Source organism: Pseudomonas sp. D1HM (assembly GCF_019266105.1).
GTDB lineage: Bacteria > Pseudomonadota > Gammaproteobacteria > Pseudomonadales > Pseudomonadaceae > Aquipseudomonas > Aquipseudomonas taetrolens.
Map to the genome: position 1 here is coordinate 1 of NZ_LRMN01000009.1, position 170,035 is coordinate 170,035.

Annotated in this window: 156 protein-coding genes, 1 tRNA gene, 1 other RNA gene, 4 pseudogenes and 1 riboswitch; of the genes and pseudogenes, 64 read left to right on the forward strand and 98 right to left on the reverse strand. The window is 57.7% G+C overall.

Features of this window, described 5'->3' with window-relative positions:
• The 4 genes and pseudogenes from AWM69_RS12620 to AWM69_RS12635 form a co-directional block, all read right to left on the reverse strand.
• Nucleotides 1-464: pseudogene (locus AWM69_RS12620) on the reverse strand (hypothetical protein); the annotation flags it as partial.
• On the reverse strand, nucleotides 461-3,796 hold the full coding sequence (locus AWM69_RS12625) for a toxin VasX (protein ID WP_218727013.1): 3,336 nt from the start codon (nucleotides 3,794-3,796) through the stop codon (nucleotides 461-463). The pseudogene AWM69_RS12620 and the gene AWM69_RS12625, both read right to left, overlap by 4 nt.
• Nucleotides 3,793-4,641: a DUF4123 domain-containing protein gene (locus tag AWM69_RS12630; protein ID WP_218727014.1), complete on the reverse strand. Its 849-nt coding sequence runs from the start codon at nucleotides 4,639-4,641 to the stop codon at nucleotides 3,793-3,795. Before AWM69_RS12630 ends, AWM69_RS12625 begins: the two co-directional genes overlap by 4 nt.
• A complete protein-coding gene (locus AWM69_RS12635; protein WP_218727016.1) occupies nucleotides 4,638-6,668 on the reverse strand; it encodes a type VI secretion system tip protein VgrG in 2,031 nt (676 codons plus the stop codon). Before AWM69_RS12635 ends, AWM69_RS12630 begins: the two co-directional genes overlap by 4 nt.
• 257 nt (nucleotides 6,669-6,925) lie before the next feature.
• Between AWM69_RS12635 and lon the strand changes: the two genes are divergently transcribed.
• From lon to cmoB, 6 genes are all read left to right on the forward strand, one after another.
• Complete coding sequence (gene lon / locus AWM69_RS12640) at nucleotides 6,926-9,343, forward strand: endopeptidase La (protein WP_256930322.1); 2,418 nt, start codon at nucleotides 6,926-6,928, stop codon at nucleotides 9,341-9,343.
• A 184-nt stretch (nucleotides 9,344-9,527) separates the two neighbouring features.
• Entirely contained in the window at nucleotides 9,528-10,031 is a 504-nt protein-coding gene (locus AWM69_RS12645; RefSeq protein ID WP_218727018.1) for a hypothetical protein, read from the forward strand.
• 88 nt (nucleotides 10,032-10,119) lie between these two features.
• A complete protein-coding gene (locus AWM69_RS12650) occupies nucleotides 10,120-10,512 on the forward strand; it encodes a protease inhibitor I42 family protein (RefSeq protein WP_218727020.1) in 393 nt (130 codons plus the stop codon).
• A 1-nt stretch (nucleotide 10,513) separates the two neighbouring features.
• Complete coding sequence (locus tag AWM69_RS12655; protein WP_218727021.1) at nucleotides 10,514-11,155, forward strand: lysoplasmalogenase; 642 nt, start codon at nucleotides 10,514-10,516, stop codon at nucleotides 11,153-11,155.
• An 84-nt stretch (nucleotides 11,156-11,239) separates the two neighbouring features.
• Nucleotides 11,240-11,983 carry a carboxy-S-adenosyl-L-methionine synthase CmoA gene (cmoA, locus tag AWM69_RS12660; protein WP_218727023.1) on the forward strand — a complete coding sequence of 248 codons (744 nt, stop codon included), beginning with the start codon at nucleotides 11,240-11,242 and terminating at the stop codon, nucleotides 11,981-11,983.
• Complete coding sequence (gene cmoB, locus AWM69_RS12665) at nucleotides 11,980-12,936, forward strand: tRNA 5-methoxyuridine(34)/uridine 5-oxyacetic acid(34) synthase CmoB (protein WP_218727025.1); 957 nt, start codon at nucleotides 11,980-11,982, stop codon at nucleotides 12,934-12,936. The genes cmoA and cmoB overlap by 4 nt, the downstream gene beginning before the upstream one ends.
• A 208-nt stretch (nucleotides 12,937-13,144) precedes the next feature.
• On the opposite strand, the gene tadA is transcribed toward cmoB, so the two are convergent.
• The 6 genes from tadA to AWM69_RS12695 all read right to left on the reverse strand — a co-directional run bounded on the left by tadA (nucleotide 13,145) and on the right by AWM69_RS12695 (nucleotide 19,942).
• Nucleotides 13,145-13,636: a tRNA adenosine(34) deaminase TadA gene (gene tadA, locus AWM69_RS12670; protein ID WP_218727026.1), complete on the reverse strand. Its 492-nt coding sequence runs from the start codon at nucleotides 13,634-13,636 to the stop codon at nucleotides 13,145-13,147.
• A complete protein-coding gene (locus tag AWM69_RS12675; protein WP_218727028.1) occupies nucleotides 13,636-15,012 on the reverse strand; it encodes a multicopper oxidase family protein in 1,377 nt (458 codons plus the stop codon). The genes tadA and AWM69_RS12675 overlap by 1 nt, the downstream gene beginning before the upstream one ends.
• Nucleotides 15,013-15,230: 218 nt before the next feature.
• The gene (gene guaA, locus AWM69_RS12680; protein ID WP_048378078.1) at nucleotides 15,231-16,808 is read right to left on the reverse strand and encodes a glutamine-hydrolyzing GMP synthase; all 1,578 of its coding nucleotides are present in this window, start codon (nucleotides 16,806-16,808) and stop codon (nucleotides 15,231-15,233) included.
• A 100-nt stretch (nucleotides 16,809-16,908) separates the two neighbouring features.
• Nucleotides 16,909-18,378 carry an IMP dehydrogenase gene (gene guaB, locus AWM69_RS12685; RefSeq protein WP_131652270.1) on the reverse strand — a complete coding sequence of 490 codons (1,470 nt, stop codon included), beginning with the start codon at nucleotides 18,376-18,378 and terminating at the stop codon, nucleotides 16,909-16,911.
• A gap of 133 nt (nucleotides 18,379-18,511) precedes the next feature.
• Nucleotides 18,512-19,060, reverse strand: coding sequence for a sugar ABC transporter ATPase (locus AWM69_RS12690; RefSeq protein ID WP_218727030.1), 549 nt, complete (start codon nucleotides 19,058-19,060; stop codon nucleotides 18,512-18,514).
• Between the two features lie 114 nt (nucleotides 19,061-19,174).
• Nucleotides 19,175-19,942 (reverse strand): sulfite exporter TauE/SafE family protein, encoded by a 768-nt coding sequence (locus AWM69_RS12695; RefSeq protein WP_218727031.1) that lies wholly within the window; start codon nucleotides 19,940-19,942, stop codon nucleotides 19,175-19,177.
• Nucleotides 19,943-20,020: 78 nt separating this feature from the next.
• On the opposite strand from AWM69_RS12695, the gene xseA reads away from it, so the two are divergent.
• From xseA to leuA, 3 genes are all read left to right on the forward strand, one after another.
• Nucleotides 20,021-21,400: an exodeoxyribonuclease VII large subunit gene (xseA, locus tag AWM69_RS12700; RefSeq protein WP_218727033.1), complete on the forward strand. Its 1,380-nt coding sequence runs from the start codon at nucleotides 20,021-20,023 to the stop codon at nucleotides 21,398-21,400.
• 20 nt (nucleotides 21,401-21,420) lie between these two features.
• Nucleotides 21,421-22,248, forward strand: coding sequence for a M23 family metallopeptidase (locus tag AWM69_RS12705; protein ID WP_218727035.1), 828 nt, complete (start codon nucleotides 21,421-21,423; stop codon nucleotides 22,246-22,248).
• 342 nt (nucleotides 22,249-22,590) lie between these two features.
• Complete coding sequence (gene leuA / locus AWM69_RS12710; protein ID WP_131652267.1) at nucleotides 22,591-24,270, forward strand: 2-isopropylmalate synthase; 1,680 nt, start codon at nucleotides 22,591-22,593, stop codon at nucleotides 24,268-24,270.
• A 109-nt stretch (nucleotides 24,271-24,379) separates the two neighbouring features.
• Here leuA and AWM69_RS12715 read toward each other — a convergent pair whose 3' ends face one another.
• From AWM69_RS12715 to trmJ, 21 genes are all read right to left on the reverse strand, one after another.
• Nucleotides 24,380-25,171 (reverse strand): amidohydrolase, encoded by a 792-nt coding sequence (locus tag AWM69_RS12715; protein ID WP_218727037.1) that lies wholly within the window; start codon nucleotides 25,169-25,171, stop codon nucleotides 24,380-24,382.
• Nucleotides 25,159-26,307 (reverse strand): pyridoxal phosphate-dependent aminotransferase, encoded by a 1,149-nt coding sequence (locus AWM69_RS12720; protein ID WP_218727038.1) that lies wholly within the window; start codon nucleotides 26,305-26,307, stop codon nucleotides 25,159-25,161. Before AWM69_RS12720 ends, AWM69_RS12715 begins: the two co-directional genes overlap by 13 nt.
• 123 nt (nucleotides 26,308-26,430) lie before the next feature.
• Entirely contained in the window at nucleotides 26,431-27,900 is a 1,470-nt protein-coding gene (gene der, locus AWM69_RS12725) for a ribosome biogenesis GTPase Der (protein ID WP_048378086.1), read from the reverse strand.
• Nucleotides 27,901-28,039: 139 nt separating this feature from the next.
• The gene (bamB, locus tag AWM69_RS12730) at nucleotides 28,040-29,191 is read right to left on the reverse strand and encodes an outer membrane protein assembly factor BamB (RefSeq protein WP_218727040.1); all 1,152 of its coding nucleotides are present in this window, start codon (nucleotides 29,189-29,191) and stop codon (nucleotides 28,040-28,042) included.
• A complete protein-coding gene (locus tag AWM69_RS12735; protein ID WP_218727042.1) occupies nucleotides 29,184-29,825 on the reverse strand; it encodes a tetratricopeptide repeat protein in 642 nt (213 codons plus the stop codon). Before AWM69_RS12735 ends, bamB begins: the two co-directional genes overlap by 8 nt.
• A 41-nt stretch (nucleotides 29,826-29,866) precedes the next feature.
• Entirely contained in the window at nucleotides 29,867-31,156 is a 1,290-nt protein-coding gene (gene hisS / locus AWM69_RS12740; protein WP_131652262.1) for a histidine--tRNA ligase, read from the reverse strand.
• 22 nt (nucleotides 31,157-31,178) lie between these two features.
• Nucleotides 31,179-32,288 carry a flavodoxin-dependent (E)-4-hydroxy-3-methylbut-2-enyl-diphosphate synthase gene (gene ispG / locus AWM69_RS12745; protein WP_131652261.1) on the reverse strand — a complete coding sequence of 370 codons (1,110 nt, stop codon included), beginning with the start codon at nucleotides 32,286-32,288 and terminating at the stop codon, nucleotides 31,179-31,181.
• Nucleotides 32,289-32,291: 3 nt separating this feature from the next.
• Nucleotides 32,292-33,269 carry a RodZ family helix-turn-helix domain-containing protein gene (locus tag AWM69_RS12750; protein ID WP_131652260.1) on the reverse strand — a complete coding sequence of 326 codons (978 nt, stop codon included), beginning with the start codon at nucleotides 33,267-33,269 and terminating at the stop codon, nucleotides 32,292-32,294.
• On the reverse strand, nucleotides 33,269-34,027 hold the full coding sequence (gene pilW, locus AWM69_RS12755) for a type IV pilus biogenesis/stability protein PilW (protein WP_131652259.1): 759 nt from the start codon (nucleotides 34,025-34,027) through the stop codon (nucleotides 33,269-33,271). Before pilW ends, AWM69_RS12750 begins: the two co-directional genes overlap by 1 nt.
• Before the next feature lie 12 nt (nucleotides 34,028-34,039).
• Nucleotides 34,040-35,188, reverse strand: a complete 1,149-nt coding sequence (gene rlmN, locus AWM69_RS12760; protein WP_131652258.1) for a 23S rRNA (adenine(2503)-C(2))-methyltransferase RlmN — start codon at nucleotides 35,186-35,188, stop codon at nucleotides 34,040-34,042.
• 28 nt (nucleotides 35,189-35,216) lie between these two features.
• The gene (gene ndk, locus AWM69_RS12765) at nucleotides 35,217-35,642 is read right to left on the reverse strand and encodes a nucleoside-diphosphate kinase (protein ID WP_131652257.1); all 426 of its coding nucleotides are present in this window, start codon (nucleotides 35,640-35,642) and stop codon (nucleotides 35,217-35,219) included.
• 90 nt (nucleotides 35,643-35,732) lie between these two features.
• Nucleotides 35,733-35,933, reverse strand: coding sequence for a Fe-S cluster assembly protein IscX (gene iscX, locus AWM69_RS12770; RefSeq protein WP_131652256.1), 201 nt, complete (start codon nucleotides 35,931-35,933; stop codon nucleotides 35,733-35,735).
• Between the two features lie 14 nt (nucleotides 35,934-35,947).
• Complete coding sequence (gene fdx, locus AWM69_RS12775; protein WP_048378096.1) at nucleotides 35,948-36,289, reverse strand: ISC system 2Fe-2S type ferredoxin; 342 nt, start codon at nucleotides 36,287-36,289, stop codon at nucleotides 35,948-35,950.
• Nucleotides 36,290-36,292: 3 nt separating this feature from the next.
• Nucleotides 36,293-38,155: a Fe-S protein assembly chaperone HscA gene (hscA, locus tag AWM69_RS12780; RefSeq protein ID WP_218727044.1), complete on the reverse strand. Its 1,863-nt coding sequence runs from the start codon at nucleotides 38,153-38,155 to the stop codon at nucleotides 36,293-36,295.
• Nucleotides 38,156-38,205: 50 nt separating this feature from the next.
• Nucleotides 38,206-38,727, reverse strand: coding sequence for a co-chaperone HscB (hscB, locus tag AWM69_RS12785; RefSeq protein ID WP_218727046.1), 522 nt, complete (start codon nucleotides 38,725-38,727; stop codon nucleotides 38,206-38,208).
• An 8-nt stretch (nucleotides 38,728-38,735) separates the two neighbouring features.
• Nucleotides 38,736-39,059 carry an iron-sulfur cluster assembly protein IscA gene (gene iscA, locus AWM69_RS12790; protein WP_016779604.1) on the reverse strand — a complete coding sequence of 108 codons (324 nt, stop codon included), beginning with the start codon at nucleotides 39,057-39,059 and terminating at the stop codon, nucleotides 38,736-38,738.
• A 66-nt stretch (nucleotides 39,060-39,125) separates the two neighbouring features.
• Nucleotides 39,126-39,512, reverse strand: coding sequence for a Fe-S cluster assembly scaffold IscU (gene iscU, locus AWM69_RS12795; protein ID WP_007929523.1), 387 nt, complete (start codon nucleotides 39,510-39,512; stop codon nucleotides 39,126-39,128).
• A gap of 97 nt (nucleotides 39,513-39,609) precedes the next feature.
• The gene (locus tag AWM69_RS12800) at nucleotides 39,610-40,824 is read right to left on the reverse strand and encodes an IscS subfamily cysteine desulfurase (protein WP_218727047.1); all 1,215 of its coding nucleotides are present in this window, start codon (nucleotides 40,822-40,824) and stop codon (nucleotides 39,610-39,612) included.
• Between the two features lie 49 nt (nucleotides 40,825-40,873).
• Nucleotides 40,874-41,365 (reverse strand): Fe-S cluster assembly transcriptional regulator IscR, encoded by a 492-nt coding sequence (gene iscR / locus AWM69_RS12805; protein ID WP_003443378.1) that lies wholly within the window; start codon nucleotides 41,363-41,365, stop codon nucleotides 40,874-40,876.
• 283 nt (nucleotides 41,366-41,648) lie between these two features.
• Nucleotides 41,649-42,425 carry a serine O-acetyltransferase gene (gene cysE, locus AWM69_RS12810; RefSeq protein ID WP_218727049.1) on the reverse strand — a complete coding sequence of 259 codons (777 nt, stop codon included), beginning with the start codon at nucleotides 42,423-42,425 and terminating at the stop codon, nucleotides 41,649-41,651.
• Between the two features lie 2 nt (nucleotides 42,426-42,427).
• Nucleotides 42,428-43,198: a tRNA (cytosine(32)/uridine(32)-2'-O)-methyltransferase TrmJ gene (trmJ, locus tag AWM69_RS12815; RefSeq protein ID WP_048378101.1), complete on the reverse strand. Its 771-nt coding sequence runs from the start codon at nucleotides 43,196-43,198 to the stop codon at nucleotides 42,428-42,430.
• A 143-nt stretch (nucleotides 43,199-43,341) separates the two neighbouring features.
• Between trmJ and suhB the strand changes: the two genes are divergently transcribed.
• Complete coding sequence (gene suhB, locus AWM69_RS12820) at nucleotides 43,342-44,157, forward strand: inositol-phosphate phosphatase (protein WP_026013996.1); 816 nt, start codon at nucleotides 43,342-43,344, stop codon at nucleotides 44,155-44,157.
• A gap of 79 nt (nucleotides 44,158-44,236) precedes the next feature.
• Here the strand turns inward: suhB and AWM69_RS12825 are convergent, their stop codons facing one another.
• The 6 genes from AWM69_RS12825 to queA form a co-directional block, all read right to left on the reverse strand.
• On the reverse strand, nucleotides 44,237-44,779 hold the full coding sequence (locus AWM69_RS12825) for a glycine zipper 2TM domain-containing protein (protein ID WP_048378102.1): 543 nt from the start codon (nucleotides 44,777-44,779) through the stop codon (nucleotides 44,237-44,239).
• Nucleotides 44,780-44,900: 121 nt separating this feature from the next.
• The gene (gene secF, locus AWM69_RS12830) at nucleotides 44,901-45,815 is read right to left on the reverse strand and encodes a protein translocase subunit SecF (RefSeq protein WP_218727051.1); all 915 of its coding nucleotides are present in this window, start codon (nucleotides 45,813-45,815) and stop codon (nucleotides 44,901-44,903) included.
• 9 nt (nucleotides 45,816-45,824) lie between these two features.
• A complete protein-coding gene (gene secD, locus AWM69_RS12835) occupies nucleotides 45,825-47,693 on the reverse strand; it encodes a protein translocase subunit SecD (RefSeq protein ID WP_218727053.1) in 1,869 nt (622 codons plus the stop codon).
• A 67-nt stretch (nucleotides 47,694-47,760) separates the two neighbouring features.
• Nucleotides 47,761-48,099 (reverse strand): preprotein translocase subunit YajC, encoded by a 339-nt coding sequence (gene yajC, locus AWM69_RS12840; RefSeq protein ID WP_048378105.1) that lies wholly within the window; start codon nucleotides 48,097-48,099, stop codon nucleotides 47,761-47,763.
• Between the two features lie 42 nt (nucleotides 48,100-48,141).
• On the reverse strand, nucleotides 48,142-49,257 hold the full coding sequence (gene tgt, locus AWM69_RS12845) for a tRNA guanosine(34) transglycosylase Tgt (protein ID WP_048378106.1): 1,116 nt from the start codon (nucleotides 49,255-49,257) through the stop codon (nucleotides 48,142-48,144).
• A gap of 11 nt (nucleotides 49,258-49,268) precedes the next feature.
• Entirely contained in the window at nucleotides 49,269-50,330 is a 1,062-nt protein-coding gene (gene queA, locus AWM69_RS12850) for a tRNA preQ1(34) S-adenosylmethionine ribosyltransferase-isomerase QueA (RefSeq protein WP_131652254.1), read from the reverse strand.
• Between the two features lie 106 nt (nucleotides 50,331-50,436).
• Between queA and AWM69_RS12855 the strand changes: the two genes are divergently transcribed.
• The 7 genes and pseudogenes from AWM69_RS12855 to AWM69_RS12885 all read left to right on the forward strand — a co-directional run.
• Nucleotides 50,437-50,521 (forward strand) — tRNA-Leu (locus AWM69_RS12855).
• Between the two features lie 163 nt (nucleotides 50,522-50,684).
• Nucleotides 50,685-52,013 carry an integrase arm-type DNA-binding domain-containing protein gene (locus AWM69_RS12860; RefSeq protein ID WP_068937302.1) on the forward strand — a complete coding sequence of 443 codons (1,329 nt, stop codon included), beginning with the start codon at nucleotides 50,685-50,687 and terminating at the stop codon, nucleotides 52,011-52,013.
• Between the two features lie 987 nt (nucleotides 52,014-53,000).
• Complete coding sequence (locus tag AWM69_RS12865) at nucleotides 53,001-53,981, forward strand: integrase domain-containing protein (protein WP_218727055.1); 981 nt, start codon at nucleotides 53,001-53,003, stop codon at nucleotides 53,979-53,981.
• Nucleotides 53,978-54,253: a hypothetical protein gene (locus AWM69_RS12870; protein ID WP_218727057.1), complete on the forward strand. Its 276-nt coding sequence runs from the start codon at nucleotides 53,978-53,980 to the stop codon at nucleotides 54,251-54,253. The genes AWM69_RS12865 and AWM69_RS12870 overlap by 4 nt, the downstream gene beginning before the upstream one ends.
• A 96-nt stretch (nucleotides 54,254-54,349) precedes the next feature.
• Nucleotides 54,350-55,164: pseudogene (locus tag AWM69_RS12875) on the forward strand (transposase); the annotation flags it as partial.
• Between the two features lie 68 nt (nucleotides 55,165-55,232).
• Complete coding sequence (locus AWM69_RS23130; protein WP_218727058.1) at nucleotides 55,233-55,370, forward strand: hypothetical protein; 138 nt, start codon at nucleotides 55,233-55,235, stop codon at nucleotides 55,368-55,370.
• A 111-nt stretch (nucleotides 55,371-55,481) separates the two neighbouring features.
• Nucleotides 55,482-55,984: pseudogene (locus AWM69_RS12885) on the forward strand (IS66 family transposase zinc-finger binding domain-containing protein); the annotation flags it as partial.
• Nucleotides 55,985-56,085: 101 nt separating this feature from the next.
• On the opposite strand, the gene ltrA reads toward AWM69_RS12885, so the two are convergent.
• From ltrA to AWM69_RS12905, 4 genes are all read right to left on the reverse strand, one after another.
• Nucleotides 56,086-57,507 (reverse strand): group II intron reverse transcriptase/maturase, encoded by a 1,422-nt coding sequence (gene ltrA, locus AWM69_RS12890; protein WP_218727060.1) that lies wholly within the window; start codon nucleotides 57,505-57,507, stop codon nucleotides 56,086-56,088.
• A gap of 524 nt (nucleotides 57,508-58,031) precedes the next feature.
• The gene (locus AWM69_RS12895) at nucleotides 58,032-61,202 is read right to left on the reverse strand and encodes an efflux RND transporter permease subunit (protein ID WP_218727062.1); all 3,171 of its coding nucleotides are present in this window, start codon (nucleotides 61,200-61,202) and stop codon (nucleotides 58,032-58,034) included.
• Between the two features lie 9 nt (nucleotides 61,203-61,211).
• A complete protein-coding gene (locus AWM69_RS12900; protein ID WP_218727064.1) occupies nucleotides 61,212-62,336 on the reverse strand; it encodes an efflux RND transporter periplasmic adaptor subunit in 1,125 nt (374 codons plus the stop codon).
• Between the two features lie 68 nt (nucleotides 62,337-62,404).
• A complete protein-coding gene (locus AWM69_RS12905) occupies nucleotides 62,405-62,695 on the reverse strand; it encodes a hypothetical protein (RefSeq protein ID WP_218727065.1) in 291 nt (96 codons plus the stop codon).
• 155 nt (nucleotides 62,696-62,850) lie between these two features.
• Here AWM69_RS12905 and AWM69_RS12910 point away from each other — a divergent pair, with 155 nt between their 5' ends.
• The 5 genes and pseudogenes from AWM69_RS12910 to AWM69_RS12930 all read left to right on the forward strand — a co-directional run bounded on the left by AWM69_RS12910 (nucleotide 62,851) and on the right by AWM69_RS12930 (nucleotide 68,061).
• Nucleotides 62,851-63,744, forward strand: coding sequence for a LysR family transcriptional regulator (locus AWM69_RS12910; protein ID WP_256930332.1), 894 nt, complete (start codon nucleotides 62,851-62,853; stop codon nucleotides 63,742-63,744).
• 65 nt (nucleotides 63,745-63,809) lie between these two features.
• Nucleotides 63,810-64,402 (forward strand): annotated as a pseudogene (locus AWM69_RS12915) (IS5/IS1182 family transposase); the annotation flags it as partial.
• 264 nt (nucleotides 64,403-64,666) lie between these two features.
• Entirely contained in the window at nucleotides 64,667-66,130 is a 1,464-nt protein-coding gene (locus tag AWM69_RS12920) for a DUF1254 domain-containing protein (protein WP_218727069.1), read from the forward strand.
• A gap of 19 nt (nucleotides 66,131-66,149) precedes the next feature.
• Nucleotides 66,150-67,640 (forward strand): DUF1254 domain-containing protein, encoded by a 1,491-nt coding sequence (locus AWM69_RS12925; protein ID WP_218727071.1) that lies wholly within the window; start codon nucleotides 66,150-66,152, stop codon nucleotides 67,638-67,640.
• 211 nt (nucleotides 67,641-67,851) lie between these two features.
• Nucleotides 67,852-68,061, forward strand: a complete 210-nt coding sequence (locus AWM69_RS12930) for a hypothetical protein (protein ID WP_218727073.1) — start codon at nucleotides 67,852-67,854, stop codon at nucleotides 68,059-68,061.
• Between the two features lie 364 nt (nucleotides 68,062-68,425).
• On the opposite strand, the gene AWM69_RS12935 is transcribed toward AWM69_RS12930, so the two are convergent.
• Nucleotides 68,426-69,280, reverse strand: coding sequence for a LysR family transcriptional regulator (locus tag AWM69_RS12935; protein WP_218727075.1), 855 nt, complete (start codon nucleotides 69,278-69,280; stop codon nucleotides 68,426-68,428).
• 95 nt (nucleotides 69,281-69,375) lie between these two features.
• On the opposite strand from AWM69_RS12935, the gene AWM69_RS12940 reads away from it, so the two are divergent.
• The 3 genes from AWM69_RS12940 to AWM69_RS12950 all read left to right on the forward strand — a co-directional run bounded on the left by AWM69_RS12940 (nucleotide 69,376) and on the right by AWM69_RS12950 (nucleotide 71,046).
• Nucleotides 69,376-70,017 carry an FMN-dependent NADH-azoreductase gene (locus tag AWM69_RS12940; protein WP_131652245.1) on the forward strand — a complete coding sequence of 214 codons (642 nt, stop codon included), beginning with the start codon at nucleotides 69,376-69,378 and terminating at the stop codon, nucleotides 70,015-70,017.
• A gap of 172 nt (nucleotides 70,018-70,189) precedes the next feature.
• Entirely contained in the window at nucleotides 70,190-70,534 is a 345-nt protein-coding gene (locus AWM69_RS12945; protein ID WP_131652244.1) for a hypothetical protein, read from the forward strand.
• A gap of 182 nt (nucleotides 70,535-70,716) precedes the next feature.
• Nucleotides 70,717-71,046, forward strand: coding sequence for a hypothetical protein (locus tag AWM69_RS12950; protein WP_048378119.1), 330 nt, complete (start codon nucleotides 70,717-70,719; stop codon nucleotides 71,044-71,046).
• Nucleotides 71,047-71,055: 9 nt separating this feature from the next.
• On the opposite strand, the gene AWM69_RS12955 is transcribed toward AWM69_RS12950, so the two are convergent.
• A complete protein-coding gene (locus AWM69_RS12955) occupies nucleotides 71,056-71,436 on the reverse strand; it encodes a cytochrome c family protein (RefSeq protein WP_218727076.1) in 381 nt (126 codons plus the stop codon).
• 202 nt (nucleotides 71,437-71,638) lie between these two features.
• Between AWM69_RS12955 and AWM69_RS12960 the strand changes: the two genes are divergently transcribed.
• From AWM69_RS12960 to AWM69_RS12970, 3 genes are all read left to right on the forward strand, one after another.
• Entirely contained in the window at nucleotides 71,639-72,145 is a 507-nt protein-coding gene (locus tag AWM69_RS12960) for a sigma-70 family RNA polymerase sigma factor (RefSeq protein ID WP_131652241.1), read from the forward strand.
• Nucleotides 72,142-73,110, forward strand: coding sequence for a FecR domain-containing protein (locus tag AWM69_RS12965; protein ID WP_218727078.1), 969 nt, complete (start codon nucleotides 72,142-72,144; stop codon nucleotides 73,108-73,110). Before AWM69_RS12960 ends, AWM69_RS12965 begins: the two co-directional genes overlap by 4 nt.
• A 112-nt stretch (nucleotides 73,111-73,222) precedes the next feature.
• Nucleotides 73,223-75,655, forward strand: a complete 2,433-nt coding sequence (locus AWM69_RS12970; RefSeq protein ID WP_218727080.1) for a TonB-dependent receptor — start codon at nucleotides 73,223-73,225, stop codon at nucleotides 75,653-75,655.
• A gap of 26 nt (nucleotides 75,656-75,681) precedes the next feature.
• On the opposite strand, the gene AWM69_RS12975 is transcribed toward AWM69_RS12970, so the two are convergent.
• From AWM69_RS12975 to hmpA, 8 genes are all read right to left on the reverse strand, one after another.
• Nucleotides 75,682-76,242 (reverse strand): DUF924 family protein, encoded by a 561-nt coding sequence (locus tag AWM69_RS12975; protein ID WP_218727082.1) that lies wholly within the window; start codon nucleotides 76,240-76,242, stop codon nucleotides 75,682-75,684.
• 492 nt (nucleotides 76,243-76,734) lie between these two features.
• A complete protein-coding gene (gene cyoE, locus AWM69_RS12980) occupies nucleotides 76,735-77,622 on the reverse strand; it encodes a heme o synthase (RefSeq protein WP_131652235.1) in 888 nt (295 codons plus the stop codon).
• Between the two features lie 11 nt (nucleotides 77,623-77,633).
• A complete protein-coding gene (gene cyoD / locus AWM69_RS12985) occupies nucleotides 77,634-77,960 on the reverse strand; it encodes a cytochrome o ubiquinol oxidase subunit IV (RefSeq protein WP_218727084.1) in 327 nt (108 codons plus the stop codon).
• Nucleotides 77,960-78,586 carry a cytochrome o ubiquinol oxidase subunit III gene (locus AWM69_RS12990; protein WP_048378129.1) on the reverse strand — a complete coding sequence of 209 codons (627 nt, stop codon included), beginning with the start codon at nucleotides 78,584-78,586 and terminating at the stop codon, nucleotides 77,960-77,962. Before AWM69_RS12990 ends, cyoD begins: the two co-directional genes overlap by 1 nt.
• Nucleotides 78,587-78,589: 3 nt before the next feature.
• Nucleotides 78,590-80,614, reverse strand: coding sequence for a cytochrome o ubiquinol oxidase subunit I (cyoB, locus tag AWM69_RS12995; protein ID WP_218727086.1), 2,025 nt, complete (start codon nucleotides 80,612-80,614; stop codon nucleotides 78,590-78,592).
• Nucleotides 80,615-80,617: 3 nt separating this feature from the next.
• The gene (gene cyoA / locus AWM69_RS13000; protein ID WP_048378131.1) at nucleotides 80,618-81,556 is read right to left on the reverse strand and encodes a ubiquinol oxidase subunit II; all 939 of its coding nucleotides are present in this window, start codon (nucleotides 81,554-81,556) and stop codon (nucleotides 80,618-80,620) included.
• Between the two features lie 812 nt (nucleotides 81,557-82,368).
• Nucleotides 82,369-82,869 carry a disulfide bond formation protein B gene (locus AWM69_RS13005; RefSeq protein WP_218727087.1) on the reverse strand — a complete coding sequence of 167 codons (501 nt, stop codon included), beginning with the start codon at nucleotides 82,867-82,869 and terminating at the stop codon, nucleotides 82,369-82,371.
• Between the two features lie 209 nt (nucleotides 82,870-83,078).
• Nucleotides 83,079-84,260, reverse strand: a complete 1,182-nt coding sequence (hmpA, locus tag AWM69_RS13010) for an NO-inducible flavohemoprotein (RefSeq protein WP_218727089.1) — start codon at nucleotides 84,258-84,260, stop codon at nucleotides 83,079-83,081.
• A gap of 155 nt (nucleotides 84,261-84,415) precedes the next feature.
• Between hmpA and norR the strand changes: the two genes are divergently transcribed.
• The 3 genes from norR to AWM69_RS13025 all read left to right on the forward strand — a co-directional run bounded on the left by norR (nucleotide 84,416) and on the right by AWM69_RS13025 (nucleotide 87,442).
• A complete protein-coding gene (gene norR / locus AWM69_RS13015) occupies nucleotides 84,416-85,960 on the forward strand; it encodes a nitric oxide reductase transcriptional regulator NorR (RefSeq protein WP_218727091.1) in 1,545 nt (514 codons plus the stop codon).
• Nucleotides 85,961-86,064: 104 nt separating this feature from the next.
• A complete protein-coding gene (locus AWM69_RS13020; RefSeq protein ID WP_131652232.1) occupies nucleotides 86,065-86,964 on the forward strand; it encodes a chemotaxis protein in 900 nt (299 codons plus the stop codon).
• A gap of 4 nt (nucleotides 86,965-86,968) precedes the next feature.
• Entirely contained in the window at nucleotides 86,969-87,442 is a 474-nt protein-coding gene (locus tag AWM69_RS13025; protein WP_218727093.1) for a GNAT family N-acetyltransferase, read from the forward strand.
• 19 nt (nucleotides 87,443-87,461) lie between these two features.
• On the opposite strand, the gene AWM69_RS13030 is transcribed toward AWM69_RS13025, so the two are convergent.
• On the reverse strand, nucleotides 87,462-87,707 hold the full coding sequence (locus AWM69_RS13030; RefSeq protein WP_048378137.1) for a hypothetical protein: 246 nt from the start codon (nucleotides 87,705-87,707) through the stop codon (nucleotides 87,462-87,464).
• 85 nt (nucleotides 87,708-87,792) lie between these two features.
• Nucleotides 87,793-88,128 (reverse strand): hypothetical protein, encoded by a 336-nt coding sequence (locus tag AWM69_RS13035; protein WP_131652230.1) that lies wholly within the window; start codon nucleotides 88,126-88,128, stop codon nucleotides 87,793-87,795.
• Nucleotides 88,129-88,401: 273 nt separating this feature from the next.
• On the opposite strand from AWM69_RS13035, the gene AWM69_RS13040 reads away from it, so the two are divergent.
• The 3 genes from AWM69_RS13040 (at nucleotide 88,402) to AWM69_RS13050 (ending at nucleotide 91,749) form a co-directional block, all read left to right on the forward strand.
• On the forward strand, nucleotides 88,402-88,626 hold the full coding sequence (locus AWM69_RS13040; protein ID WP_218727095.1) for a hypothetical protein: 225 nt from the start codon (nucleotides 88,402-88,404) through the stop codon (nucleotides 88,624-88,626).
• A gap of 191 nt (nucleotides 88,627-88,817) precedes the next feature.
• Nucleotides 88,818-90,137 carry an OprD family porin gene (locus AWM69_RS13045; protein WP_218727097.1) on the forward strand — a complete coding sequence of 440 codons (1,320 nt, stop codon included), beginning with the start codon at nucleotides 88,818-88,820 and terminating at the stop codon, nucleotides 90,135-90,137.
• A 133-nt stretch (nucleotides 90,138-90,270) separates the two neighbouring features.
• The gene (locus AWM69_RS13050; RefSeq protein WP_218727099.1) at nucleotides 90,271-91,749 is read left to right on the forward strand and encodes a sensor domain-containing diguanylate cyclase; all 1,479 of its coding nucleotides are present in this window, start codon (nucleotides 90,271-90,273) and stop codon (nucleotides 91,747-91,749) included.
• Nucleotides 91,750-91,799: 50 nt separating this feature from the next.
• Here AWM69_RS13050 and lpxC read toward each other — a convergent pair whose 3' ends face one another.
• The 18 genes from lpxC to rsmI form a co-directional block, all read right to left on the reverse strand.
• Nucleotides 91,800-92,711 carry a UDP-3-O-acyl-N-acetylglucosamine deacetylase gene (gene lpxC / locus AWM69_RS13055; protein WP_048378142.1) on the reverse strand — a complete coding sequence of 304 codons (912 nt, stop codon included), beginning with the start codon at nucleotides 92,709-92,711 and terminating at the stop codon, nucleotides 91,800-91,802.
• A gap of 112 nt (nucleotides 92,712-92,823) precedes the next feature.
• Nucleotides 92,824-94,038: a cell division protein FtsZ gene (ftsZ, locus tag AWM69_RS13060; RefSeq protein WP_048378143.1), complete on the reverse strand. Its 1,215-nt coding sequence runs from the start codon at nucleotides 94,036-94,038 to the stop codon at nucleotides 92,824-92,826.
• A 71-nt stretch (nucleotides 94,039-94,109) separates the two neighbouring features.
• Nucleotides 94,110-95,369 (reverse strand): cell division protein FtsA, encoded by a 1,260-nt coding sequence (gene ftsA / locus AWM69_RS13065; RefSeq protein WP_048378144.1) that lies wholly within the window; start codon nucleotides 95,367-95,369, stop codon nucleotides 94,110-94,112.
• Between the two features lie 14 nt (nucleotides 95,370-95,383).
• Nucleotides 95,384-96,250, reverse strand: coding sequence for a cell division protein FtsQ/DivIB (locus AWM69_RS13070; RefSeq protein WP_048378145.1), 867 nt, complete (start codon nucleotides 96,248-96,250; stop codon nucleotides 95,384-95,386).
• A gap of 4 nt (nucleotides 96,251-96,254) precedes the next feature.
• Nucleotides 96,255-97,211: a D-alanine--D-alanine ligase gene (locus tag AWM69_RS13075; RefSeq protein ID WP_131652227.1), complete on the reverse strand. Its 957-nt coding sequence runs from the start codon at nucleotides 97,209-97,211 to the stop codon at nucleotides 96,255-96,257.
• A complete protein-coding gene (gene murC / locus AWM69_RS13080) occupies nucleotides 97,208-98,668 on the reverse strand; it encodes a UDP-N-acetylmuramate--L-alanine ligase (protein WP_131652226.1) in 1,461 nt (486 codons plus the stop codon). The genes AWM69_RS13075 and murC overlap by 4 nt, the downstream gene beginning before the upstream one ends.
• On the reverse strand, nucleotides 98,661-99,731 hold the full coding sequence (gene murG, locus AWM69_RS13085; protein ID WP_131652225.1) for an undecaprenyldiphospho-muramoylpentapeptide beta-N-acetylglucosaminyltransferase: 1,071 nt from the start codon (nucleotides 99,729-99,731) through the stop codon (nucleotides 98,661-98,663). Before murG ends, murC begins: the two co-directional genes overlap by 8 nt.
• Entirely contained in the window at nucleotides 99,721-100,935 is a 1,215-nt protein-coding gene (gene ftsW / locus AWM69_RS13090; RefSeq protein WP_256930326.1) for a putative lipid II flippase FtsW, read from the reverse strand. The genes murG and ftsW overlap by 11 nt, the downstream gene beginning before the upstream one ends.
• Nucleotides 100,932-102,278, reverse strand: a complete 1,347-nt coding sequence (gene murD / locus AWM69_RS13095; RefSeq protein ID WP_218727101.1) for a UDP-N-acetylmuramoyl-L-alanine--D-glutamate ligase — start codon at nucleotides 102,276-102,278, stop codon at nucleotides 100,932-100,934. Before murD ends, ftsW begins: the two co-directional genes overlap by 4 nt.
• 5 nt (nucleotides 102,279-102,283) lie before the next feature.
• Nucleotides 102,284-103,366 (reverse strand): phospho-N-acetylmuramoyl-pentapeptide-transferase, encoded by a 1,083-nt coding sequence (gene mraY, locus AWM69_RS13100; protein ID WP_048378151.1) that lies wholly within the window; start codon nucleotides 103,364-103,366, stop codon nucleotides 102,284-102,286.
• Nucleotides 103,366-104,733 carry a UDP-N-acetylmuramoyl-tripeptide--D-alanyl-D-alanine ligase gene (gene murF, locus AWM69_RS13105; RefSeq protein ID WP_218727103.1) on the reverse strand — a complete coding sequence of 456 codons (1,368 nt, stop codon included), beginning with the start codon at nucleotides 104,731-104,733 and terminating at the stop codon, nucleotides 103,366-103,368. The genes mraY and murF overlap by 1 nt, the downstream gene beginning before the upstream one ends.
• Nucleotides 104,726-106,189, reverse strand: coding sequence for a UDP-N-acetylmuramoyl-L-alanyl-D-glutamate--2,6-diaminopimelate ligase (locus tag AWM69_RS13110; RefSeq protein WP_131652220.1), 1,464 nt, complete (start codon nucleotides 106,187-106,189; stop codon nucleotides 104,726-104,728). Before AWM69_RS13110 ends, murF begins: the two co-directional genes overlap by 8 nt.
• Nucleotides 106,189-107,928 (reverse strand): penicillin-binding protein 2, encoded by a 1,740-nt coding sequence (locus AWM69_RS13115; RefSeq protein ID WP_131652219.1) that lies wholly within the window; start codon nucleotides 107,926-107,928, stop codon nucleotides 106,189-106,191. Before AWM69_RS13115 ends, AWM69_RS13110 begins: the two co-directional genes overlap by 1 nt.
• Nucleotides 107,925-108,218, reverse strand: a complete 294-nt coding sequence (ftsL, locus tag AWM69_RS13120) for a cell division protein FtsL (RefSeq protein ID WP_131652218.1) — start codon at nucleotides 108,216-108,218, stop codon at nucleotides 107,925-107,927. The genes AWM69_RS13115 and ftsL overlap by 4 nt, the downstream gene beginning before the upstream one ends.
• A complete protein-coding gene (rsmH, locus tag AWM69_RS13125) occupies nucleotides 108,215-109,162 on the reverse strand; it encodes a 16S rRNA (cytosine(1402)-N(4))-methyltransferase RsmH (protein WP_048378156.1) in 948 nt (315 codons plus the stop codon). The genes ftsL and rsmH overlap by 4 nt, the downstream gene beginning before the upstream one ends.
• Nucleotides 109,159-109,614 carry a division/cell wall cluster transcriptional repressor MraZ gene (gene mraZ / locus AWM69_RS13130; protein WP_131652217.1) on the reverse strand — a complete coding sequence of 152 codons (456 nt, stop codon included), beginning with the start codon at nucleotides 109,612-109,614 and terminating at the stop codon, nucleotides 109,159-109,161. The genes rsmH and mraZ overlap by 4 nt, the downstream gene beginning before the upstream one ends.
• A 358-nt stretch (nucleotides 109,615-109,972) precedes the next feature.
• Nucleotides 109,973-110,326: RNase P RNA component class A (rnpB, locus tag AWM69_RS13135), an RNA gene on the reverse strand.
• Between the two features lie 136 nt (nucleotides 110,327-110,462).
• Nucleotides 110,463-111,338, reverse strand: a complete 876-nt coding sequence (gene rsmI / locus AWM69_RS13140) for a 16S rRNA (cytidine(1402)-2'-O)-methyltransferase (protein WP_256930327.1) — start codon at nucleotides 111,336-111,338, stop codon at nucleotides 110,463-110,465.
• Between the two features lie 216 nt (nucleotides 111,339-111,554).
• On the opposite strand from rsmI, the gene AWM69_RS13145 reads away from it, so the two are divergent.
• From AWM69_RS13145 to AWM69_RS13160, 4 genes are all read left to right on the forward strand, one after another.
• On the forward strand, nucleotides 111,555-113,333 hold the full coding sequence (locus AWM69_RS13145; RefSeq protein ID WP_218727104.1) for a penicillin-binding protein activator: 1,779 nt from the start codon (nucleotides 111,555-111,557) through the stop codon (nucleotides 113,331-113,333).
• Nucleotides 113,333-113,695 carry a YraN family protein gene (locus AWM69_RS13150; RefSeq protein WP_131652215.1) on the forward strand — a complete coding sequence of 121 codons (363 nt, stop codon included), beginning with the start codon at nucleotides 113,333-113,335 and terminating at the stop codon, nucleotides 113,693-113,695. The genes AWM69_RS13145 and AWM69_RS13150 overlap by 1 nt, the downstream gene beginning before the upstream one ends.
• A 137-nt stretch (nucleotides 113,696-113,832) precedes the next feature.
• Nucleotides 113,833-114,426 (forward strand): phosphoheptose isomerase, encoded by a 594-nt coding sequence (locus AWM69_RS13155; RefSeq protein WP_048378160.1) that lies wholly within the window; start codon nucleotides 113,833-113,835, stop codon nucleotides 114,424-114,426.
• Nucleotides 114,423-115,004: a BON domain-containing protein gene (locus tag AWM69_RS13160; protein ID WP_131652214.1), complete on the forward strand. Its 582-nt coding sequence runs from the start codon at nucleotides 114,423-114,425 to the stop codon at nucleotides 115,002-115,004. Before AWM69_RS13155 ends, AWM69_RS13160 begins: the two co-directional genes overlap by 4 nt.
• Nucleotides 115,005-115,058: 54 nt before the next feature.
• Here the strand turns inward: AWM69_RS13160 and AWM69_RS13165 are convergent, their stop codons facing one another.
• The 7 genes from AWM69_RS13165 to rplM form a co-directional block, all read right to left on the reverse strand.
• Complete coding sequence (locus tag AWM69_RS13165; RefSeq protein ID WP_131652213.1) at nucleotides 115,059-115,472, reverse strand: ClpXP protease specificity-enhancing factor; 414 nt, start codon at nucleotides 115,470-115,472, stop codon at nucleotides 115,059-115,061.
• 17 nt (nucleotides 115,473-115,489) lie between these two features.
• A complete protein-coding gene (locus tag AWM69_RS13170; RefSeq protein ID WP_016779514.1) occupies nucleotides 115,490-116,107 on the reverse strand; it encodes a glutathione S-transferase N-terminal domain-containing protein in 618 nt (205 codons plus the stop codon).
• A gap of 186 nt (nucleotides 116,108-116,293) precedes the next feature.
• Nucleotides 116,294-117,073, reverse strand: coding sequence for a cytochrome c1 (locus AWM69_RS13175; protein WP_131652212.1), 780 nt, complete (start codon nucleotides 117,071-117,073; stop codon nucleotides 116,294-116,296).
• The gene (locus tag AWM69_RS13180) at nucleotides 117,073-118,284 is read right to left on the reverse strand and encodes a cytochrome bc complex cytochrome b subunit (protein ID WP_048378164.1); all 1,212 of its coding nucleotides are present in this window, start codon (nucleotides 118,282-118,284) and stop codon (nucleotides 117,073-117,075) included. The genes AWM69_RS13175 and AWM69_RS13180 overlap by 1 nt, the downstream gene beginning before the upstream one ends.
• A complete protein-coding gene (gene petA / locus AWM69_RS13185; protein WP_048378165.1) occupies nucleotides 118,284-118,877 on the reverse strand; it encodes a ubiquinol-cytochrome c reductase iron-sulfur subunit in 594 nt (197 codons plus the stop codon). The genes AWM69_RS13180 and petA overlap by 1 nt, the downstream gene beginning before the upstream one ends.
• Before the next feature lie 253 nt (nucleotides 118,878-119,130).
• Nucleotides 119,131-119,523 (reverse strand): 30S ribosomal protein S9, encoded by a 393-nt coding sequence (gene rpsI / locus AWM69_RS13190; protein WP_047273763.1) that lies wholly within the window; start codon nucleotides 119,521-119,523, stop codon nucleotides 119,131-119,133.
• A gap of 14 nt (nucleotides 119,524-119,537) precedes the next feature.
• Nucleotides 119,538-119,966 (reverse strand): 50S ribosomal protein L13, encoded by a 429-nt coding sequence (rplM, locus tag AWM69_RS13195; protein ID WP_019408582.1) that lies wholly within the window; start codon nucleotides 119,964-119,966, stop codon nucleotides 119,538-119,540.
• Between the two features lie 246 nt (nucleotides 119,967-120,212).
• On the opposite strand from rplM, the gene AWM69_RS13200 reads away from it, so the two are divergent.
• Both AWM69_RS13200 and AWM69_RS13205 read left to right on the forward strand, forming a co-directional pair.
• Nucleotides 120,213-121,253 (forward strand): NADP(H)-dependent aldo-keto reductase, encoded by a 1,041-nt coding sequence (locus AWM69_RS13200; RefSeq protein WP_218727106.1) that lies wholly within the window; start codon nucleotides 120,213-120,215, stop codon nucleotides 121,251-121,253.
• Nucleotides 121,254-121,517: 264 nt separating this feature from the next.
• A complete protein-coding gene (locus AWM69_RS13205; protein WP_218727134.1) occupies nucleotides 121,518-122,438 on the forward strand; it encodes a GlxA family transcriptional regulator in 921 nt (306 codons plus the stop codon).
• A gap of 71 nt (nucleotides 122,439-122,509) precedes the next feature.
• On the opposite strand, the gene zapE is transcribed toward AWM69_RS13205, so the two are convergent.
• From zapE to AWM69_RS13220, 3 genes are all read right to left on the reverse strand, one after another.
• Nucleotides 122,510-123,604, reverse strand: coding sequence for a cell division protein ZapE (gene zapE / locus AWM69_RS13210; protein ID WP_131652209.1), 1,095 nt, complete (start codon nucleotides 123,602-123,604; stop codon nucleotides 122,510-122,512).
• Between the two features lie 91 nt (nucleotides 123,605-123,695).
• Nucleotides 123,696-125,051 carry a tryptophan--tRNA ligase gene (locus AWM69_RS13215; protein ID WP_218727108.1) on the reverse strand — a complete coding sequence of 452 codons (1,356 nt, stop codon included), beginning with the start codon at nucleotides 125,049-125,051 and terminating at the stop codon, nucleotides 123,696-123,698.
• A 24-nt stretch (nucleotides 125,052-125,075) separates the two neighbouring features.
• Nucleotides 125,076-125,711 (reverse strand): alpha/beta hydrolase, encoded by a 636-nt coding sequence (locus AWM69_RS13220; RefSeq protein ID WP_131652207.1) that lies wholly within the window; start codon nucleotides 125,709-125,711, stop codon nucleotides 125,076-125,078.
• Between the two features lie 139 nt (nucleotides 125,712-125,850).
• Between AWM69_RS13220 and AWM69_RS13225 the strand changes: the two genes are divergently transcribed.
• Nucleotides 125,851-126,285, forward strand: a complete 435-nt coding sequence (locus tag AWM69_RS13225; protein WP_048378171.1) for a YhcB family protein — start codon at nucleotides 125,851-125,853, stop codon at nucleotides 126,283-126,285.
• Nucleotides 126,286-126,423: 138 nt separating this feature from the next.
• On the opposite strand, the gene AWM69_RS13230 is transcribed toward AWM69_RS13225, so the two are convergent.
• From AWM69_RS13230 to AWM69_RS13245, 4 genes are all read right to left on the reverse strand, one after another.
• Nucleotides 126,424-127,143 (reverse strand): OmpA family protein, encoded by a 720-nt coding sequence (locus AWM69_RS13230; protein WP_131652206.1) that lies wholly within the window; start codon nucleotides 127,141-127,143, stop codon nucleotides 126,424-126,426.
• A gap of 103 nt (nucleotides 127,144-127,246) precedes the next feature.
• Entirely contained in the window at nucleotides 127,247-127,888 is a 642-nt protein-coding gene (locus AWM69_RS13235; RefSeq protein WP_048378173.1) for an MBL fold metallo-hydrolase, read from the reverse strand.
• Nucleotides 127,889-127,919: 31 nt separating this feature from the next.
• Nucleotides 127,920-129,686 carry a DUF1302 domain-containing protein gene (locus tag AWM69_RS13240; protein ID WP_218727110.1) on the reverse strand — a complete coding sequence of 589 codons (1,767 nt, stop codon included), beginning with the start codon at nucleotides 129,684-129,686 and terminating at the stop codon, nucleotides 127,920-127,922.
• 201 nt (nucleotides 129,687-129,887) lie between these two features.
• Nucleotides 129,888-130,517 carry a LysE family translocator gene (locus tag AWM69_RS13245; RefSeq protein ID WP_048378175.1) on the reverse strand — a complete coding sequence of 210 codons (630 nt, stop codon included), beginning with the start codon at nucleotides 130,515-130,517 and terminating at the stop codon, nucleotides 129,888-129,890.
• An 80-nt stretch (nucleotides 130,518-130,597) separates the two neighbouring features.
• On the opposite strand from AWM69_RS13245, the gene AWM69_RS13250 reads away from it, so the two are divergent.
• From AWM69_RS13250 to AWM69_RS13260, 3 genes are all read left to right on the forward strand, one after another.
• Nucleotides 130,598-131,563 carry a 2-hydroxyacid dehydrogenase gene (locus AWM69_RS13250; protein ID WP_131652204.1) on the forward strand — a complete coding sequence of 322 codons (966 nt, stop codon included), beginning with the start codon at nucleotides 130,598-130,600 and terminating at the stop codon, nucleotides 131,561-131,563.
• Nucleotides 131,564-131,594: 31 nt separating this feature from the next.
• On the forward strand, nucleotides 131,595-132,593 hold the full coding sequence (locus AWM69_RS13255; RefSeq protein ID WP_218727112.1) for a class I SAM-dependent methyltransferase: 999 nt from the start codon (nucleotides 131,595-131,597) through the stop codon (nucleotides 132,591-132,593).
• A gap of 50 nt (nucleotides 132,594-132,643) precedes the next feature.
• Nucleotides 132,644-132,763: riboswitch (yybP-ykoY riboswitch) on the forward strand.
• A gap of 91 nt (nucleotides 132,764-132,854) precedes the next feature.
• Nucleotides 132,855-133,439 (forward strand): TMEM165/GDT1 family protein, encoded by a 585-nt coding sequence (locus AWM69_RS13260; protein ID WP_131652475.1) that lies wholly within the window; start codon nucleotides 132,855-132,857, stop codon nucleotides 133,437-133,439.
• Nucleotides 133,440-133,516: 77 nt separating this feature from the next.
• On the opposite strand, the gene AWM69_RS13265 is transcribed toward AWM69_RS13260, so the two are convergent.
• The 4 genes from AWM69_RS13265 to AWM69_RS13280 are packed head-to-tail and all read right to left on the reverse strand — an operon-like array spanning nucleotide 133,517 to nucleotide 135,511.
• Complete coding sequence (locus AWM69_RS13265) at nucleotides 133,517-134,335, reverse strand: M48 family metallopeptidase (protein WP_218727113.1); 819 nt, start codon at nucleotides 134,333-134,335, stop codon at nucleotides 133,517-133,519.
• Between the two features lie 45 nt (nucleotides 134,336-134,380).
• Complete coding sequence (locus AWM69_RS13270) at nucleotides 134,381-135,007, reverse strand: SOS response-associated peptidase (RefSeq protein ID WP_131652201.1); 627 nt, start codon at nucleotides 135,005-135,007, stop codon at nucleotides 134,381-134,383.
• A 49-nt stretch (nucleotides 135,008-135,056) separates the two neighbouring features.
• Nucleotides 135,057-135,317, reverse strand: a complete 261-nt coding sequence (locus AWM69_RS13275; RefSeq protein ID WP_131652200.1) for a putative signal transducing protein — start codon at nucleotides 135,315-135,317, stop codon at nucleotides 135,057-135,059.
• An 11-nt stretch (nucleotides 135,318-135,328) separates the two neighbouring features.
• Entirely contained in the window at nucleotides 135,329-135,511 is a 183-nt protein-coding gene (locus tag AWM69_RS13280) for a CPXCG motif-containing cysteine-rich protein (RefSeq protein ID WP_048378181.1), read from the reverse strand.
• Between the two features lie 105 nt (nucleotides 135,512-135,616).
• Here AWM69_RS13280 and AWM69_RS13285 point away from each other — a divergent pair, with 105 nt between their 5' ends.
• Both AWM69_RS13285 and AWM69_RS13290 read left to right on the forward strand, forming a co-directional pair.
• Nucleotides 135,617-136,783 carry a 1-acyl-sn-glycerol-3-phosphate acyltransferase gene (locus AWM69_RS13285; RefSeq protein WP_131652199.1) on the forward strand — a complete coding sequence of 389 codons (1,167 nt, stop codon included), beginning with the start codon at nucleotides 135,617-135,619 and terminating at the stop codon, nucleotides 136,781-136,783.
• A gap of 182 nt (nucleotides 136,784-136,965) precedes the next feature.
• Nucleotides 136,966-137,172: a hypothetical protein gene (locus AWM69_RS13290; RefSeq protein ID WP_048378183.1), complete on the forward strand. Its 207-nt coding sequence runs from the start codon at nucleotides 136,966-136,968 to the stop codon at nucleotides 137,170-137,172.
• Nucleotides 137,173-137,233: 61 nt separating this feature from the next.
• Here AWM69_RS13290 and AWM69_RS13295 read toward each other — a convergent pair whose 3' ends face one another.
• Nucleotides 137,234-137,818 carry a YajG family lipoprotein gene (locus AWM69_RS13295; RefSeq protein WP_131652198.1) on the reverse strand — a complete coding sequence of 195 codons (585 nt, stop codon included), beginning with the start codon at nucleotides 137,816-137,818 and terminating at the stop codon, nucleotides 137,234-137,236.
• A 158-nt stretch (nucleotides 137,819-137,976) separates the two neighbouring features.
• On the opposite strand from AWM69_RS13295, the gene AWM69_RS13300 reads away from it, so the two are divergent.
• Nucleotides 137,977-138,210 carry a hypothetical protein gene (locus AWM69_RS13300; RefSeq protein WP_218727115.1) on the forward strand — a complete coding sequence of 78 codons (234 nt, stop codon included), beginning with the start codon at nucleotides 137,977-137,979 and terminating at the stop codon, nucleotides 138,208-138,210.
• Nucleotides 138,211-138,957: 747 nt separating this feature from the next.
• Nucleotides 138,958-140,457 (forward strand): malate dehydrogenase (quinone), encoded by a 1,500-nt coding sequence (mqo, locus tag AWM69_RS13305; RefSeq protein ID WP_131652196.1) that lies wholly within the window; start codon nucleotides 138,958-138,960, stop codon nucleotides 140,455-140,457.
• Between the two features lie 76 nt (nucleotides 140,458-140,533).
• Here mqo and AWM69_RS13310 read toward each other — a convergent pair whose 3' ends face one another.
• The 5 genes from AWM69_RS13310 to AWM69_RS13330 form a co-directional block, all read right to left on the reverse strand.
• Nucleotides 140,534-140,986 (reverse strand): hypothetical protein, encoded by a 453-nt coding sequence (locus tag AWM69_RS13310; RefSeq protein ID WP_218727117.1) that lies wholly within the window; start codon nucleotides 140,984-140,986, stop codon nucleotides 140,534-140,536.
• 325 nt (nucleotides 140,987-141,311) lie between these two features.
• Complete coding sequence (locus AWM69_RS13315; protein ID WP_131652195.1) at nucleotides 141,312-141,599, reverse strand: PA4642 family protein; 288 nt, start codon at nucleotides 141,597-141,599, stop codon at nucleotides 141,312-141,314.
• 51 nt (nucleotides 141,600-141,650) lie between these two features.
• Nucleotides 141,651-142,145 (reverse strand): hypothetical protein, encoded by a 495-nt coding sequence (locus AWM69_RS13320; protein ID WP_131652194.1) that lies wholly within the window; start codon nucleotides 142,143-142,145, stop codon nucleotides 141,651-141,653.
• A 96-nt stretch (nucleotides 142,146-142,241) separates the two neighbouring features.
• Entirely contained in the window at nucleotides 142,242-142,802 is a 561-nt protein-coding gene (locus AWM69_RS13325; RefSeq protein WP_016779485.1) for a response regulator transcription factor, read from the reverse strand.
• Nucleotides 142,795-144,057, reverse strand: coding sequence for an ATP-binding protein (locus AWM69_RS13330; RefSeq protein WP_131652193.1), 1,263 nt, complete (start codon nucleotides 144,055-144,057; stop codon nucleotides 142,795-142,797). The genes AWM69_RS13325 and AWM69_RS13330 overlap by 8 nt, the downstream gene beginning before the upstream one ends.
• 259 nt (nucleotides 144,058-144,316) lie before the next feature.
• Here AWM69_RS13330 and AWM69_RS13335 point away from each other — a divergent pair, with 259 nt between their 5' ends.
• The 9 genes from AWM69_RS13335 (at nucleotide 144,317) to AWM69_RS13375 (ending at nucleotide 156,147) form a co-directional block, all read left to right on the forward strand.
• Complete coding sequence (locus AWM69_RS13335) at nucleotides 144,317-145,033, forward strand: SIMPL domain-containing protein (protein WP_131652192.1); 717 nt, start codon at nucleotides 144,317-144,319, stop codon at nucleotides 145,031-145,033.
• 418 nt (nucleotides 145,034-145,451) lie between these two features.
• Complete coding sequence (locus AWM69_RS13340; RefSeq protein WP_218727118.1) at nucleotides 145,452-147,077, forward strand: ABC transporter substrate-binding protein; 1,626 nt, start codon at nucleotides 145,452-145,454, stop codon at nucleotides 147,075-147,077.
• Between the two features lie 300 nt (nucleotides 147,078-147,377).
• On the forward strand, nucleotides 147,378-148,976 hold the full coding sequence (locus AWM69_RS13345; RefSeq protein WP_131652190.1) for an ABC transporter substrate-binding protein: 1,599 nt from the start codon (nucleotides 147,378-147,380) through the stop codon (nucleotides 148,974-148,976).
• Between the two features lie 165 nt (nucleotides 148,977-149,141).
• Nucleotides 149,142-150,509, forward strand: coding sequence for an OprD family porin (locus tag AWM69_RS13350; protein ID WP_048378193.1), 1,368 nt, complete (start codon nucleotides 149,142-149,144; stop codon nucleotides 150,507-150,509).
• Between the two features lie 87 nt (nucleotides 150,510-150,596).
• Nucleotides 150,597-152,192, forward strand: a complete 1,596-nt coding sequence (locus AWM69_RS13355) for an ABC transporter substrate-binding protein (protein ID WP_218727120.1) — start codon at nucleotides 150,597-150,599, stop codon at nucleotides 152,190-152,192.
• Nucleotides 152,193-152,267: 75 nt separating this feature from the next.
• Nucleotides 152,268-153,278 carry an ABC transporter permease subunit gene (locus AWM69_RS13360; protein ID WP_131652188.1) on the forward strand — a complete coding sequence of 337 codons (1,011 nt, stop codon included), beginning with the start codon at nucleotides 152,268-152,270 and terminating at the stop codon, nucleotides 153,276-153,278.
• A 10-nt stretch (nucleotides 153,279-153,288) separates the two neighbouring features.
• On the forward strand, nucleotides 153,289-154,200 hold the full coding sequence (locus tag AWM69_RS13365) for an ABC transporter permease subunit (RefSeq protein ID WP_048378196.1): 912 nt from the start codon (nucleotides 153,289-153,291) through the stop codon (nucleotides 154,198-154,200).
• Nucleotides 154,201-154,210: 10 nt separating this feature from the next.
• Nucleotides 154,211-155,179, forward strand: a complete 969-nt coding sequence (locus AWM69_RS13370) for an ABC transporter ATP-binding protein (RefSeq protein ID WP_131652187.1) — start codon at nucleotides 154,211-154,213, stop codon at nucleotides 155,177-155,179.
• The gene (locus tag AWM69_RS13375) at nucleotides 155,179-156,147 is read left to right on the forward strand and encodes a peptide ABC transporter ATP-binding protein (protein WP_048378198.1); all 969 of its coding nucleotides are present in this window, start codon (nucleotides 155,179-155,181) and stop codon (nucleotides 156,145-156,147) included. The genes AWM69_RS13370 and AWM69_RS13375 overlap by 1 nt, the downstream gene beginning before the upstream one ends.
• Before the next feature lie 156 nt (nucleotides 156,148-156,303).
• On the opposite strand, the gene AWM69_RS13380 is transcribed toward AWM69_RS13375, so the two are convergent.
• Complete coding sequence (locus tag AWM69_RS13380) at nucleotides 156,304-157,887, reverse strand: peptide chain release factor 3 (protein ID WP_131652186.1); 1,584 nt, start codon at nucleotides 157,885-157,887, stop codon at nucleotides 156,304-156,306.
• A 304-nt stretch (nucleotides 157,888-158,191) separates the two neighbouring features.
• Between AWM69_RS13380 and AWM69_RS13385 the strand changes: the two genes are divergently transcribed.
• From AWM69_RS13385 to AWM69_RS13405, 5 genes are all read left to right on the forward strand, one after another.
• Nucleotides 158,192-158,941: an ABC transporter permease gene (locus AWM69_RS13385; RefSeq protein WP_218727122.1), complete on the forward strand. Its 750-nt coding sequence runs from the start codon at nucleotides 158,192-158,194 to the stop codon at nucleotides 158,939-158,941.
• A gap of 25 nt (nucleotides 158,942-158,966) precedes the next feature.
• A complete protein-coding gene (locus AWM69_RS13390) occupies nucleotides 158,967-159,869 on the forward strand; it encodes a glycine betaine ABC transporter substrate-binding protein (protein WP_048378200.1) in 903 nt (300 codons plus the stop codon).
• A 15-nt stretch (nucleotides 159,870-159,884) separates the two neighbouring features.
• A complete protein-coding gene (locus tag AWM69_RS13395) occupies nucleotides 159,885-160,538 on the forward strand; it encodes an ABC transporter permease (protein WP_131652184.1) in 654 nt (217 codons plus the stop codon).
• On the forward strand, nucleotides 160,535-161,692 hold the full coding sequence (locus AWM69_RS13400) for a betaine/proline/choline family ABC transporter ATP-binding protein (RefSeq protein WP_048378202.1): 1,158 nt from the start codon (nucleotides 160,535-160,537) through the stop codon (nucleotides 161,690-161,692). The genes AWM69_RS13395 and AWM69_RS13400 overlap by 4 nt, the downstream gene beginning before the upstream one ends.
• 434 nt (nucleotides 161,693-162,126) lie before the next feature.
• Nucleotides 162,127-163,290, forward strand: coding sequence for a type III PLP-dependent enzyme (locus tag AWM69_RS13405; protein ID WP_048378203.1), 1,164 nt, complete (start codon nucleotides 162,127-162,129; stop codon nucleotides 163,288-163,290).
• A 74-nt stretch (nucleotides 163,291-163,364) separates the two neighbouring features.
• Here AWM69_RS13405 and AWM69_RS13410 read toward each other — a convergent pair whose 3' ends face one another.
• Nucleotides 163,365-164,117, reverse strand: a complete 753-nt coding sequence (locus AWM69_RS13410) for a tetratricopeptide repeat protein (protein WP_218727124.1) — start codon at nucleotides 164,115-164,117, stop codon at nucleotides 163,365-163,367.
• A gap of 3 nt (nucleotides 164,118-164,120) precedes the next feature.
• Entirely contained in the window at nucleotides 164,121-164,801 is a 681-nt protein-coding gene (locus tag AWM69_RS13415; protein WP_131652181.1) for a Fe2+-dependent dioxygenase, read from the reverse strand.
• Between the two features lie 217 nt (nucleotides 164,802-165,018).
• Between AWM69_RS13415 and AWM69_RS13420 the strand changes: the two genes are divergently transcribed.
• The gene (locus AWM69_RS13420) at nucleotides 165,019-167,277 is read left to right on the forward strand and encodes a TonB-dependent siderophore receptor (protein WP_218727126.1); all 2,259 of its coding nucleotides are present in this window, start codon (nucleotides 165,019-165,021) and stop codon (nucleotides 167,275-167,277) included.
• A gap of 118 nt (nucleotides 167,278-167,395) precedes the next feature.
• On the forward strand, nucleotides 167,396-169,933 hold the full coding sequence (locus tag AWM69_RS13425) for a sulfite reductase flavoprotein subunit alpha (protein ID WP_218727128.1): 2,538 nt from the start codon (nucleotides 167,396-167,398) through the stop codon (nucleotides 169,931-169,933).
• The last annotated feature ends 102 nt before the right edge of the window (nucleotides 169,934-170,035 follow it).

Sequence of the window (170,035 nt, forward strand, 5' to 3'; positions counted from 1 at the left end):
GTACTGGGCCCCGCCCGGCTTACCGCCGTGTGCTGAGAGGCTGCGGCAGTGACCGACTCCCATGGCACCACCCAGTATTCGCCGTCTTCACGGGGTACACAGACTTCGCGACGTTGGCGGTTAAAACGAATGGGTAAAGGGGTTGGGCGAATCAGGTTGTAGATAAAGACGAGTGTGGGAATACCCACAATTACCGCACCTCCTAAAAACATACCGGTACTCCCTTCCGGGGAAATATTTCTAAACCCAAAACCAAAGCTCAGGAAAAACATCGACATAAACCAGATCACCATCACCGCACCACCCACGTTGAAGTTTCCAACGTCTAAAAACACGTCATTCTTGCGCCAAATGATATTGAGCATGTCGACCGGTGTTTTTCCGGTAGGGATCGGTAACGGGGCCAGATAATCCTGCTGCGAGAACACGCTTTTTTTGCGGGCACCCGCTTCAGGACGGCTCACGGCTTAAGCCCCGGTTGTAAGTAAACCGAGCATTGCTGCCCGCCGAGCACATAACGCTTTGCCCTGTCCAAAGCAGGTGTTGGATCGTCGCGCAATGCCACCACGCCCGCTGATTCGCTTAAGGTAAAGGCCATGCCGTGCTCCCCGCCGATAAAACTGAGCGCTCCGAGCATTGAGGTCAGGGGTGTCTGATAACGTAAACGCAAGGACACTTTGGTGGGTTGCGAGGCAAACAGGTTTTTAATTTCTTTGGCATAAGCGCCCGTCAGGCGCAGGCCCTTGCCTTGTGCATAAGGAATCCACTCACACCGACTGCCATGAAGCCAGCAATCGGTAATATCTTGCATGGGCTCTTCTGCGCGATAGACACCCTCCCCGTTTTTAACGCGCTCGCGCATCGCCAACGTATCCCGCGGATTGCCTATCATGCTCAGCTCCAGATAAACCCCATTGGGTTCAGCACCTGGCAAATCGATGGTCAGGGAGTCGATATAGGAGGTGAACAGCAATCCCATATGACTGCTGGTGCCCTTGGGCTCATTACGCCCGACAAAGCTGACCCTCGGCGCATACAAAATGTTGTATAGCTTGCTCAGTTCTTGTTGCTGAGCGGCAAACGACAGCGGGCCTAGATCACTGGCGCGGGCTTTTGACCAGCAGCAATAATTCAGAAAGTTTTGCATGGGGGTTTGCTGGAGAAACCAGGCAGTCAAATACAACACGCCCAGCACGGCAAGCAGAAAACTGAGCGGGCCCATCCATAGAGAAAAACCCGCCATCGCAGCCTCAGCCGTCATGGTTCCAGCCAAAGCCCTGGCGGTGTAGTAAATACCGGCCAGCCCCATTGCCCCATAGGTAGCAAGCTGTCCGCCAACAACATCGTGCCGTGTGTCTAACCAAGGGTCTAAAGTGCTGTGTGCATTTTCTATTTGCTGCTGCAGAGAAAGTAATTCGAATAGAGAAGCGCTGAAAGAAAGACTGCCAATTACTGCACCAAAAAGTGTTAAAGCAGGTGCGATACCCCATCTATTGATTGACAATTTCAGCGAAAACACCCTGTTCGCATCCTTGCCCCGCACTTGGCTATCTATCACCGCCACCAAAGCGGCCCCGGCATAGAGCGTTGCGGATATCGTGTCATTAGAGCGCTGCTTATCCATCCCCTCCAGCGCACCCGCCTGCGCCAGATAAATCCCGGCATTCCAGCTATTGAGCAATAAGGCTGTCACTGCCACCAATCCTCCCGCGCCCTGGACGGCAGAAGAGTTGACGATGTTCTTCACTTGCCCGGCAGCAATAGCCTTGCCCATCGTATTGGCCCAGCGGGTGAGGTTCTCCGCATGGCTGCCGAACAATTGCCAGACACGCGTGCCACCTTCACTGATGGTACGCAAGCCCACCCCGCAGCCCAGACGCGCCGCGACCAAAATCCCCAACCATGGACCGCTGGGCACACTGGTGTGTTCGCCCTGGAGCAGCATCAGCGCAGCACCCAAGCGCTTGATCAGGATGTTCCAGTGGCCGTTCGTATCCTGGGCGCGCTGTGCAAGGCTGGTCACCAGCGGCTCATTGAGAACGCCTAACACTTTGACAATGGCTTGCTTGGCATTTGCCTGATTTTCAATCCCCAGCGCAGCAATCAATTCCCCGGCGCGACTGGTGCTGTTCACGGCCCCCTCCAGGCTCGGAATCCACCCGAAAAATAATTGGCGCAACGCTCCGTCATCCGGGCTGCGTACATAATCGGCATATTGCCCGGCGCCTTGTTTGCGCAGGCATTGCCCGCTGAGACAGGCCACAGCCAGTTTGTCGAGCCATTCGCGATGATCCGGGTCACTGTAATCTACAGACCAGGTGCCGCTGTGATGCCTGGGCAAGTACAGCCCACGGTCGATAAACAAGGCTTCATGACGCTGCTGTACATGCGTGAAGTGTGCGGGCGCCGTTATGTCGAGCCATTTGTTCATCGCAGGCAGGTCGATGTATTGCTCAACCTTGACGCTGGCGTGGTGGTTTTCAAGGTTGGCAATTTTTTCGGCGCGATAATCGCGGATAACCGATTCAACTTCCGTGTGCAGTTCGGGCGGAATAAAACCGCGTACCGGAGCAACTGCCGCCTGTACGTCGGCGTGGACTTTGCGCAGCAATGCGTCCGCCTCTTTATTGCCGTATAAACCTCCGCGCTGTTGGTTAATGCCTACCTCCTCCTTGAACAGCTCCTCCAGTCGGTGATGGGCCTTGAGTAAGGTTCTACCCTGCTCCGGGGTCAGCTCTATCTCATGTTCACGGTAGCGATAGCTCAAATTGCCCGCGAGCTCAGCGCCGTCCTCAGAAATCAAGCTGCGTATAAAGCCGCCAATGCTCAGCCGTATCTTGTTGTCGGCCTGCCATTGCTCATGCTGTGATTCGAGCAGCTCTTGTTCGTGGTTGATGTCACGCAGTACACCGAGATCGTCGTCGAGGCAGGCCAGAACGGTGTACAAGCCTCGTGCCTGGGTATGGCCGCTCTCGATGATCTGTTGCGTCAGGCCAGGAGCCCAGGGCACAGCACTCCACGCCCCCGGAGGCGGGACTTCGGCCGGAACCGGGGGATAATGCGCAGCCACTTTCTCTCGTTCACCGAGCCAGCGCATCGCATCGGTGTAGGCCTTGATATTGATTGGCGTCGCGGCCTTGAATGCCAGATCCCCCAGTTCATCGGCACTTTTGCGCAGCGTGGTCTGATTGCGCTGGTAGTCAATCGCCAGCGCCAAGTCATAAGTACTCGGAATCAACTCGGCCATCACCTGCCCGGCTTCGGTCAACGGCACGCAATGCGGTGCTTGCAGGGTGTTGGCGACCTGCCGCAGGTCGAGGTGGCGCATACGTTTGGCGCGGACTTCGGGCTCTTTGAGTTGCTGGCAGCTGGACGGGTTGAGCGGGATTTCGCTGTAAAGCATCCAGGCTTCCTGGTGTTTATCCAGCGCAACACCGCTCAGGCTCCCGACTTCGATGACGGTGTCATCGTCGCTCAGCGCTTGCGGACACAGCCATTTGTTCAGGGCCACGGCGTAGCGCTGCAGCGGGCCGCGGCCCTGCCAGACGTATACAAACCCGGTGCGCAGCAGGCGCGCTGCCATCGGGTGGCTTTGGGGCTCTACCCCGGGTTGGGAAGCCGGATGGCCGGCGGGCTCTTCGCTGAGGGCGTAGCGCACCGGGACCACAAAGATCTGCCGGGCGCTGGCCTGGCATTGTCGGACGGTGCTGTTGATATCCGTATGCGGGGACGCTTTGGCCACCCGCGTGGCTTCGGATAAACGGGCCGCAGCGGCCAGACCTGTTGGGTTGCTCATGCCGCGACCTCCCCAATGATGAGCTGGCGGATTAATTCATCCAGCACGTTATCAAGGCGCTGTTGCGGCGAAGCATCGCGCTCGGCCAGTAATTGGCGGAAAACATCGTGGTTCGGTGCATCCGGGAAGGTTTCGCCCAGACAGGCATACAAGCCCACCCAACTCATCACTTCGTCTTCTGCGCTATAGCCCTGGCGCGCGGCATTATGCTGACAGCCTTGCGCCCATTGCTCCCGGGCTGCCGGAGCCAGCCCCTGCAAACTCGCTGGAAAATAACGTTGGCAATGGGCAATCAATCGCTGCGCAAACTGCGTTCGCTTACCTTGGCACAGATGCTCAAGTCGCTCGGGACTCAGGCTCAACCAGGGTGCGTGACCGTAGCGGTTAAACGGCTGATCGGGGTTTTCCTGGCGCAGCAGCCATGTACTGCCATCGTCATTGGGCAACCGAATCAGTCGCACCGGCCCCATGAGCCGATCACGCTCGCCAGCGGGCAAATCGGCTAACCACAAGCGGGTAATTCGCGGATCGTAGAAACGAAAGAAAGCCGTCACATCGCTGCCAAGCGTCACATGGACAAGGCTGCGTAAATGCGCGACCAAGGTCGCTTCATCAACATCGGACTCCAGCCAGATGCCCGCCTTTTCCTGCCATTGCTCAGCAAAGACCCTGGCCAGCGCACTGTTGGGTTCTACAGCCGCCAGCACCGGGCCACGGTGCGCCAGCTCGGCGTAGCGGGTGGTCAAATACAACGAATGAGGCGTGGTGAGTTGCGCCAATTCATACAAACGCGGATACAGATTGGGGATCTGATGGCTGTCGAGCAGCAGGTAGGCGCGAGTCATGGCTGAACCTCCTTCAGTTGTTCGCAAACCAGGCACACCGGTTCTACCTCGCAGGCTGAGCGCTCGAATGCGTGCATCTGGTCAGTCAGCGCAACGGACGTCATCCCTTCCAGTTGCCCCGGCACTCCGGGTTCGGCGGGCACCCCCGGGACTGCAACCCCGCCCGGCAGAATCGGCGTGCTGCTGTAGACCCCTGCCGGGGTCAGCAGCAGGTGCTGTCCGCCGGCCATCAGTGTCATCAACGGTCCGCCATCAACCACCATCGTGGCGCCGGCTTTAAAGTGCACCTGTTGCCCGGCGTCGATGGCCAGTACTTGCCCGACCCGGGTGTGGGTGCTGCTCGCGACGTCCAGGTAGTCGCTGGCATTGAGTTGCACCTTGCGATCTCCGTTGACGGTGTGTTGCTCTTGCGCGTCGAGCACCAGCACGCTGTCACCGCTGATGGTCGCGTGCTGCTTGCCATCGATTTGCAGTCGACTATCGTTTTTGACGTGTTGCTGCAGGTCGCGCTGGGCGTGGAGGTAGATCAGCTCCTGTCCCTTGCGGTCTTCGATGCGCAGTTCGTTGTAGCCGCTGCCCCCCGGGGTGCTACGGCTACGGAATACGCTTTGGGTTTTTTCGACCGGCAGTTTGAGCGGCGACGGGGTGATGCTCGACACCAGGCAGCCGGATATCACTGGCTGGTCAATATCACCCTCCAGGTAGCTGACCAGCACTTCCATCCCGATCCGGGGAATGGTCAGCGCCCCATAGTTGTCGCCCGCCCAACTTGAGGCGACACGTAACCAGCAACTGCTCGTGTCATCATCAATCCCGCTGCGGTCCCAGTGAAAACGGACTTTGACCCTGCCGAATTGATCGCTGTGGACTTCCTGGCCCGCCGGGCCGGTGACGCGAGCGGTTTGGCTGCCATGAATCTGCGGCTTGGCGAACACCTTGGGCGAGCGGTAGGGCACGGTTTCGGGGATGGCGAAAAACTGATTGCGATAGCCTTGGCTGAACGCCAGCGCATGCTCGATAAACAGGCTGGCTGCCTGCTCTTGCAGCGCCTGCGGCTGCTTGCCTTCGTGGTGGATGCGAGTCAGCAGCCATGGTGCGTTCCAGGCGCTGTACGGGTGCTCGCCGAGGGTCAAGAAATGGCCGCAGCTCAAGCTCGGTTGATCGCTGCTACCGCTGGCCTGACGACAGTCGCTCTGGTGCTGTTCCAGGGCTATCTGGCTTAGGCGCACGCCGTCCTCGTTCTCGGTAAAGCGCCCGGGGTAAATGTAATGCTCAAGGGCAGGCGGCTTGAGATCGGTGCGGCTCACGGCCTGCAATGTGCGACTGGCTTTTCTGAAGTCGTAATCGCGGCGCGCAGTGCTGTTGGTCCGGGTTTGCAACTGCAGCTCGAAGCTGTGGACAGCTGCCTGTCCGGCCACCATCCCGTTACCTTGCACGAAGGGCGTTACGCCCTCTGCCTGACTGAACGCAGCCTGGCCATCGGCGAACTGCAAATAATGGCCATCAGGCGAATGCTTGAAGTAGTAATCAATGCCCTCCTCAAAACACAGCCGTTGAATAAAGTGCAGATCCGACTCGCCGTACTGCACGCAGTATTCCCGCGGCTTGTAGGCCGATTGCAGGGTAAAGCCGTAGACCGTGCCGAGAATGCCGTGCTCTTCGAGGATCGTCTCGATGATGTGCTGCACGCTCAGGTTCTGGAAAATGCGCTGATTGGTGCGGTGTTGCAGGTAGGCCAACTGCGGCACCAGCGTCAACTGATAGTGGCTCAAGCGCGTACCGGGGCTGCTTTGAGCGATGCGGTAAATCTGCCCGTGGATACCATGGCCGAGGTTGTCGAACGCCAGAAAGGCCGAGGTGTGCAGCAGCGCTTCAAGGTCCAGGTCCGGTCGTTCGCAGACCACTTCAACATCAAAGGAAAACAGCGTGCTCAGCGCTTCGTCGCCGCTGAATGCCAAGACATGAAGCGCGTGGGGACAGGCGTTGACGATCAGGTTGAAGCGACTTGTTTGGGAAACAGTAGGCATCCATGACTCCTCAGACGTGAGGGCTCGCTGCCGAGAAAGCAGCCCCTAGTACAAGGGGATGAACGCTAATGGATAGATCAGGGAGGCGATGTAGGAGACTTCTGCAACTTTTGTAGAAATAGCCCTTACCGTGCCAATACCGGCGCAGGCCTCAAACAATCGACGGGCTTGTCCTTTTATGATGAAAATCGCTTCACCATTGAAACCACGCACGCCGCGCCCCATCTAAGACGCATACCCAAATGCGCAGGTGCCCCATGAGCGACCAGCAAGAATTTCCGGATAACACCGATGAGCACACCGTAGAACACGTCGAGACCGAACACACAGGCGGTACCGAATTGGCCCTGCCCGGCCAGAGCCTGCCGGACAAGGTGTACATCATCCCGATTCATAACCGCCCGTTCTTCCCGGCTCAAGTACTGCCGGTGATTGTCAACGAAGAACCCTGGGCCGAGACGCTTGAGCTGGTCAGCGAATCTGATCACCACTCTCTGGCACTGTTCTTCATGGACACGCCTCCCGAAGACCCTCGCCATTTCGACACGTCCAGCCTCCCCGAGTACGGCACACTGGTGAAGGTGCATCACGCCAGCCGTGAAAACGGCAAGTTGCAGTTCGTGGCCCAAGGCCTGACCCGCGTGCGCATCCGCACCTGGCTCAAGCATCATCGCCCGCCTTACCTGGTCGAAGTCGAGTACCCGAAAGAACCCAAAGAGCCGACCGACGAAGTCAAGGCTTACGGCATGGCGTTGATCAACGCGATCAAGGAGCTGTTGCCGCTGAATCCGCTCTACAGCGAAGAGCTGAAAAACTACCTCAATCGCTTCAGCCCTAACGACCCGTCGCCGCTGACCGACTTTGCCGCGGCGTTGACCTCGGCCACCGGCAATGAGCTGCAGGAAGTGCTCGACTGCGTGCCCATGCTCAAGCGCATGGAAAAAGTCCTGCCCATGCTGCGCAAGGAAGTCGAAGTCGCACGCCTGCAAAAAGAAATCTCCGCCGAGGTCAATCTCAAGATCGGCGAGCATCAGCGTGAGTTTTTCCTCAAAGAACAACTCAAGGTGATCCAGCAGGAACTGGGGCTGACCAAAGATGATCGCAGCGCGGACATAGAACAGTTCCAGCAACGCCTGGAAGGCAAAACCTTGCCGGCCCAGGCGCGCAAGCGCATCGATGACGAAATGAACAAGCTGTCGATCCTTGAAACCGGATCGCCTGAATATGCCGTGACCCGCAATTACCTGGACTGGGCCTCGTCGGTGCCATGGGGCGTGCTGGGGAAGGACAAGCTTGACCTCAAGCATGCGCGCAAAGTCCTCGATGCTCACCACGCGGGGCTGGACGACATTAAAAACCGCATCCTCGAATTCCTCGCCGTGGGGGCTTACAAAGGCTCGGTGAGCGGTTCGATTGTGCTGCTGGTGGGGCCGCCCGGCGTGGGCAAGACCAGTGTCGGCAAGTCCATTGCCGAGTCACTGGGTCGGCCGTTCTACCGTTTCAGCGTCGGCGGCATGCGCGACGAAGCCGAGATCAAGGGCCATCGCCGGACTTACATTGGCGCCCAGCCAGGCAAACTGGTGCAGGCACTTAAAGATGTCGAAGTGATGAACCCGGTGATCATGCTCGACGAAATCGACAAGATGGGTCAAAGCTTCCAGGGCGACCCTGCTTCGGCACTGCTCGAAACCCTGGATCCGGAACAGAACGTCGACTTCCTCGACCACTACCTCGACCTGCGCCTTGACCTGTCGAAAGTGCTGTTTGTCTGCACCGCCAACACGCTGGATTCAATCCCTGGGCCCTTGCTCGACCGGATGGAAGTCATCCGCCTTTCGGGTTACATCACCGAAGAGAAGGTGGCGATTGCCAAGCGTCACCTGTGGCCCAAGCAGCTGGAGAAAGCCGGTGTAGCCAAAGGCAGCCTGAGCATCAGCGACAGCGCTCTGCGCGCGGTGATCGAGGGTTATGCCCGTGAAGCCGGGGTGCGCCAGCTTGAGAAGCAACTGGGCAAGCTGGTGCGTAAAGCCGTGGTCAAGCTCCTGGACGAGCCCAAGTCGGTGATCAAGATCGGCCCTAAAGACCTCGAAGCCTCCCTCGGCATGCCCGTGTTCCGTAACGAGCAAGTGATCGGTGGCACCGGGGTCATCACCGGCCTGGCCTGGACCAGCATGGGCGGTGCAACCTTACCGATCGAAGCGACCCGTATTCACACCCTCAATCGCGGTTTCAAGCTGACCGGGCAATTGGGTGAGGTGATGAAAGAATCTGCCGAAATCGCTTACAGCTATATCAGTGCCAACCTCAAGCAATTTGGCGCAGACCCGCGATTCTTCGACGAGGCCTTCGTGCACTTGCACGTGCCGGAAGGTGCAACGCCAAAAGACGGCCCGAGTGCGGGTGTCACCATGGCCAGCGCCCTGCTGTCACTGGCACGCAATCAGTCACCGAAGAAAGGCATCGCCATGACCGGCGAACTGACCTTGACCGGGCATGTGCTGCCGATTGGTGGCGTGCGCGAAAAAGTGATTGCCGCACGTCGCCAGAAAGTATTCGAGTTGATCCTCCCCGAATCCAACCGCGGCAACTTTGAAGAACTGCCTGAGTACTTGAAAGAAGGCATCACCGTGCACTTTGCCAAACGCTTTACCGACGTGGCCAAAGTGTTGTTTTAAGCCCGTAACAACAAGCAGATAGCCATTGGTTTGCTCGCGACGGCCCACGCGTCGCGAGCAATCAATCCCTGCCACCGCAACGATGAGCGCCCCCTCCCACCCTGTCATTTCTGACAGTAGACACGCCTGGCTTTCCTGCCGTTAATAACCGCCATCCCCAGAGCGATTACGCAAGGAAACAGTCATGCCTCTTCAGCATCCGCTATACGACAATCCGGACATGCTGTGGGCCCCGGACTACGGGCTCGGCAAGTCCAGCCCACGAACGCACGGAGAGCTCAAAGCCACCCTGCTTGACCGGAGCTCGTTCGTCGCAGAGGAGATGACGTTCGCCAGCAGCCACAAAAAAATCGTCATCACCGCCGAGAGCGGGAGTTTCGGCGCAAAAGACTACCGGGCCATCAGTTTTACCCTGGCTGTCGATATCGACTCCGGCATCTACCTGTTCAACCCGCAAGATCATGGCCGCGGGCCGATACAGGCCATGTCATATATCGAATGCGTCGAGAGGGAAGGCCGGACGTTCTATCACTTGAACCAGGCAGCCGTAGGAACCTTGCACTTAAGTGTGATCGAAAGTTGCTACAGCGCCCGCCTGTTTACCATTGATGCCTTCGATCACCAGGGCGAATGCCTGGAAGTGTGCGGCGACTTCAAGATCACGCCTCCTCACGCCACGTTCTGTTAGCCAGCACCTGCTACAGGCGGTCGACACCTGTCGCCATGCCCCTCATGGGGTATGCTGCGTCCTTGTGTTTGTCTGACCGGAGCCTGCAATGTCCCCCGCACGCCTACTCACCCTGTTCAGCCTCAGCCTGCTGGCGGCCTGCGCGCATGAACCTGCGCACAACATGACCGTTGAAGAACAAAGCGATTGCCCGATGCAATTGCATACAGGACAAAACCTGATCCTGTCATTGCCCAGCAACCCCACCACCGGTTATCGCTGGGCCATTCAGGACTCTGCTGGGGGTGTATTGCGCAACCTTGGCCCCGAGGTCTATACCAGCAGCGACAACGGGCAGTTGCTTGGCAGTGGCGGGCAATCCACCTGGCGCTTCCGGGCATTTGCTGCTGGCAACGGACGGTTGCGCCTGACCTATCAGCAACCCTGGGAACCTGAAGCCGAACCGGCACGAGTCTTTGACTGCCCGATCACGGTGAACTGACATGGGCTGGCTGATACTCGCCGTCATGGGTGCTGCGGCCTACCTTTACGGCCTGAGCCTGCATGCCACGCTCCTGTGTTTGCTGAGCAAACCGGTGCCGGTGCTGGCCCTGCTCGGCTGGCTGCAGGATGCTCCGCCCACGCCCTATCGGCGCTGGATCAGCATTGGCCTGCTGTTTTCCCTGCTCGGCGACATTTTGCTGGCATGGCCCGCGGACCTGTTTGTGTTCGGGCTGGGGGCATTTCTGTTTGCCCATCTGGCCTACCTCAAGGCTTACCTGGTGGACTGTCGCCGGGCCGCCCTGTTACCGCTGGCACTGGCGCTGATTGCCGGAGGCAGTCTGTTCAGTGTCATGGCCAGCCACGGGCTTGGCGAGTTATTGATCCCCGTCGGCGTCTACGCCCTGGCCATCAGCGCTATGCTCTGGCGCGCCCTGGCCCGACTGACGCCAGTGAGCGGCGTGCCGCGGGCTTCGGCCTGGCTGGCAGCCGCAGGCGCCCTGGCGTTTGTCATCTCGGACAGCCTGATTGGCATCGATCGCTTTGTGCATCCGTTCAGCACTGCGCCGTACCTGATCATCCTCAGCTACTGGCTCGGCCAATGGGGCATTGCCGCCTCGGTGTTTACCCAGAGCAAGCGCTGAACGGTTTATCAGACAGAGCGCGCATCCCGGCGCCAACTTGGCTAAAATGCCGCCCCTTTTGAAATTTCCATCGCCGGAACCGCCGTGAGCAAAGAACCCGACCGTATTTTCGCCCAGCCCCTGGCCCAAGTGCCGGACTTCGCCTTTAACGAAGACGTAGTGCGGGTGTTCCCGGACATGATCAAACGCTCGGTGCCCGGCTATCCGGCCATTGTCGAAAACCTCGGGGTACTGGCGGCTCAGTTCGCCCAGCCCAACAGCGTGCTGTACGACCTGGGCAGCTCGCTGGGTGCCGTCACCCAGGCGCTACGCAGGCATGTGCGCAGCGAAGGCTGCAAGGTGATTGCAGTCGACAACTCGGCTGCAATGGTTGAACGCTGCCGCGAGTACCTCAACGCACAAAACTCGATGTTCCAGGAGCTGTTGCCGGTCGAGGTCATCGAAGGTGACATTCTGGCGCTGGCATTCGAGCCCGCCTCAGTGGTGGCGTTGAACTTCACCCTGCAATTCATTGCACCCGAGGAGCGCCTGGCGCTGCTGGGCCGGATTCGCCAGGCGTTGCTGCCGGGTGGAGCCCTGATCCTCTCGGAGAAGCTGCGCTTCAATGACCCTGAAGAACATGCGCTGCTCACCGACCTGCACGTCGCTTTCAAACGCGCCAATGGCTACAGCGATCTCGAGATCGCGCAAAAGCGTAGCGCCATCGAAAACGTCATGAAGCCCGACAGCCTCGAAGAACACCGCGAACGCCTGCTGGCTGCCGGGTTCTCGAAAGTCGTGCCGTGGTTCCAGTGTCTAAACTTTGCCTCGTTGATTGCCTTGCCATGATTGATCTCTCCCCGCTCGCCCGGCGTCTGGCCGGTACCCCACTGGCTGAATGGGCCAACACCCTGCAAGTGCAGCTCGACAGCAAAATGGAGAAAGGTCACGGTGATCTGGAACGCTGGCAGAGCGCACTGAATGCATTGCCCAAGGTGAAACCGAGCAAGATCGACCTGGTCAATGGCCTGACCCTGGACACCGATTGCGACGATGAAACCCGCGCGCAGATGCGCAGTGCACTGATGGGGCTGTCGCCGTGGCGCAAAGGCCCGTTTGACCTGTTCGGCGTGCATGTCGATACGGAATGGCACTCGGACTGGAAATGGTCACGGGTCGCACCGCATATCGACCTCAAAGGCAAACGCATCCTCGATGTCGGTTGCGGTAACGGCTACTACATGTGGCGCATGCTGGGTGCTGGCGCCCACAGCGTCATCGGCGTCGATCCCAACTGGTTGTTCTTCTGCCAGTTCCAGGCGGTCCAGGGCTTTTTGCAGCAAGAAGCCGCCTGGCACCTGCCCTTCCCGTTTGAAGACCTGCCGCCTAACCTGGAGGGTTTCGACACCGTATTTTCCATGGGCGTGTTCTACCACCGCCGGTCACCGATCGAGCATTTGCTCGCACTCAAAGACTGCCTGGTCAAAGGCGGCGAACTGGTGCTGGAAACCCTGGTGATTGAAGGTGACGTGAATCAGGTGCTGGTGCCTGAAGACCGCTACGCGCAGATGCGCAACGTGTGGTTCCTGCCCTCGATCCCCGCGCTGGAGCGCTGGCTGCGCCGCGCCGGATTCAGCGATGTACGCTGTGTCGACGTGAGCGTCACCACGGTGGAAGAACAACGGGCCACCGAATGGATGAAATTCCAGTCGCTCAGCGACTACCTCGACCCGAACGACCACAGCAAGACTATCGAAGGCTTGCCGGCCCCGATGCGTGCAGTGATTGTCGCAAAGAAATAAACCACACCTGTCGATACTCTGTTGCCCGTCAAGCACCGCAGCCTTCGTGCCTGGGCAGCAGCCACAGGCATTCGTAGTCGTTACGTCCGGCTGCGTAGCAGTCGTCAATTCAGGTCTATAAGCGTGTCAGGTTTTACGGCCGCTGCGCAGCCGGACGCGACCTCGTTCTACTCGTCCGCTGCTACAGATTGCGCGCAGGCTACGGGCTTTAAAGTTTGGCTCGGCGCGCCTTGAAGAATTCGCTGAGGATGGCACCGCACTCTTCAGCCAGCACTCCGCCTTCAAACAACACCCGATGGTTGAGAAAGCCCTGGGTGAAGAACTGCCCCTGACTTTGCACAATCCCCGCCTTGGGCTCCAGGGCGCCGTAGACCACGCGTGCCACCCGTGAGTGCACAATCAGGCCCGCACACATGCTGCAAGGCTCCAGCGTCACATACAGCGTGCTGCCCGGCAGCCGATAATTGCTGGCCGCAGCGGCAGCAGCCCGAATGGCGACCATTTCCGCATGGGCGCTGGGATCACTGCCGCTGATGGGGCAATTAAAGCCCCGGCCGATGATTTCACCGTCTTGCACCAGCACCGCGCCCACCGGCACTTCACCCAGTGCCGCACCTTGAGCGGCCAGGGTCAGTGCTTCGCGCATAAAGTCTTGATCGCGGCTGCGGTCGATGATCCGGGGTTGACGCCCTTGTCGCATCAGGAAACCTCAATAGCGGCCATCAGGCCGGTTTCCATGTGGTCAATCACATGGCAGTGGAACATCCACACGCCGGGATTATCCGCCACCAGCGCCACACGGGCACGCTCGTTTTTGCCCAACAGATAAGTGTCGGTGAAGTACGGGATGATTTTTTTACGATTGGACGCCAGCACCTTGAAACTCATGCCGTGCAAATGGATCGGGTGCTGGTACTGGGTCATGTTCTTCAACTCGAAGATGTAGCTCTGCCCCAGCTTGAGCTTGGCAATCGGCCGATCGGCGCATGTCTTGTCCTTGATGTCCCAGGCGACGCCATTGATCTGCCACAGGCTGGGTGGTTGGTCCGCGCCCAGATTCGTCGAGACCGAACCGACCCATTCAAAGTTGAAATTCAGCTTCTCGGCATTGGCAACATCCGGTTCGGCAATCGGGTTGGCCGGTAGCGCGGGCGGCCATTCAGCCGCGACCTCATTGCTCGCTACCGAGCGCAGAGTGCCCAAGCGTACCGGGCCATCGCGCAATGACAATTCCTCACCGGCAGCCGGCGCCTTGATCGCCAGGCAGATCCGCATACCCGGGCCAAGCCAGTATTCCTTGCCCAGCGGCCGTGGCTCAATGGGGTTACCGTCCAACGCGTAGATCTTGGCCTCGACACCCGGAATATTCAGGCGATAGGTCAAGGTATTGTCGAGGTTGAGGATCCGCACACGCGTGATCTGCCCGGCAGGCAACTCAATGGTCGGCACATGACGGCCGTTAATCGTCGACAAACGCCCCGCCGTACCGCCACGTGCAGCTTCACGGGTGATGCTGAACGGCACAAAGCCGCCCTCCTCATCCACATGCCAGTTCTTAATGCTCAGCGTGCGCTCATGCTTGAAGCCTGTGGCCTCGCGCTCTTCTACGATCAACGGCCCGACCAGGCCGCGCCCCAGCTCTTCACTGCTGTTGACGTGCGGGTGATACCAGAAGCTGCCTGCATCCGGCACCCGGAATTTGTAATCGAAGTACTCACCCGGCAAGACCGGCAACTGCGACACATACGGCACGCCGTCCATTTCCAGGGGTAACCGGATACCGTGCCAGTGGATCGTGGTCGCAACCGGCAAATGGTTGATAAAACGCACCCGCAGCCATTCGCCCTGTCGAACGCGCAATTCAGTCCCGGGTGCCGAAGGGCCGAAAGCCCAGGCCTGGGTCTGATGACCGGGCACCAGCTCGACATCGAGCGGCGCCGCAATCAGCTCATAATCGTGGCCGGCCTGGGCATCGGCCCTCTTGCCCAACCAGTAACGCGAAGCGCCTCCTGCGCCAACACCCACCACTACCAGGCCGGCCAATCCACCGAGTATTTGTCGACGGGTAAAGGACATGGACTCAACTACCTCTCGTATCCGGCGCGGGCGTTAAGCCCGCAAAAGGCGAATACGATACACCCGCAGTTGCGAAACAGTAAGGGCGGGGTGGCGAAGGGCCGCAGTTAACGCCCCTCGCCCTCGGCATGACCGATACCCCAGAAACGAAAAAGGCGGTCAACACTGTGTGTTGACCGCCTTTCTGAATCGGGTGTCAGCCGGTTACCCGGCCAGACTTATTCCCACTCAATCGTTGCCGGTGGCTTGCTCGACACGTCGTAGGTGACGCGGGAGATGCCTTCGATCTCATTGATGATTCGACCGCTGACGGTTTCAAGCAGTTCGTAAGGCAGGTGAGCCCAACGCGCTGTCATGAAGTCGATGGTTTCGACGGCACGCAGGGCAACAACCCAGGCGTAACGACGGCCATCGCCAACAACGCCAACCGACTTGACCGGCTGGAACACCACGAATGCCTGGCTGACCTTGTGGTACCAGTCGGCTTTACGCAGTTCTTCGATGAAGATGTGGTCAGCACGACGCAGCAAGTCGGCGTATTCCTTCTTCACTTCACCCAGGATACGAACGCCCAGGCCCGGGCCCGGGAACGGGTGACGGTAGACCATGTCGTACGGCAGGCCCAGTTCCAGACCCAGACGACGGACTTCGTCCTTGAACAGCTCACGCAGTGGCTCAACCAGCTTGAGGTTCATTTCGTCCGGCAAGCCACCCACGTTGTGGTGCGACTTGATCACGTGAGCCTTGCCGCTTTTGGCGCCAGCCGACTCGATCACGTCCGGGTAAATGGTGCCCTGGGCCAGGTACTTGATGTTGTCCAGCTTGCAGGATTCGGCATCGAATACGTCGATGAAGGTGCGGCCGATGATCTTGCGCTTCTTCTCCGGGTCGCTTTCGCCAGCCAGGTTGTTCAGGAACTGATCAGCCGCGTTGGCGCGAATCACTTTGACGCCCATGTTCTCTGCGAACATGGCCATCACTTGCTCACCTTCGTGCAGTCGCAGCAGACCGTTGTCCACGAATACGCAGGTCAACTGGTCGCCGATGGCCTTGTGCAGCAAGGCAGCCACAACCGAAGAGTCAACGCCGCCGGACAGACCCAGCAAGACGTTGTCGGTACCCACCTGGGCACGAACGCTGGCGATGGCGTCTTCAGCAATTTTCGACGGTGTCCACAGCGCTTCACAGCCGCAGATATCGAGGATAAAGCGCGACAGGATGCGGCCACCCTGCTTGGTGTGGGTCACTTCCGGGTGGAACTGCACGCCGTAGTAGCCACGGGCATCGTTGTACATGCCGGCGATCGGGCAGCTTGGAGTGCTGGCGAGGATGCTGAAGTCTGCAGGCATCCTGGTGACCTTGTCACCGTGGCTCATCCACACGTCCAGGCCATACAGGCCGTCAGCGTCGATGTGGTCTTCGATGCCGTCGAGCAGGCGGCTTTTGCCAACCACGTCTACACGGGCATAACCGAACTCACGCAGCTCGGAGCCTTCAACCTTGCCACCCAGCTGTTCAGCCATGGTCTGCATGCCGTAGCAGATACCGAATACCGGCACGCCCAGGTCAAATACAGCTTGTGGCGCGCGCGGGCTATCGGCTTCGTGCACGGATTCCGGGCCGCCAGCGAGAATGATCCCTTTGGGAGCGAACTCGCGAATCGCTGCGTCATCCATGTCGAACGGGTGCAGTTCGCAGTAAACACCGATTTCCCGTACGCGGCGGGCGATCAGTTGGGTGTACTGGGAACCGAAGTCGAGGATCAGGATACGGTGAGCGTGAATGTCGAGGGCCATGACAAAATCTCGATTAATTTCAGAAACGACACGGGGCTGATAAAAACAGCCCCGGTGACTTAATTCGTTCGCACCCGGTTTGACCCGGGTGCGATCACTATCAACCTACGCGATAGTTTGGAGCTTCCTTGGTGATCTGCACGTCGTGGACGTGGGATTCAGCCATGCCAGCGCCGGTGATGCGCACGAACTCGGGCTGGGTACGCATTTGCTCGATATCGGCACTGCCGGTGTAGCCCATCGAGGAACGCAGACCGCCCATAAGCTGGTGCACGATCGCGGTCAGCGAGCCTTTGTACGGCACGCGACCTTCGATGCCTTCCGGCACCAGCTTCTCGGCACCCGCAGAGGAGTCCTGGAAGTAACGGTCGGAGGAACCCTGGGATTGCGACATCGCACCCAGCGAACCCATACCGCGGTAAGCCTTGTACGAACGGCCCTGGAACAGTTCGATCTCGCCCGGTGCTTCTTCAGTACCGGCAAACATCGAACCCATCATGACGCAAGAAGCGCCAGCCACGATGGCCTTGGACAAGTCACCCGAGAAACGGATGCCGCCGTCAGCGATCAACGGTACGCCTGTGCCCTCAAGGGCAGCGGCTACATTGGCAATCGCGCTGATCTGAGGAACGCCGACACCCGCAACAATACGCGTGGTGCAGATCGAACCCGGACCGATACCGACCTTGACGGCATCGGCACCGGCTTCGGCCAGCGCCTTGGCAGCAGCGCCAGTCGCGATGTTGCCGCCGATCACCTGAACTTCAGGGAAGGTCTGCTTGACCCAGCGAACGCGGTCGATCACGCCTTTGGAGTGACCGTGAGCGGTGTCGACAACCACTACGTCAACGCCGGCAGCCACGAGGGCGGCCACACGATCAGCCGTGTCCTTGCCGGTACCGACCGCAGCGCCTACGCGCAGACGACCTTGGTCGTCCTTGCTGGCCAGCGGGTAAGCCTTGGCTTTTTCGATGTCGTTGACGGTCATCATGCCTTTGAGGGCGAAATTGTCGTCGACGATCAGTACGCGCTCGATGCGGTGCTTGTGCAACAGCTCGCGGGCTTCGTCCTTGTCAGCGCCTTCCTTGACCGTGACCAGACGCTCTTTAGGCGTCATCACTTCACGTACGGTGGCTTCCAGACGGTTTTCGAAACGCACGTCACGGGACGTCACGATGCCGACCAGGTCGCCATTGTGCAGTACAGGTACGCCGGAGATGTTGTGCAGGCGGGTCAGTTCAAACAGTTCACGTACCGTGGCATCAGCCTCGATCGTGATCGGTTCCTTGACGACACCGGCTTCGTAACGCTTGACCTTGCGAACTTCGTGAGCTTGCTGCTCGATGGTCATGTTCTTGTGGATGATGCCGATACCGCCTTCCTGAGCCATGGCGATTGCCAGACGGGCTTCAGTTACGGTGTCCATTGCAGCGGAAACCAGCGGAATATTCAGTTCAATGCCACGGGTCAAACGAGTCTTGAGGCTGACTTCGTTCGGGAGAACCTCGGAATAACCGGGGACGAGAAGGATGTCATCGAATGTGAGTGCTTCTTGGCTGATACGCAGCATCGCTGGGGCTCCCGAGCGGGAAAATGGAAGCGCGCCATTGTACTCAAAACCCTCGCACGTCTCAACGGAAACCTTTAGAGAGTTTTGCGCTAAGGGCTAAGCATTTATTGACCCGAAAGGCAGTTTTGCCTTTTCACAACTCAACCTTGACCCACGCCACCGGCTGATCGAGCCAATCGGCGAATTCATCGAGAAACGTCTGCTTGAAACCCGCCTCAGCCCAGTTATTAAAGATAAAACCCAGGTTGGAGAATGCACAGGGCTGCAAAAACAGAAAACCATTGATGTCATCTTCATGGCTGCACAACGGACAAATGAAATTGTCGGTTCGCCCCGGCATCCATTCTTCCAGGCTGTCGAACAACGCCTCACCGACTTCCTGGCGGCATTCGGCACAGCCTGCTTCCTCAAGAAACCCTTTGGCTGGCGTATAGATGCAACGTTTTGTGATGATCTCAAGGCCATTGACCGGCTCACCAAATGGCAACGCCTCGGGGTACAACACCACGTTTGCGGCGCCCGGAGCAATCGCGTAAGCCATATGGCTACCGCCACGCCCGCAGGTACTCAGTTCTTCCTCAATGATGTTCTTGCGGACCAGCCAGCGCACGATCGCACGCGCTCGCGGTTCATGAACCGGCAAGGTGGAAATTTTCGGAACGATGATGCTTTGCGAATTCATGGGTACGGCACATGTAATGGAGAACGGGCATTGAGGCGGTAGCCGCTGTCGAGGGCTACCAGGCCGGAGCGGCCTGAAGGTATGGGGCGCAGCATAAAGCCTCACCCCCTCAGGTCAAGTACTCAAATAACGTGCAATCAAGGCAACACCGCTGGCCAGCACCAACCATGTCACCAGCCGCACAAAGGCCTCTCTGGACAGTTTGCGTGTCACCCGACGGCCGATCCACAAGCCCAATGCCATCGCAGGTAACAGACAAGCGGCCAATAGCAACAGAGCGCCGTCGGCATACACCCCCGCAATCACGAACAGGCTCAAGCGCACCACCGTGCTGCAACTGATCAGGGCGCTTTGCGTCGCGCGCGCAGCCTCTTTGGGCAACCGGGCATTGAGGTAGAGGGCGTACAGAAAGCCGCCGCTGCCAAACATCGCGCCAAACAGGCCACCCACCACACCGGTCGGGATCGACCAGCCTGCAGCCACCTGCGTCGGCCGGACTTTCAGCGCCAGGCTATACAGCGCGTAGGCACTGATAAAAATGCCCATCAACAGCAACAACAGATCGGACTTGAGGTTCAGCAAAAACATCACGCCCGCTATACATCCGAGCGCCATACACGGCAACAAGCGCAGCAGCTCGGGGCGCGCCACATCGCGACGGGCCGGCAACCAATTGCCAAAGGCCGCCACAAAGTCCAGCAACACCAGCAAGGGGATGATTTTCGACAACGGCAGGCACAGGATCAAAATCGGCCCGGCCACCAGCGCCGTACCAAAACCTGCGACACCAAATACGATATAAGCCAGCGCAATGCCCAGCTCAATCAACAACCATTCGCTACCGGTAAACGGTAAGTCATTCATCACTTCAAGCAAATCCATCGTTTACGTCCCTGTCATCAGTGCGCGACTTTAACCAGACAGGTGCAGTCGAAACAATCCGCCCTTATGATGGCCCGCATGATTAAAGACCCCTTTGCAAGACTCAACCTCGACCGAGAAGTCCTGACCGTCAGCCAGCTCAACGGCCGTGCGCGGGTATTGCTCGAAGACGTGTTCAGCAATATCTGGGTGGAGGGCGAAATCTCCAACCTTGCCCGCCCGGCGTCGGGCCACGTGTACTTCACCCTCAAGGACAGCGGCGCCCAGGTGCGTTGCGCACTGTTTCGCAATAATGCGGCACGGGTGCGCCAGGCCCTGAAAGATGGCCTCGCGGTCAAGGTGCGGGGCAAGGTCTCGCTGTTTGAAGGCCGTGGCGATTATCAGCTGATCCTCGATACCGTGGAGCCTGCCGGGGACGGCGCCTTGCGCCTGGCTTTCGATGCACTGAAAGAAAAACTCAGTGCCGAAGGCCTCTTCAGCGCCGAACGCAAAGTACCCCTCCCCGCTCATCCGCAGCGCATCGGCATCATCAGTTCTCCGACAGGGGCCGTCATTCGCGACATTATCAGCGTATTTCGACGTCGCGCCCCTCAAGTGGAATTGACACTGATCCCCACCGCAGTCCAGGGCAGAGAGGCCACTGCGCAAATCGTGCGCGCCCTCAAACTGGCTGATGCACGCGGTTTCGACGCGCTGATCCTGGCCCGTGGCGGCGGTTCGCTGGAAGACCTCTGGTGCTTTAACGAAGAAGCCGTGGCCCGGGCCGTAGACGCCTGCGTCACCCCAATCGTGAGCGCTGTCGGTCATGAAACCGACGTTTCCATCAGCGACTTCGTGGCGGATGTCCGGGCCCCGACCCCTTCGGCCGCGGCCGAGTTGCTGGCGCCCGACTCCAGTGATCTGCAACACCGTATCGAGAGCCTGCATCGCCGTCTGGTGATGCGCATGCGCGACCGCATGATGCGCGACCGCTTGCGCCTCGATGGCCTGGCCCGCCGCCTGCGTCACCCCGGCGAACGGCTGCGCCAGCAAGCCCAGCGCCTGGATGACCTGGACATGCGCATGCGACGTGCCTTTGAACGCAGCCTCAACACCCGGCGCGAGCGTTTGATCCGCCTTGAAACCCGCCTTGCCGGCCAGCACCCGGGGCGTCAACTGGCGTTATTGCGCCAACGCCTGGACAGCCTCGCCGAGCGTCTGCCACGCGCCATGCGCGAAGGCCTCAAAGCCCGTCGCCTGCAGTTGCAAAGCCACATGCAAACCCTGCATGTGGTCAGCCCGCTGGCCACGCTGGGCCGGGGCTATAGCATCCTGCTCGACGACCGCGGCAACGCCATTCGCAGCGCCGGGCAAACCCGCACCGGCCAACGCTTGACCGCCCGACTGGGTGAAGGCGAGCTGCAAGTCCGGGTCGAAGACAATCACCTGACACCCGTCACCCTTTCTTTGCTGGATTGACCTCTTTTCTGGATAAGCTGATGCCGCGTTTTTTCTGCACCTTGTTATTGCTTTGCCTGACCGTCAACGCCAACGCGGCTGACAGTTACATCACCCGCCTGCTGAACAAGCCGGTTCCCGGAGGCGTTGCCGTGATTGAACTGGGCACAGGCGCCCAAGCACCCAAGGCCACCTATGACGGCAAGCCGGTGCTGGTGGTGAAAGAACAAGAAACATGGCGGGCGATTGTCGGCATCCCGTTGACGGTAAAGCCGGGCAGCCAGCAGCGCATCACCGCTGATGGCCGCCAGTTGGCCTTCGCGGTGGTCAACAAAAAGTACCCCGAACAGCACATCACCTTGAAAAATAAACGCCAGGTCAACCCCAACCCCGCAGACCTGAAGCGCATCGAGAACGAGCTGGCCGTGCAGATCAAGGCCTACCGTACGTTCAGCCCGAATACCCCAAGCAACCTGCTGCTCGACAAACCGGTCAACGGGCCGCTCTCGAGCAAGTTCGGCGTGCGCCGCTTCTTCAATGGCGAGGAGCGTAACCCCCATGCTGGCCTGGACTTCGCGGTACCTGCAGGCACTCCGGTCAAAACCCCGGCAGCAGGCAAAGTGATCCTGATCGGCAACTATTTCTTCAACGGCAATACCGTATTTGTCGACCATGGCCAGGGCTTCATCAGCATGTTTTGCCACTTGTCGAAAATCGACACCCAGGTCGGCCAGCAACTGGCACGCGGCGCTGTGGTCGGCAAAGTCGGTTCGACGGGGCGCGCTACCGGCCCGCACATGCACTGGAATGTCAGCCTGAATGATGCGCGGGTCGATCCGGCAATTTTCATTGGTGCCTTCCAACCCTGACCCGGCCTTCTCCATGGATGAGCGCGTGCAGCACCCGGCACGCGCCATCCCGCGAAGCCGCGCAATACTGAACAACTTTATTCAAATTTAACGCGATTAAAACTCGAATATTCCTTATATTCGAGCAGTCCTCTCAATGTTTTTCGGGTGCTTGCCATCTTTCAGCCCAGTGGTTAGGGTTGAAGTCATGAAAACACCCCACACACTCATCCTGCTCCGACAACATCGCAGCCTTTGCCTCGTCAGCGCACGACTGCAAAGCTAATCGCGGTGCCTCGTCTCCCCTGCTTTGTATTTTTCGGCTAGCCACTCAGTTCCGGCTCGCACAATAAGGATTGCCTGATGACCATGCTCAAAGACCCTTCTTCCAAATACCGTGCCTTTCCGGTCATTGATTTGCCTGACCGCACCTGGCCTTCAAAAACCATCACGAGCGCGCCGATCTGGTGCAGCTCCGATTTGCGCGACGGCAACCAGTCGCTGATCGAGCCGATGGACGCGGTGAAGAAGCTGCGCTTCTGGAAGACGCTGGTGAGCGTGGGCGTCAAGGAAATCGAGGCATCGTTCCCGGCGGCGTCGCAAACCGACTTCGACTTCGTGCGCACCTTGATTGAAGACGGTCACATCCCGGACGACACCACCATTCAAGTGTTGACCCAGGGCCGTGAAGACCTGATCGCACGGACCTTTGAATCGTTGCGTGGCGCCAAAAAAGCCATCGTCCACCTGTACAACGCCACTTGCCCGGCTTTCCGTCGCATCGTGTTCAACCAGGACAAGGACGGGATCAAGGAAATTGCCGTGAGCGCGGCCAAGCTGTTCGTCAAATACGCCGCTCAGCAGCCAGAAACCCAGTGGACATTCGAGTATTCGCCAGAAACCTTCAGCGCCACTGAGCTGGAATTCGCCAAGGAAGTGTGTGACGCCGTGATCGAGGTCTGGAACCCGACACCCGAGCACAAAATGATCCTCAACCTGCCGGCTACCGTTGAGTGCGCAACACCTAACATCTATGCCGACCAGATCGAATGGTTCAGCCGTAATATCAATCGCCGCGACAGCGTGCTCATCAGCCTGCATACCCACAACGACCGTGGCACTGGCGTAGCCGCCACCGAGCTGGGCCTGATGGCCGGTGCCGACCGTGTCGAGGGCTGCCTGTTCGGCAACGGCGAGCGTACCGGTAACGTCGATCTCGTCACCGTTGCACTGAACATGTACACCCAGGGCCTGGACCCGCAACTGGACTTCTCCGATATCGACGGCGTGCGCAAGGTCGTCGAGGAGTGCAACCAGATTCCGGTTCACCCACGTCACCCGTACGTCGGCGACCTGGTTCACACTGCATTCTCTGGCTCGCACCAGGATGCAATCCGCAAAGGCTTCGCTCAGCAAAAACCCGACGCCCTGTGGGAAGTGCCGTATTTGCCAATCGACCCGGCCGATATCGGTCGCAGCTATGAAGCGGTCATTCGGGTTAACAGCCAGTCCGGCAAAGGCGGCATCGCATACCTGCTGGAGCAGGAGTACGGCATCAGCCTGCCGCGCCGCATGCAGATCGAATTCAGCCAGGTGGTTCAACGCGAAACCGACCGTCTGGGCCTGGAGATGACCGCACAGCAAATCCACAGCTTGCTGCACAGCGAATACCTGCAAGCCAACACGCCTTACGCGCTGGTCAGCCATCGCCTGCAGGAAGAAAACGGCCACAGCGCCGTTGAAGTCGAAGTGTCGGCCAAGGGTGGCGGCGAGACCAACCTGCGCTGGAACGGCAAAGGCAACGGCGCCCTGGAGGCTCTGGTAGCCGGCCTGCCGGTCAAAGCCGAGATCATGGACTACAACGAGCATGCCATCGGTGCAGGCACCAACGCCAAGGCGGCGGCCTACATCGAACTGCGCGTAAACGGTGAACGCGCCGTACACGGTGTCGGGATCGATGAAAACATCACCACGGCCAGCTTCAAGGCCCTATTCAGCGCCTTGAACCGCTCGCTGAGCGAGACGGAAGCTAAAGCCGCGTAAGCGCTCCCGAAACACAAAAGCCCCCATGGTGAGAACCTTGGGGGCTTTTTATTTACATCGTATCGCTGCGGCAGGAAGAACGAGTCCGCTGTTACGCAGAGCTCAACAATCAATGCAGCTCAAAATCGTCCGCATCCAGGTACGCCGGGAAACGCTCACGATAGGCGCCCAAGTCAGCGGCACTGAGGCTCATGGTGAATACACCATCCGCCTCACCGGCACTGAGCAGCGATTCGCCCTGAAAGTCGAAAATATGGCTGTCACCCGTGTAGACCAAGCCTTTGCCATCAGTCCCCACCCGGTTGACCGCAGCCACGTAACACAGATTCTCAATGGCCCGCGCAGGCAATAAGCGATTCCAGTGCAGGCGTCGTGCACCCGGCCAGTTGGCCGTGTACAGCAGCAAATCCGTGTCGTGCGCGTCGCAACTCCAGACCGGGAAGCGCAAGTCGTAGCAAATCAGCGGCCGAATGCGCCAGCCCTTCACTTCGAACTGAACCTGACGTTCGCCCGGGGTAAAGTGCTCATGCTCACCCGCCATGCGGAACAAGTGGCGCTTGTCGTAGTGCAACACCTCACCATCAGGACGAGCCCATAACAGCCGGTTGCGATGGCTACCATCGGCTGCCAGCACAATCACGCTGCCAGTGACCACTGCATCGAGTTTTTTGGCCTGAGCCTGCAACCACTTGCTGGTGGGACCATTTTCAGGTTCGGCCAGGGTTTTTGACTCCATGCTAAAGCCGGTGGTGAACATCTCTGGCAAAACCACCAGGTCTGCACCCTTTGCCTGCTCAAGCAGTTCATCAAAATGCGCAAAATTCGCCTGACGGTCATGCCAGGCCAGCGTGGTCTGCACCAGCGCTACGGTCAAATCGGGTAAAGCACTTAAATCACGCATAGTTTTCCTGCCGCTTCACGCAGCGTCTCCTCGCGTTTTGCAAAACACAGACGAACCAGCCGCTGCCCTTCGGGCGGGGTCTGGTAGAAGACCGAAACCGGAATAGTCGCCACACCATGCTCTCGAGTCATCCACATGGCCATGTCGACGTCATTGAGGTCCGGCCGAATAAGGGAGTAATCAACCAACTGGAAATAAGTCCCTGCCACCGGTTTGAAGGTAAACCGCGACGGGCCCAGCAAATCGCAGAACAAGTCTCGCTTGGCCTGATAAAAGGCCGGTAGCTCTTCGACGTGCTCGGGATGAGCCTGCATAAAGTCCGCCAGCGCATACTGCAACGGCGTTACGCCGCAGAAACTGACGTACTGGTGAACCTTGCGCAGCTCGGCTGTCAGCGCTGGCGGAGCGACCACATAACCGGTTTTCCAGCCCGTGACGTGGTAAGTCTTGCCGAAAGAGCTGACAACGAAAGCACGATGGTACAACTCAGGATGAGCCAAAACACTGACATGAGACACGCCGTCGTACACCAGATGCTCATACACCTCATCACTGATCAGGTAGATATCACGGTCAGCGATCAGCCTGGCCAATTGATCCAGCTCGCTACGACTGATCAACGCACCGCTAGGGTTGTGCGGGCTATTGAGAATGATCATTCGAGTGCGCGGACTCAGCGCATCCTCGAGTTTTTGCCAGTCAATGGCAAAGTCGTCCTGACCCAGTTGCACATGCACGCAACGCCCACCCGCCAGCTCCACCGAAGGCTCATAGCTGTCGTAGCAAGGGTCAAACACAATGACCTCATCACCGGCGTGAATCACCGCCTGAATCGCACAGAAGATTGCCTGGGTCGCCCCGGGCGTGATGGTCACCTCAGTGTTGGCATTGACCTGTACCCCATAACTGCGGGCAATCTTGGCTGAGACTTGCTGGCGCAATGCAGGCAAACCGGTCATGGGCGAATACTGGTTGTGACCACTGGCAATGTGCTGGCCTACAGCATCACGCAACGCTTGGGGACCATCGAAGTCAGGAAACCCTTGAGACAAGTTGAGTGCGCCAGTTTCAGCCGCAAGCTGCGACATACGCGTGAAAATGGTGGTGCCTACATTAGGCAACTTGCTGGTAATCATGGCCACTTCCTGATGAATTCCCGGCGCTGACTACGGCACAGGATCTTTCGAGGATAGCCCAAACGTCAGACACGAAAAAGGGCCGTTTCCGGCCCTTTTTCAGTGCGACGAGACAATGCGCTCTTAGCGTTTGTCTTTACGCTTCTTCTCGGCTTTCTTGTGGTGCGACATCATGCGGCGCTTCTTGTTGACCTGACGGTCGGTGAGCGAGTTCTTGTTGGCTTCGTACGGGTTCTCGCCACCTTTGAACTCGATGCGGATCGGCGTACCGACCAGCTTCAAGACACGACGGTAGGTGTTTTCGAGATAACGGACGTAAGACTTCGGAACCTTCTCAACCTGGTTACCGTGGATCACGATAATCGGCGGGTTGGCACCACCCAAGTGGGCATAGCGCAGCTTGATCCGACGGTTGTTCACCATCGGCGGTGCGTGCTCGCCAACCGCATCTTCAAGAATCTGGGTCAGACGGTTGGTCGGCCAGCGGGTAACCGCCGACTTGAAGGAGTTCTGCACCGATTGGTACAGGTTGCCTACGCCAGTGCCGTGCAGAGCCGAGATGAAGTGAATATCGGCGAAGTCGACGAAGAACAACCGGCGCTGCAGCTCGGTTTTCACATAGTCGCGCTCGCTCGGCACCATGCCGTCCCACTTGTTGATCGCGATTACCAGAGCACGACCGGCCTCCAGCGCAAAGCCCAACAGGTTGAGGTCGTGGTCAACCACGCCTTCACGGGCATCCATCACAAAGATCACCACGTTGGCGTCCTTGATGGCTTGCAGGGTTTTGACCACGGAGAACTTTTCAACTTCTTCGTGGATCTTGCCGCGCTTGCGCACACCGGCGGTGTCGATCAGCGTGTACTTCTCGTCGTTACGCTCGAACGGGATGTAGATACTGTCTCGCGTGGTACCTGGCTGGTCGTACACGATGACACGGTCTTCACCGAGCATGCGGTTGACCAGTGTCGATTTGCCCACGTTCGGGCGACCGATGATGGCAATCTTGATGCCGTCTTTTTCACTCGGGCCAGGAATGCGCTTGGCTTCCTCACCTTCGAGAACGACTTCAGCTTCGCCTTCTTCGGCATCATCTTCGTCGCGCGGGAAATCGCCCAGGGCAATTTCCAGCAACTGGGTGATACCGCGACCATGAGCACCGGCGATAGGAATCGCGTCGCCCATGCCCAGCGGGGCAAACTCTGCACGCGCCATGTCCGGGTCGATGTTGTCGACCTTGTTGGCCACAACGTACGAACGCTTGTTACGTTTGCGAAGGTGTTCGCCGATCATCTGGTCAGCGGCAGTGAAACCCGCTTTTGCATCTACCAGGAACAGAACGACGTCAGCTTCTTCGATGGCCAGCAGCGACTGCTCGGCCATCTTTTCGTCCATACCGTGCTCGTCACCGGAGATACCGCCGGTGTCGACCAGAATGTAGGAACGCCCTTGCCACTTGGCCTCACCGTATTGGCGATCACGGGTCAGACCGGACAAGTCGCCGACAATGGCGTCACGAGTCCTGGTCAGGCGGTTGAACAAGGTGGACTTGCCGACGTTTGGTCGGCCCACCAGGGCGATTACGGGAACCATGCGGCTCTCCACTTCGTTATTTCAGAAAATACAAAAGCCGCTGCAAGGCAGCGGCCAGAGTTCGGAACAGCACAAATGTGCCGCAAACCTTGCCTGAGCAAGGCTGCCCGAGGCCCTGGGGGCCTCAAGCATAGACGCCTTAGCGAATGGTCAGGGCTTCCAGTTTGCCGCTGTTACCAAACACGTAAATCATGTCACCGACCACCAGCGGACGCGCCCGAAGACCATCACTGTCAATGCGGGTACGGGCCACAAAGCGACCATCGACCTGGCTTAGCAGGTGCAGATAGCCTTCCATGTCACCGACTGCCACATAGCTGGAGAAGACTTCCGGAGCCGACAATTGACGGCGGGCCAGAGCATCGTTGCTCCACAGTGCTGTGGTCGAACGTTCATCAATGCCTTCAACAGTGCCGGACGCCAGGCTGACGTAGACGCTGCCAAAACCTTGAGCGACACCTGCGTAGCTGGAAGCATCACGCTGCCAGAGCACGCGACCGCTTTCCATCTCAAGTGCAGCCATACGGCCCTGATAGCTGGTCACGTACAACGTGCCACCCGACATCAGCAAACCACCGTCGATATCGACAATACGCTCAAGCTCCGAACGGCCTTGGGGGATTGCAACACGTTGCTCCCACACCGGTACGCCGTTACGGGTATCAAGGGCAACCACTTTACCGGTCGACAGCCCCGCGATTGCCAGGCGATTGGTCACCAGCGGTGCACCGGTGCCCCGCAAGGTCAGAACACCCGGCGTGCTGTCGTAGACCCAACGCTGATTACCCGTCGAGGCATCCAGGCCAATCAGACGATCGTCCTGGGTCTGAACCACAACGATATCGCCGTTGGTTGCAGGTGGCGCCAGCACTTCGCTGTTCACTCGCGAGCGCCATTGCTCTTCACCAGTGCTGGCGTCAAGGGCAATCACGTCACCTTGCAGGGTGCCGAGCATGACCATGCCGTAGCCCACGCCAACGGCGCCAGAAACAGGCAGCTCGAGGTCCGTCTTCCACTGAACGTCGCCGTTCATGCGGTCGAGGGACATCACTACGCCGGTCACGTCAGCCGCGTAGATGGTATTGCCTTCAACAGCCGGAACCAGCATGTTGTAGGTTTTGCCCTGACCGTCACCAATGGAACGGTCCCATTGCTTTTGCAAGACCACTTCTTCTTTGAAGTCGGTCAGCTCGGCAGGCGGCAATTCTTTTTTGCTGTTGCTGCTGCAACCCGCGGCCAAAATGACCAGAGCCAGCAATGCTGCATGTTTCCAACGCATCACTTCACGCATCCCCTTTGGCCAGGTCGTCGAGCTTGATTTGCAGGCCACCGACCGCTGCTTCATCCGACAGCGCAGCCTTGGCTTGTTCGTAGGCAGTACGTGCATCATCAGTACGACCCAGCTGAACCAGCAAGTCGCCTTTCAGCTCCTCGCGGCTGGCCAGGAACGCCTTGTCCGAGTCACCCTCAAGCAGCTTCAGGGCATCCTCAGCCTTGCCTTGTGCAGCCAGAACCTGAGCCAGGCGCTGACGCGCCACTTCACCCAGGGTAACGCTGGCAGGTTTGTCGACAATGACTTTCAGCTCGTTGGCTGCGTCATCCAGCTTGCCGCTGTCCACTGCCACCTTGGCAACAAACAGACCGCCAAACTGCGCATAGGCCGAACCGCCGTATTCGCTTTTCAACTTGCCGGCCAGATCAACCACGCGGGCCGTATCTGGCTGGCCGTCGGGTGTCAGTGTGGCTTCAAGCAATTGCTGGTAGAGAACCGAAGCACCTTGCGACTGGTTGCTCTGATACGTGTGCCAAGCCTTCCAGCCGAACACCACTACCAGCGCCAACAAGCCACCAGTAACCAGGGGTTTGCCGTTGCGCTGCCACCAGTCTTTCAACTCGCCCAGCTGATCATCATCGTTACTCGACACCCCAACACTCCTTATTCGATAAATCGGCTGTTTTTACAGCTTCAATCCTGCACGACGCAGGTGGCCAAGTGCTCGGAAAGAGCATCCCAGGCAATAGTTTGTTGTTCGCCCTGGCCACGCAACGGCTTGACACCCACCACTTGCCGGGCCAATTCGTCGTCACCCAGGATCAGTGCATACAGTGCACCGCTCTTGTCGGCCTTTTTGAACTGGCTCTTGAAGCTGCCAGCACCGGCATTGATCTGCAAACGCAAATTCGGCAACTGATCGCGAACACGCTCGCTCAGCGCCAGGGCAGCCAGTTCAGCGGCTTCACCGAAAGCACAGAGGTAGACATCAACCTGACGTGCGATTTCTTCCGGGATTTGCTCAAGGGTTTCAAGCAGCAGGATCAAACGCTCGATGCCCATAGCAAAACCGACACCCGATGTAGGCTTGCCACCCATTTGCTCGACCAGGCCATCATATCGACCGCCCGCACACACCGTACCCTGGGCGCCCAACTTGTCGGTCACCCATTCAAATACGGTTTTGCTGTAGTAATCGAGTCCGCGAACCAGCTTGGGGTTGATGACATAGGGAATGCCGGCAGCATCAAGACGGGCCTTGAGCCCTTCGAAATGCACACGGGACTCTTCATCAAGGTAATCCACCAGCTTCGGTGCATCGACCAAAACGGCCTGGGTATCGGCATTTTTGGTGTCGAGTACGCGCAGCGGGTTGGATTTCAAGCGACGCTGACTGTCTTCGTCAAGCTCGCTCAGACGCGAGGACAAATATTCGACCAGCGCGGCACGATAACGAGCACGGGCTTCGCTGGTGCCAAGGCTGTTGATTTCAAGCTTGACCGCATCGCGGATGCCCAGCTCGCCCCACAGACGCCAGGTCAATACGATCAGTTCGGCATCGATGTCCGGACCATCAAGATTGAACACTTCGACACCAATTTGATGGAACTGGCGGTAGCGGCCTTTCTGAGGGCGTTCGTGGCGGAACATTGGACCGATGTACCACAGCTTTTGCACCTGGCCACCGCCGGTAATGCCGTGTTCAAGTACGGCACGCACACACGCAGCCGTACCTTCGGGACGCAGGGTCAGCGAATCGCCGTTGCGGTCCTCGAAGGTGTACATCTCTTTTTCGACGATATCGGTGACTTCACCGATCGAGCGCTTGAACAGCTCGGTGAACTCGACGATAGGCATGCGGATTTGCTTGTAACCGTAGTTATCCAGCAAACGCGAAACCTTGCTCTCGAAAAAACGCCACAAGGGCGTCTGCTCGGGCAGGATATCGTTCATGCCACGAATGGCTTGCAAAGACTTGCTCACAAAAAATCCTTTATTCGTTTGATTAGCCGCGCGCGATAACGGCTGCGTCAGCTTCGACCTTTTCGGCCGCCTTCTGCCGGATCAGCCTTTCCAGCTCATCCACCAGGTTGTCATTCGTCAGTTTCTGCGACGGCTTGCCGTCTATGTAAATCAGGTTGGGGGTGCCACCCGTGAGCCCCACATGGGCCTCTTTGGCTTCGCCAGGACCGTTGACCACGCAACCGATCACCGCTACATCCAACGGCACCAGCAAGTCTTCAAGCCGCACTTCGAGCTCGTTCATGGTTTTAACCACGTCGAAGTTCTGCCGGGAGCAGCTTGGGCACGCGATAAAGTTGATGCCTCGCGAACGCAGGTGCAGGGACTTGAGGATGTCGTAGCCGACTTTTACTTCCTCTACCGGGTCTGCTGCCAACGAGATGCGAATAGTATCGCCAATTCCTTCGGCAAGCAGCATACCTAGGCCCACGGCAGATTTCACTGTGCCCGAGCGCAAACCGCCTGCTTCAGTAATGCCCAAATGCAGTGGCTGGACGATTTCCTTCGCCAGCAAACGGTAGGCCTCGACAGCCATGAACACGTCAGAAGCTTTGACGCTGACCTTGAAGTCCTTGAAATTCAGGCGTTCGAGGTGCTCAACGTGACGCAGTGCAGACTCGACCAGGGCAGCAGGTGTTGGCTCGCCATATTTTTTTTGCAGGTCTTTTTCAAGCGAACCGGCGTTGACCCCGATCCGGATCGGGATCCCACGATCACGCGCAGCATCAACCACCGCTCGTACACGGTCTTCGCGACCGATGTTGCCCGGGTTGATCCGCAGGCAGTCCACGCCCAGTTCAGCCACACGCAAAGCAATGCGGTAGTCGAAGTGGATGTCGGCAACCAGCGGCACTTTGACCAGCTGCTTGATACGGCCAAAGGCTTCTGCAGCGTCCATGTCCGGTACGGAAATCCGCACGATATCGACGCCTGCGGCCTCTAGACGATTGATTTGCGCAACGGTCGCGGCGACATCATTGGTGTCGCTGTTCGTCATGCTCTGTACTGCAATAGGAGCATCGCCCCCTACCGGTACCGAGCCGACCCATATTTTGCGCGATTCGCGACGTTTGATTGGTGATTCGCCGTGCATGACTTATTGACCTAACTTCAGGCGAGCAGTCTCGCCACTGGTGAAAGGAGCCACATCCACAGGTTGACCGTTGTAGGTTACCTGCGCGCCACGGGCAAAGCCCAGGCGCAGGCTCAGTGGAGGCTTGCCGCTCACTTCAAGATTCTCGCCCTTGCGCTTCAGGCCGCCAAACAGCACTTTACCCGTGCCATCAGTGACTTGAGTCCAGCAATCAGCGGTGTATCGCAATGCTACTTTGCCCTCACCTGCGACAGGCGTCGTAACGGTGGTCGCAGGCACAGCAGCTGCAGCCGGAGCGACTGGCGCAACGGTAGCAGGAGTCGCCGCCGGAGCCGGAGCCGCAGGTACGGCAGGAGCAGCGGGCGCTGCGCCCGGGGCAACCGGCAGGGCCAGCGCTGTACCGGGAGTTTCAGGCGCAGGCTCAACCGCTACGGGCGCTTCACCGGTGGCCGATTCGGCCACGGCTTGATCTTCAGGTTCGTCGAGCGGATGGATCTGGGTCGTGCCGTCGGCCCCTTCAACCTCAACATGCTCGGGTGCCAGGCTGACCAGATCCTTGGCACGCATGGAGGTTTGATCCTGCCACCAGATAAAACCGCCGACAGTGACGGCTATCAGGAGCAACAGGCTGACAATACGCAAAATGGTATGGGATACGCGAACCGGCTCTTCTATTCGCCCCAGGCTGTGCACATTGCTGCCGTTGGCATCAGTGCCGGTGTACAGGTCAAACTCATGGACCAGACTGGTCTGATCCATGCCAAGCAATTTGGCATAGGCACGAATGTAGCCACGGGCAAAGGTATGCCCTGGCAGTTTGTCGAACGCCCCCGTCTCAAGATGGCTCAATGAGCTGGCCGTGAGGTTGAGTTTCAAGGCGACTTCAGCCAACGTCCATCCATTGTTCTCCCTGGCCTGACGCAAGGTCTCACCGGGATTGACACGAGTCGCTGCTAGAACTTCGGGTTGCGCCGCTTTCATCATTGCTCCGACAGGTATTGCTGATATTCCGGCGTGCCGGGATAGAGTCTTTTTAGTTGCTGGCCATAATTGGCAGTGGAGGTGCGATCGTTGAAAACATGTTCCAGTCGCGCACCCAGCAATAGACTACGTGCATTTTGCCCGCTAAGCAGGCTAAAACGATCGTAAAAGTCACGTGCAGATACATAATGCCTGTCTTCGTAAGACAACTCAGCCATTTCGAGCAATGCTCTTGGCTGCAAACGATTCAGGCGCAGTGCTTTTTCGAGCTGCTGGCGACCCGCTTCACGCTGGCCCAATCTGAGCGAAGTAATGCCCAGGTTCTCGTAGACACGAGAGCGCTCAGGATAAAGGTTATCTGCCGCAGCCTTCTGGAACTGAGCATAAGCCTCCTGATAGCGTTGCCGCTGGAACAGGAAACTGCCGTAGTTATTGAGAATGCGAGCATCGGCAGGTCGACCGCGCAACGCCTTGAGGAAGGCCTCTTCGGCCAGCTCGTGTTCCATTTCGGATTGAAACACCAATGCCAGTGCGGCATGGGTGTCCGGGTCCGTCTTGTCGATTTCCAGAGCTTTGCTCAAGGGCATTTTGGCCTGCTCGGTCATCCCCTGCTGAAGATAGCCGAGCCCCAATTGAACATAAGCCTTGCGTGCCTCATCACGTCCCTTGTCGGTAGACATCGGGTTTGAATCACCCGATGACACACAGCCAGTCAGAAGACTGGCCAGCACGACAGAACGCGCAGCGCGCAAACTCATGAGCGTCCTCTCTTAGGGCGCAGACGCAGCGTTTTGCGCCAGTTCTGCCTCGACGTTGATCTCACGCGCGGCAATGTGACGCTCGCTGCGACGGGTCCGGTCATTGACCTGGCCGACCAGTTGCCCGCAGGCCGCATCGATATCTTCGCCGCGGGTGGTGCGTACTGTCACGTTGTAGCCCGCTTGCTGCAGCAACTCCTGGAAACGGCGAATGGCGTTATTGCTTGGACGCTCATAGCCCGAATGCGGGAAAGGGTTAAACGGAATCAGGTTGATCTTGCACGGCGTATCCTTGAGCAGCTCGATCATCTCGCGGGCATGGTCGACATGGTCGTTCACGTCCTTGAGCATGGTGTACTCAACTGTCAGTACGCGCTTTTCGCCCAGGGTCGCCATGTAGCGACGGCAAGACTCAAGCAGCATCTTGAGTGGATACTTCTTGTTGATCGGCACCAGTTGACTGCGCAGCTCGTCATTGGGTGCATGCAGCGACAACGCCAGCGAGACATCGATGTGCTTGGCCAGCTCATCGATCATCGGTACCACGCCCGAGGTGGACAAGGTCACACGACGCTTGGAAATGCCGTAGCCCAGGTCATCCATCATCAGATGCATGGCGGCGATTACGTTGTCGAAGTTCAGCAGCGGCTCACCCATGCCCATCATCACCACGTTGGTGATGGCACGGTCGATGGTTGCCGGGACACTGCCGAAGGATTTGTTGGCAATCCACACCTGCCCGATAACTTCGGCGGCGGTGAGGTTGCTATTGAAACCTTGCTTGCCGGTGGAGCAGAAACTGCAGTCCAGGGCACAGCCAGCCTGGGACGAAACGCACAATGTGCCACGTTTGCCCTGGGGAATGTATACGGTCTCGACGCAGCTGCCGGACGCCACGCGCACCACCCATTTACGGGTGCCGTCGGTGGAAATGTCCTCGCTGACGACTTCCGGACCACGAACCTCAGCAATGGCCTTGAGCTTGTCGCGCAAGGCCTTGCTGACGTTAGTCATGGCGTCGAAATCATCGACGCCAAAGTGGTGAATCCACTTCATGACCTGACCGGCACGGAAACGCTTCTCCCCGATTGAGTCGAAGAATTTCTCCATTTCCGGCTGAGTCAGACCCAACAGGTTAGTTTTGCCAGTCGTTGCAATCATGTCTTCACCCTCACTCACAAGCCAATGCTTATCGAGTGGTTACTTCAGTAGCTGCGAAAAAGTAAGCGATTTCGCGCGCAGCAGCTGCTTCCGAATCGGAACCGTGAACAGCGTTGGCATCGATGGATTCAGCGAAGTCAGCACGGATAGTGCCGGCAGCAGCTTCTTTAGGGTTGGTAGCGCCCATCAGCTCGCGGTTGCGAACGATGGCGTTTTCGCCTTCCAGAACCTGAACAACAACCGGACCCGAAGTCATGAACGCAACCAGGTCACCGAAGAAACCACGTTCGCTGTGCTCAGCGTAGAAACCTTCAGCTTCAGCTTTGGACAGTTGCTTCATTTTCGAAGCAACAACGCGCAGGCCGGCGTCTTCGAAACGGGAAACGATCTTACCGATAACGTTTTTAGCAACGGCGTCAGGCTTGATGATGGAGAAAGTACGTTGAACAGCCATGGTGTAACTCCAGAAACAGTGATTTTAGCGAAAAATTAAACCCGCGAATTATACGCGGGTTCTTGGGTATTGCATAACCTGCTGCGTGGGTCAGTCCAACTCTTCGATCCAGAGTGCCTGAATTGCCTCGAGGACTTTTTCCCCACTTCGGTCAGGAAGATCATCAAATTCAGGGAGATCCATTACCCATTTACGCAGTTCTACAAAGTTCAGCCGTGTCGGATCGACATCGGGATGAGCTTCGGACAGCTGGATAGCGATTTCCTGTACATCAACCCATTTAAGGCTCATGACACTTCCTTGAATCAGTGCGGCGCTTCGGCGGCATGGTTGAGAGAGTACTTCGGAATCTCGACCGTGAGGTCTTCAGTCCCGACGATGGTCTGGCAGCTCAGGCGTGAAGTCGCTTCCAGCCCCCAAGCCCTGTCAAGGTAGTCCTCTTCCAGCTCGTCAGCCTCGTTCAGCGAATCAAAACCTTCGCGAATCACGCAGTGACAGGTGGTACAGGCGCACACGCCGCCGCAGGCACTCTCGATCTCAATGTGGTTCTCATGAGCAACTTCGAGAAGGGTCTTGCCGGTCTCAGCCTCAACAACCATACCGTCCGGGCAATGCTCGGCGTGTGGCAGAAAAATGATCTGCGGCATCAATTACTCCTCGATTTCATTCAGGTTGCGCCCGGACAGAGCAGCCTTGACGGTCAAGTCCATGCGGCGGGCAGCAAAGGCATCGGTCACTTGCGACAGACGCTTGGTCTGCTGCTCGATGGCATAACCATCGGTGCCTTTCATCAATTCGGACAGTTCCTGCATTTGCAGCTCGATGACCATGCGCTCTTCAGCATCCAGCAAACGCTCGCCATCAACCGCCAGAGCCGCTTGCACGGCTTCAATCAGGCGTTGAGCATCGACTTGCTGTTCACGCAATACGCGCGCGACCTTGTCGTCACTGGCGTGCTGGAACGAATCCTTGAGCATTTTGGCGATCTCGCCATCGGTCAACCCGTAGGAAGGCTTGACCTGGATACTCGCCTCAACCCCCGACCCCAGTTCACGGGCCGACACATTGAGCAAGCCGTCTGCATCCACCTGGAAGGTCACACGAATTTTCGCAGCACCGGCCACCATCGGCGGGATACCGCGCAACTCAAAGCGCGCCAGGGAACGACAGTCGCTGATCAACTCACGCTCACCTTGCAGCACGTGAATCATCATGGCCGTCTGGCCATCTTTGTACGTGGTGAAATCCTGCGCTCGCGCCACAGGAATCGTGGTGTTGCGCGGAATGACCTTTTCCATGAGACCACCCATGGTCTCAAGGCCAAGCGACAGCGGGATCACATCCAGCAGGAGCAACTCACCGCCATCGCGCTTGTTACCGGCCAGGGTATCAGCCTGAATCGCAGCACCAATGGCAACCACTTGATCAGGATCGATATCGGTCAACGGCTCGCGACCAAACATCTCGGCAACGGCCTCACGAACGCGCGGCACGCGGGTCGAACCGCCGACCATCACAACCGCCTTGACCTCTTCGAGCTCGACATTGGCATCACGCACGGCGCGACGACAAGCCTTGAGGCTACGCGCAACCATCGGCTCGACAAGGGCGTCAAAGGTTTCACGGGTCAGGTCTGCACGCCAGCCGCCATAAGCAACGGATACAGAGCGGGCACCGGTCAACGCCTCCTTGGCCGCACAGGCAATCTGCAACAACTTGCGCTGGGTACCCGGATCAAGGTCGGCGGACATACCGGCCTGCTCAACGATCCAGCTGGCAATCGCATGATCGAAGTCATCGCCGCCAAGCGCGCTATCGCCGCCCGTCGCCAATACTTCAAAGACACCGCCGGTCAGACGCAAGATCGAGATGTCGAATGTGCCGCCACCCAGGTCATAGATGGCCACAAGACCTTCGGCATGCTGGTCGAGACCATATGCCACAGCAGCGGCCGTTGGCTCGTTCAGCAAACGCAGGACATTCAGCCCTGCGAGCCGCGCAGCATCCTTGGTCGCTTGACGTTGCGCGTCATCGAAATACGCCGGAACGGTAATCACCGCCCCCACCAACTCACCGCCCAAGGCCTTTTCAGCACGCTCACGCAGCACTTTCAGAATATCGGCGGACACCTCTACCGGACTTTTCGGCCCCTGCACGGTGTCAATGAACGGCATATGCGATTCACCGCCGACAAAACGGTAAGGCAGCTGTTCGCCCAATTGCTTGACGTCGGAAAGACCACGACCCATCAAGCGCTTGACCGACAGCACGGTGTTGAAAGGATCACTGGAAGCTGCCAGTCGCGCGGACTCGCCGACCTCGACACGATCAGCGTGATAGCGTACGGCAGAGGGCAAAATGATTTTGCCCTGCTCATCAGCCAGAGGCTCGGAAAGGCCGCTGCGCAATGCAGCAACCAACGAATTGGTAGTGCCCAAGTCAATCCCCACAGCCAGACGGCGCTGGTGCGGTTGAGGACTTTGGCCGGGTTCGGCGATCTGCAGTAGGGCCATCGTAATCAGGACTTATCTGTAATCAGGCGTGCAACCGTGGCGGCACTGGGTTAATCGTCGAGGCGCTCTTCTAACTGGCGCACTTCGTAAGTGAGCTTGTCGAGGAACTGCATGCGCCGCATCAGGCGTTCGGCCTGCTCACGTTGCGCAGCATCATCCCAACAAGCAGCAAAGCTATCGTTCAGTTCATCCTGAGCGACCTTCAGCCGACGCTTGAATGCCACAATACCGGGCATGTCGGCACTGTCCTGCAAATCTTCAAGCTCTTCGCGCCATTGCATCTGCTGCATCAGAAACTCGGGATCATGCACGGTCACTTCCAGCGGCATCTCACGCCCATTCATCGCAAGCAGGTACCGCGCGCGCTTGGGTGGGCTCTTGAGTGTCTGGTAGGCCTCGTTGAGGCTGGCCGATTGTTCTAGCGCCAGACGCTGCTCACGCTCGGAAGCGTCAGCAAAACGGTCTGGATGAACACCACGCGCCAGTTCACGGTAGCGCGTAGCCAACTGCTCGAGATCCAGCGTGAAACTCGGTTGCAGTTCAAATAAGGCGAAATGACAAGGAGTACCCACGAGCAGCCTCAGATGTTGAAGCTTTCGCCGCAGCCACATTCGCCGCGCACGTTGGGATTATTGAACTTGAAGCCTTCGTTCAGACCTTCCTTGACGAAATCGAGCTCGGTGCCGTCAAGGTAAGTCAGGCTTTTGGGATCAATGATCACTTTTTCGCCATGGGTTTCGAACACCTGGTCTTCTTCGCCCACTTCATCGACAAACTCCAGCACATAGGCAAGACCGGAACAGCCCGTGGTGCGAACACCCAGACGAATCCCCTCACCTTTGCCGCGCCCGTCAAGGGAGCGACGAATATGCCGAGCCGCCGCTTCTGTCATGCTGATAGCCATCAGGACTCCTTACGTATCGCCAGTATCGTCACTGCGCCCACGCCGTTACCGGCAGGCAAGCACAGATCAGATCAAACCTTTCTTCTGCTTGTAGTCGCGAACAGCAGCCTTGATGGCGTCTTCAGCGAGTACCGAGCAGTGGATTTTCACAGGTGGCAAAGCCAGTTCTTCAGCCAGCTGAGTGTTTTTGATGGTCTCTGCTTCATCCAGAGTCTTGCCCTTCATCCACTCGGTTGCCAGAGAGCTGGAAGCGATTGCCGAACCACAGCCATAGGTCTTGAACTTGGCGTCTTCAATGATGCCCTGCTCGTTAACCTTGATTTGCAAACGCATCACGTCACCACACGCTGGCGCGCCGACCATGCCGGTGCCGACATCTGGATCTTCCGCGTTCATCTTGCCGACGTTGCGCGGGTTTTCGTAGTGGTCAATAACCTTTTCGCTGTAAGCCATGGTACTTATCCTCACTCATCAGAGAGTCGCTCTTGAGACGCTGTAAAAGCTGCTGTTCGCTGCGTTTTACAGCGTCTACCAACGGCGACTTAAATTGTTAGTGCGCCGCCCATTCGATTTTCGAAATGTCGATGCCGTCTTTGTACATGTCCCACAGCGGCGACAAGGCGCGCAGCTTGGTAACAGCCTCGCATACCTTCTGCGCGGCGTAATCGATCTCTTCTTCAGTGGTGAATCGACCGAAGGTGAAGCGAATCGAACTGTGAGCCAACTCGTCATTGCGGCCCAGGGCACGCAACACGTAGGACGGCTCCAGGGAGGCGGAGGTGCAAGCCGAGCCGGACGACACAGCCAGATCCTTGAGCGCCATGATCAGCGACTCGCCTTCAACGTAGTTGAAGCTCAGGTTCAGGTTGTGCGGAACGCGCGCGATCATGCTGCCATTCACATACAGTTCTTCAAGGTGTTCTACCTGCTTGAAGAAGCGGTCGCTCAAGGCTTTGATACGGACGTTTTCAGCCGCCATCTCTTCTTTGGCGATGCGGAATGCTTCACCCATGCCGACAATCTGGTGGGTCGCCAGAGTACCCGAACGCATGCCACGTTCGTGACCGCCGCCGTGCATGGTGGCTTCGATACGGACGCGAGGCTTGCGGCTGACGTACAGTGCACCAATGCCTTTCGGGCCATAAGTCTTGTGGGCCGAGAAGGACATCAGGTCGACTTTCAGCTTGGCCAGGTCGATTTCAACCTTGCCGGTAGACTGTGCAGCATCGACATGGAACAGCACGCCGCGGGAGCGAGTCAGCTCACCAATGGCCGCGATGTCGTTGACGGTGCCGATTTCGTTGTTCACATGCATGATCGAAACCAGGATGGTGTCATCACGCATCGCGGCTTCGACCATCGCCGGGGTCACCAGGCCATCTTCGCCCGGCTCGATGTAGGTCACTTCAAAGCCTTCACGCTCCAGCTGACGCATGGTGTCGAGAACGGCCTTGTGTTCGATCTTGTCGGTGATCAGGTGCCTGCCCTTGGTGGCATAGAAATGCGCAGCACCCTTGATTGCCAGGTTGTTCGCCTCGGTCGCACCGGAGGTCCAGACAATCTCACGCGGATCGGCATTAACCAGATCTGCAACCTGACGACGACCGTTTTCGACCGCTTCTTCAGCTTTCCAGCCAAATACGTGAGAACGGGAAGCTGGGTTACCGAAGTTCCCGTCAACCAGCAAGCAGTCGCTCATTTTTTGAGCAACACGCGGATCAACCGGGGTGGTGGCTGAGTAATCAAGGTAAATCGGCAATTTCATGGACTATCTCCTAAATCAGGCTGGCTGGCGCACCGTCGTATTTATGCAATCACTCGACGGCGGACGCTTCGATCTTATCCAGGTGCGGCGCTTTGCCATTACAGCGGCGCTGATCCTGACGCTGGGCTACTTCTTGTACCTCACGGCGAGTGACAAGATCAGCCAAGCTGATACCGCTGAGAAAATCGTGGATCTGCAGGCTCAGGTCGCACCACAAATGGTGGGTCAGGCACGTGTCGCCGGCATGGCAATCGCCAAGGCCCTGGCAACGCGTGGCGTCGACGGACTCGTTCACTGCATCGATGACCTGGGCAACCTGAATCCCTTGCATGTCGCGCGACAGCTGATAGCCGCCACCGGGGCCACGCACACTGGATACCAGACTGCTGCGGCGCAACTTGGCAAACAGTTGCTCAAGGTAGGATAGAGAGATGCCTTGGCGCTCGGAAATATCGGCCAGGGACACCGGCCCGTGCTGTGCGTGCAACGCCAAATCGAGCATTGCAGTTACGGCGTAACGGCCTTTTGTAGTCAGTCTCATGGACAGGTACCACGGAATTCGGAATGAGGGCGAGTATGCTATACCCGACCATTTAAGTCAACTATTAGACCTAGTACTTTAGTCGGGATTACCCGCAAAAGAGCGCGCGCATTGTAGCAGGGTCTGCGACGCAATGGCACACGGGAGATCGCGCCGGCGCCCCGCCCTGAAGGCTCTTCGGCTTTCAAACAGCCCGTACCCGCCACCGGATACACCCCCCGCCCGGGCAGCACTCGTACACGCGACACCTGCGACAACCGCAAGCCTGGCGGCGAGCGCACGATCAGACCGCCTTGCTTTCGTCCCCATCCTTGACGCAGGCAAAGTCTTCTTCACGCAACTCAGGCAACTCCTGAGCGCAGTAAGAACTCCCCAGATCCTTGAGCGCACCACACATGCCGTCGAGCTTGCCGTCGACCGCCTGCAAATGGTCCAGCAACTGACCGATGGCACGCGCCACCGGATCCGGCATGTCCTCGCCTACGCCATACGCATCAAAACCGATCTTTTCTGCCATCGCCTTGCGCTTGGCCTCGGTCTCATCATCATTTTTGACAATGATACGTCCCGGAATCCCCACAACCGTCGCACCGGCAGGCACGGCCTTGGTCACCACGGCATTGGAACCAACCTTGGCACCCGCCCCCACCGTGAACGGCCCCAGCACCTTGGCCCCAGCACCTACCACAACGCCATCTTCCAGCGTCGGGTGACGCTTACCCTTGTTCCAGCTGGTACCGCCCAGGGTTACCCCCTGATACAGCGTCACGTCATTGCCGATCTCGGCGGTTTCACCGATCACAATGCCCATGCCGTGATCTATGAAGAAGCGGCGCCCCACCTTGGCACCCGGATGAATCTCAATCCCGGTCAGCCAGCGGCCAAAGTTCGAGACCAGGCGAGCCAGCCATTTCCAGCCAGCCCCCCACAATAAGGCAGACAGACGATGAATCCAGATGGCATGCATCCCCGGATAGCACGTCAGCACCTCAAACGCATTGCGTGCAGCCGGATCACGGTGAAAAACACTCTGAATATCTTCACGCAGACGCTCGAACATCGTTAATCCTTGCGCTTGAGCAGCTCGCCACGGGCTGCTTTTTGGGTTTCGGTGAGGATGCCACGCAAAATGTTCATCTCTGCACGGCTGACAGCGCTGCGCCCGTACAGTCGACGCAAGCGCGCCATCAGGTGACGCGGCTTTTCCGGATCAAGAAACTCGATGGCCACCAACGTCTGCTCCAGATGCTCATAAAAGCGCTCCAGCTCATCCATTGTTGCCAGCTCGCCGCTCTTGGTGGACGCCACTTCGTCCTTCTCGACCTTGCTCGGCTGACCCTGAGCCGCAAGCCAGGACATGCGGATCTCGTAACTCAGCACCTGTACGGCAGCCCCCAGGTTCAGCGAACTGAATTCCGGGTCCGAGGGAATATGAACGTGAAAATGACAACGCTGCAATTCATCATTGGTCAGGCCCGAGTCTTCGCGACCGAACACCAGGGCAATTTCAGCCCCCTGACTCGCCTCTTCGACCACTTTTTGCCCGCATTCGCGAGGATCCAGCAGCGGCCAGGGAATGCGACGATCGCGGGCACTGGTGCCCAGCACCAGATTGCAGCCCACCAGCGCATCTTCCAGGGTGGCAACGACCTGGGCATTTTCGAGAATGTCACCGGCTCCCGACGCACGCGCATCCGCTTCGTGATGCGGAAACAGTCGGGGTTCAACCAGCACCAGCCGCGACAACCCCATGTTTTTCATGGCACGCGCAGCCCCGCCGATGTTCCCGGGATGACTGGTATTGACCAGAACGACACGAATATTAGGCAGCAAAGGAGCGCTCACAGACCGGTAAAAGGGAGCAAATCTTACCTAAGCAAAACGGCATAAGCTATGAAAGCTAACGCAAACCTTCATCTGCCAAAATTTTCTGATAGAATATTCGGCTTTCTTTAACAACCTTAGGTGAAACGTCCATGCAGCCCATGCTGAATATCGCGCTGCGCGCCGCCCGCAGCGCCAGTGAATTGATTTTCCGCTCCATCGAGCGCCTGGATACCATCAAGGTTGACGAAAAAGACGCCAAGGATTACGTCTCTGAAGTCGATCGTGCTGCTGAACAGAAAATCATCGACGCCCTGCGCAAGGCTTACCCGACGCACGGCATCCTCGGTGAAGAAACCGGCATGCACCCAGGCAGCGGTGAAGGTGAAGACTACCTGTGGATCATCGACCCATTGGATGGCACTACCAACTTCCTGCGTGGCGTTCCACACTTCGCCGTCAGCATCGCCTGCAAATACCGCGGCCGCCTTGAGCACGCCGTTGTACTTGATCCGGTTCGCCAGGAAGAGTTCACCGCCAGCCGTGGCCGTGGCGCCCAACTGAACGGTCGCCGCCTGCGTGTCAGCGGTCGTACCAGCCTTGAAGGCGCCCTGCTGGGTACCGGCTTCCCGTTCCGCGATAACCAGATGGACAACCTGGACAACTACCTGGGCATGTTCCGCAGCCTGGTAGGCCAGACTGCCGGTATCCGTCGCGCAGGCGCTGCCAGCCTGGACCTGGCCTACGTGGCCGCCGGTCGTTTTGATGCATTCTGGGAGTCGGGCCTGTCCGAGTGGGACATGGCTGCAGGCGCACTGCTAATCCAGGAAGCTGGCGGTCTCGTCAGCGACTTCACCGGCAGCCACGATTTCCTTGAAAAAGGCCACATCGTCGCCGGCAACACCAAGTGCTTCAAAGCCGTACTGACCGCAATCCAGCCACACCTGCCGGCTTCGCTGAAACGCTAAGCGAATCCCGCAGACAAAAAAAGCATCCCTCGGGATGCTTTTTTTATGGCTGAAATTCGATTCAGAAATACAGCCAGCCTTATTGTCCGTTCTGCCCCAGAATCAGTCGACCATCCTTGCCCACCGGTATTTCGTTACCCGGCTCGTGATCCATCCGCACCTTGCCTTCCTTACCGTCCAGCGAATAACGCACGTCATAACCGACTACCTTGTCACTGATGTCGTTGACCGTGTTGCAGCGCGTTTGAGTCGTGGTGTAAGTGTCACGATTCTGCATGCCTTCCTGAACCTTGTTGCCGGCATAACCGCCGCCGACCGCACCTGCGACCGTTGCGATCTTCTTGCCGCTACCACCACCGATCTGGTTGCCGAGCAAGCCGCCCGCCACCGCACCAATCACGCTACCCACGATCTGGTGCTGATCCTTGACCGGCGCCTGACGAGTCACCGTCACGTCCTTGCACACCTCACGAGGTGTTTTGATCTGTTGTTTGACCGGCACGACAGCCAGTACTTGCGCAGACTCAGGACCGCCTTTAACCAGGCTATAGGTTGCAAAAGCACCCCCGGCAGTGACACCGATAGCACCCAATACAGCACCCACTAGCAAAGACTTGTTCACTTGAACCTCCAGACCATCACAAGTGGGAACAGTCCCACATCAATCCAACCCTTGGAGCACAAAAAAAGGCGCGAGTTCAATACTCGCGCCTTTTAGGTGTCACCTGGACATCAAGCAACCATCATGGACGGTCGTCGATTTCCTTGTCGCTGGTCACAGGAGGAATCAAATCCTCACTGCTCAGGTTCAGCCAGATCAGCACCACGTTCGCAATGTAGATCGACGAGTAAGTACCCGCCAATACACCCACGAAGAGCGCAATCGAGAAGCCCCACAGGTTATCGCCACCAAAGACCAGCAGCGCCATGATCGCCAGCAACGTGGAGATCGAGGTCGCCATGGTACGCAGCAGCGTCTGCGTGGTCGAAATGTTGATGTTGTCGATCAGACTGGCCTTGCGCAGAACCCGGAAGTTCTCACGCACCCGATCAAACACCACAATGGTGTCGTTGAGCGAATAACCGATGATCGCCAGCACCGCCGCCAGCACCGTCAGGTCGAAGGTGATCTGGAAGAACGACAGCACCCCCATGGTGACGATCACGTCATGCACCAGGGACGCAATCGCGCCGACCGCAAACTTCCACTGAAAGCGGAAAGCCAGGTAAATCATGATGCCGCCCAACGCCATGAGCATGCCAAGGCCGCCCTGGTCGCGCAGCTCTTCACCCACCTGCGGCCCTACGAACTCGACGCGCTTGATCACCGCCGGGTTGGTGTTATCCGCCTGCCCCAGAGCCTCTGCAACGCGATTACCCAGCAAAGGGTCATCGCCCGGCATACGCACCAACAGATCGGTAGTCGCACCAAAGCTTTGCACCACGGCGTCCTCGAAACCGGCCGAAGCCAGCTCCGAACGCACCTTGGTCAGGTCAGCGGGCTTCTCGTAGGTCAGCTCGATGAGCGTACCGCCGGTGAAGTCCAGACCGTAGTTCATGCCCTTGTGGAACATGCTGAACAAGGCCAGCACGGTAAGCAGTACAGTGACGCCGAACGCAACGTTGCGAACGCCCATGAAGTTGATTGTACGTAACATGGCAGCCCCTTAAATCCACAACTTCTTGAAGTCCCGACCGCCGTAGATCAGGTTGACCATTGCGCGGGTCACCATGATGGCCGTGAACATCGAGGTAAAGATCCCGAGGGACATGGTCACCGCAAAGCCTTTAACCGGCCCGGTACCCATGGCAAAGAGAATCCCGCCGACCAACAGTGTTGTCAGGTTGGAGTCGACAATCGCCGTAAACGCACGACTGAAGCCTTCATTGATGGCTCGCTGAACCGACATGCCCGCGGCAATTTCCTCACGAATACGCGAGAAGATCAGCACGTTGGCATCGACCGCCATACCCATCGTCAATACGATACCGGCAATACCCGGCAAGGTCAGGGTCGCGCCCAGCAACGACATCAGCGCCAGCAGCAGCACCATGTTCACCGCCAGGGCCACCGTCGCGATCACACCGAAGAAGCGGTAGATGGCGATAATGAACAGCGACACGAACAGCATGCCCCACAGCGAAGCATCGATACCCTTGACGATGTTGTCAGCGCCCAGGCTAGGACCAATGGTGCGCTCTTCAGCAAAGTACATCGGCGCTGCCAGACCACCGGCACGCAACAGCAGAGCCAGCTCGGAAGCCTCGCCCTGACCGTTCAGGCCTGTAATACGGAACTGGCTGCCCAGCGGCGACTGGATGGTCGCCAGGCTGATGATTTTTTTCTCTTCCTTGAAGGCCTGGACCGGCACTTCTTTTTCGACACCGTTGACCACTTGCTTGGTGTAGGACGTCACCGGCTTCTGCTCGATGAAGATCACCGCCATGCTGCGGCCGACATTGCTGCGGGTCGAACGGCTCATCAACTCACCACCGTGACCATCAAGCTTGATGTTCACCTGTGGACGGCCCTGCTCGTCAAAACCTGCCTGAGCGTCTGTCACCTGATCACCCGTGATGATCAGACCACGCTCGATTTGTGCAGTAGGACGATTGCCTTCGCGGAACTCGAACGTTTCAGAAGTCGCTTTCGAAGCGCCCGGCTCTGCTGCCAGACGGAACTCAAGGTTGGCCGTCTTGCCCAGAATACGCTTGGCTTCGGCGGTGTCTTGTACGCCTGGCAGTTCAACCACGATGCGGTTGGCACCCTGACGCTGAACCAATGGCTCGGCAACACCCAATTCGTTGACCCGGTTACGGACCGTTGTCAGGTTTTGCTTGATGGAGTATTCACGGATTTCCGCCAGCTTGGCCGGGGTCATCGCCAGACGCAGAACCGGCTGACCATTAAGATCGGCGGCCGTTACGTCGAAGTCATTGAAGTTCTTGCGAATCAGGCTACGCGCTTGCTCACGGACTGCTTCATCAGCAAAGCCCAGTTGAATGGAGCCATTGAGCTGCGGCAGGCTGCGATAACGCACCTTGTCTTTACGCAACAGGCTCTTGACGTCGCTCTCGTAGACTTTCATGCGCGCGTCAACGGCCTTGTCCATGTCCACTTCCAACAGGAAGTGCACACCACCCGACAAGTCCAGACCCAATTTCATTGGGTGAGCACCCAGGCTACGCAACCATTGAGGCGTGGTCTGTGCCAGGTTGAGCGCAACGACGTAGTCATCACCCAAAGCCTTGCGCACCACATCCTTGGCCGGAAGCTGATCGTCCTTGCTGACCAGACGCAGCAGGCCGCCCTTGCCGTTGTCGGCCAGGGTAGCGCCTTTTACGACAATGCCCGCATCAGCCAGCGCCTTGCTTGCACGCTCCAGATCAGCTTGAGTGACCTGCAGAGCCGTGCTCGCGCCCGACACCTGAATGGCCGGGTCATCAGGGTACAGATTGGGAGCAGAATAAATAAAACCGATCGCCAGCACGGCCAGGATCAGAATGTATTTCCACAGAGGGTATTTGTTCAGCATCAATCACGCCGCCCGCTTAAAACGCGGGGCGCCTTGCGCGCCCCGTCGATTGTTAAAATTTGAAACTTTAGATCGCTTTCAGCGTGCCCTTGGGCAACGTGGCTGCAACAGAGCCTTTCTGAATTTTCAGCTCGACAGTGTCAGACACTTCGATCACAACAAAAGCATCGGATACTTTGGTGATCTTGCCGGCGATACCGCCAGTCGTTACAACTTCGTCACCTTTTTGCAGGTTACCCAATAGGGCTTTCTGCTCTTTGGCGCGCTTGGCCTGTGGACGCCAGATCATCAGGTAGAAGATGACCAGGAAGCCGACCAGGAAAATCCATTCAAAACCACCGCCCATAGGGCCAGCAGCGGCAGGTGCAGCAGCGTCCGCGAAAGCGGAAGAGATGAAAAAGCTCATTAAGCACTCCAGTTGCAAAGTTGTTTCTTAAAGGTCCGAAACTCAGTCCAAAGGCGGCACAGGCAGCCCGCGCTTGGCATAGAAGGCATCGACAAAGGTCGCCAATGTACCCTGTTGAATAGACTCGCGCAAACCAGCCATGAGCACCTGATAGTGCCGCAAATTGTGGATGGTATTGAGCATGCTGCCCAACATTTCGCCGCACTTGTCCAGATGATGCAGATAAGCACGCGAGAAGTTCTGGCAGGTGTAACAGTCACAGGTCGGATCCAGCGGCGAATCATCATGGCGATGGAACGCATTGCGGATCTTCAATACACCGGTATCAATAAACAGATGCCCATTGCGGGCATTACGGGTTGGCATCACGCAATCGAACATGTCCACACCGCGGCGCACACCCTCAACCAGATCTTCTGGCTTGCCAACCCCCATAAGGTAACGAGGTTTGTCAGCAGGCATCATCCCCGGCAGGTAATCCAGCACCTTGATCATTTCGTGCTTGGGCTCGCCCACCGACAAACCGCCAATGGCCAGGCCATCAAAGCCGATCTTGTTCAGACCTTCGAGCGAGCGCTCACGCAGGTTCTGGTGCATGCCGCCCTGAACGATGCCAAACAGAGCCGCCGTGTTATCCCCATGAGCGTTCTTGGAGCGCTGCGCCCAGCGCAACGACAGCTCCATGGACACCCGCGCCACATCTTCATCGGCCGGGTACGGCGTGCACTCGTCAAAAATCATCACGACATCGGAGCCCAGGTCACGCTGAACCTGCATAGACTCTTCCGGGCCCATGAACACCTTGGCGCCATCGACCGGCGAAGCGAAGGTCACGCCCTCCTCCTTGATCTTGCGCATGGCGCCCAGGCTGAACACCTGGAAACCACCGGAATCGGTCAGGATCGGACCCTGCCACTTCATGAAATCATGCAGGTCACCGTGCTTCTTGATGACTTCCGTGCCCGGGCGCAGCCACAGGTGGAAGGTGTTGCCCAGAATCATCTGCGCGCCGATGGCCTCGATATCACGCGGCAACATGCCTTTGACCGTGCCGTAGGTACCGACCGGCATGAACGCTGGGGTTTCAACCACACCACGGGGGAAGGTCAGGCGACCACGACGAGCCTTGCCATCAGTGGCCAGCAGCTCGAAGGACATACGACAATTGCTCATGCTTGATCCTCTGGGGCCGGGGCAGGAGCCGTCGGCGCAGGATTGCGGGTGATGAACATTGCATCACCGTAACTAAAGAAGCGGTACCCATGCTCAACCGCAGCCTTATAGGCCGCCATGGTTTCGGGATAACCGGCGAACGCCGAAACCAGCATCAAGAGCGTGGATTCCGGCAAATGGAAGTTGGTTACCAAAGCATCGACCACATGGAACGGTCGGCCCGGGAAGATAAAGATATCGGTGTCACCACTGAACGGCTTGAGCACACCATCGCGCGCCGCACTCTCCAGCGAACGGACGCTGGTAGTGCCCACGGCAATCACCCGGCCGCCACGTGCACGGCAGGCCGCCACCGCATCGACCACGTCCTGACCCACTTCGAGCCATTCGGTGTGCATATGGTGATCTTCAAGACGCTCAACCCGCACCGGCTGGAACGTACCCGCCCCCACATGCAGCGTCACAAATGCCGTTTCAACGCCCTTGGCAGCGATCGCCTGCATCAGCGGCTCGTCAAAATGCAGCCCCGCCGTCGGTGCTGCCACCGCCCCCAGGCGCTGGGCGTACACCGTTTGATAACGCTCGCGATCCGAACCTTCGTCCGGGCGATCAATGTACGGCGGCAATGGCATATGCCCGACACGGTCCAGCAGGGGCAAAACCTCTTCGGCAAAGCCCAGCTCGAACAACGCATCATGACGTGCCAGCATCTCGGCTTCGCCACCGCCATCAATCAGGATCTTCGACCCTGGTTTTGGCGACTTGCTGGAGCGCACATGCGCCAGTACCCGATGACTGTCGAGCACCCGCTCAACCAAGATTTCCAGCTTGCCGCCCGAAGCCTTTTGGCCGAACAAACGCGCCGGAATCACCCGGGTATTGTTAAACACCATCAAATCGCCCGAGCGTAAATGTTCAAGCAAATCAGTGAATTGACGATGTGCCAGCGCCCCGCTCTCCCCATCGAGGGTCAGCAGGCGACTGTTGCGGCGCTCCGCCAAAGGATGGCGTGCGATGAGTGAATCCGGGAGTTCGAAAGTAAAGTCAGCAACGCGCATGATAGGTTTCGTCTAGCAGGGCCGGGGAGTTTAACGGACTTAGTAAAAATAGACCAATAAGTTGTTGACCGGCCTAAACCTCGTCTCTATACTTCGCCGCCATTGAGCCCTGATGGCGGAATTGGTAGACGCGGCGGATTCAAAATCCGTTTTCGAAAGAAGTGGGAGTTCGATTCTCCCTCGGGGCACCATTTGCAGTACATAGACGACTACCAACGTCTACGTAACACCCCTAGAGCCCGCTAACTGCGGGCTTTTTGGTCTCTGGGGTTCCACCCCCATCTCTTGCAAGCCAGCCTCTTTTTGGTACATTTTCTGTACATATTCCAGTTCGAGAACCGGAGGTGTACAGCGATGCCATTGACCGTCTTGCAAATCAAAGCGTCCAAGCCTGCCGACAGACCGTTCACGTTGAGTGATAGTTCGGGTCTTGCCTTGCTGGTGAAACCCAACGGCAGCAAGTATTGGCACTTCCGGTACACCTATCAGGGGCGGGCGGCGCGCATGTCACTGGGCGTGTATCCGCATATCTCCTTGCAGGAAGCCCGTGAACGAGCTGCAGAATGCCGCAACCTACTCAAGCAAGGCACCAACCCCGGCGCCAAACGCCGCGATGACAAACTGCGACAGCAGGAGGCCGGGCTCAACACCTTCAGGCGAGCCGCGGAGTACTGGTACCAATTCAAATCGGACTCCGGCCGCAGCAGCGCGACGCTGAAGAAGATCCGCGACTATCTCGATAAGGATCTACTGCCCGCTCTCGGCGAGAAGCAACTGGAGCTCATCACGCGAAGCGACTGCGCAAAACTGCAGGCCTGCATCGAAAAACGAGGCGCCTTCAATGTTGCGGACAAGACCCGGACCTGGCTGAAACAGATTTTCAGTCAAGCCATTGCACGCGGCCTGTGCGAACACAATCCAGCCTCCGAACTCCATGCCATTGCGATAGCCCCACCGCCCACTCAACACTACCCACATCTGCACGAACACGAACTACCTGAGTTTCTCCGGGCCTTAAGCAAGACCACCAGCCGGCTACCAGCGAGGATTGCATCATGGATGACAATTCTGACGGCGAGCCGCCCCGGCATGGTTCGCTACGCAAAATGGGAGGAAATCGATTTTGAGGAAGGGATATGGACCATCCCGGCCGCCCGCATGAAGATGCGCAGAGACTACGTCAGCCCTCTACCTCATCAATTGATCGCCATGCTTACCAAACTGAACCAAAGCACTGGCCGCAGTCGGTATCTATTCCCAGGCAATGGTGAAAAGCAGCCAGTCATCAGTGAAAACACGATCAACCTGGTGTTCGCCAAGATCGGCTATAAAGGACGACTCGTCAGCCATGGCACTCGTCATACCGCAAGCACGCTGCTGCGCGAACATGGCTGGCTGAAGGACCATGTCGAAAGCCAGCTGGCTCACGTCGAGGGCGGCATCTCTGGCGAGTACAATCAAGCCCTATACCTGCCGCAACGTCGGATCATGATGCAGTGGTATGCAGACTATCTCGACGCCCTCAAAGAAGGCATTACAGCCAACCTTCGCGATCAATTTGATACTCGCGTTAATCAGTTCCTCGCACGCCCTCCTGCACCGCCTCTAACAGCATCCCATGCACACAAAGATGATCACCTCCAAAAGTTGCCTATCGAGACAGACTCAACGGCGACTCAGTGATCACGTGACGCCTCACCAATTCGACCCGGTCGACGACAACATCATCGCCTTGCAAAACTACCGAGGCGCATTCCAACACTGGTAAGTCGGTGAGATCTCACAGCCCAGCCTTCCACGCGGGTCCATCCAAACAGGGCTGCAAAGCCGCCCTGCTTGGATGGACCTCACTTAAAAAATCTAAAGCCCATACAGCTATCTGTGGAAAACCACTAATTTCCACCGGTGGATAATTTCATCCACCGCCGCAGAACTCCGGAAAATTCGAGCCTTGACCTGAATTATCGACAGGCGTAGAAAAGATCGGGCAAAGCGCTGTCGTTGACAGCAACCCAGGTAGCCAGAACCTTTAAGGCTACGCCACACCGTGGTGGTTCTCCCAAAGTGCGATTAGCGTCCGGCGGTTCGCACGGTCACAGCGATGTGATGGATGCCTACTTTTACCAGCGTGCCCACTGCGGCAACTCATTCCCTTTCATAGCTGCCCTGCAGCAACCTATCCGCTTGGCCATTTCATTGCGCCAACCTGCGCCCGTCTCTTTCTTCCGGAAAGAGACGGGCGCTCCTACCGCTGCGGCAACCCAACTCGTACAAGGCTTTGCGGCATTCCCCCTCGTGACAATCGGCGTGACAAACACCGAAGTCACCAGCAACAGCGATGCAGATGATGGTGCCGCAGCCCACGGGATGGACTGCACCTGACTGACAGTCAGGCATGCCCCGGTCATCGCTTCACTGCCTTCACCTGACTCAGGATCTCGCGGCACTGGTCTCGTCAGCCAGTGCAGCCTCCACCCGCCCACCGGTAACGGTGTTCAGGAGGCCAGATCATGAGATGCCCAAGCTCCCGGTCGTAAAGAGCCGCCAGTCCCGCGCTAGTGGACAACCCTCACAGGTCGCAGGGGCCTTGATCCCTGATAACACTCAACATTCTTGGCGGGATGACGTGGGGAAAAGCTTCAACGTTTTGACTTCGAGAGGAGTTTGATCATGGCGTTGGTCGGTAAACGGGACGAGCGCAATTTTGGCTATGGCCGGCAATTGAGCTACGCCGGGCCGCAGGCGTTGAAAGACATGTTCGGCGGTGGGCATTACGGCACGGTCAAGGCGCACAGTGATCGCTGGCAGGCGTTTGTACGCTGGTGTCGGTCGGAGGATGGACCAGGGTTTAACGATGCGCGACAAATTGATCGGCAGACCTTGCTGGACTACGCCGGGTATCTGCGCCAGCAAGTTGAACAAGGTGAGCTCGCTATCGCGACTGCGCAAAACCGATTATCCAGTGCGAATCGGACCATGGCCGCGCTGCGAGGTGATCAGTATGTGAAGGTGTCGAGTCCGAGCAAGGCTTTAGGACTGCAGCGCACAACTGTCCGCACAGCAGCCCCGCAAGGCCAGGATCGTGAACAGGTGAAGCGGATCGTCGAGGCGCTCTGCGAATACCAACTGCCGCGCGCGGCTGCCATCGTGCAGCTGGCACGAGCCACAGGCATGCGCTTACGCGAGGCGATTTTGGCCGACCTTCCGCGCTTGAAGCATGAGGTCGAACAATACGGCAAGATCAACATCCAGGACGGTACCAAAGGTGGCCGTTCAGGCGCGTCAGCACCTCGCTGGATCAGGGAGGATGATCATATTCGTGACGCACTGAGGTTTGCCGAAAAGGTCTCGCCCGACGATAGCCGCAACCTGCTTGCACCGAACGAACGCTACCTCGATTTCTTGCAGGGAATCGTCGGCCCCGCACGGGACATCCTCCATAAGAACAACCTCAAAGGCTTCCATGAATTGCGGGCAGCCTATGCATGCGAACGTTACGAGCAAATCACCCATCATCCCGCGCCTATCAACGGTGGCCATTGCTATCAGCTCAACCGACACCTCGATCAGGAGGCCCGAGTACAAATCAGCTATGAGCTGGGGCACGGCCGTATCGGCGTGGTATCGGCTTACATTGGTGGTCGAGCATGAACACGGCATTCGATATGGAGCTGTTCCTGGCGGGCGTCTTGACCGGGTCACACACCACACGCCAACGCCACCTGCGTCAGGCGAAGACTATCCAAACAGCGATCGCTGAGCGCTGGCAATGCGACAATCCATGGACTTGGCAGAGAAAACACCTTGCATGGTTTTTGAATCACCATCTAAACCAGCGCACTGAATCGACGCGCTATTACTATTTGCTGACCATGCAATTACTCACTCATCGTCTAGGAAAATCCTGGCAGTTCACCCACTAAGCGAAGGTCAGAAAACGGCTGATTCTGTTGAAAAAGTAGCTCCCCTGTCTGGCCTGCGGCAAAATTGCTTCATTGGCCGGCGGGGGATCACACAGCATGATGGGACAATTATCGAGTGGGCAGGAGCGACTGTTTTACTCGTTCAACCTTGAAGATCACATCCCAGCCAATCACCTTCTGCGCAGCATTGATCGGTGTCTCGATCTGAGCGATTTGCGCCATCACCTCGCCGACTTCTACAGCCCGATTGGGCGCCCGTCGATTGATCCCGAATTGATGATCCGCATGTTGATCGTGGGCTATTGCTACGGCATTCGCTCAGAGCGGCGGTTGTGCGAAGAGGCCCATTTGAACTTGGCGTATCGCTGGTTCTGCCGATTGAGCCTTGAAGATGAAGTCCCCAATCACTCGACCTTTTCCAAAAACCGACACGGCCGTTTTCGGGACAGCGATCTCTTTCGCTGGCTGTTCAATGAAGTGCTGCGTCGTTGCATGGACGCAGGCTTGGTCAAAGGTGAAGGCTTCGCCGTGGACGCCAGCATCATCAAAGCTGATGCCAGCCGGCAGCGCGGTGTACCGGGTGATGAACCGGTCAACTGGAGCGATCCGGCCCTGAGCACCCGCGCCGTGCGTGAGTATCTTGAGGCACTCGATGATGAGGCTCTGGCCGAAACGCTACCGAAGCGCCTATCGCTGACTGATCCTCAAGCCCGTTGGGCCGCAGCTCCAGGTGGCCCAGCATTCTACGCTTACTCTACTTATCTGATCGATACCGAGCACGGCGTGATCATGGATGTGGAACCCACACCGGCTCATCGAACCGCAGAAGTCGAGAGCACCAAGACGATGATCGATCGCATTGAAACGCAGTTCCACGCAAGCCGGAATGCCTCATTGGCGACACCGCTTACCGAGACCGCGCTGGCCCGAGTGATCGCCGAACTGTGCCTATCTCTTTGCCAATCGCCGCGCCAACCGGATGAAAGTACTGGTGCATGACGGCGTGGGAATCTGGGTTGCAGCGCGACGATTAAATCAAAGCAAGTTTACTGGCACGGTATCCGTCATGGATCGGAAATCGAACTCGATAACGAGCAACTTCAAGCATCGGTACTAGGTTTGCCTTGGCAGCGGGTCGGCGCGAGCGGCTCGATCACACTGCTTTAGCACCTGCGACTCGCCTATCGGTTTATCGCCGCTGAACGCCTGCTCTGGCACAATCAACGGCATGACTTCCTCGCCCAACCTCGACCAGATGACACCGGAACAGCTGCGCGCTTTGGCGGTACAGGCCATGCAGCTGTTGTCCCAGGTCAACCCGATGGGTCAGAAGATACATCGCCTCGAAACGGTCAACGAGCACCATGCTCATTAGATCGCCATCCGCAAATGGCACAAGTTTGCCAAGCGCAGCGAGCAGCTGAGTCCCGACCAAGACAGCTTGCTCGATGACCTGCTCGAGACTGATATCGCGGCCATCGAAGCCGAGTTGAAGGCGGTCAATACGCCACCGGTACCGGCCGAGCCACGTCAGAAACCCAAGCATGCGCCGCTGCCGTCGCAGTTTCCACGCATCATGATCCGTCACGAACAAGAAACCACCCAATCCGCTTGCGGCTGCCACTTCAGCGCATCGGCGAGGACATCAGCGAGAAGCTCGATTACACACCGGGCGTGTACACAGTCGAGCAAAATGTGCGTGGAAATTGGGCCTGCCGCCAGTGCGAAACGCGTCGTACCAAATGTCATGGCACATCCAGCATCGAGTAGGAGGCGGATTTACATCCGCCGTCCTCTCACACCACCGTACGTACGGATCCGTATACGGCGGTTCAAGCTATGCGGCTAAGCCGGTTTATCGTATCCAGTACCGAGACCAACCCAAGTTGATCCCATAGCTTCTTCGGCAGCGCCTGATTCATATGAGATGCTCCCGAGCTCCACCATGGGCCTCGGCCATTGAAGGCTGATTTGCAGGCGCGAGCTTCGCTAAGCCCCAGGCGCATCAAGTTGCGTGCCCTCGTTGAGGGCCGCTTCCATTGACGCCAGACGACGCAGCGAAGTTTGCGCCGCACCCAGCCGTCAATTTCCTCAAGTGGCCGTTTGCTCTGACTGAGCTTGAAGTAGCCTGCCCACCCGCGCAGCACAGGGTTTATCCGCTCGATGACATTCGCCATCTTGTGGCCCCGCGCCCCGCGCAGCAGGTCTCTTAACCGGTCGCGCAAGCGACCCAGGCTCATCCTCGCCACTCTCAGTCTCGGTTGCTGATGCCAGCTCATCCCATACCCTAGGTAGTCGCAGACCCAAGGCCGTGTTACGTGGCTCTTTCCCCGGTTCAGCGTCAGCTTCAGGCGCCGATTCAGGAAACCCTCAACGCCGGCCATCACCCGCGTGCCAGCTCGCTGACTGCGCACATAGATGTTCGCGTCGTCGGCATAACGCACGAAGCGATGGCCTCGCCGTTCCAGTTCGCGGTCGAGTTCGTTGAGCAGGATGTTCGACAACAATGGCGAGAGCGGGCCGCCTTGCGGCGTCCCTTCCTGCCGTCGACTGACGAGTCCGCCCGACATCACTCCCGCTTCGAGGTAACGACGGATCAGCGTGAGTACACGCCTGTCTTCGATTTGACGCGCCACTAAGGCCATCAGGACGTCGTGGTTGACCCGATCACAGAACTTCTCCAAATCGAGTTCCACGCACCAACGGTGACCCGCTGCCACATGGCTGCGAGCCGTTTCGATCGCTTGGTGAGCGCTTCTGCCCGGACGAAAGCCGTAGCTGTAATCCGAGAACAAGGGGTCGAAGATCGGCGTGAGCTGTTGCAGCAACGCCTGCTGGATCAGGCGATCCACGACACTGGGGATGCCCAATTGCCGTGTTCCACCTTTGGGTTTGGGGATGTCCACGGCGCGCACACCCTGCGGGTGATACTCGCCAGCCAGCAGCCTCACCTTGAGGATCGGCCAATACTGTTTCACGTGGTCCGCCAAGTCGTCGACCGTCATGCCATCAGCACCCGGTGCGCCCTTGTTGCTGACCACGCGTTGATACGCACGCCGCAGGTTGGCAGGTGCAAGCACTCGCTCCATCAGCGCGTCCGGCTCCGCGTTCGTCCACGCCATAGACGCCGCTGATACCTGTGCACTGCCAGCCGTCATCCTCGGATACTGTCCGGGACTCGGAGTAACAGTCTTCTCTTGGTGAAATGTCTGCATTTCGGTATTCAACGAGACTCTGACGCCTACTGGCGGCATAACTTGTTCGGCCCTTGGTGGCGCGGTTAACCGCCACTTACTACGGCTTCGGCTGACTTCTGTACGCTCATCCCATCGCCTTTCGACGTTCGGTAGCACAGTGGCAAGCGCACAGATCTCCCAGGGTAATTCGCGCGACCTTCCTGCTTATGCCTGTCGGATATACGTCACAGCGTTCCGTGCAAGTATTGGGCTTCGACGATTATGGCCGCCTTACCCCACTGCGCCGCCTCATCCGCTTCCTGTTCGTCAGGCCAGCATTTTGCCTCGGGCTTCCTTCAGATTCGCAGTCACCCGCGACACCCTTGCCTTTGGCTAACACTTCCCCTTGCCGGGTGTGTAGAGGACTTTCACCTCCAAGTCACCAGCGTGGCCACCACAGCCAAACTGGTTGCGCTTCGCGCAACGCGCCATGCCTGGCGCACCATAAAAAAAGCGCCCTGCATGAGGGCGCTAAATGTTCACCTTAACCAAAGGAGGGAACGTAAGGTGAATTTGGGAGAACCATTGACAGCACTAGATCGTTAACTCTTCGGTGCGTCGTTTACATCCAAAGTGGAGTGATGCACCGGAATACGGGCACCCGCTTTTCTCAAGATCACATAGAACACAGGTGTGAGGAACAGGCCGAAAATCGTTACCCCGAGCATCCCTGAGAATACGGTTACGCCGGTGACTTGCCGAATTTCGCTGCCTGCGCCGGTGCTGACGAGCAGCGGTACGGCGCCAGCGATGAAGGCCGCCGAGGTCATGATGATAGGCCGGAGGCGTAACCGGCTCGCTTCCAGCGCAGCGGCTACAGTATTTTTGCCGGCCATTTCAAGTTCGCGTGCAAACTCCACGATCAGGATCGCGTTTTTACATGCCAGCCCCATCAGCACGACCAGGCCAACTTGAACGAATACATTGTTATCTCCATCCACGATCCATACGCCGGTCAATGCCGCGAAGACACAGACAGGCACGATCAACATCACAGCGAACGGCAATAACCAACTCTCATACAGCGCGGCGAGCACCAAGAACACCAACAAGACGGCGACCGAGAACACGATAAGGGAAGTGCTACCTTGGATCGTCTGCTGATAACTCAGATCGGTCCACTCCAACTCAATACCCTTTGGAAGAGAGCGTGCAGCAACCTCCTCTACCACTTTGATTACCTCTGCCGAGGAAAGCATCGAAGGATCTGCGTCGCCGATGATGTCCGCCGCCGGGTAGCCGTTGTAACGCATCGCTGGGTCTGGGCCAAAGGTCGGGGTAATTTCCACGAAAGCTCCCAGCGGCACCATTTCGCCTTGGGCATTCTTGACTCGCAGGGTTTTGATATCCTCTGGCGTCTGCCTATGGTTCGTCTCGGCTTGAGCCACAACACGGTATACCCGTCCGAACATTGTGAAGTCATTGATGTACACCGATCCTAGGTATATCTGCATGGATTCGAAGATGCTGGACATCTCCACGCCCTGCGCATGCGCTTTCATTCGATCGATCTTCACCTGCAGTTGAGGGAGGTTGGACTGGTATGAAGTGACGGGCCAAGTCATTCCCGGAACCGCCGAAAGATCCGCTTGGAACTTCTCTACCGCTTGCTGCAGCGCCGCGTAGCCTAACCCGCCTCGATCTTTGAGGTAGAGCGAATAACCAGAACCGTTACCAAAGCCCTGAATAGGCGGGGGCAGCAGTGCATAGGCCAGACCATCAGTGATGGTTGCGAGTTTGCTATTCAGCTCTTTGTTGATCGCCTCGGCAGTACGTTTACGTTCTTCAAAAGGCTTCAAAATGATGTAGGAGGTGACAAGGTTGGACGTATTGGTATTTTGCAGGGCATTGAAGCCAATATAGGAGCTCGCTACATCGATGCCCTCTACCGTTTCGGCGATTTCGGAGATCTGCCGCGCTACTTCTTCCGATCTCCCAAGCGAGGCTCCGCCTGGTAGGTTTGCCCCGGCGAAGAGATAAAGCTTGTCTTGGTTGGGAATGAAGCCAGCTGGAATTGCATTAAATAGTACCCCCGTCGCCACCAGCATTCCGATATATACGAACAGTACCGAGCCACGCCGCGGTAGAAGTCTTGCGATAACACCCTCATACCTGATCGAACTCCGGTAGAAGAAGCGGTTGAATGGGCGAAGCACCCAGCCCAGCGCATAATCCATGGCGCTGGTCAACCGGTCCTTAGGCGCTTGGTGTGGTTTGAGCAAAATCGCAGCCAAAGCAGGAGACAGCGTGAGGGAGTTGATCGTGGAGATAACCGTGGAGATTGTGATTGTGACAGCAAACTGTTTGTAAAAACTTCCCGTCACCCCACTCATAAAGGCCATGGGAACAAACACAGCACATAGCACGATGCCAATAGCAATAATGGGCCCAGAAACCTCTCTCATGGCTCGGTGGGCCGCTTCACGGGGGCCCAACCCCAACTCCATATTCCGCTCGACGTTCTCCACAACGACAATGGCGTCATCGACCACGATGCCGATAGCCAGCACCATGCCAAATAACGTGAGGGTGTTGATTGAATAACCCAGCAGATAAAGGAACGCGAAAGTACCCACGATCGACACGGGTACTGCAACCAATGGAATGATCGACGCACGCCATGTTTGCAGGAAGACCACCACCACAAGAACGATGAGTATCAATGCTTCGATCAGGGTATGTTCAACCGCAGAAATGGATTTTCGGACGAAAACCGTAGGATCCCAGACACTCTTGTATTCAATAGCGCCGGGGAAGTCTTCAGACAGCTTGTCCAGCTTGCTATAGACCTCTTCTGCCACACCTAGGGCATTTGCCCCGGGAGTGAGGAAAATGCCGAAGGACACTTCTGTCTTGTCGCCGCGCAGTACCCGCATCGTGTAATCCCCAGCGCCGAGCTCCACCGTAGCGACGTCTGAAAGCTTGATGAGCTGGCCGTCTCGACCCGCTTTAAGCACGATGTTTCCAAACTCTTCAGAGCTTGTTAAGCGTCCTTGCACGTTGACAGAGACAAGAAAATCGACGGCACCGGGCGATGGTTCAGAGCCAAGCTGTCCAGCCGAGACCTGCACATTCTGCTGGCGAACTGCAGCGATCGCTTCCTGTGCAGTGATACCAACAGTCGACAGCTTATTGGGATCAAGCCAGACACGCATCGCATAATCGCCGGCACCATACAACAAGACGTCACCAATGCCCGAAATTCGCGTCAGCTCATCCTTGATGTGCAAGCGGAGATAATTGCGCAGGTAGAGCGTGTCGTATTTCGGATCCGCAGAGAAGAAGCTCACATACATCAAAGGAGTCGGCGATTGCTTCTGTGTCGTCACTCCATATTGGCGGACGGCCTCTGGCAACCTTGATAGGGCCTGACTCACACGGTTTTGGACGCGTACTGCAGCTTCGTCAGGGTTCACCTTGGAGTTGAAGGTTACTGTAATCTGAAGGCTGCCATCAGAGCTGGCTACAGACTTCATGTACAGCATGTCCTCAACACCATTGATATTCTCTTCGAGAGGAATGGCTACGGATTCGGCGATTTCTTTGGGATTAGCGCCTGGGTAGTTGGCTTTTACGACTACCGTAGGAGGCACGACCTCAGGATATTCCCCTGTCGGTAACAGCGGTATTGCTATCAAGCCCGCCAACGAAATGATTACAGATAGAACGACCGCGAACGTGGGCCGGTCGATAAAAAATTTGGAAAAATCCATAATAAACCTTTAACGCCAGCCGGAACCTAGAGAGGAGGTCTGAAGGGCTGCGCTCTTTTCAGTATTTACATATTTCGGAATCACAACGTCGCCCGAGGTTAAAATATGCTGATGACCTGAAGTCACAACAACTTCGCCCCCACTCAGACCGCTAACCACAACCCTTAAACCATCATGAGATTTACCCACTTGAATATCGCGACGTTCAGCAATGCTTTCACCATTTACCACATAGACAAACTTCTTGTCTTGATCTGTAATAATTGACTGTTCGTTGATCAGGACGGTTTCCTTCTCTTCAGAAACAGCGAGTTTGACTTTAGCGTACAAGCCGGGAGTGAACAGTCGCTTAGCGTTATTTAACTTAATCCTCGCGCGAATTGTCCCTGTAGAGGAATTAACCTCGTTATCAACAAAATCTATTTTGCCCAAGTAAGGATAGGTAGAATCAGACGCCAACCCTACCGCCGCTATGAAATCACGATCTTCACCACCCGACGATTTATGTCTCAAGTAGCTTTTCTCGTCAGGGTCAAAGTAAACATATACCGGACTCTGAGACACTACTGTTGTGAGGACGCTCTGGTCAGACACAGCTAAATTCCCTACCGTCTGCTGAGCCCGGCTGGTTCGACCATTGATAGGCGAACGAATTTTGGTAAATTCCAAGTTGAGCTCTGCAACTTTAAGTTGAGCCTGTGTTGAAGCAAGCTCTGCCATTGACTGCCGATAACTTCTGCGAGCTTCGTCAGCGTCTTTTTGGGAAATCGCTCTAAAGGGGAGCAACTTCTCAGTGCGCTGGGCGTGTTCCTTGGTGTATTCAACATTTGCCTTAGCTCGGTCACGTTCGGCATTGGCACTCTCGAGCGCAGCCTGGTAAGGGCGTGGATCGATCTCGAAGAGCAAATCACCTTTTTTTACTTCAGCGCCCTCTTGGTAAGCGACGCTTTTAATATAGCCGCTCACGCGAGGCCTTATCGATACTGACTCCAACGCTGCAACGCGGCCATTGTAGTCTTCCCAGTCGGAAGTCTTGGACACCACCGCGCGCGCCACATTGACGACAGGAGCGGTAATCTCTTCAGTCTCATCCTGCTGGTGATCGCATGCGGCCAAGAGCATAGAGGTCAGCATTACACCACCCGTCCAGAGTACGCGCGAGGGGTTGTTTCGCAATTGAGCTACTCCTGAACTTTTATTTCTCATTGGGCGTTTTTGTTGGGTGACGTCTGCATAACTTGGTTATCTATATCTCCCGGTTGCTTTTCTGATATCACGCCAGCATCTTTCTGCCTGCTGGCTTCTTCTTGATCGACCTTTGCGTTTCTAGACTTCACTTCCTCATGCTGCTGCACCGGTTTCAGGAAACATGACTTGTAAAAGCACTTTCCTTCATGAAAACGCTGAAGTGCTTCAGCGCCGTCGGACGCATAACTCAATGTCGGGAATAGGAAGGTAGTAGCGATGCCTACTGCTTTGACGAAACTACGCATGGTGAGAACCTGGCTAAATAGAAAATGGGGCTTGATCTGCCGGCAATCTTGCCGTCAAAGCGATACTTTATTTGAACGATAAATTTATATAAACTAGCTGGTATCGGTTTAATAATACGGAAACTCGGACAATGGCTCTTGATCGGCTGGAAGCAATGCGGGCATTCTGTCGGATCGTGGAGGTTGGGAGCTTCTCAGCGGCAGCGGAATCGCTCACGGTGGCTAAAACCACAGTTTCAGGGCAGATCCAATCGCTGGAGAGTCATTTAGGCATCAAGCTCCTGCATCGAACGACAAGAAAGGTGTCCCCTACCACAGAGGGTCAGGCCTATTACCTGCGAGCACGCGCACTGCTTGACGACATGGACGACCTAGAGGCGTCCGTGTCGTTAAGTCGTAATATCGTGCGAGGCAGGATCAACGTGGATATGCCACCCGCAGTCGGGCTTTTACTGGTTGTTCCTGCGCTGCGAGACTTCATAGCCCGATACCCTCAAACCCATCTCGACATTGGCTGTAGCGATCGAGTCGTAGACCTCGTCGAAGAAGGCATCGACTGCTCTATCCGAGGCGGAGTCGTTTCAGATCCAAACTTGGTCTGCAAGGTCATTGGACGCGTACAACTTGCACTTTGTGCTTCTCCTGCGTACTTGGCTGGCGCACCGGAGCTCTTGAAACCTGCGGATCTACTTCTCCACCGAAATTTGGGCTACCGATTCACTGCTACTAACCGTAACTTCCTTCCAACAATGCATAGAGGAAAGGAGTCATTCACGCTCGATGTACCCGTGTCGATGTTCTTCAACAACGGCGGGGCATATACCGCTGCCGCCGTATCTGAATTGGGCGTCGCTTTCCTACCCCGTGCCGAAGCTGAATTGTATATCGCGCGAGGATTACTAAAGGAGGTGCTTCCAGATTGGCGACTGGAATCAATCCCGTTGTCTTTGGTGTATCCATACACTCGGCATTTGTCAGCGCGCATTCGAGCATTCACAGACTGGGTCACGGAGTTGATGCAGCGAAACGAGTTGTGGAGGCCCGAGTGACACCGGAAGAGCGAGCTTCTAAGCTCCCCCGCCTAAAGCCTTGTACAGATTTACCTCGCTGGTGTACCGAGAACGGCGTGATCATGGATGTGGAACCCACACCGGCTCATCGAACCGCAGAAGTCGAGAGCACTAAGACGATGATTGATCGGGTCGAAGCGCAGTTCGACATTAAGCCGAAACGCCTGATTGGCGACACCGCTTACGGTACCGCCCCGATGCTGGTTTGAATGGTGGAGGAAAAGAACATCGAGCCAAATGTGTCGGTGTGGGACAAAACCGAACGCAAGATCGACAGTTTTTCGAGCAAAGATTTCCGTTGGAATGAAGAGACTGAGAAACACTGCTGCCCGCTGGCAATGCGTTACGTAGCGAATGGCGAGCCTTCAAGAACGAGCGTCCGCACGTCACCAAAGCCAACACCATCATCTTCCGATCTAGACAGACCGACTGCGTTGCCTTTCCGATGAAATCCAAGTGCTGCCCGAACATTGCGTTCCGCAAGATCGCCCGCAGCGTCCATGAAGCCGCGCGCGATGTGGCTCGGCGAATCGCAGCGACACCTGCGTACGTGCGCTTTTGCTACGAACGTAAGAAGGTCGATATCTGCGACGGCTGGCTAAATTTACATATCAAGGGTCACCTGCCACGGGATAGGTGCGCCTACACTCAGCAAAAAACCTCAAATTATCCCACTAACTGAGCAGCAACGGTCAATGAAGGGCCGAGAAACCACTCAATGTGGTGAGTCGGGTCTTAGGCGATTGTCGTGCCTGAGTTCAAGCGAGCGGAAAATCCGACTTTTTCAACAGAATCGGCTGAAAGCTGACGTTCAAGCCGATCAAGCGTCACCCCACCAAACTTGAGCTATCTTTCCTGCGACTCACCAGCAAAAGGTGATCCCGCAAGTAAGGATGCTTTTATGAATCAATCGCCCCATCGCCTGAACCTGTTCGCACTGACGCTGCTCGGTGCACTGGCAACCACATCCCTGCTGGTGCCACCCAGCTACGCTGGCGAAGCTTCCGTTGCCGGGCCTGTCGCCGGCACCAAGGTCACCGAACCCTATGTGCGCATGATGGCGCGCGAAGCGTATTTCTGGGGTTGGCCGATGGCCAATATTTTCAACCGTCGCCAGGCCTTCAAAGACCTGCCCGAACCGGGCTTGATGGGTGGCATCGTTCCGGTCGCGCCGATCAATCGACTGTCGATGCTCAGTGATTACATTGATCCGGCGGAACGGCTGGTCGCATGCCCGAATCAGGATGTGGTGTACGGCGCGGGCAGCATCGCGCTGGATCTGGAACCGGTCGTGCTGCAAGTGCCGGACTTCGGCAGCCGTTTTTGGGTGTATCAGGTGGTGGATCTACGCTCCGATAGCTTTGCCGAACTCGGCAAGATGTACGGCAGCAAACCCGGCTTCTATCTGCTGGTTGGCCCTGACTGGAATGGCAAGGTGCCTGCGGGCATCACCAAAGTCTTTCGGGCACGTACCAGCACCGGCTTCGTGATTCCCCGAGTGTTCCAGGACGATACCGCAGCCGACCGCACAGCCATTCAAGCGTCGCTGTCGGGCGTGGACATGTACCCGTTGTCGCAATACGACGGCAAGGTCAAACACCGGGACTGGGCGAAACTGCCAAAATTCCCGGCGCAGGCGGCGGGCAGCGGCGAAACCAAATGGGTGATGCCGGAGAAATTCTTCGACGAGTTGCCGGCGCTACTCAAGGACGCCAAACCGTTGCCGGGCGAAGAAGCCCGCTACGCGCAGATGGCCACCCTCGCGGCCATCGCCAAGGCTGATCCGCAACTGAAGGCGGCGATGATCGATGAAGCGAAAAAAGCCGACAGCGAAGTGATCGATCCGCTGTTGCAGCTCCGCAACTATGGCCTGCAACTGCCGGATCACTGGAGCACCATCAGCAACGGTGCAGCGTTTGGCACCGACTACTTCAGCCGTACCGCCGTGGCGCGCTCGAATATTTTCGTCAACCAACAGAAAGAGACCAAATACTTCTATCAGGACTTGGACAAGTCCGGTACGCGTCTCAATGGGCAGAACAGCTACTCCGTGACCTTTGCTAAGGGGCAACTGCCGCCGGTTAAAGGCTTCTGGTCGCTGACCCTGTACAACGAGCAGCACTTCTTTTCCCCGAATGACCTTAAGCGCTATTCGATCGGCACCAAGAACAAATCACTGCAGGCCAATGCCGATGGTTCGTTGACGATTTACGTGCAGAGCGAATCACCGGGCAAGGACAAGGAAAGCAATTGGCTGCCGACGCCCCAAGGTGCTGATTTCTCGCTGTACATCCGCGCCTACTGGCCTGAACCGGCCGCGCTGAATGGCCAGTGGGTGCCCCCAGCCGTACTGAAAACCAATTGACCAGAACGGGACGTTCGCGATGAGCACATTTGCAAAATCACTGACTGCAACGGGCCTGGCCATCTCGATCAGCCTCAGCGCCCAGGCGGCCACGCACTATGAACAGTTGGCCGATCTGCCTTTTGCCGGCGGCTATCCAACACTGGAGGGCGTGGCGCAACTGCAAAACGAATTGCTTTTCCAGCGTGCCGTGCAGTCGTACATCTGGGCACTGCCGGCGTTGAACATGTACGCCATGAAAGAAGGTTCGGAAAAAGCCTTCGGTGCCGGCTACAACGTGCTGCCGATCTGGAAGGACCGCCTCAACGCCAAGACCCGCGTCACCACGCCCAATTCCGACGTGATCTATGCCATGGGCTATCTGGATCTCAAGCAGGACGGCCCGATGGTGATCGAAGTCCCGCCAGGCTTGCAGGGCATTCTCGATGACTTCTTCCAACGGCCGATCTGCTCCGAGGGCCAGATCGAAGGTCGCCAATGGTGTGGTGATGTCGGGCTGCCGGGACCGGACAAAGGCAAGGGTGCCAAGTATCTGGTGCTGCCACCGGACTACAAGGGCGAGGTACCGCCGGGCTACCTGACTTACCGCTCGCGCACTTACGGTGTGTTCGTGTTCTGGCGCGGATTCTTCAAGGACCCGAAACAACTGGAGGCACCGGTCGCAGTCATGGAGCAGACGCGCATCTATCCGCTGGGCAAACAGGCCACGGCCAAAGCGATGGAATTCCCCAACGCCTCGAAAACTCCGGTCAACATGCTCTACCCCTCCGACGGCAGTGCGTTCGACATGCTGTCGCGGTTCATCGATCACGAATACGTTGACCCGCAAGACATGGAAATGCGCGGCATGCTCGCCGCTCTGGGTATCGTTAAAGGCAAACCGTTCAAACCGGAGCCAGCCACCCGCGACCTGCTCGACAAGGCAGCGAAAACCGCCAGCAAGATCGGCCATGCCATTTCCTACACGCCGCAAACCATTGTCGCCAATGGCACCTGGTATCCGGATCGCAAGTGGTTGAACGTATTCCCCGGCAATGCGACGTTCACCGCCGACACCTTCAATTACATCGACCCGCGCACCGGTTTTTTCACCAACGCCTACTCGGCCAGCCCGGGCATGGCGGTGAACATGGAAAACGTCGGTGCCAAGTACCCGGCCACCTTCGTCGATGCCAAAGGCCAATTCCTGTCCGGCAGCAACAGCTACTCGCTGAACCTGCCCAAAGGCATTCCGGCGGCATTGTTCTGGTCGGTGACGGCGTATGACTCGATCACTGCATCAGGCCTGGATAACTGCCAGCCGTTCCCGTCGCTGAACACCATGGACAAGCCCGTCACCAACGCCGACGGCTCGATCGATGTGCATTTCGGCCCGAACTCACCGGGCGCCGGCAAAAACTGGATCAAAACCCTGCCGGGCGAAGGCTACTTCGTGATTCTGCGGTTATATGGCCCGACCAAGGCGTTCTTCGACAAGGCATGGAAACCGGGGGATTTGATCAAGCAATGATCTGAACTGCGTCTGAACGACATGAGTGCATGAATGCATTCATGTCTTCGGCGTTCTTGACCGACAGCTTTGGGTCGACTGCGGCCCTTCGTGACTGGCAGCAATCTACTGTGGATGCACCCTCCTCCCGGCGTCCTTCCGACCATGCGCAACTCCCTACCGAGGTCAGTAATCCCCCTGCTACGCTGAAAATTTCACGGAGGATTGCACAATGCCAAACTCAGACTTACTCCCTTCCCTGCTATTTAAGATCAACGAAAACCAGCTCGCCCTGGAGGCCGCCATCATGGAGCTTTCGAACTGGGTAGATATGCGCGGATCGGCGGACGTCGCCGACAATGTTCGGGGCGCCCTGGACACGATCGATCGAAACGAGGAGTTCATCAAGATAACGCTTGCTGTGCTCATGACGCCCGACTAATCGCGAAAGTTCGCCATGTGTCGGTTCGGCATTTTTTGGCAGACCAGGGAGTCTATCCGTAACCAGTTTCTTGTAGATATTATTCACAGCTCGTCGGAAATTGGATGGAGAAATCCGATCAAGCTTCCATCCACACCAGTCCTTATTGGAGGCAGGTAGGGTGTACACTTCACGGTACAACGTGGAAGTGTACACATGCAAAAAACTATGTTAATTATACAGTTATGCTATTATTCGAGTCTCCCTCGGGCCACCACCCACCATTCCCTACAAGTCTCTAACAGGACTCGCAGCACAGGAAAACCGGCCACCGCGCCGGTTTTTTTGTGCCTGAAATTCGTCTTCTGCCTGCTCGACATGTCGGTTAAGCCCTGCGTGTGGAGCAGTACTCCACGATAAGCCGGGTGACTGCCGCCACGACCAGTTGATCCGCTTCAGGCGAGGCAAATAGCCGAAACTCTGCATCCGGCAACTCCGGCAATCCTTGTTCAGCCCCAAGAGCCACTAATCCTTGCCCCAACTGGCTGAGTGTCATGGGCGCGACTGCGAAGCCTGCAAGCGCCGCCGTTCGCAGCCCGGCGGTGCTGCTGCATAACATCGCAGTGCGCTGGGGGATCCCGGCCTGGGCCAGGCGGCTCAATACCACCTCGCGATAAGGGCATGGTTCGGGGAACAGGGCCAGTGGCAAGGGCGTCGGCAACGGGATGACGGGTTGCGTCGGCCAGGCCCATACCAGCGGTTCTTGCCACAGTACGATGCCCGCGTCGCTGGTTTCGCACAGTGAGCCGATGACCAACTCCAGGTGGCCTTGCTTCATCAGCGCCAGCAACGTACCGGGTATGCCCATTTGCACGTCGATTGCCATTCCTGGGTACTGCGCGGCGAAGTCCTGAAACGCGCGCAGTAACCGGGGTTCGACAAAATCTTCGGACACCCCGATCCGTAGCCGCCCGTGAAACGGCTTACGCGTCAGTTCTGCCCAGGCATCACGGTTCAACGTAAGAATCGTGCGGGCATAAGCGAGCAAGCGCTCGCCATCAGGTGTCAGTTGCCGGGAACGGGTGGTGCGCGTCAATAACGGTTTACCCACCTGCTCTTCCAGTCGCCGCACATGGCCACTGACCGCAGACTGGGTGAGGTGCAGCTTCAGGGCTGCACGGCTGAAGCCTTGTTCATCGACCACAGCGACAAATGTTTTGAGTAGCAGCGTATCGAACATAGTTATATACGTGATCAATTGAGCATTATTTTACGATTTATATTTCAAATATAACTATGTTGCAATGCCTCTCTACCCACCGTTTGAGGCGTGCCATGACTACTCTTCTGCATATCGAATGCTCTCCCCGCAAGCAGCGTTCGGCTTCTCTTGAAGTCGCCCGCAGCTTCATTGCGCGTTATCAGGAACATACTCCGGACGCAGAGATCATCACCCTCGACCTCTGGAACATGGCGCTGCCTGAATTCGACGAGATAGCAATGGAAGCCAAATATGCAGGACTCAATGGCAGCGCCTTGCTGCCTGCGCAACAGGAGGCCTGGAATATCCTGAAGGCGCTGGCTGCGCATTTGCACCGCGCGGATGTGCTGGTGCTGTCCATACCGCTCTGGAATTTCAGCATCCCTTATAAGCTCAAACACTTCATCGACCTGGTGTCGCAAAAGGACATCCTGTTCAGCTTCGATCCGGAACGCGGCCTGGAAGGCATGCTGCACAATAAAATCGCCGTGGTGGCGTACGCCCGAGGCCTGGATTTTTCGCCGCAGTCGATCACGCCGGCGGAGCGTTTCGACTTCCAGAAGCCTTATGTAGAAGCCTGGCTGCAGTTCATCGGCGTGACCGATGTGCATTCGGTGATTGTGGAGAAAACCATCTTGGGTGAAGACGTTGATCGTGGCGCACGCGAGAGGGCAACTGAGCAGGCCGGGCGATTGGCCGATGATATTTGTCGCTGAGGGTCAGAGGGGAAAGTAGCGCAGGCGCCCTTCATACGGCGCTCAGATCCAGCAGCTATGCTGAAGAGCCGGTCCTGGGGTCGCCGCTGAAAATACCTGCTTGTCAGCAGCAGCCGGCCTCGCAGCGACTATTGTTTAATGGCCGATGCAGCATCGTTGAGGCATTTCCAATATGCAGAAACTCTGGAAGCAATATCAGGCTTTGCTGGCGAAGGATCTGAGTACGCAGATTTTCGACAATGTTAAAAACCTGGTGGTGTGTGCGCTTCTTTTTGCGGCGGGTACAGAGGCGCTGAGGGGAACGCATGATCTGTTCCTGGGGATTATGGCTTCCAGCATGGCGGGATGGGGGCTCATCGGAATTTCCAGTGTGCTCTTGGTGCTCAATGTCAGTGACGGGATTCGCCGGCTCGCCGTTCTGCGCTATCACGTGTTTTTCCAGCTTTTGCTGATTGTGGCGTATGTGGTGATTGCTGTGCGCGTGGTTGAAATTGTCTGGAGTTTTCGGTCGAACTGAACAGCGTGGCAGAACGCTCCGGCGGCGCTCGGTCACCTGCAGAATGAGCCCGCAAGCGACAGCTTGCAGCCCTGCCGCTACAATCGCGCCCTCCATGAAAATGACCGTCAAGCCCAAGGTCATTTTTCGTCTGTACCCCCCTGATTATCGCCACTCGGCAAGACAGTAAAGGAACTCGCACCATGGAATTGCCACTGGAGGCAGTCGCTCTTTTTTCTCTCAAGCTGGTCTATGAGACGGAAGGTCAAAGTCCGCTTCTGCGCGACGACCCGGCCATGGATGCGTATCAGCGCGAGGTGTTTGCCTTGCTGGTTCGTAATGGCGATGTCGAGGCGCTGCAGTGCAAAGTGAATGAGTGCCTGGTATTGGCGCTGGACGCTGTCGGTGGCGCGGAGTCAGTCATGGGCCGTGAGCTGCAGAAGCTGGCCGACGACTTCAGGCAGGCCGCCACGATCGAACAATTGCACGCTCCGCTGATCGCGCTGAAGGATTACCTGAAAGCCATCCAGTGATCATTGCCCCTAGAACGTTTCCAGGTAGGCCAGCAAATTGTCGATTTTCTCCTGATCGCTGATCCCCCAGAAAATCATGCGGGTGCCGCTGACAACTTTCTTTGGGGACTCGATGTACGCCGCCAGCTTCTCTCGGGTCCAGACTACGCCGGAGTTTTTCATTGCCTCGGAGTATTGATAGTCGGCGGTCGACCCGGCAGCCCGGCCAATCACGCCATTGAGCTGCGGACCAAACGATCCCCGGGCGTTCTCTCCCACGCTGTGACAGCCGCCGCAGGTCTTGGTGAACAGCTTCGCGCCAGCCTCGGCATCGCCTGCCGCCGCTGCCATGCCGCTGTACAGGCCGGCATTGAGGAGCATGGCGAAGGTCAGTAAGGCGAGGGGTTTCATGGGCAGCTCCACTTCAGGCATTGCACGCGACAAGGATGTTCTGGCTCAGCCGGCGATTATGCCTGCTTGCCGGGTCTTTCCCCAGTCGTGACAGGCATGATGTTCTGACCACGCCCCGCCTCTTCGCAGTCAGTGATTGCAGTAGCCATCATCTCGCCGCTACTATTGAGAACTATTCGCACTCACCTCTGGATTACCGACGGTGCAACCTCTTCCTTCCCGCAAGCTGGGCTTCTTTTTCAGCGATCATCATCGTTGGCTGTTGCAGCATCTTCAGCGACGTCTGCGCAATCATGCAGATGCTGAAGACACCGCTGCGGATACGTTTTGCCAGATGCTCATGGCCAGGGTTGATCCCGACAGCATTGAGCAGCCTCGGGCTTACCTGGCAACCATCGCCCGACGGCTGATATTCGATCGCCATCGACGGCGCAAGCTGGAAACGGCGTATCTGGAACGTCTGGCCTTGCTCCCCGAAGCCGTAGCGCCGTCGCCCGAAGAGCAGTTGCAGTTGATCGAGGCCTTGGTGGCCATTGATCGGGCTATCGACGGTTTGCCCATGGTGGTCAAAGCGACTTTCCTTTACAGCCAGCTGGATGGCCTGAGTTATGTGGCGATTGCGCACAAGCTGGGGCTGTCTGAGCGCACGGTCAGCCGGTACATGAAACAGGCATTGCGTCAGTGCTACCTGAGCGAAGGGGCCCCATGAGCAAGCCGCGCCTGGACCCGATCAGCGAACAGAGCATTGACTGGATGGTGAAGCTGCGCGCCGGCACACCCGATGCGGCGCTGCTGGAGCGCTTCAATGCGTGGCTGGCACAGGACCCGGCACACGCTCAAGCCTGGGCAACACTGCAGGAGCGTCTTGCTGGTTCTTTCAACACCGTGCGCGCGCTGGATAAACGCGTGCCCGGCCAGGCCGGCGAAGCCCGCCAACTATTGCTGCAACCCAACAGCACGCGACGTGATGCGCTGCGTGCAATCACCGGCCTAGGGTTGCTCGGCGGCGGTTTGTGGCTGGGGGCTCGTAGCCCGATGGGCGATTCGCTGTTGGCGGATCTGTCCACTGGCCGTGGTCAGCAGCAAAACTACAGCCTGGCTGACGGCAGTCGCCTGAGCCTGAACGCCAACAGCGCAGTGAGCCTGCACTTTGATGAGCGTCAACGGTTGATCGTGCTGCACCACGGCGAACTGGTGATTCAGGTGGCATCCGATCCCTTGCGTCCGCTGCGGGTACGGACGGCTGAAGGTGAAGTACAGGCGCTCGGTACGCGTTTTCTGGTCTCCCAGCAAACCTCTGCGACAAGAGTCGTGGTGCTTCAGCACAGCGTCCAGGCACGGTTGTTCAATGGCGTCACGCTCGAGCTACAAGAGGGCCAGTCCGCTGAAATGAATGCCACGAGCATCGTTCCTGTCACTGGAGACCAGCGCCGCCGTGCCGACTGGTTGAACGGAAGGCTGAATGTGCTGGACGAGCCACTGCAGCACGTGGTCGATGCCTTGCGGCCTTATTGCCGAGGGTTCGTGCGGGTGGCACCCGAGGTCCGGCAGTTGCGGGTTCAGGGGGTTTTCCCGCTCAACGACCCCGAACGCACCCTCACCGCGCTGGCGGAAACCCTGCCGATTCGCGTGGACCGTTATGGCCCATGGCTAACCTTGATAGGTACGCGATAGTCCAGCGGCGAGACCTGGATCATCTTTTTATGAAAATGAATCTTATTTGTGTCCGGTTTTCATTTCTCAGCCCACCTATCTCCTGAGACTTCCACACGATCAGGAGAATGCTGTGCTCAACCCGTGGCCCTACACCCTATCTGTCGCCGTTGCCCTGGCAACTCTGGCGAGCCCTGCCCCGGTGCAGGCACAAGAACTGAGCTTCAATCTGCCGGCCGGCCCCTTGGGCAACACGCTAAATGCCATCGCCAGCAAGAGCGGCCAGATCGTCTCGCTTGAGCCTGCGCTGGTACAGGGCAAACAGGCGCCAGCAGTGATCGGTCGGATGTCGCCGGAACAGGCAATGAACAGAGCGCTCACGGGCAGTCAGCTGCAGTTGCGAATCACCGGCCAGGGCAACTTCAGCGTCGAACCCGCCGCACAGGACAGCGGAGCGTTGCAATTGGGCGTCACCAGCATTGTCGAGCGCAGCCTCGACCCCACCAGTGAAGGCTCAGGGTCGTATACGCCCAGAACGGTGACCATCGGCAAGGGTGCCCACACCCTCAAGGAAACCCCGCAATCGGTCACCGTCATCACACGCAAAATGCTCGATGACCAGAACCTGAACACCATCGAACAAGTCATGGAGAAAACCCCGGGCATCACGGTCTATGACTCCCCGATGGGGGGCAAGTACTTCTACTCCCGTGGTTTCCGCATGACCGGCCAATATCAATACGACGGTGTACCGCTGGATATCGGCAGCAGCTATGTGCAAGCCGACAGTTTTAGCAGCGATATGGCGATCTATGACCGGGTCGAAGTATTGCGCGGTGCCGCCGGGATGATGAAAGGTGCCGGGGGCACTGCAGGGGCGGTGAACTTCGTGCGCAAACGCGGTGAATACACGCCCCATACCCAACTGTCGTTGTCGGCTGGCACTTGGGACAATTATCGCGGGCAAATAGATACCGGCGGCCCCCTCAACGAGGACGGCACCTTGCGCGGGCGAGCCGTGGTCACTCAGCAAACGCGCCAGTATTTCTATGATATCGGGGATCGCAAAGACCAGATTTACTATGGTGCGCTGGATTATGACCTGAGCCCCGACACCACCGTGGGAGTCGGTATCGCCTATGAAGATGTGGATGCCACGCCCTGCTGGGGCGGGCTGCCGCGCTATGCCGATGGCAGCGACCTGAAACTCAAGCGCTCCACGTGCCTGAACACCGCCTGGAACCAGCAGCGCAGTCAGCGAACCACCTTCTTTGGCGACATGAAGCACACCTTCAATGATGACTGGGCACTCAAGGTCGCCGGGGTTTACTCGAAAAACACCCAGGACATGGAGTATGCCTTCCCCAGCGGGTCGGTACCGGTCGGCAGCACTCAGTCCAGCACCCCGATGATCGGCAGCATCTATGACTACGACCAGACCGACTACGGTTTTGATGCCTATGTAGATGGCAAATTCGACGCCTTTGGCCAACAGCACGAGCTGATCGTCGGCGCCAACGCCAGCCACTCGCGAAAGGATGATTTCTACGCGGTAGCGCTGTTGCCCGACCGCCAGGATGTGTTGAACCCCAACCACCATCTTGCGCAACCGGACGAAAGTTACTACCTGGCCAATGCCTCCCGGGGCGGCCCGGTCGACATGCGGGTCAAGCAATACGGGGCCTACTCCACGGTCCGCCTGAAACTGGCCGACCCGCTGACCTTTGTACTGGGCAGCCGCGTGAGCTGGTACAAATCCGAAAACGAAAGCGTGTCGTACTACCGGGGTGAAGGTACGCCTTTGCGTTCCGAATCGAGAGAAAGTGGGCAAGTCACCCCGTTTGCCGGCATCTTGTTCGACCTTAACGACAACCTGACCACCTATGCCAGCTACACCGACATCTTCACTCCCCAAGGCAATTACAAAACCATTACGGGGGCCACGCTCAAGCCATTGATCGGGCAGAGCTATGAACTAGGGATCAAGGGCGAATGGTTTGACGGCAGGCTGAACAGCGCCTTCAACCTGTTCCGCACCGTACAGAAAGACGCCGCCCAGGATGACCCGGCCTGCCCGGACAGCAGCTGCTCGCAAAACTCTGGCAAAGTCCGCGCCCAAGGTTTCGAAGCCGAAGTCAGCGGCGAAGTCATCGACCGCTTGCAGTTGCTGGCGGGCTATACCTACACCCAGACCAAGGTGCTGGAAGACGCCGATGCCACTCAGGACGGGCTGTCCTATAACTCGTACGTTCCCCGGCACCTGCTGCGGGTCTGGGCCGATTACGCGCTCAGCGGCCCTCTGGAGCGCGTCACTGTCGGCGCCGGCGTCAATGCCCAAAGCCGCAACTACCGGGTTTCCCCCATCAGCGGCAACGACATCAGCCAATCCGGGTATGCCATCTGGAACGGCCGTATCGGCTACCGCATCGACGACACCTGGTCCGTTGCCCTGAATGGCAACAACCTGTTCGACAAGCGTTATTACGCAACCGTCGGCACCGAAGGATTCGGTAACTTCTATGGCGAGCCCCGCAACCTGGTGATGTCGCTCAAGGCAGACTTCTGAGGGCTTGGCTAACAACGCCGGGTTAGTTACCCGGCAAACCCGCCACTCTCCAGGAATGCCCGCTCAGCCTCTGAGGTCTGCCGACCGAGCATTGCGTTGCGGTGAGGAAAGCGTCCAAAGCGTTCAATGATCTCGGCGTGCTCTTTAGCCCATTTGTCGAGCTCGGGGCTCAGCTGTCGATGCAATGCCAGCGACAGCTGCTGATCCGCAGCCTCTTCTGAATGCTCGAACGGCAAATAGCAAAACAGTCGCAACGAGGCGTCGATGTGTTTATCCAGCCCGGCGTCGATCATTTGGCGGGCATACACACGTGCCAGCGGGTCGGTCGCGAACATATGAGCCGTGCCGCGAAAAGCGTTGCGCGGGTATTGATCCAACAGGATGAGCAATGCCAACGCGCCCTCGGCATCGCCGGCCCAGTGTTCCAGCTCACGTCGGGCGGCCTGAAAGTGAGCCGTGAAAAAGGTCTCGCGAAACCGCTTATCGAACGCCTCACTTTTGGCGAACCAGTGCTTGGGACCGGCCTGCGTCCAGAACTCGATCACTGTTTGCGGTGTCAGTGGCTGTTCACTTTTGATCGTGGTCATGCATCACCCCCTCATTAGATAAAAACCCTGGCTACACCTTAGTACGCGGCAGGCTGCAGCAAAGCAGAGCTCTCAACCCAAGATCACAAATGCGATTAAACGCATGTGCGACATGTGCTTTGATCGGGATAGACTTCGGCCCGCTCAAAAACCGGTAAAGACATTGACCGCGCCGTTTCTCGTACAAGGATTGTCATGCTGTGAAACCCAGTCCAACACCTATATACCCGTGCCTGCCTTAGCCTACAAATCGCGCCTGGCCAGAGAGCTGGCCTCGATCTGCTGGACTGCGGTGCCGCCGGATGCGCAAAAGAGTCGCCCGGCAAAGCTGCTTGAGAAGGCACAGGGGGCTTGCCGGCTACCGCACGCCAGCCATCGCGCCCGATGTACTGCCAGTAATAGCGATGGTCAAGGTTCGACCCGCGTAAAAAACAGGGTGCAAAAAAAGCCCCGCGCTTCTTGTCGAAGGCGGGGCTTTTTGGTCTGGCTGTCTTAGTGCGCGTAAGTCAGTAGCAACTCACTCGGCACTTTGAAGTCCAGAGACATCATGACGCTCAGGGCGGTGATGGTGAAGATCGAGAACACGAACAGCTTGCGTGCCCAGACCTTGTCATCCACTGCCTTGTAGCCTGTCCAGGCCATGTACAACCAGTACATGCCCATCGCGGCTGCCACGGCCATGTAGCTCATGCCGGCGTAACCGCCGAGGGTGAGCATCAAGGTCGCAATCAGGAACGCGAGGATGTAGAGCAGGATGTGCTTCTTGGCAACTTTGATCCCGCGCTTCACTGGCAACACCGGAATCGATGCGGCCAGGTAATCGTTGAAGCGGAAGATTGCAATCGCGTAGGAATGCGGCATCTGCCACAGGCTGAACATCACCAACAGGGTCAGTGCGGCCATGTCGAAGCTGTTGCTCACAGCCACGTAGCCGATAACGGGCGGCATCGCACCGGACAGACTGCCAATCAGCGTGCCGTGAACCGACTTGCGCTTGAAGTACAGGCTGTACAAACCGACGTAGATCACGAAGCCAATCGCAGCGAACAAGGCCGCCAGCGGGTTGGCCACGCGATACAGCAGGACAAGACCGGCGACGCCCAGCAAGGTGGCGTAAATCAGTGCCACCTTGAGGGAAATCAGGCCTTGTACCAGCACGCGGTTTTTGGTGCGGTCCATCTTGATGTCGATGTCACGGTCGATGCAGTTGTTGAACACGCAACCGGACGCCACCACCAGCGAAGTGCCGATCACCGCGGCCAGGAACAGGGCAAGGTCAAAATGCCCCTTCGAGGCCAGGAAGAACCCGCCTGCCACAGAAAGCACGTTACCGAAAATGATCCCCGGTTTGGTGATTTGGATAAAGTGCTTAAAGGACATCGGGTCTTACCTCACTTCGCCATCATTTCAGTGTGGATGCTGAACATGATCCACAGGGACAAGCCCACCAGCAGCACAATAACCAGGGCTGCGAATACCAGCGCCGTGACGTTGTTGCGTTGTGCTGGCGAACGGTCCAGGTGCAGGAAGTACACCAGGTGAACAACCACTTGCACGACAGCGAACAACAGCACGATCGCCAGAGTGGTGAGTTTGGGCAGCGATGGGTACATCACCAGCCCGAACGGAATAACGGTCAGGATCACCGACAGGATGAAGCCGATCGCATAGGACTTCACGCTGCCGTGGTTGGCGCCGTCGGAATGTGCGTTAGCCATTACAAAGTCCCCATCAGGTAAACAACGGTGAATACGCAGATCCACACCACGTCCAGGAAGTGCCAGAACAGGCTCAGGCAGCTCAGGCGCGTCTTGTTGGTCGAGGTCAGGCCGTTTTTCTGCACCTGATACATCATGATCGCCATCCAGATCAGACCGCTGGTCACGTGCAGACCGTGGGTACCGACCAGGGTGAAGAAGCCGGACAGGAAGCCCGAACGGCTAGGGCCGTAGCCCTCGGAGATCAACAGGTGGAACTCGTTGATTTCCATGGCGATGAAGCCTGCACCGAGCAGGAACGTCATGGCCAGCCAGAACAGCACCTGCGGCTTCTTGCCCTTGAACAACGCCAGCATGGCGAAGCCGTAGGTGATCGAGCTGAACAGCAGCAGGGCCGTTTCACCCAGCACATAAGGCAGTTCGAAGATGTCGTGGCCCGACGGGCCACCTGCAACGTTGTTCACCAATACCGCGTATACCGCGAAGATCGACGCAAACAAGATGCAGTCGGTCATCAGGTAGAGCCAGAAACCATAAATGGTTGTCTCGCCCGAATCGTGGTGATGATCATCGTGCTCATGGTCATGACCATGAGCGTTTCCAGCATGAGTCGCTAAGTTCGACATGGTTTAAGCCTGTTCCAACTTGGTTTCAACACGAGTAGCCGGGATTGCTTTGGCGGCTACCAGACGCTTGTGCTGCTCGGCCTCGATACGCTCGATGGTCTCGACCGGCACCATGTAGCCCTGGTCGTCACGGGCAGCGTGGGCAACGAAGACCACGACAGTGCCTACCAGACCAACGATCGCCAACCACCAGATGTGCCAGATCATTGCGAAACCGAACACGGTCAGCAACGCACCCATGTACACACCGGTCGCGGTGTTGTTAGGCATGTGAATCGGCGAGTACTTGGCCGGAGCCTGGTACGCAGTACCGTTTTCCTTGGCTTCGGTGAACGGGTCGATACCGTCAGCTTTTGGCAGTACAGCAAAGTTGTAGAACGGTGGTGGCGACGAAGTCGACCATTCCAGCGTGTGTGCATTCCACGGATCGCCGTGCTCACAGACGTTCTCTGCCAGCTTGCGGTCGCGGATACTGACGTACAGCTGGATCAGTTGGCAGGCGATACCGATAGCGATCAGTGCCGCGCCGAACAGAGCAACGTACAGGTAAGGCACCCACTCAGGGTTGGTGCTGGCGTTCAGACGACGGGTCATGCCCATGAAGCCCAGTGCGTAGAGCGGCATGAAGGCCACGAAGAAGCCGACGCACCAGAACCAGAACGCTGCCTTGCCCCACTTCTCGTTCAGTTTGAAGCCGAACGCTTTAGGGAAGTAGAAGCCGAAGCCTGCGATGTAACCGAATACCGCGCCGCCGATGATCACGTTATGGAAGTGAGCAATTACGAACAGGCTGTTGTGCAGTACGAAGTCAGCACCCGGGATGGCCAGCAGTACGCCAGTCATGCCGCCGATAGCGAAGGTCACCATGAAGCCCAGGGTCCACAGAACCTGGCTGGTGAAGCGCAGACGGCCCTGGTAGATGGTGAATAGCCAGTTGAATAGCTTCACCCCGGTCGGGATCGAAATCAGCATCGTCGCCAGGCCGAAGAAGGCGTTGACGCTGGCCCCCGAACCCATGGTGAAGAAGTGGTGCAGCCAAACCATGAAGCCCAGTACCGAGATCGCGCCGGAGGCGTAGACCATCGAGTGGTGACCGAACAGACGCTTGCCGGTGAACGTGGAGATGACTTCAGAGAAGATCCCGAACGCTGGCAGAATCAGGATGTACACCTCAGGGTGACCCCATGCCCAGAACAGGTTGACGTACATCATTGGATTGCCACCAAGTTCATTGGTGAAAATGTGGAAATCCATGTAGCGGTCAAGTGTCAGCAGTGCCAGGGTAGCCGTCAGGATCGGGAACGAAGCCACGATCAGGACGTTGGCCCAGGTGCAGGTCCAGGTGAAGATCGGCATGTCCATCAGTTTCATGCCTGGGGTACGCATCTTCAGTACGGTCGCCAGGAAGTTAACCCCGGTTAACGTCGTACCCAACCCCGATAGCTGTAGCGCCCAGATGTAGTAGTCCATCCCCACGCCAGGGCTGTACTGCAAGCCCGACAACGGTGGATAGGCAACCCAGCCGGTCTTGGCGAACTCGCCGACGCCCAGCGACAGGTTAATCAGCACAACGCCGGATACCAGCAGCCAGAAGCTCAGGGAGTTCAGGAACGGGTAAGCCACGTCACGTGCGCCAATCTGCAGCGGCACTGCAAGGTTCATCAGGCCGGTGAAGAATGGCATCGCCATGAAGATGATCATGATCACACCGTGAGCGGTGAAGATCTGGTCATAGTGTTCAGGCGGCAGGTAGCCAGGCGAGCCCTCGGTGGCCATGGCCAACTGGGTACGCATCATGACGGCGTCGGCAAAGCCGCGCAGCAGCATGACCATGGCAACGATGATGTACATCACGCCGATTTTCTTGTGGTCGACTGACGTTAGCCATTCAGTCCACAGGTAGGTCCACTTTTTGTAGTACGTGAGTGCTGCAAACAGCGCCAGACCACCAAGCGCGATCATGGCAATGGTGACCATGACAATCGGCTCGTGGAACGGGACCGCTTCCCAACTTAATTTACCAAACATCGTTTACTCCTCTGCCCCGGCAGCTGAATGCGAACTTGTGTCCACCACGTCATTCCCGGCCACTTCTTTCTTCTCGTGCTTGACCGGCTTGCCTGGTGTCATACCTTCGTACTTGTCGACGATTTTCTGAAACAGGTTCGGTGTGTACGAGGAGAACAGCTCCACGGGATTGTTCTGACTGGAGACGGACAAGGCGGCATATGCAGCTTCATCAAGCTGTTTAGGTGACGCTTTGACTTCACTTACCCAGGCATCGAAGTCAGCCTGAGAAGTCGCGATCGCTTTGAATTTCATGCCAGTGAAACCGGCACCGCTGTAGTTGGCAGAGATGCCTTCCATTTCAGCGTTGCGGTTGGCAATCAGGTGCAGCTTGGTCGTCATGCCGGCCATGGCGTAGATCTGACCGCCCAGGCCTGGAATGAAGAACGAGTTCATGACCGTGTCAGAGGTGATACGGAAATTGACCGGGGTGTTGGCCGGGAACACGATCTTGTTGACGGTGGCGATACCCTGTTCCGGGTAGATGAACATCCACTTCCAGTCCATTGCCACCACTTCGATGGTAATCGGCTTGACGTCAGACTCGAGCGGACGATACGGGTCCAGTGCGTGAGTCGACTTGTAGGTGATCACGCCCAGAGCAATGATGATCAGGATAGGAACAGTCCAGATCACGACTTCGATCTTGGTGGAGTGCGACCATTTCGGTGTGTAGGTGGCTTTCGTGTTCGACGCCCGGTATTTCCACGCGAAGATGAAAGTCATCGCGATCACCGGGATCACGACCAAGAGCATGAGCAATGTTGCAGTGATGATCAGATTCTTTTCATCGATGCCGACCTGCCCGACCGGATCGAGCAACGTCATATTGCAGCCTCCCAGCAGCAACGTGCCGAAAAGTGGCAATAAGCCAAAGAGTCTGGGGTACCTTTTTTTAGTCATCTCACGACCTCTAAAACAGCTTGCACAATGCAGTTGGTTGTTTCGCCAACACTTCACCCTGCCAAGGGTTGGCAATTTTCCGGAATTGAATAAGGGCCTGCTCTATCACCATTTGGCGAGTGGGCAAATCCTGGGCTAGCAGTGATTTCTTATTCGATACGTGGTCAATGGCCTTGTCTCAGACCAATTCCATTTGGTGCGGAACTTAGAAGGGTTGCCAGTACCTGGGAATCGCATGGGACATCTGTCATGAACTGCCCAGACGACCGTCAACTCCCCGCTTGGGCTCAGGGATGAGCAGGCTGGACGTTCAGTGCGGGCGATTGTAGTTAGGTAGCTCTCTATAAACCATGTCTTATCTAGAAATAATTCTTCTCGGTTGCCGTAACAATCAATGACTATTTTTACAATTTGCGTTAAAGCACACTCAGACTCCGTTCTTGTAGCACGCTACTTACCCGCATCACAGCGCCCCTTTTTAGCGCACTGCAAGCTCATGGACAACCCGCCGTAATGCCCAAATAAAGAGGGCTACAGCGTTTTTCCATGGAGTGCCGCGGCGTCATTTTCAAGTCTGTGATCAGCGTCAAAACGCCTCAGCCCGAACGCCCTCCACGATGCTCCTGGCGCTTCTTTTGTCAGACAGGGATGCGACCTGCGCACCACCTCGCGTGACAATATGTCGCAGTGTCGCACCCCTTATTTAGCGGGCCGATTCACGCCCTGTTGACATTTTCCTTCAGGCAAAAAAAAGCCCCGTCCCCCCACGAGAGGTACGGGGCCGTCTGCCGGACTCAATCGTCCGGGCGGGATTATTTGCGATTCCGGTAAATGCCCAGCGGTACCAGCACGCTGGTCAACACGAAGGCGAGCAATGCCCACTGCGCCAGCGACAGGCCGAGAACCGGCGGATAGGCCGTCGAGCAAAAGCCGTCAACCTGGAACCCCAGCGGGAAGACCGTCGCCAGAGGCAGGTCGTCCACAATCGGCTGCAACACATCCAGGCCACAGCTGACCGCCGGATTGGCCAAGATAAAAACGTGGCGCCCGGCGGCGACGATCCCGCCGATGGCGCTGAGCACCACCAACCCTTCTAATACCGTGAGGCTACGCCGGGTGGGCATTGCCGCGCCAACAAAGGCGAAAATCGCGATCAACAGCAAGGCGTAACGCTGCAGGATGCACAGCGGGCAAGGCGCCTCACCGAGCACGATTTGCATGTACAGCGCACCGCCGATCAGTGCCAGGCAGATCAGCCCCAGCAGGACCAGAAAACGCTTCTCCCGGCCCAACCGCATCTTGTCTTCCGTCATCCCGCGTCCCTTAACCTGATTGTGTCGATGGTTTTGCAGCTTTCACAAACCGCACAGTTTACACCCAGAGCCACGGCCTGAATGTATGAGAACTGTGCACGGAACGTGTCGCAGGGGGATTAATGAAAGATTAAGGGGGAATGCCCCGGTAGCCGATGGCGAGAGCGAGATTGCCTCGCTCCCGCAGGATTAATACCCGCCCGGGCAGGTTACTCTAGGGCAGCGGCCGGGCCGAAGAACTCATAACGGCTTTGCTTCTCTGGTACACCCAACGCTTTGAGCTGGCGCTTGACCACGCTCATGAACCCTTTAGGGCCCAGGAAATAAGCATCGACATCACGCTCTTGGGGCAACCACTTGGCGAGCACGTCCTCGGTCAGCAGACCCACGTGATCGGCCGCTGGCCCCTGCTCGTCCGGCTCGGCATAACAGTAGAAGCGATGCAGTTGCGGGTGTTGCTCAGCCAGCTCATCGACCCAGTTGCGGAACGCGTGCACATTGGCATTGCGGGCGCAGTGAATGAAGTGAATCGGGCGCTGGGTCGCCAACGCGGCCTCCAGCATCGACAGCGTCGGGGTAATGCCCACACCGCCACTGATCAGCACCAGCGGTTTTTCGCTGGCGGTCAGCGTGAACTCACCCGCCGGCGGGAACAGCTCCAGGGTGTCACCGACCTGCAAGCGATCATGCAGGTAGTTCGACACCACACCACCGGTTTCGCGCTTGACGCTGATGCGATAACGGCCAACCTGGGCCAACGCCGACAATGAATAATTGCGTCGAACTTCTTCGCCATCAATCATCAACTTCATGCCGATGTACTGACCCGGTGCGAAATCGAGAATCGGTTGCTGATCCACAGGACGGAAATAGAACGAGGTGATTTCTGCGCTTTCCTGGACCCTGGCGGCCAGCTTGAACGCACGTCCACCCCGCCAGCCGCCTGGAGCTGCCGCTTTTTCGTCATAGATGGCCGCTTCGGCGCCAATCAGGATATCGGCCAATTGGTTGTAGGCTGCGCCCCAGGCGGCGAGTACTTCAGGCGTGGCAATGTCACTGCCCAGGACTTCCTCAATTGCCCGCAGCAAACAACTGCCGACAATCGGGTAATGCTCGGGGAGGATTTGCAGGGCAACGTGCTTGTTGATGATCTTGGCCACCAGATCACCCAATTGGTCGAGCTGATCGATGTGCCGGGCATACATTAATACGCCATTAGCCAGCGCTCGCGGCTGATCCCCACTGGCCTGATTCGCCTGGTTGAACAGGGAGCGGACCTCAGGATGCTCTGAAAGCATCATGCGGTAAAAGTGGGTGATCAAGGCTTCGCCGCCGCTTTCCAGCAGGGGGACTGTAGATTTGACGATGGCACGGTCCTGAGCAGTAAGCATAGAGTGACTCCTGAGTACGTAGACATTAACTGAACTGCCTTTTACCAATCAGTATTCATGCCAACATTTATGCCCTTTAAAATCAGTAGGTTACAACAAAGATAGTCAATATGACTCCAGCTATCTTATAGTCACTTCGACTACACGAGGTCAAAATGACTGCAAAACCCTTATTAACCGCACTGCTTCCCTTGGTCGCCGACCTGTCCCGCGACCTGCCAGAAAGCGAGCGTTACCGTCGCCTGCTGCAAACCTTGCGCGCCCTGCTTCCGTGTGATGCCGCGGCACTTCTGCGCCTGGACGGTGAATGGCTGGTACCGCTGGCCGTCGATGGCTTAAGCCTCGATACGCTGGGTCGACGCTTTAAAGTCAGCGAGCACCCACGCTTCGAAGCATTGCTCAGCGGTCCTGGCCCCACTCGATTCCCCAGCAACTGTGAGCTGCCAGACCCTTACGACGGCCTGGTCGATGGTTTGACCGAGCATCTCGAGGTGCACGATTGCATGGGCTGCCCGCTGTTTGTCGACGAACGCCCCTGGGGCCTGCTGACCCTGGATGCGCTGGACCCGAAACGCTTTGAGCCGATTGACCTGGATGACCTGCAGGCGTTTGCCAGCCTTGCTGGCGCGACGGTCAATGTCGCTCAACGCATCGAGCGCCTGGCCTTGCGGGTCGAAGACGAGCAACAGAGAGCCGAGCTCTATCGACAGGCCAACGGCTCGCCAAACAAAGAGCTGATCGGCCAGAGCAAAGTCCACAAGCGCCTGCTCGAGGAAATCGCCCTGGTGGGTGGTAGCGACCTGACCGTGTTGATCACCGGCGAAACCGGGGTTGGTAAAGAGCTGGTGGCCAATGCCATCCACGCGGCTTCGCCACGGGCCGATAAACCCATGATCAGCCTGAACTGCGCGGCACTCCCCGACACCTTGGTGGAAAGCGAGTTGTTTGGCCATGTACGCGGCGCTTTTACCGGGGCGACCCAGGATCGTCGGGGCAAGTTCGAACTGGCCAATGGCGGCACCCTGTTTCTGGATGAAGTCGGGGAGCTGTCACTGACGGTACAGGCCAAGCTGCTGCGGGTGCTGCAGAGCGGGCAATTGCAGCGCCTGGGCTCAGACCTGGAACACCAGGTCGATGTGCGCCTGATCGCCGCGACCAACCGCGATCTGGCCGAAGAAGTGCGCAGCGGTCGCTACCGTGCCGACTTTTATCATCGCCTGAGTGTTTACCCGCTGAATGTGCCCGCCCTGCGTGAACGCGGGCGCGACGTGCTGTTGTTGAGCGGTTTCTTTCTCGAGCAAAACCGTTCTCGCATGGGCCTGGGCAGCTTGCGCCTGAGCCCCGACGCGCAAGCGGCTCTGGTGCATTACCCCTGGCCGGGCAATGTGCGCGAACTGGAACACCTGATTGGCCGCAGCGCACTCAAGGCACTGGGTAATTGCACCACACGCCCGCGCATCCTGACCTTGACCGCCGCTGACCTGGACTTGCCCACAACCCTCCAGACCGCAGCCGTGGAAGCCCCCGAACAGGTGCCGCACGCTACAGGTGATCTGCGCCAGGCCACTGAAAACTATCAGCGCCAGATCATCAGCGCCTGCCTGGAACGTCATCAACACAACTGGGCGAGTGCCGCCCGCGAACTGGGGCTGGACCGGGCCAACCTGGGGCGGATGGCCAAGCGTTTGGGATTGAAATAACGACTGCTGCCCAGTCGGACGTAGCCTAGAACAGCGCTACAGGAATAGGCTTAGAGGTCGATAACCCTCTATTGCCCGCCACTCTTGGTTTTTAGAAGGTTTTTATGTCATCCCAGTCCGCCCGCGCAGATTCACTTTCGCTGCTGCTGTTTACCTTGCGCAGCGGCAAGCTGATGGCGATCAACCTGTTGAAAGTCAGTGAAATCATCCCCTGCCCACCGCTGACGAAAATGCCTGAGTCGCATCCTCACGTGAAAGGCATTGCCGTGTTGCGCGGTGCCTCTTTATCGGTGATCGACTTGAGCCGTGCCATCGGTGAACAACCGTTGCTGGATCCAGCAGGCGGCTGCCTGATCGTCACCGAGGTCAGCCGCTCCAAACAGGGTTTGCACGTACAGGCAGTGAGCAAAATCATCCATTGTTTGAGCACCGATATTCGCCCACCACCCTACGGCTCCGGCAAGCGCTCATACATTACCGGTGTCACCCAGGTCGATGGCGTATTGGTGCAAGTGCTCGATATCGAAAAAGTGATCCACGGTATTACCCCGGCGCGCGTGGAGGCGACCCCGCCAGCCTTGAGTCCTGAAGAGGCGCAACTACTGGCCAACGCACGAATCCTGGTGGTGGATGACAGCCAAGTGGCGCTGCAACAATCGGTCATTACCCTGCGCAATCTGGGACTGCATTGCCACACAGCGCGCAGCGCGAAAGAGGCCATCGAGCGCCTGCTGGAACTGCAGGGCACACCGGACCAGATCAACGTGCTGGTGTCTGACATCGAGATGTCCGAAATGGACGGTTATGCGTTCACCCGGACCGTGCGCGACACCCCGGATTTTGCCCACCTTTACGTACTGCTCCACACCTCGCTGAACAGCGCGATGAACAGTGAGAAGGCGCGCCTGGCCGGGGCCAACGCTGTACTGACCAAGTTCTCGTCACCCGAGCTGACGCAATGCCTGATCCTTGCCGCTCGTACAGTGAACGAGCAAGGTTACTGAACCGATGAACTCTGACGGCCTGCTGTTGCGCAAAGACCTGAGGGGTGCGCTCAACATTGTGCAATGGCCTGCGCATGTCAGCCTGGTAACCCTGCGCGATGACCTGCTACTGCCCGTTCATGCCTTGCTCCGCCAGGGGTATGCCGACGCCAGCGGCAGCCTCGAACCGTTTGCTATCTGGTGTCAGCGCTGGCGCGGGGATGCCGAATACGACCCGCAGCTGTGCTTTATCGCAATGCGTGACGGGGACGTGGTCGGAGTGGCACACGGCTGGACCAGCGCTTATCTCAAAGACTTGGTCGTACACGCGCGCTATCAAGGGCAAGGGATTGGCAGAGCACTGCTGGCGCAGGTCTTTGATGCATACAAACAGCGCGGTGAGCCCTGGGTCGACCTGAGGGTCATGCAGGACAACGTGCGGGCTCGCCGAATGTATGAGCGAGCCGGCATGGTTCAGGTTCAACGCGTCGAGCTGTGAACGAGGAACCGACGTTAAATCAACGCTTGCCCATGGTTTTACGTGTGCCGTGAGGCGGAGCGTCAGGGGTTTTGTGGTGATGGCCCGAATTCCCCTTCTGGTAATACGCCTGACCCTCTGTCTTGGCCTTGGCAAAAGCTGACGGCTTGAACGGAAAGGTGAACGCAGGAATCGCCGGTTTTGCCGGAGTGTTCTGCGCGGTTTCAGTTTCAACCTGTTCAGTGTCCAGGGCGTCAGGAGCCGTCGGTTGTGTAGGGGAAGTCATGAAAGCTCCGGAGAATGCAGTAAATGTATCGGGCCAAGTGGCGCAAGACCGCGCAGTATACCTGTCTGATTCCTCGGCGTTGCAGTCATAGGTAGGAAATCGTCACGATCCCTTTGCTCCCGGATGCGTCTTCGCTGTACGCCGAGGGCTGTATGAGCTGAAAAGAGGTGACGAACGGTACAACATCGGCACCACACCCTTCGCGGGCCATATTGACCGCGAGCATCACCCGGGGAGTGACTTCGACCAGCCGGGTGAGAGGCCCGAAGTCTATCGAGCCCACGACCCCGGTCTCGCATACTGACTCAACCACCGCGCCCTGAAGCACCAGCCTCCCACTTGAGATGTTCGGTTGCGCACACACCTGCATCGACAACCAGAACACGGCGCACGCGGCGAAACGCTTCGACGATAAAACCATGAGCACCTCCCGAATCAGGAACGCCCCTGTGCGCCCGCTCTTTCTTAAACAGTCGGCCGCCCTGTGCGCTTCTTGATGCTGGCACGCAATTAACGGCTCATCGATTGACCGCCTGAGCCCGCCCTGCTCTGGGCGATGTGTCTAGCCCGCCACTCCCCTGCTTTGTTACCCATTACGCAAAAGTGCTTGTCCAGAACAGGGCTTTTTCACGGGGTGAGAGCGCTATATTTTGATCGCACCACACAGAACTTGCTCAGCAAGAAGGTCTTTGAAATGTCCAGCAGCATGGGTATGGCCAGCGTTTTCGTTTTGTCGTCTTTGTTATTGTCGCCCTTGGCCATGGCGGAAGAATCACCAGCGTTCGTCGCACAAAATGCAGCCCGTGCGGCCGCTTTTGAGAAGAGCCAGGCGGAGCTCACAGCACGCCATCAAAACGACGCAAAACCACAGAAAACACAGGCTACAACCAGCTCTGCGGATCAATCAAAAGACAGCTGATCGCACGCCTGAAGACTTCCCGACCCAATCAGCCATGACATGAAAACATGACTGATTGTTTCAAAAGCCGCTACCATAGCGGCTTTTTTTTGTTTGTCATAAAGCTGCCCGAACGCTGGTCGCCTTTGCACAAGAACGGAATTATCTAAAGAAAATAAAAATTGCCGCCAATCTCAAGGAGCTCTCCAACAGTGATTCACTCACTCAAACTCAGCCCACTATTCATTGCCCTGGCCGCAACGATCCCGACATTTGCCTTTGCAGAAGACGAAGCCTCAAAAGACGGTTTCATTGAAGGCTCCAGCCTCAAGCTACATGCCCGCAACTACTATATGAACCACGACATCCGTGGCCCGCACGCCGAGGACAGTAAAGAATGGGGCCAAGGCTTTCTTGGCAAATTCGAATCGGGGTTTACCCAGGGCGTGGTGGGGTTTGGCCTGGACGTGCATGCCATGCTCGGCTTGAAACTCGACGGCGGCGGCGGTACCGATGGCAGCAGCATCCTGCCGGTCAGCGACGGCAGCGGCAAAGCCCCAACAGCCTTCTCTACAGCAGGTGCAGCGCTGAAAATGCGCGCGTTTGATACTGAACTCAAAGCCGGCGACCTGTTCTTGACCAACCCGGTGATTGCCGGCGGTGAAACGCGCATGCTCCCGCAAACGTTCCGCGGTGTGAGCCTGACCAATACTCACTTTGACGGCTGGATGTTTGAAGGAGGCCAGGTCAGCTTCAACAAACCGTACAACCAGAGCGGCGCGCACCGCCTGACCACCACCTACGGCGACCTGGGTGAGCAGTCCATCAAACACCTGACCTGGGCCGGCGCGTCGTGGAGCGCGATTCCTGAACTCAGCAGCAGTTTATATGCTGCCGAGTTGAAGGATGTCTGGAACCAGTACTACTACGACCTGGATTACACCTATGCGGTGAATGAAAGCATCAGCCTGAACCCGGGCCTGCATTTCTATCACACCCAGGACACTGGCAAAGCCCTGCTGGGCGATATCAATAACAACACATTCAGTCTGCACCTTGCCGTGGCGATGGCCGGGCACACGGTGACCGCGGCCTACCAGCGGGTCAACGGCGATACCCCGTTCGACTACATCAATCAGGGCGACAGTGTTTACCTCGATAACTCGCGGCAGTACTCGGACTTCAACGGCCCCAACGAACGCTCATGGAAGCTTCAGTATGAATATGACTTCAGCGGCCTCGCAGTTGCCGGCCTGACCGCCAGCGCCTCGTACTCTCGAGGCGAGCTGGATCTGACCAAGGCCGACCCGAACAGCATCGGCTATGGCAATTGGTACAACCCGCAAGGCAAAAACGCCCATCACTGGGAGCGCGACCTGGGGCTCAAGTACGTCATTCAGGAAGGCAAGGCCAAAGATCTGGCGGTCAGCTTGCGCTGGGCAACCAACCGCGGCAATGACGCCTACCAGAGCGTAGACAGCGATGTTGATGAGTACCGCGTCATCATCGACTATCCTCTCGATGTGTTTTAAAAGCGTGTTCACAGGGCCAGCTTTTTAGCTGGCCTTGTGCCTTAATGGCGACACATTATGTCGATGCACGCATCGCATCCATGAGGGTCACGTCATTAAATACTTTCCCCGTTCCCACATCATCACGCGTCGTATGCTGGTCGGGGCCACTGCGCTGTCGGTGCTCACTATTTTGAGCATCGTGAGTTACTTGCTGGTCCGGGAATACCGCAATACCGCACAAGAGGCAACGCGTGCCGCGATGAACATCGTGCAGTTGATCGACCGTGATGTCCGCAACACAGTGACCCTGTATGACTCCGCGCTGGTGCGCGTGACTAACTTGCTGCAAAGCGGAGCCCTCACCCCCCTCCCCCCACAGACCCGCCATTTACTGTTATTCGACAGAACTTCAGAGCTTCCGTCCTGTGACGGTTTTTTCGTCGTGGATGCCTCGGGCAAGCTGATTACCAGCTCCCGCCCCGGCCAGCCAACGGACCTCAACCTCACGGAACAACCTTGGTTCAAGGTGCATCAGGCCATGACCAATGAAGAGATTTTCATCAGCAACCCTTTTCAGACAAGCCGCGCCCCGAATGACTGGAGCATCCGCTTCAGCCGCCGTATGTCGGGACCGGACGGGGAGTTTCGCGGGGTGGCGGTGGCCCAGATGAAACTGAGTTACTTCACTAGCCTGTTACGCGGCCTGGATGTCGGCATACATGGCAACATCAGCCTTGTCAGCACCGATGGCACGCTGCTGATGCAATACCCTCAGACCGAGGTGATTCGCATTGGCCAAAACGTGAGCCAGGCACCCAACTTCATCAGATTCCTGAATGAGCGCTACGGCAGTTTCATCGCCATGTCCGGGCTTTATCACGTTGAACGCCTGTATAACTTCTCTCAGGTACGCGACCTGCCGATGATCGTGGTGGTCGCCCTGTCCACCCGCACCATTTTCAGTAATTGGCAGCACACTGCCCTGCTGATCGGCGCGACGACCCTGATTCTCTGTCTGGGCATGATATGGCTGACCTGGCTGTTGCTGCGCGAGCTGCGCCTGCGCCAGCATGCCGAACGTGACCTTGCCGGGCTGGCGTCGACGGATCCGTTGAGCGGGCTGGCCAACCGCCGAACGCTGGACGACAAGCTGGATCATGAGTGGCGCAGAGCGCAACGCGCCGGCAACCCCATATCGCTGATCATGATTGACGTCGACCACTTCAAGGCCTTTAACGACACCTATGGACACCAGGCCGGTGATGAAGCACTGCGCCGGGTCGCGCACGTGATCAAGGCACACTTGCGGCGCCCTGCCGACCTCGCCGCGCGCTACGGGGGGGAAGAGTTTGCGGTGGTGCTGAGTGATACCGATGCCACGGGCACCCGTACGCTGGCCGAAAAGATCCGCACAGCCGTCGAATACATCGAGCCTGTGATTCCAAACGGGAAAAAACTCACGATCAGCCTGGGAGCCTGCACCCGCTACGCCAAGCCCGGCGATGAGCTGAGAGCCCTTGTCAGCACTGCCGACAAAGCCCTTTACCAGGCCAAAAAGGGCGGGAGAAACCGCGTCGTAGACATCAATGAAACGGGGCTGAACGCCCTGAAACCGATCGTCGCGCCATAAAAAAAGGCCACCCGGAGGTGGCCTTCAAAAACTAGAGAAAGAAGTTTTACTTAAACTGCCGCAACCGGACGCATGTACGAGATCGGTGCAGTGCTGGCATCTTCAAAGGTCACGACTTCCCATGCGTCTTTCTGCTCAATCAGCTTGCGAAGCAGCTGGTTGTTCAGTGCATGGCCAGACTTGAAGCCCTTGAACTCACCAATCAGGCTATTGCCCAACAAGTAGAGGTCACCAATAGCATCGAGGATCTTGTGCTTCACGAACTCGTCTTCATAGCGAAGGCCGTCTTCGTTCAGCACACCGTCCGCATCGACCACGATGGCGTTTTCAACGCTACCGCCGAGTGCGAGGTTGTGCTTGCGCAGGTACTCGATGTCACTCATGAAACCAAAAGTACGCGCACGGCTGACTTCTTTTACAAACGAAGTGCTCGAGAAATCCACGCTTGCACTTTGGGTGCGATTACGGAAAACAGGGTGATCGAAATCGATCTCGAAACTCACCTTGAACCCTTCGAAAGGGACGAAAGTGGCGCGCTTGTCGCCGTCTTCCACTGTCACTTCACGCAGGATGCGGATGAATTTCTTCGGCGCGTCCTGTTCTTCCAGGCCGGCAGATTGAATCAGGAACACGAAAGGTCCGGCGCTACCGTCCATAATCGGGACTTCAGACGCGGAGAGTTCGACGTAGGCGTTATCGATCCCCAGGCCAGCCATGGCCGAGAGCAAGTGCTCTACCGTGTCTACTTTGGTATCGCCATTGACCAACGTGGTCGACATCGTTGTCTCGCCGACGTTTTCCGCGCGAGCAGGGATCTGCACCACAGGGTCAAGGTCTGCACGACAAAACACGATGCCGGTGTCCACAGGCGCAGGCTTGAGGGTCAGGTAGACCTTCTCACCGGAGTGCAGGCCGACACCTGTGGCACGGATAATATTTTTCAGGGTGCGTTGTTTAATCATGGCATTGGCCGCTTCAGCGCAAATTGCGAACTGGTATCAACAAAGGCTGGCGATAATAGCAGACCGAGCCTTTGCTGAACACCAATCACCTTAATCCCCCTGATTGATTTCATTAATCAGCCTGTCGACGCAGGAAAGCCGGGATGTCCAGGTAATCCAAATCGTCTTGAGGATTGAGCTTGGCAGCGGTCGTCGCGCCTTGCTGAGCCTGATTACGCATCACGGTCGGGCGGTCCAGATCACGGTAGTTAACCACCGGTTGTTCCTGACGCTCGGTACGAGCTTCCTGACGAGCCGCCGCCGAATTCGACGACGAAGCTGCGTAAGTGGCTTGAACGCTGTTGTCGATAACCTTGACCGGCTTCTCGATTTTAGCGCCCAGACCGGTCGCAACCACGGTCACATGCAGTTCGTCACGCATGTCCGGATCGATAACCGTACCGACCTTGACCATCGCGTGCTCGGAAGCAAAGGCTTCGATGATGCTACCCACGTCGGAATACTCACCCAGGGACAGGTCAGGACCGGCGGTGATGTTCACCAGGATGCCGCGTGCGCCTTCCAGGTTTACGTCTTCGAGCAACGGATTGCGGATAGCCGCTTCTGTTGCTTCACGTGCACGGTTCGGACCGCTGGCGCAGCCAGTGCCCATCATCGCCATGCCCATTTCGCTCATCACGGTACGTACGTCGGCAAAGTCGACGTTGATCATGCCCGGACGCTTGATGATGTCGGAAATACCGCGAACGGCACCGGCCAGTACGTCATCTGCCTTCGCGAAAGCCGACAGCAGGCTGGCGTCCTTACCGAGGATAGTCAGCAGTTTTTCGTTCGGAATCGTGATCAACGAATCGACGCTTTCGGACAACAGACGAATACCTTCGTCTGCGATCTGCATGCGCTTGCGACCTTCGAACGGGAACGGACGTGTCACCACCGCAACGGTGAGAATGCCCATTTCCTTGGCCACTTCGGCAATGATCGGCGCAGCACCGGTACCGGTACCACCGCCCATGCCCGTGGTGATGAACACCATGTTGGTGCCCTGCAGCACTTCAGCGATGCGCTCTCGGTCTTCCAGAGCGGCCTGACGACCTACCTCCGGATTCGCGCCGGCACCCAAGCCCTTGGTCACACCGGTGCCCAGTTGCAGGATGGTACGGGCGCCGATGCTTTTCAGCGCTTGCGCGTCGGTGTTGGCGCAGATGAATTCCACACCTTCGATGTTGCTCTTAACCATATGGTTAACAGCATTACCACCGCCACCACCCACACCGATAACCTTGATTACCGGGCTTTGCGGGATGTTGTCTACGAGTTCGAACATTTTCCCTCTCCTTTCATTTCTCTAGTTTTTTCGCCTACTTCTACTGCCATGAAACTTTTATTGCTCAAGCTTTAAAAGTTGCCTTGTACCCAACGCTTGAGGCGTTCGAGCACAGGGGCTTTTTGTTCATCACTGCTGTAGTTGTCGCGGTTGCTGATACCCGACATGGAGATGCCGTCTGACTGCTTTTGCAGTCCGTACAGCAACAAGCCCACAGCGGTGGAATAAATCGGATTACGTACGACGTCGGCCAGGCCTTCGAAGCTGTGCGGTACACCCAGACGAACCGGCATATGGAAGATTTCTTCGGCCAGTTCGACCGCGCCTTCCATCTTCGAGGTGCCGCCGGTCAGGACGATGCCCGCCGGGATCAGGTCTTCGTAGCCACTGCGACGCAGTTCGGCCTGAATCAGCGTGAACAGCTCGTCGTAGCGTGGCTCAACCACTTCGGCCAGCGCCTGACGGGACAGCTCGCGCGGAGGACGGTCACCGACGCTAGGCACCTTGATGGTTTCACCGGCACCCGCCAGCTTGGCCAGGGCACAGGCGTAACGGATTTTGATTTCTTCGGCATATTGGGTCGGTGTACGCAACGCCATCGCGATGTCGTTGGTCACCTGATCACCCGCAATCGGGATCACGGCCGTATGACGAATCGCGCCTTCGGTAAAGATCGCGATATCCGTGGTGCCGCCGCCGATGTCGACCAGGCAGACACCCAGTTCTTTTTCGTCATCGGTCAGCACCGAGTAAGCCGACGCCAGTTGCTCGAGGATGATGTCATCCACTTCAAGGCCACAGCGGCGTACGCACTTTTCGATGTTCTGCGCGGCATTCACTGCGCACGTCACCACGTGCACTTTCGCCTCAAGACGTACGCCCGACATGCCCAGTGGCTCACGAACGCCTTCCTGGTTGTCGATCACGTAATCCTGCGGCAGGGTGTGCAACACACGCTGGTCAGCCGGAATGGCGACTGCTTGAGCGGCGTCGAGCACTCGCTCCAGGTCTGCCGAGCTGACTTCACGATCCCGAATCGCCACGATGCCGTGGGAGTTCAGGCTGCGGATGTGATTACCCGCCACACCGACGAATGCCGAGTGAATCCGGCAACCTGCCATCAATTGAGCTTCTTCCACTGCGCGCTGGATCGACTGCACGGTGGATTCAATATTCACCACCACGCCTTTCTTCAAGCCACGGGATGGATGGGTGCCGATACCGACGATTTCGAGCTGGCCATCGGCCGCGACTTCGCCTACCAGCGCAACCACTTTGGAGGTGCCGATATCCAGGCCGACGATCATTTTGCCGCTTTGCACATTTGCCATGGTCCTGCCTCTTCTTAATTCTTCGCGACAGCGGGTTCGGCTATCGTGGGTGCCACAGGTTCCCGCCAGCCGACGGCCAATCCGTTGGCATAGCGCAAATCAATGCGCGCTATGTTCGTAATCTGTTCTTTCAACGTTTTTTCATAGATGGCTATGAAGCGACGCATTTTTTCTACCAGGTGATCGCGCCCCAACAACAGCTCGATCCCAGGCCCTGCACTGCCAGCTCCGGTGGTCAGGAACCAGCTACCGCGCTCACGCAATTCCAGCCGGGCAATGGAAAAGCCCATCGGACGCAGCATCTGGCTCAACACCTGATACTGCTGCATCACTTGCTGCTGAGCCCGTTGTGGACCAAACAGCTGCGGCAAATGCTCATAATTGGCCAGCTCACGCGGTGTAAATGCCTGGCCCTGGTTGTTCAGCAGCGCTTCATCTCCCCAACGGGCAACCGGCAGTTGCTCCTCAAGGCGAATCACCACCTGGTCCGGCCACACCCGACGTACTTCGGCGTGAGCGATCCATGGCATTTGTTCCAGCTCGGTGCGCATGCCTTCCAGGTCGACCGTGAAGAAGCTGGCCGCCACATAAGGGGCGATTCGCTGCTGTACGGCTTGCTGACTGATGTAGGACAAATCGCCCTGAACATTGATATTGGTGATCGGGCGATCTGCATACGGCATCAGACGCTGCGCACCTTCGTACGTACCAAAGCCCAGCGCGACCAACACAACGGGCCAGAACAATGCCTTCAAAAAACCAAAATTGGCTTTTGGCAGGCGCACCGACATCGGCTCTTTAGCCACCATCCGGCTGGCACCACGCGGTACCGGCTTGCGGCCGGGAGCGGGTGGTTGATGACGAAGCTGGGCGCCTTGCATGGTCTTAATCTCGCGCTTCTACACTGGCTGCCAGAATCGACAGCACCAACTGTTGAAAATCCAGACCGGCAGCCCGTGCCGCCATCGGCACCAGGCTGTGATCGGTCATGCCTGGCGCGGTGTTGACTTCCAGCAGCCAGAACTGACCATCGGTGTCCTGCATCACATCCAGACGCCCCCAACCGGCAATACCGATCGCCTCACAGGCTTTCGCCGTGAGATCCATGAGCTCCTGCTCCTTTGTGCTATCAAGGCCGCACGGGATCCGATACTGGGTATCGTTAGCCACGTATTTGGCGTCGTAGTCGTAGAACGAATGCGTGGTGCCCAGGGCAATCGGAGGCAACACCTGGTCACGCAGGATGGCGATGGTGAACTCCGGACCATGGATCCATTGCTCTACCAGCACTTGCGAGTCGAACTTACTGGCCTCTTTCCACGCGACGATCAGCTCGTCGACGTTGTTTACTTTGGCCATACCGATACTTGAACCTTCATGCGCCGGTTTGACGATCAAAGGGAAGCTCAGTTCCTTCGCTGCGCAAATACAATCGGCTTCGGTGCTCAACACCGCGTGACGCGGAGTCGGAATCCCGAGGCTGTGCCACACCTGCTTGGTGCGCAGCTTGTCCATTGCCAGAGCTGAAGCCAGGATGCCGCTGCCGGTGTAAGGAATGCCCAGGCATTCCAGCAGGCCTTGCATGCTGCCGTCTTCACCGCCGCGACCGTGCAGAATGATAAAGGCGCGATCGATCTTCTCTTGAGTGATGCGCGTGATGAAGTCATCGCCCACATCGATGCCGAAAGCGTTCACGCCCGCACTTTGCAGTGCGCCGAGTACTGCATTACCGGATTTCAGGGACACTTCGCGCTCAGCGCTTTTGCCACCGAAAAGTACCGCCACGCGGCCGAAGTCGGCAGGCGCAATGGTCGAAGAAAGATTGGCGTAGGCTGCAGTCATTTCAACTTCCCCTCGCTGGCTGCGACAACGGCACCGGCGAATAACGGACTATTAATGAGCTGTGGCGCCAGACGGCCGATATCGCCCGCTCCCTGGCACAACAGAATGTCGCCGGCGCGTAGCAGCGGCTTGACGATTGGCGCAAGTTCAACCCCGCGCTCAATGTAGATCGGGTCCAACTGCCCGCGCTGGCGAATGCTGTGGCATAGCTGACGGCTGTCTGCGCCCGGAATCGGCTCTTCACCGGCCGGGTAGACCTCCATCAACAGCAACACGTTGGCGTCGGCCAGTACCTGGACGAAATCGTCGTACAGGTCGCGCGTACGGCTGAAGCGATGTGGCTGGTACACCATCACCAAACGGCGTTCCGGCCAACCACCGCGTACGGCCTTGATCACTGCAGCGACTTCGGTCGGGTGATGACCGTAGTCGTCCACCAGCATCACGCTGCCACCTTCGACCGGCAGTTCACCGTAAACCTGAAAACGCCGGCCGACGCCCTGAAAGCCCGACAGGCCCTGCACGATGGCTTCATCGCTGATGCCTTCATCAGACGCGATGCAAATGGTGGCCAGAGCGTTGAGCACGTTGTGGTTGCCGGGCATGTTCACCGAGACATCCAGGGGCTCGCGATCCGGACGCAGAACCGTGAAGAACGTTTGCATGCCTTGCTGGCGAACATTGATCGCCCGCACGTCTGCGTCTTCGCTGAAGCCGTAGGTCACAGTCGGACGCTTGACCAGCGGCAGGATTTCACGCACGACCGGGTCGTCCAGGCACAGCACGGCCAATCCATAAAACGGCAGGTTGTGCAGAAACTCGATAAAGGTCTTCTTCAGTTTGTTGAAGTCACCTTCGTAGGTCGCCATGTGATCGGCGTCGATGTTGGTAACGACGGCAACCATCGGCTGCAAGTGCAGGAAGCTCGCATCGCTTTCGTCAGCTTCGGCGATCAGATAACGGCTGGTACCCAGTTGTGCATTGGTACCTGCTGCATTCAGCCGGCCACCGATCACAAAGGTCGGATCCAGGCCACCGGCAGCGAACACAGAAGCAAGCAGGCTGGTGGTCGTGGTTTTGCCATGCGTACCGGCCACGGCGATACCGTGGCGATAGCGCATCAGCTCAGCCAGCATCTCGGCCCGGGGCACGACGGGAATACGGCGTTCCAGCGCAGTGGCCACTTCCGGGTTCGAGGTGTTGATGGCGCTGGACACCACCAGCACGTCAGCATTGGCAGCGTTTTCGGCACGGTGACCAATGAAGATCTGTGCGCCGAACGCTTCCAGGCGTTCAGTCACGGGCGATACATTCAGGTCGGAGCCCGACACTTGATAACCCAGGTTGAGCAACACCTCGGCGATACCGCACATGCCCACACCACCGATACCCACGAAATGGATACGACGGATACGGCGCATTTCCGGTTGTGGCATAGCTTTTTGATTCTCAACCATTGGCCACCTCCAGGCAGATATTGACGACGTTGCGGGTCGCATCAGGTTTGGCCAGGCGGCGAGCATTGGTCGCCATGCTGTTCAGTCGTTCCGGTTGCATCAAAACCTCTGTCAGGCGTGCAGCCAGTTCGGCTGCGCCAGTCGTCGCTTGCGGCATCAGGAAAGCCGCGCCTTCCCGAGCCAGAAAGTCGGCATTACGGCTCTGGTGGTCATCGATCGCGTGGGGCAATGGCACCAGCAGCGAAGGCAGACCGGCCGCAGCCAGTTCACTGACGGTCAGCGCGCCTGCGCGACAAACCACCAGGTCGGCCCAGCCATAGGCTTGGGCCATGTCTTTGATAAAAGGCTGAACCTGCGCTTCGACGCCGACCGCCGCATAACGCTCGGCCGTCACCTGGTCATGCTGCTTGCCCGCCTGATGAAACACTTCGGGGCGCACCTCGGCAGGCACACGGGCCAAAGCCTCGGGCAGCAATTTGTTTAACGGCTCGGCGCCCAGGCTCCCGCCCAGCACCAACAGGCGCGCCTTGCGACCTTCGAGCGCGGTACGCGGTGCAAGGGTGAACAGTTCAGGGCGCACCGGATTACCGGTGCTGCGCAATGTCTGCGAGGCTGCGAACGTGCCCGGAAAGGCTTCACACACACGACTCGACATCGGCACCAGCAAACGGTTGGCCGTGCCGGCCACGGCGTTCTGCTCGTGAATGATCACCGGCACACCACACGTTTTAGCCGCCAGGCCACCAGGCCCGGTCACATAGCCACCAAACCCGAGCACACAGACCGGCTTGAGCTGGCGAATGATTTTACGTGCCTGGAATACCGCCTTGAGCAGGACGAACGGGGCCTTGAGCAACGACAATTTGCTCTTGCCACGCAGCCCGGTAACGTTGATCAGGTGCAGGGTAAAGCCCGCGGGCTCGACCAGTTCGTTCTCGATGCCACGCGGTGTTCCGAGCCAGTGCACGGTATAACCGCGGGCTTCGAATTCGCGGGCGCAGGCCAGCGCAGGGAACACGTGTCCGCCGGTACCGCCCGCCATGATCAGCACATTAGCGCCCATGGTTCGGCTCCTCTGCGAAGTCGCTTTCCTTGAATTCTGTTTCTTCACTGCCGAGGTGGGTTCGACTCTCCCACTCGATCCGGAGCAATAACCCCATGCACACGCAGCAGATCACCAGCGAGCTGCCGCCGTAGCTGAGGAACGGCAAGGTCAGGCCCTTGGTGGGCAGCAATCCGACGTTTACACCGATGTTGATCAGGAACTGGCCGATCCACAGAAATGACAAGCCGTAGGCCATATAGGCCGCAAAATATTGCTTGGCGCGCTCAGCCCACAGGCCGATGTACATGCCGCGCACGCAAACAAATACGAACAGCGCCAGGGTCAGCAGGGAGCCCACCACACCCAGCTCTTCTGCCAGTACCGAGAACACGAAGTCCGTGTGGGCTTCAGGCAGATAGAACTGCTTCTGCACGCTGTTGCCCAGCCCGACACCCAGCCATTCACCGCGACCGAACGCAATCAGTGCCTGGGTCAGTTGATAGCCGGAACCGAACTGATCGGACCACGGGTCGGTAAAGGTAATCAGACGTGCCATCCGATAAGGCTGCGCCTGCACCAGCACGAAGACCGCGCCAACAGCCAGCGCCACCATCAATGCAAAACGGAACAGGCCGACACCGCCCAAGAACAGCATGGCGGCAGCAGCCCCCATCATCACGACGGTGGCACCAAAGTCAGGCTCCATCAGCAACAGGCCAGCCATGGGCAGCAGCACGATGAACGGTTTGAAGAAGCCCATCCAGCTTTCGCGGACTTCCTTCTGGCGACGCACCAGATAGCCTGCGAGGTAGATCACGACAAAGACTTTGGCGATTTCCGAAGGCTGTACGTTGAAGAAGCTGAAACCGATCCAGCGCATAGAGCCGTTGACCTCACGACCGATACCCGGAATCAGCACCATCACCAGCAAGCCAAACGCGCCAATCAACAGCAACCAGCCCAAGCGCTGCCATGTGGCGATAGGCACCATCATGGTCATGATGCATGCGCCCAGACCGAGCACGACGTAAAAGAGGTGGCGGATCATGTGGTACAGCGTGTTGCCCGACTGCAACGCGGCCACTTCGGACGAAGCTGAAGTGATCATGACCAGGCCGAGGCCGAGCAAGGCCAGGCAACCGGCCAGCAACGGGAAGTCGAGGTCGACGCCACGGCCCGTAACCAGCGGTGAAGGATAAGGTTTGAAGATGCCGAAAATCATGCCAGCACCTCCACTGCGCGGGCGAACAACTGGCCGCGCTCTTCGTAGTTCTTGAACATGTCAAAACTGGCACAGGCAGGTGACAGCAACACCGCATCGCCCGGCCTGGCCAGCGAACGGCTTTGCTCGATGGCGTCATCCAGCGAGTTCACGAACACCTGAGGTACGGCATTGCCCAGGGCTGCAGCGATCAATGGCGCATCACGCCCCATCAGCACCACCGCGCGACAGTACTTCGCAACAGACTCGGCCAGACCACTGAAGTCAGCGCCCTTGCCATCCCCGCCCGCGATCAGAACCAGCTTGCCGTCCATGTCCGAGCCCAAACCATCAATGGCTGCCAGTGCGGCACCCACGTTGGTGGCTTTTGAGTCGTTGTAGTAGCTCACGCCGTCCAGTTCGCGTACCCACTGGCAGCGGTGCTCAAGGCCGGTAAAGCTGCGAAGGCTGCTCAGCATGGCGTCGAACGGCAAGCCAACCGCGTGTCCCAGCGCCAGGGCGGCCAGGGCATTGGCCTGATTGTGCGCGCCGCGTACTTTCAGCTCACGCACAGGCATCAGGTTTTGAAATTCGAACGCCAGGTATTTTTCGCCATTTTCTTCACGCAGACCGAACGCCTTGAAATCCGGTGCGCTCAAGCCGAAGGTCCAGCACGGCAGGCCCTCGCCCATCAGCGGACGGGTCAAGGCATCCTGGCGGTTAACGACCACTTGCCTGGCCCCACGAAAAATCCGGTGCTTGGCCAGGTGATAGGCCGGCAGACCGCTGTAACGATCCATGTGGTCTTCGCTGACGTTGAGCACGGTGGCAACTTCAGCACCCAACTGATTGGTGGTTTCCAGCTGGAAGCTCGAGAGCTCCATCACATACAGTTCGATGTCATCGCTGAGCAGGTCCAGTGCCGGGGTGCCCAGGTTGCCGCCGACGGCGACACGCTTGCCCGCCGCTGCTGCCATTTCGCCGACCAGCGTGGTGACCGTGCTCTTGGCGTTGGAACCACTGATTGCCACGATGGGCGCCTTTGCGTTACGCGCGAACAGATCGATGTCGCCCGACAGTTTCACGCCACGTGCGGCAGCCGCCTGCAGCGCCGGGGTCGCCAGGGCCAGGCCGGGGCTCACGTAGAGCTCATCGGCACGGCACAGGAACTCGACATCCAGTTCGCCACAACGCACTTCCACTTGCGGATAGTCACGCCGCAGCGTAGCCAGCTCCGGAGGATTGGCTCGCGTGTCAGCCACTGCAAACGACACGCCCTGCTGCGCTAGAAAGCGCACCAGGGACATGCCGCTCTTGCCGAGGCCGACAACGATGCGGAAGTGGTCAGAAGCGATCAGAGACACAGGTTCTACCTCAGCTTCAGCGTGGCAAGACCGACCAATACGAGAATCACGGTGATAATCCAGAAACGGACAATCACACGCGGCTCGGGCCAGCCCTTGAGTTCAAAGTGGTGATGAATCGGCGCCATGCGGAACACCCGCTTGCCGGTCAACTTGAAAGACGCGACCTGGATCACCACCGACAGGGTTTCCATCACGAACACACCGCCCATGATGAACAGCACGATTTCCTGACGCACGATCACCGCAATCGTCCCCAGGGCTGCGCCCAGCGCCAGCGCGCCTACGTCGCCCATGAACACTTGTGCGGGATAGGTGTTGAACCAGAGAAAACCAAGGCCCGCGCCGATCAGGGCGCCGCAGAATACAATCAGTTCACCGGCACCGGGCACGTAGGGAATCAGCAGATAGTCCGCAAATTTCACGTTACCCGACAGGTAGCAGAAGATACCCAGTGCACCGCCGACCATGACGGTAGGCATGATCGCCAGGCCGTCGAGGCCGTCAGTCAGGTTGACCGCGTTGCTCGAACCCACGATCACGAAGTAGGTCAGCACCACAAAGCCGATGCCCAGCGGAATGCTGGCGTCTTTGAGGATCGGCAGGATCAGCGTGGTTTCGACCGCACTCGGCGCCGTCACGTACAGGAAGATCGCTGCACCCAGGCCGAATACCGATTGCCAGAAATACTTCCAGCGGCTTGGAAGGCCGCGAGAGTTTTTCTCGATAACCTTGCGGTAGTCGTCAACCCAGCCAATGGCACCGAACAACAAGGTCACGATCAGCACGACCCATACATAACGGTTGCTCAGGTCAGCCCACAACAAGGTGCTGATGGCGATCGCGGACAGAATCAGCGCCCCGCCCATGGTCGGCGTACCGGACTTGGACAAATGCGATTGTGGACCGTCGTTACGGACCGACTGGCCGATCTGTCGGTTTTGCAGGGTGCGGATCATCCACGGCCCCAGGCACAGTGACAATGACAACGCGGTCAGTACTCCGAGAATCCCGCGCAGGGACAAGTACTGGAAGACCGCGAAGCCCTTGTGAAACTGTTGCAGATACTCCGCTAGCAGCAGCAGCATTAATGTTTCTCCCCGCTGGAACCGCACAAAGCCGCAACGACGTTTTCCATCGCAGCGCTGCGCGAGCCCTTGATCAAAATAGTGGTGTTTGTTTCGTGTTCAGCGCGAAGCGCCTTGATCAGGTCAGCCTGATTGGCGAAGTGACGAGCCTGGTGTCCAAATGCAGCGACGGCATGAGCCATCAGCGGTCCCACCGCATACAGCGCTGAAACCTTGTCGGCGGCATATGCGCCTACTTCACGATGTCCTTGCTCCGCCCACTCACCCAGCTCACCAATATCTCCGAGCACCAGGACGGTGCGACCGGAAAAGCCGGCGAGTATATCAACGGCAGCGCACATTGAGGTGGGGTTTGCGTTGTAAGTGTCATCAATAATTCGCAGACCTGTGCCGGTCAGTTTCACCACGGTACGGCCTTTGACAGGTTGTACGGCCTCAAGCCCCGACGTAATGCCAAATAGCTTGATATTCAGCGCATGGGCAGCCGCCGCAGCGGCCAGGGCATTGGCGATATTGTGGCTACCCAGAAGATTCAACTGAACGCGGCCGACACCCAATGGGCTGTGCAAATCGAAGCCCGGGCAGCCGCGGGCATCACGGCTCAGGTTGCTGGCGTAGAAATCGGCATCGGGGTTGCTCAGGGAGAAGCTGAGGACCTTGCGACCCGCAGCACGGGCGTGCCAAATAGCGTAGGCCTTGTCGTCCAGATTCAGGACGGCAATACCATCGGCCTTCAACCCTTCCAGAATCTCGCCCTTGGCCTCGACGATTTTTTCGGGGCCGCCGAACTCGCCCACATGGGCAGTGCCGGCATTGTTGATCACGGCAACGTGAGGCTGGGTCATGCCGACGGTGTAGGCAATCTCGCCAATGCGCGAAGCGCCCAGCTCAATCACCGCTGCGGTGTGTTCCAGCGTCAGCTCGAGCAGGGTCAGCGGCACACCCAGATCGTTGTTCAAGTTGCCCTTGGTGGCCAGCACCGGACCCCGGGTACGCAGAATGCACGCGAGCATTTCCTTGACCGTAGTCTTACCGCTGGAGCCGGTAATGGCAGCGACAGGCTTGTCGTAACCGGCACGGTTCAGCGCGCCCAGTTGGCCGAGCGCCTGACGGGTGTCGCTCACCAGCAGTTGTGGCAATGCCGACTCAGGTACTTCGCGTTCAACCAGAGCCGCCACGGCGCCTTTGGCTGCGACTTCATTCAGATAGTCATGGCCATCGAAGCGCGGCCCGGTCAGGGCGATGAACAGCTGCCCCTGAGTTATCGCACGACTGTCGATGCTGACGCCATTGAAGCGGCAATCGGCATCCACCAGACGCCCGTTCAAGGCTGCTTGCACTTCACTGAGCAACAGAGGCTTAAGCATGGGCAGCCTCCCAGGTGTTCAAGGCTTTATCGGCTTCGACCAGATCAGAGAAGTCGTGGCGCTGGCCGTTGATTTCCTGATAGTCCTCGTGCCCCTTGCCGGCCAGCACGATGACGTCTTCGGCATCAGCGCCGGCAATTATCCGGGCAATCGCATCACCACGACCGGAAACAAACACAACGTTCTCGGGCGAAGCAAAACCGGCACGGATGTCATCAAAAATTTGCGCAGGATCTTCTGAGCGCGGATTGTCATCTGTCACCAGCACGTCATCCGCCAGACGCTCGACGATCTGCGCCATCAACGGGCGCTTGCCGCGATCGCGATCACCGCCGCAACCGAACAGGCACAGCAGCTTGCCTTTGACATGAGGACGCAAGGCCTGAAGAACTTTTTCCAGGGCATCCGGGGTGTGGGCGTAATCGACAACCACCAGCGGTTTGGCACCGCCACCCAAACGCTGCATGCGGCCGACAGGGCCTTCCAGTTTTGGCAGCACGCCAAGGATTTCATCCAGGGCGTAATCCAGCCCCAGCAAGGCGCCGACAGCGGCCAGCACGTTGCTCAGATTGAAACGCCCCAGCAAGGTGCTGCGCAAATGGTGTTCGCCCTGCGGCGTGACCAGCGTGGCGCGCACACCTTCGTCATCGAATATGGCTTCACGGCAATACAGGTAAGCACTGCTGTCTTCGAGGCTGTAGCTGATCAGACGGGAGTCGTGTGGCTCGGCGGCCAGTTGGCGACCAAATTCGTCATCCAGGTTGAGCACCCGGCAACGCAGGTCAGGCCAGGCAAACAGCTTGGCCTTGGCCGCGGCATAGGCTTGCATCGTGCCGTGGTAATCAAGGTGGTCGCGGGACAGATTGGTCAGTACCGCCACATCAAACGCCAACGCGCTGACTCGGCCCTGATCAAGACCATGGGAAGAAACCTCCATGGCAACCGCTTTGGCACCGGCCTTTTTCAGGTCGGCCAGCATGGCCTGTACGGCAATAGGGTCAGGAGTCGTGTGACGCCCGGTTTGCAGCGCACCGTAAAAGCCGGTGCCCAGCGTGCCCACGATGCCGCAGTGCTGCCCCAGCAAGTCCAGCGCTTGGGCCACCAGTTGGGTGACGCTGGTTTTGCCGTTGGTCCCTGTAACGCCGACCAGATTGAGGTGATGACTCGGCTCGCCATAAAAGCGCCCGGCGATGTCGGACAATTGAGCGGCCAACCCTTTGACCGGAATCATGGGAACCGATGTGATCGGCAGCACTGACGCCCCTTCCACTTCATAGGCAACCGCAGCCGCGCCACGAACCAGAGCGTCACTGATGTGCGCACGCCCATCAAGCTTGCCACCCGGCACAGCGAGAAACAGATCGCCCGCGCGCACGTTGCGGCTATCAAGGGTCAATTCGCGGATCAGCAGATCATGGCCCGCGTGAGGAAAAATCTTGTTCAGGCTCAGGGACATTAGCCGCGCCCTCCTTTGGCTGCCGCAGCTGTCGCCGCCGCTTGTTGCTCCGCTGCCGTCGGCAGGTTATCCGGCGACACATTCATCAGGCGCAGAGTGCCGGACATGACTTTGCTGAAAACCGGGGCCGAAACCAGACCACCGAAGTAACCGGCTTTGCTTGGCTCATCGATCACCACAACGATCGCGTAACGCGGATCGCTCATCGGGCCGAAACCGGCAAACAGAGAACGGTAAGAATTCACGGCGTAGCCTTTGACGCCGGACGAGGTTTTACGCGCCGTACCGGACTTGCCGCCAACGTGGTAGGCCGGAACCTTGGCACGCCAGACACCACGCGGGTTCTCGATCACTTCCTGCAACATGCCCTGAACGGTTTTGGCGACCTGCTCCGGCATGACTTGTGTCGACTGGGGCAGCTTGTCCGTTTTGAGCAGTGTCAGCGGAGCGAGCTTGCCGTTGTTGGCCAGGGCCGAGAAGGCATGCACCAACTGAATAGCGGTCACGGACACGCCGTAGCCGTAAGACAGTGTTGCCGTTTCGGCTTTGCGCCATTCGCGGTAGTTCGGCAGGTTACCGACACGCTCACCCGGAAAGCCCAGGCCCGTGTCCTGCCCCAGACCCAGCTTGGCCATGGTGCGGAAAATGGCTTCGCCGCCAATATCGAAGGCGACCTTGCTCATACCCACGTTACTGGAGTTGATCAAAATACCGGTCAGGTCAAGTACCGGACCTTCGGTACGCGATACGTCCCGGATGGTGTACTTGCCCAGCTTCAGGGTGCCTGGATAAACCTCGACCTTGTCGGTCGGTTTCCAGCGGCCGGACTCAAGAGCGGCACTCATGGAAATCGGTTTGACCGTCGAACCCGGCTCAAACACGTCGATCATGGCGCGGTTACGCATCATCGCCGGCTGCAGATTGCGACGGTTATTCGGGTTGTAGGTTGGCTGGTTGACCATGGCCAGGATCTCGCCGGTCTTCACATCCATGATCACCAGACTGCCGGCCTTGGCCCCGTTTTCCACCAGCGCATTGCGCAGTTCACGGTTGGCCAGGTATTGCAGGCGCAGGTCAATCGACAACGCCAAGGTCTTTCCTGCCTTGGCGTTTTTGGTGACTTGTACATCTTTGATCAGACGTCCGCGGCGGTCCTTGATGACTTGCCGCTTGCCCGGAACACCGGCCAGCCACTCGTCATACGCCAGCTCAACACCTTCACGGCCTTTATCGTCAATATCGGTAAAACCGACCATATGCGCCGCGACTTCGCCCGCAGGGTAAAAGCGACGGAACTCTTCAATGCCATAAACACCCGGCACTTTAAGGTCGAGCACAACTTGCCCCTGCTCAGGCGTCAGCCCTCGCACGAGATAGATGAACTCTTTATTGGCTTGCTGGAGCAGGCGTGCACTCAGTGCTTTCGGGTCCTGGCCCAACGCATGGGCCAGGGCTGGCCAGCGATCTTTGGCAGACTGCATTTCCTTGGCATTGGCCCACAAGGTCGTAACCGGTGTGCTGACAGCCAGAGGTTCACCATTGCGGTCCGTAATCAGGCCGCGGTGCGCAGGAATCGGGATATGACGCATGCTGCGCGCGTCGCCCTGCCCCTTGAGGAAATCATGGTCGATGACTTGCAGGTAAATAATCTGACACGCAATAGCGCCTACCAGCAGTGCCAGCAATGCCAGCACTACGCGAAAACGCCACGGATAGAGTGCGCCTTCGAGTTTGATCATGGCGCCACCATCCGAACTTCTGCAGCGCCCGGGATGCGCATTTTCAGTTGTTCGCTGGCCAGCGTTTCGATACGGCTATGGGCAGTCCAGGTGCTTTGCTCAAGGATCAAGCGCCCCCATTCTGCCTGCGCCTTGTCACGTACGCTCAACTCCCCGTACAGGGTATTGAGCAATTGCCGGTTCCAGTGCGCGCTGTAAGAAACGCCGACAGCCGAAACCAGCACGCCAATAAACAACAGCAGCATGAAAACACTTCCGCCGGGAAGTGGTTTGGCGAAGAGCTTGTTCAACGAAGCTTCTCCGCGACGCGCATGACAGCGCTGCGCGAGCGCGGATTGGCTTTGAGTTCTGCTTCTGAAGCGAACTGCGCCTTGCCATGGATTTTGATAACGGGGTCGAAGGCAGCATGCTGCACCGGCAACCCGCGTGGCAGGTTGTCGGGCTCACCCTTGACCAGATCACGCATGAATAATTTGACGATCCGGTCTTCAAGGGAATGGAAGCTGATGACCACCAGACGGCCGCCCACTTCCAGCGACTCCAGCGCAGCCTCAAGACCCGCTTTGAGGTCGCCCAGCTCGTTATTGACGTGAATGCGCAACCCCTGGAAGGTACGGGTTGCCGGGTGTTTGCCCTTTTCCCAGGCCGGATTGGCCACCTTCAGCACTTCAGCCAGGTCACCCGTGCGCTCGAACGGCGTGATCGCACGACGCTCAACCACGGCCCGGGCCATACGGCCGGAAAAACGCTCTTCGCCGTACTCTTTGAAAACGCGGGCTATTTCTTCTTGGGAAGCGGTGTTCACAAACTCGGCAGCACTGATCCCGCTGTCAGGATTCATGCGCATGTCCAACGGACCATCGTTCATGAAGCTGAAACCGCGCTCAGGGTCATCCAGCTGGGGGGAAGACACGCCAAGATCAAGCAGCACGCCATTGACCTTGCCGGCCAGACCGCGGGAAGCGATTTCGGATCCCATCTCGGCAAAACTGCGTTGCACAATGACAAAGCGGCCGTCTTCGGCCGCTAGCGCTTGCCCGGTGGCAATCGCTTGAGGATCTTTATCAAACCCGAGCAAACGTCCCTCAGGGCCCAGCTTCTGAAGTATCAGGCGGCTATGTCCGCCGCGACCGAAGGTGCCATCCAGATAGCATCCATCAGGACGTACGGCGAGAGCCTCTACGGCTTCGTCAAGCAGTACGGTGATGTGGTTGAAGTCGCTATCAATAGTCACAGGATTAAATCACGCAGTTCGTCAGGCATCGCGCCCGGTTGTTGAATGGCTGCAAGGTCGGCGGCAGAAACAGCCTCCCAGGCATCCTCGTCCCACAGTTGAAACTTGTTTAGCTGGCCTACCAACATCGCGCGCTTATCCAACTTGGCATATTCACGCAGACGCGGCGGCACCAGAAAACGACCACTGCCATCGAGTTCCAGATCAACGGCGTTACCAATCAACAGACGTTGCAAACGGCGGTTCTCTTCACGCAATGAAGGCAACGCCCGCAGCTTGGCTTCAATCAATTCCCACTCATCCAGCGGGTACACACACAAGCAGGGATCTACCGCATCAATGGTCACGATCAGTTGCCCGGAACTACGCGAATTCAGCTCGTCACGGTACCGGCTCGGCATTGCGAGACGACCCTTTGCATCGAGACTGATTGCGTTGGCTCCACGAAACACGAGGGCGCTTCTCCAAATTTTAGCGTTTTACGTCTAGAAAACCCACTTTATGCCACTTTTCGCCACTTGCGCACACTATAGGAATGCGCCCACCACACCGTCAAGGAGCGGCCTGAAGGAAAATCCTTACATAACGGAGATTTAGGAGAAGAAATGGGCGGGGGGCACTGAATGAAAGTTTTTTTAGGCCTGCGATATGCAACAAACTCAAAGCCCTGAGCTCCAAACTTAAAGTAGTTTGTTAAGAGTAAGAACTTTTTGGCATTACACAGAGGCTTTTTCTAGCGAGGTTTAACGAGGGGGATAAAGCGAGTCTTTCATATAGCAATCTGCCTGCAGCGCAGGCAGAGGAAATAAGGTGGAGAGTCGATCTGTAAGCCGGGTTCTGTCGTGAACAGTCATTCGTCTACGATGGCCATCACTGGACATCTTTAGCAACCTACCCGGTTCCAGCGCGGGCCACGCCTTGGAACCCTATTTGGTCTTGCTCCAAGTGGGGTTTACCTAGCCACGAACTGTTGCCAGTCGTGCGGTGCGCTCTTACCGCACCTTTTCACCCTTACCGGTGCCGAAGCACTTAGGCGGTTATTTTCTGTGGCACTTTCCGTAGGCTCACGCCTCCCAGGCATTACCTGGCACTTCGCCCTATGGAGCCCGGACTTTCCTCCCCCCCCTAATTTTCATAGAGGGCAGCGACTGTCCAATCGACTCTCCGCCGCAAAGATTAACTGTACAGCGTGTATAGAACAAGCATTAAAAGCCGGATGGCATCTTCAATCACCCGACTTAAAGCCTTTACAAGCACGCGTAAAGATCACTCAACATCAAAATGCCACTAATGGATCAGATCAATCAGCCTGCTTTTGTTTTTCCAGCGCCACTTGATACAAAACATTCTTGCGTTCGCCGGTGATCTCGGCAGCAAGTGCTGCCGCACGCTTGAGCGGCATCTCTTTAAGTAACAAGTCGAGAATACGCATGGCTTCGGCACTAACGACGTCATCTGTTTCAGGAGGGGTCCACCCGGCAACCAGAACCACGCACTCTCCGCGCTGCTGATTGCTGTCACCTTCGACAAAAGCCCGCAACTCGGACAAGGGCAAACCCTTCAGCGTTTCGAAGGTTTTGGTCAACTCACGCGCCAGCAGTGCCGGGCGCTCAGGACCAAACACCAGTTCCAGATCCTGCAGGCACTCAAGAATACGGTGAGGCGCCTCATAAAAAATCAGTGTGCGCGGCTCTTCTTTGAGTAATTCCAGACGTGAACGGCGTCCGACGGCCTTGGCCGGCAGAAACCCTTCAAAGATAAAACGATCAGATGGCAGGCCCGCTGCAGACAACGCAGCAATCAAGGCGCACGCACCCGGCACGGGCACGACTTGCACGCCGGCCGCTCGCGCCTGGCGCACCAGGTGATAGCCAGGATCCGAGATCAACGGCGTACCGGCATCAGAAATCAGCGCAACATCTTCGCCCGCCAACAGACGCTGAATAAACCGACTGCCCTCATCGCGTTCGTTGTGCTCGTGGCAGGCACCCAGCGGGGTAGAAATACCAAAATGTTGCAGCAACCGCAGGGAGTGCCGAGTGTCTTCGGCCGCAATCAGCGAGACGTCACGCAACACTTTAAGTGCACGCGCACTGATGTCGTCCAGGTTACCGATGGGCGTGGCCACCACATAAAGTGAGCCGACAACGGAATTCAAATTACCTGGAGCAGTCAAAACGCGCACCTCATAAGAGTTAAAGGCGCCATTGTAGCGCGTAGCGCCCTGTTGAACGCACTCACCCGGCATGAACGGGAACGCTTATCTGCAAACTTTCACAGTCACACCCCGCATATCACATCTAATATTCAGCTTTATCACCTGTAACATCGCGCCCGGGCCAGTGCTTGGGTACACTTCCCCACTTATTTGATCGAGTAACAGGAACACTACATGATCGCTTGCCTGCGGCTGTTCACTGCCCTCTGCCTTGCTGCCTTGCTGGCGGCTTGCGCCAGCTCGCCCTCGTCCAGCCTTGGCGAACTCCCACGGACTCCAGACGCCAGCCTCGAGCAATTGCTCCAGCAAGCGTCGGAAACCTCAAATCCGGAAAAGGCCGCTCTACTGCGCCTCTCGGCCGCAGATCTTGCCATTCGCCAACAGAACAACGAACGCGCGCAGCAGATCCTGGCACAAGTCCCCCTGGATCAACTCAAGCCCGCTCAACAGGTATTTGCCAGTACTCTGGCAGCCGAGCTGGCAATGAGCCGCAATGACCCCAAAGCGGCATTGACCGCCTTGAGCCACCCAAGCCTGTCACGCGTCAATGAACTGCCGACCGACTTGCAAGTGCGCACACACACTGTTCATGCGCGTGCATTCGAAGCCGACGACCAGCTCCTGTCCAGCGCGCGCGAACGTGCAGCCATGGCTCCCCATCTGACTGGCGATGCAGCCACCCAGAACAATGAAGCCATCTGGGCACTGGTTGCAGCGCTGCCGGTCGACCAGCTACAGCCTCAGGGCAATGACGTGCTGGGTGGCTGGATGTCGCTGGCCCTGACAGTCAAGAGTGCTGGCACCTTGCAAGATCAGCAGAACGCCATTGATCAATGGCGCATGCAAAACCCGGCTCACCCGGCAGCTATCCAATTGCCAACTCCTCTGGTCAAGCTCAAGGAGCTGGCTAGCCAACCGCTGACCAAAATCGCCCTGCTGCTCCCGCAGAGCGGCCAGCTGGCTTCTGTCAGCAGAGCCTTGCGCGATGGTTTCATGGCCGCGCATTACCAGGCGCAACAGGCCGGACAAAATCCGCCGGGCATTCAGTTCTATGACAGCTCGCGCCTGACCTCGCTGGATGACTTCTACCGCCAGGCCCAGGCCGACGGCGTGCAACTGGTGGTCGGCCCCCTGGAAAAGCCTCTGGTCAAGCAGCTCAACAGCCGTTCGCAACTGCCGATCACAACCCTGGCCCTGAACTACAGCGAGGGCACACAAGGCCCGGCACAGCTGTTTCAGTTTGGCCTGGCCGCTGAAGACGAAGCCCGCGAAGTGGCCCGTCGCGCACACGCTGACGGGCTGACACGCGCTGGCGCCATGGTACCCAAGGGCGAATGGGGTGAGCGCGTACTCAAGGCCTTCCGCCAGGAATGGGAAGCCAGCGGCGGCACCATCGTCGGCATTGAATACATTGATAAACCCGTGGCACTGGCACAACAGGTTGCCGAGCTGGTTCAACTGCGCAACGCGGGCAAGTCGGGCGCAGAACAGCCTTCACACCGCCAGGATCTGGAGTTCATCTTCCTGGCCGCAACCCCCCAGCAAGCCCAGCAGATCAAGCCGACCCTGAACTACCAGTACGCCGGTGACCTGCCTGTTTACGCAACGTCCCACGTTTTCAGCGCCAGCGGCGACCTGAACCAGTACAAGGACATGAATGGCGTCCGTTTTTGTGAAACACCGTGGCTGCTCGAACCCGCCAATCCGTTGCGCCAGCAAGTTTCGGCCCAATGGCCACAAGCCGGGGGCAGCCTGGGCCGTCTTTATGCAATGGGCATTGACGCCTATCGCCTGACGCCGAGCCTGGGCCAACTGAAAGCCCTGCCTGGTACTCGGGTAGACGGTTTGTCCGGCAGCCTCAGCATGAGCCCGACCCAACGTGTCGAGCGCCAGCTGCCATGGGCCGAGTTCGTGAACGGCCAGATTCAACGCCTGCCCGACACGCGCGACTGATGCCCGACAGCTCACGCCAGCAGACTGGCAAGGATGCCGAGCGCCTGGCGCTACGGCATCTTGAGCAACAAGGTTTACGTCTACTGGCAAAGAACTGGCTCTGCAAGCGTGGCGAGCTGGATCTGGTCATGCTTGACGGCGATACAGTAGTATTCGTCGAAGTTCGTTACCGGCAACACGCACAATGGGGTGGCGCGCTGGCCAGCATTGACGCCCGCAAGCGTCAAAAGCTGATACTCGCAGCCCAGTATTTTTTGCAGCGTGAGCCGCGCTGGGCCAACAGCCCGTGCCGCTTTGATGTCGTCACAATGGACAGCGCAACACCTCACTTGAACTGGCTACGGAATGCCTTTGACAGCTAAACCGCTGCAAGGCAGATTCCAGCACCCTTTTTAAAACGATTTTGCTTTGCTTTGCGGGCTGCACATTCTTGTGCCGGGAAGTCACTCAGGAATACCTGGATCACGCCCGACCAGCCGCCCTACTTAAGGTCACATAGATGGACATGCAATCCCGGATTCGCCAGCTTTTTCAAGCCAGCATCGACACCAAGCAGCAGGCGATGGACGTTCTTGCACCCCACATCGAGCAGGCCAGCCAAGTGATGGTCAACGCCCTGCTCAACGAAGGCAAAATGCTTTCTTGCGGCAATGGCGGTTCTGCAGGTGACGCCCAGCACTTTTCATCCGAGCTGCTCAACCGCTTTGAGCGGGAGCGCCCCAGCTTGCCCGCCATTGCGCTGACCACTGACAGCTCGACGATCACCTCGATCGCCAACGATTACAGCTTCAACGAAATTTTTTCCAAACAGATTCGCGCACTCGGTCAACCCGGTGACGTGCTGCTGGCCATATCCACCAGCGGCAATTCGGCCAATATCATTCAAGCCATCCAGGCGGCACATGATCGTGAAATGATCGTGGTCGCCATGACCGGGCGCGATGGCGGCGGCATGGCTTCACTGCTATTGCCTGAAGACGTGGAGATCCGCGTCCCGTCCAATGTCACTGCACGCATCCAAGAAGTCCACCTGCTGGCGATCCATTGCTTGTGCGATCTGATCGACAGTCAACTGTTCGGGAGTGAAGAATGACTTTTAATCGCCTTAGCCTAATGGCATTGACGCTGTGCCTCGGCCTCACCACCGGCTGCAGCTCGGTACTGACCGCCACCCGCGACGCGCCGATTGAAGACGATCGCGGCACCCGCACGTTCGGCAGCAAAATTGACGACTCCCTGATTGAAACCAAAGTCGCGGTGAACATTGCCAAGGCCAACCCCGACCTGGACACCGCCTCGCACATCGTCGTCACCAGCTACAACGGGATCGTGCTGCTGGCAGGACAAACCCCGCGCGCCGACCTCAAGGCACAGGCCGAGCAGGCTGCAGCCGCTGTCCAGCGGGTAAAAAAGGTTAACAACGAACTGCAGGTCATCGCCCCCTCCTCGATCCTGGCGCGTAACAACGACGCCTGGCTGACCACCAAGATCAAAACCCAAATGCTGACCGACAATGCGATTCCCGGCTCACGCATCAAGATCGTCACCGAAAACGGTATCGTCTACATGCTCGGCCTGGTAACCAAACAGGAAGCCACTCGCGCCACCAACCTGGTGCAGGGCGTCTCCGGCGTGCAGAAGATCGTTAAATTGTTCGAGTACATCGACTGACAACGGATTCTGCAGACACAAAAAAAAGGCGACCCTTGCAGGTCGCCTTTTTTATTACTTGACCACTTTCAGGCTTGGCCGACCCGTAGGTCTTGGTGGCTCAGTCCCTGATGGCGGCCCATCATCATCCGGCTCAACCTCGTCATCATCCTCAAGGGACTCTTCCAGGTCGAACACCATACCCTGACCATTCTCACGGGCGTAAACCCCCAGAATCGCCGACATAGGCACGTACAGCGTGTGCGGCACACCACCAAAACGACCTTCAAAGCTTACAGCGTCGTTATCCATGTGCAGTTGGCGCACGGCGGCGGGCGATACATTCAGGACAATTTGCCCGTCACTGGCAAAACCCTGAGGCACTTGGACCTTCGGGTAGTCAGAATTAACCAGCATGTGCGGAGTGCAATCGTTATCCACAATCCACTCATAGAGCGCACGCACCAGATAAGGTCGACTTGAATTCATCAAGGGCTCCTAAAGCCTTAGCGCATATCGCGTTCGACACCAGACAGACTCGCCTGGAAAGCCTCACGCGCAAACTGGCGCTCCATATAGTCAAGCAGCGGCTTGGCCGGCCGCGGCAATTCAATACCTAAAACAGGCAAGCGCCAGAGTATCGGCAACAGGCAGCAGTCGACCAGACTTTGCTCATCACTGAGGAAAAAAGGTTTGTCGGCAAACAATGCAGAAACGCCGGTCAAACTCTCTCGCAACTCTTTGCGGGCCTGCACCCGGGCAGGCTCCTTGGTGCGCGAATCCAGAATCAGATCCACCAGCGCACACCAGTCCCGCTGGATGCGATGGATCAGCAAGCGGCTATTGGCACGCGCCACCGGGTAAACCGGCAACAATGGCGGGTGTGGATAGCGCTCATCCAGATATTCCATCACCACGGTAGATTCCCACAACGCCAGGTCACGATCGACCAGGGTTGGCAGGCTGCCGTAGGGATTCACTTCGATCAGTTTCGGCGGCTGACGGCCCGCCTCCACACTAATGATCTCGGCGCTGACACCTTTCTCTGCGAGCACAATACGTACTCGGTGGGAATAGTGGTCGGCGGGGTCGGAGTAACAGGCCAACCGATTGGTCACGCCCATGGCGGTCCTCCTCGCTTGTTGAAATTATCAGGAGCGGAAAAACGAACACGCCCAAGGAACGTCCCCGATAACCGCAGAATCCGGGCAGTCAGGGGCGTTTGCCCCATCCTGCCACTTGTCCTGCACTGTTACCTTTTCAGAGACACCCTCGGGCGCGCACGATTAACAGCAATGCGTGTAACGATATCAGTGCACATCTTTCCAGTATTCGCGCTTGAGCAGATAAGCGAATACAAAGAAGAAAGCCAGGTAGAGCAGAACGTAAGTACCGATTCGCTGATGCTCCAGCTTCACCGGGTTAGCCGAATAGGCCAGGAAGGTCACAAGATTCTTGATCTTCTCATCGAACTGCTCTTCAGTCAGCGCGCCGGTTTTCGGCAGAACTGTCAGTTGGTCGCACGCTTCATGTGTCAAAGGCGTGCCAGTCAACGGATCATACTGCTTCTTGCCGTCTTCGACGATCTGTACTTGCTTGCAACCTACAACCTGGCGACCTTGCAGCGGCGCCAGAACGTTAGGCATGCCCACGTTCGGGAAGACCTTGTTGTTCACGCCCCAAGGCCGTGACGGGTCTTCATAGAACGCGCGCAGGTAGCTGTAAAGCCAGTCTGTACCCCGGACACGGGCCACCAGCGTCAGGTCAGGCGGTGCAGCACCGAACCATGCCTTGGCATCGTCGGACTGCATGCCGATCTTCATGTGATCGCCAATTTTGGCGCCCGTGAACACCAGATTATCGAGCATGACCTCGTGAGGAATACCCAGATCATCAGCCACACGCTCGTAACGCTGGAACTTGGCACTGTGACAACCCATGCAATAGTTGGCAAAGGTACGCGCACCGTCCTGCATGGCTGCCTTGTCCGACACATCAATATCGACCTTGTCGAGCTGTACACCCTGCTCGGCAGCGAAGGACAACACAGGCATAACAGCGAGCATCAACACCGCAAATAGCTTTTTCATCAGCCAGTCACCCTTTCCGGAACCGGTTTGGTCTTCTCGAGCCGGGTGTAGAACGGCATCAGAATGAAGTAGGCGAAGTACAGGAACGTGCAGACCTGTGACAACAGCGTACGGCCCGGGGTCGGCGCCAATACACCCAACACACCCAGAATCACGAACGAGATGCAGAACACCCACAGCCAGATCTTGCTCATCCAGCCTTTGTAGCGCATGGACTTCACAGGACTGCGGTCTAGCCACGGCAGCACGAACAGCACGGCAATCGCAGCGCCCATGGCAATGACCCCCAGCAGCTTGTCCGGGATCGCACGCAAGATCGCGTAGAAAGGCGTGAAGTACCACACAGGCGCAATGTGTTCCGGCGTCTTAAAGGCGTTCGCCTGCTCAAAGTTCGGTTTTTCCAGGAAGTAACCACCCATTTCCGGGAAGAAAAACACAATCGAGCAGAAGATAAACAGGAACACAACAACACCGACGATATCTTTCACGGTGTAGTACGGGTGGAAGGCAATGCCGTCCAGCGGTACGCCGTTTTCGTCTTTGTGCTTCTTGATGTCCACGCCATCCGGGTTGTTGGACCCGACTTCGTGCAAGGCCAGAACGTGCAGCACCACCAGCCCCAGGATCACGATCGGCAAGGCCACTACGTGCAGGGCAAAGAAGCGGTTCAGGGTAATGCCGGAGATCAGGTAGTCACCACGAATCCACTGCGTCAGGTCGTTGCCGATAACCGGAATCGCACCGAACAGCGAAATGATCACCTGGGCGCCCCAGTAGGACATTTGACCCCATGGCAGCAGATAGCCCATGAAGGCCTCAGCCATCAGGGCCAGATAGATCATCATGCCAAACAGCCAGACCAGCTCCCGCGGCTTCTGGTATGAGCCGTAGAGCAAGCCACGGAACATGTGCAGGTAAACCACGATAAAGAATGCCGACGCTCCCGTGGAGTGCAGCAGGCGCAGAATGGAGCCGTACTCGACGTCACGCATGATGTATTCGACAGAAGCAAAGGCCTCTTCTGCCGACGGCGTGTAACTCATGGTCAGCCACACACCGGTGACGATCTGGTTAACCAGAACGAGCAATGCGAGGGAGCCAAAGAAGTAGAAAAAGTTGAAGTTTTTCGGAGCGTAATATTTGCTGAGATGGTCTTCCCACATTTTTGTGGCGGGGAAGCGGGCATCAATCCAATCCATGAACTTGCTCATTACGCGTTCTCCCCATCGAGGCCAACGACAACAATGTTGTCCGTCTCATAGTAGTAGGGCGGTACTGGCAGGTTCAACGGAGCTGGTTGGGCCTTGTAAACACGGCCAGCCAAATCATAGTGCGAACCATGACAAGGACAGAAATAACCACCGACCCAATCCTTACCCAGATCGGCAGGAGCCACTTCGGGACGGAATGTTGGCGAGCAGCCCAAATGGGTACAAATACCGATCAGCAGCAAAATCTCTGGCTTGATCGACCGCAACTCTGGATTCACGTAAGCAGGCTGATCAGATTGCTTGGAATCAGGATCAGCAAGCTGTCCCTCAATCTTCTTCAGGTTTGCCAGGATCTCCTCGGTGCGACGTACGATGAATACCGGCTGACCACGCCACTCAGCAATCATCTGCTGACCTGGCTCGACCTTGGCAATATTCACTTTCACCGGTGCGCCTGCGGCTTTCGCCTTGGCACTGGGAAACCATGACCCCACGAACGGGACCGCAGCCCCCACCGCTCCTGCAGCACCTACCACGGATGTGGCTGCTACGAGGAAGCGACGCCGGCCGACATTTACGCCGTCATTGCTCATTCAGTCCTCTCCCATCAGCTTTGTGGCCTGTTAAATCAGGCGTCTACTAAGTAAAAATCTGAACTTATAAAAATTTTGCAGAATGGTAATGAAAAGCCCCTACTCTGACAAGGTAATTACCGCTCTCGGTCGGCTACAAGCCTTGTAGTATAGGCACTAGACAGATGTGGCAAGTTGTCACAGACAAAAAGTACCGCCCATAAAAAACGCCCAGCTCCGAAGGAGACTGGGCGCTTTTGAACGAAGCTGCGAATTAACGCTTCGAGTACTGCGGACGCTTACGCGCTTTACGCAGACCGACTTTCTTACGTTCAACTTCACGAGCATCGCGAGTTACGAAGCCTGCTTTGCGCAGAGCGCCACGCAGAGTTTCGTCATACTGCATCAGGGCGCGAGTGATACCGTGGCGGATTGCGCCAGCTTGACCACTTACACCACCGCCGATAACGGTAACGAAGATGTCGAACTTCTCGACAGTCTCAGTCAATTCCAGCGGCTGACGAACTACCATGCGGGCAGTTTCGCGACCGAAGAAGTTATCCAGGGAGCGGTTGTTGATGGAGATGTTACCAGTACCCGGACGCAGGAAAACGCGTGCGGTTGCAGTCTTACGACGGCCAGTGCCGTAGTTTTGAGTCGCCGACATAATGAACTATTCCGTTAAAACTTCAGTTCTTGGGGCTGCTGAGCAGTATGAGGGTGAGCAGCGCCCGCATAGACTTTCAGCTTACGGTACATGTCGCGACCCAGCGGGTTTTTAGGCAGCATGCCTTTAACCGCGGTCTCGATCACGCGCTCAGGAGCTTTGGCGATCAGCTTTTCGAAGTTGATCGACTTAATCCCGCCCGGGAAACCGGAGTGAGAGTAGTACATTTTGTCAGAGGTTTTAGCACCAGTGACACGAATCTGCTCGGCATTGATAACAACGATGTAGTCACCGGTGTCAACGTGCGGAGTGAATTCAGGCTTGTGCTTGCCACGCAGACGGCTAGCGATTTCGGTGGCCAGACGACCCAGTGTCTGGCCGGCAGCGTCGACGACAAACCAGTCGCGCTTAACTGTTTCCGGTTTAGCAGTAAAAGTTTTCATTCTTTATAGCCTCAGGGGCCGCCCTGTAAATTAGACGGCGGATCTTACTGAATAGTGCGTACTTTGACAAGTCAAAGGCAGCCGGATACAGACGCTATCGGGGGCTCGGGTCAGCGCGTCCGTTCAACGGCAAGATTCTTCGGCAGGCGGGGCATCACTTCCACTGCAGAAAGAGGTCGGCAATTATGCAGATTGCGAAAAAAAATACAACCTGCTTTTATGTTTCTTTAATCAAAGGAGCATCCGATGGACTATCGCACGCTAGGCCGCACCGATCTGAAAGTGAGCGCAATCGGCCTCGGAACCATGACCTGGGGCGAGCAAAACAGCCAGACTGAAGCCTTTGAGCAAATCGAGTACGCCAAAAATGCCGGGATCAATTTCATCGATACGGCCGAGATGTATCCGGTGCCGCCAAAAGCAGAAACCTATGCCAGCACCGAACGGTTCATCGGCAACTGGTTCAAGGCTCGGGGCGACCGTGCCGACTGGGTTCTGGCGAGCAAGATTGCGGGCCCCGGCAATGGTATCGACTACATCCGCGACGGCCAGCTCAAACACAATCGCGCCCATATCGTTCAAGCCCTGGACGCCAGCCTGAAGCGCCTGCAAACCGACTGGATCGACCTCTACCAGCTGCATTGGCCCGAGCGCAGCACCAACTTCTTTGGCCAGCTGGGCTACAAACATAACGCCGAAGAGACCTTCACCCCGCTGGAAGACACTCTCGAAGCGCTGGATGAGCAAGTGAAGGCCGGGAAAATCCGCCACATCGGCCTGTCGAACGAAACCCCGTGGGCCACCATGAAGTTCCTGCAACTGGCCGAAAGCCGGGGCTGGCCGCGCGCAGTTTCTATCCAGAACCCCTATAACCTGCTCAACCGCAGCTTTGAAGTCGGCCTGGCCGAAATCGCCATTCGCGAACAATGCGGCCTGCTCGCCTATTCGCCGCTGGCGTTCGGCATGCTCTCCGGCAAGTACGATGGCGGCGCCCGCCCGGCAAAAGGCCGCCTGACCCTCTACAGCCGCTTCTCGCGCTATTCCAACCCGCAGGCAGTGGCTGCCAGCGAGCGTTATGTGGCACTGGCGCGCGAACACGGACTGGATCCGGCACAAATGGCCCTGGCCTATGTCACGCGACAACCGTTCGTCACCAGCAACATCATTGGTGCAACGTCAATGCAGCAGCTCGCAAGCAACCTCGACAGCTTCAACCTGGCCCTGTCGGATGAAGTACTGGAAGGTATCGAAGCGATTCACAAAGGCCAGCCCAACCCGGCGCCTTGACCTCCTCCCCCTGTAACCGCTGCTGCCAGACGGCAATGGCCTGCACAGCAGGCCTGTTGCTGAAGCCCCTTAGGGTCGTCTGGCAACCTGCGGCAGCGACTACAACATCTTCCCCCTAGACACGCCCGCAAAATAATAAGACGATCCAGCCATCAGTTGACCAATTTCACCTATAAGAATAATCAAATAATGTCTAACTCACTCCCCACGCCCTTGCGGCGCATCAGCATTTTGGCTATCGATCGGGTGTTCGCTTCAACCCTGATGCAAGCCAAGGACTTTTTTCATCTCGCCAGCCTGCGTCATGGCAAACAATTGGGCCAAGGCCTGTGCCCAACGTTCGAAACACGCCTGGTCAGCCCGGACGGCCAACCCGTCTGCAGCTTCAGCAATGTGATACTTCCCGTCGACGGCGGCCTGGAAGACACCGACATCATCATCCTCCCGGCCTTTTGGGACGATTTTGACACCCTGTGCCAGCGCTACCCGCAAATCCTGCCGTGGCTGCGCGAACAACATGCCCGTGGCGCCGTCCTGTGCGCAGAAGCCACCGGGGTCTTCTGGCTCGCCGAGGCCGGACTGCTCAACGGCAAGGAAGCCACGACCTATTGGCGCTTTTTCAGCTCTTTCGCCCAGCGCTATCCACAGGTTTACCTCAATCAGGACAAACACCTGACCGATGCAGACAACCTGTACTGCGCGGGCGGCCCGACGTCTGCCTGCGACCTGTACATTTATTTGATCGAGCGCTTCTGCGGCGCCAATATTGCCCAGGCCGTGGCCCGTGACATCCTGTACGAGGTTCAGCGCAACTACACCCCCGGACGTATCGGTTTTGGCGGGCAAAAACTGCATCAGGACGTGATCATCCTGCAGATCCAGCACTGGCTCGAAGACCATCTGGCGGATAAGTTTCGCTTCGAAGACGTGGCCCGCGATCACGGCATGAGCATCCGCAATTTCATGCGCCGATTTCAGACCGCTACCGGCGACAAACCCTTGCACTACCTGCAACGCCTGCGCATAGAAACCGCCAAAGGCCTGCTCTCGGCAACCCGCAAGAGCATCAAGACCATCAGCTATGACGTGGGCTACGACGACGCCAGCTTCTTTGCACGGCTGTTTCGCCAACACACCGAGCTCTCGCCCCACCAATACCGGCAACAGTTCCAGCAGGCAGCGTAAGCCTGCTGGCGCACCCTGTATCACGACCAAAAAAAGACCTGCAATGCAGGCCTTTTTTTACAGCGTTCCGACTACGGCTTGTGCGCCCGTGTCAGGTACTCGTGGGATTGCATTTCCAGCAAGCGGCTGAGGGTGCGCTGGAACTCGAAGTTCAGGCGCCCACCCTTGTAGAGGTCTTTAAGTTCGACTTCAGCCGAGATGATCAGCTTGACGTTACGGTCATAGAACTCGTCGACCATATTGATGAAGCGGCGAGCAATGTCGTCGGTCTTGACTTCCATTTGCTCGACACCGCTGAGGATCACGGCATTGAAAATCTTGCCGAGCTCAATGTAGTCGTTCTGGCTGCGCGGGCCATCGCAGAGCTCCCGGAAGTCGAACCAGGCCACGTCGTCGCAGGTACGAAGCGCACGAATGGTGCGATTTTCAATGATCAGCGCATCATCCTCAACCACTCGACCGGAATCATGGGTCAACGCTTTGAAACTCTCACGCAGGCTTTTTTCGGCTGCTTCATCGAGCGGAAAGTGGAACAGCTCGGCCTGCTCCAGATGGCGCAACCGATAGTCGACGCCGCTGTCGACGTTGACGATTTCAGTGTGCTGCTTGATCAGCGCAATCGCCGGCAGGAAACGCGCACGCTGCAGGCCGTCCTTGTACAAACCGTCCGGCACGATGTTCGACGTGGCCACCAGGGTAACGCCGTTTTTGAACAGCTCTTCCATCAACGTGCCAAGGATCATGGCGTCGGTAATGTCCGACACAAAGAACTCATCGAAACAAATCACCCGCGCCTCATCGGAGAAACGCTTGGCAATGATGGTCAATGGGTTCTTTTCGCCATTGAGGGTGCGCATCTCTTCGTGCACACGCTTCATGAAGCGGTGGAAGTGCGTACGAACCTTCTCTTTGAACGGCAAGGCATCAAAAAACGTATCGACCAGATAGGTTTTACCCCGGCCAACACCTCCCCAGAAATACAGGCCCTTGACCGGGGCCTGTTCTTTTTTGCCGAACAGCTTGCCGAACAGGCCGGGCTTGCTCTGCGAAGCTGCAACCAGGTCCTCGTACAGACGCTGCAAATGGCGCACAGCGTTTTCCTGCGCGGCATCATGGAAGAAGTCCGGGCGTTTCAGATCAGCTTGGTATCGTTCTAGAGGCGTCATAATTCGTTAGCAAGGCAACAAAAACGGGCCGCCACTGTAGCGACGGCCCTGAGGAATGGCAATCAAACCTGAGACGAAACGTCGCACTTTCTCAGTCTTGCGCGGGCACCAGGGCCAGACGCAGCGTCTCGATTGCCGCATCACGCGCCGCCATATCGGCAAAGGCCGGGCTGTCGGCCACGCATGCATCATCCAGCCAGACACTGAAGCTCAGCGCCTCGGTGCGCACATCCAGAGGCTGACCTGCTTGCAGCTGTTTGGTGACCTGGCCGGCTGCCTTGCCATCGGCAAAGCTGCGTGACAGCAGCAGTTGCTCGCCGTCAGCAGCCAGCAGGCGGAAGCGGAAGCTGGCGTCTTCATCGCGGAAGCTGACAAAACGCGGGCCCTTGCTTGCTTTCTTCTTGGCCGTAGTGGCCGCCCGGGCTTCACTGACAAACGAGCGCAGGCCAACGGCCTCACGCAACTCAGCCAAAAACGGGGTAGCCAGCTTGCGCGCTTTTTGTGCGCCGGTCTGAAGGATGTCCTCCATGTCCGAAGGGCGCGACATCAGCTCGTGATAACGCTCACGGGACTCACCCAGCTCGCCGTCCAGCAGCTTGAACAGACGCTCCTTCGCTTCGCCCCAGCCAAGCCCCTGCAGCAATTCGCCACGGAACTCGGCCGATTGCTCAGGCGTCGAGAATGCCTGATACAGGGTGAACAAATGCGAGTTATCAGGATCTTTGGCTTCGCCCGGCGCACGGGAGTCGGTCACGATCCGCGAAATCGCGCTTTTCATGTCCTTGGCGCTGCTGAACAACGGGATGGTGTTGTCGTAGCTTTTGGACATTTTGCGGCCATCAAGACCAGGCAAGGTGGCCACGCTTTCTTCGATCAATGCTTCAGGCATGGCGAAGAACTCTTTGCCGTTACCGAACAGATGGTTGAAGCGCTGGCCGATGTCGCGGGCCATTTCGACGTGCTGGATCTGGTCACGCCCTACCGGCACCTTGTTCGCATTGAACATCAGGATGTCCGCCGCCATCAGCACCGGGTAGCTGTACAGCCCCATGGTGATGCCCGCATCCGGGTCTTCGCCGTTGTCCAGGTTCTTGTCGACCGACGCCTTGTAAGCGTGGGCACGATTGAGCAGGCCCTTGGCCGCGACGCAGGTGAGCAACCAGGTCAGCTCAGGAATTTCAGGGATGTCTGACTGGCGATAGAACGTCACGCGCTCGACATCCAGACCGGCCGCCAGCCAGGTCGCAGCGATTTCCTGACGCGAGCGCTGAATGCGCAGCGGGTCATCGCATTTGATCAACGCGTGATAGTCGGCCAAAAAGTAGAACGAGTCGGCATTGCTGTCACGGCTGGCGACGATCGCTGGGCGAATGGCCCCGGCGTAGTTGCCCAGGTGCGGCGTACCGGTGGTGGTAATACCGGTGAGGATACGGGTACGAGTGGTCATGGGTAATCGCTTATCAGGCTGCAATCAATTCGAAAGGCGTGGCGCCACCAACTCTTTGAGTTCAGGTAGCTTGCCGTGAAAAAAGTGTCCGCATTCTGCCACTTTCAGCAGCTCATGGGGACGCGTCAGCGCGTTTGACCAGTCATAGACCAGCTGAGGATCGATCACTTCGTCAGTTTCTGGCTGGATAACCGTCAACGGACACGCCAGGGGCAATGCATCTTCGTCGCGCAAGCGCATGACCGCCGGAGCGACCATGATCAGGCGTGCCAGGGTTTCGCCCTGAGCCTCGAGACGTCCGCCAAGGCTGGCGGCAACAAACCCGCCGAACGAAAAACCCAGCAAGGTGATGGGCAAATCAGGGTGCCGGGCACGCAGCCAGTGTGCAGCGGCCAATGCATCATCGACTTCGCCGGTGCCCATATCGTGATTGCCGGCACTCGCGCCGACGCCACGGTAATTAAACCGCAAGGTGCTCAGGCCAGCATCACGGGCCGTGCGCTGGAGGGTCGAAACCACTTTATTCATCATTGTTCCGCCCTGCACCGGATTAGGGTGACACAGCAGTGCAAGGCCGTGTGGCGCAGGCGAATCAAGGTACAAGGCTTCCAGTGGACCGACCGGGCCGGCAATTTCTACAGGGGTTTCGCGGGTAAGCAAGAAGGAACTCCGTGACCTCAAATTGGGTCGACTCGTCTAGCTGATAGATTCTGTCTGACATATTTGCGAGTGCATCGCGGTATACAGCGCAGGTCCGAGCCGTTAACGTAAAGCAAAGCCGTTTATAGAGGAAGGACTCGTGGAACACTCGCTCTTAATTTGGTTGTTGCCGACCCTAGCCCTGGTTGCCGGTGTCGCCATTGGTTTTCTGGTCGCTCGTCTGCTGCCGAATGCCGCGCCTAACCGCACGCAGCGTCAGCTGGACGACATCCAGGAACGTTTTGACAGTTATCAAAGTGAAGTGGTTACCCACTTCAACACCACGGCAAATCTGGTGAAAAAACTCACTCAGAGCTATCAGGATGTGCAAGAACACCTTGCCGAGGGCGCCAACCGTTTGGCCCTGGACGAGCAAACTCGCCAACGCCTGCTGGCAGCGCTGCACTCTGACGTGCCACAACCTCATCGCGAGCGCCTGACACCGCCACACAGCGCCGAGCCTCCATTGGACTACGCGCCAAAAACCCCGAACGCCCCCGGGATGCTCGACGAGCATTACGGTCTTAAGAAGTAACTCTTGAGTTAAGCGTTCAACAAAAAGCCCCGCGATCTGCAAGGATCGCGGGGCTTTTTGTTGAGTCGTGAATCGATTTACAGCGGTTGCCCCAAGGGATGTAGCCTTCGGCAACCGCTAGACGATCACGTCAAAGCCTTACGGGTACTGCTGAACCTGGCCGTTCTGCTGGTACTGCATGCCCGGGATCGGAGCCAGCGTGATCTGGACGCGGCGGTTTTGCGCACGGCCGTCAGCTGTTGCGTTGCTCGCGATCGGGTCAGCGGGACCGGCACCGCGAACGGTCAGGTACTGACCGCTCACACCTTGCGACGTCAGGTAGGTCGCTACACTCTGCGCACGCTGCTGTGAAAGCTGCATGTTGTAGTTGTTGTTACCCGTGCTGTCGGTATAACCCACGATCTGAATCTGGTTTTGATTGTTGAACTGCTTCAGCGAGTTCGCCAGGTTATTCAGCGGCTGATAGAAGCTTGGGGCGATGTTGGCCGAGCTGGTGGCAAAGGTAATGTTGCCAGGCATCACGAGGGTGATGTTGTCGCCCTGACGCTGAACCTCAACCCCGGTGTTGGCCATGCTGGCGCGCAATTCAGCTTCTTGCTTGTCCGCGTAGTAGCCATAACCGGCAGCCCCCAGACCCGCTACGGCAGCGCCGATCAGCGCACCCTTGCCACGGTTGTCATGGTCAATCGCCGCACCGGCCAGTGCACCGGCCAACGCTCCAAGACCACCGTACTTGGCCGTCTTGCTCATGCCCGTTGAGGCTTGGCCCTGGCTGTTGTCATAAGGATTAGGCGAGGCGCAGCCCGCCAGCAATGCAACAGCACTTGCGGCAACGATCAAACGACGCGAAATGAACATGGTGTAGCTCCTGATCTGTCTTTCTAGGGGCAAAGGTCGTTGGCAATGGACCTTTATTGGCGTTTGAACACGACCAGCGGTAAAAATTCCCTGGCGGCTTTACTTAGGCACGCACAAAAGGGTTTTCACGCATTTCATCGCCAAGACGCGTGTCAGGGCCATGACCTGCAACCACCGTTGCCTCTTCGTCCAGCGTGTACAGCCGCTGCTTGATAGAACGAACGATAGTCGCCTGATCGCCACCCCACAAATCGGTACGCCCTACCCCGCGGCGAAATAGCGTGTCCCCTGCGATCAGCAGCTTGGCCTCGGCAAACCAGAAACTCATCGAGCCGGGTGTATGCCCCGGGGTGTGCAACGCCACCCCGCAGCCGCAGGCCAGCTCCTCGTCATCGGCCAGCCAGCGGTCTGGCGGCGGCACCGGCGTATAAGGCACGCCAAACAAGCCGCATTGCATCTCCAGGTTGTCCCACAAAAACTGGTCCTCCTTGTGCAAGTGCAGGGTCGCGCCGGTTTTTTCCTTGAGCTGGCCCGAAGCCAGGAAATGGTCCAGGTGGGCATGGGTATGAATGATGCTCACCACCCGCAGCCCCAGCTTCTCGAGCCGCGCCAGAATCAATTCATGATCGCCGCCCGGATCGACCACAATCGCCTTTTTCGTCACCGGATCACCGATGATCGTGCAGTTGCACTGCAAAGGGCCGACGGGGAAGGTTTCGCGGATGAGTGCAGGGGATGTGTTCATGATCGAGGCTTCCGAATCTGTGCAGGACGTTTCAAAACTTGACCCCGACGCTCATCGACACAAAGTCGCGATCACTGAGGGTGTTGTAGCGTCCGCCGAAGAAGTTGGTGTAGGACAAACTACCGGTGTAAGTACTCTGGTATTCCCCGTCAAGGCCGAGGGTAACGGCTTTTCGACCTTCTTCGAGGGTGGCGTTGGGCCCCGGGGCATAGCCACTGACATCATGGGACCAGCCCAGAACCGGCTTGAGATTGATGCCGGGCAACACGCTGTTGTATTCCCATACGGCGCGCGCCCGGTAACCCCAAGAGGTGGCCGTGGTGAAACCTTCATTGCCACCCGAACCAAACACCGGGTCACGGCCATAGCGCAGCTCGGAACCGCTTTCCAGGCCACCGACGTACGTCACCCCCGCCTCACCGATCAGGGTCAGGCGATTGGCCCCCATGGCGTTGTCGAACACATGGATCAGCGACGTCTGGAACTGGCTCACCTCTTTGCGCCGGTATCCCTGCAGGTCGGCGCCGGGGCTCACGCCAAGGGGCGAGGCACCTGCCAGGCCGGGCAGCAGGGTCACATTGGCGTAGAGCAAATCGTTGCTGTTGATTTGCACTGGGGCATTGGGACGGTAGCTCAATTCGCCTTTCCAGCGAGTGCCTGTGGATAACGTGGTGGCGAAGCTCAGGCCATACAACCGGATGTCTTCCGGGTATTCAACGTAGTAACTGGAGTTGCCCGCCACGATCATCGACCCGAGCCCCCCGGATGCCGAGGCGGCGTTGTAAGCTGACTGCGGCGCAGCACCGGCGCTGATGATCGGGTCACGGCTGTGGTAATTGATGAAATAAGCTCCGAACTCGGTGTCCAGCGGCTCATATACATAATGCATGGCCACGCCGAACTGCCCGCTGTTTCGTGCATCGCGATCAGCCCCCCGGCGCACCAGCACGCCCTCCTCATTGACGTCGACACCCGCCGAGGTCAATGCCGCAAGATCCGCTACATCGAGCGCCGAGCGCTTGCTCATCACCCGATAATTACCGGAGCAACCGTCGGCAATCACGTCGGACTGCGAGAAAAACGTCCCGCAATTGTCCGCCTCGGACTGCTCCCAATCCAGTTGGTAAAAAGCTTCGGCCGACAGGTTGTCGGTCAGGTTTTGCGAGACGTAAAACAGATTGACCGGCACCAGGCCGTCTTTGTATTCGGTACCCGCCCGGCGATAAGCCGACGCGTCCGTGGGGTTGATTGCATTGATCCCCCCACCGATAAAGGCTGACTCGCCCCAGCTGACGACCTGCTTGCCCAGGCGCACCGCACCGGGCTGATCGGCAATTGCATAGTTATGGTAGACAAACGCATCGAGCCACTGTGCGCCCGCCGATTGGGCCGAGGCTTTGCGACCGCTGTCACTGATGGACTTGAAAGGACGGCTGTCGTCCTGCAGCTCAAAGTCGTACCAGTATTTGCCCCGCACATACAGGCCGCTATCGCCGTATTTCAGCTCAAGCCCGTGCATGCCGGTCACGATCTTCGAGAAGGTTTCACCGCGTTTGAAGTTCAGGCGCCCGTCGTCAGAGATTTGCGAGTGGCCCTGGCCACCATTATTGGCGCCGATCAAGTTGTGATCCGCTTTGGCGGTCGACCAACTGGCACCTATCGACAGCTCGGAGTCAATCTGACCTTCAATCGCACCGAAGTTAAAACTCACGCCCCAGGCGGACCCGGTAAACGTAGAGGCCAGGCTGACTGCCAGCGGCAGTTTGGCCAGACGCCAGAACCGGTTGACTGAGGACATCGATACATCTCCGTGGGCACGCTGCAATAAGCCCGCAAGGATGAAGGAAAAACAGAATTTGACAAGGCTTGTAGCCGCGACCCAAGGCAGCGGCTACAGATGATGTAGCGCGTAATTTGTAGCCGCGGACGAGTAGAACGGGGCCTCGTCCGGCTGCGCTGCCGAGACCTGACTGGCAACAGAGTATCTACCGCGATCCCGTCAGTGCATTTCGGTAAAGGCCAGTTTTACGCCCAGCGCCACCAGCACCGCCCCCATGGTGCGATCAAACCAGTGCCCCATGCGCGCAAAGCCTGTGCGCACACGCTGGTGGCTGAACAGCACGGCCACCATGCAAAACCACAGCCCGGTCGCGACAGCCAGGTACACCCCGTAACCGGCCTGAATCGACAGCGGCGTATGCGGGTTGATCACCACGGTAAACAACGACAGGAAAAACAGCGTTGCCTTGGGGTTCAAGCCATTGGTCACAAAGCCCGAGGTGAACGCTCCGCGCGCCGTGCGCTCGCCCACTGGCAATGCCGCCGCCAGGGCAGCCGGATCTGCCGGCTTGGCACGCAGGGCCTTGTAGCCGATGTACAACAGGTAAGCCGCCGCCAGCCACTTGAGGGCATTGAACAGCACGATGGACTGCGACACGATGATCCCGATGCCCAGTAGCGAATAACCGACATGGACGAAAATCGCCGTGCCGACACCGAACGCCGTAAACAGGCCGGCGCGTCGTCCGTGGGTCACGCTTTCACGTACCACCACGGCGAAATCCGGCCCGGGGCTGGCCACCGCCAACAAGTGAATCAGGGCAACAGTCAAAAATTCTGTCCAGTACATGCGCGGCTCCATTGCAAATTGTTTCTTCTGTTAGGCTCGCCACATTACGCCTTCACTCGACAGCACAAAAGGTACAGTTGATGATTAACACTCACCGCGCCGTGTTCCTCGACCACTCTTCCCTGGACCTCGGCGATCTTGACCTCAACCCTCTGCGTCACTGCTTTGGCGAGTTGCAGCTGTGGGACACCACCTCTGCGGATCAAGTGGTCGAGCGCCTGCAGGGCGCCCGTGTGGCCATCAGCAATAAAATCCTGCTGAATGCCGAGACCCTTGCCGCCTGTCCTGACCTGAAGCTGATCCTGATCGCCGCCACCGGCACCAATAATGTCGACCTTGAGGCTGCCCGCGCCCAAGGGATTACCGTCACCAATTGCCAGGGTTATGGCACGCCTTCGGTAGCCCAGCACACCTTGATGCTATTGCTCGCGCTGGCCACACGCCTGATCGACTACCAAAAAGCCGTAACCGCAGGTGAATGGCAAAAGTCCAAGCAGTTTTGCTTGCTGGACTTCCCGATTGTTGAGCTGGAAGGTAAAACCCTGGGGTTGTTCGGCCACGGAGAACTGGGCAGCGCAGTGGCCAAACTGGCCGAAGCGTTCGGCATGCGCGTATTGATCGGGCAAATCCCGGGGCGCCCTGCCCGCGCCGATCGCTTGCCACTGGACGAACTGCTGCCACGCGTCGATGCCCTGACCTTTCACTGCCCGCTCAATGAACACACGCGAAACTTTATCGGTGCCCGCGAATTGGCGTTGCTCAAACCCGGAGCCTTTGTGGTCAACACCGCCCGGGGCGGGATAATCGATGAACAGGCGCTGGCCGATGCCTTGCGCAGCGGTCATTTGGGCGGGGCGGCGACCGACGTACTGACCCTAGAACCACCGCGTGACGGCAACCCGCTGCTGGCGGCAGACATTCCGCGCCTGATCATTACCCCGCACAGCGCCTGGGGCAGCCGCGAGGCGCGCCAGCGGATCGTCGCCCAACTCAGCGAAAACGCCAGCGCATTCTTCAACGGTACAGCGCTGCGGGTCGTCAGTTGATAGACTGCGCCCCTTTTTTGAGGAGCAGATTATGGATCCGCGCAGTGAAGTACTGCTTCGCCAGCCTGAATACTTTCAGGGCTCGTTGCTGCTGGTAGGTTTGCCAGCGGACGAACTGTTGGGTGAATTACCCAACGCACATGGCTGGTGCTGGCACGCCGGCGATCAGACCACGCTGGATGCACGCTTTCCCGGACGCGTGCATTTCGGCGTAGAAGTACCCGAGCGCGGATTCGACACCGCCGTGGTGTTTTTGCCCAAGTCCAAGGAACTGACGGATTACGTGCTCAAAGCCGTGGCGGCTCGCCTGCCCGGCGCGGACGTATTTTTGGTCGGCGAGAAAAAGGGCGGCATCGAAGGGGCATCCAAGCAACTGGCACCGTTCGGCAAGCCACGCAAGCTCGACAGCGCACGGCATTGCCAGTTGTGGCAAACCACGGTAGTCAATGCCCCGGCGGCTCCGGTACTCGCGGACCTCGCCCAGCATTACGAACTGGCGCTGGCCGAAGGCCCGCTCAAGGTCGTCAGCCTGCCTGGCGTCTTCAGCCACGGCCGCCTGGATCGCGGCAGTGCCTTGCTGCTCGAACATTTGGACAAACTGCCCAGTGGCCATGTGCTTGATTTTGGTTGCGGTGCAGGTGTCCTCGGCGCGGCGGTCAAACGCCGCTACCCGCATAACAACGTCACGCTGCTCGATGTGGATGCCTTCGCCACTGCCAGCAGTCGCCTGACCCTCGCCGCCAACGGCCTCGAGGCCGAAGTGATTACGGGCGACGGTATCGATGCCGCACCCATGGGTTTGAGCACGATCCTGAGCAATCCGCCGTTCCATGTCGGCGTTCATACCGATTACCACGCCACCGAAAACTTGCTGCAAAAAGCAGTCAAACATCTTAAATCAGGTGGCGAACTTCGCCTTGTGGCCAACAGCTTCCTGCGCTACCAGCCACTGATCGAAGAGCACCTGGGGCCTTGCAGGGTCAAGGCCGAAGGACAAGGGTTCCGGATCTACAGCGCCAAGCGCCGCTGAGGAATTTTGCAAAACAAGGCTTGCCGGATCGGATTTGCCTAGGCAGAATCCGCTCCGTCCTAGGGGAGTAGTCTCCCACGAGCGCCACGCTCGTCCGGCATGCGTCAACATACTTGGTCAACAGACCATGGTGCATGCGACCCAGGTGTCCGCACAGACGGACCGGGGTTTGACAAGACCTATGACACGAACACCTTACCCGGGGCGGGAAGGCTGTACGTGTCATAGCCGTGTCGACCCGCCCCTGGAAACCACCTGATGATGCTCGATTCCCTGCTCGTTCCTACTGCAATCGTTGCCTTGGCCGAAATCGGCGACAAGACGCAACTGCTCGCACTCATTCTCGCCGCCCGTTTTCGCAAACCCTGGCCCATTATCGCCGGCATCGTGGCTGCGACCCTGGCCAACCATGCGGCCGCCGGTGCCGTAGGCGCCTGGTTCGGGAGCTTCTTTTCGGACGTCACGCTGCACTGGATCCTCGCAGCGAGCTTCGCCGCCACAGCCCTGTGGACCCTGGTGCCCGACAAAATGGACGACGACGAAGCCAGTACCGCACGCAAGTACGGCCCTTTCGTCACAACCCTGATTACGTTCTTCATTGCTGAAATCGGCGACAAGACCCAAGTCGCAACCGTGATGCTGGCCGCGCAGTATCCCGATTTATGGCTGGTCATCATCGGCACCACGCTGGGCATGCTGATTGCCAACGTGCCGGTGGTATTGGCCGGCAACTTTGCCGCAGACAAACTGCCGCTGACCCTGATCCGTCGCCTGGCAGCAACGGCATTCTTCGTACTGGCGGCAGTGGCGGTGTACAAAGCAATGGTGATCAGCGGCTGGGTGTAACCGCACCACAGGTTCCTGCAGGCGCTCGCCCCTGCAGGTTCAGGGCCCTGCCCGATCACCCCGCTCCGAGGGCGCTACTATTTTTTCGAGGCTTGCTGATAAAGCGGCATCACCTTCGGGATCGCCGCTTCAAGGGCCGCGATCCGGCTGGCCGAAGCCGGGTGAGTGCTCATGAATTCAGGCGGCGCACTCTGAGACTGGCGGGACATCTTCTGCCACAGGGTGATGGCCGCATTCGGGTTGTAGCCTGCACGCGCAGCCAACTCCAGACCGATCAGATCCGCTTCGTTTTCATTGCTGCGGCTGTTGGGCAAGGTCAGGCTGTAGTTGACCACGGTGTCGGCCAGGCCGAGGCTGTCCTGGCCCAGCCCCAGCAACGCACCGGCGCCCTGCTTGGCGATCTCGATACCATAAGCCTTGGACATGGACTCACGGCTGTGCTCGCGCAAGGCGTGGGCAACTTCGTGCCCCATGATTGCCGCGATTTCGTCGTCGGTCAGCTTCAGCTGATCAATGATCCCGCTGTAGAAGATGATCTTGCCACCAGGGCCGCAATTGGCATTGAGCTCGTCGCTCTTGATCAAGTTGACTTCCCAATCCCATTGCGCCGAATCAGGGCGAAACGCCGGCGCCTGGGCAATCAGCCGCTTGGCAATCGCCTGCAAGCGCTTGGCGTTGGTGCTGGTCTTGTCCAGAACCCCCTTGCTGTTGGCTTCTCCAACTGTCTGCTGGTACGACTGCGCATACATCTGGTCGACTTGCTGGCTCGACAGCATGCTGAACATGTACTGCTTGCGTTCAACGCCTACGGCACCACCATTGGTGGTATTCACCGACTGGCAACCGCCGAGCAACAAGCCGGCGCCCACCACGCACACTACCGATAACTTACCCATCAAAACTCTCCATAAAGATGACACGCATCGTAGCAGAACCGCCTCTCAACCCGGCGTCAGGCACTCGGGGGCATTGAGTTTGGGATCGTTGACCAGATTGGCCAAGGGTCGCTCGCGCAACGGCAATTGTGCGCTGGCCAGCAGCGCCTGCAATACCGGCAACGGGGTTTTCGGATCAAGCCAGGCACGCTGCCCGGCCTCATCCAGAATCAGCGGGCGGCGCTGACTGGCGGCAGCCTGAGTCACCACCGCAGTGCTCAACCATACGTGCCCCTCGACCGGATAAGCCTCCCAGATACCGGCAAAAAAAAGTGAAGCGCCCTCACCCGGCGTCAACCAGTAAGGACGCTTTCTTGTGGTGCCGCGCCACTCATAAAAACCATTGGCAGGGATCAGACAACGCCGCTGGCGAAACGCGTCACGAAACATCGGTTGCTCGGCCAGGGTTTCAGCACGGGCGTGGGCCGGTGTTCGCGAGAGGTCGGTCAGCCACGGCGGGGTCAAACCCCAGCGCGCCCGCGCCAGCTCGCGCTGATCCGGCTCGGCACCTGTTCGCAGGATCAATACCGAGTCATTGGGCGAAATATTCCACTGGGCCTGCTGGTCCGCCGGAAAACCGGGCAAGGCTGCAAAGGCAGGGTTCCAGCGAAACAGGGCAAAACGTCCACACATGGGGCAGCACAACTCTTTTCTATATAGCAGTGAAAAACAGTCGCTGGCCTTAGCAGACCAGCACATCCGGGAAGCTCTCGGGCTCATCGCCCGCCACCGGCGAAGCGGCATTGTACGCATCGATCAACTCACGGGCGTACAGGGCCTGATCATCGGCCACTGTCAGCCCCAACAAACCCAATGCAGGCAGCTCTCCGGTGCCGCCGATCAGGTCGCGCCCCTGAAGACGGGCCTCGATTCCTTCACTGGCCAGCATCCCCAGCAGCAGTTCGGCTTCCATCAGGTTTTCCGGTTCATAGATGCGTTGCATGAGCTCACCCGTTACTCGTTCTCACTGTGAACATCGAGCATCCATTCCTGACCGTCAGTCTGCAAATGGAAAACAATCGGCCGGCAGCACACAGGGCAATCTTCAACATACGTCTGGTCCCCCCCGGAAAGATCAAGCACCGCTTCGGCAGGCTCGCCGCAATAAGGGCATTCATAGGCTTCGGTTTCAAGCATCGCGGTCTCCAGAGTGACTTGTGCGTATAATCGCCGGTCTATTTGCAGGGCTATTTTTTTTGCCCTGCCTTATGTACTTACCCTAGCCGTTTCCAACAAGAGAGCATGATGGGCGAATTCGATACCATCCGACCTTACGACGACGCCGAAGTCCCAGCAGTGCTGGCCCGGCTGCTCAGCGACAAGGCGTTTCTAGATATCCTGACCCACTTTCGCTTCCCGCGCCTGGCAGGCGCTTTCGGCTGGCTGTTAAAACCTCTTATATCGCATCGCCTGCGCAAGGAGTTCGCGGGCGTCACGTCGGTCGCAACCCTGCAGGACAAAGTCGAAGTGTACGTCGACCGAACCATCGAGCATGCCACTGATGGCGTGACCTACACCGGTGTCGAACACCTGAAGTCAGGCAGTGCTTACCTGTTCCTGGCCAATCATCGCGATATCGTAATGGACCCCGCGTTCGTTAACTACGCGGTGTATCACGCAGGCCTGCCGACACCGCGTATCGCCATCGGTGACAACCTGCTGCAAAAGCCGTTTGTCAGCGACCTGATGCGGCTGAACAAAAGCTTTATCGTGCACCGCTCCATCACCGGTCGACGTGAAAAGCTGGCGGCGTATCAATTGCTCTCGGCCTATATCAATCACTCGATTCGCAACGATTGCCAGTCGATCTGGATTGCCCAGGCCGAAGGTCGCGCCAAGGACGGTGACGACCGTACCGATTCTGCGATCCTCAAAATGTTCCACATGAGCCGTAAAAACGAGCCTTTCGCCGAGGTCATCCAGTCACTGAACCTGACACCGGTGTCGATCAGCTACGAATACGATCCATGTGATCAGGCGAAGGCGCGCGAGCTGTACATCCGTGCAACCACCGGCACCTACAGCAAGACACCCGGTGAAGACGACACCAGCATCGCCAACGGCATTACCGGCTACAAGGGCCGCGTGCATGTGAACTTCGCGGCTCCGGTTACCGAACCCTTCGAAGACAGCAAATTGCTGGCAACCGAAATGGACCGGCATATTCTCAGCGGCTATCGCCTGTTTCCGGCTCATTACCTGGCGTATGCGCAATGGGCCGAAGCGGACCCGCAATTGCAGGTGCCCGCGGCGGCTCAAGTGTTCCCGGCCGAAGAGCTGGCAAAGGCCCAGCAAGAGTGGCAACGTCGCCTGGACGCCTGCCCTGCCGAGCATCGCCCATACCTGGTGCTGCAATATGCGACCCCTGTACGCAACCAGTACCGGGTCAAAGCCGGCTTGCCGCTATAACCCGGCCCCCTGTAGGAGCGAGCGTGCTCGCAATGGTCTCACTGCGATCACTCAAAGAAGCGCGTTGACCGTATCGCGACAAGCTCGCCCCTACAGGGCAAGAACGTTTAATTCTGGATGTCACCGTATCGTCATGTAGAGAGGCCACCCTGTGCCCCCTCGATACCGACACGGAGTTTGTCATGCTGCACGCAGAGAACCAGGACCGCCTTTATCTGATCGCCCCCAGCGACGAACAGCAGGCATTGATCGAAGGCCTGGCATTTAACGTTCAGGATCGTCACTGGCTGGTCTATTGCGCCCTGAGCGGCCATGCCCACGCCGATTTACCTGAACTGGATTTGCTCACTGGCGTGAGTCGTCTTGAGCTGTATGCCGAAGCGGCCTGAAGGAATTGCTCAAAAAAAAGCCCGAACTCAATGAGTTCGGGCTTTTTGTTTAGCGACGCAATTACTCGCCCAGCAGACGACCGATTGACGGGTCTTTGAATACACGCGTCAAGGCATCGCTCAGGACATCGCTCACCAGTTTGGTGTTGGTTTCCTGATTCGGCGCCATGCCGAAACGCTGATCCAGTGATGCGCCATAACGGCCGTTGTAGGTACGACCGCCGTTCTTCACATCAGAACGAAAGGTCGCGCCGATCGTGGCCTCTGTGACGTACATGGTGTCTTTAGGCGACTGATACTTCAGCTCGGTCAACGTTACGGTCAACGTGGGTGCATTGATCGCATTGGACGTTGGTGTGTAACCCAGCAAGCGCACGGCAGCTTCGGCCTGGGCCTGCAGTTTTGGAATCAGGTCAGCGCTGCTGACGCTGATCGCGCTGGTTTCGGGATACATGCCACCGCGGGTGCCCAAGGTTGGCGATGGACGACCATCCACCACGCGAACCACCACCGGCTGGCCGCGACCGACTGGTGCAAGTTGAGTGGTCAACTTGGGTTGCGGGCTGAGTTGTTGCGGGCTGTGGGCGCAGCCGACCAGAGTCAAACTGGTCACAGTAATCAAACCGAACAACAGGCGTTGCAACATGCTCACTTCTCCAGGACAGGTAAAACAGGTTGCCAGTATAGCGGTGCTCCACCCCCGCTAACTAGCCGCTAACTGTCACCGCGGTGTCATGGGCATTACATCGCGGTGTCACATCGCGCAGGCATTGTCTGGCCCATGGACTTCAGAGGTGCTTGCCCATGAACAGGTTTTGGTCGCTATTCGGTTTCGCTCTCCCTCACCGTTGCTTTGCGCGCCTGGATGCTGAAGGCCGCTGCCAGGCATTTAAACAATGCAGGCAAGCGCCGGCGGGCAACCACTGGATCGAAATCGAGGAAATTCGCCTCAACTGGTTGCACCAGGTATTACCTGCCAGCGCCCGTATTCACGCGCCTGCGGCGCACCCAAGGGTGCAACTGCTGCCAGGCGTTTAATCGGCAAACCAATAAAAGTCATTAAACAGGATCAATTGCCCGCGTTTCTTCGCTACAATCTCCCCCCGATTATAAGGACGTCTCCTGATCGGGCCTCGCAGCACCGCTAATGCGCTTGTATTAGCTCCCCCGCACCGCCCACAGAGAGCCGCCCACACAGATCGTGTAACGCTGGCGTGCTTGCTGTTCATTCTGCAATCCCCCGGCCTTTTTCGATCTGCCAGAGCTGCCATTTTGCTCGGCCACTGCGTTTTTGCCCGTCGTGCCCATCCTGTACTCCAGGACGGCAGACCATCCACGGGACAGTGCCTGGCATGCGGCAGCCCTTTTTTGAGGTTCACGTCTTCAAAAGAGCGTGAAAAAAACGGGTTTTCACAACTTCACAAGAGTGTGGCGAGCAAATGAAAAGTTTTGCGTCTGAACATGCACCATTAGCGTCTGAAACAGTCTCACCAAGCAGGATCGAAGTCGGCTCCACAGCACAAGACTGAAAGCCTGTCCGCTTACGGATTTGGTTGCACAAACGGACGCTCTTGACCTTAAGTCGAATTGCCTCCCGAGTTCTGAAATGCGTTCATATGAACCTTGATGGCCCGGTCGGAGCGTGCGCTGAAGTTGCAAGGAATTGCGAAGAATCGGACATGGCGATCCCGGCCATGCGTGACCTGAGGCCCTACCTGATGTTCGCCTCGGGACACCTGGCAGCTATGCCGTCAATTTGGTGCCGTAGATTTTGGAGACGCGTTAATGGCGCATAACGAAGCAGTCGACGTAGTACTGGTTGGAGCGGGCATCATGAGTGCCACCCTCGCCGTACTGCTCAAAGAGCTCGACCCCGGCATTAAGCTGGAAGTTGTTGAGCAGATGGACTCAGGTGCTGCGGAGAGTTCCAACCCGTGGAACAACGCAGGCACCGGCCACGCCGGGCTGTGCGAATTGAACTACACGCCGCAAGCGGCTGACGGTTCGATCGACATCAAAAAGGCTGTGCACATCAATGCACAGTTCGAAGTCTCGAAACAGTTTTGGGCCTACCTGGCGCAACAAGGGACCTTCGGTTCATGCAAATCCTTCATCAGCCCAGTGCCTCACCTGAGCTACGTGCAAGGTGAAAAAGGTGTGTCCTTCCTGAAAAAACGCTTTGAAGTGCTGAGCAAGCACCATGCGTTTTCAGACATGGAATACACCGAAGACAAGGCAAAAATGGCTGAGTGGATGCCATTGATGATGCCGGGCCGCCCGGCAGACGAAGTCATCTCCGCCACCCGTGTCATGCACGGCACCGACGTCAACTTCGGCGCTCTGACCAAACAACTGCTCAAGCATTTGGCCAGCGCACCCGATACACAGATCAAGTACAGCAAAAAAGTCACTGGCCTCAAGCGCAATGGCAGCGGCTGGACAGTGAGCATCAAAGACACCAACAGCGGCAACACGCGCCACATCGATGCCAAATTCGTGTTCCTCGGTGCCGGTGGCGCGGCCTTGCCGCTGCTGCAAGCCTCGGGCATTGAAGAAAGCAAAGGCTACGGCGGTTTCCCGGTCAGCGGCCAGTGGCTGCGTTGCGACAACCCGGAAGTGGTCAAGCTTCACCAGGCCAAGGTCTACAGCCAGGCGGCCGTAGGCTCCCCACCGATGTCGGTACCGCACCTGGACACCCGTGTCGTGGACGGTAAAAAGTCCCTGTTGTTTGGACCGTATGCCGGCTTCACAACCAAGTTCCTCAAGCACGGTTCGTTCTTGGACCTGCCCATGTCGATTCGACTGGGCAATATCGGGCCAATGCTCGCCGTCGCCCGTGACAATATGGATCTGACCAAGTATCTGGTCAGTGAAGTCCGTCAATCGATGGAGCAACGTCTGGACTCCCTGCGTCGCTTCTACCCGCAGGCCAAGGCCGAAGACTGGCGTCTTGAGATCGCGGGCCAACGGGTTCAGATCATCAAGAAAGACCCTAAAAAAGGCGGCGTGCTGCAGTTCGGTACCGAACTGGTTGCAGCCAAGGACGGCTCATTGGCCGCCCTGCTCGGTGCCTCTCCAGGCGCTTCGGTGACGGTATCGATCATGCTCGACCTGATCGAACGCTGCTTCCCGCAAAAAGCCGCTGGCGAGTGGGCGACCAAGCTCAAGGAAATTTTCCCGGCACGGGAAAAAACCCTTGAGACCGATGCTGAGCTGTACCGTGAAATCAGCACCCGCAACTCCGAGTTGCTGGAACTGGTAGAGCCGAACACCAGCATCGCGTAACACTGCTGCACCCGTGATGCGACGCAAAAAGCCCCTGTCCTTATGGCTAGGGGCTTTTTGTTGCACGGAGCCTTTGCTATCCCATCGTGAACAGCACCCGCGTACCGCCGTTGCGCACGAACTCATCATGGTCGGGGACGGCGAGGAGTTCTGCAGCGCAGGCGATCTCCACCGAACCGATTGATTTTGCGTTGGCCCAGCGGTTGATGGTGCTGGCCCCCGGCGTTAAATGGCCAAAGCCAAACAGACACGCCTGCTCGCCCTGGCGATAGGTAAATGTCTCGGTGCCTCGCGACTCCGGCAAGTAGTACAGCAACTCCTGACTGGTCCGGGACTCGACGATAAAGTCATGACCTGAATTGTCCGGACGTTCCAGCAGCGAAAAATCTTCCCCCGGGGAGATGCTGTAAGGCGTGGCGTTAAAAATCTCGACCTCCAGCACCTCATCAACCGCCAATGCCCCCGAAGACAGCACACTGAGTCCAAGACCAAGACACAGGCGTGTCGCCCACCTGAGTGAATACCGCATCATTAAATTCCCTTTCAGTTAGCCATCTGCTCGCAGTCCTGCGAGCCCCTGACATCTTCGATGTCAGCTTCAGTATTGTTGGCACGCGCAGATACATCGCGCAGCAAACAGCACTGAGCCTGTGGGATCTGTCTTGAATGGGGAGAGGGAATAGAAGCAGGCGGTGGAATCAGAGGAAAGTCTTTGCTACCGCGTAAACCCGGTTTACGCCTTCAATCTCCTGCAGGAGCATGCGCGTCCCGCGATGTGGACAACGCTGACCGCTCACATGGACGCCCTTGCGAGACTGGCCCGGCCCTGCAGGTTTAGATCGATGTCATGCCGCTTAGCCGCGAGCCTTCTCGATAAGCTCAATGTACTCTTCGGCGTTGCGCTGATCCTTGATGATGTCGACGAATGTCTGACCGTGCTCATCCTTGCCATCAAGGTCATACCCGGCTTCCTTGAAGAACGTCAGGAAGCGTTCAAAGTCGTCAATACGCAGACCGCGATAGGCTTTGATCAGTTTATGCAGCGAGGGCGAAGTGGCGTCTACGGGTTCAAAGTCCAGGAACAACTTGATCTGCTCATCGCCAATTTCATCACCAATCAACTGCTTCTTATCTTTACGCATGTCCGACTCCAGCCTGCTGATACTTCACGGGGCCCGCAGTTTACCCAAGGCTCAACGTGCGCGCACGCTGCCGGTGTGCAAGTCGGCCCAAATATGGCCATTGGCATAGGTCAAAAACTGGCAATAGACCGTATCGTTACGCAGTAAATCCATTACGACACGGTATTGGGCCAGGGGATAAGACAAGGTCAACGTCCGGGTTTTACGGTCAAATACGGGCTTTTTCAGGCTTTTGCTTTCACCATCAAAAGAAATCAGTACTTGGCTGACGGTCGCGCCCTGGCTCATCGGCTTGCCTTTCAAACGCACCCATAGAGGTGACGTCACCGGGATCGGCTGCTGATTGGATTGACGCTGATTGCCCACCACCACGGAATATGAGGTCACCAGCATCAACTGCTGTTGCTCGGGCTTTTCGGCGCGCAACTGCAGATCATCTACCGGCAAAAACTGTGCGTGCAACAGGGGGGCAACGGTGGGCGCAGCGGCCAGTGGCAAACTGGTCAGCATCACACCGAGCGCGGCACTGCGAAGTAAAAAACTCATGACAGAATCCAGGAACGCGGGACCCGGCACTCTAGCACGGAGGGCCCGCTGCAAACCGCTCGGCAAGACCGGTTTACAGTGTGCAATCTGCCTGGCTCAGCGCCGAACCGGACGCTTTTGCAGTTTGCGCTGCAGGGTACGACGGTGCATGCCCAGCGCACGGGCCGTTGCGGAGATATTGCCTTCATGCTCACCCAGCACGCGCTGGATGTGCTCCCACTGCAGACGGTCAACCGACATCGGGTTATCCGGCACCAGCGTCTCAAGATCCGCGTGCTGGGACAGCAGCGCCGCCAGCACGTCGTCGGCATCAGCCGGTTTGCACAAGTAATTGCAGGCGCCGCGCTTGATCGCCTCAACAGCCGTAGCGATGCTCGAATAACCCGTGAGAATCACAACCCGCATTTCGGGATCAAGCTCAAGCAGCTTGGGCAGCAAGACCAGGCCTGAATCACCGTCCATTTTCAGGTCCAGCGCAGCGAAATCGGGCAGGTCCTGTTGCGCCAGAATCAGTCCTTCTTCGGCAGAGCCCGCCGTGCTGACGCGGAAACCGCGGCGGCTCATGGCGCGAGCCATGACACGGGTAAACGTGGCGTCATCATCTACCAGCAACAAATGCGGCAGTTCTTCGCCTTCGACCTGAATTTCTTCACTCATTTTCGTTTCCTCGGGCGACACGCGGCAGGCGCAGCTCGGTGAGCGTGCCGCCATCCTCATGACTGTAGAGTTTTACCGAGCCGCCAGCACGTGTCACGCTGGCTTTGCTCAAGAATAGGCCCAGACCGAAGCCTTTGCCCTTAGTGGTAAAAAAGGGTTTGCCGATTTGTTCGGCGATGGCCAACGGTACACCTGCACCGTGATCACGAATACTGATCGTCAGATCAACCGCATCCCAGTCGACGCTGACTTCCAGCCCTTCCGGGCAAGCATCGGCTGCATTGTTGAGCAAATTGAGCAACGCCTGGGTCAAGTCCGGGGGCGGCGCCAAGCGTGGAACCGGCCCGTGCCCCAGACACTGAAAGCGATAGGTGGCTTCAGGGCGCATCAGGTGCCAGCGGTTCAAGGCCTCATCGAGCCACTGCGTGACATCTTGAACCTCAATGGCCAGCCGGCGATTGGCCTCGGCAGCACGCACCAGTTGCTGCAAGGTCTCTTTGCACAATTTGACCTGATCCTGAAGTACGCTCAAATCGTCTTGCAGCTCCGGATCGAGATGGTCCCGGCGCATCTCCTTGAGCAACACGCTCATGGTCGACAAGGGTGTACCCAGCTCATGGGCAGCACCGGCCGCTTGAGTCGCAACGGCCAGCAACTGCTGGTCTCGCAAGCCTTCTTCACGTCGCAGGGCTCGCAGTTCTTCCTGACGGCGCAACTCTTCACCCATTTTGGCGGCAAAGAAGGTAATCACGGCCGCTGACAGCGCAAAGCTTAGCCACATCCCGTAAATCTGCAGCTGCTCGCGGAAGAACGGCACCGTATCGACCGGGTAGAACTGCAGCAGCAACAGCGTATAAAGCGCCAGCGCAATGCCGGTCAAGACCAGCGAATAACGCCAGGGCAGTGTCACTGCCGCAATCGTCAGCGGCACCAGGTAATAAGACACGAAGGGATTGGTCGAGCCCCCGGAGAAGTACAACAGGGCGCTGTGGATAAACAGGTCACAGGCCAGTTGCAGTGCGTACTCCAGCTCTGTCACCGGCCACGTGGTGCGCAACCGGATGGCGGTAAACGCGCACAGCAGCATGGAACAGCCGAGGGTGACACCCAGCTCGAACCAGGGCAGCGGCAGCAAATCAAACAGATACGCAAAACCTACGGAGCCGGCCTGGGCAGCCAGCACCAACATGCGGATAAACGTAAGGCGCCAGAGGTTCTGACGAGTCGCAGACAATAACTGTACGGGGGCGAGCATGAGCTCTCCTGATGAGCGCTCCAGGCGGATCGCAGGGAGTATAACCAAGCTGATGGCCTGACAGGCAAAACTGCGGCAATGGGCCACAGTGTTTTTTTGAGGATTGAGGCCAGGCGCAAAGTCAGCCGCTACAAGGTCGACGCCCCACGCCAGATGTATTGAAAATGTAATTGGGCGAACTGATGGCCACCTTCTACAGTCTTAAAGGTTTGACGCCAGCCAACACAACACTGCATGGCGTTACCCACAAGGAGCTTCCATGTTTACATTCCAGCGTACAGCAGCCCTTCTGACCCTCAGCATTGGCGCACTTGCCAGTCTGCCGGCGTTGGCTGAAGACGTTCATTACAACCAGATATCCCTGCGCGCTGAAGCCAGCCAGGAAGTCCCACGCGACTTGATGGTCGTGACGCTGTACACCGAGGCGCAAAATACCGATGCGGCCAAGCTGGCAGCCGAGATCACCACTGCCATGAACAAGGCCATCGGTGAAGCCAAGCAAGTCAAGGGCGTGACCCTGCGTCAGGGCAGCCGCAACAGTTATCCGGTTTACGACAACAAGTCCCAGAAGATCACCGCCTGGCGTGAACGCGCCGAACTGCGCCTGGAAAGTGCCGACTTTGCCGCACTGTCCAAGCTCACCGGTGATCTGATGCAAACCCTGAAAATGGGCAGCATGCAATTCACCGTAGCCAAGGCAACCCGCATCGCCAGCCAGGATGCCTTGCTTAAAGATGCCGTCAATGCGTTCAGGGCTCGAGCACAAATGGCCACCGATGCGCTGGGGGGCAAGGGTTACAAGATCGTCAACCTGAACCTGAACAGCAATGGCTATCCGCAACCCTACATGCGCAGCGAAATGATGATGAAAGCCGCTGCGCCGGCCATGGACTCGGCGCCCACACCCGAGATCGAAGCCGGCACCAGTGAAGTCAGCATGAGCGCCGATGGCGTGATTGAAGTCCAGATGCCGTAAGACGGTTCGGCGTCCTACAAGCCCCTGAAGCACTCCTGCTTCGGGGGCTTTTTTATGCTCTGGATAAAAGTCCTACAGACCTTCCTATCTTTAAAAGGATGCGTCCTACAAGACGAATCAATAACGACCGACATCTTTTGAAATCAAGAGTCTAGATAAGTAACACCTCTGACCTAAAACAGGGCAACGCAGTGTTCTAACGCCCCATAACGTGTAAGTAAATGAGTCAAAAATCGGGACGCAAACGTTCAAATGCGTCAAAAATTATATAAATGCGACATTCCTGTACGATCGTTCCACATTTTCATACGTGAACCCTATACGCATATTGCATTGGGTATGGGCTGTGCATAAGTATCGCCGGGTCGACTCACAAGGTCGCCCTCAACTCAAAAATGACAAAAATCATGAGGCCACCATGTTCAAACACGCGGTCATTCCGTTTTTAGTGGGCGCCAGCCTGCTGGCAAGTGCACCTTTCGCCCAAGCTGCGAATAATCTGGTGTATTGCTCTGAAGGCAGCCCGGCCGGCTTTGACCCGGGTCAGTACACCACCGGTACTGATTTCGACGCATCGGCCGAAACCATTTACAACCGGCTCACCCAGTTCGAACGTGGCGGCACCAAAGTGGAGCCCGGCCTGGCGACCCGCTGGGATATTTCCCCCGATAACCTGACCTACACCTTCCATTTGCGTGACGGGGTCAAGTTCCACACCACGCCGTACTTCAAGCCGACCCGCGAGTTCAACGCCGACGACGTGCTCTTCACCTTCAACCGCATGCTCGACAAGGACATGCCGTTCCGTAAGGCCTACCCCACCGAATTCCCTTATTTCACCGACATGGGCATGGATAAAAACATCGCCAAGGTGGAAAAGCTCGATGACAAGACCGTCAAGTTCACCCTGAACACTGTGGATGCCGCGTTCATTCAGAACATGGCCATGCACTTTGCTTCTATCGAATCTGCCGAATACGCCGACAAGCTGCTCAAGGAAGGCAAACCTTCCGATATCAACCAGAAGCCGATTGGCACTGGCCCGTTTGTGTTCAAGAGCTACCAGAAAGACTCCAACATCCGGTACACCGGCAACAAGGAGTACTGGAAGCCTGAAGACGTCAAAATCGATAACCTGATTTTCGCCATCACCACCGATCCGTCGGTGCGCATGCAAAAACTGAAAAAGAATGAATGCCAGGTCACGTTGTATCCACGCCCGGCCGACCTTCAAGCGCTGAAAGCAGATCCGAACCTGAAGATGCCTGAACAGGCTGGCTTCAACGTTGGCTACATCGCCTATAACGTGATGGACAAGATCAAGGGCAGCGACCAGCCAAACCCGATGGCCCAGCTCAAAGTGCGTCAGGCGCTGGACATGGCCGTGAACAAACAGCAAATCATCGACTCGGTGTATCAGGGCGCGGGGCAACTGGCCGTCAACGGCATGCCGCCAACCCAGTGGTCTTACGACCCGACGATCAAGGATGCCGCCTACAACCCGGAGAAAGCCAAAGCGCTGCTCAAGGAAGCCGGGATCAAGGAAGGCACCGAAATCACTCTGTGGGCCATGCCCGTACAGCGCCCGTACAACCCGAACGCCAAACTGATGGCTGAAATGCTGCAGTCGGACTGGGCCAAAATCGGGATCAAGGCCAAGATCATGACCTATGAATGGGGCGAGTACATCAAGCGCTCCAAAGGCGGTGAGAACGGCGCCATGCTGATTGGCTGGAGTGGCGACAACGGTGACCCGGACAACTGGCTCGGCACCCTGTTCGGCTGCGACGCGATCAGCGGCAACAACTTCTCCAAGTGGTGCAATCCCGAGTTCGACAAGCTGATCAAGGCGGCCAAGGCCACCACCAATGTCGACGAGCGGACCAAGCTGTACCAACAGGCTCAGCACCTGCTTAAAGAGCAAGTGCCGATGACGCCTATCGCACACTCCACGGTGTACCAGCCAATGCGCAACAACGTACAGGACTTCAAGATCAGCCCACTAGGACTGGTCTCCTTCTACGGGGTGGGCGTCAGCAAATAAATGGATCACCGGAGTGCGGGTTAAAAACGCACTCCGGTGTCTGCATGGAAAGCGGAAATCCCTTTCATCCTGAAGCCACTGCGAACTACAGCAGAGGCGATAGGACGCCAAGATATTTCCCACAAATTTGTCAGGCCCAACGCATTTACTCCCCCTGTATCGCCCCCCTAAGGTCGACGCAGGGGCAGCCTCTTGCGTGGGGTGCAGCACCGTAGCTGAAGATATCGACACCCTGTGTGCCTGCGCCCTTGAAGAGGCGCGAGCCCAGGCCTAAACAACAATAAAAGGACAGGGCACGCCATGCGCAACCCTCTGGTTTTATCTGTATTGCTCAGCGCCGGTGTACTGGCCGGCAGCCCTTTGGCAAGTGCGGCCAACAGCCTGGTATTTTGCTCCGAAGGCAGCCCGGCCGGGTTTGACACCGCGCAGTACACGACCGCCACCGACAACGATGCGGCCGAACCGATCTACAACCGCCTCGCCGAATTTGAAAAGGGCGGCACCGCAGCCGGCCCTGCCCTGGCAACGCGCTGGGATATTTCCGAAGATGGCCTGACCTGGACCTTTCATTTACGCGATGGCGTGAAGTTCCACACCACCAAATGGTTCACCCCGACCCGCGATTTCAACGCTGATGACGTGCTGTTCACCTTCAACCGCATGCTCAACCCCGAACACCCGTTTCGCAAGGCGTACCCCACCGAGTTTCCTTACTTCACCGGCATGAGCCTGGACAAGAACATCGCCAGCGTCGAGAAGACCGGCCCGATGACCGTGGTCATGAAACTCAATTCGGTGGACGCAGCGTTCATTCAAAACCTGGCGATGAGCTTCGCTGCCATTCTGTCGGCCGAATACGCCGATCAGTTGCTCAAGAGCGGCAAGCCCAGCGACATCAACCAGAAACCTGTCGGCACCGGCCCGTATGTCTTTCAGCGCTATCAAAAAGACTCGAACATCCGCTATGCCGCCAACAAGGACTACTGGAAACCGGATCAGGTCAAACTCGACAACCTGATTTTCTCGATCAATACCGATGCCTCGGCACGCATGCAAAAGCTGCGTAAAAACGAATGCCAGGTGTCACTCAACCCGCGCCCGGCAGACGTGGCCAGCCTCAAGGCCGACCCCAAGCTGCAAGTCATTGAGAAACCCGGGTTCAACCTTGGTTACATCGCCTACAACGTGCAGCACAAGCCGTTTGACCAGCTCCAGGTGCGCCAGGCGCTGGACATGGCCGTCAACAAGGACGCGATTCTCAAAGCGGTGTACCAGGGCGCCGGGCAGAAAGCCGTCAATGCGATGCCGCCCACCCAATGGTCCTACGACGAGACCATTACCGACGCTGCCTACAACCCGGAGAAAGCCAAAGCGCTGCTCAAGGCGGCCGGAGTCAAGGAAGGCACCGAGATCACTCTCTGGGCCATGCCGGTGCAACGCCCGTACAACCCCAACGCCAAGCTGATGGCCGAAATGCTGCAGTCGGACTGGGACAAGATCGGGCTCAAGGTCAAGATCGTCAGCTATGAATGGGGCGAGTACATCAAGCGCACCAAAAATGGCGAGCACGACGTCAGCCTGATCGGCTGGACCGGCGACAACGGTGACCCGGACAACTGGCTGGGCACGCTTTACAGCTGCGACGCGATCGGCGGAAACAACTACTCCATGTGGTGCGATCCGCAGTACGACACGCTGATCAAAAAGGCCAAGGCCGTGACCGACCGCGATCAACGCACCGTGCTGTACAAACAGGCACAGCAATTGCTCAAGCAGCAAGTCCCGATCACACCGATTGCCCACTCGATGGTCAACCAGCCCTTGAGTGCCAAGGTCCAGGGTTTCACCGTAAGTCCCTTTGGTCGTAACGCCTTCTCGGGCGTCAGTCTCGACGACTAGCTCCACGCATCCGTTTGAGCTTCACCCCGGCGCTTGGGGGCGCAGGGGTGAGATTTCGGCCAAGGGCGCCGGGCAAACGTTTGCATTGTTCTACGACGTTCCACAACAGCCGGGCAAAACCAAAAAGTACCGGCAATAAAAAAAGAAAGTGAAGGAGCCTCAACCATGAAAGTAACAAGCTGCGCAGTGCTCGCCTTGTCCATCAGCAGCCTCACTGCGATGGCCCACGCAGAAGAGTTCATCCCTACCGGGCTGAAATCCGACAGCAGCGCCCAGAGCGAAACCAAGGGTTTTTTTGAAGAGCAGACGCTGAGTGGCACCACCCGCAACTGGTACGCCAACGAACTGAAACGGCATGGCGGGCGCTTCACCTATAACGACAACGGTGTGCAAAAAAGCACCCCGCGCCGGATTAACTGGGTACAGGGCACCATCCTCGACTACAGCTCGGGCTTCACCCAGGGCACGGTAGGTTTCAAGACCCAGGTGGCGGCCTACAACGCCATCGCGCTGGACCGCGACGCCAATGACATTGCCGGGGTCAACAACCGTACCCTGACGCGCAACGATGGCGACGCAGTGGGTCAGTGGAGCAAGCTCGGCCTGGCCAACCTGCAGGCACGCATTTCCAACACCACACTGACCGTGGGCCGACAGAACTTCAGCAGCCCGACCATCGATGTGATCGGTAACCGTGCACTGCCATCAAGCTTCCAGGGGGTGGGCCTGCACAGCGAAGAGTTCAATAACCTGTCCTTCGATGCCGGCTCCTTTGATCGGGTATCGCCGCGTACCGAACAGAGCCTGAGCAAGTTTCGCTCCGAGTACAGCGCCACCGGCGTCGAAACCGACCGTGCCAGCGTTGGCGGCGTGAACTACCAACCGTTCAAGAACCTGAAGACTTCGTTGTACGCCACTCACGTTGAAGACTTCTGGAACCAGTACTACTTCGGCGCGGTGCACGATTGGGGTGACAACGCCGTACTGGGGCTGAACACCAACCTCAACTACTACAAAACCGTCGACACCGGCAGCAAAGCCATGGGGGATATCAACAACGATACCTTCAGCCTGGCGATGGGCCTGACTCACCAGGCCCATACCGTGACCTTCTCGTACCAGCAAGTCATCGGTGACGAGTACTTCGACTACCTGCACGAAACCAACGGCATCTACCTGGCCAACTCCCTGCTCTCGGACTTCAACGGCCCGAATGAGAAGTCCTTCCAGGTGGCCTACGTCATCAACATGGCGCAGTACGGTATTCCGGGCCTCAAGTTCAATGCTTACCACGCCCGCGGCTGGGACATTAACGGCACCAAGTACAAGGGTGATGCCTATGACGTGAGAAGCATGGACGATGAAACCCACTCCGAGTACAGCATCGGCACGTCCTATGCCATTCAGAGCGGCCCCCTGAAAGCCACTGCCATTCGCGCTACCTACACCACTCACCGCGCCAGCAAAAACCAGTCCGACGGCGACATCAACGAGTTCCGCCTGGTGACCACCATTCCGTTCAACATTCTGTAAGCACCAGTCTTGCCCAACCAGGCTGCAGCTGATGCAAACCATCAGTTGCAGCCCTTTCGCTGGCTCAACCAATTGGAGAGGGTTGCTATGAAACGACTTCCATTGCGCACCACCCTTGCCGCTGCACTGATCTGCACGGCCGTCAGTGTGTCTGCCAAAAACCTGGTGGTCTGCACCGAAGCCAGCCCCGAAGGTTTTGACATCGTTCAGTACACCACCGCCGTCACCGCCGATGCGTCGGCAGAAACCGTGCTCAATCGACTGGTCGACTTCAAACCCGGCACTACGGATATCGAGCCTGCCCTGGCCGAGCGCTGGGAGATCAGCCCCGACGGTCTTGAGTACACGTTTTACCTGCGCCCCGGCGTCAAGTTCCACACCACTGACTATTTCCAACCGACCCGAACACTCAATGCCGACGACGTGGTCTGGAGCTTTCAGCGCCAGCTGGACCCCAACCACCCGTGGCACAGCAAATCGTTGGTCGGTTACCCCTACTTTGAAAGCATGGGCTTCAAGAGCCTGCTAAAAAGTGTCGAAAAAATTGACGACATGACCGTCAAATTCACCCTCAATCATGCCGAATCGCCGTTTTTACGTGACGTGGCCATGCCGTTCACCTCGATCTACTCCTCGGAGTACGCCGACCAGTTGCTCAAAGCCGGCAAAACCCAGGAGTTGAACAGCAAACCCATTGGCACCGGCCCGTTTATTTTCGTGCGGTACAACAAGGACGCTCAGGTACGCTTCAAGGCCAACCCGGATTACTTCCGTGGCAAGCCGCCCAGCGATAACCTGATCTTTGCCATCAGTACCGACAGCAACGTGCGCCAGCAAAAACTCAAGGCCAACGAATGCCAGATCGCGCTTTACCCCAAGCCCGATGACGTCAAGAACATCCGCAAAGACCCGAACCTGAAAGTCGATGAGCTGGCTGCACTGATGACCAGCTATATCGCCATCAACACCGGCCACAAGTACCTGAGCGATGTCCGGGTGCGTCAGGCCCTCGATATCGCCTTCGACAAAGAGACTTACCTCAACACCGTGCACGGTAAAGGCAATGCCCTGATTGCAGTCAACCCGTATCCACCGACCATGCTCGGGTTCAACACCAGCATCCAGAGCCCGCCTCGCGATCTGGACAAAGCCCGTGCATTGCTTAAAGAAGCCGGTGTACCTCCAGGTTATGTCATCACCCTCTTTACCCGAAACGGCGGTGGCCCGACCAACCCGAACCCGATGCTCGGCGCACAGTTGTTGCAATCGGACCTGAAAAAAATCGGTCTGACCCTGGATATCCGCGTGATGGAATGGGGTGAAATGCTCAAGCGCGCCAAGGCGGGCGAGCACGATCTGGTCTCAACCGGCTGGGGCGGCGACAACGGCGACCCGGACAATTTCCTGACCCCGTTGCTGAGCTGCGAGGCCGCCAAGAACGGCGAAAACTACGCCCGCTGGTGCAATAAAGACTTCGAGGCACTGATCACCCGGGCCCGTAATATCAGTGAACCCGCAGAGCGGGCTGCACTCTATGAACAGGCCCAGGTCATTTTCCATCAGGACCAGCCCTGGATTAACGTGACACACCCCATGCTCTTTACCGCCAGACGCAACAACGTCGAGGGTTATACCCTTAGCCCGCTGACCAATAACAACTTCGCCACCACCCAGGTGAAGTAGAACAATAAAATACCCGCCAGCGCCCCCCCGAGCACTGGCGGACCTGCCTAACCGGCTGATGAGGTACACCACACGATGTTTAGTTTTATAGCCCGCCGAGTGGGATTGTTGATCCCCACGTTCTTCGGCATCACCTTGCTCACATTCGCCCTGATTCGCATGATCCCCGGCGATCCGGTCGAAGTCATGATGGGCGAGCGTCGGGTCGACCCTGAGATGCACGCCCAGGCCATGGAGCGTCTGGGCCTGAACAAGCCGCTGTACGAACAGTATTTTGACTACATCGGCAAACTGGCCCATGGCGACCTCGGCGAATCGTTAAGAACCCGTGAAAGTGTGTGGACCGAATTCAGCGCGCTGTTCCCCGCCACTCTGGAACTGTCGATGGCTGCGCTGTTGTTCGCCGGCATCCTCGGGCTGCTGGCCGGGGTAATTGCAGCCCTCAAGCGAGGCTCGTTTTTTGACCACGGGGTGATGGGCATCTCCCTCGCGGGCTATTCGATGCCGATTTTCTGGTGGGGTCTGATTCTGATCATGTTCTTCTCGGTCGGCCTGGGCTGGACCCCGGTTTCCGGGCGAATCGACCTGCTGTACGACATTGAGCCGAAAACCGGCTTCATGCTGATCGACACCTTGCTCAGCGACGAGCCCGACGCCTTCTGGGATGCGCTGCACCACTTGATCCTGCCCGCTATCGTGCTGGGCACCATTCCGCTGGCGGTGATCGCGCGGATGACCCGCTCCTCCATGCTGGAAGTATTGCGCGAAGACTACATCCGCACCGCTCGCGCCAAAGGCCTGTCACCTGCCCGCGTGGTGTTCGTGCACGGCCTGCGCAACGCGCTGATTCCGGTATTGACCGTGGTCGGCCTGCAAGTCGGTACCCTGCTGGCCGGCGCCGTACTGACCGAAACCATTTTTTCGTGGCCCGGTATCGGCAAATGGCTGATCGAAGCCATTGGCGCACGGGACTACCCCGTGGTGCAAAACGGCATCCTGCTAATCGCCTGCCTGGTGATTCTGGTCAACTTCGTGGTGGACATCCTCTACGGCTTTGCCAACCCACGCATCCGTCACCAGCGCTGAGATCCTGATCATGAGCACACCTACTCCTGTTACAGCCGTGGATCAAAGCCTGCTTTATCCATCGCCCTACAAAGAATTCTGGCAAGCGTTCTCCAAGAACAAGGGCGCCGTTGCCGGCCTGATGTTCATGTGCGTGATCGTGTTCTGCGCGATTTTTGCGCCGTGGGTCGCACCGCACAATCCCAGCGAGCAATACCGCGACTTTCTGTTGACCCCGCCGGTCTGGCTTGAGGGCGGCCAATGGCAATTTCTGCTCGGCACTGACGAGCTGGGCCGCGACCTGCTGTCGCGCCTGATCGAAGGCTCCCGCCTGTCGCTGCTGATCGGTTTGTCTTCGGTGGTCATTTCACTGATTCCTGGGGTGATCCTGGGGCTGTTCGCCGGGTTTTTCCCGCGCATCCTCGGCCCGGGCATCATGCGTTTGATGGACATCATGCTGGCCCTGCCTTCGCTGCTGCTGGCTGTTGCCATTGTCGCCATCCTCGGCCCTGGCCTGATCAATACCGTGATCGCCATTGCCGTGGTGTCCTTGCCGTCCTACGTGCGCCTGACCCGGGCTGCCGTGATGGGCGAACTGAACCGTGACTACGTGACTGCTGCCCGTCTGGCCGGTGCTGGCCTGCCACGCCTGATGTTCGTCACCGTGCTGCCGAACTGCATGGCACCGCTGATCGTCCAGGCCACCTTGAGTTTCTCTTCGGCGATTCTCGATGCCGCAGCACTGGGCTTCCTGGGCCTTGGCGTACAGCCGCCCACGCCTGAGTGGGGCACCATGCTGGCCTCGGCCCGCGACTACATCGAACGCGCCTGGTGGGTCGTGAGCCTGCCCGGTCTGACCATTTTGCTCAGCGTGCTGGCAATCAACCTGATGGGCGACGGCCTGCGCGATGCGCTGGACCCGAAACTCAAGAATGCCGCCTGAGGAGATTCCCATGTCACTGCTAGAAATCAAGAATCTCAACGTCCGTTTTGGTGACGCCAAGGCCGTACCGGTGGTCGACGGGCTCAGTCTGTCTGTGGATAAAGGCGAAGTCCTGGCCATTGTTGGTGAATCGGGGTCCGGCAAGTCCGTGACCATGATGGCGCTGATGGGCCTGATCGAGCATCCCGGCATCGTCACCGCCGACGCACTGAACTTCGACGGTAAAAACATGCTGACCCTCAGCGCCCGTCAACGCCGGCAAATCGTCGGCAAAGACATGGCCATGGTGTTCCAGGACCCGATGACCGCGCTCAACCCCAGTTACACCGTGGGGTTCCAGATCGAAGAAGTGCTGCGCCTGCACCTGAAAATGTCCGGCAAGGCCGCGCGCAAGCGAGCCATTGAATTGCTGGAAAAAGTCGAAATCCCCGGTGCCGCCAGCCGTATGGACGCTTACCCGCACCAACTCTCGGGCGGCATGAGCCAGCGTGTGGCGATTGCCATGGCCATCGCCGGCGAACCCAAGCTGTTGATTGCCGACGAACCGACCACCGCACTGGACGTGACCATTCAGGCCCAGATCATGGACTTGCTGCTCAACCTGCAGCGCGAACAGAACATGGGCCTGGTGCTGATCACCCACGACCTTGCCGTCGTGGCCGAAACCGCACAAAGGGTGTGTGTCATGTACGCCGGTCAGGCGGTCGAGGTCGGTCACGTGCCGGGCCTGTTCGATGTCCCCGCACACCCGTACAGCGAAGCCCTGCTGGCAGCCATCCCTGAACACAGCATGGGCGCCGCTCGCCTGTCGACCTTGCCGGGCATCGTGCCCGGGCGCTATGACCGACCTAACGGTTGCCTGCTGTCACCGCGCTGCCCGTACGTACAAGACACCTGCCGCCAACAACGTCCGGCGCTGGAGCCCAAGGCTCACAGCCAGGCCCGCTGCTTCTTCCCCTTGAATCAGGAGGTGGCGTAATGACTGTCGTTCTTACTGCCCGCGACCTAACCCGTCATTACGAAGTGTCCCGTGGCCTGTTCAAGGGCCATGCACTGGTACGCGCGCTCAACGGTGTGTCGTTTGAACTCGAGGCGGGTAAAACCCTGGCCGTGGTGGGCGAGTCAGGCTGTGGCAAATCGACCCTGGCCCGCGCCCTTACTTTGATCGAAGAGCCCTCGTCCGGTTCGTTGAAAATTGCCGGCCAGGAAGTCGCCGGGGCTGACAAGGCCCAGCGCAAGCAACTGCGCAAAGATGTGCAGATGGTGTTCCAGAGCCCTTATGCCTCGCTCAATCCTCGGCAGAAAGTCGGTGATCAACTGGCCGAGCCGCTGCTGATCAACACCCGGTTGAGCGCCAGCGAACGTCGTGAAAAAGTCCAGGCCATGATGAAGCAGGTGGGCTTGCGCCCTGAGCATTACCAGCGCTACCCGCACATGTTCTCCGGTGGTCAGCGCCAGCGGATCGCCCTGGCCCGAGCCATGATGTTGCAACCCAAGGTGCTGGTGGCCGACGAACCGACCTCGGCGCTGGATGTATCGATCCAGGCCCAGGTGCTCAACCTGTTCATGGACTTGCAGCAAGAGTTCAACACCGCCTACGTATTCATCTCGCACAACCTGGCGGTGGTGCGACATGTGGCCGATACGGTCCTGGTCATGTACCTCGGTCGCCCGGTAGAAATGGGGCCCAAGGAAGAGATCTACACCCGGCCGCTGCACCCTTACACCCAGGCATTGCTGTCCGCCACACCCACCATCCACCCGGATCCGGACAAACCGAAGATCAAGATCGTCGGCGAACTGCCCAACCCGCTGAACCCGCCATCAGGCTGCGCCTTCCACAAGCGCTGCCCATACGCGACCGAGCTGTGCAGCACCGACGAGCCGCTCCTGCGCCTGCTGGACAACCGCCAGGTTGCCTGCCATCACGCGGAGCAATTCCTCTAGGCACAACACCTGAAGCCCCGAGCCCGAAGATCCTTCGGGCCTTGTCGCAGCCTGCGGCAGCGGCTACAGAGGGGTGCGCCGCAACACCGGTTTTGTACATGCAAAAAAAAGCGAAGCCCAAGGGCTTCGCTTTTTTTTAACTTCAGGCCTGAGCCGTTAGTGATGCTCACGCGTGGCGCGGAATTGCACATCAGGCCAGCGCTCTTCCATCAGTGCCAGGTTGACCCGCGTCGGAGCGAGGTAGGTCAGGTGGCCGCCGCCGTCGATGGCGAGGTTTTCCACCGCTTTGATCTGGAACTCTTCGAGCTTCTTCTTATCAGCGCAGTCGATCCAGCGAGCCGAATACACAGTGATAGGCTCGTAGGAGCATTCCACTTTGTATTCTTCTTTCAAACGGCTGGCGACCACGTCGAACTGCAGGACACCGACGGCACCCAGGATGATGTCGTTGCTGCGCTCCGGGAAGAACACCTGAGTGGCACCCTCTTCGGCCAGTTGCTGCAAGCCCTGGCGCAATTGCTTGGACTTGAGCGGATCACGCAGGCGTACGCGACGGAACAGTTCCGGGGCGAAGTGCGGAATACCGGTGAAGCTCAGGCTTTCGCCTTCGCTGAAGGTGTCGCCGATCTGGATCGTACCGTGGTTGTGCAAGCCGATGATGTCGCCCGCGAAGGCTTCTTCAAGTTGCTCACGCTCGGAGGAGAAGAACGTCAGCGCATCGCCGATGCGAACGTCTTTGCCTGTGCGCACGTGGCGCATTTTCATGCCTTTTTCGTATTTGCCCGAGCAAATGCGCATGAAAGCGATGCGGTCACGGTGCTTCGGGTCCATGTTCGCCTGGATCTTGAACACGAAACCGGTGAATTTCTCTTCGACCGGCTCGACCGTACGTTCGTTGGCCACCCGGGCCAAAGGCTTCGGCGCCCAATTGACCACAGCGTCCAGCACGTGATCGACACCAAAGTTGCCCAACGCCGTACCGAAGAACACAGGTGTCAGTTGGCCGTCGAGGAATTCCTGCTGGTTGAATTCATGGCAAGCACCCTGAACCAGTTCCAGTTGGTCGACAAACCGGTCGTACTCGTCACCCAAATGGGCGCGGGCTTCGTCGGAGTCGAGCTTCTCGATGATTTTGACCTCGGTGCGCTCGTGGCCGTGACCGGCGGTGTAGACGATGATGTAGTCGTCAGCAAGGTGGTAGACACCCTTGAAGTCACGGTAGCAACCAATCGGCCAGGTGATCGGCGCAGCCTTGATTTTCAGGACGGCTTCGATTTCATCCAGCAACTCGATCGGGTCGCGAATGTCGCGGTCGAGTTTGTTGATGAAGCTCACGATCGGCGTGTCGCGCAGGCGACATACGTCCATCAGGGCGATGGTGCGTGGCTCAACGCCTTTACCGCCGTCGAGCACCATCAGCGCCGAGTCCACCGCTGTCAGCGTACGGTAGGTATCTTCCGAGAAGTCTTCGTGGCCCGGGGTGTCGAGCAGGTTGATCATGTGGTCGCGATACGGGAACTGCATGACCGACGTGGTAATCGAAATACCCCGTTGTTTCTCCATTTCCATCCAGTCGGAGGTGGCATGGCGGTCGGACTTTCGCGATTTCACCGTACCGGCGACAGCAATCGCCTTCCCCATCAGCAAGAGCTTTTCGGTGATGGTGGTTTTACCCGCATCGGGGTGGGAAATAATGGCGAAAGTGCGGCGTTTCGCGACTTCGGCGGCCTGGTTGGTCATGGGAAATCGCCTGACGATTGATTCAAAAAAGGGCGCGGATTATAGCCCAAATCCGGTGAGTGCAGCCACCGTTGGTACCTTTGCCTTGACCACAAGGGTGGCGATCCGCCGTAAATAATGTGAACCTTTTAGACAGTGGAGGCGTCCACTCTCCTGATGCGGCAAACCGTCAGGGGCTGAAATATCAGCAAGTTAGCCTGACGAGGCTGCGCTAAATGACAGGTGATGGCAGCGTTTTTCGCGCCCGCTTGTTGCTCTTCGCGAACCCATGGTCGGCAGCCAGGAATGGCCTTGCCACACGACAATGTGTTCGCCGACAAAAAAAAGGAGTCCGCCTGTGGCTAATCGCTATGGAAAAGGGCTTATGGGATGTGTGGCAGTTGTCGCCCTCCTCGCCCTGTTGGTCCATTGGATCGGCATCAGCACTATCGAACACTATCAAGATGATCTGTTGTTCTACCTGCAAGCCCATCTGTACCTCGTACTCGCTTCAATGCTCGCCGCCCTTGTAATCGGGATCCCCGCCGGCATTTTCCTCAGCCGACCCAGCATGGCCGGACGTGCGGAACGCTTCATGCAAGTCTTCAACATCGGCAACACCGTTCCACCGCTCGCGGTACTGGCCATTGCGCTTGGTTTTCTCGGAATCGGTAGTGGTCCCGCCATCTTCGCCCTGTTTCTTGCCTCGTTGCTGCCCATCGTGCGCAACACCTACGAAGGCCTGAAAAACGTACAGGGATCGCTCAAAGAAGCTGCCGTCGGCATCGGCATGACCCCGCGCCAAGTGCTTTGGCGGGTCGAACTGCCCAACGCCGTACCTATCATCATGGGCGGTGTACGGGTCGCACTGGCGATCAACGTCGGTACCGCCCCCCTGGCGTTCCTGATTGGCGCCAACAGCCTGGGCAGCCTGATTTTCCCTGGCATCGCCCTCAACAATCAGCCGCAACTGATCCTCGGCGCCGCCTGCACCGCGCTGCTGGCATTGCTGCTCGACGGCCTGGTGATACTCATCAGCCGCCGCTGGCTGGAACGCGGTCTGCGACCTGCATAAGGTCTGGCTGAGCAAAGGAATATCCATGAAAAAAATTAGCTTGTTTTTAGGCTGCATCCTGCTGTTCGCAGGCATTGCCCAAGCCGCTGAAAAACCCTTGATCCGGATTGGCGCACGGGTGTTTACCGAGCAGACCCTGCTCGCCGAAATCACCTCGCAATACCTCAACAGCAGGGGCTACAAAACGCAGGTTACCGGCGGGCTTGGCAGCAGTCTGGCACGCAGTGCCCAGGAGTCCGGGCAACTGGATCTGCTCTGGGAATACACCGGCGTCTCGCTGGTGGCATACAACCATGTGACCGAGAAACTCGACAGCCAACAATCCTACGACCGAGTTAAAGAACTCGATGAAAAAAAGGGACTCATCTGGCTGCACCCGTCCAGATTCAGCAACACCTACGCCCTGGCGCTGCCGCAGAACGTGGCCGAGCAATATCCTGATATCAACACCATCAGCGATTTGAACAAGGCGCTGCGCGATCCTGAAAATAAGGGTGCGCTCATGGCACTGGATACCGAGTTTGCCAATCGTTCAGATGGCTTGCTGGGCATGGTCAAGCTGTATGACATGGACCTGACCCGCAAGAACATCCGCCAGATGGACGCCGGGCTGGTCTACACCGCGCTGAAAAACGGCCAGGTATTTGCCGGACTCGTATACACCACCGATGGCCGTCTGAGCGCCTTCAAACTCAAGCTGCTCAGTGACGACCTGCATTATTTCCCGGACTACACCGCCGCTCCCGTCGTGAGCAAGGCCTATCTGGACGCCCATCCGGACCTGGCGGCCCTGCTCAAACCGCTGGCCGATCTGTTTGACGACGAGACCATGCGCCAGTTGAACGCCCGGGTCGACGTAAACCACGAGAGCCCGTCCAGGGTGGCCGCAGACTTCCTGCGCCAGCATCCACTGCCTTCTATTAACTGATCCGGAGGAAAAGACATGGAATTTCTGAACGCCTTTTCCCACATGGACTGGACACTGGTGCTGCACCTGACCTGGCAGCACATCACGCTGGTCGGAATCGCCGTGACCCTGGCGATTGTGGTCGGGGTGCCGCTAGGTGTGCTGATGACCCGTTTTCCGAGCCTGGCCGGCCCGATGCAGGCCAGCGCTACGGTATTGCTGACTGTTCCGTCCATCGCCCTGTTTGGCCTGCTGCTGCCGTTCTATTCCAAGTTCGGCCAGGGCCTGGGGCCGATGCCGGCAATCACTGCCGTGTTCCTCTACTCATTGCTGCCGATCATGCGCAACACCTTCCTCGCCCTCACCGGCGTGGAACCGGGTATTCGCGAAGCTGCCCGCGGCATCGGCATGACCTTCAGCCAGCGCTTGCGCATGGTTGAGCTGCCCATCGCAGTGCCGGTGATCCTGGCCGGTGTGCGCACCGCTGTCGTGATGAACATTGGTGTCATGACCATCGCCGCGACCATCGGCGCCGGTGGCCTGGGTGTACTTATTCTTGCTGCAATCAGCCGTAGTGACATGTCGATGCTAATCGTTGGCGCCGTACTGGTCAGCGTTCTGGCCATTATCGCTGACCTGTTTTTGCAATGGTTGCAACGCACGCTGACTCCAAAAGGACTGCTCAAATGATCGAACTTCAAAACCTCAGCAAGACCTTCCAAAGCAACGGCAAAGACGTAAAAGCCGTGGACTCGGTAAGCCTGACCGTCAACGAAGGCGAAATCTGCGTATTCCTGGGGCCTTCGGGTTGCGGTAAAAGCACGACGTTGAAAATGATCAACCGCCTGATCAAGCCGACCTCCGGCAAGATCCTGATCAACGGCGAAGACACCACCGACCTCGATCCGGTGACCCTGCGTCGCAACATCGGTTATGTGATCCAGCAGATCGGCCTGTTCCCGAACATGACCATCGAGGAGAACATCACCATTGTTCCGCGCTTGCTGGGCTGGGATAAACAGAAGTGCCACGATCGCGCCCGTGAACTGATGAGCATGATCAAGCTTGAACCCAAGCAGTACCTCAATCGCTACCCCCGTGAACTGTCGGGCGGTCAGCAACAGCGGATCGGCGTGATTCGTGCGCTGGCGGCAGATGCACCGCTGCTATTAATGGATGAACCGTTCGGCGCGGTCGACCCGATCAACCGCGAGATGATCCAGAACGAGTTTTTCGAAATGCAGCGTGCGCTGAACAAGACCGTGATCATGGTCAGCCACGACATCGACGAGGCAATCAAGCTGGGCGATAAAATCGCCATCTTCCGTGGCGGCAAGCTGCTGCAAATGGATCATCCCGACACCTTGCTTGCCCACCCGGCCGATGACTTTGTCAGCAACTTTGTTGGCCAGGACAGCACGCTCAAGCGCCTGTTGCTGGTCAAGGCCGAGGACGCGGCGGATAACGCACCGTCTGTCAGCCCTGAAACCCCGGTAGCCGATGCCTTGGAGCTGATGGACGAACTCGACCGCCGCTACGTAGTTGTGACCTGCGCCGATAACAAAGCACTGGGTTACGTCCGTCGTCGCGACCTGCACCGCCAGACCGGGACGTGCGGCCAGTATCTGCGCGAGTTCAATGCCACGGCGGCGTTCGATGAACACTTGCGTATCCTGTTGTCGCGCATGTACGAGTTCAATCGCTCATGGCTGCCGGTGATGGACGCCGAGCGCGTGTTCCTGGGTGAAGTGACCCAGGAATCGATTGCGGCGTACCTCAGCTCCGGTCGCTCCCGCGGCGCCAAGACCAGCATTGTTTCCCCCGCAGAAACAGCCATCGCCTGATGATTGCCCTGTAGAAGCGAGCGTGCTCGCGAGCGCATCAACCCGGCACTCAAGACCTGCCGGGTTGCCTGCATCGCGGGCCAGCTCGCACCTGCAATCCCCCGCGACGCTCCCCAACGCCCCTCCTGCGGGAACATCACAACGTCATCAAGGTCGGTTACTTAAATAGCTGAGATTGAGCCCCCGACGAACTCGTGCAAAAACGCGACATTTTTTGTTGATCAAAGCGCAATCACCCCCTAAAGTTCGCGCCGAACATCCATGCTGGAAACGATCCATCCGGCTCAAGTACTGACGACGAGACAGCAAGGTTCATTTACCTTTTTTGCTTTCGGCGGACATGCCTTGGGAAGTAGGCGAACCAAAGTGGGGATACGGAGGATGTTCAGTTGCGCCCATTTATTGATTACGTTTGCCACTAGGAGTCCCTTAGCATGCCGATCCAGGTCGAAGACTATTACGCGCGCGATACCTTCCAGAAAATGAAGGCTTTCGCTGACACCCAGGAAACCCCGTTCGTGGTGATCGACACCGCCATGATCAGCCAGGCCTATGATGACCTGCGCGCCGGCTTCGAATTTGCCAAGGTCTACTACGCCGTCAAGGCCAACCCTGCCGTCGAGATCATCGACCTGTTGAAAGACAAGGGTTCGAGCTTCGACATCGCCTCGATCTACGAGCTGGACAAGGTCATGGACCGTGGTGTCAGCGCCGACCGCATCAGCTACGGCAACACCATCAAAAAATCCAAGGACATCCGCTACTTCTACGAGAAGGGCGTACGTCTGTTCTCCACAGACTCCGAAGCCGACTTGCGCAATATCGCCAAGGCTGCCCCGGGCTCGAAAGTGTACGTGCGTATTCTGACCGAAGGCTCGACCACGGCTGACTGGCCCCTGTCGCGCAAATTCGGCTGCCAGACCGACATGGCCATGGACCTGCTGATTCTGGCTCGTGACCTGGGCCTGGTGCCTTATGGCATTTCGTTCCACGTCGGCTCCCAACAGCGTGATATCAGCGTATGGGATGCGGCCATCGCCAAGGTCAAAGTGATCTTCGAGCGCCTGAAAGAAGAAGACGGCATCGTCCTCAAGCTGATCAACATGGGTGGCGGCTTCCCGGCCAACTACATCACCCGTACCAACAGCCTGGAAACCTACGCCGAAGAAATCATCCGCTTCCTGAAGGAAGATTTCGGTGACGAGTTGCCGGAAATCATTCTGGAGCCGGGCCGTTCGCTGATCGCCAACGCCGGGATTCTGGTGAGTGAAGTGGTATTGGTCGCCCGTAAATCCCGCACCGCCGTCGAGCGTTGGGTATACACCGATGTGGGCAAATTCTCGGGGCTGATCGAAACCATGGACGAATCCATCAAGTTCCCGATCTGGACCGAGAAAAAGGGCGAGATGGAAGAAGTCGTGATCGCCGGCCCAACCTGTGACAGCGCCGACATCATGTACGAAAACTACAAGTACGGCCTGCCGCTGAACCTGGCCATTGGCGATCGCCTGTACTGGCTGTCGACCGGTGCCTATACCACCAGCTACAGCGCAGTTGAGTTCAATGGCTTCCCGCCACTGAAGTCGTTCTACCTGTAACCGCCGGTATGCAAAAAGCCCATGACACGTCATGGGCTTTTTTGTGTCTTTTTTTCGCCGCCTGCGGTGGCCGGTTACACCGTCAGCTGAGCCGCCCGCCGTGCGTAATCCTCTGCCAGAGCCCGCACCTGCGGATGTTGCGCTGCCAGCAATGTGCCCTGTGCCACCTCAAGAAACTTGAGGTTACCGCCCTCCAGCGCCCGCCCGAACCAGACCAGCGCCTGCTCGATATTGCCGGACTCGGCCAGCACAGAGGCATGACTGAATTGCCCGCGAAAATCGCCGGCCTCGGCGGAGTGTTTGTACCAGAGGCAGGCAGCGTCTTTGTCCCGGGGGCAATGAACGCCCTCCTCAAGATAACGCCCCACCAGGTTCATCGACTTGGCGTGCCCCAAATCAGCCGCCTGGCGATAACACGCCAAGGCCGCCACCTGATCCTCAGCCACACCGCGCCCCGTTGCCAGCAGGTTGGCATAGTTGTAGAGCGCCCACTCCTGGCCCTGCCCGGCCGCCTGGCGATATTCCTGCGCAGCCCGGGTCAAGTTCACCGCCCCGCCCCAGCCGTGCTCCCAGCAACGACCCAGCATGTTGCGCGCCATCAGGTGACCGGCATCGGCTGCAATCTGGAACCAGCGTCGGGCCAGGGCCGGATCGCGCGCGATACCCTGCCCGTCCAGCAGGATTTGCCCCAGCAGGGCCTGCCCCTCGACAATCCCCTGTTTGGCGGCCATCAGAATCGCCTGCGCCGCCCGGGCCGGGTTTTCACTCAGCATGGCGGTCAGCTGCTCACCGTCGAGCACTTCTTCGCGGCGTAACTGAAAGCTCATGGCCTAGACCTCAACCCAGCGGCGCAACAGGTTGTGGTAGGTGCCCGTGAGCTGGATCAGCGAGGGATGATCGGGAACGTCACGGGTCAGTTGCTGGATCGCACCGTCCATTTCAAACAGCAACGTGCGCTGGCTGTCTTCGCGCACCAGGCTTTGGGTCCAGAAAAACGATGCATAGCGCGTGCCCCGCGTGACCGCATTGACCTTGTGCAGGCTGGTGCCGGGATACAGCACCATGTCGCCCGCCGGCAGTTTGATCTGCTGGGTGCCGAAAGTGTCCTGAATCACCAGTTCGCCGCCGTCGTAATCCTCAGGGTCGCTGAGAAACAGCGTCGACGACAAATCAGTGCGCACCCGCTCCGCACTGTTTTTGGGTTGTCGCACGGCATTGTCGATATGGAAATCAAAGCTGCCGCCAGCGGTGTAGCAATTGAGAAGCGGCGGGAAAACCTTGTGCGGCAAGGCGGCTGACATGAACAGCGGGTTTTTCCACAACCGGTCGAGCATTGCAGCGCCGATCTCAAGGCCCAACGGATGGCCTTCGGGCAATTGCAGGTTGTGCTTGGCCTTGGCCGACTGAAAACCTGCAGTGATTTTGCCGTCAGCCCAGTCCGTCTGCTGCAGGGCCTCGCGGATGCGCACGACTTCCTCACGGGAGAACAAGCCGGGAATATGCAGCAGCATGGCGCGATACCTGAAAGCAAAGGGATGCCAATGGTATTGATTCTTATTGATTGTGTAAAACCCCGTTAATAAAAGGGTTACGAAGGGACGTGAAAAAAACGTCAAGAGAAACTGTAAAGAATGTAAGTTTTGCGCAAATAGCAATCTCTCTCAATTGATACAAGGAATTGTTTGCACTATATTTTGCGACTCAAATTCTGGGGGAAGGGTTCTACACATGTCGCGCCAACCGATAAAAATACCTGTCAGCTCACCGCGGCTCCTGGCCTCGGCCATTGGCGTCGCCCTCACGGCGACCTCCGCTGCCCATCTGGCACAAGCGGCCGAGAGCACAGAAAGCAAAGCACAGGGCAACAGCATTTCCCTCGGCGCGACAACCGTTACGGGTGAGCAAGAGACAGGTAGCTACAAGACCGACAGCTCAACCTCGAAAAAATACACGGCACCTTTGCGCGAAACCCCGAAGAGCGTGACAGTTATCCCGCAGCAAGTAATTCGCGACACGGCAGCCATGAGCCTGGTTGACGCTTTGCGCACGACTCCGGGGATTACCTTTGGTGCTGGCGAAGGTGGCAACCCGGCAGGTGACCGTCCGATCATCCGCGGCTTCAATGCTGAAAGTGACATGTTCATTGATGGCATGCGCGATGTAGCATCTCAGAGCCGTGAAATATTCGACGTAGAGTCGATCGAAGTCAGCAAAGGTCCTGGGTCAGCATTCACCGGGGCGGGCTCTACCGGTGGTAGCTTGAATCTGGTTACCAAAACGGCTCACTTGGGGAACGCCTACAACGGTGGTTTCACATGGGGTTCTGATCAAACCAAGCGAACTACGCTGGATTTGAATCAGCAAATGAACGAAACCTCGGCCTTCCGCCTGAATTTGATGAAGCACGAGGCCAACGTTGCAGGCCGCGATACAGTCGATGTAAGCCGCTGGGGTGTTGCGCCTACATTCTCGTTCGGACTGGGCACGGACACTCGCCTCACCCTTAGTTACTACCACGTCAAGACGGATGACATGCCTGATTACGGTATTCCGTTGACCTCCAGTAGCAACCGAAGCAAGTACAACGTTGACAAGCCTGCCCATGTTGATCGCGACAACTTTTACGGGTTGACCGGCCGCGACTACCGCAAAACGTCCAATGACAGCGGCACCATTCGCTTCGAACATGACCTGAATGACAATTTGACGCTGTCCAACAGCTTCCGCATGTCGCGCTCGACACTCGACTATATCGTCACAAACCCGGATGACAGCAAAGGTAACGTGGCAAACGGCCTGCTTTATCGCAGCACCAAGAACCGCAACTCAACATCCAAAGGTTGGGTAAACCAAACGGATCTAAGCGCCAAGTTCGATACCGCATTCATCGAGCACAGTCTGGTAACGGGAATAGAGTTCTCTTACCAGGACACGCATAACCGTGGCTACGACATCAAATCCAACGGCCCCGCCGGTACAACCTGTACCCCGGCAATGATGGTTTCCGGTGATTGCACCAGCCTGGACAAACCGACTCCGGGTGACGGCTGGTCCGGCAGCATCACGGACAGCCAGGGCTATACCGATACAGATACCAAAACCAGCGCTGCCTACGTATTCGACACATTGAAGTTCAATGAGCAATGGTCGTTGAACCTCGGCTTGCGTTACGACGATTATCAAACGAAATCCAGTGGTTACAGCACTGGCGGTCGTGGCTCGCTACCCGGCGACTTCAAGCGTGAAAATAATGCACACTTGTGGAACTACCAGGTAGGTGTCGTTTACAAACCGCTACCTAATGGCAGCATTTATGCAGCCTGGTCGACATCCAGCAACCCGGCTGGAGAAACTAGCGGTAACGGGGGACTCGATCTGGCGGCTAAAGATTCCAACCTTGATCCAGAGCGTAACCGTAACTACGAGCTGGGCACGAAGTGGGACTTCTTTGACGACAACCTGTCGCTCACAGCAGCACTGTTCCGCACAGAAAAGACCAATGCCCGCATTGATGACCCTGATGGCGCAACCACACAGGTTCTCGACGGTGAACAACGCGTCAACGGTATTGAGCTGACCTACACTGGCAAACTGACCAACGAGTGGAAGGTTTACGGTGGCTACACCTACATGGAAAGTGAAGTCGTCAAAACCACAAAAGCTGAGGACAAAGGCAATCACATGCCGAGTACCCCTCGGAACAACTTCATGGTTTGGTCGACCTATGACTTGACCCCGGACTTCACTCTGGGTGCAGGCGCGACATTCGTAGACTCTCAGTACGGCAACGTTGCGAACTCCGTAGAGATCCCGTCTTACTGGCGCTACGACGCAATGGCTACCTATCGCTTGAGCAAAAACGTCGACCTCCAGTTGAACGTTCAAAACCTCACGGATAAGCGCTACTTCGACCAGGTGTTCCAGACCCATTACGCTCACGTAGCAGCGGGTCGTACAGCCTTGTTGACCACCAGCTTCCACTTCTAAACCGGAGTTAAGCTGTGCAAAGCCCCGCCCATCTGATGGCCGGGGCTTTTGCGTGTAAAAAGACTGATGCGGCACTCTACGCCGCGATGAATTCAATTGAACGAGCAAGGCGGTTGTCGTGTTTAAGAAAACCCTGTTCCAGCTGCACTGGTTTTTCGGGATAACCGCCGGGTTGGTTCTGGCCCTGATGGGGATCACCGGCGCTACGGTGTCGTTTCAGGACGAACTGCTGAACCTGCTCAACCCTTCAGTGCTAAAGGTCGAAAAACTCGACAGCGGAGTGTTGCCACCCGCCGAGCTGGTACGCAAGGTCGAAGCCATCGAAGGCAAGCAGGTGTCCATGCTGTGGGTCGGCGTGGACAGTGACAGCGCTGCGCGGATTTTCTTTACCCCGCCACCGGGCGAACGCCGGGGCCAGTTGCGTTATGTCGACCCTTACACCGGCGAGTATCAAGGTGATGCAAACGGTCAGGGCTTCTTCAATCTGATGCTGCAACTGCATCGTTTCCTCGCCATTGGCCAAACCGGTCGCCAGATCACGGGCGCGTGTACGCTGATGCTGATTTTCTTCTGCCTGTCCGGGCTGTACCTGCGCTGGCCGCGCAAGGCACTGAACTGGCGGGCATGGCTGACGCTGGACTGGGCCAAAAAAGGCCGCAGTTTCAACTGGGACCTGCACGCCGTTGCCGGTACCTGGTGCATGATTTTCTACCTGATGGCCGCGTTGACCGGGCTGTCATGGTCTTACGAGTGGTACAACAAAGGCCTGCAAAAACTCTTTTCGGATACGCCTCCACACGAGCAACAGCGCAAAGGCGGACGCGGCCAGCCAGGGCCTGCGGGCCCGGCTCCCACCGCTGACTACGAGGCCATATGGGCCAGCCTCCAAAAGGCCGCCGGGCCTGGGTTGAGCCTGTACAACGTGCGTATGCCACCGGTCGCCGGGCAACCGGCCACGGTCTTCTACCTGTTGAAAAACTCACCTCACGAACGTGCGTTCAACCAGATCGTGCTCGATCCCGCGACCGGGGTGATCAAAAAACATGAGCGCTATGACGACAAAAGCTACAAGGCGCAATTGCTCAGCAGTATTTACGCATTGCACGTGGGCAGCTACTGGGGCCTGACCGGGCGCGTTCTGGTCACCGTTGCCAGTCTGACCATGCCGCTGTTCTTTATTACAGGCTGGCTGCTGTACCTGGACCGTCGCCGCAAAAAGCGCCAGGTCAAGCAGGCCCGCCAAGGTTTCGCAGCCACTGGCAGCGACGCACCGTCATGGCTGATCGGGTTTGCAAGCCAGAGCGGCTTCGCCGAACAACTGGCCTGGCAAACCGCCGGACAGCTACAGGCCGCCGGCTTGCCGGTACGCGTCCAGCCGCTGGCGGCAATCAAGGAAGACGACTTGCAGAACGCCGGCAACGCATTGTTTGTGGTCAGCACCTTTGGCGATGGCGAAGCACCTGACAGTGCCCGCGGTTTTGAACGCAAGGTATTGGGCCAGTCGCTGGATCTGAGCCGCCTCAAGTATTCGGTACTCGCCCTTGGCGATCGGCAATACCCGCACTTCTGCGGCTTTGCCACACGTATCCAGCAATGGCTCAGCGAGCGTGGCGCAAGCGCGTTGTTCGCGCCGGTGCAGGTTGACAGCGGAGACGCACAAGCGCTGCATCATTGGCAGCAGCAACTGGGCCAACTGACCGGAGGTGCCCCCAGCGCCAACTGGCAGGCACCGAGCTACAACAACTGGACTCTTGAGCAACGCCGGTTGCTCAACCCTGGCAGCTGCGGCTCAGCGGTTTATCTGCTGGCGCTCGGCACGCCGGATACCCATCTGACGTGGCAAGCCGGTGATCTGGTTGAAGTCATGCCGCGACAGTCTGCCTTGGCGGTCGAGCATTTCCTTGATGGACTGGGCCTCGCATCCGACAGCCCCGTGCACCTCGACGGCCTGAAAGAAACCCTGGCCCAGGCACTGGCCGGTCGTCAGCTCCCCGCCAATCGCGGGCATCTGGTGGGCTTGCATGCCCAGGCCCTGGTCGACGCCTTGATTCCGCTGAGCCTGCGCGAATACTCCATTGCCTCGATCCCCGAAGACGGACAACTGCAGTTGATCGTGCGCCAGGAGCGGCATGCCGATGGCAGCTTGGGACTGGGGTCGGGCTGGCTGACCGAGTACGCCGCCGTCGGCTCTGCGATCAGCTTGCGCATACGGCGTAACAGCGGTTTCCATTTGCCGGCTGAGCCCCGCCCGCTGATCTTGCTGGGCAATGGCACCGGCCTGGCAGGGCTGCGTAGCTTGCTCAAGGCGCGTATTGCCAAGGGTCAGCAACCTAACTGGCTGTTTTTTGGCGAACGGAATGCCGAGCACGACTTCTACTGCCGCGACGAACTGCAAGACTGGCTGGCCAAAGGCGACCTGACGCGTCTGGACCTGGCGTTTTCACGGGATCAGGCGCAGAAGATCTACGTACAGGATCGTTTGCGTGAGGCGGCCGAAGACGTCCGCCAATGGCTGGCAGACGGCGCGGCTATTTATATCTGTGGTAGCTTGCAAGGCATGGCGGCGGGTGTCGATCAGGCCCTGATCGACATCGTAGGCGCTGAGGCGGTGGAACAGTTGATCGAAGAAGGCCGTTATCGCCGGGATGTGTATTGAACCCGCGACCGACCGGGCGAAGGTGTCTGCATATTTTTTGGTGAAGCGCATTACGTAGCAGCGGACGAGTGGAACGAGGCCCCGTCCGGCTGCGGAGCAGTC

Coding starts and splice junctions, on each gene's coding strand:
- AWM69_RS12625 (WP_218727013.1), bottom strand. CDS start 3,796: ATGAGCAACCCAACAGGTCTGGCCGCTGCGGCCCGTTTATCCGAAGCC.
- AWM69_RS12630 (WP_218727014.1), bottom strand. CDS start 4,641: ATGACTCGCGCCTACCTGCTGCTCGACAGCCATCAGATCCCCAATCTG.
- AWM69_RS12635 (WP_218727016.1), bottom strand. CDS start 6,668: ATGCCTACTGTTTCCCAAACAAGTCGCTTCAACCTGATCGTCAACGCC.
- lon (WP_256930322.1), top strand. CDS start 6,926: ATGAGCGACCAGCAAGAATTTCCGGATAACACCGATGAGCACACCGTA.
- AWM69_RS12645 (WP_218727018.1), top strand. CDS start 9,528: ATGCCTCTTCAGCATCCGCTATACGACAATCCGGACATGCTGTGGGCC.
- AWM69_RS12650 (WP_218727020.1), top strand. CDS start 10,120: ATGTCCCCCGCACGCCTACTCACCCTGTTCAGCCTCAGCCTGCTGGCG.
- AWM69_RS12655 (WP_218727021.1), top strand. CDS start 10,514: ATGGGCTGGCTGATACTCGCCGTCATGGGTGCTGCGGCCTACCTTTAC.
- cmoB (WP_218727025.1), top strand. CDS start 11,980: ATGATTGATCTCTCCCCGCTCGCCCGGCGTCTGGCCGGTACCCCACTG.
- tadA (WP_218727026.1), bottom strand. CDS start 13,636: ATGCGACAAGGGCGTCAACCCCGGATCATCGACCGCAGCCGCGATCAA.
- AWM69_RS12675 (WP_218727028.1), bottom strand. CDS start 15,012: ATGTCCTTTACCCGTCGACAAATACTCGGTGGATTGGCCGGCCTGGTA.
- guaA (WP_048378078.1), bottom strand. CDS start 16,808: ATGGCCCTCGACATTCACGCTCACCGTATCCTGATCCTCGACTTCGGT.
- guaB (WP_131652270.1), bottom strand. CDS start 18,378: ATGCTGCGTATCAGCCAAGAAGCACTCACATTCGATGACATCCTTCTC.
- AWM69_RS12690 (WP_218727030.1), bottom strand. CDS start 19,060: ATGAATTCGCAAAGCATCATCGTTCCGAAAATTTCCACCTTGCCGGTT.
- AWM69_RS12695 (WP_218727031.1), bottom strand. CDS start 19,942: ATGGATTTGCTTGAAGTGATGAATGACTTACCGTTTACCGGTAGCGAA.
- xseA (WP_218727033.1), top strand. CDS start 20,021: ATGATTAAAGACCCCTTTGCAAGACTCAACCTCGACCGAGAAGTCCTG.
- AWM69_RS12705 (WP_218727035.1), top strand. CDS start 21,421: ATGCCGCGTTTTTTCTGCACCTTGTTATTGCTTTGCCTGACCGTCAAC.
- leuA (WP_131652267.1), top strand. CDS start 22,591: ATGACCATGCTCAAAGACCCTTCTTCCAAATACCGTGCCTTTCCGGTC.
- AWM69_RS12715 (WP_218727037.1), bottom strand. CDS start 25,171: ATGCGTGATTTAAGTGCTTTACCCGATTTGACCGTAGCGCTGGTGCAG.
- AWM69_RS12720 (WP_218727038.1), bottom strand. CDS start 26,307: ATGATTACCAGCAAGTTGCCTAATGTAGGCACCACCATTTTCACGCGT.
- der (WP_048378086.1), bottom strand. CDS start 27,900: ATGGTTCCCGTAATCGCCCTGGTGGGCCGACCAAACGTCGGCAAGTCC.
- bamB (WP_218727040.1), bottom strand. CDS start 29,191: ATGCGTGAAGTGATGCGTTGGAAACATGCAGCATTGCTGGCTCTGGTC.
- ispG (WP_131652261.1), bottom strand. CDS start 32,288: ATGCACGGCGAATCACCAATCAAACGTCGCGAATCGCGCAAAATATGG.
- AWM69_RS12750 (WP_131652260.1), bottom strand. CDS start 33,269: ATGAAAGCGGCGCAACCCGAAGTTCTAGCAGCGACTCGTGTCAATCCC.
- pilW (WP_131652259.1), bottom strand. CDS start 34,027: ATGAGTTTGCGCGCTGCGCGTTCTGTCGTGCTGGCCAGTCTTCTGACT.
- rlmN (WP_131652258.1), bottom strand. CDS start 35,188: ATGATTGCAACGACTGGCAAAACTAACCTGTTGGGTCTGACTCAGCCG.
- ndk (WP_131652257.1), bottom strand. CDS start 35,642: ATGGCTGTTCAACGTACTTTCTCCATCATCAAGCCTGACGCCGTTGCT.
- iscX (WP_131652256.1), bottom strand. CDS start 35,933: ATGAGCCTTAAATGGGTTGATGTACAGGAAATCGCTATCCAGCTGTCC.
- fdx (WP_048378096.1), bottom strand. CDS start 36,289: ATGCCGCAGATCATTTTTCTGCCACACGCCGAGCATTGCCCGGACGGT.
- hscA (WP_218727044.1), bottom strand. CDS start 38,155: ATGGCCCTACTGCAGATCGCCGAACCCGGCCAAAGTCCTCAACCGCAC.
- iscA (WP_016779604.1), bottom strand. CDS start 39,059: ATGGCTATCAGCATGACAGAAGCGGCGGCTCGGCATATTCGTCGCTCC.
- iscU (WP_007929523.1), bottom strand. CDS start 39,512: ATGGCTTACAGCGAAAAGGTTATTGACCACTACGAAAACCCGCGCAAC.
- AWM69_RS12800 (WP_218727047.1), bottom strand. CDS start 40,824: ATGAAATTGCCGATTTACCTTGATTACTCAGCCACCACCCCGGTTGAT.
- iscR (WP_003443378.1), bottom strand. CDS start 41,365: ATGAGACTGACTACAAAAGGCCGTTACGCCGTAACTGCAATGCTCGAT.
- cysE (WP_218727049.1), bottom strand. CDS start 42,425: ATGTTCGAGCGTCTGCGTGAAGATATTCAGAGTGTTTTTCACCGTGAT.
- suhB (WP_026013996.1), top strand. CDS start 43,342: ATGCAGCCCATGCTGAATATCGCGCTGCGCGCCGCCCGCAGCGCCAGT.
- secF (WP_218727051.1), bottom strand. CDS start 45,815: ATGTTACGTACAATCAACTTCATGGGCGTTCGCAACGTTGCGTTCGGC.
- secD (WP_218727053.1), bottom strand. CDS start 47,693: ATGCTGAACAAATACCCTCTGTGGAAATACATTCTGATCCTGGCCGTG.
- yajC (WP_048378105.1), bottom strand. CDS start 48,099: ATGAGCTTTTTCATCTCTTCCGCTTTCGCGGACGCTGCTGCACCTGCC.
- tgt (WP_048378106.1), bottom strand. CDS start 49,257: ATGTCCTTCGAGCTGCTGGCCACTGATGGCAAGGCTCGTCGTGGTCGC.
- queA (WP_131652254.1), bottom strand. CDS start 50,330: ATGCGCGTTGCTGACTTTACTTTCGAACTCCCGGATTCACTCATCGCA.
- AWM69_RS12860 (WP_068937302.1), top strand. CDS start 50,685: ATGCCATTGACCGTCTTGCAAATCAAAGCGTCCAAGCCTGCCGACAGA.
- AWM69_RS12865 (WP_218727055.1), top strand. CDS start 53,001: ATGGCGTTGGTCGGTAAACGGGACGAGCGCAATTTTGGCTATGGCCGG.
- AWM69_RS12870 (WP_218727057.1), top strand. CDS start 53,978: ATGAACACGGCATTCGATATGGAGCTGTTCCTGGCGGGCGTCTTGACC.
- AWM69_RS23130 (WP_218727058.1), top strand. CDS start 55,233: ATGAAAGTACTGGTGCATGACGGCGTGGGAATCTGGGTTGCAGCGCGA.
- ltrA (WP_218727060.1), bottom strand. CDS start 57,507: ATGCCGCCAGTAGGCGTCAGAGTCTCGTTGAATACCGAAATGCAGACA.
- AWM69_RS12895 (WP_218727062.1), bottom strand. CDS start 61,202: ATGGATTTTTCCAAATTTTTTATCGACCGGCCCACGTTCGCGGTCGTT.
- AWM69_RS12900 (WP_218727064.1), bottom strand. CDS start 62,336: ATGCTGACCTCTATGCTCTTGGCCGCATGCGATCACCAGCAGGATGAG.
- AWM69_RS12905 (WP_218727065.1), bottom strand. CDS start 62,695: ATGCGTAGTTTCGTCAAAGCAGTAGGCATCGCTACTACCTTCCTATTC.
- AWM69_RS12910 (WP_256930332.1), top strand. CDS start 62,851: ATGCGGGCATTCTGTCGGATCGTGGAGGTTGGGAGCTTCTCAGCGGCA.
- AWM69_RS12920 (WP_218727069.1), top strand. CDS start 64,667: ATGAATCAATCGCCCCATCGCCTGAACCTGTTCGCACTGACGCTGCTC.
- AWM69_RS12925 (WP_218727071.1), top strand. CDS start 66,150: ATGAGCACATTTGCAAAATCACTGACTGCAACGGGCCTGGCCATCTCG.
- AWM69_RS12930 (WP_218727073.1), top strand. CDS start 67,852: ATGCCAAACTCAGACTTACTCCCTTCCCTGCTATTTAAGATCAACGAA.
- AWM69_RS12935 (WP_218727075.1), bottom strand. CDS start 69,280: ATGTTCGATACGCTGCTACTCAAAACATTTGTCGCTGTGGTCGATGAA.
- AWM69_RS12940 (WP_131652245.1), top strand. CDS start 69,376: ATGACTACTCTTCTGCATATCGAATGCTCTCCCCGCAAGCAGCGTTCG.
- AWM69_RS12945 (WP_131652244.1), top strand. CDS start 70,190: ATGCAGAAACTCTGGAAGCAATATCAGGCTTTGCTGGCGAAGGATCTG.
- AWM69_RS12950 (WP_048378119.1), top strand. CDS start 70,717: ATGGAATTGCCACTGGAGGCAGTCGCTCTTTTTTCTCTCAAGCTGGTC.
- AWM69_RS12955 (WP_218727076.1), bottom strand. CDS start 71,436: ATGAAACCCCTCGCCTTACTGACCTTCGCCATGCTCCTCAATGCCGGC.
- AWM69_RS12965 (WP_218727078.1), top strand. CDS start 72,142: ATGAGCAAGCCGCGCCTGGACCCGATCAGCGAACAGAGCATTGACTGG.
- AWM69_RS12975 (WP_218727082.1), bottom strand. CDS start 76,242: ATGACCACGATCAAAAGTGAACAGCCACTGACACCGCAAACAGTGATC.
- cyoE (WP_131652235.1), bottom strand. CDS start 77,622: ATGTCCTTTAAGCACTTTATCCAAATCACCAAACCGGGGATCATTTTC.
- cyoD (WP_218727084.1), bottom strand. CDS start 77,960: ATGGCTAACGCACATTCCGACGGCGCCAACCACGGCAGCGTGAAGTCC.
- AWM69_RS12990 (WP_048378129.1), bottom strand. CDS start 78,586: ATGTCGAACTTAGCGACTCATGCTGGAAACGCTCATGGTCATGACCAT.
- cyoB (WP_218727086.1), bottom strand. CDS start 80,614: ATGTTTGGTAAATTAAGTTGGGAAGCGGTCCCGTTCCACGAGCCGATT.
- cyoA (WP_048378131.1), bottom strand. CDS start 81,556: ATGACTAAAAAAAGGTACCCCAGACTCTTTGGCTTATTGCCACTTTTC.
- AWM69_RS13005 (WP_218727087.1), bottom strand. CDS start 82,869: ATGACGGAAGACAAGATGCGGTTGGGCCGGGAGAAGCGTTTTCTGGTC.
- hmpA (WP_218727089.1), bottom strand. CDS start 84,260: ATGCTTACTGCTCAGGACCGTGCCATCGTCAAATCTACAGTCCCCCTG.
- norR (WP_218727091.1), top strand. CDS start 84,416: ATGACTGCAAAACCCTTATTAACCGCACTGCTTCCCTTGGTCGCCGAC.
- AWM69_RS13020 (WP_131652232.1), top strand. CDS start 86,065: ATGTCATCCCAGTCCGCCCGCGCAGATTCACTTTCGCTGCTGCTGTTT.
- AWM69_RS13025 (WP_218727093.1), top strand. CDS start 86,969: ATGAACTCTGACGGCCTGCTGTTGCGCAAAGACCTGAGGGGTGCGCTC.
- AWM69_RS13030 (WP_048378137.1), bottom strand. CDS start 87,707: ATGACTTCCCCTACACAACCGACGGCTCCTGACGCCCTGGACACTGAA.
- AWM69_RS13035 (WP_131652230.1), bottom strand. CDS start 88,128: ATGGTTTTATCGTCGAAGCGTTTCGCCGCGTGCGCCGTGTTCTGGTTG.
- AWM69_RS13040 (WP_218727095.1), top strand. CDS start 88,402: ATGTCCAGCAGCATGGGTATGGCCAGCGTTTTCGTTTTGTCGTCTTTG.
- AWM69_RS13050 (WP_218727099.1), top strand. CDS start 90,271: ATGCTGGTCGGGGCCACTGCGCTGTCGGTGCTCACTATTTTGAGCATC.
- lpxC (WP_048378142.1), bottom strand. CDS start 92,711: ATGATTAAACAACGCACCCTGAAAAATATTATCCGTGCCACAGGTGTC.
- ftsZ (WP_048378143.1), bottom strand. CDS start 94,038: ATGTTCGAACTCGTAGACAACATCCCGCAAAGCCCGGTAATCAAGGTT.
- ftsA (WP_048378144.1), bottom strand. CDS start 95,369: ATGGCAAATGTGCAAAGCGGCAAAATGATCGTCGGCCTGGATATCGGC.
- AWM69_RS13070 (WP_048378145.1), bottom strand. CDS start 96,250: ATGCAAGGCGCCCAGCTTCGTCATCAACCACCCGCTCCCGGCCGCAAG.
- AWM69_RS13075 (WP_131652227.1), bottom strand. CDS start 97,211: ATGACTGCAGCCTACGCCAATCTTTCTTCGACCATTGCGCCTGCCGAC.
- murC (WP_131652226.1), bottom strand. CDS start 98,668: ATGGTTGAGAATCAAAAAGCTATGCCACAACCGGAAATGCGCCGTATC.
- murG (WP_131652225.1), bottom strand. CDS start 99,731: ATGGGCGCTAATGTGCTGATCATGGCGGGCGGTACCGGCGGACACGTG.
- ftsW (WP_256930326.1), bottom strand. CDS start 100,935: ATGATTTTCGGCATCTTCAAACCTTATCCTTCACCGCTGGTTACGGGC.
- mraY (WP_048378151.1), bottom strand. CDS start 103,366: ATGCTGCTGCTGCTAGCGGAGTATCTGCAACAGTTTCACAAGGGCTTC.
- murF (WP_218727103.1), bottom strand. CDS start 104,733: ATGCTTAAGCCTCTGTTGCTCAGTGAAGTGCAAGCAGCCTTGAACGGG.
- AWM69_RS13110 (WP_131652220.1), bottom strand. CDS start 106,189: ATGTCCCTGAGCCTGAACAAGATTTTTCCTCACGCGGGCCATGATCTG.
- AWM69_RS13115 (WP_131652219.1), bottom strand. CDS start 107,928: ATGATCAAACTCGAAGGCGCACTCTATCCGTGGCGTTTTCGCGTAGTG.
- AWM69_RS13145 (WP_218727104.1), top strand. CDS start 111,555: ATGATCGCTTGCCTGCGGCTGTTCACTGCCCTCTGCCTTGCTGCCTTG.
- AWM69_RS13150 (WP_131652215.1), top strand. CDS start 113,333: ATGCCCGACAGCTCACGCCAGCAGACTGGCAAGGATGCCGAGCGCCTG.
- AWM69_RS13155 (WP_048378160.1), top strand. CDS start 113,833: ATGGACATGCAATCCCGGATTCGCCAGCTTTTTCAAGCCAGCATCGAC.
- AWM69_RS13160 (WP_131652214.1), top strand. CDS start 114,423: ATGACTTTTAATCGCCTTAGCCTAATGGCATTGACGCTGTGCCTCGGC.
- AWM69_RS13165 (WP_131652213.1), bottom strand. CDS start 115,472: ATGAATTCAAGTCGACCTTATCTGGTGCGTGCGCTCTATGAGTGGATT.
- AWM69_RS13170 (WP_016779514.1), bottom strand. CDS start 116,107: ATGGGCGTGACCAATCGGTTGGCCTGTTACTCCGACCCCGCCGACCAC.
- AWM69_RS13175 (WP_131652212.1), bottom strand. CDS start 117,073: ATGAAAAAGCTATTTGCGGTGTTGATGCTCGCTGTTATGCCTGTGTTG.
- AWM69_RS13180 (WP_048378164.1), bottom strand. CDS start 118,284: ATGAGCAAGTTCATGGATTGGATTGATGCCCGCTTCCCCGCCACAAAA.
- petA (WP_048378165.1), bottom strand. CDS start 118,877: ATGAGCAATGACGGCGTAAATGTCGGCCGGCGTCGCTTCCTCGTAGCA.
- rpsI (WP_047273763.1), bottom strand. CDS start 119,523: ATGTCGGCGACTCAAAACTACGGCACTGGCCGTCGTAAGACTGCAACC.
- rplM (WP_019408582.1), bottom strand. CDS start 119,966: ATGAAAACTTTTACTGCTAAACCGGAAACAGTTAAGCGCGACTGGTTT.
- AWM69_RS13200 (WP_218727106.1), top strand. CDS start 120,213: ATGGACTATCGCACGCTAGGCCGCACCGATCTGAAAGTGAGCGCAATC.
- AWM69_RS13205 (WP_218727134.1), top strand. CDS start 121,518: ATGCAAGCCAAGGACTTTTTTCATCTCGCCAGCCTGCGTCATGGCAAA.
- zapE (WP_131652209.1), bottom strand. CDS start 123,604: ATGACGCCTCTAGAACGATACCAAGCTGATCTGAAACGCCCGGACTTC.
- AWM69_RS13215 (WP_218727108.1), bottom strand. CDS start 125,051: ATGACCACTCGTACCCGTATCCTCACCGGTATTACCACCACCGGTACG.
- AWM69_RS13230 (WP_131652206.1), bottom strand. CDS start 127,143: ATGTTCATTTCGCGTCGTTTGATCGTTGCCGCAAGTGCTGTTGCATTG.
- AWM69_RS13235 (WP_048378173.1), bottom strand. CDS start 127,888: ATGAACACATCCCCTGCACTCATCCGCGAAACCTTCCCCGTCGGCCCT.
- AWM69_RS13240 (WP_218727110.1), bottom strand. CDS start 129,686: ATGTCCTCAGTCAACCGGTTCTGGCGTCTGGCCAAACTGCCGCTGGCA.
- AWM69_RS13245 (WP_048378175.1), bottom strand. CDS start 130,517: ATGTACTGGACAGAATTTTTGACTGTTGCCCTGATTCACTTGTTGGCG.
- AWM69_RS13250 (WP_131652204.1), top strand. CDS start 130,598: ATGATTAACACTCACCGCGCCGTGTTCCTCGACCACTCTTCCCTGGAC.
- AWM69_RS13255 (WP_218727112.1), top strand. CDS start 131,595: ATGGATCCGCGCAGTGAAGTACTGCTTCGCCAGCCTGAATACTTTCAG.
- AWM69_RS13260 (WP_131652475.1), top strand. CDS start 132,855: ATGCTCGATTCCCTGCTCGTTCCTACTGCAATCGTTGCCTTGGCCGAA.
- AWM69_RS13265 (WP_218727113.1), bottom strand. CDS start 134,335: ATGGGTAAGTTATCGGTAGTGTGCGTGGTGGGCGCCGGCTTGTTGCTC.
- AWM69_RS13270 (WP_131652201.1), bottom strand. CDS start 135,007: ATGTGTGGACGTTTTGCCCTGTTTCGCTGGAACCCTGCCTTTGCAGCC.
- AWM69_RS13275 (WP_131652200.1), bottom strand. CDS start 135,317: ATGCAACGCATCTATGAACCGGAAAACCTGATGGAAGCCGAACTGCTG.
- AWM69_RS13280 (WP_048378181.1), bottom strand. CDS start 135,511: ATGCTTGAAACCGAAGCCTATGAATGCCCTTATTGCGGCGAGCCTGCC.
- AWM69_RS13285 (WP_131652199.1), top strand. CDS start 135,617: ATGATGGGCGAATTCGATACCATCCGACCTTACGACGACGCCGAAGTC.
- AWM69_RS13290 (WP_048378183.1), top strand. CDS start 136,966: ATGCTGCACGCAGAGAACCAGGACCGCCTTTATCTGATCGCCCCCAGC.
- AWM69_RS13295 (WP_131652198.1), bottom strand. CDS start 137,818: ATGTTGCAACGCCTGTTGTTCGGTTTGATTACTGTGACCAGTTTGACT.
- AWM69_RS13300 (WP_218727115.1), top strand. CDS start 137,977: ATGAACAGGTTTTGGTCGCTATTCGGTTTCGCTCTCCCTCACCGTTGC.
- mqo (WP_131652196.1), top strand. CDS start 138,958: ATGGCGCATAACGAAGCAGTCGACGTAGTACTGGTTGGAGCGGGCATC.
- AWM69_RS13310 (WP_218727117.1), bottom strand. CDS start 140,986: ATGCGGTATTCACTCAGGTGGGCGACACGCCTGTGTCTTGGTCTTGGA.
- AWM69_RS13315 (WP_131652195.1), bottom strand. CDS start 141,599: ATGCGTAAAGATAAGAAGCAGTTGATTGGTGATGAAATTGGCGATGAG.
- AWM69_RS13320 (WP_131652194.1), bottom strand. CDS start 142,145: ATGAGTTTTTTACTTCGCAGTGCCGCGCTCGGTGTGATGCTGACCAGT.
- AWM69_RS13325 (WP_016779485.1), bottom strand. CDS start 142,802: ATGAGTGAAGAAATTCAGGTCGAAGGCGAAGAACTGCCGCATTTGTTG.
- AWM69_RS13330 (WP_131652193.1), bottom strand. CDS start 144,057: ATGCTCGCCCCCGTACAGTTATTGTCTGCGACTCGTCAGAACCTCTGG.
- AWM69_RS13335 (WP_131652192.1), top strand. CDS start 144,317: ATGTTTACATTCCAGCGTACAGCAGCCCTTCTGACCCTCAGCATTGGC.
- AWM69_RS13340 (WP_218727118.1), top strand. CDS start 145,452: ATGTTCAAACACGCGGTCATTCCGTTTTTAGTGGGCGCCAGCCTGCTG.
- AWM69_RS13345 (WP_131652190.1), top strand. CDS start 147,378: ATGCGCAACCCTCTGGTTTTATCTGTATTGCTCAGCGCCGGTGTACTG.
- AWM69_RS13350 (WP_048378193.1), top strand. CDS start 149,142: ATGAAAGTAACAAGCTGCGCAGTGCTCGCCTTGTCCATCAGCAGCCTC.
- AWM69_RS13355 (WP_218727120.1), top strand. CDS start 150,597: ATGAAACGACTTCCATTGCGCACCACCCTTGCCGCTGCACTGATCTGC.
- AWM69_RS13360 (WP_131652188.1), top strand. CDS start 152,268: ATGTTTAGTTTTATAGCCCGCCGAGTGGGATTGTTGATCCCCACGTTC.
- AWM69_RS13365 (WP_048378196.1), top strand. CDS start 153,289: ATGAGCACACCTACTCCTGTTACAGCCGTGGATCAAAGCCTGCTTTAT.
- AWM69_RS13370 (WP_131652187.1), top strand. CDS start 154,211: ATGTCACTGCTAGAAATCAAGAATCTCAACGTCCGTTTTGGTGACGCC.
- AWM69_RS13375 (WP_048378198.1), top strand. CDS start 155,179: ATGACTGTCGTTCTTACTGCCCGCGACCTAACCCGTCATTACGAAGTG.
- AWM69_RS13380 (WP_131652186.1), bottom strand. CDS start 157,887: ATGACCAACCAGGCCGCCGAAGTCGCGAAACGCCGCACTTTCGCCATT.
- AWM69_RS13385 (WP_218727122.1), top strand. CDS start 158,192: ATGTGTTCGCCGACAAAAAAAAGGAGTCCGCCTGTGGCTAATCGCTAT.
- AWM69_RS13390 (WP_048378200.1), top strand. CDS start 158,967: ATGAAAAAAATTAGCTTGTTTTTAGGCTGCATCCTGCTGTTCGCAGGC.
- AWM69_RS13395 (WP_131652184.1), top strand. CDS start 159,885: ATGGAATTTCTGAACGCCTTTTCCCACATGGACTGGACACTGGTGCTG.
- AWM69_RS13400 (WP_048378202.1), top strand. CDS start 160,535: ATGATCGAACTTCAAAACCTCAGCAAGACCTTCCAAAGCAACGGCAAA.
- AWM69_RS13405 (WP_048378203.1), top strand. CDS start 162,127: ATGCCGATCCAGGTCGAAGACTATTACGCGCGCGATACCTTCCAGAAA.
- AWM69_RS13410 (WP_218727124.1), bottom strand. CDS start 164,117: ATGAGCTTTCAGTTACGCCGCGAAGAAGTGCTCGACGGTGAGCAGCTG.
- AWM69_RS13415 (WP_131652181.1), bottom strand. CDS start 164,801: ATGCTGCTGCATATTCCCGGCTTGTTCTCCCGTGAGGAAGTCGTGCGC.
- AWM69_RS13420 (WP_218727126.1), top strand. CDS start 165,019: ATGTCGCGCCAACCGATAAAAATACCTGTCAGCTCACCGCGGCTCCTG.